Source organism: Yimella sp. NH-Cas1 (genome assembly GCF_022359705.1).
GTDB classification, from domain to species: domain Bacteria; phylum Actinomycetota; class Actinomycetes; order Actinomycetales; family Dermatophilaceae; genus Yimella; species Yimella lutea.
In genome coordinates this window covers 1-228162 of record NZ_JAKSGG010000003.1, presented here as the reverse complement: position 1 = coordinate 228162, position 228162 = coordinate 1, and the positions used below count along the sequence as shown (strand labels likewise).

222 protein-coding genes, 6 pseudogenes and 2 riboswitches (1 of these 230 only partly in view) are annotated in these 228162 nt (G+C 67.1%); of the genes and pseudogenes, 102 read left to right on the top strand and 126 right to left on the bottom strand.

Features of this window, described 5'->3' with window-relative positions:
• From grpE to MF407_RS01440, 3 genes are all read right to left on the bottom strand, one after another.
• Positions 1-513: the 5' portion of a nucleotide exchange factor GrpE gene (gene grpE, locus MF407_RS01450; RefSeq protein WP_239700921.1), read on the bottom strand. Its footprint begins 264 nt before the window's first position; 513 of the gene's 777 nt are visible here — the first part of the coding sequence; its start codon is at positions 511-513; the stop codon falls past the left edge of the window.
• Positions 510-2399 (bottom strand): molecular chaperone DnaK, encoded by a 1890-nt coding sequence (dnaK, locus tag MF407_RS01445; protein WP_239700919.1) that lies wholly within the window; start codon positions 2397-2399, stop codon positions 510-512. The genes grpE and dnaK overlap by 4 nt, the downstream gene beginning before the upstream one ends.
• 320 nt (positions 2400-2719) lie before the next feature.
• A complete protein-coding gene (locus MF407_RS01440; protein ID WP_239700917.1) occupies positions 2720-2947 on the bottom strand; it encodes a hypothetical protein in 228 nt (75 codons plus the stop codon).
• A gap of 58 nt (positions 2948-3005) precedes the next feature.
• Between MF407_RS01440 and MF407_RS01435 the strand changes: the two genes are divergently transcribed.
• Positions 3006-3395, top strand: coding sequence for a hypothetical protein (locus tag MF407_RS01435; RefSeq protein ID WP_129624699.1), 390 nt, complete (start codon positions 3006-3008; stop codon positions 3393-3395).
• Between the two features lie 46 nt (positions 3396-3441).
• On the opposite strand, the gene MF407_RS01430 is transcribed toward MF407_RS01435, so the two are convergent.
• From MF407_RS01430 to MF407_RS01410, 5 genes are all read right to left on the bottom strand, one after another.
• Entirely contained in the window at positions 3442-4689 is a 1248-nt protein-coding gene (locus MF407_RS01430) for an MFS transporter (RefSeq protein WP_239700916.1), read from the bottom strand.
• Between the two features lie 379 nt (positions 4690-5068).
• Positions 5069-5404: a YnfA family protein gene (locus tag MF407_RS01425; protein WP_129624701.1), complete on the bottom strand. Its 336-nt coding sequence runs from the start codon at positions 5402-5404 to the stop codon at positions 5069-5071.
• Between the two features lie 36 nt (positions 5405-5440).
• A complete protein-coding gene (locus tag MF407_RS01420) occupies positions 5441-6745 on the bottom strand; it encodes a carboxylesterase family protein (protein WP_129624702.1) in 1305 nt (434 codons plus the stop codon).
• Between the two features lie 45 nt (positions 6746-6790).
• Positions 6791-6931, bottom strand: coding sequence for a hypothetical protein (locus MF407_RS01415; RefSeq protein ID WP_168990145.1), 141 nt, complete (start codon positions 6929-6931; stop codon positions 6791-6793).
• Between the two features lie 74 nt (positions 6932-7005).
• On the bottom strand, positions 7006-7659 hold the full coding sequence (locus MF407_RS01410; RefSeq protein WP_129624703.1) for an NAD(P)H-binding protein: 654 nt from the start codon (positions 7657-7659) through the stop codon (positions 7006-7008).
• A gap of 192 nt (positions 7660-7851) precedes the next feature.
• Here MF407_RS01410 and MF407_RS01405 point away from each other — a divergent pair, with 192 nt between their 5' ends.
• From MF407_RS01405 to ptsP, 5 genes are read left to right on the top strand one after another with little or no spacing between them, the layout of a single operon-like run.
• Entirely contained in the window at positions 7852-8607 is a 756-nt protein-coding gene (locus MF407_RS01405) for a DeoR/GlpR family DNA-binding transcription regulator (protein WP_129624704.1), read from the top strand.
• The gene (gene pfkB / locus MF407_RS01400) at positions 8604-9548 is read left to right on the top strand and encodes a 1-phosphofructokinase (protein WP_239700914.1); all 945 of its coding nucleotides are present in this window, start codon (positions 8604-8606) and stop codon (positions 9546-9548) included. Before MF407_RS01405 ends, pfkB begins: the two co-directional genes overlap by 4 nt.
• 22 nt (positions 9549-9570) lie before the next feature.
• Positions 9571-11697, top strand: coding sequence for a fructose-specific PTS transporter subunit EIIC (locus MF407_RS01395; protein WP_239700911.1), 2127 nt, complete (start codon positions 9571-9573; stop codon positions 11695-11697).
• Between the two features lie 49 nt (positions 11698-11746).
• On the top strand, positions 11747-12016 hold the full coding sequence (locus MF407_RS01390; protein ID WP_129624707.1) for an HPr family phosphocarrier protein: 270 nt from the start codon (positions 11747-11749) through the stop codon (positions 12014-12016).
• A gap of 19 nt (positions 12017-12035) precedes the next feature.
• The gene (gene ptsP, locus MF407_RS01385; RefSeq protein WP_239700910.1) at positions 12036-13709 is read left to right on the top strand and encodes a phosphoenolpyruvate--protein phosphotransferase; all 1674 of its coding nucleotides are present in this window, start codon (positions 12036-12038) and stop codon (positions 13707-13709) included.
• Between the two features lie 10 nt (positions 13710-13719).
• On the opposite strand, the pseudogene purL reads toward ptsP, so the two are convergent.
• Positions 13720-17549: pseudogene (gene purL / locus MF407_RS01380) on the bottom strand (phosphoribosylformylglycinamidine synthase).
• A 127-nt stretch (positions 17550-17676) separates the two neighbouring features.
• Between purL and MF407_RS01375 the strand changes: the two are divergent.
• Positions 17677-17934, top strand: a complete 258-nt coding sequence (locus MF407_RS01375) for a 3-hydroxyacyl-CoA dehydrogenase family protein (protein ID WP_239700907.1) — start codon at positions 17677-17679, stop codon at positions 17932-17934.
• 3 nt (positions 17935-17937) lie between these two features.
• Here MF407_RS01375 and MF407_RS01370 read toward each other — a convergent pair whose 3' ends face one another.
• Together MF407_RS01370 and MF407_RS01365 are read right to left on the bottom strand one after the other, a co-directional pair.
• Complete coding sequence (locus MF407_RS01370; RefSeq protein WP_129624709.1) at positions 17938-19116, bottom strand: acyl-CoA dehydrogenase family protein; 1179 nt, start codon at positions 19114-19116, stop codon at positions 17938-17940.
• A gap of 14 nt (positions 19117-19130) precedes the next feature.
• On the bottom strand, positions 19131-20312 hold the full coding sequence (locus MF407_RS01365) for an acyl-CoA dehydrogenase family protein (protein ID WP_239700904.1): 1182 nt from the start codon (positions 20310-20312) through the stop codon (positions 19131-19133).
• 108 nt (positions 20313-20420) lie between these two features.
• Between MF407_RS01365 and MF407_RS01360 the strand changes: the two genes are divergently transcribed.
• Complete coding sequence (locus MF407_RS01360; RefSeq protein ID WP_129624710.1) at positions 20421-21809, top strand: ATP-binding protein; 1389 nt, start codon at positions 20421-20423, stop codon at positions 21807-21809.
• 11 nt (positions 21810-21820) lie between these two features.
• Positions 21821-23824 carry a VWA domain-containing protein gene (locus MF407_RS01355; protein WP_239700900.1) on the top strand — a complete coding sequence of 668 codons (2004 nt, stop codon included), beginning with the start codon at positions 21821-21823 and terminating at the stop codon, positions 23822-23824.
• A gap of 394 nt (positions 23825-24218) precedes the next feature.
• On the opposite strand, the gene MF407_RS01350 is transcribed toward MF407_RS01355, so the two are convergent.
• Positions 24219-24812, bottom strand: a complete 594-nt coding sequence (locus tag MF407_RS01350) for a GNAT family N-acetyltransferase (RefSeq protein ID WP_239700898.1) — start codon at positions 24810-24812, stop codon at positions 24219-24221.
• 349 nt (positions 24813-25161) lie between these two features.
• Here MF407_RS01350 and MF407_RS01345 point away from each other — a divergent pair, with 349 nt between their 5' ends.
• Complete coding sequence (locus tag MF407_RS01345) at positions 25162-25404, top strand: hypothetical protein (protein ID WP_239700896.1); 243 nt, start codon at positions 25162-25164, stop codon at positions 25402-25404.
• On the opposite strand, the gene MF407_RS01340 is transcribed toward MF407_RS01345, so the two are convergent.
• A complete protein-coding gene (locus MF407_RS01340) occupies positions 25392-26702 on the bottom strand; it encodes an ISL3-like element ISPfr18 family transposase (protein WP_239700893.1) in 1311 nt (436 codons plus the stop codon). The two genes, MF407_RS01345 and MF407_RS01340, sit on opposite strands and share 13 nt — an antisense overlap.
• A 197-nt stretch (positions 26703-26899) precedes the next feature.
• Here MF407_RS01340 and MF407_RS01335 point away from each other — a divergent pair, with 197 nt between their 5' ends.
• Positions 26900-27172, top strand: a complete 273-nt coding sequence (locus MF407_RS01335) for a hypothetical protein (RefSeq protein ID WP_239700890.1) — start codon at positions 26900-26902, stop codon at positions 27170-27172.
• Between the two features lie 28 nt (positions 27173-27200).
• Here the strand turns inward: MF407_RS01335 and MF407_RS01330 are convergent, their stop codons facing one another.
• The 3 genes from MF407_RS01330 to MF407_RS01320 all read right to left on the bottom strand — a co-directional run bounded on the left by MF407_RS01330 (position 27201) and on the right by MF407_RS01320 (position 29449).
• Entirely contained in the window at positions 27201-27539 is a 339-nt protein-coding gene (locus MF407_RS01330) for a hypothetical protein (RefSeq protein ID WP_239700887.1), read from the bottom strand.
• 490 nt (positions 27540-28029) lie between these two features.
• On the bottom strand, positions 28030-28371 hold the full coding sequence (locus MF407_RS01325) for a hypothetical protein (RefSeq protein ID WP_239700884.1): 342 nt from the start codon (positions 28369-28371) through the stop codon (positions 28030-28032).
• A gap of 49 nt (positions 28372-28420) precedes the next feature.
• Entirely contained in the window at positions 28421-29449 is a 1029-nt protein-coding gene (locus MF407_RS01320; protein ID WP_239700881.1) for a GNAT family N-acetyltransferase, read from the bottom strand.
• A 78-nt stretch (positions 29450-29527) separates the two neighbouring features.
• Here MF407_RS01320 and MF407_RS01315 point away from each other — a divergent pair, with 78 nt between their 5' ends.
• Both MF407_RS01315 and MF407_RS01310 read left to right on the top strand, forming a co-directional pair.
• Complete coding sequence (locus MF407_RS01315; protein WP_239700879.1) at positions 29528-30256, top strand: transporter substrate-binding domain-containing protein; 729 nt, start codon at positions 29528-29530, stop codon at positions 30254-30256.
• 76 nt (positions 30257-30332) lie between these two features.
• Positions 30333-31106, top strand: coding sequence for an SDR family oxidoreductase (locus tag MF407_RS01310; protein ID WP_239700876.1), 774 nt, complete (start codon positions 30333-30335; stop codon positions 31104-31106).
• 10 nt (positions 31107-31116) lie between these two features.
• Here the strand turns inward: MF407_RS01310 and MF407_RS01305 are convergent, their stop codons facing one another.
• The 7 genes from MF407_RS01305 to MF407_RS01275 all read right to left on the bottom strand — a co-directional run bounded on the left by MF407_RS01305 (position 31117) and on the right by MF407_RS01275 (position 40846).
• Positions 31117-31947: an aldo/keto reductase gene (locus MF407_RS01305; protein WP_239700873.1), complete on the bottom strand. Its 831-nt coding sequence runs from the start codon at positions 31945-31947 to the stop codon at positions 31117-31119.
• Positions 31944-33830, bottom strand: a complete 1887-nt coding sequence (locus MF407_RS01300; RefSeq protein ID WP_345770878.1) for an MFS transporter — start codon at positions 33828-33830, stop codon at positions 31944-31946. The genes MF407_RS01305 and MF407_RS01300 overlap by 4 nt, the downstream gene beginning before the upstream one ends.
• Positions 33831-33938: 108 nt before the next feature.
• Positions 33939-35216, bottom strand: coding sequence for a guanine deaminase (gene guaD, locus MF407_RS01295; RefSeq protein ID WP_129625507.1), 1278 nt, complete (start codon positions 35214-35216; stop codon positions 33939-33941).
• Positions 35213-36031, bottom strand: coding sequence for a xanthine dehydrogenase accessory protein XdhC (xdhC, locus tag MF407_RS01290; RefSeq protein WP_239700870.1), 819 nt, complete (start codon positions 36029-36031; stop codon positions 35213-35215). The genes guaD and xdhC overlap by 4 nt, the downstream gene beginning before the upstream one ends.
• Positions 36032-36043: 12 nt before the next feature.
• A complete protein-coding gene (xdhB, locus tag MF407_RS01285) occupies positions 36044-38329 on the bottom strand; it encodes a xanthine dehydrogenase molybdopterin binding subunit (protein ID WP_239700868.1) in 2286 nt (761 codons plus the stop codon).
• Positions 38326-39765: an FAD binding domain-containing protein gene (locus tag MF407_RS01280; RefSeq protein ID WP_239700866.1), complete on the bottom strand. Its 1440-nt coding sequence runs from the start codon at positions 39763-39765 to the stop codon at positions 38326-38328. The genes xdhB and MF407_RS01280 overlap by 4 nt, the downstream gene beginning before the upstream one ends.
• Before the next feature lie 250 nt (positions 39766-40015).
• Positions 40016-40846 (bottom strand): bifunctional allantoicase/(S)-ureidoglycine aminohydrolase, encoded by an 831-nt coding sequence (locus tag MF407_RS01275; RefSeq protein ID WP_239700864.1) that lies wholly within the window; start codon positions 40844-40846, stop codon positions 40016-40018.
• Between the two features lie 88 nt (positions 40847-40934).
• Between MF407_RS01275 and MF407_RS01270 the strand changes: the two genes are divergently transcribed.
• Positions 40935-41960, top strand: a complete 1026-nt coding sequence (locus tag MF407_RS01270; RefSeq protein WP_239700862.1) for an endonuclease/exonuclease/phosphatase family protein — start codon at positions 40935-40937, stop codon at positions 41958-41960.
• On the opposite strand, the gene MF407_RS01265 is transcribed toward MF407_RS01270, so the two are convergent.
• The 3 genes from MF407_RS01265 to uraD are packed head-to-tail and all read right to left on the bottom strand — an operon-like array spanning position 41933 to position 43852.
• Positions 41933-43051: a glycerate kinase gene (locus tag MF407_RS01265; protein WP_239700861.1), complete on the bottom strand. Its 1119-nt coding sequence runs from the start codon at positions 43049-43051 to the stop codon at positions 41933-41935. The two genes, MF407_RS01270 and MF407_RS01265, sit on opposite strands and share 28 nt — an antisense overlap.
• 4 nt (positions 43052-43055) lie before the next feature.
• Positions 43056-43382, bottom strand: coding sequence for a hydroxyisourate hydrolase (gene uraH / locus MF407_RS01260; RefSeq protein WP_129625500.1), 327 nt, complete (start codon positions 43380-43382; stop codon positions 43056-43058).
• A complete protein-coding gene (gene uraD / locus MF407_RS01255) occupies positions 43382-43852 on the bottom strand; it encodes a 2-oxo-4-hydroxy-4-carboxy-5-ureidoimidazoline decarboxylase (protein WP_239700858.1) in 471 nt (156 codons plus the stop codon). Before uraD ends, uraH begins: the two co-directional genes overlap by 1 nt.
• 201 nt (positions 43853-44053) lie before the next feature.
• On the opposite strand from uraD, the gene MF407_RS01250 reads away from it, so the two are divergent.
• The gene (locus MF407_RS01250; RefSeq protein WP_129625498.1) at positions 44054-44752 is read left to right on the top strand and encodes an aspartate/glutamate racemase family protein; all 699 of its coding nucleotides are present in this window, start codon (positions 44054-44056) and stop codon (positions 44750-44752) included.
• On the opposite strand, the gene MF407_RS01245 is transcribed toward MF407_RS01250, so the two are convergent.
• On the bottom strand, positions 44749-46194 hold the full coding sequence (locus tag MF407_RS01245) for a protein kinase (protein WP_239700856.1): 1446 nt from the start codon (positions 46192-46194) through the stop codon (positions 44749-44751). The genes MF407_RS01250 and MF407_RS01245 overlap by 4 nt on opposite strands.
• A gap of 56 nt (positions 46195-46250) precedes the next feature.
• Between MF407_RS01245 and MF407_RS01240 the strand changes: the two genes are divergently transcribed.
• Together MF407_RS01240 and MF407_RS01235 are read left to right on the top strand one after the other, a co-directional pair.
• A complete protein-coding gene (locus MF407_RS01240; RefSeq protein ID WP_129625496.1) occupies positions 46251-47045 on the top strand; it encodes a nucleotidyltransferase domain-containing protein in 795 nt (264 codons plus the stop codon).
• A 127-nt stretch (positions 47046-47172) separates the two neighbouring features.
• Positions 47173-47340, top strand: coding sequence for an anti-sigma factor (locus tag MF407_RS01235; protein ID WP_168990219.1), 168 nt, complete (start codon positions 47173-47175; stop codon positions 47338-47340).
• Between the two features lie 9 nt (positions 47341-47349).
• On the opposite strand, the gene MF407_RS01230 is transcribed toward MF407_RS01235, so the two are convergent.
• Entirely contained in the window at positions 47350-49596 is a 2247-nt protein-coding gene (locus MF407_RS01230) for a heavy metal translocating P-type ATPase (protein ID WP_129625495.1), read from the bottom strand.
• A 93-nt stretch (positions 49597-49689) separates the two neighbouring features.
• Between MF407_RS01230 and MF407_RS01225 the strand changes: the two genes are divergently transcribed.
• Complete coding sequence (locus MF407_RS01225; protein WP_239700853.1) at positions 49690-50496, top strand: thioesterase family protein; 807 nt, start codon at positions 49690-49692, stop codon at positions 50494-50496.
• Positions 50497-50530: 34 nt separating this feature from the next.
• On the opposite strand, the gene MF407_RS01220 is transcribed toward MF407_RS01225, so the two are convergent.
• The 4 genes from MF407_RS01220 to MF407_RS01205 are packed head-to-tail and all read right to left on the bottom strand — an operon-like array spanning position 50531 to position 55129.
• Entirely contained in the window at positions 50531-51421 is an 891-nt protein-coding gene (locus MF407_RS01220) for an N-acetylglucosamine-6-phosphate deacetylase (protein ID WP_239700851.1), read from the bottom strand.
• Entirely contained in the window at positions 51418-52419 is a 1002-nt protein-coding gene (locus MF407_RS01215; RefSeq protein ID WP_129625493.1) for an ABC transporter ATP-binding protein, read from the bottom strand. Before MF407_RS01215 ends, MF407_RS01220 begins: the two co-directional genes overlap by 4 nt.
• Positions 52420-52421: 2 nt before the next feature.
• The gene (locus tag MF407_RS01210) at positions 52422-54065 is read right to left on the bottom strand and encodes an iron ABC transporter permease (RefSeq protein WP_239700848.1); all 1644 of its coding nucleotides are present in this window, start codon (positions 54063-54065) and stop codon (positions 52422-52424) included.
• The gene (locus tag MF407_RS01205; RefSeq protein WP_239700846.1) at positions 54065-55129 is read right to left on the bottom strand and encodes a thiamine ABC transporter substrate-binding protein; all 1065 of its coding nucleotides are present in this window, start codon (positions 55127-55129) and stop codon (positions 54065-54067) included. Before MF407_RS01205 ends, MF407_RS01210 begins: the two co-directional genes overlap by 1 nt.
• Before the next feature lie 16 nt (positions 55130-55145).
• A riboswitch (TPP riboswitch) is annotated at positions 55146-55253 on the bottom strand.
• Between the two features lie 172 nt (positions 55254-55425).
• Here MF407_RS01205 and MF407_RS01200 point away from each other — a divergent pair.
• Entirely contained in the window at positions 55426-55749 is a 324-nt protein-coding gene (locus tag MF407_RS01200) for a DUF4235 domain-containing protein (protein ID WP_239700842.1), read from the top strand.
• 381 nt (positions 55750-56130) lie between these two features.
• Here the strand turns inward: MF407_RS01200 and MF407_RS01195 are convergent, their stop codons facing one another.
• A complete protein-coding gene (locus MF407_RS01195; protein ID WP_239700840.1) occupies positions 56131-56655 on the bottom strand; it encodes an Lrp/AsnC family transcriptional regulator in 525 nt (174 codons plus the stop codon).
• Between the two features lie 65 nt (positions 56656-56720).
• Between MF407_RS01195 and MF407_RS01190 the strand changes: the two genes are divergently transcribed.
• The 4 genes from MF407_RS01190 (at position 56721) to MF407_RS01175 (ending at position 60530) form a co-directional block, all read left to right on the top strand.
• Complete coding sequence (locus MF407_RS01190; protein WP_129625486.1) at positions 56721-57845, top strand: thiamine pyrophosphate-dependent dehydrogenase E1 component subunit alpha; 1125 nt, start codon at positions 56721-56723, stop codon at positions 57843-57845.
• Complete coding sequence (locus MF407_RS01185) at positions 57842-58873, top strand: alpha-ketoacid dehydrogenase subunit beta (RefSeq protein ID WP_239700836.1); 1032 nt, start codon at positions 57842-57844, stop codon at positions 58871-58873. The genes MF407_RS01190 and MF407_RS01185 overlap by 4 nt, the downstream gene beginning before the upstream one ends.
• Positions 58866-60149, top strand: a complete 1284-nt coding sequence (locus tag MF407_RS01180; protein ID WP_239700834.1) for a dihydrolipoamide acetyltransferase family protein — start codon at positions 58866-58868, stop codon at positions 60147-60149. The genes MF407_RS01185 and MF407_RS01180 overlap by 8 nt, the downstream gene beginning before the upstream one ends.
• Positions 60150-60221: 72 nt before the next feature.
• Positions 60222-60530 carry a DUF4333 domain-containing protein gene (locus MF407_RS01175; RefSeq protein WP_129625483.1) on the top strand — a complete coding sequence of 103 codons (309 nt, stop codon included), beginning with the start codon at positions 60222-60224 and terminating at the stop codon, positions 60528-60530.
• 54 nt (positions 60531-60584) lie between these two features.
• Here the strand turns inward: MF407_RS01175 and hutI are convergent, their stop codons facing one another.
• The 4 genes and pseudogenes from hutI to MF407_RS01155 all read right to left on the bottom strand — a co-directional run bounded on the left by hutI (position 60585) and on the right by MF407_RS01155 (position 64577).
• Positions 60585-61781 carry an imidazolonepropionase gene (gene hutI / locus MF407_RS01170; protein WP_129625482.1) on the bottom strand — a complete coding sequence of 399 codons (1197 nt, stop codon included), beginning with the start codon at positions 61779-61781 and terminating at the stop codon, positions 60585-60587.
• Complete coding sequence (locus MF407_RS01165; RefSeq protein WP_129625481.1) at positions 61778-63145, bottom strand: formimidoylglutamate deiminase; 1368 nt, start codon at positions 63143-63145, stop codon at positions 61778-61780. The genes hutI and MF407_RS01165 overlap by 4 nt, the downstream gene beginning before the upstream one ends.
• A 53-nt stretch (positions 63146-63198) precedes the next feature.
• Positions 63199-63363, bottom strand: a pseudogene (locus MF407_RS01160) (pyrimidine dimer DNA glycosylase/endonuclease V); the annotation flags it as partial.
• On the bottom strand, positions 63363-64577 hold the full coding sequence (locus MF407_RS01155) for an allantoate amidohydrolase (RefSeq protein WP_345770814.1): 1215 nt from the start codon (positions 64575-64577) through the stop codon (positions 63363-63365). The pseudogene MF407_RS01160 and the gene MF407_RS01155, both read right to left, overlap by 1 nt.
• 23 nt (positions 64578-64600) lie before the next feature.
• Between MF407_RS01155 and MF407_RS01150 the strand changes: the two genes are divergently transcribed.
• The gene (locus MF407_RS01150) at positions 64601-65071 is read left to right on the top strand and encodes a YbaK/EbsC family protein (RefSeq protein ID WP_129625479.1); all 471 of its coding nucleotides are present in this window, start codon (positions 64601-64603) and stop codon (positions 65069-65071) included.
• Between the two features lie 114 nt (positions 65072-65185).
• Here MF407_RS01150 and MF407_RS01145 read toward each other — a convergent pair whose 3' ends face one another.
• The gene (locus MF407_RS01145; RefSeq protein ID WP_239700832.1) at positions 65186-66937 is read right to left on the bottom strand and encodes a urocanate hydratase; all 1752 of its coding nucleotides are present in this window, start codon (positions 66935-66937) and stop codon (positions 65186-65188) included.
• Between the two features lie 23 nt (positions 66938-66960).
• Positions 66961-68511 carry a histidine ammonia-lyase gene (hutH, locus tag MF407_RS01140; protein ID WP_129625477.1) on the bottom strand — a complete coding sequence of 517 codons (1551 nt, stop codon included), beginning with the start codon at positions 68509-68511 and terminating at the stop codon, positions 66961-66963.
• Between the two features lie 80 nt (positions 68512-68591).
• On the opposite strand from hutH, the gene MF407_RS01135 reads away from it, so the two are divergent.
• Positions 68592-69341, top strand: a complete 750-nt coding sequence (locus MF407_RS01135; protein WP_129625476.1) for an IclR family transcriptional regulator — start codon at positions 68592-68594, stop codon at positions 69339-69341.
• A gap of 94 nt (positions 69342-69435) precedes the next feature.
• Here the strand turns inward: MF407_RS01135 and MF407_RS01130 are convergent, their stop codons facing one another.
• A complete protein-coding gene (locus tag MF407_RS01130; RefSeq protein ID WP_239700830.1) occupies positions 69436-70413 on the bottom strand; it encodes an NAD(P)H-quinone oxidoreductase in 978 nt (325 codons plus the stop codon).
• A gap of 158 nt (positions 70414-70571) precedes the next feature.
• Between MF407_RS01130 and MF407_RS01125 the strand changes: the two genes are divergently transcribed.
• Entirely contained in the window at positions 70572-71150 is a 579-nt protein-coding gene (locus MF407_RS01125) for a bacterial proteasome activator family protein (protein ID WP_239700828.1), read from the top strand.
• A gap of 13 nt (positions 71151-71163) precedes the next feature.
• Here MF407_RS01125 and MF407_RS01120 read toward each other — a convergent pair whose 3' ends face one another.
• The 3 genes from MF407_RS01120 to MF407_RS01110 are packed head-to-tail and all read right to left on the bottom strand — an operon-like array spanning position 71164 to position 73917.
• The gene (locus tag MF407_RS01120) at positions 71164-72141 is read right to left on the bottom strand and encodes a hypothetical protein (RefSeq protein ID WP_239700826.1); all 978 of its coding nucleotides are present in this window, start codon (positions 72139-72141) and stop codon (positions 71164-71166) included.
• Positions 72142-72172: 31 nt separating this feature from the next.
• The gene (locus tag MF407_RS01115; protein ID WP_239700824.1) at positions 72173-72859 is read right to left on the bottom strand and encodes an ABC transporter ATP-binding protein; all 687 of its coding nucleotides are present in this window, start codon (positions 72857-72859) and stop codon (positions 72173-72175) included.
• Positions 72856-73917, bottom strand: a complete 1062-nt coding sequence (locus MF407_RS01110) for an ABC transporter permease (protein WP_239700820.1) — start codon at positions 73915-73917, stop codon at positions 72856-72858. Before MF407_RS01110 ends, MF407_RS01115 begins: the two co-directional genes overlap by 4 nt.
• Before the next feature lie 183 nt (positions 73918-74100).
• Here MF407_RS01110 and MF407_RS01105 point away from each other — a divergent pair, with 183 nt between their 5' ends.
• Together MF407_RS01105 and MF407_RS01100 are read left to right on the top strand one after the other, a co-directional pair.
• Positions 74101-75306: a sensor histidine kinase gene (locus tag MF407_RS01105; protein ID WP_239700817.1), complete on the top strand. Its 1206-nt coding sequence runs from the start codon at positions 74101-74103 to the stop codon at positions 75304-75306.
• Positions 75303-75920: a response regulator transcription factor gene (locus MF407_RS01100; protein ID WP_129625470.1), complete on the top strand. Its 618-nt coding sequence runs from the start codon at positions 75303-75305 to the stop codon at positions 75918-75920. Before MF407_RS01105 ends, MF407_RS01100 begins: the two co-directional genes overlap by 4 nt.
• Here MF407_RS01100 and MF407_RS01095 read toward each other — a convergent pair.
• From MF407_RS01095 to MF407_RS01085, 3 genes are all read right to left on the bottom strand, one after another.
• Complete coding sequence (locus tag MF407_RS01095) at positions 75909-76412, bottom strand: NUDIX hydrolase (protein ID WP_239700816.1); 504 nt, start codon at positions 76410-76412, stop codon at positions 75909-75911. The two genes, MF407_RS01100 and MF407_RS01095, sit on opposite strands and share 12 nt — an antisense overlap.
• A complete protein-coding gene (locus tag MF407_RS01090; RefSeq protein WP_239700812.1) occupies positions 76409-77566 on the bottom strand; it encodes an AI-2E family transporter in 1158 nt (385 codons plus the stop codon). Before MF407_RS01090 ends, MF407_RS01095 begins: the two co-directional genes overlap by 4 nt.
• 91 nt (positions 77567-77657) lie before the next feature.
• The gene (locus MF407_RS01085) at positions 77658-79337 is read right to left on the bottom strand and encodes an FAD-binding dehydrogenase (protein WP_239700809.1); all 1680 of its coding nucleotides are present in this window, start codon (positions 79335-79337) and stop codon (positions 77658-77660) included.
• Positions 79338-79443: 106 nt separating this feature from the next.
• Between MF407_RS01085 and MF407_RS01080 the strand changes: the two genes are divergently transcribed.
• On the top strand, positions 79444-80424 hold the full coding sequence (locus MF407_RS01080) for a hypothetical protein (protein WP_129625466.1): 981 nt from the start codon (positions 79444-79446) through the stop codon (positions 80422-80424).
• 17 nt (positions 80425-80441) lie between these two features.
• Here MF407_RS01080 and MF407_RS01075 read toward each other — a convergent pair whose 3' ends face one another.
• The 3 genes from MF407_RS01075 to MF407_RS01065 are packed head-to-tail and all read right to left on the bottom strand — an operon-like array spanning position 80442 to position 82238.
• A complete protein-coding gene (locus tag MF407_RS01075; protein WP_239700805.1) occupies positions 80442-81074 on the bottom strand; it encodes a hypothetical protein in 633 nt (210 codons plus the stop codon).
• A 49-nt stretch (positions 81075-81123) separates the two neighbouring features.
• A complete protein-coding gene (locus tag MF407_RS01070) occupies positions 81124-81792 on the bottom strand; it encodes a histidine phosphatase family protein (protein ID WP_129625464.1) in 669 nt (222 codons plus the stop codon).
• Entirely contained in the window at positions 81783-82238 is a 456-nt protein-coding gene (locus MF407_RS01065; RefSeq protein ID WP_239700802.1) for a hypothetical protein, read from the bottom strand. The genes MF407_RS01070 and MF407_RS01065 overlap by 10 nt, the downstream gene beginning before the upstream one ends.
• A 38-nt stretch (positions 82239-82276) precedes the next feature.
• Here MF407_RS01065 and MF407_RS01060 point away from each other — a divergent pair, with 38 nt between their 5' ends.
• Positions 82277-82447 carry a hypothetical protein gene (locus MF407_RS01060; protein WP_168990216.1) on the top strand — a complete coding sequence of 57 codons (171 nt, stop codon included), beginning with the start codon at positions 82277-82279 and terminating at the stop codon, positions 82445-82447.
• 66 nt (positions 82448-82513) lie between these two features.
• On the opposite strand, the gene MF407_RS01055 is transcribed toward MF407_RS01060, so the two are convergent.
• Entirely contained in the window at positions 82514-83698 is a 1185-nt protein-coding gene (locus MF407_RS01055) for a helix-turn-helix domain-containing protein (RefSeq protein WP_129625463.1), read from the bottom strand.
• Between the two features lie 126 nt (positions 83699-83824).
• On the opposite strand from MF407_RS01055, the gene MF407_RS01050 reads away from it, so the two are divergent.
• The 3 genes from MF407_RS01050 to MF407_RS01040 are packed head-to-tail and all read left to right on the top strand — an operon-like array spanning position 83825 to position 86984.
• Entirely contained in the window at positions 83825-84880 is a 1056-nt protein-coding gene (locus tag MF407_RS01050; protein WP_129625462.1) for a ferredoxin reductase, read from the top strand.
• A gap of 23 nt (positions 84881-84903) precedes the next feature.
• A complete protein-coding gene (locus MF407_RS01045; protein ID WP_239700799.1) occupies positions 84904-86181 on the top strand; it encodes an acyl-CoA desaturase in 1278 nt (425 codons plus the stop codon).
• 17 nt (positions 86182-86198) lie between these two features.
• Positions 86199-86984 carry a low temperature requirement protein A gene (locus MF407_RS01040; protein WP_345770813.1) on the top strand — a complete coding sequence of 262 codons (786 nt, stop codon included), beginning with the start codon at positions 86199-86201 and terminating at the stop codon, positions 86982-86984.
• 52 nt (positions 86985-87036) lie between these two features.
• Here MF407_RS01040 and MF407_RS15770 read toward each other — a convergent pair whose 3' ends face one another.
• Positions 87037-88398, bottom strand: coding sequence for a helix-turn-helix domain-containing protein (locus tag MF407_RS15770; protein WP_239700797.1), 1362 nt, complete (start codon positions 88396-88398; stop codon positions 87037-87039).
• A 615-nt stretch (positions 88399-89013) separates the two neighbouring features.
• On the opposite strand from MF407_RS15770, the gene MF407_RS01030 reads away from it, so the two are divergent.
• From MF407_RS01030 to MF407_RS01005, 6 genes are all read left to right on the top strand, one after another.
• Positions 89014-90180: a glutathione-independent formaldehyde dehydrogenase gene (locus MF407_RS01030; protein ID WP_239700794.1), complete on the top strand. Its 1167-nt coding sequence runs from the start codon at positions 89014-89016 to the stop codon at positions 90178-90180.
• Position 90181: 1 nt separating this feature from the next.
• The gene (locus tag MF407_RS01025; RefSeq protein WP_239700792.1) at positions 90182-90751 is read left to right on the top strand and encodes a type 1 glutamine amidotransferase domain-containing protein; all 570 of its coding nucleotides are present in this window, start codon (positions 90182-90184) and stop codon (positions 90749-90751) included.
• Positions 90748-91050: an antibiotic biosynthesis monooxygenase gene (locus tag MF407_RS01020; RefSeq protein ID WP_075818624.1), complete on the top strand. Its 303-nt coding sequence runs from the start codon at positions 90748-90750 to the stop codon at positions 91048-91050. The genes MF407_RS01025 and MF407_RS01020 overlap by 4 nt, the downstream gene beginning before the upstream one ends.
• A gap of 142 nt (positions 91051-91192) precedes the next feature.
• On the top strand, positions 91193-92317 hold the full coding sequence (locus MF407_RS01015; protein WP_239700790.1) for an FAD-dependent oxidoreductase: 1125 nt from the start codon (positions 91193-91195) through the stop codon (positions 92315-92317).
• A gap of 181 nt (positions 92318-92498) precedes the next feature.
• Positions 92499-92972 carry a hypothetical protein gene (locus MF407_RS01010; protein ID WP_115921368.1) on the top strand — a complete coding sequence of 158 codons (474 nt, stop codon included), beginning with the start codon at positions 92499-92501 and terminating at the stop codon, positions 92970-92972.
• Positions 92973-93280: 308 nt separating this feature from the next.
• Positions 93281-93541, top strand: coding sequence for a hypothetical protein (locus MF407_RS01005; protein ID WP_239700789.1), 261 nt, complete (start codon positions 93281-93283; stop codon positions 93539-93541).
• 96 nt (positions 93542-93637) lie between these two features.
• On the opposite strand, the gene MF407_RS01000 is transcribed toward MF407_RS01005, so the two are convergent.
• Positions 93638-94309: a response regulator transcription factor gene (locus MF407_RS01000; protein WP_129625455.1), complete on the bottom strand. Its 672-nt coding sequence runs from the start codon at positions 94307-94309 to the stop codon at positions 93638-93640.
• 151 nt (positions 94310-94460) lie between these two features.
• Here MF407_RS01000 and MF407_RS00995 point away from each other — a divergent pair, with 151 nt between their 5' ends.
• Positions 94461-95198, top strand: coding sequence for a transglycosylase family protein (locus MF407_RS00995; protein ID WP_239700787.1), 738 nt, complete (start codon positions 94461-94463; stop codon positions 95196-95198).
• A gap of 77 nt (positions 95199-95275) precedes the next feature.
• Here the strand turns inward: MF407_RS00995 and MF407_RS00990 are convergent, their stop codons facing one another.
• Entirely contained in the window at positions 95276-97042 is a 1767-nt protein-coding gene (locus MF407_RS00990; protein ID WP_129625453.1) for a long-chain-acyl-CoA synthetase, read from the bottom strand.
• A 195-nt stretch (positions 97043-97237) separates the two neighbouring features.
• Between MF407_RS00990 and MF407_RS00985 the strand changes: the two genes are divergently transcribed.
• The gene (locus MF407_RS00985; RefSeq protein WP_239700785.1) at positions 97238-98827 is read left to right on the top strand and encodes an ATP-binding cassette domain-containing protein; all 1590 of its coding nucleotides are present in this window, start codon (positions 97238-97240) and stop codon (positions 98825-98827) included.
• A 58-nt stretch (positions 98828-98885) separates the two neighbouring features.
• Here the strand turns inward: MF407_RS00985 and MF407_RS00980 are convergent, their stop codons facing one another.
• Entirely contained in the window at positions 98886-99497 is a 612-nt protein-coding gene (locus tag MF407_RS00980; RefSeq protein ID WP_239700783.1) for a maleylpyruvate isomerase family mycothiol-dependent enzyme, read from the bottom strand.
• Between the two features lie 91 nt (positions 99498-99588).
• Between MF407_RS00980 and MF407_RS00975 the strand changes: the two genes are divergently transcribed.
• The 4 genes from MF407_RS00975 (at position 99589) to MF407_RS00960 (ending at position 101638) form a co-directional block, all read left to right on the top strand.
• The gene (locus MF407_RS00975; RefSeq protein ID WP_239700781.1) at positions 99589-100461 is read left to right on the top strand and encodes a DUF692 domain-containing protein; all 873 of its coding nucleotides are present in this window, start codon (positions 99589-99591) and stop codon (positions 100459-100461) included.
• Positions 100448-100867 (top strand): hypothetical protein, encoded by a 420-nt coding sequence (locus MF407_RS00970; RefSeq protein WP_129625448.1) that lies wholly within the window; start codon positions 100448-100450, stop codon positions 100865-100867. The genes MF407_RS00975 and MF407_RS00970 overlap by 14 nt, the downstream gene beginning before the upstream one ends.
• A 208-nt stretch (positions 100868-101075) precedes the next feature.
• On the top strand, positions 101076-101279 hold the full coding sequence (locus MF407_RS00965; RefSeq protein ID WP_129625447.1) for a CopG family transcriptional regulator: 204 nt from the start codon (positions 101076-101078) through the stop codon (positions 101277-101279).
• On the top strand, positions 101276-101638 hold the full coding sequence (locus MF407_RS00960; RefSeq protein ID WP_129625446.1) for a type II toxin-antitoxin system death-on-curing family toxin: 363 nt from the start codon (positions 101276-101278) through the stop codon (positions 101636-101638). The genes MF407_RS00965 and MF407_RS00960 overlap by 4 nt, the downstream gene beginning before the upstream one ends.
• Positions 101639-101681: 43 nt before the next feature.
• On the opposite strand, the gene MF407_RS00955 is transcribed toward MF407_RS00960, so the two are convergent.
• Entirely contained in the window at positions 101682-101972 is a 291-nt protein-coding gene (locus tag MF407_RS00955; protein ID WP_129625445.1) for a hypothetical protein, read from the bottom strand.
• 30 nt (positions 101973-102002) lie between these two features.
• Between MF407_RS00955 and ligD the strand changes: the two genes are divergently transcribed.
• The gene (gene ligD / locus MF407_RS00950) at positions 102003-102983 is read left to right on the top strand and encodes a non-homologous end-joining DNA ligase (RefSeq protein WP_129625444.1); all 981 of its coding nucleotides are present in this window, start codon (positions 102003-102005) and stop codon (positions 102981-102983) included.
• Between the two features lie 83 nt (positions 102984-103066).
• Here ligD and MF407_RS00945 read toward each other — a convergent pair whose 3' ends face one another.
• Positions 103067-103834, bottom strand: coding sequence for a DUF4352 domain-containing protein (locus tag MF407_RS00945; RefSeq protein WP_205744711.1), 768 nt, complete (start codon positions 103832-103834; stop codon positions 103067-103069).
• Between the two features lie 170 nt (positions 103835-104004).
• On the opposite strand from MF407_RS00945, the gene MF407_RS00940 reads away from it, so the two are divergent.
• Both MF407_RS00940 and MF407_RS00935 read left to right on the top strand, forming a co-directional pair.
• Positions 104005-105267, top strand: a complete 1263-nt coding sequence (locus MF407_RS00940) for a sensor histidine kinase (protein WP_129625443.1) — start codon at positions 104005-104007, stop codon at positions 105265-105267.
• Positions 105264-105923, top strand: a complete 660-nt coding sequence (locus MF407_RS00935) for a response regulator transcription factor (protein ID WP_168990211.1) — start codon at positions 105264-105266, stop codon at positions 105921-105923. The genes MF407_RS00940 and MF407_RS00935 overlap by 4 nt, the downstream gene beginning before the upstream one ends.
• Before the next feature lie 2 nt (positions 105924-105925).
• Here MF407_RS00935 and MF407_RS00930 read toward each other — a convergent pair whose 3' ends face one another.
• The 4 genes from MF407_RS00930 to MF407_RS00915 all read right to left on the bottom strand — a co-directional run bounded on the left by MF407_RS00930 (position 105926) and on the right by MF407_RS00915 (position 113189).
• Positions 105926-106777 (bottom strand): FAD-binding oxidoreductase, encoded by an 852-nt coding sequence (locus tag MF407_RS00930; RefSeq protein ID WP_129625441.1) that lies wholly within the window; start codon positions 106775-106777, stop codon positions 105926-105928.
• A gap of 107 nt (positions 106778-106884) precedes the next feature.
• On the bottom strand, positions 106885-107760 hold the full coding sequence (locus tag MF407_RS00925) for an SDR family NAD(P)-dependent oxidoreductase (RefSeq protein ID WP_129625440.1): 876 nt from the start codon (positions 107758-107760) through the stop codon (positions 106885-106887).
• Between the two features lie 41 nt (positions 107761-107801).
• On the bottom strand, positions 107802-111080 hold the full coding sequence (locus MF407_RS00920; RefSeq protein WP_239700779.1) for a DEAD/DEAH box helicase: 3279 nt from the start codon (positions 111078-111080) through the stop codon (positions 107802-107804).
• Positions 111081-111134: 54 nt separating this feature from the next.
• A complete protein-coding gene (locus MF407_RS00915; RefSeq protein WP_239700775.1) occupies positions 111135-113189 on the bottom strand; it encodes an NAD(+) synthase in 2055 nt (684 codons plus the stop codon).
• A 115-nt stretch (positions 113190-113304) separates the two neighbouring features.
• On the opposite strand from MF407_RS00915, the gene MF407_RS00910 reads away from it, so the two are divergent.
• Both MF407_RS00910 and MF407_RS00905 read left to right on the top strand, forming a co-directional pair.
• Positions 113305-114939: an AMP-binding protein gene (locus MF407_RS00910; protein ID WP_239700772.1), complete on the top strand. Its 1635-nt coding sequence runs from the start codon at positions 113305-113307 to the stop codon at positions 114937-114939.
• A 122-nt stretch (positions 114940-115061) separates the two neighbouring features.
• Complete coding sequence (locus MF407_RS00905; protein ID WP_129625436.1) at positions 115062-116561, top strand: hypothetical protein; 1500 nt, start codon at positions 115062-115064, stop codon at positions 116559-116561.
• 136 nt (positions 116562-116697) lie between these two features.
• On the opposite strand, the gene MF407_RS00900 is transcribed toward MF407_RS00905, so the two are convergent.
• Complete coding sequence (locus tag MF407_RS00900) at positions 116698-117498, bottom strand: crotonase/enoyl-CoA hydratase family protein (protein ID WP_239700771.1); 801 nt, start codon at positions 117496-117498, stop codon at positions 116698-116700.
• 95 nt (positions 117499-117593) lie between these two features.
• Here MF407_RS00900 and trxA point away from each other — a divergent pair, with 95 nt between their 5' ends.
• Positions 117594-117983 carry a thioredoxin gene (trxA, locus tag MF407_RS00895; protein WP_129625434.1) on the top strand — a complete coding sequence of 130 codons (390 nt, stop codon included), beginning with the start codon at positions 117594-117596 and terminating at the stop codon, positions 117981-117983.
• Positions 117984-118057: 74 nt separating this feature from the next.
• On the opposite strand, the gene MF407_RS00890 is transcribed toward trxA, so the two are convergent.
• From MF407_RS00890 to MF407_RS00845, 10 genes are all read right to left on the bottom strand, one after another.
• The gene (locus MF407_RS00890; RefSeq protein ID WP_168990210.1) at positions 118058-118510 is read right to left on the bottom strand and encodes a DUF2599 domain-containing protein; all 453 of its coding nucleotides are present in this window, start codon (positions 118508-118510) and stop codon (positions 118058-118060) included.
• Between the two features lie 4 nt (positions 118511-118514).
• Positions 118515-119135 (bottom strand): class I SAM-dependent methyltransferase, encoded by a 621-nt coding sequence (locus MF407_RS00885; protein WP_239700769.1) that lies wholly within the window; start codon positions 119133-119135, stop codon positions 118515-118517.
• The gene (locus MF407_RS00880) at positions 119132-120199 is read right to left on the bottom strand and encodes a prenyltransferase (RefSeq protein ID WP_239700767.1); all 1068 of its coding nucleotides are present in this window, start codon (positions 120197-120199) and stop codon (positions 119132-119134) included. Before MF407_RS00880 ends, MF407_RS00885 begins: the two co-directional genes overlap by 4 nt.
• The gene (locus MF407_RS00875; RefSeq protein ID WP_129625431.1) at positions 120196-120912 is read right to left on the bottom strand and encodes a class I SAM-dependent methyltransferase; all 717 of its coding nucleotides are present in this window, start codon (positions 120910-120912) and stop codon (positions 120196-120198) included. Before MF407_RS00875 ends, MF407_RS00880 begins: the two co-directional genes overlap by 4 nt.
• Positions 120899-122185, bottom strand: coding sequence for a glycosyltransferase family 4 protein (locus MF407_RS00870; RefSeq protein ID WP_129625430.1), 1287 nt, complete (start codon positions 122183-122185; stop codon positions 120899-120901). The genes MF407_RS00875 and MF407_RS00870 overlap by 14 nt, the downstream gene beginning before the upstream one ends.
• Before the next feature lie 4 nt (positions 122186-122189).
• A complete protein-coding gene (locus tag MF407_RS00865; RefSeq protein WP_239700765.1) occupies positions 122190-123722 on the bottom strand; it encodes an NAD(P)/FAD-dependent oxidoreductase in 1533 nt (510 codons plus the stop codon).
• Positions 123723-123803: 81 nt separating this feature from the next.
• Positions 123804-125285, bottom strand: coding sequence for a glucose-6-phosphate dehydrogenase (locus MF407_RS00860; RefSeq protein WP_239700763.1), 1482 nt, complete (start codon positions 125283-125285; stop codon positions 123804-123806).
• 48 nt (positions 125286-125333) lie between these two features.
• Positions 125334-125822, bottom strand: a complete 489-nt coding sequence (locus tag MF407_RS00855; protein WP_129625428.1) for an OsmC family protein — start codon at positions 125820-125822, stop codon at positions 125334-125336.
• Positions 125819-126640, bottom strand: a complete 822-nt coding sequence (locus MF407_RS00850; RefSeq protein WP_239700761.1) for an alpha/beta fold hydrolase — start codon at positions 126638-126640, stop codon at positions 125819-125821. Before MF407_RS00850 ends, MF407_RS00855 begins: the two co-directional genes overlap by 4 nt.
• 91 nt (positions 126641-126731) lie before the next feature.
• The gene (locus tag MF407_RS00845; RefSeq protein ID WP_168990209.1) at positions 126732-127250 is read right to left on the bottom strand and encodes an NUDIX domain-containing protein; all 519 of its coding nucleotides are present in this window, start codon (positions 127248-127250) and stop codon (positions 126732-126734) included.
• Positions 127251-127351: 101 nt separating this feature from the next.
• On the opposite strand from MF407_RS00845, the pseudogene MF407_RS00840 reads away from it, so the two are divergent.
• From MF407_RS00840 to MF407_RS00830, 3 genes and pseudogenes are all read left to right on the top strand, one after another.
• Positions 127352-128374: pseudogene (locus MF407_RS00840) on the top strand (ATP-dependent 6-phosphofructokinase).
• 9 nt (positions 128375-128383) lie between these two features.
• Positions 128384-128947 carry a dienelactone hydrolase family protein gene (locus tag MF407_RS00835; protein WP_129625426.1) on the top strand — a complete coding sequence of 188 codons (564 nt, stop codon included), beginning with the start codon at positions 128384-128386 and terminating at the stop codon, positions 128945-128947.
• The gene (locus MF407_RS00830; RefSeq protein ID WP_239700758.1) at positions 128944-129507 is read left to right on the top strand and encodes a GNAT family N-acetyltransferase; all 564 of its coding nucleotides are present in this window, start codon (positions 128944-128946) and stop codon (positions 129505-129507) included. The genes MF407_RS00835 and MF407_RS00830 overlap by 4 nt, the downstream gene beginning before the upstream one ends.
• Positions 129508-129517: 10 nt before the next feature.
• Here the strand turns inward: MF407_RS00830 and MF407_RS00825 are convergent, their stop codons facing one another.
• From MF407_RS00825 to MF407_RS00815, 3 genes are all read right to left on the bottom strand, one after another.
• Positions 129518-130249 carry a dienelactone hydrolase family protein gene (locus MF407_RS00825; protein WP_168990208.1) on the bottom strand — a complete coding sequence of 244 codons (732 nt, stop codon included), beginning with the start codon at positions 130247-130249 and terminating at the stop codon, positions 129518-129520.
• A gap of 515 nt (positions 130250-130764) precedes the next feature.
• Positions 130765-131058 (bottom strand): antitoxin, encoded by a 294-nt coding sequence (locus tag MF407_RS00820; RefSeq protein WP_129625423.1) that lies wholly within the window; start codon positions 131056-131058, stop codon positions 130765-130767.
• A 44-nt stretch (positions 131059-131102) separates the two neighbouring features.
• Positions 131103-132476, bottom strand: a complete 1374-nt coding sequence (locus MF407_RS00815) for a TIGR01777 family oxidoreductase (protein WP_239700756.1) — start codon at positions 132474-132476, stop codon at positions 131103-131105.
• 131 nt (positions 132477-132607) lie between these two features.
• Here MF407_RS00815 and iolD point away from each other — a divergent pair, with 131 nt between their 5' ends.
• Positions 132608-134524 (top strand): 3D-(3,5/4)-trihydroxycyclohexane-1,2-dione acylhydrolase (decyclizing), encoded by a 1917-nt coding sequence (iolD, locus tag MF407_RS00810; RefSeq protein ID WP_239700754.1) that lies wholly within the window; start codon positions 132608-132610, stop codon positions 134522-134524.
• A 6-nt stretch (positions 134525-134530) separates the two neighbouring features.
• On the opposite strand, the gene MF407_RS00805 is transcribed toward iolD, so the two are convergent.
• Positions 134531-135271: a GntR family transcriptional regulator gene (locus MF407_RS00805; RefSeq protein ID WP_239700751.1), complete on the bottom strand. Its 741-nt coding sequence runs from the start codon at positions 135269-135271 to the stop codon at positions 134531-134533.
• A 92-nt stretch (positions 135272-135363) separates the two neighbouring features.
• Between MF407_RS00805 and iolC the strand changes: the two genes are divergently transcribed.
• The 4 genes from iolC to MF407_RS00785 are packed head-to-tail and all read left to right on the top strand — an operon-like array spanning position 135364 to position 139698.
• On the top strand, positions 135364-136329 hold the full coding sequence (gene iolC, locus MF407_RS00800; protein WP_129625419.1) for a 5-dehydro-2-deoxygluconokinase: 966 nt from the start codon (positions 135364-135366) through the stop codon (positions 136327-136329).
• Positions 136329-137309 carry a deoxyribose-phosphate aldolase gene (locus MF407_RS00795; RefSeq protein WP_239700748.1) on the top strand — a complete coding sequence of 327 codons (981 nt, stop codon included), beginning with the start codon at positions 136329-136331 and terminating at the stop codon, positions 137307-137309. Before iolC ends, MF407_RS00795 begins: the two co-directional genes overlap by 1 nt.
• Positions 137303-138202, top strand: coding sequence for a 5-deoxy-glucuronate isomerase (gene iolB / locus MF407_RS00790; RefSeq protein WP_129625418.1), 900 nt, complete (start codon positions 137303-137305; stop codon positions 138200-138202). The genes MF407_RS00795 and iolB overlap by 7 nt, the downstream gene beginning before the upstream one ends.
• A complete protein-coding gene (locus tag MF407_RS00785) occupies positions 138199-139698 on the top strand; it encodes a CoA-acylating methylmalonate-semialdehyde dehydrogenase (protein WP_129625417.1) in 1500 nt (499 codons plus the stop codon). The genes iolB and MF407_RS00785 overlap by 4 nt, the downstream gene beginning before the upstream one ends.
• Positions 139699-139764: 66 nt before the next feature.
• Here the strand turns inward: MF407_RS00785 and MF407_RS00780 are convergent, their stop codons facing one another.
• Positions 139765-140766, bottom strand: coding sequence for a P1 family peptidase (locus MF407_RS00780; protein WP_129625416.1), 1002 nt, complete (start codon positions 140764-140766; stop codon positions 139765-139767).
• Between the two features lie 59 nt (positions 140767-140825).
• On the opposite strand from MF407_RS00780, the gene MF407_RS00775 reads away from it, so the two are divergent.
• The gene (locus MF407_RS00775) at positions 140826-141731 is read left to right on the top strand and encodes a GNAT family N-acetyltransferase (protein WP_239700746.1); all 906 of its coding nucleotides are present in this window, start codon (positions 140826-140828) and stop codon (positions 141729-141731) included.
• An 86-nt stretch (positions 141732-141817) separates the two neighbouring features.
• On the opposite strand, the gene MF407_RS00770 is transcribed toward MF407_RS00775, so the two are convergent.
• Entirely contained in the window at positions 141818-142423 is a 606-nt protein-coding gene (locus MF407_RS00770) for a hypothetical protein (protein ID WP_129625415.1), read from the bottom strand.
• Between the two features lie 69 nt (positions 142424-142492).
• Here MF407_RS00770 and MF407_RS00765 point away from each other — a divergent pair, with 69 nt between their 5' ends.
• Positions 142493-142969, top strand: coding sequence for an RNA polymerase sigma factor (locus MF407_RS00765; RefSeq protein WP_129625414.1), 477 nt, complete (start codon positions 142493-142495; stop codon positions 142967-142969).
• Entirely contained in the window at positions 142966-143553 is a 588-nt protein-coding gene (locus tag MF407_RS00760; protein WP_129625413.1) for a methylated-DNA--[protein]-cysteine S-methyltransferase, read from the top strand. Before MF407_RS00765 ends, MF407_RS00760 begins: the two co-directional genes overlap by 4 nt.
• Before the next feature lie 20 nt (positions 143554-143573).
• Here MF407_RS00760 and ppc read toward each other — a convergent pair whose 3' ends face one another.
• The 5 genes from ppc to MF407_RS00735 all read right to left on the bottom strand — a co-directional run bounded on the left by ppc (position 143574) and on the right by MF407_RS00735 (position 148798).
• Positions 143574-146351 (bottom strand): phosphoenolpyruvate carboxylase, encoded by a 2778-nt coding sequence (gene ppc, locus MF407_RS00755; protein ID WP_129625412.1) that lies wholly within the window; start codon positions 146349-146351, stop codon positions 143574-143576.
• Between the two features lie 68 nt (positions 146352-146419).
• The gene (locus MF407_RS00750) at positions 146420-147466 is read right to left on the bottom strand and encodes an alpha/beta hydrolase (RefSeq protein ID WP_129625411.1); all 1047 of its coding nucleotides are present in this window, start codon (positions 147464-147466) and stop codon (positions 146420-146422) included.
• A gap of 3 nt (positions 147467-147469) precedes the next feature.
• Positions 147470-147703 carry a pyridoxamine 5'-phosphate oxidase family protein gene (locus MF407_RS00745; protein WP_129625410.1) on the bottom strand — a complete coding sequence of 78 codons (234 nt, stop codon included), beginning with the start codon at positions 147701-147703 and terminating at the stop codon, positions 147470-147472.
• A gap of 133 nt (positions 147704-147836) precedes the next feature.
• Complete coding sequence (locus MF407_RS00740; RefSeq protein ID WP_168990207.1) at positions 147837-147980, bottom strand: hypothetical protein; 144 nt, start codon at positions 147978-147980, stop codon at positions 147837-147839.
• A 59-nt stretch (positions 147981-148039) separates the two neighbouring features.
• Complete coding sequence (locus tag MF407_RS00735) at positions 148040-148798, bottom strand: fructosamine kinase family protein (RefSeq protein ID WP_129625409.1); 759 nt, start codon at positions 148796-148798, stop codon at positions 148040-148042.
• 92 nt (positions 148799-148890) lie between these two features.
• Between MF407_RS00735 and MF407_RS15765 the strand changes: the two genes are divergently transcribed.
• Positions 148891-149838 carry a phosphatase domain-containing protein gene (locus MF407_RS15765; protein WP_129625408.1) on the top strand — a complete coding sequence of 316 codons (948 nt, stop codon included), beginning with the start codon at positions 148891-148893 and terminating at the stop codon, positions 149836-149838.
• A gap of 2 nt (positions 149839-149840) precedes the next feature.
• On the opposite strand, the gene MF407_RS00725 is transcribed toward MF407_RS15765, so the two are convergent.
• Together MF407_RS00725 and icmF are read right to left on the bottom strand one after the other, a co-directional pair.
• On the bottom strand, positions 149841-150632 hold the full coding sequence (locus tag MF407_RS00725) for a helical backbone metal receptor (RefSeq protein WP_239700745.1): 792 nt from the start codon (positions 150630-150632) through the stop codon (positions 149841-149843).
• Between the two features lie 79 nt (positions 150633-150711).
• Positions 150712-153945, bottom strand: a complete 3234-nt coding sequence (icmF, locus tag MF407_RS00720; protein ID WP_239700743.1) for a fused isobutyryl-CoA mutase/GTPase IcmF — start codon at positions 153943-153945, stop codon at positions 150712-150714.
• A 96-nt stretch (positions 153946-154041) separates the two neighbouring features.
• Here icmF and MF407_RS00715 point away from each other — a divergent pair, with 96 nt between their 5' ends.
• Positions 154042-154551, top strand: coding sequence for a MarR family transcriptional regulator (locus tag MF407_RS00715; protein ID WP_129625406.1), 510 nt, complete (start codon positions 154042-154044; stop codon positions 154549-154551).
• Positions 154552-154558: 7 nt separating this feature from the next.
• Here the strand turns inward: MF407_RS00715 and MF407_RS00710 are convergent, their stop codons facing one another.
• The 4 genes from MF407_RS00710 to MF407_RS00695 all read right to left on the bottom strand — a co-directional run bounded on the left by MF407_RS00710 (position 154559) and on the right by MF407_RS00695 (position 157233).
• Entirely contained in the window at positions 154559-154909 is a 351-nt protein-coding gene (locus tag MF407_RS00710; RefSeq protein WP_129625405.1) for a CrcB family protein, read from the bottom strand.
• Positions 154909-155331 (bottom strand): CrcB family protein, encoded by a 423-nt coding sequence (locus tag MF407_RS00705; RefSeq protein ID WP_129625404.1) that lies wholly within the window; start codon positions 155329-155331, stop codon positions 154909-154911. Before MF407_RS00705 ends, MF407_RS00710 begins: the two co-directional genes overlap by 1 nt.
• A 25-nt stretch (positions 155332-155356) precedes the next feature.
• Entirely contained in the window at positions 155357-155524 is a 168-nt protein-coding gene (locus tag MF407_RS00700) for a hypothetical protein (protein ID WP_168990206.1), read from the bottom strand.
• A 509-nt stretch (positions 155525-156033) separates the two neighbouring features.
• Positions 156034-157233 carry a RimK family alpha-L-glutamate ligase gene (locus tag MF407_RS00695; protein ID WP_239700741.1) on the bottom strand — a complete coding sequence of 400 codons (1200 nt, stop codon included), beginning with the start codon at positions 157231-157233 and terminating at the stop codon, positions 156034-156036.
• A gap of 25 nt (positions 157234-157258) precedes the next feature.
• Here MF407_RS00695 and MF407_RS00690 point away from each other — a divergent pair, with 25 nt between their 5' ends.
• Together MF407_RS00690 and MF407_RS00685 are read left to right on the top strand one after the other, a co-directional pair.
• A complete protein-coding gene (locus MF407_RS00690; RefSeq protein WP_129625402.1) occupies positions 157259-157738 on the top strand; it encodes a RimK/LysX family protein in 480 nt (159 codons plus the stop codon).
• The gene (locus tag MF407_RS00685; protein WP_239700740.1) at positions 157735-158688 is read left to right on the top strand and encodes a succinylglutamate desuccinylase/aspartoacylase family protein; all 954 of its coding nucleotides are present in this window, start codon (positions 157735-157737) and stop codon (positions 158686-158688) included. Before MF407_RS00690 ends, MF407_RS00685 begins: the two co-directional genes overlap by 4 nt.
• A 5-nt stretch (positions 158689-158693) precedes the next feature.
• Here MF407_RS00685 and MF407_RS00680 read toward each other — a convergent pair whose 3' ends face one another.
• Entirely contained in the window at positions 158694-159773 is a 1080-nt protein-coding gene (locus MF407_RS00680) for a hypothetical protein (RefSeq protein ID WP_168990205.1), read from the bottom strand.
• Positions 159774-159995: 222 nt separating this feature from the next.
• On the opposite strand from MF407_RS00680, the gene MF407_RS00675 reads away from it, so the two are divergent.
• The 3 genes from MF407_RS00675 (at position 159996) to MF407_RS00665 (ending at position 162019) form a co-directional block, all read left to right on the top strand.
• Positions 159996-160322: an SdpI family protein gene (locus tag MF407_RS00675; protein ID WP_239700738.1), complete on the top strand. Its 327-nt coding sequence runs from the start codon at positions 159996-159998 to the stop codon at positions 160320-160322.
• A 112-nt stretch (positions 160323-160434) separates the two neighbouring features.
• Complete coding sequence (locus MF407_RS00670; RefSeq protein WP_168990203.1) at positions 160435-160575, top strand: hypothetical protein; 141 nt, start codon at positions 160435-160437, stop codon at positions 160573-160575.
• Positions 160568-162019 (top strand): NAD(P)/FAD-dependent oxidoreductase, encoded by a 1452-nt coding sequence (locus MF407_RS00665; RefSeq protein ID WP_239700735.1) that lies wholly within the window; start codon positions 160568-160570, stop codon positions 162017-162019. Before MF407_RS00670 ends, MF407_RS00665 begins: the two co-directional genes overlap by 8 nt.
• Here the strand turns inward: MF407_RS00665 and MF407_RS00660 are convergent.
• Entirely contained in the window at positions 162009-162323 is a 315-nt protein-coding gene (locus MF407_RS00660) for a multidrug efflux SMR transporter (protein WP_129625397.1), read from the bottom strand. The two genes, MF407_RS00665 and MF407_RS00660, sit on opposite strands and share 11 nt — an antisense overlap.
• A 10-nt stretch (positions 162324-162333) precedes the next feature.
• Positions 162334-162401, bottom strand: a riboswitch (guanidine-III (ykkC-III) riboswitch).
• Positions 162402-162630: 229 nt separating this feature from the next.
• Between MF407_RS00660 and MF407_RS00655 the strand changes: the two genes are divergently transcribed.
• Together MF407_RS00655 and MF407_RS00650 are read left to right on the top strand one after the other, a co-directional pair.
• The gene (locus MF407_RS00655) at positions 162631-164061 is read left to right on the top strand and encodes a hemolysin family protein (RefSeq protein ID WP_129625396.1); all 1431 of its coding nucleotides are present in this window, start codon (positions 162631-162633) and stop codon (positions 164059-164061) included.
• The gene (locus MF407_RS00650) at positions 164058-165074 is read left to right on the top strand and encodes a hemolysin family protein (protein WP_129625395.1); all 1017 of its coding nucleotides are present in this window, start codon (positions 164058-164060) and stop codon (positions 165072-165074) included. The genes MF407_RS00655 and MF407_RS00650 overlap by 4 nt, the downstream gene beginning before the upstream one ends.
• 135 nt (positions 165075-165209) lie before the next feature.
• Here MF407_RS00650 and MF407_RS00645 read toward each other — a convergent pair whose 3' ends face one another.
• Together MF407_RS00645 and MF407_RS00640 are read right to left on the bottom strand one after the other, a co-directional pair.
• Entirely contained in the window at positions 165210-167030 is a 1821-nt protein-coding gene (locus tag MF407_RS00645) for a long-chain fatty acid--CoA ligase (protein ID WP_239700733.1), read from the bottom strand.
• A gap of 40 nt (positions 167031-167070) precedes the next feature.
• Positions 167071-168300 carry a thiolase family protein gene (locus tag MF407_RS00640; protein ID WP_141927132.1) on the bottom strand — a complete coding sequence of 410 codons (1230 nt, stop codon included), beginning with the start codon at positions 168298-168300 and terminating at the stop codon, positions 167071-167073.
• A gap of 82 nt (positions 168301-168382) precedes the next feature.
• On the opposite strand from MF407_RS00640, the gene MF407_RS00635 reads away from it, so the two are divergent.
• The 6 genes from MF407_RS00635 to MF407_RS00610 all read left to right on the top strand — a co-directional run bounded on the left by MF407_RS00635 (position 168383) and on the right by MF407_RS00610 (position 173020).
• A complete protein-coding gene (locus tag MF407_RS00635) occupies positions 168383-169768 on the top strand; it encodes an amidase family protein (RefSeq protein ID WP_205744708.1) in 1386 nt (461 codons plus the stop codon).
• Between the two features lie 64 nt (positions 169769-169832).
• A complete protein-coding gene (locus MF407_RS00630; protein ID WP_141927134.1) occupies positions 169833-170084 on the top strand; it encodes a hypothetical protein in 252 nt (83 codons plus the stop codon).
• Positions 170085-170225: 141 nt separating this feature from the next.
• Entirely contained in the window at positions 170226-170744 is a 519-nt protein-coding gene (locus MF407_RS00625; RefSeq protein ID WP_129625390.1) for a type 1 glutamine amidotransferase domain-containing protein, read from the top strand.
• Positions 170745-170810: 66 nt separating this feature from the next.
• Positions 170811-171503, top strand: a complete 693-nt coding sequence (locus tag MF407_RS00620; protein ID WP_239700731.1) for a response regulator transcription factor — start codon at positions 170811-170813, stop codon at positions 171501-171503.
• 120 nt (positions 171504-171623) lie between these two features.
• Positions 171624-172298, top strand: coding sequence for a DUF3105 domain-containing protein (locus MF407_RS00615; protein ID WP_239700730.1), 675 nt, complete (start codon positions 171624-171626; stop codon positions 172296-172298).
• Positions 172295-173020 (top strand): DUF305 domain-containing protein, encoded by a 726-nt coding sequence (locus MF407_RS00610; RefSeq protein WP_239700728.1) that lies wholly within the window; start codon positions 172295-172297, stop codon positions 173018-173020. Before MF407_RS00615 ends, MF407_RS00610 begins: the two co-directional genes overlap by 4 nt.
• A gap of 4 nt (positions 173021-173024) precedes the next feature.
• Here the strand turns inward: MF407_RS00610 and MF407_RS00605 are convergent, their stop codons facing one another.
• The 6 genes from MF407_RS00605 to MF407_RS00580 all read right to left on the bottom strand — a co-directional run bounded on the left by MF407_RS00605 (position 173025) and on the right by MF407_RS00580 (position 179153).
• Complete coding sequence (locus tag MF407_RS00605) at positions 173025-173840, bottom strand: galactosyltransferase-related protein (protein ID WP_239700726.1); 816 nt, start codon at positions 173838-173840, stop codon at positions 173025-173027.
• A gap of 7 nt (positions 173841-173847) precedes the next feature.
• Positions 173848-174690 (bottom strand): hypothetical protein, encoded by an 843-nt coding sequence (locus MF407_RS00600; RefSeq protein ID WP_239700724.1) that lies wholly within the window; start codon positions 174688-174690, stop codon positions 173848-173850.
• Positions 174691-174924: 234 nt separating this feature from the next.
• The gene (locus MF407_RS00595; RefSeq protein ID WP_239700721.1) at positions 174925-175995 is read right to left on the bottom strand and encodes a glycosyltransferase; all 1071 of its coding nucleotides are present in this window, start codon (positions 175993-175995) and stop codon (positions 174925-174927) included.
• 83 nt (positions 175996-176078) lie between these two features.
• On the bottom strand, positions 176079-177086 hold the full coding sequence (locus MF407_RS00590) for an SDR family NAD(P)-dependent oxidoreductase (RefSeq protein WP_239700717.1): 1008 nt from the start codon (positions 177084-177086) through the stop codon (positions 176079-176081).
• Positions 177059-178243 carry a zinc-dependent alcohol dehydrogenase gene (locus MF407_RS00585; RefSeq protein WP_129625386.1) on the bottom strand — a complete coding sequence of 395 codons (1185 nt, stop codon included), beginning with the start codon at positions 178241-178243 and terminating at the stop codon, positions 177059-177061. The genes MF407_RS00590 and MF407_RS00585 overlap by 28 nt, the downstream gene beginning before the upstream one ends.
• Positions 178244-178292: 49 nt before the next feature.
• Complete coding sequence (locus MF407_RS00580; protein ID WP_129625385.1) at positions 178293-179153, bottom strand: SDR family oxidoreductase; 861 nt, start codon at positions 179151-179153, stop codon at positions 178293-178295.
• A gap of 172 nt (positions 179154-179325) precedes the next feature.
• Between MF407_RS00580 and MF407_RS00575 the strand changes: the two genes are divergently transcribed.
• The 6 genes from MF407_RS00575 (at position 179326) to MF407_RS00550 (ending at position 187605) form a co-directional block, all read left to right on the top strand.
• Positions 179326-181767 carry an alpha/beta fold hydrolase gene (locus MF407_RS00575; protein ID WP_239700714.1) on the top strand — a complete coding sequence of 814 codons (2442 nt, stop codon included), beginning with the start codon at positions 179326-179328 and terminating at the stop codon, positions 181765-181767.
• Positions 181764-182627 (top strand): ABC transporter permease subunit, encoded by an 864-nt coding sequence (locus MF407_RS00570; RefSeq protein ID WP_129625383.1) that lies wholly within the window; start codon positions 181764-181766, stop codon positions 182625-182627. The genes MF407_RS00575 and MF407_RS00570 overlap by 4 nt, the downstream gene beginning before the upstream one ends.
• Before the next feature lie 81 nt (positions 182628-182708).
• The gene (locus tag MF407_RS00565) at positions 182709-183734 is read left to right on the top strand and encodes an FAD-dependent monooxygenase (RefSeq protein ID WP_141927139.1); all 1026 of its coding nucleotides are present in this window, start codon (positions 182709-182711) and stop codon (positions 183732-183734) included.
• Between the two features lie 152 nt (positions 183735-183886).
• Positions 183887-184678, top strand: a complete 792-nt coding sequence (locus tag MF407_RS00560; RefSeq protein ID WP_129625381.1) for a GTPase domain-containing protein — start codon at positions 183887-183889, stop codon at positions 184676-184678.
• A 43-nt stretch (positions 184679-184721) separates the two neighbouring features.
• Positions 184722-185357 (top strand): response regulator transcription factor, encoded by a 636-nt coding sequence (locus MF407_RS15760; RefSeq protein ID WP_129625380.1) that lies wholly within the window; start codon positions 184722-184724, stop codon positions 185355-185357.
• 160 nt (positions 185358-185517) lie between these two features.
• Positions 185518-187605 (top strand): catalase, encoded by a 2088-nt coding sequence (locus MF407_RS00550; RefSeq protein WP_141927145.1) that lies wholly within the window; start codon positions 185518-185520, stop codon positions 187603-187605.
• A gap of 160 nt (positions 187606-187765) precedes the next feature.
• Here MF407_RS00550 and MF407_RS00545 read toward each other — a convergent pair whose 3' ends face one another.
• Positions 187766-190240, bottom strand: a complete 2475-nt coding sequence (locus MF407_RS00545) for a phosphoketolase family protein (RefSeq protein ID WP_239700712.1) — start codon at positions 190238-190240, stop codon at positions 187766-187768.
• 166 nt (positions 190241-190406) lie between these two features.
• On the bottom strand, positions 190407-190565 hold the full coding sequence (locus tag MF407_RS00540) for a hypothetical protein (RefSeq protein ID WP_239700709.1): 159 nt from the start codon (positions 190563-190565) through the stop codon (positions 190407-190409).
• Positions 190566-190628: 63 nt separating this feature from the next.
• Here MF407_RS00540 and MF407_RS00535 point away from each other — a divergent pair, with 63 nt between their 5' ends.
• The 5 genes from MF407_RS00535 (at position 190629) to MF407_RS00515 (ending at position 196307) form a co-directional block, all read left to right on the top strand.
• Complete coding sequence (locus tag MF407_RS00535) at positions 190629-191723, top strand: iron ABC transporter permease (protein ID WP_129625377.1); 1095 nt, start codon at positions 190629-190631, stop codon at positions 191721-191723.
• A 36-nt stretch (positions 191724-191759) separates the two neighbouring features.
• Complete coding sequence (locus MF407_RS00530) at positions 191760-192758, top strand: ABC transporter substrate-binding protein (RefSeq protein WP_239700706.1); 999 nt, start codon at positions 191760-191762, stop codon at positions 192756-192758.
• Positions 192759-192798: 40 nt separating this feature from the next.
• Positions 192799-193593: an ABC transporter ATP-binding protein gene (locus MF407_RS00525; RefSeq protein ID WP_239700703.1), complete on the top strand. Its 795-nt coding sequence runs from the start codon at positions 192799-192801 to the stop codon at positions 193591-193593.
• A 114-nt stretch (positions 193594-193707) separates the two neighbouring features.
• Positions 193708-195336: a DHA2 family efflux MFS transporter permease subunit gene (locus tag MF407_RS00520; RefSeq protein WP_239700701.1), complete on the top strand. Its 1629-nt coding sequence runs from the start codon at positions 193708-193710 to the stop codon at positions 195334-195336.
• An 83-nt stretch (positions 195337-195419) separates the two neighbouring features.
• Positions 195420-196307, top strand: a complete 888-nt coding sequence (locus MF407_RS00515; protein ID WP_239700699.1) for an amidohydrolase family protein — start codon at positions 195420-195422, stop codon at positions 196305-196307.
• Positions 196308-196595: 288 nt separating this feature from the next.
• Here the strand turns inward: MF407_RS00515 and MF407_RS00510 are convergent, their stop codons facing one another.
• Positions 196596-197090: a hypothetical protein gene (locus MF407_RS00510; RefSeq protein WP_239700697.1), complete on the bottom strand. Its 495-nt coding sequence runs from the start codon at positions 197088-197090 to the stop codon at positions 196596-196598.
• A 204-nt stretch (positions 197091-197294) separates the two neighbouring features.
• On the opposite strand from MF407_RS00510, the gene MF407_RS00505 reads away from it, so the two are divergent.
• Both MF407_RS00505 and MF407_RS00500 read left to right on the top strand, forming a co-directional pair.
• Entirely contained in the window at positions 197295-197882 is a 588-nt protein-coding gene (locus MF407_RS00505) for a flavin reductase family protein (RefSeq protein WP_345770811.1), read from the top strand.
• Between the two features lie 220 nt (positions 197883-198102).
• Positions 198103-198804: a type 1 glutamine amidotransferase domain-containing protein gene (locus MF407_RS00500; protein WP_239700695.1), complete on the top strand. Its 702-nt coding sequence runs from the start codon at positions 198103-198105 to the stop codon at positions 198802-198804.
• A gap of 92 nt (positions 198805-198896) precedes the next feature.
• Here the strand turns inward: MF407_RS00500 and MF407_RS00495 are convergent, their stop codons facing one another.
• The 4 genes from MF407_RS00495 to MF407_RS00480 form a co-directional block, all read right to left on the bottom strand.
• A complete protein-coding gene (locus MF407_RS00495) occupies positions 198897-199334 on the bottom strand; it encodes a TA system VapC family ribonuclease toxin (protein ID WP_239700693.1) in 438 nt (145 codons plus the stop codon).
• Positions 199327-199554 (bottom strand): type II toxin-antitoxin system VapB family antitoxin, encoded by a 228-nt coding sequence (locus MF407_RS00490; RefSeq protein WP_239700691.1) that lies wholly within the window; start codon positions 199552-199554, stop codon positions 199327-199329. The genes MF407_RS00495 and MF407_RS00490 overlap by 8 nt, the downstream gene beginning before the upstream one ends.
• A gap of 205 nt (positions 199555-199759) precedes the next feature.
• Positions 199760-200782 (bottom strand): NAD(P)H-binding protein, encoded by a 1023-nt coding sequence (locus MF407_RS00485; protein WP_239700689.1) that lies wholly within the window; start codon positions 200780-200782, stop codon positions 199760-199762.
• 199 nt (positions 200783-200981) lie between these two features.
• Positions 200982-201440, bottom strand: coding sequence for an SRPBCC family protein (locus tag MF407_RS00480; protein ID WP_239700687.1), 459 nt, complete (start codon positions 201438-201440; stop codon positions 200982-200984).
• Between the two features lie 71 nt (positions 201441-201511).
• On the opposite strand from MF407_RS00480, the gene MF407_RS00475 reads away from it, so the two are divergent.
• The 3 genes from MF407_RS00475 (at position 201512) to MF407_RS00465 (ending at position 204547) form a co-directional block, all read left to right on the top strand.
• Positions 201512-202279, top strand: coding sequence for a CPBP family intramembrane glutamic endopeptidase (locus MF407_RS00475; protein WP_239700685.1), 768 nt, complete (start codon positions 201512-201514; stop codon positions 202277-202279).
• The gene (locus MF407_RS00470; RefSeq protein WP_239700683.1) at positions 202276-203304 is read left to right on the top strand and encodes an SDR family NAD(P)-dependent oxidoreductase; all 1029 of its coding nucleotides are present in this window, start codon (positions 202276-202278) and stop codon (positions 203302-203304) included. Before MF407_RS00475 ends, MF407_RS00470 begins: the two co-directional genes overlap by 4 nt.
• A 346-nt stretch (positions 203305-203650) precedes the next feature.
• Complete coding sequence (locus MF407_RS00465; RefSeq protein WP_239700681.1) at positions 203651-204547, top strand: GNAT family N-acetyltransferase; 897 nt, start codon at positions 203651-203653, stop codon at positions 204545-204547.
• 65 nt (positions 204548-204612) lie between these two features.
• Here MF407_RS00465 and MF407_RS00460 read toward each other — a convergent pair.
• The 3 genes and pseudogenes from MF407_RS00460 to MF407_RS00450 all read right to left on the bottom strand — a co-directional run.
• Positions 204613-204711: pseudogene (locus MF407_RS00460) on the bottom strand (peptidase E); the annotation flags it as partial.
• A 91-nt stretch (positions 204712-204802) separates the two neighbouring features.
• Positions 204803-204958 (bottom strand): hypothetical protein, encoded by a 156-nt coding sequence (locus MF407_RS00455; protein WP_239700680.1) that lies wholly within the window; start codon positions 204956-204958, stop codon positions 204803-204805.
• 102 nt (positions 204959-205060) lie between these two features.
• Complete coding sequence (locus tag MF407_RS00450; RefSeq protein ID WP_239700678.1) at positions 205061-206122, bottom strand: glycosyltransferase; 1062 nt, start codon at positions 206120-206122, stop codon at positions 205061-205063.
• A gap of 48 nt (positions 206123-206170) precedes the next feature.
• Here MF407_RS00450 and MF407_RS00445 point away from each other — a divergent pair, with 48 nt between their 5' ends.
• Positions 206171-206533, top strand: coding sequence for a hypothetical protein (locus MF407_RS00445; protein WP_239700676.1), 363 nt, complete (start codon positions 206171-206173; stop codon positions 206531-206533).
• A 93-nt stretch (positions 206534-206626) separates the two neighbouring features.
• Positions 206627-207958, top strand: coding sequence for a DUF2786 domain-containing protein (locus tag MF407_RS15755; protein WP_239700674.1), 1332 nt, complete (start codon positions 206627-206629; stop codon positions 207956-207958).
• Positions 207959-208093: 135 nt separating this feature from the next.
• Here MF407_RS15755 and MF407_RS00435 read toward each other — a convergent pair whose 3' ends face one another.
• Entirely contained in the window at positions 208094-208600 is a 507-nt protein-coding gene (locus MF407_RS00435; RefSeq protein WP_239700672.1) for a VOC family protein, read from the bottom strand.
• A 175-nt stretch (positions 208601-208775) separates the two neighbouring features.
• Here MF407_RS00435 and MF407_RS00430 point away from each other — a divergent pair, with 175 nt between their 5' ends.
• Positions 208776-209186, top strand: a complete 411-nt coding sequence (locus tag MF407_RS00430) for a DoxX family membrane protein (protein ID WP_239700671.1) — start codon at positions 208776-208778, stop codon at positions 209184-209186.
• Between the two features lie 195 nt (positions 209187-209381).
• On the opposite strand, the gene MF407_RS00425 is transcribed toward MF407_RS00430, so the two are convergent.
• The 4 genes from MF407_RS00425 to MF407_RS00410 form a co-directional block, all read right to left on the bottom strand.
• Positions 209382-209951 carry a GrpB family protein gene (locus MF407_RS00425; RefSeq protein ID WP_129625364.1) on the bottom strand — a complete coding sequence of 190 codons (570 nt, stop codon included), beginning with the start codon at positions 209949-209951 and terminating at the stop codon, positions 209382-209384.
• 213 nt (positions 209952-210164) lie between these two features.
• Positions 210165-210530 carry a HepT-like ribonuclease domain-containing protein gene (locus tag MF407_RS00420; RefSeq protein ID WP_239700669.1) on the bottom strand — a complete coding sequence of 122 codons (366 nt, stop codon included), beginning with the start codon at positions 210528-210530 and terminating at the stop codon, positions 210165-210167.
• Complete coding sequence (locus MF407_RS00415; protein WP_239700668.1) at positions 210527-210967, bottom strand: helix-turn-helix domain-containing protein; 441 nt, start codon at positions 210965-210967, stop codon at positions 210527-210529. Before MF407_RS00415 ends, MF407_RS00420 begins: the two co-directional genes overlap by 4 nt.
• Positions 210968-211049: 82 nt before the next feature.
• Positions 211050-213704, bottom strand: a complete 2655-nt coding sequence (locus MF407_RS00410) for an excinuclease ABC subunit UvrA (RefSeq protein WP_239700665.1) — start codon at positions 213702-213704, stop codon at positions 211050-211052.
• Positions 213705-213806: 102 nt separating this feature from the next.
• On the opposite strand from MF407_RS00410, the gene MF407_RS00405 reads away from it, so the two are divergent.
• The gene (locus MF407_RS00405) at positions 213807-214217 is read left to right on the top strand and encodes a hypothetical protein (RefSeq protein WP_205744704.1); all 411 of its coding nucleotides are present in this window, start codon (positions 213807-213809) and stop codon (positions 214215-214217) included.
• A 145-nt stretch (positions 214218-214362) separates the two neighbouring features.
• On the top strand, positions 214363-214878 hold the full coding sequence (locus MF407_RS00400; protein WP_129625360.1) for a protein kinase: 516 nt from the start codon (positions 214363-214365) through the stop codon (positions 214876-214878).
• Between the two features lie 479 nt (positions 214879-215357).
• Here the strand turns inward: MF407_RS00400 and MF407_RS15750 are convergent, their stop codons facing one another.
• The 4 genes from MF407_RS15750 to MF407_RS00380 all read right to left on the bottom strand — a co-directional run bounded on the left by MF407_RS15750 (position 215358) and on the right by MF407_RS00380 (position 217238).
• Entirely contained in the window at positions 215358-215930 is a 573-nt protein-coding gene (locus MF407_RS15750; protein ID WP_168990198.1) for a GAD-like domain-containing protein, read from the bottom strand.
• Positions 215914-216153 (bottom strand): polymorphic toxin type 15 domain-containing protein, encoded by a 240-nt coding sequence (locus tag MF407_RS00390; RefSeq protein WP_205744703.1) that lies wholly within the window; start codon positions 216151-216153, stop codon positions 215914-215916. The genes MF407_RS15750 and MF407_RS00390 overlap by 17 nt, the downstream gene beginning before the upstream one ends.
• 137 nt (positions 216154-216290) lie before the next feature.
• The gene (locus tag MF407_RS00385; protein ID WP_239700662.1) at positions 216291-216728 is read right to left on the bottom strand and encodes a hypothetical protein; all 438 of its coding nucleotides are present in this window, start codon (positions 216726-216728) and stop codon (positions 216291-216293) included.
• Between the two features lie 60 nt (positions 216729-216788).
• Positions 216789-217238 carry a hypothetical protein gene (locus tag MF407_RS00380; RefSeq protein ID WP_239700659.1) on the bottom strand — a complete coding sequence of 150 codons (450 nt, stop codon included), beginning with the start codon at positions 217236-217238 and terminating at the stop codon, positions 216789-216791.
• Positions 217239-217540: 302 nt separating this feature from the next.
• Here MF407_RS00380 and MF407_RS00375 point away from each other — a divergent pair, with 302 nt between their 5' ends.
• On the top strand, positions 217541-217942 hold the full coding sequence (locus tag MF407_RS00375) for a hypothetical protein (protein ID WP_129625355.1): 402 nt from the start codon (positions 217541-217543) through the stop codon (positions 217940-217942).
• A 4-nt stretch (positions 217943-217946) separates the two neighbouring features.
• Positions 217947-218669: a hypothetical protein gene (locus MF407_RS00370; protein WP_129625354.1), complete on the top strand. Its 723-nt coding sequence runs from the start codon at positions 217947-217949 to the stop codon at positions 218667-218669.
• 405 nt (positions 218670-219074) lie between these two features.
• Here MF407_RS00370 and MF407_RS00365 read toward each other — a convergent pair whose 3' ends face one another.
• The 4 genes and pseudogenes from MF407_RS00365 to MF407_RS00350 all read right to left on the bottom strand — a co-directional run bounded on the left by MF407_RS00365 (position 219075) and on the right by MF407_RS00350 (position 223106).
• The gene (locus tag MF407_RS00365; protein ID WP_129625353.1) at positions 219075-220010 is read right to left on the bottom strand and encodes a hypothetical protein; all 936 of its coding nucleotides are present in this window, start codon (positions 220008-220010) and stop codon (positions 219075-219077) included.
• A 310-nt stretch (positions 220011-220320) separates the two neighbouring features.
• On the bottom strand, positions 220321-221610 hold the full coding sequence (locus MF407_RS00360; protein ID WP_239700656.1) for an ISL3 family transposase: 1290 nt from the start codon (positions 221608-221610) through the stop codon (positions 220321-220323).
• 99 nt (positions 221611-221709) lie between these two features.
• A pseudogene (locus tag MF407_RS00355) lies at positions 221710-222288 on the bottom strand (ATP-binding protein); the annotation flags it as partial.
• A 29-nt stretch (positions 222289-222317) separates the two neighbouring features.
• Complete coding sequence (locus tag MF407_RS00350) at positions 222318-223106, bottom strand: hypothetical protein (RefSeq protein WP_205744802.1); 789 nt, start codon at positions 223104-223106, stop codon at positions 222318-222320.
• Positions 223107-223190: 84 nt separating this feature from the next.
• On the opposite strand from MF407_RS00350, the pseudogene MF407_RS00345 reads away from it, so the two are divergent.
• Positions 223191-224177: pseudogene (locus MF407_RS00345) on the top strand (ISL3 family transposase); the annotation flags it as partial.
• A gap of 265 nt (positions 224178-224442) precedes the next feature.
• On the opposite strand, the gene MF407_RS15465 reads toward MF407_RS00345, so the two are convergent.
• The 5 genes from MF407_RS15465 to MF407_RS00320 all read right to left on the bottom strand — a co-directional run bounded on the left by MF407_RS15465 (position 224443) and on the right by MF407_RS00320 (position 227403).
• A complete protein-coding gene (locus MF407_RS15465; protein WP_275578142.1) occupies positions 224443-225153 on the bottom strand; it encodes a LuxR C-terminal-related transcriptional regulator in 711 nt (236 codons plus the stop codon).
• Between the two features lie 105 nt (positions 225154-225258).
• Complete coding sequence (locus MF407_RS00335; RefSeq protein ID WP_129627223.1) at positions 225259-225444, bottom strand: hypothetical protein; 186 nt, start codon at positions 225442-225444, stop codon at positions 225259-225261.
• A gap of 41 nt (positions 225445-225485) precedes the next feature.
• The gene (locus MF407_RS00330) at positions 225486-225833 is read right to left on the bottom strand and encodes a hypothetical protein (RefSeq protein ID WP_239700653.1); all 348 of its coding nucleotides are present in this window, start codon (positions 225831-225833) and stop codon (positions 225486-225488) included.
• Positions 225834-225863: 30 nt separating this feature from the next.
• Positions 225864-226481 (bottom strand): hypothetical protein, encoded by a 618-nt coding sequence (locus tag MF407_RS00325; RefSeq protein WP_129627217.1) that lies wholly within the window; start codon positions 226479-226481, stop codon positions 225864-225866.
• Positions 226482-226668: 187 nt separating this feature from the next.
• Positions 226669-227403, bottom strand: a complete 735-nt coding sequence (locus MF407_RS00320) for an ATP-binding cassette domain-containing protein (protein WP_129627214.1) — start codon at positions 227401-227403, stop codon at positions 226669-226671.
• 217 nt (positions 227404-227620) lie between these two features.
• On the opposite strand from MF407_RS00320, the gene MF407_RS00315 reads away from it, so the two are divergent.
• Positions 227621-228058, top strand: coding sequence for a hypothetical protein (locus tag MF407_RS00315; RefSeq protein ID WP_168990298.1), 438 nt, complete (start codon positions 227621-227623; stop codon positions 228056-228058).
• Positions 228059-228162 lie beyond the last annotated feature (104 nt).

Genomic DNA, 228162 nt, shown 5'->3' with positions numbered 1-228162 from the left:
GCGCGCGTAGTGGATCTCGTCCAACACCGGCAACAGCGACTCCACGAATCCGGCGAGGGTGGCGCTGTGCGCCATCTCGCGGTCGCGGTCGACGCGCCGTTTGTAGTTGACGTACTCGGCCTGCAGTCGCTGCAGGTCTGCCAACCGCTCGGCGGCGAGCGCGGCGTCCGGGTGGACGTCGTCGCTCGGACCGGCGCTCGAACCGGTTGTCTGCTGCGGGTCGTCGTTGATCGCTTCGGTATTGGGCAGGTCGTCGCCGACCGCCCCACCGAACGCGCTGTCGCCGCCTTCCGCCTCGACGATCCGGTCGAACTCGTCGTTGCCCGAACCCTTCTCGGAGCCCTTCTCGGCACTCTTGTCAGCGCTGTTGTCGTCGCTCACGGCGTCCTCCTTCTCATGGTCTGCGGGGTGTGCGCCGCGCAGCTCGCCCGTCTCGGGGTCGATACGGCGCTTGTCCCGGACGACCGGCCCGGTGGGCTCCTCCTGCGAGGAGCCCACCTGATCGTCGGTCACTTCTTGTCCGACTCGTCGTCGTCCACGACCTCGGCGTCGACGACGTCGTCGTCACCGGCGGTCTGGGCGGAGTCGTCCGCGGCACCTGCGGTGGAGGCGTCACCCGAGGGCGCACCTTCGGCGCTCTCGGACGCGTACATCGCCGCGCCCATCTTCTGCGAGACGTCCGAGAGGGTCTTGCTCTTGGCCGCGATGTCCTCCGGGGAGGTGTTCTCGTCCTTGAGCGCGTCCTTCAGGTCGTTGGTCGCGGTCTCGACCTCGGTCTTGGTATCGGCCGGGATCTTGTCACCGTTGTCGGCGAGGAACTTCTCCGTCGAGTACACGAGCTGCTCGGCGGTGTTGCGCGCCTCGGTGGCCTCGCGCCGCTTGGCGTCCTCGGCGGCGTGCTCCTCGGCGTCCTTGATCATGCGGTCGATGTCCTCCTTGGGGAGGGCGGATCCACCGGTGATCTGGATCGAGGCTTCCTTGCCCGTGCCGCGGTCCTTGGCGGACACGTGCACGATGCCGTTGGCGTCGATGTCGAAGGTGACCTCGATCTGCGGCACACCACGCGGGGCGGGTGCGATGCCGGAGAGTTCGAAGTTGCCGAGCGGCTTGTTCATCTTGGCCACTTCGCGCTCACCCTGGAACACCTGGATATCGACGGACGGCTGGTTGTCCTCGGCCGTCGAGAACACCTCGGTGCGCTTGGTCGGGATCGCGGAGTTGCGCTCGATGAGCTTGGTGAACAGACCACCCTTGGTCTCGATACCCAGGCTCAGCGGGGTGACGTCGATGAGCAGCACGTCCTTGCGCTCACCCTTCAGCACACCGGCCTGCAGGGCAGCACCGACGGCGACGACCTCGTCCGGGTTGACGCCCTTGTTGGGCTCCTTGCCGGTGAGTTCCTTGACGACCTCGGCGACTGCGGGCATGCGGGTGGAACCACCCACGAGCACTACGTGGTCGATGTCGCCGACCGAGATGCCGGCGTCCTTGATGACGTTCTGGAACGGGGTCTTGGTGCGCTCCAGGAGGTCCTTGGTCATCTGCTCGAACTGCGCGCGGGTGATGGTCTCGTCCAGGTGGATCGGACCGTTTTCACCCATGCTCAGGTACTGCAGCGACAGGTTGGTGGACGTCGACGACGACAGTTCCTTCTTGGCCTGCTCGGCGGCGTCGCGAAGACGCTGCATGGCGATCTTGTCCTTGGACAGGTCGACACCGGTCTGGTTCTTCACCGTGGTGAGCAGGTGCTCGACGATGCGCTGGTCCCAGTCGTCACCACCGAGCTTGTTGTCACCGCTGGTGGCGCGCACCTGGATGGTGCTGAAGCCGTCCTCGGGGTCCTTGCCGACCTCGAGCAGCGAGACGTCGAAGGTGCCGCCACCCAGGTCGAAGACCAGGATGAGCTCGTCCTCCTTGCCCTTGTCCAGGCCGTATGCCAGTGCGGCCGCGGTGGGCTCGTTGACGATGCGCAGGACGTTGAGGCCTGCGATCTCGCCGGCCTCCTTGGTGGCCTGACGCTCGGCGTCGTCGAAGTACGCCGGGACGGTGATGACCGCGTCAGTGACCTTCTCGCCGAGGTAGGACTCGGCGTCCCGCTTGAGCTTCATCAGAATGCGCGCGGAGATCTCCTGCGGCGTGTACTTCTTGCCGTCGATCTCGTCGGTGGTCCAGTCGGTGCCCATGTGGCGCTTGACCGAACGGATGGTGCGGTCGACGTTGGTGACCGCCTGTCGCTTGGCGATCTCGCCGACGAGGACGTCGCCGTTCTTGGCGAAAGCCACGACGGACGGCGTGGTGCGGCCGCCCTCAGCGTTCGCGATGATTTCCGGATCGTTGCCCTCAAGGACGGCAACGGCCGAGTTGGTGGTGCCGAGGTCAATACCTACCGCACGAGCCATGGTGATGTTCTCCTTGTTGTGGGGTTCAGGACTACAGGCGACTCAACTCCGGGTGTCGAAACATTGTCAAGTCGAGACCCTGGAAACTTGCGTCTGATGGACTCAACCTCCTGGACGCGTCCATCATTCCCGACCCGACAAAAGTTTTCTGGTCGGTTTGCTGTCGGCTTTGAGGTGGAACCAGACCTGCCGCGGCGCCGTCCACTTCGCGGTTCGCGATCGCGGACCGGCGCACCAGCAACAATGCACGACCGGGACGACGTACGCTGTCAGCGCTCGACATTCCGGTCCGGACCCCAGGGGGACCCCATGAAGCCTAGTTACGCCCTTCTCAGCGCGGTTGCTGCCACGACCCTGCTGGCGGGCTGCGGTTCGGACTCCGGTGTGACGGTCAGCAGCGCCACGAATTCCGGGGCGACGACCACCGGTACAGCGGAGCCGACGAGCAGTTCCGAGTCGAGCACCGAGTCGAGCACCGAGTCGAGCACTGAGTCGAGCACTGAGTCGAGCACTGAGTCGAGCACTGAGTCGAGCACTGAGTCGAGCACTGACACCTCCGCCCCCGAGACCTCGAGCCCGACCAGTTCGGAAACTTCGAGCCCAACGGTGAGTGAGACCAGTTCACCGACGTCCACCGATGGCGCGCTGCTCGACGACGCCGCCATCGAAGCGTTCGCGACGAAGCTGGGTTGTGCACGCGAGCGCGCGGTGCCGCCGAAGAGCAGCTGGCTGCTGGCGAAGGGCGTCAAGACCGGGTACGACTGCACCGCGGGCGACATCGAGTACACCGTCATGCGAACGGAGAAGGCCGGGCAGATCGGGCCGGCCCTGGCGGAGATCAAGGTGCGCTGGGCCAAGGGCAAGCCGGTCTCGTACGTCGGGGGCACCAACTGGGCGATCCTCGCCTCCCCGGAGAAGGGCAAGCGCATTCCGGGTCTGACCCAGACCACCGAAGCCCAGAAGAAGGTCGGCGAAGGCAAGGTCACCTGGGCCTGAGGATCGGGGCGCGGGTCAGGACGCGGACCCGGCGGTGTGCCGGTGGTCAACGTGCCACCCGGTAGCGCACGAACACCGGCGCGGCCAGCGACACCGCCATCACGAGGACGACGGTCAGCAGACCGCCGCCTGCGGCGGTCCACGCCGTTCCCAGCCCGACGGCGGCGGCGCCGTGCGCGACGTCGGCCAAGCGGGGACCACCGGCGACGACGACGGTGAACACCCCTTGGAGGCGGCCACGGACATCATCGGTGGCCGCCTCCTGCAGCATCGTGGTGCGAAATGCGGCGGAGGCCATGTCGGCAGCGCCGGCCACCATCAAGGCACCGACCGCGATCGCCAGCGGTAGACCGGCCGCTCCCCTGCCGAATGCCACCGCAAGGCCGAACACCGTGATGGCGACGCCCCAGACGACGATCGCCACGACCACAGCCAGCCCTTGGCGCTCGACGCGCGACACCCAGCCCGACAGCACCCCGCCGATGACGGCACCGGCCGGGATCGCGGCGAACAGCAACGCGAAGGCGAACCCGCCACCGTCCGGGCCACCGAAATCGAGGTGCGCGATCTGTGGGAACAGCGCCCGGGGCATGCCGAAGACCATGGCGATGATGTCGACGACGAACGACATGAGCAACACCGTGTGCGCGCGCAGGTAGGCGAATCCTTCGATGACAGAACGGAAACCGGCCTTGGTCGCCTGGCCGATCGCAGGCATGGCAGGCAGGCCGACCACGGCCCACAGCGTCGCGAACAAGGTGATGGTGTCGGCCGCGTAGAGCCAGGAGTAGCCGAGCACCGGGATGAGCAGACCGCCGACCATCGGCCCGGCGATGGCACCGAACTGCATGACCGTCATGTTGAGCGAGTTCGCGGCGGGCAGCTGTTCCAGCGGCACCAGTCGCGGGTAGATCGCCGAGCGCGTCGGCTGGTTCACCGCGAAGAACGCCTGTTGGACGGCGAACAGCACCAGCAACAACCAGACTTGGTCGAGCTGTGCTGCGGCTTGCGCGAAGAACAGCGCGCTGGTCGCGATGAGGCCGATCGTGGTGATGGTCAGCAGTTTGCGCCGGTCCATGGCATCGGCGAGGGCGCCGCCGTACAGACCGAAGACGATCAGCGGGATGAGGCCGAACAGCCCGGTGAGACCGACATAGGCCGAGCTGCCGGTGATCTTATAGATCTGCGCGGGCACCGCGACCACAGTCAGTTGCGCGCCGATGAGCGTGATGATGTTGGTCCACCACAGCCGTCGGTAAGCCGGGACGCGCAGCGGACGGGTGTCGGCGAACAAGCCGCGGACGCGGGACAGGGCAACCTCCGAGGTACGGATGACGAAGCGCTCGATCCTCCCACTCGCAGCGACTACGGACTGACACCCACCTCTCGCGCTCGGCGTGCGAACGCGCGACAGTCAAGACGTGACGACCGCCGTCCGGCGGCCGCCTCCATCCGCCCACGGAGGTCGGGCATGTCGACCACAGTGCGCGTGCATCGCGGGTACGCCTGCCCCCGACCGGATCGTGATGGTCGGCGGGCAGCGGGTCGGACGCCCGGAAGGCGAGGTCAACGACTACGAGACCACTCCCGACAGTCATGTCCTCATGGTCCGCCTGGGCTACTTGCAGGAATGAATCCGTTTTCACGCCGAGCCGCAGGTTGGTTCGGAACGGTCAAATGGCGCGGGGTGAGTACATGATGATCGCGACACCCACCAGGCAGCAGAGCGCCCCGACTACGTCGTAGCGATCGGGACGGTAGCCGTCCATCACCATGCCCCAGACCAACGAACCTGCGACGAAAACTCCGCCGTACGCCGCCAGGATCCGCCCGAAGTTCGCGTCCTGCTGCAAGGTCGCGACGAACCCGTAGAGGCCTAATGCGATCACGCCGGCTCCGATCCAGAGCCAACCCTTGTGCTCCCGGACGCCCTGCCAGACGAGCCACGCGCCGCCGATCTCGCAGACTGCGGCAGCCAGGAACAACGCGAGCGAGCGGGCGATCATCATGGCGCCCATTGTTGTCGGCAGCCCCTTCGGCTCGGGTCAGGATCGCAGTGCGTGCACGAACACGGGTGCATGTGCACGTTCGTCGAGCGTGCCGCGCCTCGCGAATTCGGCGAGCACAGTGCGCATCGCACGTCCTTCATCGAAGGTTGCATGCCACGCCGGGCCCGACGCACGAACGATGGAATCCCACGCCGGCCCGGGGAAGACGAGCGGGAGATCCGTGGTGTGCGCACCGGCGAGCGGGCCGTTGGCCGGTTTCGAGCGCAGGACGTACCGCCCTGTGTGGCCGCCGGCCGCCGAATGACGCTGGGCGAACCGGCGAGCCGGAGCGCCGTAGATGCGGCTGGTGAGCCGCCGGACGAGTTGCTCGCGTACCGCGGGCCGCAACGGCAGGCGTCCGAGCCGGGGCGGGACGAACAACGCCGCTTCCCGATCGGTGTGTCCGATCAGCAGATCGATCGATCCCGCTGATCGCCAGGCATCGTCCAGATCCCGTTCCTTCGGCAACGGGTCGATGCCGTACTGCGGGCCGAACGGCATCCCGGCCCGCAGGCCGTAACGCAGGGACATCCGTTGCAGGCGGTCGGTGGCAGCCAGGACCTCGTCGACGGACGCGTCCGGCGCCAGGTCCTGCACCTGGCGAGCCATCGCGACGTACATCCGGTCCCGTCTGCTCATCAGACCGAGCGGGGCGCTCATCACGATCGCCCTACGGAAAAGGCCCCGGGTGCCCTCGGCGATCATCAGGTGGGCGACCGAGTCGCCACCGGCGGACTCCCCGAAAACGGTGACGTGCTGCGGGTCCCCGCCGAAGACCGCGATGTTCTCGTGCACCCAGCGAAGGGCGGCGCGCTGATCGAGCAGACCGAGATTGCCCGGTGCGTCGCCGTGCCGCAGGTAGCCGAAGAGTCCGAGCCGATAGTTGATGCTGACCACGATCAGCCGCTGCTCGACGACCAGGGCGGTCGGGTCGTAGATGGGCAGGTCGCCGCCACCGGTCACATAGGAGCCGCCGTGGATCCACACCAGCACCGGCAGCGCGGCATCCGAGCTCGTGCCGGCCGGGACGGTCACCGAGAGGTTGAGGCAGTTCTCGTCCGTTCGCGGTCGACCCTCCAGATCGTCCAGCACTTCGTCGATGAGCGGGAACGACACCTGCGGACAGACCGGGGACGGCTCACGTGCATCGAAATCCCGACCGGAGAACGGCACGGGAACGGGCAGACCCCACCGGGAAGCGGACGCGTAGGGAAGGCCGGTCGCCTGCCACACCTTCGGGGTGCCGCGACCCGAGACCTTGCCACCGGGAATCGTCCAGACCGGGGTGTTCGGGACGCTCATACCGGCGATCGTCGCAGACCGTCGTCGCCGCCCGGGCAGCCAGGGCTACCGAGGCGACAGAACCGTCTCGCCCACCTTCTCCTCATCGTGCAACCAGCGCTGTTCGAGCCACGCCATCGCCATCGGAAGCAGTCCGATCACCATGAGGATGATCACCACTGCCAGGACACCTTCGTCCAAACCCATGTCTCCACGCTCCTCCTTCTGCACCGGCAGTTGGTGAAGGGGCGGCGACGGATCCCGGAATTACCGCTGGGGGTTCACGAACGATGCAGCGCGTCGGCGATCGGAACGTCGCCGTCGGTGAATTCGATCTCGCGGCCCGCGACCGTTTCGGGGTCGGCTTCGACGACGGCGGTGATCACATCGGCAACCAACTCACGTGACGTGGACGTCTTGCCGTCGTTCGCCGGGTCGAGTGTCCCGGACGACGGGTCGAGAGTGAGAGTGCTCGGCTTGAGGATCGTCCACTGCAGTTCGGACGCCTTGAGGTGTTCATCGGCCGCGGCCTTGGCGTCGGCGTACGCGAAGAACGAATTGTCTTCCGGCACACCGTGACCGGGACCGGCACCGAAGTAGGACACCATCACGTACCGCAGCACGCCGGCCTGGCGGGAGGCGTCCATCGATCGGATCGCCGCGTCCCTGTCGACGGCATAGGTGCGCTCGGGGTGACCACCGCCGGCTCCTGCGGACCACACGATCACCTGGTGCCCGGTGAGCAGTTCGGCGAGTTCATCGGTGTCGAGTTGCTCGACATCAGCCACGACCGGTGCGGCGCCGGTCTCGGCGACATCTGCGGCGTGATCGGGATTGCGGATGATCGAGCTGACCTCGTGCCCGGCTGCGGCGAGCTTGTGAGCTGCGAGCAGGGCGATCTTGCCGTGCCCTCCGATGATCGCGATGCGGGTCATGTGCGCCTCCAGGTATCGGTCCGTTTCGTGTGCGCTTGCTCGACCCACGGTACGTAGCCCGGCCCGCCGGTTGGCACGTCCCGACGTTCCAATATAAACAGATGTTGTTTTCTGTTGACTTCTGCACGTTCAGGTGGTTTTCTGACGTGACCACGACCACGTGGGCCAACTCACACGAGGAGTCAGTCAGCCGTGTACGCAGCCGAGCGCCACCAGCGCATCGTCGACGAGGCCCGCCGTAACGGGCGGGTCGCGGTCGCCGACCTGGCCGGTGCTCTCGAGGTCACCACCGAGACGGTGCGACGCGACCTGAGCGTCCTGGAGGACCGCGGCACGCTGCGACGAGTTCATGGCGGAGCGATTCCGGTCGAACGTCTCGAACCGACCCTGGCCGCCCGATCCACCCGCTCGACCAAAAAGAAGACCCGGATCGCTGCCCGCGCGTTGGATGAGATCCCTGCCGACGGCACGATCCTGCTCGACAGCGGTTCGACCACCCTCGCGATCGCCGGCCTGCTCCCGGTCGACATATCGCTCACGGTGGTCACCAACTCGGTACAGGCCGCGGCATTGCTCACCGACCGCCCGAACCTCACCCTCCTGCTGCTGGGCGGACGCGTTCGCGGCGTCACCGGCGCAGCCGTCGGTTCCTGGGCGTCGGACCTGTTGGGCGGCCTCACCGTCGATGTCGCCTTCGTCGGCACCAACGGCATCAGCACCCGACGCGGACTGACGACCCCGGACGAGGCCGAGGCCGCAGTGAAAACAGCGATGATCGGCGCCGCGACCAAAACCGTCGTCGTGACCGATTCCAGCAAGGTGGGTGTCGACCACCTGCACCGCTTCTCGCCGCTGGACGCCGTCGATCTCGTCATCACCGACTCCGCGCTCGCTGCGGACGACCGCGACGGGTTGGTCGATGCAGGAACGAAGGTGGCATGTGCATGATCGTCACCCTCACTCCGAACCCCAGCGTGGACCGCACGATGTCCTTCGAGCACATCGCCCTCGGCGAGGTACAGCGCGCCGCTTCCGGCCGAATCGACCCGGGCGGCAAGGGAATCAACGTCTCCCGAGCCCTCGCCGCCAACGAGACACCGACGCTCGCGGTCCTTCCTGCTGGTGGCCCTGAGGGTCACCTGCTCACCGAACTGCTCGACGCTGCGAGGGTCCCTCATCTCGCCGTGGAGATCGCCGGGTCGGCCCGGATGAACATCGCGGCGGTCGAGCCGGACGGCACGACGACCAAGCTCAACGAGGCGGGTCCACATCTGACGGACGCCGAGGTCAGCGCCCTGTTCGGCGCCACCGCACGGGCGTGCGTGTCCGCGTCCTGGGTGGTCGGTTGTGGCTCGCTACCGCCGGGCGTCCCGACCACGCTGTACGCCGAACTGGTCCGTCGGATGAGCGGACGCGGCGTGAAGGTCGCGATCGATACCTCCGGAGCCCCCTTCCCGTTGGCCGTCGCGGCTCGACCGCACCTGATCAAGCCGAACCATGAGGAGCTCGCCGAGCTCGTCGGCCGCCCGCTCAGCACCGTCGGTGACGTCGTGGACGCGGCACGCGAACTGGTCGCGGACGGTGTCGAGACAGTCGTCGTGAGCCTCGGCGCCGACGGCGCGATTGCCGTGACCGCCGACGAACTGGTCTGGGCCGGAGCGAAAATCGCCGACCCGTTGTCGACGGTCGGCGCCGGCGACTGCCTGCTCGCCGGCTTCCTGCACTCGACCGTGGCGGGCGGCGACCTTGAAGCCGCCCTTCGCGAGGGCGTCCGCTGGGGCGCCGCCGCCGTTGGACTACCCGGCAGTCAGGTACCGCACCTCGAAGACCTCACCGATATCGAGGTGCACTCCACGCGCACCCCGCAACTCGACCGCGTCATCTCCTGACGCACCGACGAAAGGACACGTCGTGTCTCTGATCACCGACGAACAGGTCGTCCTGGACCTGGGTGGCGACGACCGCCATGAGGCCACGCGCACTCTCGCCGAGACGCTGGTCGCGACCGGTCGCTGCACCGACCTCGATGCGTTCCTCGCCGACGTGCGTGCCCGCGAGGAGAAGATGGCAACCGGCCTGCCCGGCGGCATCGGTATCCCGCATGCCCGTAGCGCGGCGATCACCGAACCATCGCTGGTTTTCGGACGCCCGGTCGAAGGCATCGATTGGGGCGCCAAGGACGGCCCGGCGACCACGATCTTCCTCATCGCCGCTCCCGAGGAGGGCGGTGAGGCGCACATGCAGATGCTGCCCAAGCTGGCGAAAGCGTTGATGGACAAGGAGTTCCGCGCACAGTTGCAGTCGGCGAGGACGAAGTCCGAGGTCGTCGAGCTCGTGAACTCCCGGGTCTCGCTCGACAATGCGCCCGCCAAGCCCGCTGCAGCTTCGACCACCACGGCAGCCGCCGGCGCCACCGCTGCTGCGCCGGCATCGGACAAGACATCGGACAAGACATCGGACAGGGCATCGGTCCCGGACGAGGTCGAGCCGACCGCACCGACCGCGGATGCGTCCACCTCCCGGCGGTTCGTCGCGGTGACCTCCTGCCCGACCGGCATCGCCCACACCTACATGGCCGCCGAGGCACTGGAGAACGCGGCCCGCGAGGCGGGGCACTCGATCACCGTGGAGACACAGGGATCCGCCGGATCGACGCCGCTCACCGCACGCCAGATCGTCGAGGCGGACGCCGTGATCTTCGCTCACGACGTCGAGGTGCGCGACAAGCAGCGCTTCGCTGGTAAGCCGACGGTCGATGTCGGGGTGAAGAAGGCGATCAGCGACGCCCCTGCCCTGCTGGCGCAGGCCGGACGGCTCGCGGACGAGTGGCGGAAGGATCCTTCGCGCGCCCAGGCGACGCCGGCGTCCGTCATGGACGACGAGCCCGAGAGCGAGGGCCTCGGCACGCGGCTGCGCAAGTGGCTGATGACCGGTGTGTCGTACATGATCCCGTTCGTCGCGGCCGGCGGAATCCTCATCGCGCTCGGCTTCATGCTCGCCCAGATCTTCGGCGGTGAGACCGGCGCGATCGACGTCACGAAGAACTTCACGCTCGACCCGACGGCCGATGCCAAGACCATCACCGTCCTGCAGAACTCGTTCAACCCGCTCGACGGGATGCACTGGGCTGCACTGCTTTTCCTCATCGGTGGAGCAGCGTTCGGGTTCCTCGTCCCGATCCTGTCCGGCTACATCGCGTACGCGATCGCCGACCGTCCGGGTCTGGTGCCCGGCATCGTCGGCGGCGCCGTGGCGGTCACCATGCAGGCCGGCTTCCTCGGCGGCATCGCGACCGGCCTGCTCGGTGGCCTGATCGCCAAGTGGATCTCCGGTTGGAATGTGCACAAGAACGTCCGTGGCGTGATGCCCGTCGTGGTGATCCCGCTGCTGTCGACCCTGCTCACCGTCGGGTTGCTGATCACCGTGCTCGGCCGGCCGATCAAGTGGCTGTCCGACCAGTTGGCTGAGGGGCTGAACAGCATGTCGGGCACCAGCGCGGTCCTGCTCGGCTTGATCGTCGGCGCGATGATGGGCTTCGACCTCGGCGGCCCGGTGAACAAGGTGGCGTACGCCTTCGCGACCACCGGGCTGTCCGCAGCCGGCACCGCAACCGATGCCCCGCAACTGAAGATCATGGCCGCGGTCATGGCCGCCGGAATGGTCGCGCCGCTCGGTCTGGCACTGGCCACCACCATCCGGCCCAAGCTGTTCACCGAGCCCGAGCGGGAGAACGGCAAGGCCGCGTGGCTGCTCGGCGCCTCGTTCATCTCCGAGGGAGCCATCCCGTTCGCGGCCGCCGACCCGTGGCGCGTGATCGTCGCGTCGGTCGCCGGGTCAAGCGTCACCGGAGCCCTGTCGATGGCCTTCGGCGCCACATTGCGCGCCCCGCACGGCGGCATCTGGGTGCTCCCGCTGATCGGCAACTTCGCCCTCTTCCTGGTCGCTCTCGCGGCGGGTGTGCTGGTGATGACCACGGTCGTGGTCGTGCTCAAGCAAGCCGCTGCCAAGAAGTCCACCAACACCCTCGTCGCAGCCTGATCGCTGCGGCAGACTCACAACACACCCAACCGACGAAGGAGTCAGTTTCATGGCACAGCGCACCGTCACCATCGCTTCGAAGGTGGGCCTGCACGCCCGCCCCGCGGCCCTGTTCGTCCAGGCGGCGTCCGAGACCGGACTGGACGTCCAGATCGCCAAGCCGGGCGAGGACCCGGTCGACGCGACCAGCATCCTGGGGGTGATGGCGCTCGGCGCCAGGCACGGCGAAGAGGTCGAGCTGACCGCCGCAGGCGACGGCGCCGACGAGGCACTCGACTCGCTCGTCGACCTGCTCTCGCGCGACCTCGACGCGGAATGAGTTGACGGCGGTGGAGAACATGATTCTGCAAGGGATCGGCGTCAGCCCCGGATCCGCCTACGCCCCGGCGGTCCTCGTCGCTCCCCCGGTGCAGGCACCGGCCGATGAGCCGGCACCGAGTGACGCCAACTCGGCACTGCTCGAGGTCAAGGCCGCCTTCGAATCGGTCGCGACCGAGTTGGACGCCCGCGCCGCAGCGGCGCCGAAGACGGCCGCGCAGATCCTGTCCGCCACCGCCCTCATCGCCCGCGACAAGGGCCTGCACAAGGCGGCCGGCAAGCACCTCGCGGGCGGAAACGGCCCGGCGAACGCGGTGCACCTCGCAGTCGAGGAGTACGTCCTTCAGTTCGAAGCGCTGGGCGATTACTTCGCCGAGCGGGTCACCGATCTGCGTGACGTCGGCGCCCGGGCCATCTCGGTGCTGCTCGGCCTACCGGCGCCGGGCGTTCCGACGTTGGCCCAGCGCTCGATCGTCGTCGCCCTGGATCTGGCTCCGGCCGACACCGCCGTGCTCGACAAGGCGCTCGTCGCCGGCATCGTCACCCAGGCGGGCGGTCGCAACAGCCACACCGCGATTCTCGCCGCTCAGATGGGCATCCCCGCCGTCGTTCACTGTGCCGGAGCGCTCGACATCGAGATCGGTACTGTGCTGTCCATCGACGGAGACACCGGCGAGGTACTCACCGACCCGGAACCGGAAATCGTTGCGGCTCTTGCCGATCGCGACGCCAAGCGGGCCGATGTACTGTCGTCCTCGACCGGTGCCGGCCGCACATCCGACGGTCACGCGGTCGCCCTGCTCGCAAACATCGGCGGGGTGGACGACGCCGTCGCCGCGGCTGCCACCGACGTCGAGGGGGTGGGTCTGTTCCGCACCGAGTTCGTCTTCCTGTCGGCGAAGAAGGCGCCCATGCTGCAGGAGCAGACCGACATCTACACCAAGGTCTTCGAACCCTTCGGGCACGACCGTCGGATCGTAGTCCGGACGCTGGACGCGGGTGCCGACAAGCCGCTCGCTTTCGCCGACCTCGGCGATGAGGAGAACCCTGCTCTCGGCCGTCGTGGCCTGCGCCTGTCACAAGCACGTCCGGAGCTGCTGCAGACCCAGCTCGAGGCACTCGGTGCTGCGGCGTCGGCTACCGGCGCGGACGTTCGGGTGATGGCCCCGATGGTGGCCACCCTCGATGAGGCGTCGTGGTTCGCCGAGCAGGTCGCGGCTGCGGGCCTGCCCACGTCGGGCGTGATGATCGAGGTGCCGGCAGCGGCCCTGTCGGCTCGGCATGTGCTCGGTCCGGTCGATTTCGGCAGCCTGGGCACCAACGACCTGGCGCAGTACACGATGGCGGCCGACCGGATGGAGGGTGCGCTCTCCGATCTGCTTGATCCGTGGCAACCGGCCGTGCTCTCGGTGATCAAGGCTGCCTGCGACGCAGCCGCCGAGCTCGCAAAGCCCATCGGCGTGTGCGGTGAATCCGGCGGTGACCCGTTGATGGCGCTCGTGCTGACCGGCATGGGTGTCGGGTCGTTGTCGATGGCGCCGTCGAAGGTCGCGATCGTTCGCTTCGCGCTGTCGCGTCATTCTCTGCAGGAGTGTCGGCGCCTGGCTGCGCTGGCACTGTCGGCACCCACAGCCGGCGATGCGCTGGACGCGGTCCGCACTGCTGCCGACGCCGAGCTCGTCGCGATCCTCTGACCAGCTGCGTTCAGTCGACCCAGACCCGCGCATTACGGAACATCCGCAACCACGGGCTCGCCTGTCCGATCGGGCCGTCGGTCCAGCTGAGCTGCACGTTGCGCTGCACGCGTTCGGGGTGCGGCATCATCGCGGTGAACCGGCCGTCCGGGGTCGTCACCGCAGTCAGTCCGTCCGGAGAACCGTTGGGGTTCAACGGATATGCGCTGGCCGGTTGTCCGTTACCGTCAACGTATCGAGCAGCCCGGTGCACGCGGCTCTCGTCACCACGCAGATCGAAGTTCGCGAAACCCTCCCCGTGCGCCACGGCGATCGGCAGCCGCGAACCCGCCATCCCCGCGAAGAAGATGGACGGCGAGTCCAGTACCTCGACCTGTGAGAGGCGAGCCTCGTACTGCTCCGACCTGTTGCGGGTGAACCGCGGCCACGCCTGCGCTCCCGGAATGAGGTCGGCCAGCGCGGCGAACATCTGACAGCCGTTGCAGATGCCGAGACCGAAAGTGTCCTCGCGGTGGAAGAACGTCGAGAACGCCTCTGTCAGAGTCGGATTGAACAACACCGAACGCGCCCAACCTTCACCGGCGCCGAGGGTGTCTCCGTAGGAGAACCCGCCGCAGGCGACCAGGCCGACGGCGTCCGCGAGGTCGAACCGTCCGGCCTGCAGGTCGGTCATGTGCACGTCGTACGCCTCGAACCCGGCCCGGTCGAACGCGAACGCGGTCTCGACATGGCTGTTGACTCCCTGCTCGCGCAGGATCGCGACCTTGGGACGTGCACCGAGGTTGAGATAGGGCCCGGCGACATCGTCGGCCGGGTCGAAACTCGGGGCGACGACCAGACCCGGGACGTCGGTGCCGACCGCCGAGTGCTCGGAGTCGGCGCACTCCGGGTTGTCACGCAGCGACGCAATACGCCACGACACCTCGTCCCACGCCTGTGCGAGGTCCGACAGAGGTTCGTCGACGGCGGACCGACCGGCGATCTTCACCCGGATTCGCTTGTCGGAGTTCGGCTTTCCGATCACTGTGACCTCGCCGCACCCCGCGAGAGCAGCGAGCGCCTCGTCGACCTGCGCGGAGGGCACCTCGACGATCGCACCGAGCTCCTCGGTGAACAACGCCTGGATGCTGGCAACCTCGAGGTCGACACCGGCGTTGCCGGCGAACGCCATCTCAGTGGCAGTCGTCCACAAACCACCGTCGGAGCGGTCGTGGTAGCTGAGCGCAATACCGCTCGCGCGCAGCGCGTTCACGCCATCGACGAGAGCGACCAGTCGCGCGGGGTCGTCGAGATCGGGCACCTCCCCGCCGAACTCAGCATTGACCTGAGCCAGTATCGAACCGCCGAGCCGGTTTCGGCCGGCACCGAGGTCGACTGCCAGGAGTGTGGTGTCACCGCCGCGCAGCTGCGGGGTGAGCGTGCCGGTGACGTCGGACAGGGACGCGAAAGCCGACACGACGAGCGTCACGGGCGAGGTGACCTGCTTGTCGTCCCACTTGGTGCGCATCGACAGGGAGTCCTTGCCCACCGGCACCGAAACGCCGAGCGCGGGGCACAGTTCCATGGCGACCGCGTGGACGGTGTCGAACAGCGCCGCGTCCTCGCCGTCCTCGCCGCAGGCCGCCATCCAGTTGCACGACAGCTTCACGCCGGACAGCGTGATCGGAGCGGCGAGGAGGTTGGTGATCGCCTCACCGACGGCCATGCGGCCGGACGCCGGACCGTCGACCGCTGCCAACGGCGACCGTTCGCCGCTGCTCATCGCCTGTCCGGCGAGGCCGACGAAATCGGACAGCGTGACCGCGACATCGGCCACCGGCACCTGCCACGGACCGACCATCTGGTCGCGGTGAGTCAGACCGCCGACCGTGCGGTCACCGATCGTGATGAGGAAACGCTTCGAGGCGACGGACGGGTGACGAAGCACCGCGTAGGCCGACTCGCGCAGGTCGATGCTCGACACGTCGAGCGGCGCCGTCGAACGCTCCACCCGGCGGACGTCGCGGGTCATCCTCGGCGGTTTGCCGAGCAGCACCTCCATCGGCATATCGATGGGGTGGTCGTCGCTCTCGCCCGCGAGCACCAGTTGCGCATCGTCCTTCGCCACGCCGACCACGGCAAAGGGCAGCGCTCGCGTTCGCAGAGCGCAGCGAACTGGTCCAACGAATCTTCCTGCAGCGCAATGACATAGCGCTCTTGGGACTCGTTGCACCAGATCTCCTTCGGCGCGAGCCCGGACTCCTCCAGGGGCACCGCCGACAGATCGAAGCGGGCACCGAGGGCCGCGCCGTCGACGAGTTCGGGGAAGGCATTGGACAGTCCGCCGGCCCCCACATCGTGGATGGCGAGCACCGGGTTCTGCTCGCCCATCGCCCAGCAGTGGTTGATGACCTCCTGCGCGCGCCGCTCGATCTCGGGGTTGCCGCGTTGCACGGAGTCGAAGTCGAGTTCGGCGGCGTTGGTGCCCGAAGCCATCGACGATGCCGCGCCACCGCCCATTCCGATCCGCATCCCGGCGCCACCGAGCTGAACGAGCAGCGTTCCCGCGGGGAAGATGATCTTCTCGGTCTGGTTCGCGCTGATCGCCCCGAGGCCGCCCGCGCTCATGATCGGCTTGTGATAGCCGCGGCGCACCCCGTCGACGGTCTGCTCGTAGACGCGGAAGAAACCACCGAGACCCGGCCGTCCGAACTCGTTGTTGAAGGCCGCCGCGCCGATCGGCCCCTCGATCATGATGTCGAGCGGGGACGCGATGTGTTCGGGTGCGCCGTAATCCTCGTCCTCCCAGTTTTCCTGAGTGCCAGGAAGATTCAGGTTCGAGACCATGAATCCAGTGAGGCCGGCCTTGGGTGCGGAGCCGCGGCCGGTCGCGCCTTCGTCGCGAATCTCGCCGCCCGCGCCGGTGGCCGCACCGGGGAACGGGCTGATCGCGGTCGGGTGGTTGTGCGTCTCGACCTTCATCAGTACGTGCACCTCGTCCGGGTGCTCGCCGTAGGGGGACGGTCCGGCCTGCTCGGCGGGCATCCACCGTGTGACCGGCCCACCGGCCATGACCGAGGCGTTGTCCTTGTACGCGACGACGGTGCCCTCGCCCGCGACGGCCTCGGTGTACCGGATCATCCCGAACAGCGACTGGGTCTGTACTTCGCCGTCGACCACGAAATCGGCGTTGAAGATCTTGTGGCGGCAGTGCTCGGAGTTCGCCTGTGCGAACATCATGAGTTCGACATCGCTGGGGTTGCGGGAGAGCCCGGTGAACGCCTCGACCAGGTAGTCGATCTCGTCGCCGGACAGGGCGAGACCGAAACGTGCATCGGCCTCCTCGATCGCCTCGCGCCCGCGACCCAGAACGTCGATGCGTTCCATCGGCTCGGGGTCGCGCTCGTCGAACAGGTGCGCTGCTGCGTCGTGATCGGCGAACGCCGTCTCGGTCATCCGGTCGTGCAGGACGGCAGCGGCCGCGTCCCAGTCGTCGACCTCACCGGTGAGCACGAACTCCGTCGCACGCTCGACACGATGCACTTCGATGCCGCAGTTGTGGACGATGTCGGTCGCCTTGGACGCCCACGGCGAGATCGTGCCGAGCCGCGGCGTCACCACGACCAGGGTGCCCTCGGTCGGGCCCTCGTAGGCGTCGCCGTAGGTGAGAATTCGAGTGAGGGAGTCGCGGGTGAGGTCGTCGAGTTCACGGGTGCTCGCGACCCAGTGCACGTACCGGGCATCGACCCCGGTGACATTCGGCTGCACCTGCTGCAAGCGCGTCAGCAGCGCTCGGGCCCGGAAGCCGGAGAGGGCGGAGCCGCCTGGGACGTGGGTCAGGACGAAGTGCGACGAAGCCATGAACGAGGGCATCTCCAGAGGCGACCGGCAGGAGCCTTCAGCCTATCGACCACGCATCGCGTGACCGCCGGGCCACCACCCGTCCCCTCTGCGCCGACCAAAGCGCTTGGGCAAAGAAGCCGTCGTGATGGACAAGGAGATCAACGGATTCATCGCCAACCGCATCCTCAACGCCATCCGGGACGAGGCCCTGTTCCTGCTCGAGGGCGGTTATGCGTCGATCACCGACATCGCCGCCGCCTGCCGTACCGCGCTCGGCCACCCGAGGGGCCCGTTCGAGCTGCAGGACATGAGCGGCGTCCCGTTCCGGATCGAGGATTCCAGCCCGCAGATCCGTCAGACCCTCGCCGACTGGGCCGAGCGCTTCGCCCGAGGCAGCGCGTGAGTCTCAGCGGAAGGCCGCGACGCCAGTCAGCGCCTGACCGATCATCAGCTGGTGCACCTCTGAGGTGCCCTCGTAGGTGAGCACCGATTCCAGGTTGTTGGCGTGGCGCAGGACCGGGTACTCGAGCGTGATTCCGTTGGCCCCCAACAGGGTCCGGCACTCCCGAGCGATCTGAATGGCTTCCCGGACGTTGTTGAGCTTGCCGAGGCTGATCTGCTCGGGGCGCACACCGCCGTTGTCCTTCAGCGAACCGAGGTGCAGCGCGAGCAGCATCGCCTTGCCCCATTCGAGCGTCATGTCGGCGAGCTTGGTCTGGGTGATCTGGTAGCCGGCGAGCGGCTTGTCGAAGATCTCGCGGTCGCCGACGTAGGAGATCGCCGCTTCGATGCAGTCACGCGCGGCACCGACCGCGCCGAACACGATGCCGAATCGAGCCTCGTTCAGACACGACAGCGGACCGGACAGACCTGCTGCTTCGGGCAACATTGCCGAGTCGGGCAGACGCACGTTCTCCAGCACGATCTCACCCGTCACCGATGCACGCAGCGACAGCTTCTTCTTGATCTCCGGAGCGCTGAATCCCGGCGTGTCCGTGGGCACCACGAAGCCGCGGATCTCCTTGCTCGATTCCCCGGTCTGCGCCCAGACCACGGCGACATCGGCCACCGGTGCGTTCGTGATCCACATCTTCGAGCCGTTCAACACCCAGTCGTCACCGTCGCGACGGGCCCGCGTCCGCATGCCTGCGGGGTTGGAACCGAAGTCGGGCTCGGTCAACCCGAAGCAACCGATTGCCTCCCCGGCCGCCATGCGCGGCAGCCACTCCTGCTTCTGCTCCTCGCTGCCGAACCGCCAGATGGCGAACATCGCGAGCGAGCCCTGCACCGACACCAGCGACCGAATACCAGAGTCGGCCGCTTCGAGTTCGACGCAGGCCAGGCCGTACGCGGTCGCGGACGTTCCGGCACACCCGTACCCCTCCAGGTGCATGCCGAGCAGCCCCATCTCCCCGAGCTTCGGCGCCAGTTCCTTGACCGGGACGGTGCCGGCTTCGTACCAGTCCTGCAGGTGCGGGCGAACTTCGGCGTCGAGCAGCTTGCGGACGGCCGCGGACATGTCACGGTCGTCGGATTCGATCAGCGTGTCGATGCCGAACAACTGCATCGGGCTCTGGGTTGCCATGGGGGTGGGACCTTTCAGCTGGTGAACGCGTTGATGCCGGTCTCGGCGCGGCCGATGAGCAGTTTCTGGATCTGGGAGGTGCCTTCGTAGAGCGTCATCACGCGGGCGTCCCGCAGGTACTTCTGCACGGGGTACTCGTCGATGTAGCCGTAGCCGCCGAACGCCTGGATGGCGAGATTGGCCGACTTCACGGCCGTCTCGGACGCGAACAGCTTCGCCTTCGAGGCTTCCACCTTGAAGGGTTCGCCCTTCTCCAACAGGTGGGCCGCGCGCCAGGTCAGCAGGCGGGCCGCATCGGTGTCGACGCTGATGTCGGCGATCATCTCCTGCACCAGTTGGTAGGAGGCGATGACCTTGCCGAACTGCTTGCGCTCGGTCGTGTAGTTCACGACCTCCTCGAGGCAGCCGGCCGCGATTCCGACACACCCGGCAGCGACCGAGACCCGACCCTTGTCCAGGGCCGACATCGCGATCGACATTCCCTTGCCCTCGTCACCCAGCCGGGCAGAGGAGGGCACCCGCACCTCGTCCAGGAAGATCTCCGCGGTCGCCTGACCGCGCAGGCCGAGCTTGCCCTTGATCTCGCGGCGCTCGAATCCGGGCGAATTCGTCGGCACCAGGAAGGCACTGATGCCCTTCGGCCCGTCCGGGCTGGTGCGCGCGAACACGAGGCAGACGTCCGCCCAGGTGCCGTTGGTGATGAAGATCTTCTGTCCGCGCAGCAGGTAGTCGTCGCCGTCCTTGACCGCCTTCGTCTTCAGCGAGCCGGGGTCGGACCCGTTGTCGGGTTCGGTCAGTCCGAAGCAGCCGATCGATTCACCGGTGACGATGCGGCGCAGCCAGTGCTGCTTCTGCTCCTCGGTGCCGTAATCGAGAATCGGCTTGCCGCACAATCCCATCGACACCGACACGAGTCCACGCACGGACGAGTCAGCACGACCGAGTTCCTCCATGCCCAGGCAGTAGGTGATCCAGTCGCCGCCGATGCCGCCGTACTCCTGCGGGACGGTCAGCCCGAGGAAGCCGATTTCCGCGAGCTTGGGCACCAGAGCGAGATCGATCGACTCGGCACGGTCCCAGTCACGCCGGTAGGGCACGACCTCCTTGGCGAGGAACTCACGGGCCACCTGCTGGAAGCCGCGCTGTTCGTCGTCGAGGGTCAGATCCACCATCGCGTCCCGCTCTCTGAGAACCACCCGGGCAATGTCTGGATCCTGCCACCTCAAGGGATGAAAACGTCCGTCACGTCTCGCCCATTGTCCGGACACTCACGACCGAACCGGTCCACGACGTAGCGTGAGGGGGTGACCGAGGCACCCACCATCAGCACCGTCGGCGAACTTCGCGCGAGCGGCCATCAGCACAAGCACATCCGCGAAGAGATCCGCGACAATCTGCTCGCGGCCCTCGCCGAGGGACGCAACCCGTGGCCGGGCCTGCACGGCCTGGACGACACCGTCGTCCCCCAGTTGGAACGGGCACTGATCGCCGGCCATGACGTCGTCCTGCTGGGCGAACGTGGCCAGGGCAAGACCCGCATCCTGCGTACTCTCGCCGGGCTCCTGGATGAGTGGACGCCGGTGATCGAGGGGTCCGAACTGGGTGAGCACCCGTACGACCCGATCACCCACGCGTCCAAGCAGCGTGCCGAGGAACTCCGTGACGACCTGCCGATCACCTGGCGGCACCGCGCCGAGCGGTATTCGGAGAAGCTTGCAACCCCCGACACCTCGGTGGCCGACCTGATCGGTGACGTCGATCCGATGAAGGTCGCCGAGGGGCGCAGTCTAGGCGACCCGGAGACGATCCACTTCGGCCTGATCCCCCGCTCGCACCGCGGCATCGTCGCGATCAACGAACTGCCCGACCTCGCCGAGCGCATCCAGGTCGCGATGCTCAACGTGATGGAGGAGCGAGACATCCAGATCCGTGGCTACCTGCTGCGGCTGCCGCTGGACGTGCTGGTCGTCGCGAGCGCCAACCCGGAGGACTACACCAACCGCGGACGCATCATCACTCCGCTCAAGGACCGCTTCGGCGCGGAGATCCGCACCCATTACCCGGTCGAGCTCGACGACGAGGTGGCCGTCATTCGGCAGGAGGCAGATCTGGTCGCCACCGTGCCGGACGCACTCGTCGAGATCCTGGCCCGCTTCACCCGTGCCCTGCGTGAGTCGTCGTCCGTCGACCAACGCTCCGGTGTCTCGGCCCGCTTCTCGATCGCAGGGGCGGAGACCATCGCGGCAGCTGCGCTGCACCGCAAGGTGATTCGTGGCGAGGACGACGCCGTGGCTCGCGTGGTCGATCTGGAGACAGCGGTCGACGTGCTCGGCGGAAAGGTGGAGTTCGAGGTCGGCGAAGAGGGACGCGAACGCGCGGTGCTCGACCACCTGCTGCGTACCTCGACAGCCGACACCGTGCGTCACCTCTTCAAGGGACTCGACCTGGCTCCACTGGTGGACGCGTTCGAGAACGGCTCGATGGTCACGACCGGTGAGCGGGTGACGGCCAAGGACTTCATCGACGGACTTCCCTCGCTCGCCGGATCGACGCTCTACGACGACATCGCCGAGCGGGTCGGTGCGACGACGGACGGCGAACGTGCCTGCGCGATCGAGCTCGCACTGGAAGGCCTGTACCTGATCCGCAAGGTGGGCAAGCAGTCGGGCGACGGCGAAACCATCTACGGCTGAACGGAATTCGAATGACCCATCGCTCCCGTTACGGGAAGTACACCGGCGGACCCGATCCGCTGGCTCCTCCCGTCGACCTCGCCGACGCACTTGCCGCGATCGGTGAGGACGTCATGGCCGGGTACTCCCCCGAGCAGGCGATGCGCGAGTACCTGCGACGCGGCAGCGAGCAACAGCGCGGGCTCGATGAGTTGATGCAGCAGGTGTCCAAGCGACGCGAGGAGATCCTGGCACGCAGCAACCTCGGCGGCACACTGAAGCAGGTCAAGGAGCTTTTGGACAAGGCGGTGCTGGAGGAGCGAAAGCGGCTGGCTCGCGACCTCGACGACGATGCCCGGTTCGCCGAGATGCGGATCGAGAACCTCCCGCCGTCTCCCGCGCAGGCCGTCACCGAGTTGGCCGACTACCCGTGGCGGTCGGCCGACGCGCGCGAGCACTATGAGCAGATCAAGGACCTGCTGGGTCGAGAACTGCTCGACCAGCGGTTCGCGGGTATGAAGCAGGCCTTGGAGTCCGCGACCGATGAGGATCGAGCCGCGGTCACCGAGATGCTGCGCGATCTGAACGAGCTGCTGGCGAAGAAGGCAGCCGGGCAGGACGTGGACGAGGCGTTCGAGCAGTTCATGGACAAGCACGGCGAGTTCTTCCCCGAGAACCCGCAGAATCTCGACGAACTCCTCGACGCGATGGCAGCCCGCGCTGCGGCCGCGCAGCGAATGATGAATTCGATGACCCCCGAGCAGCGTGAGGAACTCATGCAATTGGCCGGGCAGGCGTTCGGATCACCGGAGCTGATGGAGCAACTCGCGCAGCTCGACTCCCAGCTGCAGTCACTGCGTCCGGGCGAGGACTGGGGCGGCTCGGAGGAGTTCGGCGGCGAGGAAGGACTTGGTCTGGGCGACGGCACCGGCGCGCTGCAGGAGCTCGCCCAACTCGACGACCTCGTCCAACAACTCGACCAGGACCGGCCGGGAGCCCGGATGGACGACATCGATCTGGACGCCGTCTCCAAGCTGCTCGGCCCGGAAGCGGCGCTCGACGCACGCACGCTCGCCGATCTCGAGCGCGAACTGCGCGACACCGGATACCTGGCCAAGGGGTCGGATGGCGCACTTCGCCTGTCCCCCAAGGCGATGCGGCAGCTCGGCAAGACGCTCCTGCGGGATGTCGCCGACCGGATGTCCGGTCGCTCCGGGTCGCGGGACATGCGTCGATCGGGTGCCGCGGGCGAACTGACCGGCGCCTCGAAGCAGTGGGAGTTCGGGGATACCCAGAGCTGGGACGTCACCCGCACCATCACCAACGCCGTCCAGCGCAAGGCTGCGGACGGTCGGCGGGACGGACGCGTCCGGATCGAGATGGGCGATGTCGAGGTGGTCGAGACCGAGGCGCGCACCCAGGCCGCGGTGGCTCTGCTGGTCGACACCTCGTACTCGATGATCCGCGCCGGTCGATGGGTGCCGATGAAGCGCACTGCTCTCGCGCTGCACCAGCTGATCTCGACACGCTTCCGCGGAGATCACCTGCAGCTCATCGGTTTCGGCCGGAACGCCGAGGTCATGGGCATCGAGGAACTCACCGCGTTGTCGGGCATGCAGTACAAGGGGACGAACCTGCACCACGGGTTGCTGCTGGCCAATCGCTTCTTCCGCAAGCACCCGTCCGCACAGCCGGTGCTGCTGATCGTCACCGACGGCGAGCCGACTGCGCACCTCGAACGCGACGGACAGTCCTTCTTCGACTACCCGCCGCACCCGTTCACGCTCGCGGTCACCGTCCGCGAGTTGGAGACCGCCGGACGGATGGGCGCGCAGACCACCTTCTTCCAACTCGGCGACGAGCCGTCGCTCGGACGCTTCCTCGGCGAACTCGCCAAGCGGGTCGACGGCCGCGTGGTCACCCCCGATCTCGACGATCTGGGCAGTGCCGTCGTGGGTTCCTTCCTCGGCTCGCGCACCGACCTGCCGCACGATCTGTACAGCGAGTTCGGCATGGGCCGCGGTTGGTGGGCTTAGCCCCACCGACAGACACCACTTCGCGGACGTCGACACAGGGACCCTTCTCGCTCGGAAAGGAGTCCCACATGAACACCCCCGCACTGCGTCGCGCCGCCGCCTCATCGCTGTCGGCACGGTGGCCGGCTGCACCACCTCATTCCCGACCTCGACCCGCGGTACGGGTACGTTGACGTCACCCTGACCAGCCACGACGCCGGCGGCGTGACCGATCGCGATGTTCAGCCTTGGGGGTCATATCAGCGGTTTCGCAGCGGCTGCCGACCTGTCGCTGCTCGATCAGAACTTGATCCACGCCGCTGCTCTGCACCGTTCGGGCGAGCGAAATTCCGAAGCGCGTGATCAAGCGTCGACCGGACGCGAGGCCACACCCGCTCGAACCACGGAGGCTGCCTCAGGATTCGGTGCCGGCTGCCAGGCTTCCGGCTCGCGCAGCGAGCCACTCGTCTCTGAGCGCGCCGTAGGTGTAGCCGTCGACCCATCCCAGTTCGGCGTGCCAGGAGTCCCCTCGCCCGTGCTGCTCGCGCCGCAGACCGGTCTTCTCCAGGATGCGTACCGAAGCGAAGTTGTCCGCGAAGCAGCCGGCCGTCACTCGTCGCAGTTCAAGGTGCACAAACGCAGCCTCGACCAGGCCGCGGGCAACGGCTGATCCCACACCGCGACCTTCGTACCCCGGACGGACGATGTATCCGATGCACGCGTCGGTCCCGCGAGGCTTGCCGGGCTGGCCCGCTCCGTCCTCGACCTCAAGGAATCCGACCCCAGCAAGCTCACCGTCGACCTCGGCGACGCAGGAGAAGTCCGTCTGGCTGGACGGAACGGCGAGCCAGCTTCGGCGTAGCTCGTCAAGGGTCTGGTGGGTGACGATCATCCACCGGTTGACTTCGGGCAGGTTGCGGAAGCTCGCGATGACCTCGATGTCTCCGTCTTGGGGATCGCGCAGCAACACACCGTTGATGGTCTTGGGCCAAGGACGAAGGGGAGGCACCCGCTGACACTCACAGCCGTAACGTCGATCGTCAAACGACTTTCCCGCTGTCGCCGACGCACGATGCTGTCCTCGTGTTGAGCGGAGCGTCATGCGCTTTGTGCGTGCGACCGCAGGGCTCGCTGTCAGCCGGTGTTGTGGAATTCGATCCAGTGGAGGTTGAGGGGTTCCCAGGATTGTCGCTCGTACGGCTGTGCCGGCTGGGCTGATGCGCCGGGTGGGGTTGTTCGGCCGGGTGGTCGGTGGCCGAAGCGGTCGCCGGACCGGTCCGGAACGTGAAGAGCCCTGGTGACAACGTGATGATGATGAAGTCGCCGGCGTGTAGTCGGTCGTAGTGGAAGGGGCAACCTTGGTCGCGGTCGCGATCACTGTCGGTGTGAGGGGTTCGTTGGAGCGGCGCGTTGTCGGCTTCGTTCAACACTTGCTCGAGGAGTTCGCCATCGCGACCAGTGAGATCAAGGGTGCGTCGAAGACTCAACCGAACTCGTGGCTTGAAGACCTGCTGGCCGCTGGCCTCGTGACCCGCACCCGGGTACGCACGCACTGGGTCTGGAGCGCGCAGCCCGAGGCATTTCAGGCTCATCGCGAATGAAAGTGTAGGAGCGGTCTGAATCCGCCGGCTTCGAGGAGCGATCTGGCGACGTAGTGCGTGAGGTTCCGGAAGCCGAGGGCGGAACCGCGAAGGTGCTCGAGCCGGCCGTTGATGGCCTCCGTTGGGCCGTTGCTCGTTCCGGGGCGGTCGAAGAACGCGAGGATGTCCGCGGCGCGCTGCTTCAGCGTGCGGCCGAGGCGACGGATCTCTTTGAGCAGCGCGGGGACGCCGTTGCTGACAGAGTCGATCACCGCCCGCATCATCTCCTTCGCCTTGTTCTTGTCGGGTTCGCGGTAGGCGGCGACGATGCGCTGGTAGATGCCCCAGGTCGCTTCGACCTCGACGTGCTCCTCGGCGGCGAACACCGCGTCGAGCCGCGCGGTCTGTTTCTTGGTGAGGAAGCTCGCGCCGGTGTGGAGGGTGCGGCGGGCCCCGTAGAGCGGGTCGTCGGCGTGACCGCGGTGCCCGAGTGTGTCTTGCTGGACGCGCTGCCGGGTCCGGTCGAGCGCGTCGCCGGCCAGGCGGACGACGTGGAACGGGTCCATCACCGGGACCGCGTCGGGGAGCTCTTCGGCCGCGGCGGTCTTGAACCCGGAGAACCCGTCCATCGCGACCACCTCGATCCGGCTCGACCACTCCGCAGGCCGGGCGGCGAGCCACTCCTTGAACACCTGCTTCGAGCGGCCCTCGACCATGTCCAGCAGCCTGGCCGGGCCCGTCTTGTTCCTCGCGGGGGTGAGGTCGATGATCACGGTCACGTACTTCTCGCCAAACCGTGTGTGACGCCAGACGTGCTCATCGACACCGATCGTGGTGACCCCGTCGAACCTCGCCGGGTCGTCGATCAGGCGACGCTTGCCTTCGGCGATGATCGCGGTGTTCGCGGTATGCCACGACACCCCGAGCCCTGCTGCGGCGCGGGAGACGGTGAGGTGGTCGACCACGATCGCCGTGAGTGCCCACCCGATCCCGCCGCGGGAGATCTTCTCCCTCGGCGCCGCCGCCTTCGACGTGTCCTGCCGCCAGGTCCGGCGGCAGTGCGTGCACCGGTAGCGGCGCACCCGGACCAGCAGCGTCGTCGGCCGATGCCCGAACGGCTCATGCGCCAGCGGCCGCGTCACCGTGTCACGCGGCACGCCCTCCGCGCCGCACTTCCGACACCACGGGTCGTCCTCGACGACGCGGCACTCCAGCACCGCCCGATCAGCCTCGAGCAGCTGCCCGACGGCTTGAAGGCCGAGCTCGTCGAGACGGCAGAACGTGGTCAGGTCAGGGGTCACGAACGTAGGGTGGTGCAAGTCGAGGTCTTCCGGCGGATGGTGAGCGTGAGAACTTCCATCCTGGAAGACCTCGACGCCTGTCCGCGAACCAGCCGGCGGTCCCGGGCTACACCCACAACTGCGAAGAGCCGCATTTCACCGCGTCGCGCAGATCATGGGATGTTCGTGCGGGATGCAATCCTTAACGTCCAAGGAACCTGATCAGGCGACGAGTGATGCGTGCTCAACCGCAACGCATCGACACCTTCGATGAGTGCAGTGACGCGGTGGTGTACGACATCATGCGCGAACGCCTGACTCGCCTGGGTGGCTCTCTGATCGCCCTGATCGACCGGGAGGAGGCCCGCGGTGCTGGCCTGGTGCGCGTGGGGAAGTTGTTCGCTCGCAAGGATGAGTACCGACATGCGGTCGACGCGGTGGATCCGGGGGACCGAGCTGCACAGATACGGATGATCGCCTACCTGTCGACTGAGCGGGGCCGGGGTTGAGGATCTCCTCCCGGTATGAGCGCAACATCTAAGGGAGAAGGTCCTCTCGCTGCGGGTCGTAGCAGACGAGACCGTTAGACGCACCAATGCGCGCAATCTCTGCCGCATGCACCGCCCCCGGAACGGTAAGAGAGACAGAAATAAAGTCGCCAGTGGCTCCGAGTATTACAGGAAGACTTGCCCATGGGCTATCATCGTCGAACTCTGGGAACTTATCTACCGCTTCAGCCACAAACGCTTCGATTGCTGGTTCGGCATCCGAGCTGTCGTCTTCTTCTGCTTGAGCGAAACGGCGTTCGAACTCGTCCGCAGCTTCTTTGTCTGAGTTCGGCGTCTGGCCTACCCATAGACCTAGATCGTATGACACGATTGTCTCTCCTTCAGGTTAATCGTCATCGACGACATGATTCTTCCCAGATCCCCGGTCACCCGCCCACTGTAGGGGTTAACCATTACTCTGATGCACCGGATCCGAAATCCGAGGGTACGGTACCGATTACCCCAGTATCGCTGCGATTTGGCGAGCTGGCTACTGTTAGCCTTTACTTCCCAATACATATTTCCTTTGGTCATAATATTATATATGCGCCACCTTTTTTCTGTCGGAGAAGCTTGATATCTAAGGATGAAATAACCGCGATCCCGAAGCCATTGAGCCGCAGCTCTTTCGCCAATCTGACCGATCCGGTTGCTCGAGAGCTTTCGAGGACCAAACAGAGCCGATTGGTCGACGGATTCGTTCCTCCCCGTCGGGCTCAACCAGCGGTCAATTTCGGCTTGACCAACGGGTACCCGCGACTCGACCGGCAGTGACTTCAGCTCGAGCAGCACCGAATTGATTTCACCGGCGAGCAGGATCAGGCGTTGTCGTCGCGGCGAGTGAGTTCGCGCAGCTTCTCCTGCGACTGAGCCGCCTTCTCCCAGGTCTGCAGGTTGCGGCGCTGTTCCCGTTCGACGCGGTCGAGCTGTTCCAGCAGCCGGCGCGACTGCTCGATGTTCGCCTGGTGCTTGGACAGTTCGTTCTCGGCCTTCAGGCGGCGCACCTCGTCGATCGGCCAGAGCGGAGCACGCTTCAGCTGGTTGAGCGCTTCCTGCCGCTTCAACGCCGACTCGTCACCGAGGTGCATGCTCGCGGCGGTGACCGCGAAGATCACACCGAAGAGGTAGATCGAGGCCAACACGATGAGGAAGATGATCATCCGGTCCTCCTCGGCGGTCGTGTCTGCAGTCTAAGTGGCGTCCCTGTGATCAGAGGTCGAGGTGCTGATGCCACGACTGTGTCTTGTAGACGGTCTTCCAACCCAGGGACGTGTAGAGCCCGTCGGCACCGGTCGGCGAATCGGCGTCGACCTCGAGCCCGACGCGGTTCCGTCCGCGCTCCGCGGCATCGGCGATCACTGTGTGCAGCAACGCTTTTGCCACACCGTGTCCGCGCGCTCGACGGTGTACGCCGATGTAGTCGATGTAGCTGCCCTCGACGCCGTCAACGTCCGGCGGGCTCACGGACGACACCACAGCACCGGCCGGCAACTGCTCACCGTCCTGCTCGATCGTGGCCAACCACCAGTGGTCCCAGCGGTGTCCGGGGTCCTCGCGCAATCGCATCACGAACTCCGGGAAGCTCTCGCGATAGGAACTGAAGTGGTCCTGGAAGGACTCTTCAAGCAACTGGTGCACGGTCTGCAGGTCTTTCGCGACGGGCAGACCGTCGTCGTACTTCTCTACGCGACGGACAGTGACCTCTGCGCGCGGCGACGGCAGTGAACCGACCTCCGACGCGACCACCGGACGCGACATGTGCCACCACGTGCGGACGTGGTCGTAGCCCGCTGCAGCGAGCCACTTCTGCTGGCGTTCGTCCACGGAGTAGGCATGCGCGTCCAGCAGCGTCGATTTCAAGCCACGAACCTTCGAGATGGCCGCCGCGAACCGCTCCCCCGCTTCGAACAGGCATTGCGCAACCTGATCGGCCCGCGCCCCGGTCAAGTCCTGTCTCAGTTCAGGCTCGATATCCGTCCGACCGGCAGCCCTGTCGTGCACCGAAAGCCACGCAGCAAGGTGGCCCTCCTCGTCGAACACCAGCACCTGCCGTCTGGTCCACGAACCGATACCGGTCAGCTGCCGCTTGAGCATCGGGGCGTCGACGGAGCCGTCACGGCCGACGGCGCGGCGCCGGTCGGCGACGAGCTGGACGACATCGTCCGCATCGTTCGGCTCAGGAGGGCGCACCGTCCATCCGTCCGGCAGACCTTCGATCGTGAGTTCGGTAGCGGTCATGCGGTCCAGTTTCCCAGGGCGCGTACTCGCTCGGGCGTTCGCCGGGTGTGCAACGGCTCCCACTTCTACGCTGGCGAAATGAATCTCGATCAGATCCGTGACGAACTCGCCCCGCTCGGCATGCTGCGCGCATCGATCAACCTCGGCAATCCGGTTCTTGCGCAGGGAGATTCGGCCGGTCCATCCGGGGTCACCGTCGATCTCGGGGCCGAAATCGCCCAGCGACTCGGAGTCGCGGTCGAGTACGTCTGCTTCGATGCGGCACGTAAATCGTTCGAAGCGCTCACGACCGGGGACGCGGTGATCGGGTTCATGGCGATCGAGCCCGCCCGCGCTGATCAGGTGAACTTCACCGCGCCGTACGCGTTGATCGAAGGCGTCTTCGTGGTCCCCGCCGACAGCTCGCTGAGCACGGTCGCTGATGTGGACCGGGAAGGCATGCGGATCGGGGTGAAGCAGGGATCGGCGTACGATCTGTTCCTCACCCGCACTCTCGAGCACGCCGAACTGGTCCGCGGGTCTGAAGGCGTGGACGTCTACGCGGATCAAGAGCTGGAGGCAGGAGCCGGAATCCGCCAGCCCGCAACGGTGTTCGTCGAATCCGACGCCCGCCACCGCCTGATCGAGGACGCGTTCATGCAGATTCGACAGGCCGTTGCCGTGCCGAAGGCGATGTCGGACGAAACCGTCGCCTGGTTGCACTCGCTCGTCGAGCAACTCAAGGAGAACGGCTGGGTCGCAGCCGCGTTGAAGCGCAGCGGACAGGGCGGCGTCCGGGTCGCACCCGCCGAGTCACGTCAGGAGTAGGCGACCCTCCGCTTTCCGGGACGCCCGGGGTGACCGGCCGGTAACTTGGGAGCAAATCGTCTTCGGAAGGACCCTCATGGCCCAGCAGAAGACCGTCCTTGTGACTGGCGCCGCCAACGGCATCGGACGGGCGATCGCGCTGAAGTTCGCACGCGACGGTTACAAGGTCGGTGCGTACGACATCGACGTCGCGGCCCTGGTAAAGCTTCTGGGAGAAGCGGGTGCAGGCACCGAGATTGTCACCGGTTCGATGGATGTGCGCAACGTCGATGACTGGGAGCTGTCCCTGGAGCAACTGTGCGGCCCGGACGGCACACTCGACGTGCTGATCAACAACGCAGGCATCCTGCACAGCGGCCGGTTCGCCGACATCTCGCTGGCCGACCAGACGCGAACCATCGAGATCAACGTGCTCGGCACCATGAACGGCTGCCACACGGCTTATCCCTACCTCAAGCGTGCCGGTGAGGCACAGGTCATCAACCTGTGTTCGGCGTCCGCGATCTACGGGCAGATGGACCTCGCTGCGTACTCCGCCTCCAAGTTCGCCGTCCGCGGACTCACCGAAGCGCTCGAACTGGAGTGGCAGCGCGAGGGAATCAAGGTGAACGCGCTCTGGCCACTGTTCGTGAACACGAACATGGTCGAAGGAATGGACATCGGCACCACCCGTGCGCTCGGGGTACGCCTGACTCCGGACGACGTCGCCCGCGCCGCGTTCAAGGTGGCGCAGGGCGGACGCGGCGGCGTGCATCGCGGAGTCGGCGTGCAGGCTCGGACGATGATGGCGAGCGCCAACCCGTCCGGTGCCGGCAACCGTCTGGTGAACAAGATCCTCGGCAACCGCTGACCGGGCCGCCCTACTGCTCCTCGTGGGTGTCCGGGTCGCCGCCGAACAGACGTCCGTCAGGTTTACCGAGTGCGGTGATCGCCGCGACTTCGGCATCGGTGAGGTCGAGCCCGAGCACGTCGAGGTTCTCCTTCTGCCGTGACGGCGTGGCCGACTTCGGCAACGGCATGACATTGCGCTGCACGTGCCAGCGCAGGATGACCTGCGCCGGTGTCACGTCGTGCGCCCTGGCTGCCTCGACGACCGGGCCTTCGGAGTAGGGCGCGCTCGCCTTGCCGAGCGGGCTCCATGCCTGCGTCCGGATCCCCAGTTCCTCGTGCACCTGCACCATCTCGACCTGCGGGAAGTAGGGGTGCAGTTCGATCTGGTTCACCAACGGCGTCACCCCGGTCTCGTCGATGATGCGGTGCAGGTGCTGCGCGGTGAAGTTGGAGACGCCGATCTCCTTCACGAGTCCGGCCTGCTGAGCTTCGATCAGCGCCTGCCACGCCTCGACGTACAGGTCGACGCTCGGGTTGGGCCAGTGGATCAGGCCGACGTCGATGTGGTCGAGCTTCATCCGGGACGCCGAATCGCGAAGTGACTGCGCGGCAAGGTCTTTGGCATGGAATCGGCCCGGGATCTTGGTCGCCACCATCACCTCGTCGCGCGGAATGTGGCTCTTGCGGATCGCGTCGCCGACTTCTTCCTCGTTCTCGTAGTTCACCGCCGAGTCCAGGTAGCGGTAGCCGGTCTTCAACGCCGAGACGATCGCTTCGACGCCCACCTCACCTTTGAGCGGGTAGGTGCCGAAGCCGACGGCGGGAAGCGTGAACAGGTCGCGTTCGGTGGTGGAGGTCATGCGTCCACGGTAAGCGCAGAGACGGGTTCGAGGTCGACCACGAGCGGCTCGATCGAACCCAGAACGACGACGTGGCGGGAACTGGAGGCACCCGTCGACGGATCGATGACGCTCACGACATGCCGTCCGGTCACCCCGAGACGGACGGTGAATCGTCCGTCCGGGCCGGCCGTGGTTGTCTGCTCGACCTCACCTGACGCAGTGGTGACGGTGATCAACGCGTCCGAAACGGGGCGCCCTTCGAGGCGGACCAGTCCGGTGAGTTCCAGACGTGGTCCGAGTTCCACGTCGTACGCGCCCGGCTTGTCGATGCGGACGAGTTCGGCGCGCGGCTGGTAACCATCGGCGTTCGTGATCCGTTGGTAGACACCGGGACCGGGCAGCACGAGCGAGTACGAACCGTCCGGTTCGACCCGCGACCAGTCGACCTCCTCGCCGGTGTCGGTGAGCAAGGTGGTGACTGCGCTGCGGGCAGGGCGACCGGACGCGTCCCGCACATGCCCGTGGATGATCACGTCGTTGCCCGCGTGGGTCCGGTTCGCCTCTTGCCGGCGACTGGAAGGGATGAAGACAGCGATGAAGGCCGAGATCAGACCTGCGGCGGCAGCTATCCAGTAGATGTCGTGGAAGGCCTCGAGGGTCGGCAGTTCGATGTCCCCGACGCGCATGGCGACGGTGGAAAGGACGGCGGCCACCATCGCGCTCGAGGTCGAGGTGCCGACGGCTCGCAGCAACGCGTTGAACCCGTTCGCGGCAGCCGTCTCGCTGATCGGTGCGTTGGACATGATGATGCTGGGCATCGCCGCGTAGGCGATGGCCGTCCCGGCGCTGGTGATGACCGCGCCCAGCGCGATCTGGAACACCGACCCGGTCAGAAAGACGCGCAGCACATAGCTCAGACCCAGCACCACTGCGCCGATGATGAGCGAGTACTTACCTCCCCAGCGACGGGTGATGGTGGCCGTCACCGGCGACAACACGACCATCATCAGGCCGGCCGGCAGCACGCACAGGCCCGCATCCAGCACGCTCAACCCGTGCCCGTAGCCCGTCGCCTCGGGCATCTGCAGCAACTGCGTGGTCGAGACGAGGTTGACGAACATCGACAGTCCGACGAAGACGGAGGCGATGTTCGTCAGCAGGATCGGCGGACGCGCGGCCGTGCGCAGGTCCACCATCGGGCCGGGCGTCCGCAGCTCCCACGGCACCCACGCCGCCACGAGGAGAGCGGCGACGGCCAGGAGCGAGAGGGTGGTACGGCTGCCCCATCCCCAGTCGCCCCCCTTCGACACGGCGAGCAGGAAGCAGACGAGGGCACTGGACAACAACAGTGCGCCCAGCACGTCGAAGCGCCCCGGCGACCGGATCGACGATTCAGGAACGGCGAACAGGATCGCGATGAACATCACGATCGCGGCCACGCCACTGACCCAGAAGAGCGTGTGCCAGTCGAAGTGGGCGTAGATGAAGCCGGACAGCGGCAGCCCGATGGCCGCCCCGATGCCCAGCGTCGCGGACATGAGTGCGACGGCGCCGCCGACCTTCTCGCGTGGCAGTTCGTCGCGCATGATCGAAATCCCGACCGGCACCAGAGCTGCCGCGAAGCCCTGCAGCGACCGGCCGACGATGACCTGCCACAGCTCGTGCCCGAGCGCGCCGATCAACGAGCCGACGATCATCGCGCCGAGCGAGATGAGCATCATCAGCCGCTTGCCGAACATGTCGGCGCACCGGGAGACGATCGGGGTGGCGACCGCGCTGGTCAGCAGGGTCGCGGTCACCAGCCACGAACCGTTCGTCTCGGTGGTGTGCAACAGCTTGGGCACTTCGGGCAACAGCGGGACGACGAGCGTCTGCTGCAGTGCGACGAGTGTTCCGGTGATTGCCAGGACTGCGGTGACGAGTCCGGCGGGCGGGTCGGGGAGGTGGCGGCGTGAGTCATCGCCGCCGAGAATATTACATAGCTAGCCTATTTACCTATTCGAGCGCGATCAGAGCCGCTCGCCGCCGACCCAGACCGACGCGATGTCGTCCGTCGTGCCGAGCGCGAAGATCTTTGCCAGAGCGTCCTCGGAGTCCTTGGCGTACTCGATGCCCATGTCGAGCGGGTCACCGTTCTTCGGACGAATCCACACCGCATCGAACTCACGCCCCACGGACAGATCGCCGACGCGGTCGCCGAGGTCCAGTGCCACCGCACCGGCGCGCGTGGCCAGGTGGAGCAGGTGCGCGGCGGTGAGCGGAAGTCCCTCGTCGGCCAGCAGTTGCTGCACGAAGTAGGCCTGCAGCCCCTCTTTCAGCAGGCAGTACCCAGTGCCTGCACCGACGTCACTACCGAGCGCGACCCAAACGCCCTGCTCGACGTGCCGCTTCAGCGGGAACAGTCCGCTGCCGAGGGCCGAGTTGCTTGTCGGACAGTGCGCGACAGACGTACCGCGCGCGGCCATCATCGACAGTTCCTCGTCCTTCGGGTGGACGTCGTGCGCCAGCACCGAGCGCCGTCCGAGCAGACCGTGGACGTCGTAGGTGGAGGTGTAGTCCGGCCCACCGAACAGTTCCTCGACCTCCTCCACCTCGCGCTTGTTCTCGTTGACGTGGGAGGTGAAGTACAAGCCGTCGATCTCCTTCATCACCCGGCCGCAGGCCGCGAGCATCTCCTCCCCCGCCGACAGCGAGAACCGCGGGGTGACCGCGTAATGCAGTCGGCCCACCCCGTGCCATCGCCGGGCCAGGTCGATCGACTGCTGGTACGCACGCTCGGGAGTGGTCAACAGTCCCTCCGGCAGGATCCGGTCGGAGACGACGAGACCGCTGATGATGCGGATCCGGCTCGCGCGGGCCTGGCTGAAGAAGACGTCCATCGCCGAGGTGAAGTGCGAACCGAAGACGAGCGCGGTCGTCGTGCCGGCCTCCCGCAGGCCGCGCAGGAAGCCCTTGGCCACGCGCGCAGCCTGCTCGTCGTCGGCCATGCGCAGTTCTTCGGGAAGAGCCGCACGGTCGAGCCAGTCCAGTAACGGCATGCCGAGCGCACCGATGACCCGCAACTGCGGAAAGTGGACGTGGGTGTCGACGAACCCGGGCAGCAGGATGCCGTCGCTCAGGTCGACCACCTGCTCGTCGGGATACTCCCGGGCGACGGCCTCGAACGAGTCGCGCCGCGTGATCATGCCCTCGACCACCCGCAGTCCGATGTCGGTGCCGGTACGCAGTGCCGCACCGTCGAAGGGACTGTCCGGTGTGTCGAGAACGGTCGCGCGGTAGATGGTCATCGAGTGGCCCTTTCGCTGTCACGATCGTTCGCGAAAGCCTCAAGCAGTTGTGCGGCGATGCCGACGGCGATGGCGGCCGGTTCCTTGGAGGTGACCTGGGGGATTCCGACGGGGCACTGGATGCGCGCGATCGCCTGTGGCGTGTGCCCTTCCTCGACGAGGGTCTTCTCGAAGCGTCGCCACTTCGCGTTCGACCCGATGAGGCCGATCGTGCCCAGGTCGTCCCTGCGCAGCGCCGAGTCGCAGAGCGCAGCATCCTCGGCGTGGTCGTGACTCATGATCACCACATGCGTGCCGGACGGCACCTCGGTCAGCAGCACCTCAGGCACCGGAGTATGACGGACCTCGACCTCCGCCACCGTGTCGACCAGCTCGGAACGCACCGAATCGACCTGCGCCACACGGGAATCGGCGAGGTAGAGGAGGACGTCGTGCCGCGCAAGGATGTGCGCCAACTCCCGACCCACATGACCGAGTCCGAACACGGCGACCGCCGGCGTCGGCGGCGAGGGTTCCAACATCATCGTGACCTCACCTCCGCAGCACTGCACACCGAAACTGTTGTCGGCGTGCGTGCTGAGTGACATGTGCATCTGCTCGGGTTCCTCGCTCGCCTCGACCAGCATCTCCCGCGCGCGGGTGATGGCTGTCTCCTCGAGATTGCCACCGCCGACCGTGCCGTACGCCTGTACCGCGGTGACGACCATCTTGGCGCCGGCCGCCCGCGGAGCGTGTCCGCGCACAGCAACGACCGTCACCAGAACCGCCGGCACCCGTTCGTGGCGAAGGCACTGAATCACCTTGGCCCAGTGCATGATTCGTGATCCTCAGTCGGGATCTGACGAGTTGCCCGCGCGGGCATCCTCCAACGCCCAGAACACCGCTTCCGGCGTGGCCGGGCAACCGATCTCGATGACCGCTCCCCCGTCACCGAACGCCGCGGCAGCCTGTCGCAGCGCCTCGCGCACCGAGAAAGCCAGCATGAGCGGTGGCTCACCGACGGCCTTCGAGCCGTAGACGACGCCGTCCTCATGCGCGTTCTCCAGCAGCTTCACGTTGAACTCGTGCGGCATCTCCGAGAAGCTCGGCAGCTTGTAGGTGGACGCGGCCTGCGTGGCCAGGCGTCCGCGCGTCGGCTTGTCGCTGGTGTCCCACCGAAGATCCTCGAGCGTCAACCAGCCCGCGCCCTGCACGAAACCGCCCTCGATCTGTCCGATGTCGACCAGCGGCGACAGGGAGTCGCCGACGTCGTGGACGATGTCGACCCGACGGGTCGTGTACGCGCCGGTGAAGCCGTCGACCTCGACCTCCGCCGCGGCGACGCCGTACGCGAAGTACTTGAACGGGTTTCCCTGCACGATCGAGGCGTCCCAGGACAGACCCTCGGTGCGGTAGTAGCCCGCCGCCCAGAGCTGGACCCGGTCGAAGTAGGCCTTCTTCACCAGATCGTCCCATCCGATCTCCTCCTGCATGTCGGCCTTGACCTTCTCCAGCCGCGCAAGGATCTGCTCACACGCGTCCTTGACCGCCCCACCGTTGAGGTCGGCACCCGAACTTGCAGCTGTGGCAGAGGTGTTCGGCACCTTGTCGGTACGCGTCGGCGCGAGCCGCACCCGGTCGAGCGGGATACCGAGCGTGGTCGCCGCGACCTGCAGCATCTTCGTGTGCAAGCCCTGGCCCATCTCGGTGCCGCCGTGGTTGATCAGCACCGAGCCGTCCTTGTAGACATGCACCAACGCGCCCGCCTGGTTGAACGAGACGAAGTTGAACGAGATGCCGAACTTCACCGGCGTGATCGCCAAACCGCGCTTCACGTCGTCGTGCGCGGCGTTGAACTGCTCGACCTCGGCCATCCGGCGGTCGAGTTCGCCGTTGCTCCAGACCTGGTCCCAGCAGGCAACCATCCGGTGCGGATGACGCACCTCCTGGCCGTACGGGGTCTCCTGACCCTCCACGTAGAAGTTCTTGCGCCGCAGTTCATGGGCCGGGATACCGAGCGCCGGCGCGCAGCGTCCGAGAATGTCCTCGGTGACCAGCATGCCCTGCGGTCCACCGAACCCACGGAACGCAGTCTGCGACGTCTTGTGCGTCTTGGCGATGCGTCCACGCACTCGGACATTCGGCAACCAGTACGCGTTGTCGGTGTGACACAGCGCCCGGGCGAGTACCGGCTCGGACAGGTCGAGGCTCCACCCACCGTCAGCAGTGAGCAGGGTGTCGAGCGCGACGATCTTGCCCTCGCCGTCGAACCCGACCTTCCACGAGGAGTGGAAGCCGTGCCGCTTGCCGGACATCGTCATGTCCTGATTCCGGTTCAGCCGCAGGCGGACCGGGCGTCCGGTGAGCTTGGCACCGAGTGCGGCGATGGCGGCGAAGCCGTGCGGCTGCATCTCCTTGCCACCGAAGCCGCCACCCATACGCAGGCACTGAACGGTGACTTCGTGCGCCTCGACGCCGAGCACATGCGACACGATGTCCTGCGTCTCGGTGGGGTGCTGGGTGCTGCACTGGATGAAGACCTGGCCGTTCTCGTCGATCAGTGCGAGCGAGGCGTGGGTCTCCAGGTAGAAGTGCTCCTGCCCGGCGAACTCGAACTCGCCCTCGAACACATGAGCTGCCTGCGCGAACGCGGTCTCGATGTCGCCGCGCACCATGGTCGGTGTCGCACCCTGGAAACTCTCGGCCTCGATCGCCTCGGTGACCGTGATGAGCGCCGGGAGCGGCTCGACCTCGAGCTTGACCGCGGCGGCACCACGACGGGCTGCTTCGAGGTTGTCGGCGAGCACCCAGCACACGGCGTGCCCGTAGAACATGACCTCGTCCGGGAACAACGGCTCGTCGTGCTTGATGCCGGCGTCGTTGATCCCGGGCACGTCGTCGGCGGTCAGCACCCGCACCACGCCGGGGACGTCGTACGCCGGCTGGACGTCGAGCAGGGTCACCTTGCCGTGCGCGACCTCGGACCGCACCGGGTACGCGTGCAGCGTGCCGGCCGTGCGGCCCACCAGATCGTCGGTGTACAGCGCCGCACCGGTGACGTGCAGATCAGCCGCCTCATGCGGCATCTCTTGTCCGACAACGGCATTCATCGGACGCTGGGAAAGGGTGCTCATGACGCGACCTCCTCGGTCGTCTGCGCGAACAACTTCGGCAAGGACGTACGCAGGGTCGCGGCGCGGTAGCGGGCGCTGGCTCGGTGGTCGTCCATCGGCGTGCCTTCGCCGCCGAGGACCTCACCCGCCGCTGCAGCCGTCTGCCCCGTCCACGGCTTGCCCTCGAGCGCCTGCTCGGTGGCGGTTGCCCGGATCGGAGTGGCCGCGACGCCGCCGAGTCCGATGCGTGCCTTCTTGACCACGCCGTCGTCGATGTCGAGCGCGATGCCGACGGCCACGCTGCTGATGTCGTCGAAGCGACGCTTGGCGATCTTGTGGAAGGCCGTCACCCCACTGAGCGGCAACGGAATCCGGATCGCCTTGATGAGCTCGTCCGGGTCGCGGACGGTCTGGCGGTAACCGGTGAAGTAGTCGGCCAGCGGCACCTCGCGCTCCCCGCCGGGGCCAGCGAGGACGAGGTCCGCCTCGAGCGCGAGCAGCGCGGGAGGGGTGTCGCCGATGGGCGATCCGGTGCCGAGATTGCCGCCGATCGTGCCGCCGTTGCGAATCAGGCGGGAGGCGAACTGCGGGAACAGCTGGGCCAGCAGCGGGACACGTCCGTCGAGCAGGCGCTCGGCCTCACTGAGGGTCAGTGCGGCGCCGAGTTCGACGAAGTCTTCGTTCATCTGGAAGCCGCGCAGTTCGGCGAGCCGGTCGATCGCGACGACCAGCGGTGCACGCACGCCCTTGATGTTCACGTCGACGCCCCAGTCGGTGGAACCGGCGACGACGACCGCGTCCTCGTCGCCGGAGATGATCGAGAGTGCCTCGTCCAGGGACGTGGGGCGCACGAACCGTCCGTAGTGGTGCTCGACGCTGGTGGCAGCGCCTTCGGGCGCCGGCGAGGAGAGGCGGGTGACCCGCTCGTCGCTCTCGTCCGCGTCGCCGAGTGCGTACGCGGCGTCCCGGATCGGGCGGTAGCCGGTGCAGCGGCACAGGTTGCCCGACAGCGAGTGCAGGTCGAACCCGTTGGCCCCGTGCTCCTCGCTGTCGTCGCCCCCGGCCTCGCGATCGGGGCGGTAGAACTCGGCGGCCATCGAGCAGATGAAGCCGGGGGTGCAGTAACCGCACTGCGATCCACCACGCACGGCCATCTCGCGCTGCACCGGGTGCAGATCGTCGGGCGTACCGATGCCTTCGGCGGTGACCACCTCCTGGCCGTCCAGCGTGAGCGCCGGGATGAGGCAGGCGTTGATCGCGGTCCAGCGCGAACGGCCGTCGGTGTCGGGGCGAAGCACCATGATCGAGCAAGCCCCGCACTCACCCTCGGCGCAGCCTTCCTTGGCTCCGGTGAAGCCGCGGTCGCGGACGTAGTCGAGGGCGTTGGTGGACGGATCGATCCCGGCCATCGAACTTGCGCGTCCGTTGAGGATCATCTCGGGTTGTCCAGAAGTCATGCTTTCACTCCCCAGTGCAGTCGGCGCTCGGCCGCTGGACGGTCTACCCGGGAAACCGGGAGCATGGTTGCTGATGCCTTACCGGCGCCCGGTTATCCATGCGAACGGGCACCCGTCCGAGCCACAGTACGGACTCGCCCGACAGAACGGAAGGTTTCGCTGGGGGAAATATGTATTTCGTCTGGTGGAATCTCGCGGACGCGAACGGCCGGTTCGCTGCCTGCGTCACCGGCCGTCCGTCGAAGCCGACTCAGACCAACTGACGGCTGAGCACCGCGTGCCGATTGACGTCCTTGTAGAGCAGGTAGCGGAAGCGTCCGGGTCCGCCGGAGTAGCAGGCCTGCGGGCAGAACGCGCGCAGCCACATGAAGTCGCCCTCCTGCACCTCCACCCAGTCCTTGTTGAGCAGGTAAACGGCCTTGCCCTCCAGCACGTACAACCCGTGCTCCATCACGTGGGTCTCCGGGAACGGGATCACACCGCCGGGCTCGAAGTTGACGATGTTGACGTGCATGTCGTGGCGGATGTCGGTCGGGTCAGCGAATCGCTGTGTGGTCCAACGACCTTCGGTACCGGGCATCTCTGCGCCGGGGACGTCGTCCTCGTGGGTCACGAAGGCCTCGGGCACCTCGATGCCCTCGACCCGCTGGTACGCCTTGCGGATCCAGTGGAAGGTGGCGTTCTCGCTGCCCTCGTTGCGCAGCGTCCACTGCGCCTGTGGCGGCAGGAAGACGTAGCTTCCCGGACGCAGGTCGTGGCTCTGGCCGGCGAGGGTCAGCTTGAGATTGCCCCCGACGACGAACAAGACACCTTCGGCACCCGGATCGAGTTCGGGTTTGTCCGAACCTCCACCCGGAGCAACCTCGAGGATGTACTGCGAGAACGTCTCGGAGAACCCGGAGAGGGGCCGGGCGATGATCCACAGTCGGGTGTCGTCCCAGAACGGCAACAGGCTGGTGACGATGTCGCGCATCGTGCCGCGCGGCAGCACGGCGTACGCCTCGGTGAACATGGCGCGGTCCGTGGTGAGGTCGGTCTGTTGCGGCAGCCCACCCTTCGGAACGTAATAGGTGTTGGTCATGAGCGTCCTTCCGTAACTGTTCGTACTGCATTCAAGCGGTCGGGGCCCGGCCGTGCCGGTACCGGTGCCGGTGGGTATACCTGGTCGTGTGCAAGAACTGGACGAACGAGCAACTCCCCACCCGACGGCACGACGGCCGTCGAGCTGGTGGGCTCTGACCGCGATCAGCTTCGCTGTCCTCGGCTTCGCGCTGCTGCCGATCGTGCCCTCCACCGCACGACTCGGCCGGCTCTCCGTGCCGGTACTCCAGACCCTCTGGCCGGTCATGCTGGCGCTCGGACTTCTGGTGATCGTGATCGGAGTCCGGCGCCGTCACACCGTGGCCTGCGTGCTCGCTGCCTGCGCGGCGTTCGCAGCGCTGGTGCCGATCAATCACTGGCGGCCGGCCGGCTGCGCGGACGGCGAGACGCCCACCGGAAATCTCTCGGTACTCACCGCGAACGCCTATGTCGCAAGCGCCGACCTGCAGGCGCTGAGCACGGTCGTCCTCGACCGGGACGTCGACCTCCTGGTGGTGCCGGAAGCGACGAACGATTTCGTGGCGCAGTTCTCCGAGACCACAGGTGGACGACGGCTCACCCACCGCACCCGTGTCACCCGGGACGACGGGTTCTCCGGTACCGCGGTGCTTTCCCGATTGCCCATCGAACAGATCGGCGGAGCCACCGGCGGTTCGGCCAGGCACACATTCGATCAGCCGGCAGTGCGACTGATTGTCGCCGGCTTGCCCGTCACCGTTCAAGCCGTGCATCCCTACCCCCCGGTGGAAGAGGTGCGCAGTTGGGACGCTTCGCTGCGCGAGCTGGGCCGTTGGCAGCGGGCGAGCACGGACGAACACCTCGTGCTCGCAGGCGATTTCAACGCATCGTGGGCCCATCCCGCTTTCCGAGACGCGGTGGGTGGCCTGCACGATGCCGGCCCGTCTTGGGGTCCTTTCGACCGTCCGACCTGGCCCGTCGGTGGACGTCTGCCGAGCTTCGTGACGATCGACCACATCATGGTGCGCGGCTTCGAATCGACCGATGCGGCGGCCATCGACGTGCCGGGCAGCGACCACCGTGCGGTCTGGAGCAATCTGCGCCTGTGTCACAGCAACGCGAAGCCGGCAACCTGAGCGCCGATCTGCTCCAGCAGGCGGTCCCCCTGTGTCATCGCCTCGTCCTGATCGCGTGCGACGTCCATCAGTGCGTACGCCCTGCGCACGCCGAGCCGGGACAGTCCGTCGGCGCCGAGCTTGTTCACTCCGCATACAGCGACGACCGGAACGCCTTGTGCTGCAGCCAGTTTGGCGACGGCTGCGGGTGCCTTGCCATGCAACGTCTGCTCGTCGAGGGCTCCTTCGCCGGTGATCACCAGGTCGGCGCCGACGACAGCCTGCGGCAGGCCGACCATCTCGAAGAGCAGTTCGGCACCCGGACGCAGTTCGGCACCCAGCAGCGCGACGGCGGCGAAACCCACTCCGCCAGCAGCTCCCGCCCCGGCGACATCGCGGCGGTCGGCGCCGGTTGCCTTCGCAACCACGTCCGCCCAGCGTCCGAGGCCGGCGTCGAGTTCGCGCACCTGCTCGGTCGAGGCACCCTTCTGCGGGCCGTACACGGCAGCTGCTCCGCGCTCCCCGGTCAGCGGGTTGTCGACATCGCAGGCGAACAACAGTTCTGCATCGGCCAGACCGCGATGAAGACCCGTCAGGTCGAGCTCGGCCACATCATCCAGTCCGGCTCCGCCCGGTGCGATGTCAGTGCCGTTCGACTCCAGCACGCGAGCACCGAGCGCCTGCGCCATGCCGGCGCCACCGTCGGTGGACGCGCTCCCGCCGATGCCGATCACCAGGGTGCGCGCTCCGGCGTCCAGAGCCGCGGCGATGACCTCACCGAGCCCTCGACTGGAGGCGTTCATCGGGTCGAGATCGTCGCCCAGCATCGCCAGGCCGCTCACCTCGGCCATCTCCACGACCGCGCGCTCGCCGTCACGCACGTAGGCAGTGTCGATCGTCCGTCCGACCGGATCGGTCGCCGTCAGAGTCTCCCGCCGGAAGCCGGCATGCTCGGCAGCGGCGAGCGTGCCGTCGCCACCGTCGGCGACCGGCAGGGTGACCACGTCCAGGTCGGTCACCACACTGCGCAAACCCCGCTCGAGGGCCTCGGCGACCTGTGCAGCCGTCAGCGTGCCCTTGAACTTGTCCGGCGCGATGACCACCCGAGTCATGTCGTCAGCTGCCCCGGTAGGTGCTGAAACCGTAGGGGTTCAACAGGATCGGCACGTGGTAGTGCTGGTCGGCGTCCGCGATCGTGAACGCCACCGTGATCTCGGGGTAGAACGACTGCTCGCCGAGGCCGTCGAAGTAGTCCTTCGCGGCGAAGTGCAGGCGGTAGTCACCCACCTCCATGCGCTCGGGACCGATCTCCCCGACGCGACCGTCGGCGTTCGTGACGCCTTCACCCAATTGCTCACCGGCCAGCGTCTCCAGCGTGATGCGGACGCCTTCGGCCGGCTTGCCGCGACTGGTGTCCAGAATGTGTGTGCTCAACGTGCCCATCAGCGTGCAACCTCTTCAAGTCGCAGCAACGCGATCTCGCGCAACTGCGCGACGGTCTCTTCTCGTTCGGTCTCGTCGTCGTTGGCCAAGCGGCGTTCCAACTCGCTCAGGATCTCCGGAGCGGTGCGCCCCTTGGCCCGGATCAGGAAGACACGGTCGAACCGCTCCTCGTACGCCTCGTTGCCGGTACGCAGTCGCTCAATCACGTCCTGATCGCTCTGGTCGAGGCCGGCCTGCTCCTTCGCGGAATGCTCGGCCTGGTGGTCGGGACTGGAGGCGCGCTCACCGATGCGCGGGTGACCGGCCAGGGCAGCGTCGAGCTCGTCGTCGTCGAGCGCCCCGGCCGATGCCTCGGCCTGCGCGAGGAGCGCTTCGCGCGAGTCGTACGGACGAGCGGCCGCGACCTCCCCCGCCCAGCGCTCGACCGGCAAGCACGCAAGCAGCGCCTCGCGAACCTGTTCCTCATTCATGGCGTTGAATAGGGAAGGGGCGCTCATCTGGGCTCCTCGGAATCTCAAACTTCCGCGATTCGGAAGTTTAGTTACGCATGGCGGAACGCTAGTCGGGTGCGCCCACCCGGTCAAGGATCGTGCCGTCCGGCGAGACGGTCAATCCGTCCCAGTTGTACAAACCCGGTCGCATGACGGCCGCAGGGGTGATTGGCTGGACTCATGTCCTCCTCGACGCAGACCATCGGCCTCATCGGCGGACTCTCCTGGGAGTCGACCGCCGAGTACTACCGCCTCGCCAACGAGACCGTGCACAGCAGGCTCGGCGGCCTGCACTCGGCACGCGTCCTGCTCAGCAGCCTCGACTTCGCGCAGATCCAGCAACTCCAGGATGCCCGCGACTGGGATGCCCTGGGCTCCGTGCTCGGCGGCGAGGCCAAGCGCCTCGAAGCCGCCGGGGCCACGATGATCCTGCTGTGTTCCAACCCGTTGCACGTGGTCGCCGACCGCATCGACGACGCAGTCGACGTGCCGCTGATCCATATCGCCGACACCGCCGGCGCGGCCGCGAAGAACGCCGGAATGAAGGAGGTCGGCCTGCTCGGCACCGCGTTCACGATGAACGAGACGTTCTACACCGAACGCCTGGAACGTCAGGGCCTGACCGTCCACACGCCCGCGCAGGGAGCGGTGGGTGAGATCAACCGGATCATCTACGACGAGTTGTGCGTCGGCATCGTCAACGAGAAATCGCGCCGCTACTTCCGGTCGGTCATGCAGGACCTCGCCGACCGCGGCGCCGAGGGAATCATCCTGGGCGCCACCGAGATCGAGTTGCTCGTGACCGCCATGGACGCCGACGTGCCGATCTTCCCGACGACCCGCCTGCACATCAAGGCCGCGCTGGACGAAGCTCGTTAGTCCTCGATCTCGATCCCGAAGGCGCGGACCAGCGGTTCGATGCCGTCGACCCAACCGGCCATCACGTTGCGCATCTTCCACAGGCCGTCCCGGCGGTAGACCCGCAGCAACACGACCGCCTTCTCCTCGGTCAGCACCGTCGTGTCGAGTTCCAGCGCAGCATCACCGATCTGCACCTTGACCGCGAGCTGCTGTCCGCCGAGCGGGTGGTCGTCCGACAGAGCGACGTTGACCGCGCGGCAATCGTCCGGGAGTTCGGTCAGATCGATCCGAATTCCGTTGTCCCGCAAGGTCACCGCCCCGGACGCCGAGACAGGATTGTTGAAGAAGACGAACGAGGATTCAGCAAGAGCCTGACCGTTGCCGTCGACCTCGAAGGCCATCGGGTCGACCGGTTCGCCGACACCGGCGCCGACCGTCGCGTGCACCTCGACGACGGTGCCCGGCAGCGCGGAGTTCTGCCCGGGCGCGAGGACGGTCGCGCCGGCCAACGCGTCCGGATGAACAGTGTTGTTGGAAGCCCCGGGCACGGGCTCGGACGGGTTGGGTTCAGGTTCAGGTTCAGTGCAGCGAATCACCATCGTCGAGACCTCGGTGATGTCCTCGTCCAGGGCCGCCGGCGGGGTCGCCGCAAGCGCCTGCTGCAGCGCGGCGGCGAAGTCCTTCGCGGATGCGTACCGCTGCTCGGGCTGTTTGGCCAGACCACGATGGACGACCTCGCTCACCGGCTGCGGGACACCCGCCGGCAGGGGCGGCACCGGCTGCTGGATGTGTGCCATGGCCAAGCCGACCGCGGTGTCGGCCCTGAACGGCCACGCACCGGTGAGCATCTCGAAGGCGACGACCGCGAGCGAATAGACGTCGGAGGAGGGCCCGACCTCGTGACCGAGGGCAGCTTCTGGCGGCAGGTACTGCGGGGTGCCGAGCACCTCGCCCGCCCTGGTCATTCCGGCCGAGCCGAGTGCGCGGGCGATGCCGAAATCGGTGAGCTTGGCGGTGCCGTCGGGCGTCACGACGATGTTCGCGGGCTTCACATCGCGGTGGACGATGCCTTTGACGTGGGCCGCGTCGAGCGCGGTCGCAGCTTGAACGAGGAGTGCGACGGTGTCGGCCGGCGACAGCGGAGCTCGCGCCCGGATGATCGACGACAACGGATCGCCCTCGACGAGTTCCATGACCAGGTAAGCGGATCCGTCGTCCTCGCCGTAGTCGTGGACCTGGGCGATGTTTCCGTGGGACAGCTTCGCGGCGTTGCGTGCCTCGGTACGGAAGCGTTCGAGGAAGTCAGGATCGTCGCTCAAACCGGCGTGCAGCATCTTCACCGCGACCGGACGGTCGAGGACCTCGTCGTGTGCCCGCCAGACCTCGCCCATGCCGCCTCCGGCGATACGGGTACGCAGACCGTAACGGTTGCCGACCCTGGTCGCTGCCGCTGCGTCCATCACTCTCCCCTCCGCGCGCCAACCCTAGTGCGCGTGCGCGCGGCTAGCCTCGACTCATGTCTACCCCGCAGCTGCCGTCGGACGTCCGAGCGACCGCCCAACGGGCGGTGCGACTCATCGACGAGCGCCTGCCGGGCTACCTGGACGGGATGTACCTGCACGGGTCGCTGTGCTGGGGCGAGTACTTCGACGACAGCGACATCGACTTCGTCGCCACCACGACCCGGCGCCCGAACGAGACCGACATCGCCAAACTGCAGCAGATCCACCGCGACCTGCCCGACCACTTCGACGGCTTCTACGTGCCGACCACCCAGCTCGCCGAGGACCCGTCCGTCCTGCCGGTGCACCCGGGCGTGCTGCACGGCAAGTTCACCGTGGCCCATCACTGCGACGCCAACCAGGTGACCTGGCAGGAACTGGCCGAGCGCGGCATCACCGTGCACGGCCCGGACGCCGGCGAACTCGACATCTTCACCAGCGACACAGTGCTCGAGCTCAACACCCGGACCAATCTCGAGGGCTACTGGTTGCCACGGCTGCAGGGGCTGGTCGACACCCCGGACGCCGGGATTTCCCCTCGCGAAGCGGCGTGGAGCGTGCTGGGAGTACTGCGGCTGCACCACGCGCTGACCCAGCACGCGATCACGTCCAAGTCGGGTGCCGGACGCTGGGGACTGGAGGCGATGGACGAGCGCCACCGCCCGGTCATCGAGCACGCCTTGGCGTGGCGGGAGGAGGGCCGGGACGACGGCGCCTTCGCCGACGATGCCGCCCGGCAGAGCGTCACCGTCGACCTGATGTCAGACGTCCTGGGTCAGCACGACCTGCACCCGACCGACACTCCCTGACGCCGACGCGAGATCTCCCGATAAAATCTTCGCGACAGGTGCATCCACCGGCCACCGAACGCTCGCGCTTGCCCCGGCCGCTGCCCACGGGTCCGCCGCGGCGCCCGTCGGCGCGAACATCACCGTGGTGGTGATCAGCATCGGCTTCGTGCACGGCACCGAGCCGCAGCAGTTCGTCATCGACCCGCGACTGCTGGACGAGGGCTACGTGATCGTCGATGTATCGCGCGAGCCGCTGGACGGCAACCGGAAACACTCCGGCGACAGCATCGTTCGCGGCACACTGCCGATCTGAGTTCTCCGTTCAGTCGCCGCCGTGGGTCGGACGGAAACCCTTGAGACGCAACGAGTTACCGACGACGAACAGGGACGAGAACGCCATCGCGAGACCGGCGACCATCGGGCTCATCCGACCCGACATCGCCAGCGGGATCGCCGCGACGTTGTAGCCGAACGCCCAGGTCAGGTTGCCGTAGATCGTCCGCAGCGTGCTGCGCGACAACTCGACGGCGGTCGCGACCTTGCGCGGGTCACCGCTCATGATCGTGATGTCGGCGGCCTGCATGGCGGCGTCCGTGCCGGTGCCCATCGCGATACCGAGATCGGCCTGGGCCAGCGCCGCCGCATCGTTCACCCCGTCGCCCACCATCGCGACCTTGCGTCCCTGTTCCTGCAGGTGTCGGATCTGCTCGGCCTTGTCGGCAGGAGTGACCTGCGCGATGACCTCGTCGATGCCGAGTTCCGCGGCAACGGACTGCGCCACGGACTCGTGATCCCCGGTCAACAGCACCGGACGCAACTCCAGCGCCTTGAACGCCGAAACGGCCTGCGCCGCAGTCTCCTTGGGCTGGTCGGCCACTTTCACGAAGCCGCGAGCCGCGCCGTCCCAGCCGACGATGACCACGGTGCCACCGCCGTCCCGCGCCCGGTCGACTTCGGCGGTGAGTTCGTCCGAGAGCGACATCCCTGAGTCGGTGAGCAGCTTCTCCTGTCCGACGACCACCGGCACCCCGCGGACGGTGCCGCGCACTCCGAAACCGTCGACCGTCTGGAAGTCGTCGACCTCGGGCAGCGGCGGCTCCTCCGCACGCACGATGGCCTGGGCGATCGGGTGCTGCGAACCCGCTTCGACCGCGGCAGCGGCACGACGTACCGCCTTGCCGCCGTGGACGTCGACGACCGACATCTCGCCCGTGGTGAGCGTGCCCGTCTTGTCCAGCACGACGGTGTCGATGCCGCGGGAGGTCTCCAGTGCCTGCGGACCGCGGATCAGGATGCCCAGCGAGGCCCCTCGACCGGTGCCGACCAACAACGCTGTCGGAGTGGCGAGACCGAGCGCGCACGGGCAGGCGATGACGAGTACGGCCACCAGGGCGGTGAAAGCGGTTGCGAGCGACCCGCCGATAGTCCACCAGCCGATGAAGGTGACCAGTGCGACAGCGAGCACGATCGGCACGAAGATGCTCGACACCTTGTCGGCCAGCCGCTGCGCGTTGGCCTTGCCGGTCTGCGCCTGCTCCACCATGCGAGCGATCCCGGCCAGCGCGGTGTCGGAGCCCACGCGGGTGGCGCGAACAACGAGACGGCCGCTCACATTGACCGTTGCGCCGGTGACGTCATCGCCGATGCTGACGTCGACCGGCACCGACTCACCGGTCATGGCGGACGTGTCGATGCTCGACCTGCCCATCTCGACGACGCCGTCGGTGGCGACCTTCTCACCCGGTCGGACGACGAAGTGATCGCCGACCCTGAGCTGCGACAACGGGATTCGTTGCTCGGTCTTGTCGCGCAGGACAGCGACATCCTTCGCGCCGAGTTCGGCGAGGGCCCGCAGTGCCTCGGCGGACGAGTGCTTGGCCCGGGCCTCGAGGTAACGACCGGTCAGCAGGAATGCCGAGACACCCGCCGCAGCTTCGAGGTAGATCGCACTCGATGCGTGCTCGGGGTGCATGAGGAGCTCGAAGTGGTGCTTGAGGCCGAGTTCGCCGGCGTCGCCGAAGACCATGGCCCAGACCGACCAGAGGTACGCGGCCAGCGTGCCGAGGCTGACGAGGGTGTCCATGGTGGAGGCGCCGTGCTTGGCGTTGGTCCAGGCGGCGCGGTGGAACGGCAGCGCGCCCCAGAGCACGACCGGCGTAGTGAGTGCCAGAGCGACCCACTGCCAGCCGGTGAACTGGAACGCCGGCACCATCGACAACAGGATCACGGGCAGGACGAGTGGCCAGACGATCATCAAGCGACGCTTGAGCACCTCGGCAGGTGCCACCTCGTGATTCATGTGGTCGTGCGTATCGTGCGTGCGCTCGGACGCGCCGTAGCCGGTCTTCTCCACGACCCCGATCAGATCATCGACCGTGATCGGGCGCGGCGCCCGCACCAGCGCCTTCTCGGTCGCATAGTTCACCGAGGCGCTCACACCGTCGACCCGGTTGAGCTTCTTCTCGATACGCGCCGCGCACGACGAACACGTCATTCCGGTGATGTCGAGCTCGACATCCCGCAGATCGCCGTTCGCGTCGGCCTTCCGGACATCCTGATCTGTGGTCACGTGGACTCACCTCCGCCTTTCATTATACCCCTAGGGGGTATAAACGCCCAGCCCGGTCGTCCATTCCCTGTTTCCGAAACTACGCTCGATCGAGTGAGCCTCGATCCGCACTCCGACGCCTACTACCGGCGCATCGACGAGAACACCTTCATGCCCACTCTGCACGCCCAGGGTGCCTGGCAGGACGCCGAGCAGCACATGGCCCCGATCAGCGCGTTGATGACCTACATGCTCGAGGCGCACGAGCCTCGTGACGACATGCAGATCGGCCGCATCACCTGGGAGATCCTCGGCATGATCCCGGCCGCGGAGTCGCACATCGAGGTGGTCACGCTGCGCCCGGGACGCACCATCGAACTGCTCGAAGCCACCCTCACGATCGGCGGCCGCGTGATCATCCGCGCCCGCGCCTGGCGGCTTTCGGTGCAGGACACAACCGCTCGTGCCGGAAACGAACTGCCCGCAATGGACGGGCCGGAGCACGCGGCTCCCATGGACCCGACGAAGGAGTGGCCCGGTGGCTACATCGCCTCGCTCGAGATGCGACAACTGCCCGGTGGACGCGACGGACGCCGGTCGGTCTGGATCCGCACGCGTCCGACGCTGGTCGAGGGCGAGCGGGCCACTCCGGTGGCCGCTCTCGTCACCCGCGTCGACACGGCCAACGGAGTCGCGACGAGGTTCCGCCCGACCGAACTGATGTTCCCGAACGTCGAGTTGTCACTGCACCTGATCCGGACGCCACGACCAGGCTGGGTCGGTCTGGACACGGCGGTCACCTTCGGACCGACCGGCCTCGGCCTCACCTCGACGACGGTCCACGACGAGGACGGCCCGGTCGGCAAGATCGAGCAGTGCCTGACCGTGCGCGAGTTCCCGGACCGGAGCTCGGCCGAGTAGCTGCCTGCTCAGAGCCGGAGCGCTCGGCGTGGGGTCACGGACGCCGCGGTGAGCACGTCGGCTTCGGGCAGACCCGCCACGTCGACCGCCCAACGGACACAGTCAGCCAGCGTAGAGGTGCTGCCGGCGATCGAACCCCCTGCACGAGGCGGGCAGTGCCACCTTCCACCCGCACGTCGAGCGTGCCGATCCGGTAGGGACCGTCGCTGAGCCCGGTCGCGGCCATCGAATCCGAGACCAGCACGATCGTCTCGGGACCGAGGGTCTCGAAGACCATCCGAACCACCTCGGGTGCGACGTGGACGCCGTCGGCGATCAGTTCGACGAACACGTCTCCGCGGCCCGCTGCTGCGAGCGCGACCGCCACCGGACCACCGGCGCGGTGGTGCATCGGCGGCATGCCGTTGAACAGATGCGTGATCACTGCCGGATGTCCCGACCTTTCGACCACGTGATCGATCGCAGCCGTCACGGTGGCGGCATCGGCATTCGTATGGCCGATCGCGGGGGTGATGCCGTGGTCGACCAGCACGCCGATCAAACCTCGGGTGTCACCACGTTCGGGAGCGAACGTCATCTGGCGCAACGCATTCGGCGCTCCGGCGTGCTCCGCGACGGCCGCGAGTTGCTCGATCAACCCGCGGTCGGCATCGCGCAGGGCGGTCGGGTCGTGAGCGCCGCGCCGCGCGTCCGACAGGAAGGGGCCTTCGAGGTGGATGCCGAGCAACGTGCCGTCGGCGACGAGCGGGGCGAGCACGCGCACCGAGTGCTCCATCGTTTCTGCCGTGCCGGAGACGAGGCTGGCGACAAGCTGCGAGACCGTTTGCGACCGGTGATAGCCGGCGGCGGCGCGACTTCCCTTCACGTCTGCGCCGAACTCATGACCGAGTGCGCCGTGACAGTGGATGTCGATGAGTTCGGTCATGCTTCGGCCTTCGACGTGGTGATCGCGTGCGGGTTGAGTTCCAGCCTGACCGATTCGTCTGGACGCGCGGACGACGGGTCGTCCCCCACCGCCGGGACGAGGCCGACGCCGGGCAGCTCGACGGTCAGTGCCGAACCCCCGCTCACCGCACGCGCCTCCCGTACGACTCCTTCGAACGTGCCGGCATCGGAGACGCGGAAAGCGTTGTCGCGCATCAGGACCGATCCGTCGGCGTTCGCTCCAGGAAGGCCGGCGGACGACCAGCGCCGGGCATCCACCTCGGTTCGGTAGCCGAGCATGCGCGCCACCTCCCGGCCGCGTGGGTCACGCCAGACCTGCTGCGCCGGACCGTGCTGCACGATGCGGCCGGCGAGCATGACCGCCAGCTGATCGGCGACAGTCAGTGCTTCGTCATGGTCGTGCGTGACCAGCAATGCGGTCGTGCCCGTCTCGGTGAGGATGCGGCGCAGATCGGTGGCCAGCCGCTCTCGCAGGTCGCGGTCGAGAGCCGACAGCGGCTCGTCCAACAGCAGCAGTCGCGGTCGTGGGGCGAGCGCTCTGGCCAGCGCCACGCGCTGCTGTTGTCCGCCGGAGAGCGTGTTGATCGAGCGCTTCTCGTAGCCGGCGAGTCCGACGAGCTCCAGCAGTTCGGTGATCCGGGCGGTGCGTTCGCGGGACGGAACCCCCTGCCGCCGCAGCGGGTAGGCGATATTGCCGCCTACGTCGAGATGTCCGAACAGTTGCCCGTCCTGGAACATCAACCCGAACCCACGGCGGTGGGTCGGTACGCGCGTGACGTCCTGACCGTCGAAACCGACGGTGCCGGCTTCGAGGTCCTGCAGTCCGGCGATGACCCGGAGCAGGGTGGACTTTCCGCAACCGGACGGTCCGAGGATCGACATCACCTGGCCCATCGCAAGCTCGAGGCAGACGTCGTTCACGGCCACCGTCGTGCCGAAACGGACGCGGATGTCGTTCACCACCAGTCCCTCTTGCATGCTCACCAACTTCCCGTCCGACCGCGCAGTCGCTCGACCGCGACCATGATCGTCGCAGTCACACCGGCGAGGATCACGGACGCCGCGAGGGCCATGCCGAAGTGGTCGGCACCGGGGCGGCCGATCAGTTGGTAGATCACGACCGGCAGAGTCGGATTCTCCGGCCGCGCAAGGAAACTCGTCGCGCCGAACTCACCCAACGACACGGCGAAGGCGAACCCGGTCGCAGCCAGCAGCGGCTTCGTCAAAACCCGCCGGTCCACGTCCCAGAACACCCTCATCGGACTGGCACCGAGTGCAGCGGTCGCTTCCCGTTCCCGCGGGTCGACCGAGCGCAGAGCGGGCGCCATCACCCGCACCACCAGTGGCAGAGCGACGAGCGCCTGCGCGATCGGGACGAGGAGCGGCGACGAGCGCAGGTCGAGTGGCGGCTCGTCCAACGCGATCAGGAAGCCGAACCCGACGGTGACCGCGGAGATACCCAGCGGCAACATGAAGGTGGCGTCCAGCGCCGACAGCAGACGGCGTCCGCCCGCCGAGGTCGGACGCCGGGTGATCACGAAGCTGACCAGCAGTCCGAGGAGCATCGCGAGCAAGGTGGCGTCGACCGCCACCCGCAACGAGGTCAGCAGCGCATCGAAGACGCTGACCTGCAGGGCCGGCACCGATCCGACCTGTGTGAGCTTGCGGTAATGGCCCAAGCCCCAGCCATCACCGACCTGCAGCGACCGGGCGACGAGGGTGACGAGCGGCGCCAGCACGAAGATCAACGCGGCGCCGGTGAGCAGTACGTGAGGCAGATCGCTGCGCCGAACCCGTTGCTGCACAGAGGTGCCCGATCGAAGACGGGTCTCGCCACGGTCGGTGATGCGTTCGGTCAGCAACAGCAGTGAGATCACGACCAGTGCCTGCAGCAGGCTCAGCACCGCGGCGGCGCGCAGGTCGAGGAAGTTCGTGGTCAGCAGGTAGATCTCGGTCTCGACCGTCGAGTAGCGCACCCCGCCGAGTGTCAGCACCACGCCGAAGGACCCGGCACAGAAGAGGAACACCACCATCGCGGCGGAGACGACGGCCGGACGCAACGCCGGCAGAGTGACGGTTCGCAGCACCGTCCACGGACTCGCGCCGAGCGAGGCCGCAGCCTCGGCCTGCCGTGGATCGAGCGACTGCCAGCGTCCGCCGACGGTGCGCACGACCACCGCGATGTTGAAGAACACCAGGGCGGCGAGAATCGCCTGCCACGAGCCGTCCCAACCCAGGAAACCCAAGGGACCGGACGTCGACAGCAGGCTGCGGAACGCGATGCCGACCACGACGGTCGGCAGCACGAAGGGCATCACCAGCAGCCCGCGCACCAGCCCCGTCAGCGGCAGTTTCAGCCGGTAGGTGACGTACGCGATCGGCACGCCGAGCAGCACGGTGCTGAGCGTCGCGAGCGAGCTGATCCACACAGTGAACCAGACGACGCGGCGGGTGCGTGGCCGCGTCAGGACGTCACGTACCGCGTCCAAGGACCATTGCCCGTCGAGGTGCAGGCCTCGGGCGACCATCGCCGACACGGGCAGCAGGAAGAACACCGCCAGGAAGGCCAGCGGGATCAGTGCTGCGAGCGCCGGAACGAGCGATCGCCCGAGGCGAGTACGCATCACCCGGAGACGGCGTCCTGCCAGCGGCGCAGCCAGTCGTCCCGGTTCTTCGTGATCTTCGTGGGGTCGACGTGCAACGGCTTGTCCGGCACCTTGACCGCGGTCTGCCAGGCGTCGGGCAGCTTCACCTGATCATCGACCGGGAAGACGTACATGTTCTTCGGCATCGACGCCTGGAACTTCTTGCCGAGCATGAAGTCGATGAACGCCTTCGCGCCGGGCTCGTTCTTCGCGCCCTTCAGCACGCCGGCGTACTCGACCTGCCGGAAGCAGGAGTCCGTCATGGCGGACGTCGTCGGCTTGCCGTCCTTGATCGTGTCGGCGGGAGAAGTGTTGTACGACAACACGATCGGACGCGTCCCCTTGCCGCCGCCGGCGGTGTAGTCGACGCCCCACGCGTCGCTCCAACCGCTGGTGACCTTCACGCCGTTCGCCTTGAGCTTCTTCCAGTAGTCCTGCCAACCGTCGTCGCCGTACTTCGCGACAGTGGCGAGCAGGAAGGCCATACCGGGCGAGGACGTCGCGGCACCGGGCGTGACGAAGAGGTCCTTGTACTCGGGCTTGGTGAGGTCGTCCAGGCTTTGCGGCTTCGCCTTTTTCTTCGCGGCGAACCAGGCGTCGTCGACGTTGACGCACACGTCACCGAAGTCGATCGGAGCGAGCGACTGCGCGGCTTCGCCGGGCAACGCGTACTTCGATGCGCTCTTCGGGAGTGCCTTCGGTTCGTTGGCGGCGAGGGCGCCGGAATCGATGACCCGGGAAGCGAAGGTGTTGTCGATGCCGAACACGACGTCGCCCGTCGGGTTGCCCTTGGCGAGTACGACCGAGTTGGCGAGCTTGCCCGCGTCCCCGGAGGCGAGCACCTGCAGTTGGTATCCCGTGGTCTTGGTGAACTCGGCCTGCACGTCCTTGGGGATCACGAACGACTCGTGAGTGACGAGCTTGACGGTCGTGACCTTGCCGGACGATGTCGCTGCGGGCTTGTCGTCGCCGGTGGTCGAGCAGCCGGCGATGGCCAGGGCGAGGGTGCCGCAGCACGCGGTGGTGAAGGTTCTCCGGAACAACTGATCCTCCTCGGATGCAAGGAGGGGCTCGACTTCCTACACCGGTACTAACCGGATCAGGTTCGAGGGTCTGCGGCCCGATCGCCGCACTCTCAGCGCACCGTGCGCTCCCCTGTCGTTTCCGCATCGGACGCTACACCGTCTCGCCGGCGTCTTGTCGGCGGCCGTTCCATGCGGCCGGGATCACAGCCCGAATCATCGGGCGCGCAAACGTGCAAGCCGGGCGAAACATGGCAGGCTCTGACCAGACAAATCGACCCGACCGGCCGGTGACGGCCGCTGACTTGGAGGAACTCATGGGCTCTGTGGTGTGGAAGATCGTCGCGGCTGCGGCCGGTGTGGCGGCAACTCAGATCGCCAACAAGGTCACCAACCAGGGTTGGCACGCAGTCACCGGACAGCCGGCGCCGGTCGGCAAGCACGACCCGAACTACTCCGCCAAGGAGACCGCGCTGTTCGTCCTGCTCGCCGCCGCCGTCGCGCAGGGTGTGCGTGCGCTGGGTGAGCGCAAGGCCGCCGAATTCTGGACCAAGACCGCCGGTCACCCGCCGCAGGTCGTCGTCAAGGAGCACCAGAAGGCGCTGGAGAAGGCAACGAAGAAGGCCGCCAAGAAGGCCTGACCAACAGCCTCACGTCCGGCCAACCGGGTCGCTTCTGGCCGCCCGGGCCGCGACGCTGCTGTCGGCGCGGCCCGTCGTGATCTGGAATCTGTATGTCCGGACGTGGTCCGCGTCAGCTCCACAGATCCCGCGCCGCACGCGGGTGGTGGTCGGACAGTTGGTTCCACCACGAGTACCGCGATGCCGCGGCGGCCACGTGTGCTTCGCTGCCGTCCACCCGGTCAGCGGCTCGTAGGTCGGCAGCGCCAGAGCGACCGCGTTCCCGGCTGCGACATAGGGCCAGTAGTCCGACAAGCCTTGTCGTCCATAGGGCGCACGCAGCTTGACATGTGCCTCCCGCCGCGGAATCCCCCGCTCGCAGCGGGAGGCACAGCCATGTGCTCACGCCTCCCACGGAGTCCCGACCCCACGGGACTCGTCGAACACCAGCCAGGTGCGGGTGCCCAGGACGCCCGGGATGGCCTGGATGCGTTCGAGGACGAGCGTGCGCAGCGAGGCATTGTCGGGCGCGTGCACCTGGACGAGGACGTCGAAGTCCGAACCCATGAGCGAGATGGTGTCCAGATAGGGCAACGTCGCGAGTTCCTCGCTGACCCGGCGCCAGGTGTTCTGCTCGATGTTGATCGCCACGTACGCCGTGGTGGTCAGGCCGGCCGCCGCCGGATCGATGGCGATCGTGAAGCCGGTGATCACTCCTCGTTCACGCAATCGCTCGATGCGCGCGTAGGCCCCGGCCCGACTCAGATGCAGCTTCTCGGCAAGCGCTCGCACGGACAGCCGGGAATCCTCGCGCAACGCCGCCAGGATGCGTGAATCAACCACGTCCAGGGCCGCTGCCGATCGTCCAGCCGTCGGTGCGGAGCGTGCATCACTACTGGACGAATTGACCTTGTCTTCGGCATTCATGAGCCGATCATCCACTCCTTTGTGCCGAACTTGAGCCAGTCGGCCCGGATAGCGACGATAGTGTGATGCAGACCACAGTCCATGATCCGGCGATCGAGGACCTCCTGCCCTCGGCCCGACCGGTGCAGCTGATCGACCCGACCGGCGCCGAGGTCACCCAGACCGGCACCCGTCGTCCTTATGTCATGCCGGACGCCGACCGGCTCCAGGACGTCTGGCGGCACATGGTGATCGGACGCCGCTTCGATCTGCAGGCGACCGCTCTGACCAAACAGGGTCGGCTGGCGGTCTATCCGTCCTCGCGTGGCCAGGAGGCCTGCCAGGTCGCTGCGATCCGTGCGCTCACCGAGCGCGACTGGATGTTCCCGACCTATCGCGAGTCGATGGCTCTGGTGACCCGCGGCATCGACCCGGTCGAGGTGCTGACCCTGCTGCGCGGCAGCGCGCACTGCGGGTACGAGCCGATGAAGCACCGCACGGCCGCCCAGTGCACTCCGCTGGCGACGCAACTGGTGCACGCGGCCGGCACGGCCTACGGTCTCAAACGTCGCGGTGAGGACTCCGTCGCGCTCGGCTTCATCGGCGACGGTGCGACCAGCGAGGGCGATTTCCACGAGGCGCTGAACTTCGCGGCGGTCTTCGATGCGCCCGCGATCTTCTTCGTGCAGAACAACAAGTACGCGATCAGCGTCCCGCTCGCCAAGCAGACGAAGGCACCGTCGTTGGCGTACAAGGGAATCGGCTACGGCGTGACCAGCGAGCAGGTCGACGGCAACGACCCGGCCGCGGTGCTCGCCGTCATGGACGCGGCGCTCGAGCACTGCCGCACCGGCAAGGGTCCGTTCCTCATCGAGGCGCACACCTACCGCATGGACGCACACACCAACGCCGACGACGCGACCCGCTACCGCTCCGGCGACGAGGTCTGCGCCTGGCTCGACCGTGACCCGATCGCGCGTCTCGAGGCGTACTTGCGTTCACGCGGACTGCTCAACGACGACCAGGCCAACGCGGTCCGCCAGGAGGCCGAAGCGTTGGCGTCCGACCTGCGAGACCGCATGAACGCCGACCCCGTTGTCGACCCGATGTCCTTGTTCGACAACGTTTTCCAGTCCACGACGCCTCAGGTTGAGGACGCCCGCGCCATGGTCGTCCGCGAACTGCAGGCCGCCGACGAGGTGACCCGATGACCACCATCGACGCTCCTGCCCGCACCAGCTCGCTGACCTTCGCGAAGGCGATCAACCAGGCGCTGCGCGATGCGATGACCGAGAACGACGACGTCCTGGTCTTCGGTGAGGACGTCGGCACCCTCGGCGGCGTCTTCCGCATCACCGACGGGTTGACCCGCGACTTCGGCGAGGACCGCTGCTTCGACACGCCGTTGGCTGAGTCCGGCATCGTCGGGTTCGCGATCGGCCTGTGTTACACCGGTTTCCGGCCCGTGGTCGAGATGCAGTTCGACGCGTTCGCCTACCCGGCGTTCGAACAGATCGCTTCTCACGTCGCGAAGATGCACAACCGCACCGCCGGCAATGTCACGCTGCCGATGGTCATCCGGGTGCCCTACGCCGGCGGCATCGGTGGGGTCGAGCACCACTGCGACTCCTCCGAGGGCTACTACGCGCACACGCCCGGCCTGAAGGTCTACACCCCGGCCACGCCGCAGGACGCATACTGGATGCTGCGCCAGGCGATCGCCGATCCCGACCCGGTGATCTTCATGGAGCCGAAGGTCCTCTACTGGAGCAAGGCGGACGTCGACACCCAGACTCCCTCGGCACCTGTCGGTCAGGCCGCCGTGCGCCGGCCGGGCAAGGAGGTCACCCTGGTGGCCTACGGTCCCTCGCTGCCGGTGTCGCTGAAAGCGGCCGAAGCAGCCGCCGAAGAGGGTTACGACGTCGAGGTCGTCGATCTGCGCAGCATCGTCCCGTTGGACGACAAGACGGTCATGGAGTCGGTGCGGCGTACCGGGCGCTGCGTGGTGGTGAGCGAAGCGCAGGGATTTGCCGGCGTCGCAGGCGAATTGGCCTCGCGGATCGCCGAACGCTGCTTCCACTCCCTGGCCGCCCCGGTGCTGCGGGTCAGCGGGTTGCCGCTTCCGTATCCGGCGCCGATGCTGGAGCACACCTACCTGCCCGGTGTCGACCGCATCCTCGATGCGATCGACCGATTGCAGTGGGACGACGAGCCGTTCGTCGGTGACAACCGTGGCTGAGCGCGTCTTCAATCTGCCCGACCTCGGCGAAGGGCTCACCGAGGCCGAGATCGTGGAGTGGCTGGTCGAGGACCAAGCAGAGGTGTCGATCGACCAGAACGTCGTGGTGGTCGAGACCGCCAAAGCCACGGTCGAGGTACCCATCCCTTACGCCGGGCGGGTCGCCACTCGCCACGGGAGCACCGGCGATGTGGTCAGGGTCGGCGCCCCGCTGATCACGGTCTCCGACAACGCCCCTGCCACGCAGGCCGTGCAGGGCGAGGACGGCGACGATGGTTCCGGCGCCGTCCTGATCGGGTACGGCACGGGCCACGCCGACCAGACCCGCCGTCGGCGCGCCCCTCGCGGCGCGCTGAACGGCGCCACAGACCGCTCCTGCGTGGACGCCACAGCCTCCCTGCCGTCGGCGTTCACGCAACAGCGTGCCCCGCAGGTCATCTCGCCGCTGGTGCGCAAGCTCGCCGCCGACGGTGGCCTCGACCTGCGCACCCTGCGACCGGCTTCGGGAACTGTGTTGCGACGCAGCGATATCGAGTCGGCGCTCTCGGCCAGGACGAACAAGCAGTCCGCCGAGCCCGAGAAGTCCGTGGTTGCCGCGGACGGCGACGAACGCATCCCGCTGGCCGGCGTCCGCAAGGCCATCGCCGAGAAGCTGTTGGCCTCCCGTCGGGAGATCCCGGACGCCACCACCTGGGTCGACGTCGATGCCACCGAACTGCTGGCCGTGCGCGCACAGTTGAAGTCGTCCGGCATCAGCCTGCTCGCGCTGCTGGCACGGTTCTGCGTCGCCGGACTCCAGCAGTTCCCCGAACTCAATGCGTCCGTCGACGGCGACACGATCGTGCGGCACAAGCAGATCAATCTCGGGTTCGCGGCTCAGTCGCCCCGGGGTCTGGTCGTTCCCGTCGTGCGCGGTGCTCAGGAGATGACCACCCGCCGGTTGGCCGAGGCGCTGGGCGACCTGACTGCTCGCGCCCGCACCGGCGACCTGTCGCCCGGCGAACTCACCGGCGGCACCTTCACGCTGAACAATTACGGCGTGTTGGGAGTCGACGGGTCCACACCGATCCTCAACCACCCCGAGGCAGCGATGCTGGGTGTCGGACGCATCATCGATCGGCCATGGGCGGTCGACGGACAACTCGCCGTCCGCAAGGTCACCCAACTCGGTTTCACCTTCGATCACCGCGTGTGCGACGGCGGTTCAGCCGGCGGATTCCTGCGGTTCATCGCCGATGCGGTCGAGCAGCCGGTGCGACTACTGGCCGACTGCTGAGCCGCCTCGGTGCGCGCATTCCTGCGTAGGATTGACGAGGACAAACCTCAATCTCTCGGAGGAAGAATCATCATGACCAACCGCCTCGGCCGCGCAGCAGCGGCGTCCCTCACCGGTGTCCTGCTCCTCGGCGGGCTCACCGCGTGCAGCAGCGAACCGGCTGTGAAGGAGAAGGACGTCGAGAAGCAGATCGAGCAGCGCATCAAGTCGACCAACCCCGACAAGGAAGTCAAGGACGTCGACTGCGACGACGACCTCAAGGCGAAGGTCGGTGAAGAGGTCAAGTGTGAGGCCGAGGTCGCCGGCTCCAAGCAGAAGTTCAAGGCCGTCGTGAAGTCGGTCAACGGCAAGACCGTCAACTACTCGGTCGAGAAGGACTGATCCTTCGCTCGATGAGGAAGGGCCGCACCGATTCGGTGCGGCCCTTCCTCATTCCTACTCCAGGTGCAGCTCATCCAGCTCTTCTCCCGCGGGAAGGCCGACCGCCGCAGCGATCGGCACCCCCGGCCGGTACGCCAGGTGCAGGTGACTCGGCGCATCGAGAACTGCGAGGTCGGCTCGCGCTCCCGGAGTGAGCACGCCGATATCGTTGCGGCGCAACGACGTCGCCGCCCCGGCAGTCGCCGCCCATACCGCCTCGGCAGGAGTCATCCGTAGCTCGCGCACCGCCAGCGCGATGACGAACGGGATCGAACTGGAGTAACACGTACCCGGATTGCAGTCGCTCGCGAGTGCGACCGTGGCGCCGGCATCGATGAGGTCACGCGCCCGCGGGTACGGCATCCGGGTGGAGAACTCCACGCCCGGCAACAGCGTGGCCACGGTGTCGCTCGCCGCGAGCGCATCGACGTCACCGTCGGTCAGGAAGGTGCAGTGGTCGACGCTCGCCGCACCCAGTTCCACCGCGAGTTGCACGCCGGGACCGTGACCCAACTGGTTGCCGTGTACCCGCACACCGAGTGCCCTCGCCTTTCCGGCGTCCAACACCGTGCGTGATTCCGCCTCGGTGAAGGCGTACTGGCTGTGTGGTTCACAGAAGACGTCGATCCACTTCGCGTGCGGAGCGCACGCCTCGAGCATCGGTCCGGTCACGAGTTCGACGTACGCCGCGCGGTCTTTCCTCGCCTCCGGCGGCACGACGTGAGCACCCAGGAACGTTGTCTCCGAGGTGAATTCGCGGGCGATACGCAGCGACCGGGCCTCAGTGTCCACATCGAGTCCGTAACCCGACTTGATCTCCCAGCTGGTCGTCCCCTGGCCGCGCATCTCCTGGACGCGGCGACGGACGAGCGAGCGCAGTTCGTCGTCCGACGCGCCCCGGGTGGCGGCCATCGACACCGCGATGCCACCTCCGTCGTACGGCTCACCGGTCATCCGTGCCGAGAACTCAGCGCTGCGGTCCCCGGCGAAGACGAGGTGAGTGTGGCTGTCGACAAAACCCGGCAGCACTGCTCGTCCGCCGACGTCGCGGTGCAGGTCCGCCGCGGGCGCCTCGGACTGCAGACCGATCCATTCGATCGCCTTGTCCGACACCACGATCGCCGCGTCCTCGACGATACCGAGCAACCCGTTGTCCTGCTCTGCGTCATTGGTGACGAGTTCGCTGATGCCGGTGATGAGCGTGCTGGTCATGCGTCCTCCCAGAAGGGTGCGATGGAGTCGGCGAGCATTCGTCCCACGTCGCCGAGGCGGTGGTGCCCGTCGGTCACGATCGGCTCACCGTCACGGACGACGGTGTGCACGTCGGCCGACGTCGCGGCGAACAGAATCTGCGCCGGGTCGATGCCGGCCGTGCGTGGTGAGTCGAACGAGACGGTGACGAAGTCGGCGTGCATTCCGGGAGCGAGCTGTCCGGCGTCCTCCCAGCCCAGGCTGTCGTGCCGGGTGGCCATACCGAGGAGGTCCTGCGCTGCGAAGTGACCTCGTGCATTGGTGCGCAGACGCTCATGCATCTCGACCGCTCGAATCTCCTCGAACATGTCGATCACCGCGTGCTGGTCGCTGCCCAGCGAGATGCCGACTCCGCTGTCGCGCAACGCTTTCGTCGGACCGATGCCGTCGGCGAGGTCACGCTCGGTCGTCGGACAGAAGCTCGCGAAGGCGTGCTCGTCTGCGAGCAGGCGGATGTCCTCGTCGTTGAGGTGGGTGGCATGGACTGCGGTCAGATTGCGATCGATCAGGCCGGCTTCCGAGAGGAGCTGGGTCGGGGTCCGTCCGTAGTGAGCGAGGCAGGCTTCGTTCTCCGCCGGCTGCTCGCTCAAGTGGATGTGCAACGGATCGACGGACCATGTGCCCTCGCAGACGTGTGAAGCGAGGTTCGCGGCGGCTGTCAGTTGGTCGAAAGGCACCGCCCGCACTGAATGCATCGCGGTGCCGACGGCGAAGCCGCGCGAATGCCAGGCGTCGAGACGGCTCACCCGTTCACCCCAGGCCATCACGTCCGCATCGCCGAACCGACGTTGCTGGGCTGACAACGGGGTGTGCCCGTCGACGGTCAACCCGCCACGCAGATAGCAGGTGTCGAGCAGGGTCAACCGGATACCGGCGTCCCGTGCCGCTTGCTGCAGGGCCATGCCCATGACATTCGGGTCGTCGTACGGGGTGCCGTCCGGGTTGTGATGCACGTAGTGGAACTCACCGACCGTCGTGATGCCCGCGAGCGCCATCTCTGCGTACGTCGCCCTGGCCAGCGATAGATAGTTGTCGGGATCCAGTTGCCCCGCAACGTGATACATGCGGTCACGCCAGGTCCAGAACGTGCCCCCGCCGTCGTGGGTGCGACCCCGCAAGGCGCGGTGGAAGGCGTGGCTGTGGGTGTTCGCGAAACCCGGCATGGTGACCCCGGCCAGCACCTCGGCATCCCCGGCCGGCGCGTCCTGCTGGACGGCGACGAAGCGTCGGGCATCGTCGCCGTCTTCTGCGTCCTCGATCGTCAACAGCACCGACCGCGCGAGTCCGTCGGGCAGCAGTGCGTACTCGCACCAGAACTGCTTCATTTCACGATCTCCCACGGTTCGATCCCGCCGTCGACCAACTCGAGCATCGGGTGCGCAGCGAGGGGTTCTGGCGTGGCTCGCCACCGTTGGACTTGCGGGTGCTGGGTGTAGCCCTTGGTGCGCCCGGCAAGCACGGATTGAGCCGGCAGGGTCTCTCGCCAACACGACGCCAGAGCCGCGCGGTCGAGTTGAGCGGGGTGGACCGACCAAATGCGCATCAGACGCTCGCCAGGTCTTCCAGCGCCTTCACCAGTGCGTCGACGCCTCGGTGACAGTCGTCCGCCTCGGCGAACTCCTCGGGTGTGTGCGAACTGCCGGTCGGGTTGCGCACGAACAACATCGCGGTCGGCACACCGGCATTGGCCAGGATGCCTGCGTCGTGGCCGGCGCCCGTGCCGAGCATCGGCGTGTGTGCACCGAGCGTGCGCTGCAGTCGGGCACACAGCGAGGCGTCGAACGGTGTGGTCGGGGTCCAGGACTCCTGGCTGAGCGCACCCGGGAAACGTCGCTCGAGTGCGGCGATCGTGTCGAGCACGAGGCGCTCGTCGCTGCTACGGGCGTCCAACCACGCGGTGACATGCGAAGGAATCGCGTTCACACCACCGGGTTGTACATCAAGTTTGCCCACCGTTGCGACACAACGGGATTCACCGTCGCGGCGGGCAGCTTCCTCGCGGGCGGCCCGGACGAAGGCAGCCGCTTCGAGCATCGCGTCGGCTCGGTCGCCCAGCGCGGTGGTGCCGGCGTGGTCGGCCCGTCCGGCGAAATCGGCGCGCCACCGCCCGTGCGGCCAAATGTCCGTACCGACGGCGACCGCGGACGTGGCCGGGTCGAGGTCGGCCAGGGCGCGGCCCTGCTCCACGTGCAGTTCGACGAACGCAGCGATCCGGCGCAAGGTCTCCTCGTCCCGTCCGATGCCCGTGGATCGACCGGCGCGCTGCATGGCTTCGGCCATCGTCACACCGTCGGCATCCTTCAGCGCGAGCGCACGGTCAGCGGTCATTGCACCGGTGATCACCCGTGAACCGGCGCAGGCAACACCGAAGCGTGCACCTTCCTCGTCGCCGAAGTTCACGATCCCGATCGGACGATCGGGCCGGAACCCGTTGTCCTGCATACGTTTCACGGCGGCGAGAGACGACACGACGCCGAGCGGCCCGTCGTACGCACCACCGTCCGGCACCGAGTCGAGGTGCGAGCCGGTGACGACCCCGGCGGTTGCGTCCGGGTCTCCCCACCAGGCCCACTGGTTGCCCATCCGGTCCTCGACAAGGTCGAGACCGAGTGCGCCGCACTCACCGGCGAACCATTCGCGCAGCGTGAGGTCCTCGTCGGTCAGCGCGAACCGTCGGTAACCGGCCGTCCGACCGTCGCGTCCGATCGGTTGCAGTTCGGCCCACATCGCGTCGAAATGGGAGTGCACAGAAGTCACCTGTCCAACCTAGGCTCGGTCACATGGCTGACGAAACGACTCCGGCGATCGAGGCCGCCCGTGCGGCAGGTATCGAACACACCGTGACCCGGCACGGGAAGGTGTCGAGTCTGGAGGAGGCCGCGGCAGCGCGTGGGATCGAACCGCGCGACCTGATCAAAACCCTCGTCGTGCGGGTCACCGACGACGAGTACGTGTTCGTGCTCGTGCCGGGTGACCGTCAGTTCTCCTGGCCGAAGGTGCGTGAGCTGCTCGGCACCAAACGACTGTCGATGCCCGACGCGGCGACGGCCAAGCAGGTGACCGGGTACGAACGCGGCACCATCACCCCGTTCGGTTCGGCGCGCGACCTGCCGGTCTACGCCGACGAACACCTGCGCGGCCGCACGATCAGTCTCGGTGGTGGCGGTCACGGCGTCGGTCTCTCTGTCAGCGGTGACGACGTGATCGCCCACTTCGGTGCCACCGTCGCCGACCTGTCCGAGCAGGACTGATCCGAAAGTCCGCATAACTCGTGGGTCGACCCGTCTGATCTGCGGACACTCCCCACGAAAGTCCGCAGAACGCGTGGGTCAACGCGCTCGATCTGCGGACTTTCTGGGGTCATCTCAGCGTCCTGCCTTGGGTGCCTTGGACTCCGCGGCCTTGCGGGTGGCGGCCAGTTGGGCCGCATCGGCGTCGTCGGCGTCCCGCACGACCGGCTCCATCGGCACTCGCACCCCACGCTCGTCGGCGATGTCGACCGCACGCTGGTAACCCGCGTCGACGTGCCGGAACACACCGAGCGCCGGGTCGTTGGTGAGCAACGCGTTCAGCTTTGCGGCTGCGAGGTCCGTGCCGTCCGCGACACCCACCTGCCCGGCGTGGATCGAGCGTCCGATGCCGACCCCGCCGCCGTGGTGCAGCGAGACCCAGGTGGCGCCGGAGCTCGCTGCGGTCAGGGCGTTCAGCAGCGGCCAGTCCGCGATCGCGTCCGAGCCGTCGAGCATGCCCTCGGTCTCCCGGTACGGGGACGCGACCGAGCCCGAGTCGAGATGGTCGCGACCGATGACGATCGGCGCGGAGATCTTGCCCTCCTTGACCAGTTGGTTGAACAGCAGGCCCGCCTTGTGGCGGTCGCCGTAGCCGAGCCAGCAGATGCGGGCCGGCAGTCCCTCGAACTCGACGAATTCGCCTGCGGCGTCGAGCCATCGGTGCAGGTGCTCGTTGCTGGGGAAAAGTTCCTTCAGAGCTGCATCGGTGACCTCGATGTCCTTGGGGTCACCCGACAGTGCGACCCATCGGAACGGACCGAGCCCTTCACAGAACAGCGGACGGATGTAGGCGGGGACGAAACCGGGGAACGCGAACGCCCGGTCGTATCCGGCAGCACGTGCCTCGTCCCGGATCGAGTTGCCGTAGTCGAAGACCTCGGCACCGGCGTCCTGGAACCCCACCATCGCCTGCACCTGGCGGGCCATCGACTCACGAGCCTTCTTGGTGAAGCCGTCCGGGTCGCCCTCGGCCTCGCGCTGCCATTCGTCGACCGAGTACTCCAACGGGAGGTAGGACAGCGGGTCGTGCGCGGAGGTCTGGTCGGTGACGACGTCGATGTGGATGTCGCCGTTCTGGTGACGCTTGAGCAATTCGGGGAAGACGTCTGCGGCGTTGCCGACGATGCCGATCGAGACCGCGCGCTTGTCCTGCTTCGCCTTGTTGGCCCGCGCGATGGCGTCGTCGAGGTCGTCCGCGATCTCGGTGAGATAGCGCTTGGCGACGCGACGCTCCATGCGGGTGCGGTCGACATCGGCGATCAGGCAGACACCGCCGTTGAGCGTCACGGCGAGCGGCTGCGCGCCACCCATGCCGCCACATCCACCGGTGAGTGTGATGGTGCCGGCCAGTGTCCCGTCGAACCGCTTGCGTGCGACGGCGGCGAAGGTCTCGTAGGTGCCCTGCAGGATGCCCTGCGTCGCGATGTAGATCCACGAGCCCGCAGTCATCTGGCCGTACATCATCAGGCCCTCGGCTTCCAGCCGGCGCAACTCCGGCCAGGTGGCCCAGTCGGGCACGAGGTGGGAGTTGGCGATCAGGACGCGCGGTGCCCACTCGTTGGTGGTGACGACACCGACCGGCTTACCCGACTGCACCAGCAGAGTTTCATTGGGCTGCAACGACTTCAGTGTCTCGAAGATGGCGTCGAACGCCTCCCAGCTCCGGGCCGCGCGGCCCGTGCCGCCGTAGACGACGAGGTCGTCCGGACGCTCGGCCACCTCGGGGTCGAGGTTGTTCATCAGCATCCGCAGGGGCGCTTCGGTCTGCCAACAGGTGGCGGTGATCTCGGTACCGCGGGGAGCGCGGACAGGGCGTGCACCTTGCATCGTAAATCTCCTTCGGCGGTGGGTCAGTTGAGCGGGCCGGTGACGGACTCGGCGGCCTGTACGGCCATACCGCCCGTCACGAGTGCGCTGACCCGTTCGATCTCGGGCGAGAGGTACCGGTCCGGGCCGGGCTTGGGCAGGTCGAGCTGTTCGATGAGCGCAGCGGTGATCGGGCTGGGCTCGAGCGGAGCGCGCAACTGCACGCCACGGGCAGCGGTGATCAGCTCGATGCCGAGCACCCGAGCCAGCCCGTCGACGGCCCGGCGCAGCTTGCGTCCGCCGGCCCATCCCATCGACACATGGTCCTCCTGCATCGCGCTGCTCGGGATGGAGTCGACGCTGGCCGGGGAAGCGAGTCGCTTGAGTTCGGAGACGATGCCGGCCGCCGTGTACTGCGCGATCATCAGTCCGGAGTCGACGCCTGGGTCGTCGGCCAGGAAGGGCGGCAGACCGTGGTTGCGGGCGACGTCGAGGAAGCGGTCGGTGCGCCGTTCGCTCATGCTCGCTACGTCGGCGATGACGATCGCGAGGAAGTCCAGCACGTAGGCGACGGGAGCGCCGTGGAAGTTACCGTTCGACTCCACGCGTCCGTCGAGGGTGACGACGGGGTTGTCGACGGCCGAGGCAAGTTCCCGGTCGGCGACAGTGATCGCGTGAGCCAGGGTGTCGCGCGCGGCGCCGTGCACCTGCGGCGAGCAGCGCAAAGAGTAGGCGTCCTGGACCCTGGTGCACGCTTCGGGGTCGCGGTGTGACTCACGAATACCACTGCCGGCCAGTGCTTTCCGCAGGTTCTCGGCGGATGCTGATTGACCCGGATGCGGACGCAGCACGTGCAGTTCCGGCGCGAACACGTCGTCGGTGCCCAGCAGTCCCTCGACACTCATCGCCGCCGACAGGTCGGCAGTGGTGAGCAGCATCCGTAGGTCGTCGATCGCCAGGCACAGCATGCCGAGCATCCCGTCGGTGCCGTTGATGAGCGCCAGGCCCTCCTTCTCCTGCAGCACGACCGGTTCGATACCCACCGCGCGGAGCGCTTCACCGGCCTCCATCAGGGTGCCATGGGCGTCCAGCACCTCACCCTCACCCATCAAGGCGAGCGCACAATGCGCCAGCGGCGCCAGATCGCCGGAGCAGCCGAGCGAGCCGTACTCGCGCACGCACGGCACGATGCCGGCGTTGAACATCGCGACGTAGGTATCGAGCGTCTGTGGACGGATACCGGTGCGACCGGTCGCGAGGGTGGAGATACGCAGCAGCATCAGTGCGCGCACCACCTCGCGCTCCACGAGCGGACCGGAACCGGCGGCGTGTGAGGCGACGAGCGAGTGCTGGAGCTGCTGTCGCTTGCTCACCGGAATGTGTTGCGTTGCAAGAGCGCCGAATCCGGTGGAGATGCCGTAGTGCGGCACCGTGTCATTAGCGAGACCGTCGATGATCGCCCGCGACTTCTCGACCTCGGCCCGCGACTGCTGCGACAGCGCGATCGGGCATCCGTGCCGGGCAACCGCGACGACGTCGTCGATGCTCAGCGGACCGATCCCGACTTCGACAGCTTCTGCGTGCTCGTTGCTCATGTCTGTCATTCCACTCCCGTCGCGGCCGGAGCGACACCGCCGAGGTATCATCACTGTCTCAGATATGAGACAGTCGAACAGTGCCCGATGCCGGCGAAGCGCTCGCCCTCCTTCAACTGCTCGCCCGTCGAGGCACGCCCCAGCCCGGCGCCGCCCTGGCGCGCGAACTCGGCATCCCGCGTTCGTCGACCTACCGACTGCTCGGCGTGCTGCGCGATGCAGGTTTCGTGACCCACTCCCCCGACGATCGACGCTGGGGACTCGGCGTCGCTGCTTACGAACTCGGCTCGGCCTACACCCGCCAGGAACCGCTGCAACGGGTCGCCCTCCCGACCATCCGGCGGTTGGTCGACGAGGTGCAGCAGAACGCCCACCTCGCGGTGCTTCACGGACGCGATGTGCTCTACGTGATCGAGGAGCGAGCGCCCGGGCGTCCCATGCTGGTGACGGACGTCGGCGTCCGGCTGCCCGCCCCGCTCACCGCGTCCGGGCTCGCCTTGCTCGCGGCGCAGCCCACCGCTCAGGTCCGCGCGCTGTTTCCGTCACGAGCCGAGTTCGTTCAACGCCAAGGCGTGGGACCGACCTCACTCACGGCCCTCCGATCGGAACTCGCGCAGGTGCGCCGTCGCGGCTACGCGATCGAGGACGGCTCTGTCACACCAGGAATCGCGTCGATCGCGGCGTGCGTGTTCGACCACACCGGGCAGCCGGCAGCCGGTCTGGCGTGCACCTTCGGTGCCGACCTACCTGAGTCGGACCGCGACGACCTCGTGGCGCAGGTGCAGGCGAGCGCCGCGTCGCTCAGCCACCGCCTCGGCCACCGAGCCTGACCCACCCCGAATCCGCGTGAGTTTCTGCCCTTCGCCGCGCCTGGCGAAGGGCAGAAACTCACGCCGATTTTGATAGCGCCTGCGTGATTGGCTCTCAGACGGTGAGCAAGACCTTGCCGATATGCGTCGAGTCGTTGAGCAGACGATGCGCATCGGCCACCTGGTCGAGCGGCATCGTCCGGTCGATGACCGGCTTCATCTGTCCGGATTCGATCAGCGGCCACAGATGCTTGCGGACCTCGGCGACGATCCGCTCCTTGTCGGCCTTGTCGCGTCCACGCAACGACGTGGCGATGACGGAGCCCCGCTTGGCCAGCAGCGCCCCGATGTTCAGCTCCGCCTTCGCACCACCCTGCATGCCGATGATCACCAGGCGCCCATCGGGCGCGAGCGCAGAAACGTTGCGTGCCAAATACTTTGCACCGATCACGTCGAGGATCACATCGGCTCCGCGCCCGTCGGCCGCATCCTTGATCTGCTCGACGAAGTCCTGCTGCTTGTAATCGATCAGGATCTCGGCGCCGAGTTCGCGGCACCGTTCGAGCTTCTCGGCAGACCCTGCGGTGACAGCGACCCTCGCCCCGAGCGCGCGGGCCACCTGGATCGACATGGTGCCGATGCCGCTGCTGCCGCCGTGCTGGAGGAACACCTCACCCTCCTGTAGGTGCGCGGTCATGACGATGTTCGACCACACCGTGCACGCGACCTCGGGCAGACCGGCAGCGTCGATCAGTGAGACACCGCTGGGAACGGGAAGCAACTGCCCCGCCGGGACAGCGACCTTCTCGGCGTACCCACCGCCGGCGAGCACCGCACAGACCTCGGCGCCCGCGCTCCAGCCGTCCACGTCGTCGCCGACCGCGCTGATCGTGCCGCTGACCTCGAGGCCGGGAATGTCCGACTCACCCTTCGGCGGCGGATAGTGGCCCTGACGTTGCAGCAGGTCGGCCCGGTTCACCCCGGCCGCCGCGACATCGATCACGACCTCGCCGGACCCCGGCTGCGGGTCGGGCACCTCGGCAAGGGTCAGCACGGACTCGTCGCCGAACTCGGGAAGGGTCACAGCACGCATGTGTCGACCCTACGACCGGGGACGGACGTGTCCATGGGATCGAAACCACCTTCTTGACGTCCGCGGCACTTCTGGACATGCAGATCACGGCCGGCGTCACCGACGGCACCGGTTGCGGTCCGGATCGCCGGACACGAACCGGATGTCAGGATGGGGCCATGACGCCCGAGGACGAGAACACCCAGCAGGACGCGGCGACCGCAGCCGACGAACACGGCCGGTTCGTGGTGATCACCCAGGACGGCATGGGTGTCGCCGATCCGAACGAGAACTCCGAGGACTCGGACGAGGAGTCGAGCGACCGTAAGGTCGAGAACGCCACCGAGCTGGTCGAGCAGCCGGCCAAGGTGATGCGGATCGGCTCGATGATCAAGCAGTTGCTCGAAGAGGTGCGCACGGCGGGCCTGGACGATCAGGGGCGCAAGCGGCTGGCCGACATCCACCAGCGTTCGATCGCCGAACTGAAGGACGGTCTCGCGCCGGAGTTGGCCGAGGAACTCGACCGCATCGTGCTGCCGTTCGGTGAGCAAGCGCCCAGCGACGCGGAGTTGCGGATCGCGCAGGCGCAGTTGGTCGGCTGGCTGGAAGGTCTCTTCCACGGCATCCAGACCGCGATCGTCGCTCAGCAGATGGCGTCACAAGCCCAGTTGCAGGCGATGCGACGCGGGTTGCCGCAGCGGGCCGAGCAGCCGTCCGGACATGGCGGGGACGACCACCCGACGGGTCAGTACCTCTGACGCGCTCGCACGTTCACTCGTACATCACGTAATCGGGCCTCGGGGAGAGCGCCAGCACCTCGTCCGGTTTCATCAGCGGCCCACCACCCGCGGTGTCCTCCTGATAGAAGATCTTGAAGCCGCCCTTGATGTTCGAGGGCGTGCCCCTCATGACCGCGTCGTACGCCTTCACCTTGTCCGCCGGTACGCCGATGCCGTCGACGGACTTGATGACCAGCACGCCGGGGTGTTGCTTGAGTCCCGACTCCTCGGTGAAGATCGAACGGCGCAGCACGTGGACGATCAGCGCTTTCTCCGGCAGGTCGTTCTCCTTCACCAGTCCGGACAGGTAGGCCGCGACCTCGTCCACCTTCGCGCCCGTCGTCGTGCCGAACACTTTGCCCGGGATCTGTCCGGGCTTGATCGCCCACTCCGGGTCGAGGGCGAGACCGATGTGCGGTTTGAGCAGCCACTCCTCGTACGCCTTCGCCTCGTCCAGGAAGGACGCGAGACCGGGCTGGATGTCGAGCAGCAGGATGGCCCCGTTGTCCTCTGCCGCCTTGCTCCATTCCCCGATCACCTTCGGGTCGAGGCGCTCGCGGAACATGCCGTCCCGGCCGGCGTACGGGTGGACGACGGTGGTGATCAGTTCCATGACCGGCAGCGGCTTCACCGTGCCGTCGTCGTACTGCTTGACGACCTTCATCATCTTGTCGATCTGCGCCTGCAGATCATTGGTTGCGCCGAGCTCTCCGAGCGCCGGGGCACCGGGCATTCCGCAGTAGCCGACGAGCCGGTGCTGCGGCAGGATCGTGCGCGCCCCACCCGGCAGCGTCTTGCCGGCAGGCGGCGTGGACGAGGGCGCAGGCGTGGTCGACGACCCACCGGAGGGTGTCCCGGAGGTCCCCGACGTCTTGACCGGGTCGTTCGTGGACTTAGTGCTACATGCGCTCAGTCCGACCGCCAGGGCTCCGGCCAGGACTGCACGACGACTTGTCTGGTTCTGGGTCACGCCCGCCACCCTAGGCGACCGCCCTGCGCACTCAGGCGAACACCGGTTCCTGCATCCGCCCGTCGGCCAACCGCACCACCTCGTCCTGCTCACCCAGCGTTGCGAGGTCGTGCGTGACCACGATCGTCCCGGTGCTCTGGTCCTTGGTGATCCCCCGCAGCAGGTCGATGACCTCGACGCCCCTCTCGTGGTCGAGCGCAGAGGTCGGCTCGTCCACCAGCAACAGTTGCGGGTCGTTCATCAGCGCCCGCGCGATCCCCACCCGCTGGCGCTGGCCGCCCGACATCGCCGCCGGACGACGGTTCGCCACGGCCTCCAACCCCACCGACTCGAGCAGGTGCATGGCGCGCTCCCGCATCTGCGCCGAGCGGTCACCGGACAGACGGGCCACCATCTCCAACTGCTCCATCGCGGTGAGTGATCCGATCAAGTGGGGCTGCTGGAAGACGAAGCCGATCCGTTCTCGACGCAGATCGGTACTTCGCGACCGGGAGGATCCGGTGACGTCCTGGCCGGCCAGCATCACCCGCCCTGACGTCGGCCGCAAGAGCAGTCCGGCCACCGCGAGCAGGGTCGATTTTCCTGATCCGCTCGGGCCGGTCACCGCGACGAACGCACCGCGATCGATCGTCATCGACACGTCGTCGAGCGCCTTGACGACACCGTCGCCGTCCGGAAATTCGACCGAGACCCGTTCGAGTTCGAGTGCGTGAGTCATCGGGCGCCTCCGAGTGCGGTCATCGGGTCGACGGTCACGACACGGCGCAGGGCTGCCACCGCACCGATCGAACCGACCACTACGAGAAGGACGAGTGGTTGGACGACTGTGCGTGCCTCGATGACGATCGGCACGCGTCCGCCGACGGCGAGGCCGGCCGCGACGGACGCGGCAGCACCGAGCACGCCGCCGATGAGCAGGGTGAGCAACGCCTGCCCGAGCGCGTCCCGGACGAGGTAGGAGGTGCGTGCGCCGATGGCCTTGAGGACGGCGAGATCGGGTTCGCGTTGCACCGTCCAGACGGTGAAGAACGCACCGATCACGAGTGCGCTGATCGCGATGAGCAGACCCCGGATCATCGTCAGCGACCCGTTCTCCGCGGAGTACGAACCGATCGCGCCGAGCGCGTCGTCCTTCGTCTTCGCCAGCAAGCCGGTCGAGGACTCGAAACCGGTTGCCTCGAAGGAGGATCCGACGTTCATGAGAATCACCGAACCGATCCCGTCGCTGGGATCCTGTCGTCCCACCGAAGGGGTCACCCAGAGCACGGGCAGGTGGCTGAACGACGCATCGTCGACCGTGGCCGCGACGCGCAACTTGCTGCCGGCAACGGTGATCTTGTCCCCGGCACCGATCCCCCGATCGTCGGCCAGTTCACGGCTGATCATCGTCGATCCGTCGGCAAGTCCCTTCGGCGCGGCTGGGGCCGACGGGTCGATCCCGAACAACGCGACCTGGACGACGACACCGTCCACCGTGGCGCGCGAGTTGCCGATACGCAGCGGATCGGCCGACCTCACTCCTGGTTGGCGCCGGGCCGCGGCCACCTGTGCGTCAGTCACCCGGCCGGCGTTCATCGACAGTTCCTGTCCGGCGGCGGGCTTCTCGAACACGATGCGATCGGTCGACAAGGACGTCACTGCCGAGATCGACTGCCGCGCAAGCCCTTCGGTCAACCCACTGAGCATCACCACAAGTGCGGTGATGAGGCCGACCGCGGCGACCATCAGGGCGAATCTGCCCCGAGCCCACCACAGGTCACGGACTGCCAAGAACACGTTGCACAACTCCTTATGGACACACTGATGTCGATGTCGTCCAGTTCACCCCGCACCAGGCAGGTCGCACATCGCGCAACTGATGGAATCGGCTGATCGACCGTCGATGGACGACGGGATCAACCGTTCGATGGATGCCGCGAGGCAGCGCCGACGGGCGCTGTCGAAGTACGGTCGATGGTGATGCCTGCCGCCACCGCTCCGATCGCACCGAGCCCTGTGCTGCGTACTCTCCAACTCGCCGTGCACGGGCTCTTCGCACTGCTGTTGACCGTCGGGACGGTCCGCGGCGCGCAGGAGAGCAGCCACCCGATCCCCCTCGTGCTCGGGTGTCTCGCGCTGGGTGCCTGGTACGCGATCGGACTCGTCGCCGAGAAACGCAGGCCCTCGTCCGGTGTCGTCTGGTTCGCAGCGCTGTTCGTCGGGTGGATTGCCCTGGTCGCGGTGAGTGTCGAGTTGTCCTGGGTCGCGTTCGCGCTGTTCTTCATCGCGCTGCACCTGCTCCGGGTGCCAGTGGCCCTGGCCGTCATCGGGCTCGCAACGCTCGTCGTGGTCACGGCTCAGTTGGCCCGGGGCGACGGCCCCGTGGTGCCGCGCATCCTCGGCCCCTGCATCGGCGCGCTGGTGGCGATAGGCATCGCATCCATCTACCGGCAGCTGCGGACCGAGAGCGAGCAACGAAGGCAACTGAACGCCGAATTGCTCGCGGCACAAGGTGATCTGATCGCTACCCACGACGCGCTCGCCGGTGCTCAGCGTGAGGCCGGAGTGCTGCAGGAACGAGCCCGCCTGGCCCGCGAGGTGCACGACACCCTCGCGCAGAGCTTCTCCAGCATCGTGCTGCTGTCGCGTGCCGGGCTCACCGGCACTGCCGACGAATCCCAGCTGCGTGACGTGCTGACCCGCATCGAGCAGGCGGCCGCCGACGGCCTCACCGACGCGCGATCGGTGGTGCACGCCCTCACCCCGACCGAGCTCGAACGCGCCCCGCTCTCTGCTGCGCTACAACGGCTGATCGACCGCCAGTCCGGCCCGACCAGACTCGAACTCGTCGTCGACGATCAGGTGGGCTCGCTCCCCACCACCGTCGAGGTCGCACTGTTACGCATCGCGCAGGGCGCCCTCGCGAACGTCCGTCAGCACGCCGATGCCTGCCGCGCGGTCGTCACCCTGGGCGGGGACGCCCACGTCGTCCGACTCGATGTCCGCGACGACGGACGCGGTTTCGACCCGTCCGCACCCATCGTCCCGAGTCAGAGCGGCGGCTACGGGTTGAACGCCATGCGAGCCCGTACCGAAGAGACCGGTGGACGCTTCGCGGTCGAGTCCGCACCCGGTGAGGGCACCACCGTCCAGGTCGAGATCCCGTTGAACGGAGCGCGCTCATGACGCGAGTGCTCATCACCGACGACCACCCGGTGGTACGCGCCGGTCTCCGGATGCTGTTGGAGGCAGCCGGAATCGAGGTTGTCACCGAAGCCGCGAGTGGCACGGAGGCGATCGAACTCACCCGGATGCACCAACCGGAACTGGTACTGATGGATCTCCAACTCGGGCCAGGCATGGACGGCGTCGCGGCCACCGCCGCATTACGGGAACTGCCCGATCCCCCGCACGTGTTGATCGTGACGACCTATGACACGGACGCCGACATCCTGCGTGCCGTCGAGGCGGGGGCCGTCGGCTACCTGCTGAAGGACGCGCCGCCCGACGAACTGATCCGCGCAGTCCGCAAGGCCGCGCACGGCGAGACCGCCCTCGCACCCGTGGTGGCAGACCGGTTGCTGGCGAGTCTGCGGAACCCGGTGCAGCGGCTCAGCGCTCGCGAACTCGAGGTGCTCACACTCGTGGCCGACGGCGCATCCAACCGGGAGGTCGCGAGGAAGATATTCGTCAGCGAGGCGACGGTGAAATCACACCTGGTGCACATCTTCGACAAGCTCGGCGTGGATTCCCGCACCGCCGCCGTCGGGCGCGCCCGCGACCTCGGGCTACTGCGCTGACAACCGGCCGGGCTGCGGCACGGTGGACGCAGCGCGAACGGCCTTGAGGATCCGCGCGGTCGCGTAGTCGGCCTCGGGCCAGCCGACCAGATCGAGCCAGGCGTGGTCGTACGCCTCGCTGGCCACCGTGACCTCGGGTTCGCGGTCACAGACGACGCGGAAGATGACATCGGCGTGCCGCACCCGCGGGTCGAACACGACGGTGACCAGGTCGCCCGGGTCGATGTCGATCCCGGTTTCCTCCGCCACTTCCCGCCGCACTGCGTCCCGGGGTTGTTCGCCGCGGTCGACCAGACCACCCGGCAGGGAGTAGCCCGTGCGATGCGCCTGCCGCAGCGCCAGGAGCTTGCCGTCGAACTCGATCAGCGCGATCGCGCCCAGGGAATAGGTGGGCTTGAAGGTACGAACGAGCCGCTGGCCGACCGCCGGGGAGAGCTTGCGGTAGAGCCGGAAACCGGTGCGCTGCAACGCACCTGGTTCGTCGTCGCTCATGTTTTCGCCACCTCGGCCGAGTCGGCGGTGCTGCCGTTCGGCCGGGAAGTGTGGTGGTGACGTACCGCCTTGATCGCGTTGTTGAGCACCGCGATCAACGGGACGGCCACGAACGCTCCGAAGATGCCGGCGAGCAGCGTTCCACCGGTGACGCCGACGAGGATCGCAAGCGGGTGGATGTCGACCGCCTTGCCCAGGATGATCGGGTTCAGCAGGTTGCCGAACAACTGGACGATCAGCACCAGCGCGACGGCGACGACGATCGCCGTGGTGAGGCCCTGGCTGACGAACGCGATCAGGCACACCACCACACCTGCGACCAGCACCCCGATAAGCGGCACCAGCGATCCGAGGAAGAGCAGCACGGCCAGCGGAACGACCAACGGCATGTCGGCGATCATCATCACCGGCACCATCGCGAGCGCATTGATCGCGGCCAGCAGTACCAGGCTGCGCATGTACGCGGTCAGCGTGCGCCAGGCAGCCTGTCCGGCCTCCTGCGCGTGGTCGTGGATGTGATCGGGAAACATCGAGACGAACCATGCCCACATGCGTCCGCGATCGAACAGCATGAACAAGGTCGCGAACAGGCAGAACACCCCACCGGACAGCACGCCGATCGCGCCGGTCGCACGATCGAGCGCCTCGGACGATCCGCCGAACTGCTGCTGCAGAGTGTCACCCAGTTGAACCGAGAAGCGGTCGGCCTGCTTCGGAGTCATCTCCAACGGACCGTGCACCAACCAGTCCCGCACCGAGGCCAGACCACCGTTGAGTTGGTCCAGCAGGCTGTCCTTGGAGTAGGCGATCTGGCTGATCACGAACCACAGCAGCCAACTGATGATCGCAATACCGCCGAGGAAGACGATCAACACCGCCAGGGTGCGTGGCACCTTCCATCGGGTCAGCAGCGCGACCATCGGCTGGAGCAGCGCAGTGATCATGATCGCCACGGCGATGGTGATCGTGACCAGGCTGATCTCGTTGAGCAGCCAGAACAGCGTGATGACACCGCTGACGATCAGGATCAGACACAGCGACCACCATGCGGCGACCTGCACCCCGAAACTGACGTCGTCCAGCGGACGCTTGGGACGCTCGTCCCGAGCACCCGTCGGTACTTCGGCCGACGCCATGGCGGGGGTGGTCTTCACCGGCTGAACCGCATCGGGCTCCGCGGCGGAAGCCCGTCCGGAACGAAGGAAGTCACGCACAGTGACAGCCTGCCACTGCTCGACCGCCGGTTCAGCCCACCCGACGAGCGAGTGACAGGCCGGCCGCTCGTCCGGAGAAGATGCAACCACCGAGGAACGTGCCCTCGAGCGCGTTCTTCCCGTGGACGCCGCCTCCTCCGAACCCGGCCGCTTCGCCGGCGGCGTACAACCCTTCGATCGGGTTGCCGTCGCTGCCGAGCACCCGCGACTCGAGGTCGGTCTGGATGCCGCCGAGCGTCTTGCGGGTCAGGACGCTCAACTTCACGCCGATCAACGGACCGTGCTTGGGGTCGAGCATTCGGTGCGGAGCGGTGACGCGGCCGATCTTGTCGCCGCGGTAACTGCGGGCGTTGTGGATGGCGTTGACGGAGAAGTCCTTGGAGTACTTGTTGCCGATCTCGCGGTCACGTGCTTCGACCTGGGCCGTGACGACATCGACGTCGAGCAACGGTTCGTCGGTCAGCGCGTTCATCTTCGCGACGAGCTCGGGGAGGGTGTCGGCGGTGACGAAGTCCTCGCCGTTGTCGACGAACGCCTGCACCTCGCGCTGCGTGCCCTTGGCCACGCGCGACTTCAACACCGCCTTCACGTCCCTGTCGGTGAGGTCGCGGTTCTGCTCCGAGCCCGACAGAGCGAACTCCTTGGCGATCATCGTCGTGGTGAGGATGAACCATGAGTGGTCGTGCTGCTCGATGCCGGGCGTCGTGCGCAGGTAGCGCAGCGTGCCGAGCGTGTCGTAGGAGGGGAAGAACGGTGCGGGCAACTGGCGCCCGAGCGCGTCGAACCACATCGGCGAGGGTGCGGACAGGATGCGGATCGCGTGGTTCGGCCACACCGGGTCCCAGTTGTGGATGCCCTCGACGTAGTGCCACATGCGGTCACGGTTGACCAGGCGACCGCCCGCCTCGGCGGTGATCTCGATCATGCGTCCGTCGACGTGTGCAGGGACGCCGGTGATCATGCGCTTGGGCGGCATGCCGAGACGCTCCGGCCAGAACTTGCGGACGAGTTCGTGGTTTCCGCCGATGCCGCCGGACGCCACCACGACCGCCTGCGCGGTGAACTCGAAGTCGCCGATCTCGTCCCGGTTGCTCGACACACCACGTTCACAGGAGTCGGGCGCGAGGACGCGTCCGCGGACGCCGGTGACGGCGCCGCCCGAGGTGACCAGGCCGTCCACACGGTGCCGGTGGGCGAAGGTCACCAGGCCTTTCTGCGCTCCCTCACGGGCCAGGTCGATGAACGGCTTCGCGATGCCCGTGCCGGTGCCCCACGGCACGTGGAACCTGGGCACCGAGTTGCCGTGCCCGGTCGCGCGGCCGTCGCCCCGCTCGGCCCAACCGACCATCGGTGTGAACTTCACGCCTTTGCCGGTGAGGTACTCGCGCTTGATCGACGACGCGAACTCGACGTACGCGCGTCCCCATTGTTTGCCCCAGTGGTCTTCGTCGTGCTCACCGTCGAGGCGATCCCATTGCGCGCTGCCCTGCCAGTCCTGCCAGGCAAGATCGAAGGAGTCCTTGACGCCCATCCGCTTCTGTTCGGGTGAACCCACCAGGAAGATGCCGCCGAACGACCACCAGGCCTGACCACCGAGGTTGGCTTCGTTCTCCTGGTCGACCACGAGCACCTTGCGGCCCGCGGCGACCAGTTCTGCGGTGGCCACCAGACCGGCGAGCCCGGCTCCCACGACGATGACGTCAGCGTCCATCACGACAACTCCTACTGTTGGGTAGTGACGAAGTTAGTCGCCCAGGACTGATCGCGGGAGTCGTTCGTCCTAATCGATCGTCCTGATGCCCAACTAGATTGGGCGCATGGACGACGCGCCCACCCTGCACGCTGCGATCGATGAGCTCTACTCCGGCGACCCGGCCGAGTTCATCGCGACCCGCAAGCGGTTGGTGGCGCAGATCCGGAAGGCGGGCGACAAGGAAGTGGCGCAGACCGTCGGTGGGTTACGTCGTCCCTCGGTGGCAGCGGACGCGGTCAATCACCTTGCCCGGCAGCAGGATCCACCGGACATCCCGGCGCTGCGCGAACTCGGTGAGCGGATGCGCGAGGCGCAGGGGCGGATGGACGCCGCCACCCTGAAGAAGCTGGGTGCCGAGCGGTCCGAACTCATTGCACAACTGCTCGCCGACGCGGAACCGCATGGGGCCGGTACCGCTTCGGCCAAGGATCAATTGACGCAGACCTTCACCGCTGCGCTCGCCTCGCAGGAGGCGGAGGACGCCGTGTGCAGCGGCAACCTGGTGAACCCGTTGTCCTACAGCGGTTTCGGCGATGTCGAGGTGGACGAGGCGGTCGCCGTGCCCTTGCGCGAACTGCAGCAGGCACGGTTGGCCGAGATCGCCGAGCGGGACGCCGCACGTGCAGAACGCCCGCTGCGCTCGGTGGGGTCCGACGAACCGGCCGAACCCGAAGATCAGCCGGACGAGGCACCGGCCGCGGACGAACCCACACACGAGGAGCCCACGGAGGACGCGCCCACCGAGGAAGCGCCCGACGACGCCGAGCCGTCCGACGGGCCCGAGGACGCTGCCGAGGAGACCCCCGAGGAGGAGACTCCTGACGAGGAGGCAGAGAAGCCGACAGAATCGGCGAAACCAGCTGAGAAGGAACCGGTTTCGTCCGAAGATGCACAACGCGTCGTCGAACAACTGAAAGACCTGGAGCACCAGGCGCAGGAGGCGGTCGACGCCGCGCGCGAGGCACTGGCGGCTGCCAAATCACACGCGGCGGCGGTCACCAAGGCTCGCCAGGACGCCGAGGACCTGCTCGACTCACTCGGCTGAGTGACGACGAGCCGCAGTCAGACCTTGATCTTGCTCAGGCAGTAGGTACGCATCTTCTGGGCGTCGGAGTTGAAGTTCTTGGTCGACACGGTCTGTCGGCGGACGCGCGCGGTGGCCATGTCGTCGAAGTCCTTCGCGACCGCCCAGACCAACGGGGTGAACTGCTTGTCGCCCGGCGTCTTGGTGAGCGTGCGCAGGTAGGTCGCAGTCTGGCGGAAGCCCTTCGCAGCGTTGTCGAGCTGCGTGCTGTCCTTGGAGCGAACAGCGGCGTTCCAGTCGTTGACCGCACTGTTCGACCGCGAGTTCGCGTTGATGCACGACTTGACCAACGTCGGCGAGGCGGCCGGCTTGGACGAGGTGGCCGACGGCTTGGACGACTGACTCGAGGCGGGACTCGAGGAAGCGGCGGAGGTCGGAGCGCTCGATGACGAACTCGCCGGGGCGGACGACGTCGCAGCACTCGAGGGAGTCGAGGTGGCCGAGGTGGTGGTGGACGAACTCGTCGATGAGCTCGTCAATGAGTTCGTCGTTGACCTTGAGGATGAACTCGAGGAGTTGTCGTCACCGCTGTTGCACCCGCCGAGGGCGAGAGCACCGACCACGAGAACGGCCGTCGGGGCGGCCGCCCGGCCGCGTCGTGCGTACGTCATCCGAACACCATGCAACGCGCCGCCCACGCCCGCCAAATCAGCGAATCCGTCAGTCCTCGTCGAACGGGTGCCCGGTCGGACCGTCGTAGGGGTCTGGGTCGTGCGGGCCGGTACCGGCGAGCGCGGTGCCGAGCCAGGACACGACGCTCCACCCATCGTCCGAATCACCTTCCAGCACAACGATTCCGGTGTTGGGTAGTGGTTCTACGGCGAGGTCGGTGTCCTTGATGTTGTCGGCGCGCTGGTAGGTCCAGAAACGGATCACCGCACCGTGGCTGACCATCACCGCAGTGCGCGCACCGGATGCCTCGATGCGCGCGACGCTGTCGTCATAGCGGTCCAACACTTCGTGACCGGTCTCGCCGCCGGGGACCCGCTGGTCGAGGTCACCTTCGGCCCAGTCACCCAGCAGCTTGAGGTAGGCGTGGATGCTGTCGGGGTCGGTGCGCTTCTCCAGCTCGCCGGCCTGGATCTCGTGCGTGCCGGGGAGCGCCTGCGGCTCGATGCCCAGGTGCTCGGCCAGCGGTGCGATGGTCTGCTTGGTGCGCAGGGCGCGACTGGTCCACAACCCGTCGATCTGTTCCCCATGCAACGCCGCCGGGATGGCTTCCGCCTGCTCGACGCCACGGTCGGTCAGACCGGGCCCGGGAAGAGTGGTGTCGAGCGAACCTTGCACGTTGGCCGGCGTCTCGCCGTGCCGAATCAGGATCAGCCGCATGGGTCCATTCTCACCATGGACCTGACCGGGACGTGAACGCACTGTGAGCTGAGACGAAGAACAGGCGGCGTCAGCGTCCCGGCTTCGCCGTGGCGTAGGCGTCCAGCTTGCCCGATCCGGCGGCCGGCGTTCGTCATCCTGGTGGAGTCACCCGAGCGCAGTTCGCGGTCGAGCCGGCGCAGTTCGTCGATGCTGATCCCGACCTTGCGTGCGCCCGCCACCGACTCGGCCGACAACAGGTCGATCTGCGGCGCGGCGAGCTTCCCGCTGCGTTGAGTTGTGGCGGCGGCTGTCACACGCATCGCAGAACCGATCAGAGTCGGCGACAGGGCCGCCGCGTAACCCTGATTGCCCGCGACGTTCGGGTGGTAGGACTCCTCGATCGGATTCGATAACCCGTTCACCCACTCGACGCTGTCGCACCCGGTGGGTGTCGAACGCTGCACGGACGTCGACCGTCTTGAACCCGCGGTTCGCCGCCTTCGTGAGTAGCAGCGTGTCGAGCTGGTCGGTGGCGGCATTGAGTGACTCCTGGGGTGAGAACCAGGTGAGCGCGTTGCAGTCCTCACCGTTGAACAGCCGCGGATATCCGGTGAACGCCACCGGCGGCAAGTGCTGCGACGCAGGTGAGGGCGGCAGAGGCGAGGACGCGTGAGGTGGCCACGTGCCAAGCGTGGCGATGTCCGGGTCAAGCCGTCACCGCCTGATCGTCAATTCTCGGTTACGAATGCCGAGCGCGCAGCACCAGTTCGAGTTCGAACCGGGACTGCGGATCCTCCAGGGCGTCGCCGAACAGTTCGCGCAGTTGCCCGAGCCGGTAACCGACCGTCTGCGGGTGCACGTGCAGTTCCTCGGCGATCTTCTTGCGCTCGCCGCGCCAGCGCAGCCAGGCTTCCAACGTCTCCAACAGACGCTCGCGCTGCGTCTCGCCGGCCTCGTCGAGAGGTGCGAGTCGACGCTCGGCCAGGTCCGCCACCAGTTCACGCTGCGAGGCGAGCACCACGTCGACCACGTGGTCGACGACCCACCGCGGTTCATCGACCGACGGAACTCCGAGTGTCTGCATCGTTGCGCGCAACGACTCGTTCACCGCTGTCCAGGGGCGCCCCGGGCCGAGCCAGGCACTGCGTCCCGCGAGCGCCAACTCGAGTTCGCGGTGAGCGGTGGGCGTGCTCGGCTCAGGCACGATAGCGACGGCTTGCCCCCCGCGAGCGGACGCGAGCGCCCGATCACCCAGGCGCAATCGCAGGCCCTCCGCGTTCTCCAGCGGCACAACCAGCGCGATCAAGCGGTCCGGGATCACCCAACCGGCACGCGCCGCCAACCGACGCACCTCGATCTCGTCCACGCGAGTGGACAGCAACGAGTTCAGCAGGGCTGCACGGGCGCGGTCCCGCTCCCCCATCTGCCGGGACTGTTCCTCGGCGAAGCCCTCGACGCTCGCCGCCGAGATCTCGTCGAAGTACACGAAGATCGCTTCGCCGACATTGAGCAGGACGCGCGCGTCGAGTCCGGCCTCGAGCGCTGCTTCGCTCACGCTGCGCAGCGTGAGGCGGGCGCCGAGCCGGTAGGCGGACAGCAGGGCTTCCAGCGAACGACCGGTGCGCGCCTCGCCGATGCCGAGCGTCCGATAGATCGCACGGCCCTCGGGAGTGAAGGGCGGCTCATCCGTGCCGGGCAGTTCGATCAGCAGACGCTGCAGCGCGGTCTCGACACCACGCCGCACGGCCGCACCGAACTCGCCGTCGAGCGGGCGCGCGTACTCGGTGATCTCACGGGGAATGTTCCTGATGATCGTCGCCACCAATTCAGGGACGACGGGACCGATCGTGGCACTGATCTCAGGCGGCAATTGAGCCCACGGCTGGGGGCGACTCACCCGATCGGGTGTGACTGGTGTGGTCATGAGCGAGCCTCCGAACGAAGAAACGTGCCGTTCCGTCCCATTATTATCACCGGAGCACAGTTTATCGGTCGACATTCTACCTACAGACTCACCGTTTACGCGGACCGCGCCAATCAGAATTGACGTATGGGAGTTCTGAAGGCGATTCATCGTGCCGCGTCCGTCTGGACGTCGCCGGCATCCCCTGAGGACTACCTGCAGATCATCAATCCTCTCGCTTCCGCGCGTCAGCTGCGCGGTGTCGTCACCGAAGTCCGCCGACACGGCACCCGCTCGGCGACCATCTCCTTCCGGCCCGGACGTGGCTGGGAGCCGCACTTGGCTGGGCAATGGGCCCGCATCGGGGTCGAGATCAACGGGGTCCGCCAGTGGCGCTCGTATTCCCTGTCCGCGGCCCAGGGGCACGACCCGGAGATCACCGTCACCGCGATCGGACGCGTGTCGCGCCACCTGGTCGAACACACCAAGACTGCCGACGTTCTGTTCCTCGCTCCCCCGCAGGGTGAGTTCATCCTGCCGACCGGCCCACGCCCGTTGCTGATGATCACCGCGGGCAGCGGCATCACTCCGGTCATGTCGATGCTGCGCACCCTGATCCCGAGGCGCCCCGACGCCGACGTCGTCCTGATCCACTCCGCCCGCAGTGAGGACGATGCACTGTTCATCGACGAACTGCGTACGATGGATCGGCAGTACGCTGGCCTGACCGTCGTCATCCACTTCACCGGCAACAACGGACGTATCGACTTCAGCAACGCGTCCGCGGTCGAGACCGTCTGCCCCGACTGGCGCTCGCGCAAGGCCTACGTGTGCGGCCCCACCGAGTTGCTCGACGACACCGAGAAGCTCTGGGCGAACGCCGGACTCCCGCAGGGCCTGCAGGTGGAGCGATTCGCACCGGCGCTGCTCGCACCGTCCGACACCGACGGTGGCCCGATCACGTTCGCCAAGTCCGACAAGGAAGCCGTCTGCGACGGCTCCACCCCGATCCTCGAGGTCGGCGAAGAAGCCGGCGTCATCATGCCGAGCGGTTGTCGAATGGGCATCTGCCGCACCTGCCTGACTCCCCTCGTCTCGGGTCAGGTGCGCGACTTGCGCACGGGCGAGATCCACGCCGACGAGGGCGAACTCATCCAGACCTGCATCACGGCCGCTGTCGGCCCCGTCCATCTTGAAGTCTGAACCGTTGCACTTCACGAACCCCCTTGATAGTCAGGAGATTTCATGACGATCACCAATGCCTCCGTCATCGAACGTCGCACCGCGATCTACGACGACACCCAGAAGAAGCGCACCGGCGTGCTGCCCACCGAGGGCGGTGCACACAGCGTCCGAAGGCGGCCGCGCACCTCACCGACGAGCAGGTCAACGAACTCGGACGTGAGCTCGACGCGATCCGCGCTTCCGTACTTGCCGAGCGCGGCGCGGACGATGCGGCCTACATCCGCAAGGTCATCAAGGTCGCGCGCACCTGCGACCTCGCCGGACGCACGGCGCTGATCTTCGGCAAGCACAAGCCGATGTTCCTGCTCGGCATTGCCGGCGTCTCCATGGGCAAGATCCTGGAGAACATGGAGATCGGCCACAACGTCCTGCACGGGCAGTGGGACTGGATGCGCGACCCCGACATCCACTCCACCACCTGGGAGTGGGACTTCGTTGCCCCGGCCCGCGGATGGCAGCACACCCACAACGACCTGCACCACACGTACACGAACGTGATGGGCAAGGACCGCGACGTGGGCTACAACATCCTGCGGATCAGCGACGAGCAGCCGTGGCAGAAGCGCGACATCTTCAACCCGATCGTCAACGCCTTCCTCGCGCCGACCTTCGAGTGGGGCATCGCCTCGTATGACCTCGAATGGGACCAGGTGCAGACCGGTGCCAAGTCACGCGAGCAGTTCGACAAGGATCTGGAGGCGCTGAAGGCCAAGGCCGTTCGACAGGTGCTGAAGGACTACATCGCCACCCCGCTGGTCGCCACCCTCACCGGCTCCGGCAAGTGGTCGCTCGCCGGAATGATCGGCGGGAACATGGTGCGCAACGTGTGGGCACACTCGGTGATCTTCTGCGGTCACTTCCCCGACGAGGTCGACGTGTTCACCGAGGACGTGCTCGACGGCGAGACCCGCGGCGACTGGTACATCCGCCAGATGCTCGGATCGGCGAACCTGTCGGGCAGCCCGCTGTTCCACATCCTCACCGGCAACCTGAGCCATCAGATCGAACACCACCTGTTCCCCGACCTTCCCTCGAACCGCTACATCGAGGTGGCGCCGAAGGTGCGCGAGATCTGCGACCGGTACAACCTGCACTACACGACGGGCCCGCTCGGCACCCAGCTCGCACAGACCTGGAAGAAGATCGCCAAGCTGTCGCTGCCGGACGAGTTCTGGGAGCGTCACGAGTCGGGCAAGCCCGGCAAGTGGCAGGTGCTGCGCGACGCGTGGAAGGGCCGCACCACCCCCAAGACCGCCTGAGCGACTGAATCGCCCGGGTGTCATGGGCACAGACTGCGAGCCGCCACGCCGAGCGTCCCCACCCTGCTCGCCGGCCCGGCAGTGCTGGTGGCCGCGGCGTTCTTCGACACGCCGCAACGGGAGTTGCTGTGGATCGTGGCCGCGGTGATGGATCTGTCGGGGCCGGTCCTAGTCGGGACCAACGCCGGCGACGGACTGACGGTTGGAGCGTGACACCTGCCTACTTCGTGGAGCGGCACGGGCTGATCATCATCATCGCGCTGGGTGAGGCGATCGTCGGGGTAGGCGCTGGCGCCGAAGCCGCTCTTGCGCGCCCGAGTGTTGTGACGGCCGTCCTCCTCGCCGTGCTGGTCGCGGCCGGTCTGTGGTGGTCCTACTTCGGTTATCTGCGCGGCGGTGCCGAACGACGGCTGCGCGGCACCACTGGTCGGGAGCGGTCAAGGCTCGCGCGCGACTCCTACAGCTACCTTCATCTGCCGCTCGTGGCCGGGGTGGTGTTCTTCGCTCTCGGGGTGCACGAAGCAGTCGCGGCACCGGGGGAACCACTCCCCCTGTTGCCGGCCCTCGCCCTGGCCGGTGGCGTCGCGGTGTTCTACGTCGGCGACGTCGCCTACCGATGGCGCGACCACCACCAGCTCGCCACAGGTCGCCTGATGGCCGCAGTGGGGGCTGCTTCGCTGATCCCGGTCGCGGTGGTGGCGCCTGCTTTGGCGGCGCTCGCCGGACTAACCCTCGTCTGCTTTCTGCACACCAGCTGGGAACTCTGGCACCACCCGGCGATCGGCCCGGGCGGCGACTCCTGATCGTCCAGTGCCATCGCCGCGCAGACTCTCGCAACTACGGCTTGGGACTACCTCACCGGACGGCGTTTCGAGGGGGCTCGCCGACGGAGGCACGGCGCAGTCGCCACGCGCGTGTCGCCAGGTGGAGGTTGAGTTGTGTCTCGACGTCGTTGAGGTCGTGGCCCGAGATCTCGGTGATGCGGCTGATTCGGTAGCGCAGTGTGTTGCGGTGGATGGTGAGCGTCGTCGACGTGTCGGCGTACTTGCCCCCGTGGTCAAGGTAGGCCGCTAGCGTGGAGACGAGCTCGGTGCCGTGGCGACGGTCGTAGCTCAATAGGTCGCCGAGCCAGTCCCTGATGAGGCGCTCGACTTCCTCAGCGTTGCCGTCGAGGGCGAGCAGCCGGTCTACTCCCAAGTCGGCGTAGGCGATGAAGCCATACGGATTGTGGGACTGCTGACGAGCCCTGAGTGCTCGTCGGGCTTGCTCATAGGCACGTGGGATCTGTTCCGGCGAGTTAGCCGGCTCCCCCTTGGCGATCACACCGTTGGTGTCGCCGTAGGCGCGCGACAAGTCGTTGAACAGGCGGCCCATGTCGACACCTCGATGGGCGAGGACGACGACCAGTCCCCGGTTCCGGACGACCAAACAGGGCAGTCGCTGACGAGCCATGGCCATCCGGAGGTGATCGACGTCGCGGCCGTGCCCGCGGTGACCCCGATCGGAGGACCATGCGCACACGATCAGGTCGTGCGGAACGCCAAGGTCGTGGCCCTGAGCGGATGCCCGGTCCACGGCAACGTCGGCCGGGAGCCCTCCAAGAAGGTCGTCGAGGAGGTCTCGACTCAGTCGGTTCTCCAGTTCATTCATCTCTGCGGCCTGAGCCCTCAGCAGCCCCAGTGCGACGCCCGCGTACCGCAGAGCGAATGATGCGTCGTCTCGGTCTTTGTCCGGTGGCACCTCCAGTTCGATCGTGCCGAGTTCGGGGCGTCCGCCGATGACCTCCTCGAGCGAGGTTCGCTCGAGGACCGGTTGGTACCGGCCGGCAACCGTGATCCGGGTCGTCTCGTGCCCGAATCTGTCCCGCAGCACGACAGCGGAGCCGGTGAGCCGACTGAGTGAGGTGGCCACGTCGAGCTCAGTCCCGGTCGTGGATAGTCGGGCGAACTCCTCAAGCACCCCCTCACGGTGCTGCAGCGCCGCGACGGTGCGCGCCATCTCGTTATTGGCTGCATCGAGTTCGTGGGCGCGTCGGCGGTGGCGCTCGTGCACCTGCGCGTCCGCGAGCGCCGTCCCGAGGAGATCGCCCAACCGTTCGATGACGAACAGTTGTTCGGGGTCGGGCCGGGCGAAGCTGCGAAGGACCAGTTGGCCCGGGGCGCCGTTCAAGACTGCCACAGCCGTCGTCGACGTCCAGGAGTCGCCGTTGTCCTGCACGAACACTCGTTCACCGGTTGAGGGGCTCGGTTCCGCCGGCTTCGTCGGCTCCCCGGGGGCAGGGTGATCCACTCCCGGTCCCGCTGGAAGGTGACGTTAACCAACTGGCAGCCGGTCACCGACTCGACCTCACGCTTCAGGACGTTGATGACCTCGTCCACGTCGTGACGTTGCATCATCGCCATGGACATCACCAGCAGCCCCTCGAGGCCGGTGAGGGCACGCCGCAGATCCAGCTCGCCGGTTGGCACAACGGTTCCGGTTGTGGCGGGCTCGCAGACGGTCATCTCTTGATCCCTGGCCGGCCCGCCCGGGATCCCCCTGTGCCGTAGGGACCCCACAGGTCGTCGCGCTGAGCCACGACGCCTCGGTACATGCAGCACGGACGTATCCCGGGATCCAGTCCGAATCCGTGCGAGCTCATCGGTCCTCGTCAACTCTCGGGGGCAGCGTCGCGCTCACCGTACCCCTTGCCCAGCGCACCCACGGTGGGGAGTTGTGCACTCGAACCAAATCATGCCCCGGGACTTTGGCCTGGTGCGCCCATGAATTCTCGGTGGTCGGCGACGAGTGTGGACTGGTCGGAGTCACCGACACAACGATTGGAGATTCGCCATGAAGGCTGTCGTCTATCAGGGACCCAAAGATGTCGCGGTCACGGACGTTCCGGACGCCGAGATCGAACGGCCCACCGATGTGCTGGTCAAGGTCACAACCACCAACATCTGCGGCTCGGACCTGCACATGTACGAGGGGCGGACCTCCTTCGAGAAGGGCCGGACGTTCGGCCACGAAAACATGGGAGAGGTGGTGGAGATCGGCAAGGGAGTAGAGAAGATCAAGGTGGGCGACCGGGTCGTGCTGCCCTTCAACATCTCGTGCGGGTTCTGCAAGAACTGCGAGCGCGGGCTCACGAACTACTGCCTGACAACGCAACCTGACCCGTCGGCCGCCGGTGCGGCCTACGGCTTCGCCGAAATGGGCCCGTACGGCGGCGGGCAGGCAGAACTGCTCCGGGTGCCCTTCGGCGACCACAACGCGCTGCGCCTGGGTGAAGACGCGCAGGACAAGGAGAACGACTACGTCATGCTCTCCGACATCTTCCCCACCGGCTACCACGCCACCGAGATGGCCGGCGTGATCCCGGGCGACAGCGTCGTGATCGCCGGGGCCGGCCCCGTGGGACTGATGGCCGCCCTGTCCGCGACGATCAAGGGCGCCGCAAAGGTGATGGTGGTCGATCGCCACCCCGACCGGCTCGCGCTGGCCGAGCAGATCGGAGCGATCGCCATCGACGACTCCAAGGTCGACCCCGTGCAGGCTGTGCTGGACGAGACCATGGGGCTCGGAGCCGACCGTGGCTGCGAGTGTGTCGGCTATCAGGCCCACGACCCTGAGGGCAACGAAGACCCGGCTGCCACCTTGAACATGCTCATCAACTCGGTCCGGTTCACCGGCGGGATCGGCACCGTCGGCGTGTTCGTCCCCGAGGACCCGGGGGCCAAGAGCGAATTGGCCAAGCAGGGCAAGGCGGCCATCGACTTCGGCACCCACTGGTTCAAGGGACAGACCATGGGCAACGGTCAGTGCCCGGTCAAGAGGTACAACCGCCGGCTGCGAGACCTCATCGCGGCTGACAAGGCGAAGCCGTCCTGGATCGTCTCCCACGAGATATCGCTGGACCAGGCTGCCGACGCCTACAGGAACTTCGACTCCAGGTCCAAGGGTTGGACCAAGGTCGTCATCAAGCCCGGCATGTCAAACGGAAAGAAGGCAAACTGATATGGCAGCAGATCTCCAGGGCAAGAGGGTCGCGATCCTCGCCGCCGACGGCGTCGAGCGCGTTGAGCTCGAGCAACCCCGCGAAGTACTGGACCGCGCGGGCGCTCAGACCGAGGTCCTCTCGATCCACGACGGCGAGATCAAGGCCCGTAAGAACGACCTGGATGAAGCGGGCACGTTCACCGTCGACGGGCTGGTCGCCGACGCCTCGGTGGGCGACTACGACGCCCTGCTGCTTCCCGGCGGCACGGTTAACCCCGACCAGCTCCGGGTCGACGAGGACGCCGTTTCCTTCGTCCGCGACTTCGTCGAGAGCGACAAGCCAGTGGCGGCGATCTGTCACGGGCCGTGGACGTTGATCGAGGCCGGCGTGGCCGTCGGTCGCACCCTGACGTCGTACCCGAGCATTCGCACCGACCTGCGCAACGCCGGCGCTGACGTCGTCGACCAGGACGTGGTGATCGACAAGAATCTCATCACCAGCCGCTCGCCGGAGGACCTGCCGGCGTTCTCCGAGGCGATAGTGTCCCAACTCGCAGGCACCACGACAAAGGAAGAGGAGAAGTCATGAGTGTGACCAAGGGATTGCTGGTCAGGTTTGACGCGTTGCCCGGCAAGGAGGACGACGTGAAGGAGTTCCTTGACAGCGGCCGTGCGCTTGTCGAGGACGAGCAGGCGACCACTGCGTGGTTCGCGATCCGCCTCGGGCCGACCTCGTTCGGGATCTTCGACGTGTTCCCCGATGACGCCGGACGTGACGCCCACCTGTCCGGCCCTGTTGCGGTAGCTCTCGGCGAGCAGACCGGCACGTTGTTCTCCGAACCGACGATCGAGAAGCTCGACGTGCTGGGCTCCAAACTCCCCGCCTGACACCACAAACTGGGCGTACTGGCCCAGGCAAGGAGGGGTCGCTGCGCGCGCTGACTTCGGGCTTACACAGCCCGCTGACGTCGTGGCAGCGGCCCCTTCTCTTGCCGTCAATCGCTCATCACCAACAGATCGAGGAACCGCGATGACAGGAACTGACGACGGCGTTGCCACGACGCGTTCACCCGAGGTAGCAGTGATCGGGGGCGGGATCGTCGGTCTGTCGACGGCGTACGCGCTGCGAGAGCAGGGCGTGCCGGTGCGCTTGTACGAGGCTGGTCTGCCCGGGACGGGTCAGTCCGCAGGCGAGTCGCGGATCTTCCGGCACGCCCACGACGACCCGCGACTCGTCGCTTTCGCGCGCGAAAGCCGCGGCGTATGGGATGAGTGGGCCGAACACTTCGACGTCGAGCTGGTCTCATCAGACGGTGTCGTGGCGATCGGAGACAGCGCCCTCGCGCGGCTGCGGGTGCTGGACCAGGTCGGCGGCGTGGAAGCACGCGAGATCGACGCGGCCGAGGTCGCCCAACGGATGCCGCTGCTCGCTGGGTACTCGGGGCCGGCGGTGCTTGACGAGTCGGGCGGCGCGATCCGCACCCGCGCCGCGATCACGGCACTCACGGGTGCCCTCGCAGATGCGATCACCACTGGTGAGGTCATCTCCATCGATCCCCGCGCCGACGGGACGGTCGAGGTGCGCAGCGTCACCGACCGGGCTGTCTACTCCAAGGTGGTCGTGTGCGCCGGCCGCGAAACCGCCCGCCTGGCACGCAGCGTCGGCCTGTCGCTGCCGGTTCGCCTTGCCGCACACGTCCGGCTGACCTTCGAGGTGAAAGCCGCCGCCCCGGCACGAGTCGCGTGCCTGCAGGACAGCAGCGGCGTCTTCGGCGAAGTCGGCGTCTACGCGACGCCGCTACCGGGCAACAGCAGCTATTCGGTCGGACTCAGCGACACCGTCGGCGTCCGCGACGACGGAACTTTCATCGACCCGGCGGCGATTCGATCGCTGGACGAACGCGCACGCGACTACGTGACACGAGCGCTGCCCGGTCTCCACCCAGAGCCGCGCGACTTCCTTCACTGCTGGGTGACCGACCTCCCGTGGAGTGAGGACGGCGTGGCCGTGTGGGAGGCAGGCTCTGTCTTTTTTGTGGCCGGTCACAATCTGTTCAAGCAGGCACCGGCGCTGGGTCGCGCTCTTGCCCGGGCTGCGACCGGCGGCGGTCTCCGCGACGAGCTCACGCCCGAAGCGCGCCTCGGCGAAGCCTAGGATTAGCGGGTCTGCGGCGCGGCACGCGGCGAGCACCTCCCGGCGTCCGGGCACTTCGCGGTGGGGACCTGCCAGGCCGCGGTCGACGTGCGCCTCGGATCACGCTGCCCGAAGCGCCATCGACGAGCGTCTGGGATCTAGTGTGTTTTGTTGTCCAGTCATCCACCATGAGGAGTAGTCCATGAACCTGACACAGATGCCGCTGCGCGTCACCACCGGCGCCTTCATCCTCAACTCCGGGGTCGGCAAGCTGAAGGTCGACGAGGGCACGGCCGCGTTTCTGCACAACGGCGCGAAGACCGCCTACCCCGGCGTCTTCGACTCGATGGACCCGAAGACGTTCTCAAAGGTGTTGTCCTACAGCGAAATTGGAGTCGGCGCGCTGCTTCTTGCTCCGATGGTTTCCCCTGTAGTCGCCGGCGCGGCGCTGACCGGCTTCGGCGCGAGTCTGGTTCGGATGTACCTCAAGACCCCTGGTATGACCCAGTCCGACGGCATCCGTCCGACCCAGGAAGGCACCGGCGTGGCGAAGGACGTTTGGCTCGTCGGTGCCGGCCTGACCTTGCTCACCCAAGGCCTGACCTCGGCGACCAAGGCGGGCGCCAAATCGGTCGGCCGCGGTGTTCGACAGGTCACCCCGTTCGTCGAGAGCTGACTCCCCCGAGCTCGACGTCCCGCAAGGCTCGACCTGACAGCGTCAACAACGACGTGCGTGCGGCCGGGGCGACGAGCGCGAACATCGTCCAGGCTGCGCCGAGCGCAACGGCTCGGCGCAGCGCGGACTGATCGTCCGGTGCAGCGCTGCTCCGGCACGCGCACACCGATGGCGAAGATCGCGGGCAGTCCGGGCGCCCAAGATCAACCCGGCGAACTTGGACGCCGCGCAAGACGCTGAAAACGCGCATCGCGCAGTCGTAGTCTTCGCACAGGAAGTGCATAGACACCGTCGGCAGTCTCTTCTTCATGAACACCGCAGCCACCAACTCACTGTCCACCTCAAAGCGCGTCGGGCGCGGTGTTCTTGCCGCGACCTGCGTCGCACTCGTCGGGGCGTCGGTCATGCCGGCCGCCCAGGCCAAGGAAGCCGGGGTGAAGACGACCAACTACGCCGTCGTCTCCCCGGCGCCCGTCGTCTCGGCCGTCTCCCCCACCGACCTGCCACGCCGTGACGGGAGGTCGATCACCTACCGGGTCGGTACCGACGGCACTTTGCGCGCCGTCTGACCCATAGACCCCGGCCGATGCCGTCTTCTCCTTCAGCTCCGTCCGGTCATCGAAATCAGGACCCTCCGCCCCAGCAGGCGGAGGGGCCTTCGATGTTCAGCTCGCCCGCAGGCGATACCCGGCACCGCGGACGGTCTGCAGATCGTCGCGCCCGAACGGACGGTCGATCTTGCGGCGCACATGGCTGACGCCCTGGTCGACCACGTTCGAGCGACCCAGATAGGCGATGTCCCAGACGCCGTCGAGCAGGAACTCGCGGCTGAGCAACCGGCCGGGGTGTCGCATGAACACCTCGAGCAGGTCGAATTCCCTTGGTGAGAGCTTGAGTTCGTGGTCGTCGCGCCAGGCCCGGCGCTCCTGCGGTTCGACGCGGAGGGTGCCCACCTCGAGCGACGGACCGGCCGGCGGAGTTGCCCGGCGCACGATCGCCCGCAGCCGCGCATCGAACTCACGGGCGCTCACCGGCGAACACAACAGGTCGTCGGCGCCGGCGTCGAGCACCCGCACAACGTCGGTGTCGTCGGCGACCGCAACGAGCACCACGACGGGGATGCGGTCGGGGTTGCCGCCGAGCTCGGCGACGGTGGCGAGGTCGTCGAGTCCGGGTCGATCGCAGCAGATGACGACCGCATCGATACTCCCGATTCCGCTGTGCCACAGCGCAATAGACGACTCGGAAGTGCTGTCGACCTCGTGGCCGCGATTCTCCAGCGAGGCGTGCAGGCGCGGGCCGACGGCGCCGGATCGGTCCAGGACGAGCAGTTTCATGGCCGCGACGGTAGGAAGACGGACTGTCCGATCACTGTGGACGCCGTTGGTGCCACGTGTACACCCGCACAGGGAGTCATCAGAGAACGGACATCTGCGCGAGTGCACCCTCGTCACCGTCCCCAGAACCTACGAGAGCAAGGACACCACCATGAAGGACACCACGAAGCGGACGCTCTCCTGGCGCCGCGCCGCGATCGGCGGCACCGTCGGCCTCGCCCTGCTCGGCGTCGCCGCAGCGGTAGCGCCCGCCCAGGCGGCCACCGTGCCCGACGTGCTCGCGAAGATCCGCTACTGCGAGAGCGGCAACAACTACCAGGCCCAGAACTCCAGCAGCTCCGCGTCGGGCGCCTACCAGTTCCTCACCAGCACCTGGCAGTCGCTGTCGGCAAGCGCCGGCTACGCCACGGCGAAGTCGGCGCCCGCGTCGGTGCAGGACGCCGCGGCGATCGAGCTCTACAACGCGCAGGGCACCGCACCGTGGGCCGCGTCGCAGTCGTGCTGGGCGTCCCTCGGCGCGGTGCCGACCACGTCGACGGGCTCGACCGGCTCGACCGGCTCGACCGGCTCGACAGGGTCGACAGGGTCGGCCACCGGCACCTCGACGAGCACGGGCACGACGACGGCCGGCACCACGTCGACGGGCTCATCCACCGCGTCTACCACTCGCGACGCCGACCGGGCGCACGGCGCACCGGCACGCAGCAGTTCACGCCCGGCTCCGCTCACCGCCAAGAAGGTGAACACCACTGCGGCGCAGGGAAAACGGGCCGATCACGACGGTGACGGCAAGCGCGACTGCGGCTCAAAGCCGGCCGGCAAGTCGGCCTCCACGGCGAGCGCGCGCAGCACTGCACACTCCTCCGCACACACCGTCGCGGCGCGCTGACCCCTTCCGCTGCGACCGAAAACGGCAGCCGGCCCCGGGCGATCAGCCGGGGCCGGCTTGTCGTGTCTCGAGTTCGGTCAGCCGGCAGTGCCAGCCACGATCGCGTCGGTGTAGCCGTCGTAGATCGGCACGTAACCCTCGTCCTTGGTGAGCACGTACACTGCCTCGTCACCGTCGGCGAAGCCGAGGTTGCGCAACTCGACCTTGCGCGACTTGAAGGTCGAGGTGTGTTCGAGCTCGTTGACCAGTCGCACGAACAGAGGCCGCGCATAGGCCGGGAGCTGCGAGCGCACGTGCTCCGCGAGCGCTGCACCGTCGAAGGCCTCACCGTCGGGCAGCACGACCGCAGCCATACCGGCCTTGCCGTCGCACCCCGGCACCTCCACGCCGTAGACCGTCGACTCGACCACCTGAGCAGACCCGGCAAGCGCCGCCTCCACCTCGGTGGTGGCGACGTTCTCGCCCTTCCAGCGAAAGGTGTCGCCGAGCCGGTCGACGAACGCAACGTGCGTGAGCCCCTGATTGCGCACCAGATCACCGGTGTCGAACCAGCAGTCTCCGTCCTTGAATCCCCCGCGCAGCAGCTTCTTCTCGGTGGCGGCGTCGTCGGTGTAGCCGTCGAACGGCGCGCGGTCGGTGACCTTGCTGAGCAGCAGCCCGACCTCGCCCGTCTTCACCGACGTGAGGCGCCCGGCGTCGTCGCGGGTGGCTGCACCAGTCTCGGGGTCGTAGGCCACGACCTTGTAGGGCAGCGGGCAGGTGCCGGCGGTCTGCCCGATGTTGAACGCGTTGATGAAGGCGATGTTGCACTCGGACGCGCCGTAGAACTCCGCGATGCGCTCGATGCCGAAGCGCTGCTGGAAGGCGTCCCAGATGTCCGGACGCAGACCGTTGCCGACAACGACCCGGATCCCGTGGTCGCGGTCGTCCGACTTCTCCGGCTGGGCAAGCAGGTAACGGCACAGTTCGCCGATGTAGACGAAGGCGGTTGCGTCGTAGGCGCGACACTCGTCCCAGAACTTGGTGGCCGAGAACTTCGGCGACACCGCGAACGCTGCGCCGCCCGCGAGCACTGCGCCGAGCGCAACCGTCACCGCGTTGTTGTGGTACAGCGGAAGGGCGCAGTAGAGCGTGTCGGTCGGGCGCAGGCGCACCCCGAGCGCTCCCAGACCGGAGTACGACTTCAGCCAACGGTAGTGCGTCATCACCGACGCCTTCGGCATGCCAGTGGTGCCGGAGGTGAAGATCAGCAGCGCCCGCTCCTTGGCCCTGACCTGCTCGGCCGACGCGGGGTTCTCGCTCGGGCGGCCCTCGGCCAGACCGGCCAGCTGCGAATAGAGGATCACGTTCTGCTCGTGAGCGATCTCGCCGGCACTCGCGAAGTCCTCGAGCAGGTTGTCAGCCATCACGATGAGTGCTGCGTCGAGCGTCCGCAGGCTGTGCGCGAGCACCTCGCTGCGCTGGTTGTAATTGATGAGGCCCGCAACGGCACCGAGCTTCACCACGGCGAGGATGACCAGGACGTTCTCGACGTCGTTGGCCGAGTTCACACCCACGACGTCGCCGTGGCCGACGCCGCGCTCGGCGAACAGGTGGGCGTACTGGTTGATCAGCGCATTCGCCTCGCGATAGGTGAGCGTGCGGCCCTCCCCCTTGAGGAACGGACGGTCGGGGTGGCGTTCGACGGTGCGCTGAAACTGCTGGCCGATGGACGCAGTGTGCGTCGGCTTACGCAGCAGCAGACCGGGCGCCTCACGAGCCAACATCGGCAGGTCGGGGGCGAAACCGAGCAGGCCTTTGCTGATGTCGGTCAAACCGACGCGGCGGCGAGTGGCAGGACTCATGTGACTCTCCTCACGAATGACCGGGACAAGGTTAGCCAGGTTTGCTACCCACTGGTAACGAGCCGTCCCACGAAAACCGGTTGGCCCGCTCCGATCTCGTCCTTCAGACTGGATGCACCATGGAGAACTGATCGGATCATCGCCCCGCTCGCGGCCCTGCCCGGCGGCGCACCATGCCGACCCCTCCGAGGGCTCATGCCAGCCAACTCCTCCCCCTCTCTCCTCCTCGAGGATCTCGCCGTCACCTACGACGGACGGTGGATCCTCGACGGCATCTCCCTGGCCGCGTCCGCCGGCAACCGCGTCGGGCTGGTCGGCGAGAACGGCTCGGGCAAGTCGACGCTGCTGCGCCTCGCCGCTGGTGTCGAGCCGCCGACCCGCGGCGCGGTGCACGCACCGGCAGATCTGGGCTACGTCGCGCAGGACGGCGGACTCGATCCGGAGCACACGATCGCCCGGGTGTTACACGACGCGCTCGCGCCGCTGCACGCCGCGGTACGCGAACTCGAAGAGCTGGCAACCGGATTGGATCAACCCGGCGCCGCCGATCGATACGACGAGGTGCTCGCGTGGGCCACCCGTCATGACGCCTGGACGGCGACCGCGCGGGCCGAGCGCGCCGCCGCACTCCTCGGTCTCGAGCAGTTATCCCACGACCGGCGCGTCGGGACGCTCTCGGGTGGGCAGCGTGGACGGCTCGCCCTTGCCGCGCTGCTCGCACGCCGGCCCGACTGCATGCTGCTCGACGAACCGACCAATCACCTCGACGACACGGCCCTCACCTTCCTTGAGGAAGAACTGCGCACGATGAGCGGCGTCGTCGTCGCGGCGAGCCACGACCGCACCTTCCTGGACGGCGTGTGCACCTCGATCGTCGACCTCGACCGCACCCACTTCGGCACCGACGGCGAAGGCGGCCGCAGCTACACCGGCAACTACAGCGACTACCTCGCCGAGAAGGCCCGGTCGCGGGCGCGCTGGCAGGAGGCGTTCGAGGCGCAACAGGAGGAGCTGAACGAACTTCGCGCCACCGCCCGCACCACCAATCTCGATGTGGCCCACGACCGTCCGCCCAGGGACGGCGACAAGTTCATCTACGCGTTCAAGGGGTCGCGGGTGCAGGCCACGGTGTCGCGGCGCAGACGTAACGCAGAGCAGCGCATCGCGGCGATCGAGCGGGCGCGCATCAGCAAGCCACCGAAGACCCTGCGGTTCGGCGGCACGTTCTCGGCCGACGGCGCGGGGTGGGTGTCGGCGCGTGACGCCGCCGTGGCCGGCCGCTTCCGGATCGGGCGGCTCGACATGTGCGCCGGTGAACACTGGCTGATCACCGGGGCCAACGGCTCGGGCAAGTCGAGCCTGCTCGCGGCGATCGCGGGCGAGCTCGCCCTGGGTCACGGCACGCTCGAGGTGTCGGCCCGGCGAATCGGATTCCTTCGTCAGGAGATCAGCTTCGCCGAACCGCACCTCACCCCGCTGCAGGCGTACGGCGACGACGAGTCGCAGCCCGGCCTGGACGCCCTCGGGCTACTGCCGCCGCGCGACGCCCGCAGGCCGATCGGACAGCTCAGCCTCGGCCAGCAGCAGCGCCTCGCGCTGGCGATGCTCATCGCGGGGCGCCCCGACCTGGTGCTGCTCGACGAGCCGACCAACCACCTCTCGCTCGGGCTGGTCGAGGAACTGGAGGCGGCACTGCTCGACGCCCCGGCGACGGTGCTCGTGGCCAGCCACGATCGGTGGTTGCGGTCGCAGTGGAGCGGGCCGACGGTGCGACTGGGGTCGTGAGTTGGTGCAGGAGCGGGACCTCGAGCCCCCGCTCACCTGACCACCTCCCGCACCGACGTCAGATCAGCGCGAGCCCCGGGCCGCTCAACGCACCTTCACGCGGTGCCCGCCGCGTGGCCACCATCAGCAACTCGAGCGCGGGGCCGCGCAACTCCGGTCCCTGCCCGATCGCCAGATCGGCATCGTCGGCCACGAAGCGCACCCTCTTGGCGAGCGACTTCGTGCCGTCGAACGCATGAGGCGTGCGCAGTTGGTAGCCGATGGCCGGCACGATCGCGGCGACGGGATACTCGCGGACAATGCCAAGCGGGCGCCGGATGTCCTCACCGTGGGCGATCTCCTCGACCAACCGGCTCGCCAGCGGTGCGGGCGGGGTGTCGGTGCGCTCGGCCACCGCACGCAGTCGCTCGAGAGTCGCCTGCGGCGTGGCCCCCTTGGCGGCGCGCAGGCCGGTGTCGTTCTGCCGGTGGAAGTTGCCCCGGGCCTTCACCATCGCCTTGACCAGTCGCCAGGTGGTCGCCGTGGCGTTGTCGACGAGGTGTGCGGCGACGTCGTGCACCGTCCACCCGTCGGCCAGCGAGGGCGCCTGCCAATGCGCGTCGGTGAGGCTCGAGAGGTCGTCGACGAGGGCGTGCCGTTCGGCGTGGACGAGGTTCCAGATGTCGCTCATGACTCCAGCCTCACATGTCGCCCTGACGGTGGCTGCCGGCACGGTCTCGCCGTCCGCCTCGCGGAGTTGGTTGCGACCTACCATCGGACCCATGAAGCCGATGCCGAACGGAACCGCGATCGCCTGGCGGGCGCCCATCGCCCCCGACCTCGCCGACCTCGCCGCGCAGGGACGGCTGCAGTTCACCGAGGTGGTGGCCGAGAACGTCGATCCCGACCGTCCGCCGGCCGCCTTGATGACCCTTGCCGAGCACGTCACGGTGATCCCGCACGGGGTCAGCCTGGGCCTTGCCGACGCCTCCACCCCTGATCCCGCTCGGCTGCAACGACTTTCGTCGCTCGCGATGCTCTTCGACGCGCCACTGGTGAGCGAGCACCTCGCGTTCGTGCGGGCCGCCGGGACGCCTGATTCGTTGCACGGCGATGTGCTCGAGGCAGGCCACCTGATGCCGCCACCGCGCACCCGCCGGATGCTCGACGTCGTGGTCGAGAACATCGAGATCGCGCAGGCGCAGCTGCTGGTGCCACTCGCCATCGAGAACATCGCCGCCCTGCTCAGCTGGCCCGAGGACGAGTTCGACGAGCCGGATTTCCTCGGCGAGATCGTGCGCCGCACCGGCGTCCGGGTGGTGCTCGACGTGGCCAATCTGCACGCGAGCGCGATCTCGCGCGGCACGGATGCCCACGCGGACCTACTTCGCTTCCCGCTCGACGCCGTCGCCTACGTGCACGTCGCCGGCGGCACCGAACGCGACGGTCTCTACATCGACACCCATGCCCACCCCGTGCCCGACGCGGTGTCGGAGCTGTTGAGTGCCTTTGTTGCACATCGGATTTCGTGCGGCGCCCCGGTGCCGGGCATCATGCTCGAACGGGACGCCGACGTGCGGGCCGAAGCGGTGCTGCACGACCTCGACCGGATCGACCGCGCCGTCGCCCGGGGAGTCGCCCGTGTCGGCTCGTGACGAACTGGCCGCGCGCCAGAGCGGGGTCGTCGGCGAACTGCTGCGCGGTCGCACGCCCGAGGGTTTCGACGAACTACGCTCCCGCCACACCGGTCGCATCCTCGCGATGAAGCGGGTCGACGGCATGACCCACGTGCGACCCGAGATCGCATTGCTCCCCCGCTGGCGAGACCGCGCGATCGCCTTCGTGCTGGCGACACCGGCGGGCTCGTGCGCCCACTGGGACGCCGAGATGTTCGTGGAATGGGTACGCGACCGCCCGACCGCGGACGACGGTGACTGGGTGGTGCTCGACGACCTCCGCGCCGGGCGGCGACGTATAGCAACGGTCGAGATGGCTACGCGTCGGCACCTGGTGTGGAGTCGGCGCGGACGCCTCCACGCCCTGCCTGCCCTGCCGAACTGAGCCTCGGGGGCCTGCGCTGCGGCGGCAAGGCCGTTTCGCATATCTGAGAGTCGAGCGGGAGGCCGGGACCGATCAATACCGCTGCCCCCGTCGTGACGCAATCGTGAGCCACCGCATCGACGGACGGTCACGTCGCGTCCACGGGTCGCCGCGGCGCCCTCCCGCTTTCGGTGCACAATGGTGATACCACATTGATACCATCATCCGCATGGCGATGACACTGCGACTGTCCGAAGCAGACGAGCGCGTCCTGGCGATGCTGGCAGAGGCCGACGGCATCAGCCGCCAGGAAGCGACGATCCGTGCGATCCACGAGGTCGCCGCTCGACGGGGCCATGAGCGGCGTGTCACCGACGCTTCCGCTCGCGCCCGGGCCCGTTACGCCGACGTCCTCGACCGCCTCGGGAAGTGACCGAGTTCCTGACGCTCGAGGATCTGCTCGGTCTCGTCGACGATCTCGGCGTCGGGCCGTTGCGGGACGTAGGTCTGCTCGAAGCGGCGGCGCACCGACCGACGACGGTGCTGTGGGGGCGCGAGGCGTATCCGACGCTGGAGGAGAAGGCGGCTGCGCTGCTGGAGTCCCTGGTCGGCAACCACCCACTGGTCGACGGCAACAAGCGACTCGGCTGGCTCGCCACCGTCGTCTTCCTCGATCTCAACGGCGCCTGGATCGAGGCTCCCGACGACGATGCGTACGACCTCGTCATCGCCACCGCGGCCGGGCGGATCGAGCTGCCCGACATCGCCGCAGCGCTCACCCGCTGGCACTGACCGCGTCGCCGTCGCCCACCGAGCGCCGCCGGTCAGCGACGGATCACACAGATGTGGAGCTGCTCCCGCTGCGCGCGCCGTCCGCGGGATCGTCGAAGGCCGCCTCCACCCGCGCCGAGCGACGACGCAACAACCAGAACCCGAGGAGGCAGAGGAGGAAGCCGGCGAAAAAGCCACCGGTGAGTGCCGGCATGCCGTCGGCCTCCGACCCGCCCTTGGCCCAGACGATCGCGGCCAGCACGGTCACCACGAGGCACAGGCCGGCCACGACTGCCACCATCGCCGCCGCGACCCGCAGCGCGAAGATCCGGAACATGCTTGGCTTCTCACTCACGGCGCCCAAGGGTACGCGTAGGTTCGGACCATGGCAGCCTTACCGGGACGGCACAGCAGCTCCCCCAAGGTCGAGATCGAGGTCGGCGAGCGCATCGTGTCGGTCTCGAACCCCGACCGGGTCTACTTCCCTGCTCGGGGCGAGACGAAGCTCGATCTCGTCAACTACTACTTGTCGGTCGGTGACGGCATCGTGCGGGCGCTGCGCGACCGTCCGTGCATGCTGCACCGCTTCCCCACCGGCGTCTCCGGGGAGAAGGTGCACCAGAAACGGCTGCCGCACGGCGCGCCCGAGTGGATGGACACCGTGCGCGTCTTCTTCCCGCGCTACAAACGCACCGCCGACGAACTCTGCGTCACCGAACTCGCCCAGGTCATCTGGGCCGTACAGATGTCGACCGTCGAGTTCCACCCCTGGAACTCCCGTCGTCCCCAGATCGAGAAGCCGGACGAGTGGCGCATCGATCTCGACCCGATGCCGGACTGCCCATTCGACCGAGTACGCAATATCGCGGACGTGTGCTGGGAACTGTTGGACGAGTTGGGTATTCGCGGTTTCCCGAAGACCAGTGGTGGCGCCGGTCTGCACATCTACGTCCGCATCGAGCAGGAGTGGGGCTTCTCGGACGTGCGACGGGCTGCCCTGGCGTTCGCCCGTGAAGTCGAGCGTCGCGCCCCGAAGGACGTCAGCACGACCTGGTGGCGCAAGGATCGCGACCCGGCCGCGCTGTTCGTCGACTACAACCAGAACGCCCGCGATCACACGATCGCATCCGCGTACTCGGTGCGCGGCAACACCGATGCGACCGTCTCGACGCCGTTCGACTGGGACGAGCTGGCCGACATCGACCCGCGCGACTTCACGATCGCGACGGTCCCGGCCCGATATGCGGACAAGGGCGATCTGACCGCCGAGATCGACGACGTCGCGTTCCGACTCGACCAGTTGCTCGACTGGGCCGCTCGCGATGAGAAGGCCGGCGAACAAGCGCCACCGGAACCATCGGGGTGAGCAGGCCAGATGCGAACCTATTGATGCGCGGCCGAACCTAATGGCTGCAACCAGTAGGTTCGGCGCGCCGAGCAGTAGGTTCGCTATTTGGTGAGGGAGACGGTCGTCCCGCCGGAGAACATCGAGTCGTGCAGCTCGAGCTTGGTCGCCTTCGCACCGGCCGGCATGTCGTAGACGAGGGTGCCGGTCAACGTGTTGCCCGGGTTGATCTCCTTCATCCAGATGTCGTTGTTCTTCAGGTATATCGCAGCTGCGGAGTCGGGGCTGAACGAACGACCTTGGTCGTCGGTCAGCTTCTGGTTGCCGTCGAACATGGTCTGCGGCTTGTCGCCGATGTTCTTCACCGTGACCGTGATCAGCACGAACTGCCCCTGCGCCTGCTGGTTCAGGTACTCGTCGCCGATCTGCTTCACGCCAGGCTGCACCTTGGTGACGGTGAACTCGAACTTGCCGTCCCGCACCGGGGTGTTCAGGCCAGGATCCTTCTTCTCCTGCTTCTCGGCCTTCGTCTGCGACGGCTCGGCGGCCGCCTGGGACGAGCGGGCGGAGGACTCCTGGCTCGTACTCGACGAGGTCGACGTCTCGGACGTGGCGGCGTCGGTGCCCTTGCCGCCACCGCCTCCGAGAGCCGACGCCATGGCCCCGAGGAGCACCAGTGCGCCGAGCCCGGTGAGTACCTTGTGACGCAGGAACCAGTTCCTCTTGAGCGGGTTGGCGTACGGCGGCGCCGGCGGCAGGTTGCCACCCTGACCGTACGGCGAGGGCTGCTGCCCGTGCCACTGCTGGCCGTTCGTGTTGTGGTTCGGGTTGTACTGCGGCGCACCGTTGTTCATCGGCTGCTGGTCGTTCATGGTGGGTCCTTTCCAAGGTCCTTCGTCGATGTCCCAAGTGGACGACGGCAGGCCCCTTCTCCACTTCCACCGCACGGCTGCAGCCGCCTCCCCCGATCGGTGGAGGTTCGGCGCCGGCGTCGATCCGATAGGTGGAACCGACTGTGGGTGCTCTCCCATAGGTTGTGCGCATGATGTCGTCCACTGCACCCCATGAGCGCTCGTGGCGACGGGTGCGGACGACGTCGCTGGTGATCGTGGCGTTCTTCTCCACCACATTGGCGATCGCCTACAACGACCTTCGCCGCGTCGGCGCGACCGATTCGGAACAAGTCGCGACGACCTCCGGTTGGACCTTGCTCGCCTGGCTCGTCGGCGTGGTCCTCGGCATCCTGCTCATCTGGCGGCGCCGGTGGCCATGGCAGCTCTTCGGCGCCTACTGCGTAGCCACCATCGCCCTGCCGATCGACGGATTCCTGCCTCTCGCAGGCCTTTTCACGGTGCTGCTCATCGCACGCCGGCGCGAACACGTCTTTGCGGCCATCGCAGCGGCATCGCTCGCGGTCGCCGTTTCGGTGTACCGCGACGTCACCGACGGCGTCCCTGAGGTCTCTTCCTTCTGGCGACTGTTCTTCCGGTACGAGGCCGGCGTCGCGTTTCCGTGGTGGTTGATCGCGCTCATCACGACCGTCCTGGTCGCCGTCGTCGGACTGTTGGTCGTGTTCACCCGCAACCGGCGAGCGCTCGACTCCAGCACGCTCAAGGAACAGATCGCGCACACCCAGATCGACCGGTTGAGCGAGGAGGTGGCCCGCCGGGCGGAGCGTGAACGCATCGCCCGTGAGGTCCATGACGCGCTCGGCCACCGCCTGTCGCTGCTCAACCTGCACGCCGGCGCTCTGGAGATGGCGGCGGGCAACAACCCGAAACTCGCTCAGAGTGCGCGGGTGGTGCGCGAGAGCGCTCAGCAGTCGATGGCCGACCTGCGTTCGTTACTCGGACTGCTACGCGAACCCGGCGACCCCGACGTGAGCAAGGCGCTGCTCACCCTCAGCGACCTTCCCGGGCTCATCGACGAATCTCTTGCGGCCGGAAGCCCGGTTGCGTCCTCGATCTTCATCGACGAGTCGGCGCCGCTGGACGAACAGGTCAGCCACACCGTCTTCCGGATCACCCAGGAACTGCTCACCAACTCGCGCAAGCACTCGCCCGGTGCGCCCATCCGGCTGCACCTCGACGCACGGCCGGCCCGCGGCATTGAGATCTCAACGACCAACCGCCTGCGTCCCGGTGCCGCATCCGCGTTCCGCCCCGGCAACGGGCTCACCGGCATCCATGAACGCGTCACCCGATGCGGGGGCGAGTCGTGGGCATGGGTGGACGACGACGCCTTCCGGGTGTTGGTGCGGCTGCCGTGGCAGTTCCGCCCGGCCGAACAGAAGGTGGGCCGATGAACGACCTCCGCCCGATCAGGGTTCTGATCGTTGACGACGACGCGATGGTCGTGTCGGCCCTGCAAGCCATCGTCGGCATGCCCGACGACCTCGACGTGGTCGCGACCGCGTCCGACGGTGACGAGGTGGTCGACGCGATCCACCGCCACCATCCGGACGTCGTCCTGCTCGACGTCCGGATGAAGCGGCAGGACGGTCTGGTCACCACCGCGCAGATCCAGCGGCTGACCAACCCGCCGCGAGTGATCGTGCTGACCACCTGGGACACCGACGACATCGTCCAGCGAGCCATCGCCGCAGGCGCCGCCGGCTTCCTGCTCAAGACCGCCGACCCGGCCGACATCATCGCCGCGGTGCGCAATGTGCACCGCGGTCAGGGCGCGCTCGCCCCCGGCAAGGTCGGCTACGTCTTCGGGCTGGTCAACGAAGGCCGTACCGACCGCGACGCCGCACGAACCTCGATGTCCGCACTCAGCGAGCGCGAGCACGCGGTGGTCGTCGAGGTGGCCCGCGGGCTGTCCAACGCCGAGATCGGACGCACGCTCTATCTCGGCGAAGCCACCGTCAAGACCCACCTGGCGAACGCGCAGCGCAAACTCGGTGTCGGCGGACGCGTCGAGGTGGCGGTGATCGTCACCAAGGCCGGTCTGGTCTGAAATCAGACCGCGATCGGGGCCGCGATCACGCCCCTCGGGTCGTAGGTCGATCGCACCGTCCGCCACCGCGAGTAGTTGCCGGCGAGGTAGCGCTGCATCGACGTCCCGGAGCTCGGGAAGGTCAACCGGAACGTGCCCTTGCTGGTGGCCCGGTGCGCCGCGAACGTCATGCTGGTGACGATCGCCGCGCTGCTCCCGCCACCGCCGCGCAATGCCCAGAACAGCTCAGGGTGGGAAGAGGGCGAGATACGCAGTGCTGCAACAGAACCCGTCACCACGGTCATGGACGTGACCCGGCCGCAGGTCATTCCCCAGCGGCGCGACTCCACACCGATGCCGCCGCCCGTCGACAGACCGGCCGCGCCGACCGTCGGACACGTACCGGTGGGGATCGCCAGACCGTGAGCGGCGAGCGCCGACTTCACCGGGTAGAGGGTCGAGCCTGCGAAGATCTGGGCGGAGCTGCCGGTGACGACCGGTTTCCAGGCCATGCCGCGCAGGTCGAGGACGATCGTCCCGGACGCTGCCGACGCACCGACGTACGAGTGGCCGCCCGCTCGCGCAGAGACCTTGAGTCCATAGCGGCGCGCGAACGCGAGCGTCTGCTGGATGTCGGCCTGCCCGCTCGGCCGCACCACCGCCAGCGGAGTCGCGCCGTCGTAGCGGGTGTTGAAGATCAGCTTGCCGGACGCGTACCCGGTCGAGCCCGGACGGTGGACCGGCCCGGTGACCGCACGGTCGAACGCAGCCCAGTCAGGCACGGCAGAGCTCAGCGCAGTGGCCGGCGACGCGACGACCGGGGTGATGACGGCGCCGGCAGCGGCACTGAGGACGGAGCGGCGAGTAATGTTCATGACTGATGGACCTCCGAACTGCGAACCAGGTTGGTTTCACGTCGGTAACCACCGTCCTCGCCTCAGCGCGAATCCGCCATGGGTAGCTCTGCCCGGAAAGGAGTCCGTCAGGACTTGGACTTCCGCATGCGACTCCAGACCTTGTCGATGTCCGCCATCGGGTCCTTGCCCTCGCGCACCTGCTTGGCCGACCGGATCATCGCCGCGTCGTAGGCCTTCCGGGCGTAGCGCTTGGCGTTGTACGCGGCGACACCGTCGGAGTCGGTGAGCACGATGAAGCGACGGTTGCGGACGCCCTCCAACGCCTTGGACGCGACCTCGTCGGCGGACCGCGGGGCCTGCGTGATGAGCCTGACGGCGGTCTCCTCCATGTCGACGTCCTTGCCCTGCAACGATTCTGCGAGGTTGGTGCGGAAGAACGACGGGCAGATCACCGATACGTCGATGCGGTCGGGCGCAAGTTCGTGGCGCAACGTCTCCGAGACCGCGACGACCGCAGCTTTCACCGCGTTGTAGGACGCCATGCTCGGTGCGTGCACCAGTCCGGCCAGAGACGCGGTGTTCACGATGTGCCCGCCGCCCGCCTGCTTCATCATCGGCACGAAGGTGCGGCAGCCGCGGACCACACCGAGCAGATTGATGTCGATGATCCACTGCCAGTTCTCGATCGACTCCACGTCGATGCGTCCGCCGGCTGCGACACCGGCGTTGTTGAACAGCAGGTCGAGCCCACCCCAGGTCGCCTCCACCCAGTTGCGGGTCGCGTCCCAGCCCTCGTCGGAGCGCACGTCCAGCTGCCGATACTCGACGCCGGCCGGCAGCACGCCTTCGGGCGCGAGTTCGTGAACGTCGACGACCAACACCTTGGCGCCCTCGACGGCAAGGATCTTCGTCATCGCCAGGCCGAGTCCGGAGGCACCACCGGTGACCAGGGCACGCTTGCCGGCGAAGGACTGTGGTTCACGGCGCAGAGGATTCTTCATGAACCCGACGCTACCGGTGAGTACCCGCGTGCGTCCGTCGGTCAGCTCTCCAACATCGCACGGATGTCGGCAGCGGTGATCGCGCCGGACGCACCCTCGCCGCCGTCGACGACCCGGGCGAACAGGTCGCGTTTGCGCTCCTGCAGGTCGACGACCTTCTGCTCGATGGTGCCCTGGGAGACCAGGCGGTAGACCATCACCGGCCGGTCCTGGCCGATGCGGTGCGCGCGGTCGATCGCCTGCGCCTCGGCAGCCGGGTTCCACCACGGGTCGAGGACGAAGACGTAGTCGGCCTCGGTGAGGGTGAGCCCGACACCACCGGCCTTCAGCGAGATCAGGAAGGCTGCGGAGTCGCCGTCCTTGAAGTCGTCGATGACCTTCTGCCGGTTCGTGGTCGAGCCGTCCAGGTAGTTCGTGGTGATCCCGGCCTCGGTCAGCGCGGACTCCACCAGACGCAGGTAGGAGGTGAACTGGCTGAAGACCAGTGCTCGGTGGCCCTCCGCCGACAGTTCCTGCAGTTGGTCGATGAGGAAGGCGATCTTCGCGCTCGGCTCGCGCGAGGAGTACTCGGCGTCGACCAGGCGCGGGTCGAGCGACAGCTGGCGCAGGCGGGTCAGCGACGACAGGATCGCGATGCGGTTCGCGTCCGGGTCGTCGAGCAGGCCGAGGATGCGCTGGCGTTCGCGCTGAAGGTGTCTCTTGTAGTACGCCTCGTGCTTAGTGGTGAGCGAGATCTCCTGCAGCTGAACCTGTTTCGGCGGCAGGTCGGCCGCAACGACCTCCTTGGTTCGGCGCATCATCAGCGGCTTGATCCGGCGCCGCAACTGCTCGAGCTTCTCCGGCTCGACACCCGACTCGATCGGTTTGCGATAGGTGTTGCCGAAAAGTTCGGGCTTGGGGAACAGTCCCGGCGCGGCCAGGGCGAGCATCGACCACAGGTCCATCAGCGAGTTCTCCAGCGGGGTACCGGTGATCGCGAGAGTGAAGGGTGCACGCAGTCGCTTGGCCGCGTGGAAGGTCTTGCTCTGATGGTTCTTGATGAACTGTGCCTCGTCGAGGATGAGCCCGCGCCAGGAGAGCGACTGGAACTCTTCGGCGTCCAGACGAAGCACGGTGTACGACGTCACCACGACCGCCGCACCGGCAACCGTGTCCCGCAACGGTTCTCCACGCTTGGACGCGGTGCGCTGCACGGCGACGACGGGCATCCCAGGAACGAAGGTCGCAGCCTCCCGCACCCATGTCCCGACCATCGACGACGGCGCGACGACAAGCACGGGAGCCGTGAGTTCGCCGGCTTCGTGGGCTCGCGCGATCATCGCGAGTGCCTGAACGGTCTTGCCCAGGCCCATGTCGTCGGCAAGAATGCCGCCGAGCTGGGCGTCCCAGATGCTGGCGAGCCAGTGGTAGCCGTCCACCTGGTACGGACGCAGGGTGGCGGTGAAGCCCTGCGGCGCTACCGGCGGCTCCCCCTTGCCGACCGATTCCAGGCGGGCGACCCGTTCGGACCAGGCAGCTGACGCGCTGGTGACGACGCCGAGTTCGACCAGTTCGTCCCAGTAGCCGAGCTGGAACTTGTTGAGCTGCAAACCGCTCGAACGGCGATCGGACAGCTCGCGCGCCTCGGTGATGAGGGACGAAAGTCGTTGCAGTTCAGGGTGATCGAGCGAGAACCAGGTGCCGGAGTCGAGGAGCAACAACTCCTCGCCACGGGCCAAGGCACGGAACAGCGGCTCGAAGGGCACCTTCTCGCCGCCGACGCTGACCTCGACGCGCAGGTCGAACCAGTCGATGTCGTCGGAGTCGTCCGCACCGATCTCGATCAGTGGGTCGTCCTGGGCCTCTTCGAACACCGGCAGATCATCGGCGCGCTCGACGATCACCAGGTCGTGGCGGTCGAGTTCATCGAGGAGGTTGGTGAATCGCACCGCAGCGAAGTCGGTGAAGATCTCGCGGTCCTTCGGCCACCACCCGATGCCGCCGATCGCCTCGAGCAGCGATGCCTTGCGCAGCAGGGGCTCCAACTGCTCGACGAGCACTCGTTCGTTGTGCCGGTCGCGCCCGCTCCAGGGAGTGGCGTCCAACGCCATCGTGTGCAGTTCGCCGCCGGGGTACCGGACACCGGTCGAGACGAGGACGGCCGTGTCGGACTCCCGTTCCACCTTCAGGTGCAGCCGCAGCGGCTCGACCAGCGCCAGGCGGGGCTTTTCTACCGACCCGCCGTCCACCACCCCGTATCGACGGGCGAGCTTGGGCAACTGAGCGTCACGGAAGGACTCGGCGAGGGACTCGGGCACGGTCACCGGTCCGTTGGCCGACAGCCACTGCGCCATGGACGACATCGGCCGGTCGAGGCCGGCGAGCACCACATCGTGATCGCTGATGATGACCAGACCATGCGCCGGGTCACCGATCAGCACCAGCCGGCCGGGCCGGTGCAGGTCGATCTCAGTGCGACCGATCAGCTCACCGTTCGGGCCGTCGGAGAATCGGACGTCGGTACGCACCGGCATCGCGAGCAGTTCGATCGAAGCGTCCGGGTGGGCGAACGCGGGCAGCAGTTCGACACCGGCGGCGACAGCCAGTTGAAGGTCGTCCCAGATTCCGCCCCCGAGTTCGTCAAGCATCAACCGCGGGGCGCGGGTCATCACGCCGCCGGCACCGCGCCAGCGTTCGAGCAGCCGGGTGAGGGCCTGCGCCTGCTCGGGCACGAAGAAGCGGCGTCCGGAGGAGCGGGCGTCGGTGCGGACGTCGGTCCACTCGATCGACATGTTCCAACGACCGGTCTTGCCGCGGCGGCACGGAATCAGTTCGAAACGGGTACGCGGGGAGGAGTCGGTGCCGGACCGCGGCGCCATGATCGGTGCGATGCGCAAACCCAACGCGTCCGCGTCCGTGAAGGTCTGGGACGACTCGTCGTCGCCCAGGAATCGGTCGGAGAACTCGCGCCAGTTGGCGTCTCCGGTCGGTGTCGGCTGCAGCGCACCACCGAGCGCTTCGCGACCCGACATCACCATCGAGGCGACGTGCTTGCACGCCTCCTTGACCGGGCAGGAGCACCTCGAACGCCAGTCGCGGGGTGGCGCGCCCACCTTCGGGACGGTCAACATTGCCGTGTACGGCCGCACGTCGCCGCCGTTCACGGTGCCGATCAGCAGCCGCCCGTTGTCACCGACGTTGATCGACTCGACGCGTTCGGCGTCGACGTACCCGAGCGCTCGCTCGTAGGCGAAGCGGCCCACGTGCTCGATCACGTCGTCGTCGCTCACCTGGGCCAGCCAGGCCGCGCCGCGTACCTGGAGCCGAGGGGAAGTGACCATCGTCCGAAAATAACCCGTGCCGCCCGCTTCCGGAAATCCCTGGGTGCCCGGCGATCAGTCGGTGGGCACCTTCTCCAGGTCGTTGAGCCAGACGGCGGCGTTGCCGTCGGACGGCGCGCGCCAGTCACCGCGTGGTGAGACGGACCCGCCGGCCATCACCTTCGGCCCGTTCGGCAGCGCCGATCGCTTGAACTGGCTGAACGCGAAGAAGCGCTTGATGAACACCTCGAGCCAGGACCGGATCTCCGGCAGGTCGTACGCGATCCGCTTGTCCTGCGGGTATCCCGCGGGCCACTCACCGGTCGTGTCGTCGTGCCACCCGTGCCAGGCGAGGAAGGCGATCTTGCTGGGTCGGTAGCCGTAACGGAGCGTGTAGAAGATGTTGAAGTCCTGCAGCGCATACGGTCCGATGGCGTCCTCGGTCGACTGCGGCTTGTCGCCGTTCTTGCTCGGCACGAGTTCGGGGCTGATCTCCTGATCGACGATCGCGGTGAGCACCTCGCCCACCTCGTCGGTGAACAGTTCGTGCGCGACGACCCAGCGAATGACGTGCTGGATCATCGTCTTCGGGATACCCGAGTTGACCGTGTAGTGCGACATCTGGTCGCCGACGCCGTAGGTGCACCAGCCGAGCGCCAGCTCGGACAGGTCGCCGGTGCCGAGGACGATTCCGTTCTCCTTGTTGGCGATCCGGAACAGATAGTCGGTCCGCAGGCCGGCCTGCACGTTCTCGAAGGTGACGTCGTAGACCGGCTTGCCCTCGCCGAACGGATGCCCGAGGTCCTTCAGCATCTGGGTGGCGGTCGGCCGGATGTCGAGTTCGGTGAAGGTGACGCCGAGTGCCTCGCCGAGCTTCCATGCGTTGGTCTTGGTGGAGTCGGACGTCGCGAACCCGGGCATCGTGTAACCGAGGATGTCGGTACGCGGGCGCCCCATCCGGTCCATCGCCCGCGCGGCCACGATCAAGGCGTGGGTGGAGTCGAGACCGCCACTCACGCCGATGACGATCTTCGGGTTGCCGATCGCGCGCAGGCGCTGGACGAGGCCGGCCACCTGGATGTTGTAGGCCTCGTAGCAGTCGAGGTCGAGGCGGGCGGGGTCGTCCGGCACGAACGGGAAGCGGTCCACCTTGCGCAGCAGGCCGATGTCGCCGGCGGGCGCCTTGAGTTGGAAGTCGACGGTGCGGAACTCCAGCACCCGGTCGGTGTAGGTGCGCGCGTTGTCTCCGATCGACCCGTCGCGCTGCCTGTCCTGCCGGATGCGGTCGAGGTCGATGTCGACCACGGTGCGACGCGGGCCGTCCGGGAAGCGCTCGGTCTCCCCAAGCAGGTCCCCGCACTCGTAGACCATCGTCATGCCGTCCCAGGACAGGTCGGTGGTCGACTCCCCGAACCCGGACGCTGCGTACAGGTAGGCGGTCAGGCAGCGAGCCGACTGGGCGCGCACCAGCAGATGACGGTCCTCGGCTCGGGCCACGGTGATCGGGCTGCCGGAGATGTTCGCCAGGACGCTCGCGCCGGCCAGCGAGGCGATGGACGACGGCGGGACCGGCACCCACATGTCCTCACAGACCTCGGCGTGGACGACGAGCCCGGGCACGTCGGTCGCATTGAAGAGCAGATCAGGACCGAAGGGAATCTCGTTGTCCCCTAAACGGATCGACTCACCGATCTGATCATCGCCGGGCGCGAAGTGGCGCTTCTCGTAGAACTCGCGGTAGTTCGGCAGATAGGACTTCGGGGCGACGCCGAGGATCTCACCGCCGTGGATGACGACGGCGCAGTTGTACAGGCGCAGACCCTTGCGCAAAGGCGCGCCGACGATGACCAACGGTCGCAGTCGCCTGGTCGCGTTCGCGATGGTCGCGAGCGCATCTTGGACCGCCTCCAGCACCGGGTCCTGCAACAGCAGATCCTCGATTGCATAACCGCTCACGCAGAGTTCGGGGAAGATCGCGACGGCGACTCCCTCCGCATGGACAGCTTTGAGTTCCTTGACGATCGACGCCGCGTTGGTCGCCGGGTCGGCGATCGCGGTCGGGACCGTGCACGCCGCGACGCGTGCGTAACCGTGGGCGTACGCCGACCAGAAGTCCGTGCTCGAAGCCATGCGGAGAGTCTGCCAGTCCGACGCCCCACACCCGCGTGGAGCCGCTCATCGACGCACCGGCACCGCTCGGCGAGACAAGCGCACCCATGTGACCTGGCTCACTTACGCTCGCGACATGACCGAGCCGTCCGCGCAGCTGTCCCACACCCACGGCGAGACCGACACTCCGCTGATCGAGCAGACGATCGGCGACAACTTCGACGCGACCGTCGCGAGCTTCGGCGATCGGGGAGCCCTGGTCGACGTCGCACAGGGCAAACGCTGGACGTACGCCGAACTGCAGTCGGACGTCGATCGGTTGGCCCGCGCGCTGCTCGCCGTCGGCGTCGCCAAGGGTGACCGCGTGGGCATCTGGGCACCGAACCGCAGCGAGTGGGTCCTGGTTCAGTACGCGACCGCGAAGATCGGCGCGATCCTGGTCAACATCAATCCCGCCTACCGTGCACACGAGTTGAAGTACGTGCTGAAGCAGGCCGGCATCTGCTATCTGTTCGCGGTCAGCGAGTTCAGGACCAGCAACTACGCACGGATGGTGCAGGGCGTGCGGCACGACTGCCACGATCTGGTGGACGCGATCTACTTCGAGACCCCGGAGTGGGACGCCCTGCTGGCCCAGGCGGACGACGTCACCCCGCAAGCGCTCGCCGACGTCCAGTCGGGCCTCGACAACAACGACCCGATCAACATCCAGTACACCAGCGGCACAACAGGATTCCCGAAGGGCGCAACGCTGAGTCACCGCAACATCCTGAACAACGGCTTCTTCGTCGGAGAAACCTGCCGCTACACCGAGCAGGACCGGGTGTGCATCCCGGTGCCCTTCTACCACTGCTTCGGCATGGTGATGGGCAACCTTGCGTGCACCAGTCACGGCGCCTGCATGGTCATCCCGGCGCCTGCGTTCGACCCGGCCACCACTCTTCAGGCGACCCAGGACGAGAAGATCACCAGCCTGTACGGCGTCCCGACCATGTTCATCGCCGAGTGGGGTCTGCCGCACTTCGCCGACTACGACCTGTCGAGCGTCCGGACCGGCATCATGGCCGGCTCACCGTGCCCGGCGGAGCTGATGAAGAAGCTCATCGCCGCCGGCATCGAGCAGATGACGATCTGTTACGGCATGACCGAGACCTCGCCGGTCAGCACGCAGAACCGCACCGACGACACCTTCGAACAGAAGGTCGGCACCGTCGGCCGCGTGATGCCGCACCTGGAGATCAAGATCGTCGACCCCGTCACCGGTGAGACCCAGCCGCGCGGCAGCAGCGGCGAGTTCATGACCAAGGGCTATTCGGTGATGCTCGGCTACTGGGAACAGCCGGACAAGACCGCCGAGGCCATCGAGGACGGCTGGATGCACACCGGCGACATCGGCGTGATGGACGACGCCGGCTATGTGCAGATCAGCGGCCGGATCAAGGACATGGTGATCCGCGGCGGCGAGAACATATATCCGAGGGAGATCGAGGAGTTCCTCTACACCCACCCCGACATCGTCGACGCACAGGTGATCGGGGTGCCGGACGAGAAGTACGGCGAGGAGTTGTGCGCCTGGATCCGCCTGACGCAGGGCGCCGAGCCGATCACCTCCGAGTCGTTGAAGCAGTTCTGCTCCGGCCAACTGGCTCACTACAAGATCCCGCGTTATGTCGAACTCGTCGACGAGTTCCCGATGACCGTAACGGGCAAGGTGCGCAAGGTCGAGATGCGCGAGACGACCACCGCGAAGCTCGGCGTCGGCGGAGAGTGACCACTTTTTTTCCAGATATTTCTTGTTCCCCAAAATATCAACGCGAAAGATCTCGGTACGCCACGATGACGTTGCGTAACACGGTGAGGGATCGTGGCCGCTCGCAAGGGGGACGACGGGGTATGAGCTGGGGAAAGATTCGGGGTGCACCCCGGCGCCTGCCCGCCGACGAACACGACCTGTTCGACTCCTCGATCGACGTCGCGGCACGCACTGCCTGGTTGCTAAGGGTCAGCAGAATGGCCTCACCGTGGGGAGCCCGCACCGCGGACTCGTTCGTCCATCGTCTCGCCGAGGTCGGCTACCGGATCAAGCATGGGTCACAGGTATCGCATTGGGAGAGCGGACGGTTCACCGCTCCACTAGCTCTGGTCGCTGCCTACGAACGCGCGCTGAGCCTGGCACCCGCCGAGTTGCTCGGAGCCGTCGCGAGCATGCAGCAGACCTACCGGGTGACGGTGGCCGAGCCGATCCCCGACAACCGTGACCAACTCTTCACGCAGATCTCGATGCTCAACGAGGCGATCGCGGAAGGCACGGCCAACGGTCACGACTGGTTGACCCTGGTCATCCTCACCACCGACCCCCGGATCACCCCTCCGCCGCGCGGCACAGCGCGCCTGATGGCACACGGCCTGACGACCGAGATGCTGCGGTCGGGACATTTCGACTACTCCTCGCGTTGGGCGGCGTTGTCGATCCTGCTCGGCGACAGCCTCTACCAGGAGCTGGCGGAGCAGGAGATCGTCGCGGTCGCGCAGCAGCCCGGGGCCCCGTTGGCCCGCAATGCCTGGGACGCGTTGTCCCAGTCGACCCGCAAGGGTGTCGCCGCAACCCTCATCGAGCAGTTCGTTTCCGGCGACGACGAACGGGTGCTCGGCATCTCGTTCGGTCTGGCAACCATGATCGGCCGGCGTCAGCTCGGCGCCCAGGATGTCGAGGCCTTGCAGGACCGGCTCCGGGTGATGGCCCGGGAAGGATCCCCACAGGATCGCGACATCGCTTACAGCCTGGCGGGTCGGCTCGGCGGACGCACGATGGCCGCGGTCGGCCACCCACCACCGGCACAGTGGAGTCAACGCGGCTTCGTCGAGCGCCCGCCGCACTACGACGATTACCTCGCCGCCGTCCGCGAGGCCTCCGGCTTGAACGACGACCCGATCATCGACCGCCTCCTGCAGGAGGCGCTGTCGAACCTGTGGCTGGAGAAGCGACAGTTGGCGCAGGAACTCATCGGTGCCAGCCCCTACCGGGACGCCGTGGCACGCACCGCGATCCATGTGGCGACGACGTCCGCCGTCAGCCAGGCGCGTCGCAGTGCCTCGAACCTGTTGCGGCAAATGACCCCGGACGACCCATCGTTGTTGCGCCGGTTGCTGTTCGCGACCGACCCGAAGGTGGTCTCGGACGGACTGATCGCGATCGGACGTGGTGGCGCACTCGATCCGGCAGCCTTGGCTCCCTTCCTCGATGACCCGACGACGCGGCAGGACGCTCTGATGGCCGCCGGCATGCTCGGCCACACGGGCGTCGCGGCGACGGACGAGGAGCAGGTCGCAGCCGACTGGTGGGCTCGCGGAGGCGGACGACGCACGACTCCGGGCACCCCGGTAGGCGGCTGACGCAGGTCAGATCCGCCCACGACACCGTAGATGCCGGTCGTTCCGTCAGGCTTGCGAACGTCGTCCTCGCGGACGCGCAGTCAGGCGTTCTCATAGATCGGGCGGCTGTCGAGCTGCTCCCAGCTCATCGAAACGATCAGCGCGTCCCGCGCTCGACGAACTGCGGTGCTTCCCGCTTCAGGCCCGCTGCCCGGGCGATCTTCGCGTTGCGGCCGAACAGCAGTTTCACCTGCTCGCGTCGCTCAGCCGCGAAGGTGCGCCGGGCCGACGATCTGTGGTGCTTGTCGAACAATCGCTTGGCGGCGGCGAGGGCGTCCGGCGATTTCGTCGTCAGCGTGCGCGCCAACTGGAACGCGGCCCCGCGCGGGTCGGCCGCGACGGTGCCGGCGAGACCGAGGTCATGGGCGTCCTGACCGCTGAGCACCTCGGCGGTCATCGTCAGTCGCTTCGCGGTCTCCACCCCGACCAACTCCGAGAGCGAGCGCACCCCGCTCATGTCCGGGATGAGGCCCCACTTCCCTTCCAGCACAGACCATTTGGCGTCCGGCGTCGTGATCCGGAAGTCGGCGGCGAGCGCGATCTGGATGCCGCCGCCGTAACAGTGGCCGTGCACGGCGGCGATCACCGGGGCGGGGACACGTCGCCAGGCCCAGCACGCCTCCTGGAACACATTGGTGCCCCGCCACGGCACCGGCACCAGACCCACGGGGATCTGCCAAGGCTTCTTGGACACCGAGCCGAAGTCGAGTCCGGCGCAGAACGCGTCACCGTTTCCGCTGATCACGACGGCGCGCAGCGTCCGGTCCTTGCGCAGCCGGTGCGCGGTGGATGCCAGATCGCGCAGCATCTCGAAGGTGAGGCCGTTGTACTTGTCCGGGCGATCGAGGCGGACGTCGGCGATGCCGTCTCGGACGGTGCAGCTGATCAAGGAGGTCACACGCTCACGCTACTTCGCCGCGGCCCGACACCTGCGGGAATGCTGCAGCCCGTGAGACGTTGGACGAAGAGAACCCGATTTCAAGGAGGGCCGGCATGGCCACCACCACCCTGACCACCGAGAACTTCGTCGAGACCATCCAGAACAACGACATCGTTCTCATCGACTTCTGGGCCGACTGGTGCGGCCCGTGCAAGATGTTCGCTCCGGTGTACGACGCCGAATCGAACAAGCACGAGGACATCGTGTTCGGCAAGGTCGACACAGAGGACCAGCGCGAACTCGGCGGCGCAATGAACATCAGCAGCATCCCGACCGTCATGGCCTTCCGTGAGGGCGTGATGGTGTTCAGCCAGTCCGGTGCGATGCCGCCGGCGATGCTGACCGATCTGATCAAGCAGATCCGCGAACTGCCGATGGAGAAGATCCACGCCGAGATCGCCGAGCAGCAGGCCGCCGAGGGCGACGCCGCCCAGCAGAACTGACTCACTACTGACTTACTACTGACTCGATCAGTTGAACGCCGCCGCCTTCGGGTTGCGGCGTTTGCTGCGTCCGGCTACTCAGGTCCGCCCGGATTGCAATAGGCGCTCACGACCTGGTCCATCGGGACGGCCATCCGCCAGGTTTCCAGGTTCCAGGTCGCTTTGGATCGGGCGTAACGCCAGTGACAGGCGAACTGGCGTTGCATCGACACGGTGTCGGCCCGCGGCTCGCGCCTGGCGACCTCCGCCCAAGCAGCCGCCTCCTTCTCCTCCCCCAGCACGGCGCGTCCGGCGCCGGTGGGCGTGACGATCAGGTCGTCACCGTGCCGTCCGGGCCGCCAGGTGAGCGTGCCGATGTAGGGCGGACCCGGCTGCGGTGTGCTCGTCGATGTCGTAGCCGGCGACGGCCGGATCGAACTCGACGTCGAGCTCATGGTGGACGTGTTCGGGGAGGACGTGGTGGTCGGCTCGGTGCTCGAGCAGCCGGTACACAGCAGCGCGACTGCGAGGACGACGACCCGGCGCACGGTCTCAACTACGCGATGTCGGGCGGCGCAGGACTCGCAACGAACCATGCACCTCGACCTGCTCGAAGCCGTCCGTGAGCGCCGACTGCACCACGTGCCAGGGCGCCTGGCCACCGTCGGCAGGGTCGGGGAAGACGTCGTGCACGAGCAGCAGAGCGCCGGGGACGAGGTGCTGCGCGAACGCGCGGTAGTCGTGCTGCGCGGTCTCTTCGGTGTGGTTGCCGTCGAGGAAGAGCACTTCGAGCGGTGTCGCCCACCAGGCGCCGACCACCCGGGTGTCGGCGACGACGGCACTCAGCACGTCGGCGTACTCGTCGAGCACCGGGCGGAAGGTGGCGAAAGTGTCAAGGCGTCCGGATCGTTCGTCGACCATCGACTCGTCGTGCCACTCCCAGCCGGGCTGGTTCTCCTCGGACCCGTGGTGGTGATCGACAGTGACCAGCCGGGCACCGGCCCGCCGTGCCGCGTCCGACAACAGACGGGTCGACTTGCCGCAGTACGTACCGATCTCGAGCCAGACGCCGGGCTTGGCGGCAAGCGCGCTGGCATGCAGCGCCTCGCCCTCGTCGTCCGGCATGAATCCCTTGGTCGCGTCGACCGCCGCCCGCAGTTGCTCCGAGATCAACTCGCCGCTCCTTCGATCGCGCCGCCCCAGCCACTCCAACCACCGGCATCACGAAACAGCGAGGCTCCCCCGGTGGCTTGTCCTAGCGCGTCGGCCGCGAGCAGGACGGCCGCGGCCGACCAGGTGGTCTGTTCCACCGGCCAGACCTGCTCGTTCGGAATGTTCATGCCGGTCCAGTAACCACCGGTCTCCTCGTCGAAGAGGAACTGCACGTCATTGAAAAGCTCTGTGGCACGGTCGGATTCACCGATTGCATCCAGAGCTGCGACGAGCTCGACGGTCTCGGCCGCGGTCACCCACGGCTCGTCGGCCACACAACGGATACCGCGTCCGGGCCATCCGAAGGTCTCCCAGCCGGAGTCGATCAGCCGCGCGGCAGCTTCGTCGCGCACGGCCCCGGTGAGCACCGGGTAGTACCAGTCCATCGAGTATCGACTGCGATCCTCGAACACCTCGGGCGAGTTACGGATCGCGTCCCGCAGCCCACGACCGGCGGCCCGCCAGCGCGGGCGGTCGTGGCCCAGCGTCTCGGCGATGAGACAGGCGCATTCGATGGCCTGCAGGGTGCTGCACGAGCCGGTGAGCAGCGCCTGGTCGTCCCATTCCCGCTCGACGTTCATCGCCCAGGAGATCGCGCCGGACGCAAGCTGTCCACGCACCACGAAGTTGATCGCCGCTTCGACCGTCGGCCAGAACCGGGCCAGCGTCGCGCTATGTCCGGTGACCAGGTAGTAGTGCCAGACACCGACCGCAATATAGGCGCACTGGTTGGTGTCGGCTGCAGCTTCCTCGACGACGCCGGCGGTCTGCTTCATCGGCCAGGATCCGTCGGGCCGCTGGGTACGCGCCGACCACAGGTAGGCCCGGATCGCCTCGTCGTGACGACCGGCCACGGTCAGACCCATCGCGGCCTCGACGTGATCCCAGGGGTCGAGGTGGCCGCCGCGGAACCACGGCAGCGCACCGTTCGGATCCTGTTGCGAAGCAATGAAATCGCCGATCCGGACGACGCGCTCGTGGGTGAGCGCGTCGTGCAACGAGAGGTCGCGTGCGGGTGCCGTCATGAATGCTCCGGCTTGCGGAGGTAGACCACGAAACTCTTGCCGAGCACCGGGTCGAGCGACTTCTCGGCGAGCCGGGTGACCAGCGGCGCGCTCATCATGTCCCAGACCAACAGGCGGTGGTACGCCTTCGTCGCGAAGTTGTCGTTGTCGCTGCCGACCGCGCACTTCAGCCACCAGTACGGGGCGTGCAACGCGTGCGCGTGGTGCTGCGCGTACGGCTGGAATCCGGCGCGGGTGAGCTTGTCGACGAGTTCGGACGCCTTGTAGATACGGATGTGTCCGCCCTCGACCTCGTGGTACTCATCGGAGAGCTTCCAACAGACCTGCTCGGGCCAGTTGCGCGGCACGGTCACGGCGACCAGACCACCGGGTTTGGTGATCCGGAACAGTTCGGCCATCACGGCCTCGTCCTCATGGATGTGCTCGAGGATCTCCGAGGCGATCACCCGGTCGAAGCTGCCGTCGTCGAACGGCATCGCGCGGGCGTCGCCGGCCTGCACCTGGGCGATGGCTGGGAAGCCCGCTTCACCCTCGGCCTCCATCGCACCGAACATCGTCTTCACGTCGGCCAGGTCGGATTCGTTCATGTCGAATGCAGTCACGTTGCAGCCACGGCGATACGCCTCGAAGGAGTGCCGTCCCTGGCCGCAACCGACGTCGATCAGGTTCATCCCGGGTGAGACCGGGAAGCGGTCGAAGTCAACGGTCAACATGTTCGTTCTCCTTCATCGTGCCGGGCGTCCGTCGAGCACGGATCACGTCCCGGTAGAGGTCTGCTGTTTGTTCGGCGACGGCACGCCAGCTGTACGTCGCCACCGCGCGCCGTCGACCGGCCGCGCCCATGGCGGTACGAAGATCCGGCGAACTCAGCACTTCGGTCAGTGAATTTGCCAGTGCGACAGGGTCGTTCGGCGGCACGAGTGCACCTGCGCCACCGGACACGAGCGTCGGCAGGGCGCCGACCGCGGACGCGACGACCGGCGTCCCACACCCCATCGCCTCGATCGCCGGGAGCGAGAATCCTTCGTATCGCGAGGGCACGACGAGGGCTTCGGCCGACCCGATGAGGCCGGCGAGTTCGAGATCGGTGAGGCCGGAGCGGAAGCTCACCCGGTCGAGCAGGCCGGCGTCTGCCAGCGACTTCTGGGTGCGTTCGCTCGCGGCTGCGACGATGATCAGTTCCGACCACGCGTCGGTGCGCATGTTCTTCAGCGCTTCGATCAACACCGGCACGCCCTTGAGCGGCACGTCGGCCGACGCGATCGTCACCAGCCGCCCACGGACGCGCGGCAGCGACGGCGGCGCGAACGTCTCGACCGCCACCCCGACCGGGACGATGCTGATGCGTTCGCGGGGCACGCGGAAGTCGGTGACGATGTCCTGCGCCGAACCCTCGGACACCGTCAACACGTGCGAAGTCTTTCGAGCGACGCGAGCCTGCATCTGGACGAAGCCGTAGAACCGACGCTTGGTGACGCGATCCCACCCACGGGCGTGCTCGATCTCCAGGCGACGGTCCCGGCTGATCGGGTGATGGATCGTGGTGAGCACCGGTAGCCCGCGTCGCTCCAGTTCGAGGATGCCCGGAGCGAGCGTCTGGTTGTCGTGCAGCACGTCGAACTGCGACAGCCGCGAGCGCAGCAGGCGGTCCAGGCGAAGACCGAACACCCGGGGCTCCGGGAACCCCGCAGTGCACATCGTCGCGAACTCCAATACGTCCAGATCGGAACGAAATTCGCGGATGTGCGGGGTACGGAAGGGGTCGGGCTCGCGGTACAGGTCAAGCCCCGGGACCGTTGTCAGCCGCACCCCTGCGTCCAACTCGGGATAGGGCGGACCGCTGAACACCTCGACGTCGTGGCCGAGTGCGACCAGTTCCCGCGAGAGATTGCGGACGTACACGCCCTGGCCGCCCGAGTGCGGCTTGCTGCGATACGACGACAGCGCGACCCGAAGGCCGCGCTCGGCACGTACGTTCTGCGGCACGGACTCACACCACCGCGGGAGCGGCGATCTCCTGGATGTCGTGCTGCTCTCCGCGACGGACGAACGTCATGTCCTTGCTGACGTCGGCTCGCCGGGTGTCGCGCCGGTCGCGCAGGTAGTTCTGGTGCAGGAACCACGGTGCGCGGTCACCCTGCTTGGGGAACTCGGCCATCGACCGCAGCACGTACCCGGCGTCCAGGTCGAGGGCCGGTCGGGCGTCCATGGCGGAGTCGACGTGCGGGTAGCCGTACGCGTACCCCTGGGCGTCCAGGTGGTTGATGAACGTCGCGAAGTACTGCGACGTGAGATCGGCACGCAGCGTCCACGAGGCGTTGGTGTAACCGACGCACATCGCGATGTTCGGCACGCCGTTGATCATCATGCCGCGGTAGATGTAGCGGCTGCCCATGTCGACCTTCGCCCCGTCGACGGTGAGCGTGATGCCGCCACCGGCGAGCATCTTCAGCCCGGTCGCCGTGACGACCGCGTCCGCCTCGATGACCTGACCGGATCCGGTGCGGATGCCTTCGGGCACGAACGAGTCGACGGTGTCGGTGACGACATTCGCCTTGCCACTCCTGATGGCCTTGAACAGGTCGCCGTCCGGCACGATGCACAGCCGTTGGTCCCACGGCCCGTACGGCGGGGTGAAGTCGCGCTCGGTGACGTCGGTGCCGCGCACCTGGGCCATGACGCCCTTGCGCAACATGTTGCCGATCGTCTTAGGCGCCCGGCGGCTGGCCAGGTAGAGGGAGAGCGCCTGAGTGGCGTTCTTCATCCGGATCATGCTGTAGGCGCGTTGCGGCGACAGTGTCCGTTGCAGCACGTTCGCGATCGGGTCGGTGTTCGGCAGCGCCAGGACGTAGGAAGGCGTGCGCTGCAACATCGTCACCTCTGCGCCCCGGTCGGCGAGCGCCGGGACAAGGGTGACGGCGGTCGCGCCCGAACCGATGACGACGATCTTCTTGCCTGCCGGGTCGAACTCCTGCGGCCAGAACTGCGGATGGATGACCTCACCCCGGAAGTCGTCACGGCCGGTGAACGCGGGGTCGTAGGGCTCGTCGTAGTCGTAATAGCCCGAGCAGAGGTAGATGAAGCGGCTGCGTACGGTGCTTTCGCCGCCCGGTGTGGTGAGCGTCAGCGTCCACTCGGCGGTGGTGCTGTCCCAGGAGGCGTCCGTGACCTTGGTGCGGTGGACGATGCGCTCGTCGATGCCGTGCTTGGCCGCAGTGTCCTTGAGGTAGTCCAGGATGTCGGCGCCGTCAGCGATGGACTTCTTACCGGTCCACGGCTCGAACGGCAGCCCGAGGGTGAACATGTCCGAGTCGGAGCGGATGCCCGGGTATTTGAACAGGTCCCAGGTGCCGCCCATGCTCTCGCGGCCTTCGAGGATGACGTAGTCCTTGTCCGGACACATCGTCTGCAACCGGTAGCCGGCATCGATCCCCGACAGACCGGCACCCACCACGACGACGTCGTAGCGGTCCTTGAGGGCAGGGTGCTGCCGCGTCTGCTCGTGCATCTGCTGTTCGGACACCGTCGGCTCCTTGCTGTTGCGGGCTGACCAAGCCTAAGTTACCGGCGAGTTCAGGGGAACCGTCACGGGTGGACGAACGCGTCAGCCCTTGGCGGGACGAGCCGTCGTCGTCCGCGCGGTACGACCCTTGTTGGACGTCGAAGTGAGTTCGGCGCTCTCCTGACCGATGGCGACCGAGTCGTCGGCCAACCAGCCCTCGGGTCCGTCCGAGCCGGCCTTGTACTGCTGGATCGGCACCAGATTCTGTTCGAATGCCTTGATCGCCGGAGCGACGATCTTCCAGCACAGTTCGGCCGAGTCCGCTCGCACGCTGAGCAACTGGTTGTCGTCCATCAGGTAGCGCAGCACTTCGCCGTAGGCCGTCATCTGCGCTCCCGCGAGATCGGCCGACAGCGTCCTCTGCTCCAGGTCGAGCGGGTCACCCTCGGCGTTCATCGACAGCTTGAACGACACCCGTCCGGGCTTGAGATCGATGATCATCGCGTCGCCGGTGTGGTCGCCGATGAACCCCTTGGGCAGGTGCGGCACGTCGCGGAAGTAGACGATGACCTGCTTTCGGGGAGCGCCCATCGCCTTCCCGCTGCGCAGCACGAACGGGACGCCGGCCCACCGGTTGTTGTCGATCTGGACGGTGAGCTGGGCGAGCGTCTCGGTGTTGCGCGAGGATTCGACGCCCTTCTCCTTGACGTACGAGGGCACGCTGCGGCCGTTGATCGAACCGGCGGTGTAGCGCGCGCGCTGCGCGTACTCCTTCGGGTTGTTCTCCCAGATGTGGGTGGCACGCAGCACCTGAGCCTTGAGATCGGCCAGTTCCTGCGGATCGAGACTGGCGATCGGCTCCATCGCGAAGATGGCCAGGATCTGCAGCAGGTGGCTCTGCAGCATGTCGCGCAGCGCACCTGCCTGGTCGTAGTAGCCGGCGCGGCCCTCGAGCGCGAGGTCCTCGTCATAGAGGATCTCGACCCGCTCGATGTGCTCGGCGTTCCAGATCGGTTGGAGCATGCGGTTGGCGAACCGCAGGCCGATGAGATTGAGGACGGTCGAGACGCCGAGGAAGTGGTCGACGCGGAAGATGCGGTCCTCGTCCACCACTCGCTGCAGTTGCTTGTTGAACTGCCGGGCCGACTTCTCGTCGGCGCCGAACGGCTTCTCGAGACCCAGACGGGTGGACGCGGGCAGGTCGAGCTTCTCCAGTTGGGCGCAGACCTTCATCGAGATGGCCGGCGGGAGCGCGAAGTAGACGACGAGTTCGCCCTCGGCCACCTGGACGAGGTCGGCGAGCGCGGACAGGTCGAGCAGGTCGGCCTTGATGTAGTGCGCCTTGCCGGCGATGCGCCCGGCGGTCTTCGCGTCGGCGCCGCCCTTCCTCAGCCGATCGCGCACCAGGGCGCGGAACGAGGCCGTGGTCAGGTCGGCACGGTCGGCACCGATCACCTGCACCTCGCGGTCGGACTCGACCGCCAGCAGGCTGCCGAGTCCGGGGAGCAGCAGGCGCTGGGTGAGGTCACCGCCGGCGCCGAGGATGAGGAAGGTGACGGACTTGGTCGTCTGCTTCGTCGTCATGGGGACCGATCGTGCCACTCCCGGCGTCGTGGCGGGCGACTGCCGACGTCAGGCGTCGATCACCTCGACGACCGTGTGCTCGCCGTCGTCGGTGACGAAGGTGGCGCGCACGGTCATCCGTGATCGCAGTGAACGGGCGATGAAGCACTCCTGGTGAGCGATCCGCACCCAGCGCTCCCACTTGTCCGGTTGCTTGCCGCCGCTGATCTCGATGACCGGGTTGAGTCGGATCTTGTTGACCCACAACGGTCTTTCGTCGTTCGCCATGACCGCTTCGGCGTGGTCGACGTACGAACGCACGTCAGCCCGTGCGCGTGCTGCGACGGCGAGGAAGGACAGCAGTTGGCAACTGCTGGCTGCGGCGAGCAACAGTTCTTCGGGGTTGGTCAGGCTGGGGTCGCCACGGAAGGCGGGGTCGGAACTGAGGGTCAGATGATGTTTGCCCACGACGTCGATCTGGTGTTGCCGTGAGTAGTCGTCGTACCCGGTCGCCGTCGTCCCTTCCCACCGCAGAGAGGTCGAGTAGGAGTGGTTCACGCGGTCGCCGACATCGTCGAGGCGGCCGGTGCACGTTCGGCCAGTTCCACGGTCTCTTCGATGACTCGCGTGATCAACTCGGGTTCATCGAGCATCGGGACGTGCCCGCAGTTCGGGAGGGCGACGTGCCGCTGGTCGGGCAGCCGCTTGCGCGCTCGGCCGGCCTGGCTCGGCAGCAGCAGACGGTCCTTGTCACCCCAGGCGATCGTGGTCGGCACCTGAGGAATCGCCTTGTAGTTCAAGCGCATTCCACCGACGAAGCACGGCCAGAAGCCCTTCGACCGACGCAGGTTGAGCGTGTCGGCGTAGGCATGCTCGGCGGTGAGCCGTTCGGGGTGCGCGTACAGCGAGCTCATCGAGATCCTGCGCAGCATCGGCTTCTGGCTGAACAGCCGAATGATCGGCAACGGTGCGTGGCTCGCCGCCTTCATCGACAGCAGCGCGGCACCCGCGACAGCGAGTCCGGTCGGCAGATAGAACCCGGCCGGCGAGATGGCCGTACAACTCGCGACCGAGCCCCGAGCGGCCAGTTCCAGGGCGAGGTTTCCCCCGAGCGAGTTACCGACGACGTGCGGGCGCTCGATACCGAGGTGCTCGAAGAAGGTTTCGAGTTGAGTCATCCAGCTGGCCATCCGATAGGTGTCGGGTTTCTGCGGCGGCGGCGACTGTCCGAACCCGGGCAGGTCGATCGCGATCACGTCGTGGTGCTGCGCCAGTCGGTCGTACACCTCGAACCAGGCGGTGCGTTGGTGGCCGATGCCGTGGATCAACACCACCGGCTCACCGGCGCCCTGGCGTCTGTAGGAAATCGTGCTCACGGTGCTCGCTCCTCGCTCGGGTTCAAGTTTTTCGACCCTAGCGGCTCGAACGAAGGCGCGATTGTCGCGACTTACGCCCCGGTACGCGGCACTACCGGGGCGTAACGCGCGACTGTCGCGCTTTGCGCCCGGCGGCATCCAGATCGACGCAGGTGACGAACTCGCCGACGAAGTCGTAGCCGATCGTCGCCGTGACCACGTCGCCGCGCAGCACGTTAGGCAGCCAGATGCGGTCGTCGTCCCACATGTCCGCGTACGGGATCTCGTCCAGCGGGCACCAGAACGGCGACAACTCAGCTGACGCCTCGGCCTCGCCCGTCCAGCGCTCGATCATCACCAGCGAGACCCGGAACGGCGTCCGCTGCGGGTCGGCCCAGGTGAACAACAACTCCCCCACCGACCGCGCGTCCCGGACATCCGCACTCAGGGACGTCTCCTCCGCCAGTTCCCGTACCGCCGCTTCGAGCGCGGACTCTCCCGCTTCGAGCTTCCCACCGGGTGCGATCACCTTGCCCTCGCCGAACCCCCGCAGCTTGCGACCCAACAAAACCCGTCTCCGCTCCAGGTCGACGACCAGCGCAAGGCACATGTCGATCGGTTGCTCGGTCACCTGCGAATCCTTGCACCCCGCGCCGAATTCGCCGACTCGCATTTTGAGCAGGCTCGCGGGGCGGTTTCGCCGACCGGCGGGTAGCGGCCATGCTTGACCACGTGAACATCGGCATTCTGACCAGCGGCGGCGACTGCCCCGGCCTGAACGCAGTTATCCGTGGTGCGGTGATGAAGGGCGACCGCATCTACGGCGTCAACTTCCAGGGCATCCGCGACGGATTCCGTGGGCTCGTCGAGGACGACATCCGCCCCCTGCCCCGCCACGACGTTCGAGGGCTCTCCCGCACCGGCGGCACGATCCTCGGCACCTCCCGCATCGGGCCGTTCGGCGAAGGTGGCGGCGGCTCGGCTCGGGTGAAGCAGGTGATGGAACGCAACGAGATGGACGCGATCATCGCCATCGGTGGTGAAGGCACCCTCACCGTCGCGCGAATGCTTCACGATGACGGCATCAAGGTCGTCGGCGTGCCGAAGACCATCGACAACGATCTCTCGGCGACCGACTACACCTTCGGTTTCGACACTGCAGTGTCGATCGCGACCGAGTCGATCGACCGGCTGCGCACCACCGCGGAGTCGCACCACCGCTGCATGGTGGTCGAGGTCATGGGACGCCACGTCGGTTGGATCGCCCTGCACGCCGGTCTCGCCAGTGGTGCACACGCGATCCTCATCCCCGAGCAACCGGTGAGCATGGAGCAGATCTGCGGATGGGTGGAATCGGCGCTCGACCGCGGCCGCGCACCGCTGGTCGTCGTGGCCGAAGGCTTCATGCCGGACGGTGCGGAGATCGTCCGCGATGCCCTCGACGGCTTCGGACGACCCCGCCTCGGCGGTGTCGGCGAATGGCTCGGCCCGATCATCGAACAGCGCACCGACATCGAGACCCGGGTCATGACGCTCGGTCACCTGCAGCGTGGGGGCGTGCCGACATCCTACGACCGGGTGCTCGCCACCCGGTTCGGGCTGGCCGCGATCGACGCCGTGATGGACTCCAAGTGGGGCCACATGGTGTAGCTGCGCGGCATCGACATCGAAACCGTTCCACTGGGCGAAGCCACCGCCGACCTGAAGTCCGTGCCCCAGAGCCGCTGGGACGAAGCCGCCGTCCTGTTCGGCTGAGGAGAAGACATGACCCATATCCTGCTGCTGCACTCCGCCCTCGGCCTGCGACCGGCGGTGCGAGAGTTCGCCGATGCGCTCACCGAACGCGGCCACACCCTCGTGGTGCCCGACTACTACGACGGCCAGGTGTTCGACGACGAGGAGTCGGGCGTCGGATACCGCGACCGCACCGGCGCCAAGGAACTGTTCAAGCGGATCCTGCCGGTGGTCGAGGAACTTCCCGCGGACGCCGCACTCGCTGGGTTCTCGCTGGGCTCGGCCTTCGCGCAGACCCTCGCCGCGACCCGGCCCGAGGCCGCCGGCGTGATCCTGATGCACAGCGTCGCGGCGCCGTTCGGACGGTGGCCGGGTGCGCCGGTACAGGTGCACCGCTACGAGTCCGACCCCTGGATCGAGCAGGACGACCTCGACGCGTTGCGTGCGTCGGTCGAGGCCGAGGGCACGTCCTTCGAGGACTTCGTCGTCCCCGGCCGCGGCCACCTGTTCACCGACGTCCATGGGCCGGACGGCGACGGCGAGGCGACCGCCGCCACGATCGACCGGATCGACGCGCTGCTGACCCGTCCGTGAAGGTCACCACCTGGACGCTGGAGATGCGTTCACCGGACGACCTCCGTGGCCCGGACCAGCTTCCCGAGGGCTTGACCGTCACCGAATCAACTTCGGTGACACCGGAATTCGCTCGCTTCCTGTACGGACTGGTCGGCGGTCCGTGGCGCTGGACCGACCGCCTCGATTGGTCTCGTCAACAGTGGTCCGAGGACCTCGCCGCGCCCGGCACTCGTTTCCTGATCGCCTACGCCGACGGCGTTCCACAGGGCTACCTGCAACTCGGTGCGTCGTCGATCGGGCAGACCACGGACATGGAGATCAAGTACTTCGGACTGGTGGAATCGGCGATCGGCCGTGGACTGGGGTCGGCGCTACTCACCCGAGGCATCGAGCGCGCCTGGCAGACAACGGGGTTGCCGAAGGTCTCGCGTGTCTGGGTGCACACCTGCTCGCTCGACGGACCTGCCGCGCTACGCACCTACCGAGCACGCGGGCTGAACGTCGTCGACGAGGTAGTCACCGACGAGGACTACCCCGATCAGCCGCTGGGCAGCTGGATGTCAACCGGCGGCCGGTGATGCCGACGGATCAGGCGAGGTGCAGCCGCAACATCGCCAGCGAACGCTGCCACAGGTCGCGAGCCAGTGCCGACTGCGGCCCGACTGCCGCCAGATCACGCAGCGTGTTGAGGTTGCCCGGGTACTTCTTGGCGCAGAACGGCACTCCCGCACGGCGCATCGCTGCCCGTAACTCGGGCAGACCTTCTGCGGCCGCCGCGTTGTCGGCCGCGTAGAAGCTGACCGCTGCACCCTTGATGTTCTCGACCAGGTCGATATCGGTGGCCACACAGTCGTAGGACAGTGCGAGGCGAACCCGAGAATCGACCGCCGCGAGCGCGAACGCGAGTCCCCCGCCGGTGCCGTAGCCGATCACCGCGATCCGGGTGTCGACGCCCGGTTCCTTCGCCAGCTCCCCGACGGTGGCACGCAGGGCCTTCATCACCCAACGCTCGTAGTCGGGGCTCTGCATGACGGCCATGACGTCGCCGACCGTCGGGTCGTCGGCAAGGTCGGCGTCCTGCCAGGCCTGCTCCGCGCGCGCGGCCGCCTGCGGGTCGAGGCCGAGGCCCGCGACGAGTTCGGGGACGAGGACGACGTAGCGCTCGTGAGCGAAACGGCGCGCGAGTTCCATGATGGTCGCGTCCGACTCGCGCAGCCCGGGCAGCATCACAATGCCGCCGCGTACGCTTCCACCCGGCGCCACGCGGTGGGCGCTCAGGGGCATGGTCGTCGCAGCGGGTCTCAACGTCTTGCCTTTCATCGATCTACGGCCAACTGTCCCAGGGTAGGACCGTCGACGCATCGCCGGGCGGGAGTCGCACAACGACTTGGAACCTTCTGTGCAATGACTTTGGTCTCGAGCCCGGGTCCGGTACGTACACGTCCGACAAGGGAAAGCTCGTGCTGAAGGACGCACCGCGACCTGGACCAGCGGTCTGCGGGCACGCGCCACCGTCAATCGGGACGGCGCCGGATCCGTGCTGGACCGCACCGGACTCATCGCAGTCACCGCGGACGGGTCAGTTGCGTGCGCGACCGAGCGCCTGGCGTTCGTGGGCTCGGACGGACGCCGCGGCGAGGCGAACACCGGCGGCGCCATCTTCATCGACCGGTCCGCAAAGAGCACGACCGTCGGCAAGCCCGGGCGACCAGGGCAAGATCATCGGCCGTTACAACGTCCGCAATGTCGGCGGACGCACCTCGGTGGACGCGTTCATCCCGGCCGCGCCCCATCAGGGGACGCGGTCTCGTCGAGCGCGCTGTGGTGCGCCGTGATCAGCCGGCTGCGGGCGGCTGCGTTCCGGGTTGGGTGCCCGCCTGGGTGCCCGGCTGGTTCGGCTGCGGAGCCGCAGTGGTCGGCGGCTGCTCGCCACCCTGAGGCTGCGCGGGAGCGTCCGGCACCCCGAGCTGGTCCTCGAGGGCGTCTGCGCCCTGCCTCACCTTGCCGGCGTACTTGTTGCCGGTCTTGGCGTTGACCGCGGCCTCGGCCTTGTCGATGCCGTCGCGCACCTTGTCGGGGTTCTTCGCGGCGTAATTCTTCGCCTTGGCGATGATGCTTGTGAAGTTCATGCTCCGGATCCTAAATCCACCCGATCGGGTGGTCGATCGGTGACTCAGTCGGTTCGGCCGAGTTCGTGCTGCAGCGCCTCCCGCAGGCCAGGGTGTCGGAACCTGTGTCCGGCGTCGATGAGCGCGGCGGGCACGACGCGCTGGCTGGCGAGCGCCAACTCCCGCGCTCCGCGTTGGCCGAGCAGCACCTGTGGGCCCACCTTCGGCACCGCGAGCGAACTCGGTCGGGAGATCACCGACGCGAGCACCTTGCTGAACTCCTCGTTGCGAAGTGGCTGCGGGGCAACGGCATTCACCGGACCGGCGAGCACATCGTCGAAGATCGCGCGGTGATAGACGTCGATCAGGTCGTCGATGGCGATCCACGACATCCACTGCTGCCCGTCACCAAGACGACCGCCCAGGAAGGCCTCGTACAACGGACGAAGGACGGCCAGCAGGCCTCCGCGGGCCGACTGCACCAAACCTGTGCGGACCAGCACGGTCCGTACACCTGCGTCGGAGGCCGGCGAAGTCGCCTGTTCCCACCCACGCACCACACTGGCCAGGAAGTCGTCGCCCGACGGGCTCGACTCGTCCAGCAGTTCGTCGGTGTGCTCGGAGCCGTAGAAACCGATCGCGGATGCGGAGGCGAACACCCGCGGACCGCCGTGCTGCACGATCGCCTCGGCCAGCCGACGGGTCGGACCGACCCGACTGTCGTGCACCTTGCTCATGTGCTCGGCGGTGAACCTGCCGGCGATCGTCTCGCCGGCCAGGTGGACCACCGCGTCGACCCCGTCGAGGATCGCCGGGTCGGGGGTTTCGAGATCCCAGTGCCGCTGCTGGTGGATCGCGTCGGGATCGGGTTCGCCACGCACGAGGTGGATGACCCTGTGGCCACCGGTCGAAAGGAACGCGGTCAGCGCCGTCCCCACCAACCCGCGCGCGCCGGTGATCGCGATGGTGCTGGGTTTCGCCTCCCACTGCCGCGCGGCAGCCGCGTGAGCGTTCAGATCGTCGGTCACCTGGCGTCCGCGGTAGCGGAACATCGGGGTGAGCACTGACTTCGGGACGCGGGTCGTCACTTGGTCGATCAAACGGCAGGACGCGTCGTCGCCCTCGAAGCGATGCAGGTGCGTCCACCCGGTGATCGCCGAAAACGGCTGGGACACACAGTGATCGCCGAACTGACTCCCCTCGATGTAGTCGTCGGGCTGGTGCTGGGCCACCCACCGGCCACGGGGCACGGACGCCGTCGCGACCTTCGCTTGGAGCACCGCTCGGCCGTCGGCCAGACTGCGCGCTTCCTCCAGTGGTTGCAGAGGTGTCCACGGAGCCGCCAACCGGTGGAAGGCACCCGGACGGGCGAACCAGTCCCAGACCTCCTGCCTGGAATGAGGGACAGGAACGGTGAACGCGTGCGTTCTGGTCAGCATGCGACCAGTGTCCCACGCGGGCCGCCCTCCGTCCGTTCACGCGTCCTGAGGCCCCCGGCCCGCCGGGCCCAGTTGTTCAAATGTCAGAACAAGGCCGATAACCTGGCTTGACCGTCCCGAGGGGAGCACCGATGAGCTCGAGTTATCCGTACGCCCACGCGCCCACCGTTCGCCTGACGGTCGGCCAGGCACTCGTCCGCTTTCTGACGCAGCAGTACTCGGAGAGGGACGGCGATGAGCGGCGTCTGATCGCAGGTACATTCGGGATCTTCGGACACGGGAACGTCGCCGGCGTGGGCCAGGCCCTGCTGCAGAACTCGGTCGATGCGAAAGAAGACGACGCGATGCCGTACTGGCTGATGCGCAACGAGCAGGGCGGGGTTCATGCGGCCGCAGGGTTTGCGAAGGAGACGCGGCGCCGCCAGACACTGGCCGTCACCACGTCCATCGGCCCCGGCGCGACGAACATGGTCACCGGCGCCGCCCTCGCGACGACCAATCGACTACCGGTACTGCTGTTGCCGTCCGACCAGTTCGCCACCCGCTACCCCGACCCCGTGCTGCAGCAATTGGAAGACCCGCGTTCGCTCGACATCTCGGTCAACGACGCATTCAAACCGGTCTCACGTTTCTGGGACCGGATCAACCGTCCGGAACAGTTGATGCCCTCGCTGCTCGCTGCCATGCGGGTGCTGACCGATCCGGCCGAGACCGGTGCGGTGACGATCTGCCTGCCACAGGACGTGCAGGCCGAGGCGTACGACTGGCCCCAGGAGTTCTTCTCCCGCCGGATCTGGCACATTCCCCGACCGGCCCCCGACCCGACGGCTCTCGAACGAGCAGTCGCCGCGATCAAGGCTGCCAAGCGACCCCTGATCGTCGCCGGCGGTGGCGTCGTCTACTCGGAGGCGAGTGAGGTCCTGCGCGAGTTCGCCTCTGTCACAGGGATTCCGGTGACCGACACTCAGTCCGGCAAGGGTGCGATCAATTTCGACCATCCGCTGGCCGTCGGTGGAGTCGGCTCGACCGGCAACTCCGCGGCGAATGCGCTCGCTGCGCAGGCGGATCTGATCATCGGCATCGGCACCCGGTACTCCGACTTCACCACCGCGTCACACACCGCGTTCGCGCGTCCGGACGTGAAGTTCGTGAACATCAACGTGCAGGCCTTCGACGCCGCGAAGAACTCGGCGACGATGGTCGTGGCCGATGCCCGCGCCGCGCTCGTCGCGTTGCAGGAGCAGATGGCGGGGTGGCACACCGACGACGCGTATCAGCAGGAAGCAGCGGGGCTCTGGGACGAGTGGAACGACGTCATCGAGCAGTGCTATCACCGCGGTCACGAGCCGCTCCCGGCACAGACCGAGGTGTTCGGTGCACTCAACGACGAACTGGCCGAGCGCGACGTGATCATCAATGCGGCGGGTTCGATGCCGGGCGACCTGCAGTGCCTGTGGCGCGCGACCTCGCCCGACCAGTACCACCTCGAATACGCCTACTCGACCATGGGATACGAGATTCCGGCAGCGCTCGGCGTCCGCCTCGCGATCGGCGACGAAGACCGGAATGTCGTCGCCGTCGTCGGTGACGGTTCCTACCAGATGATGCCGATGGAACTCGCGACCATCGCGTCCGAAGGCATCAAGGTCATCGTCGTGCTGCTCGACAACGCGGGCTTCGCCTCGATCGGTGCACTGTCGGAGTCCGTCGGGTCGCAGCGCTTCGGCACGAAGTACCGGATGCGGGACGCGTCCAGCGGGCGTTTGGACGGGGCTCCGGTGCCGTTCGACCTCGCGGCGAATGCGGCGTCCTGGGGTGTGAAGGTGGTGCGCAGCGACGGAATCGAGGAGTTCCGCAGCAGTCTGCGTACTGCGCTGGACGGCGAGGAGTCCGTGGTGCTCTACATCGAGACCGACCTCACCGGCCCCAATCCCCCGGGTTCGTCCTGGTGGGATGTACCGGTCAGCGAGACTTCCACCTTGCAGTCGACCACAGCTGCGCGTGCGGCGTACGAGCAGGGTAAGCGCGATCAGCGCCATCACCTGTGACGGTGCTCAGCTCTTGTGGACGGTGATCTCGATGGCGTACTGGTCGGCGCGGTAGACGTGGTCGCCGTATTCGACCGGTGCGCCCGACTCATCGAACGCTCGACGGGTCATCGTCAGCAGCGGTTCGCTCTTGTCGGTGCGCAGCATCGAACGTTCCTTGCCGGTCGGACGCCGGGCACCGATGCGCTGTTTGCCGACCACCGGACGCACTCCGGCCTCGCGCAGCAGCGCGTACAGGCCACGGTCGACCAGTTGCCGCTCGTCGAACTTCGCCGCTTGCGGCAGCAACCAGTTCGACAGGATCGACAGGGGGACGTCACCGGTGTATCGCAGACGCCGCACGAACACCAGGTCGGCATTCTTCGGGACGCCGAAGAACTCGGCAGCCACCGGCGAGTGAGCAGTGCGGTCGAAGTCGAGCAACTCGGTGCGTGGCTCCTTCCCGGAGCGGACGAGGTCCTCGTAGAGACTGGTGAGCTCGTCGCGGCGGTGGATCACCTCGTTGGCGACCGTCGTCCCGATGCCTCGGCGCCGGGTGACCAGGCCACGCTGCACCAGCTCCGCTATCGCCCGGCGCACCGTCGGGCGGGACAGGTCGAGCCGTTCGGCCATCGCCAGTTCGTTCTCGAACGGATCGCCCGGTTTGAGCGACCCGCTCTCGATGGCAGCGGTGAGCTGCTGGGCGAGTTGGTAGTACAACGGGACTGGGCTCGCCCGATCGATGACCACCGGCACTGTCTCAGCCATGGGCCGATCATAGACAGCAAAGGTCATTCGGACGTAAAAATGTCATTACATTGCAGGTTCACCCGTCCGGTCCCCCGAGAAGGGCATTCGTCGTGACCTCGTCCGCACCCGACCTGCTGGCCATCGGCCGGCTCGGCGTCGACCTGTACCCGCTCACCAGCGGCGTCGGCCTGGAGGAGGTCGACACGTTCGGCAAGTTCCTGGGTGGCAGCGCGGCCAACGTCGCGGTCGCCGCCGCGCGGTACGGACGCACCTGCGCGCTCATCTCCCGGACCGGAGACGACCCGTTCGGTCGTTACCTGATCAGGCATTTGGAGGAGTTCGGGGTCGACCCCTCCGCCGTGACGCCGACCCCGGAACTGAAGACACCGATCACCTTCTGTGAGATCTTTCCGCCCGACGACTTCCCGCTCTACTTCTATCGCGAGCCGATCGCACCCGACCTCACGATCGATCCCGCGCAGATACCGGTCGAGCAGGTGCGGGACGCCCGCGTGTACTGGTCGACGGTCACCGGCCTGTCCCGCGAACCCTCGCGCGGAGCGCACTTCCACGCCTGGGGTGTTCGAGAGCGGCGCCCGCTCACCGTGCTCGATCTCGACTGGCGACCGATGTTCTGGCCGTCGCCGTACGACGCCCGCGCGATAGTCGGTGAGGCACTCGCGCATGTCACGGTCGCCGTCGGCAACCAGGACGAGTGCGAGATCGCGGTGGGTGAGACCGATCCGACCAGAGCTGCCCGGGCTCTGCTGGATCGTGGGATCGAGCTGGCGATCGTGAAACAGGGTCCGCGTGGGGTACTGGCGATGACCGCCGGCGAATGCGTGGAGGTGCCGCCGTTGCCGGTCGACGTCGTCAACGGCCTCGGTGCGGGTGACGCGTTCGGTGGGGCGATCGTCCATGGGCTTTTGTCCGGCTGGGATCTGGAACGGATGCTGCGTTTCGCGAACGCCGCCGGCGCGATCGTCGCTGGTCGACTCGAGTGCTCGTCCGCCATGCCGAACACTGCCCAGGTCGAGGCTGCGCTGGCAGCGGGCGCCGTGCGTCAGGAGGGATGATGAAACTGTCCGACAACGAAATTCACCAACTGACCCGCCGACGGATCAGCGACCCGGACGCGATCGCATCTGCCTGGGCGGCGCGTGGGCGCCGCAAAGGCCCGGACAGTCGGCTCCTCATCGTCGCCGCCGATCACCCGGCCCGTGGCGCGCTCGGGGTGCGCGACAACAACGACGCGATGGCGTCCCGACCTGAACTGCTGGGCCGGCTGGTGACGGCGCTGGCGAACCCGCGTGTCGACGGCGTGCTCGCCACGGCCGACGTGTTGGAGGACCTCCTGTTGCTCGGAGCGCTGGACGACAAGTTGGTCATCGGGTCGATGAACCGCGGCGGCTTGCAGGGGGCCGGCTTCGAGTTCGATGATCGGTTCACCGGGTACACGGCGGCGCAGATCGACGATTTCGGACTGGACGGCGGAAAGACACTTGCTCGAATCTGCTTGCAGGACAGCGGAACCGTCGCCACTCTCCAGGCGACAGCACATGCTGTCGACGAGCTGGCAACCCGCCGCAAGATCGCGATGATCGAACCGTTCTGGTCGGAGTTCGGCACTGACGGCCGTGCCCGCAACATCCTCACCGCCGACGCGACCATCCGGTCGATGCACGTGGCGTCCGGTCTCGGAGCCACCAGTGCGTACACCTGGCTCAAGGTGCCGATCGTGCCCGAGATGCACCGTGTCCTGGAGGCCACCACCCTTCCGACCCTGCTACTCGGCGGCGACCCGACGACCGGTTCGGATGAGAGGTACGCCAGCTGGGAGGACGCGCTCAGCGCTCCGTCCGCGGCCGGGCTGGTGATCGGTCGCGCGTTGCTCTTCCCGCCGGACGACGACGTCGCCGCGGCCGTCGACGTCGCGGCTCGCCTCGTCCACGGCACCGGACCTTCATCGAGTGGCCGGGCTACGGACGAGTGGCCGGGTTATACCCCGGCCACTGGTTCACAGCCCGGCCACTCGGCGAAAGGGACTGAATCATGAATTGGCACAGGCCCGCCGGGTCGATCAGCGACGAGCAGTACGACGTCGTGGTGCGACCGGGTAGCGACGCCTGGCGGCACACCGGGCTGCTGGTGGCGACGCTCGATGCCGGCGAGTCACGCACGCTCGAGACCGGTGACGACGAGTACATCGTGGTTCCGCTGTCCGGCCTCGGTGTCGATGTGTCCTGCGACCCGGATCAGGTCCGGCTGATGGGGCGAGCCGACGTGTTCCAAGGTCCGAGCGATGTGGCGTACGTGCCCCGTGGCCGAACTCTCACCGTCACCGCGTCCGAGCCGAGTCGGGTGGCGCTGTGTTTCGCGCCCGCGTCGTCCGATCAACCGTTCGCTGTCATCGACAAGGACGCCGTGCCGGTCGAGCTTCGCGGCGCCGGCAACTGTTCTCGGCAAGTGCACAACTTCGGCACTCCCGCTGCGCTGCAAGCGGATTCGATCATCTGTTGCGAGGTGCTGACGCCGTCGGGCAACTGGAGTTCGTACCCGCCGCACAAACACGACGAGGAACGCCCCGGCGTCGAGACCGAACTCGAGGAGATCTACTACTTCGAGTCCCGCATCGCCACGGGTGGCCCGGCCGAGGCCGAACCGCACGGCTACCAGGCCGTGCACGGCACGGCCGATCGTCCGATCGAGGTCAACGCCCGTGTCGTCTCCGGCGACGTCGTGCTGGTGCCGCACGGCTGGCACGGGCCGTCGATGGCCCCGCCCGGGTACGACCTGTACTACCTGAACGTGATGGCCGGACCCGGCGACGAACGGGCGTGGCGCATCTGCGACGACCCGGCGCACACCTGGGTCCGCGACACCTGGACCGACCACCCGATGGACCCCCGACTTCCCTTCACCGGACCGACACACGAGGAAACGCCATGAGCACGCCCACCCGGATCACCCACCTCATCGGCCACCAGGAGTTCGACGGTTCCGCCGAGCGCACCAGCGAGGTATACAACCCCGCCACCGGGCAGGTCACCGGAACGCTCGACCTCGCGTCCGCCGAAGTGGTCGACCGCGTGGTCCAGCACGCCGCCGCAGCTGCGAAGCAGTGGGGATCGACCTCGCTCGCGAAGCGAACGCCGGTGTTGTTCAAGTTCCGCCAGCTGCTGGACGAGAACAAGGAGCGAATCGCCGAAATCATCACCTCGGAGCACGGCAAGGTCACCTCGGACGCCCTCGGTGAAGTGACCCGCGGCTTGGAGGTCGCCGAGTTCGCCTGCGGCATCCCGCAATTGCTCAAGGGCGGGTACTCCGAGAATGTGTCGACCGGGGTGGACGCCTACTCGATCCTGCAGCCCCTCGGCGTGGTCGCCGTCATTTCGCCGTTCAACTTCCCGGCGATGGTGCCGCTGTGGTTCGTGCCGATCGCGGTCGCGTGCGGCAATGCCGTGGTGATCAAGCCGTCCGAGAAGGACCCGTCCGCCGTCGTCGAGGTCGCGAAGCTCTGGAAGGAAGCCGGCCTGCCGGACGGCGTCATGAACGTCGTCCACGGTGACAAGGAGGCTGTCGACGCGCTGCTCGATCACCCCACCGTGAAGGCCGTCTCGTTCGTCGGTTCGACCCCGATCGCGAAGTACGTCTACGAGCGCGGCGTGGCGACCGGCAAGCGGGTTCAGGCTCTCGGCGGTGCGAAGAACCACATGCTGGTGCTGCCCGACGCCGACCTCGACCTCGCTGCCGACGCGGCCGTGAACGCGGGGTTCGGTTCCGCCGGTGAACGGTGCATGGCGATCTCCGTGGTCGTCGCGGTCGACTCGATCGCCGACGAGTTGATCGAGCGGATCAAGAGCCGGATGGCCGGACTGAAGACCGGTGACGGTTCGACCGGCTGCGACATGGGTCCGGTCGTCACCGCGCAGGCTCGCGACCGGATCACCGACTACATCCAGGCCGGCCTGGACGCCGGTGCCCGCCTGGTCGTCGACGGTCGCGACGGGGAGTTCCACGGCCCGGACGAGGGCTTCTTCGTCGGACCGACGTTGTTCGACGAAGTCGGCACGGACATGTCGATCTACACCGACGAGATCTTCGGACCGGTGCTGTCGGTCGTCCGGGTGCAGAGCTACGACGAGGGTCTCGACCTCATCAACTCATCCGAATACGGAAACGGCACAGCCATTTTCACCAACGACGGCGGTGCTGCTCGCCGCTTCCAGAACGAGGTCGAGGTCGGTATGGTCGGCATCAATGTGCCTATTCCGGTGCCGGTGTCGTACTACTCGTTCGGTGGTTGGAAGTCGTCGCTGTTCGGCGACAGTCACGCGTACGGCGTCGAGGGCGTTCACTTCTTCACCCGCACCAAGGCCGTCACCTCTCGCTGGCTCGACCCCTCGCACGGTGGTCTCAACCTCGGGTTCCCGCAGAACGACTGACCGGAGTCAGGGCTTCTGAAGCGTTGCGGGAAACCCCCGTGAGCGAATATCGGGTGCGTTCAACACCTACTCGACCTGGCTTGCGACGTGGTGGTCGCGGTAACTCGGCATGCCGGCTTCACTCTCGGCGTGCCACATCGCGTGGCCGACAGCGCGGGTGACGCAATCCCCGGCCGCTGTGAGCAGGGCGTGAAAACCCATGCCGTCCGGCGCTTCTCGGGTCGTCGTCGACACCGCGAACACGGTGTCGCCGTCGAACATCGTGTGCACGGGATTGATCGCCCGCGCCATGCCATCGTGGCCGATGCCGGCGAGTTTCTGACACTGCGCCTTTGTCAAAGTGGCGTCGGTCGCCACCACGGCGAGCGTGGTCGCGGTGCCGACGGCCGGTGTCTGCGGCGGTGGGTCGTTCGGATGCACCGGTACCTGCGCGAACTCGTCCGGCAGGCCCTGCCGCGCCGCGTACAACTCGCCGGTGCCCGGGACGACCGTGCTGCCGACGGCGTTGACGACAACCAGGCAGCCGACGGTAGTCCCGTCGTCCAGCACCACGCTCGCCGAACCGATGCCACCCTTCAAACCGCCTGCACGCGCGCCGGTTCCGGCGCCGACTGCGCCCTGGCCGACGGCCGAATCGGTCGCTGCGGCAAGCGCATCCGCGCCGAAGGACGCGTCCGGCCGGGCGTTCGAGTCACCGCCGCGGCCCAGGTCGAAGATGACCGCAGCGGGCACGATCGGCACCGGCACCTGTCGTCCGGCCGCTTCCACCGGCAGGCCGATGCCTTCGGCGGCGAGCGACTGCATGACACCATCCGCAGCGGCGAGGCCGAACGCGCTGCCACCGGTGAGGACAATGGCGTGCACCCGCTCGACCATGTTGCGCGGGTCGAGCAGATCGGTCTCGCGGGTACCCGGTCCCCCACCGCGGACGTCCACGCCGCCGACGGCTCCGTCGTCGGGCATACGGACCACCGTCGTCCCGGTCAACCATCCGTCAGCGCGCCGGGTGGCATGGCCCACCCGAATGCCGTGGACGTCGGTGAGCGAGTTCGTGGTTCCGGGGCGCATGGATCCAACCGTGGCATATCCGGATGCGCCGCGACCGCCGCGGGAGGATGCTTGGCGACATGAGCATCGACCTCCCACCTGGCCTCACCAGCCGCCCCCTCGTCCCCGACGATCTGGACGCTGCCTTCGTGGTCTATTCGGAGGCCGAGTTCGCCGACACGGGGAAGCCCGGCATCGAGGTCGAGGACATCGAGGGCGACTGGGCCAGGACGAACTTCGATCTGTCGTCGCAGAGTGTCGGCGTCTTCGAGGGCGAGCGCCTGGTCGGGACAGCAGAGGTGGCCGACGGCCGTAGAGCCGATGCCGCTGTCCTTCCCTCCCATCAGGGGCGTGGCATCGGGTCGTGGTTGGCGCGATGGAGCGAGGAACAGGCGAAACGCGACGGGGGCACGCTGGTCGGGCAATCCCGGTTCGGCGACAGCCCGGGCGAGACGCTGCTACGCGGACGCGGTTACGAAACGCTCTGGACGTCGTGGGTGCTCGAGCTGTCGCCCGAGAAGGAGGTTGCCGAACAGCCTCTCCCCCAGGGATATTCGATCCGTGGACTGGTGCCCGGACAGGACGACCACATCGCATATCAGGTGGTCGAGGACGCGTTCAACGAGTGGCCGAACCGTAACCCGCAGACCTTCGACGACTGGTCCGTGCGGTTGCTGCGTCGCCGCGGGTTCGAGCCGTGGCAGATGCGGTTGGCCATCGACCACTCGAACGAGGTCGTCGGGGTGGCAGCCCTGCTGATCGATTCGGCCGGCGAGGCCTACATCGACCAGCTCGCGGTGCGAGGCGACCAGCGCGGACTCGGGCTGGCACGAGCCCTGATGGCGGACGCGTTCCGGCTCGGTCGGGAGAAGGGCGCCGTCCGTTTCGGGCTGTCGACCGACTCGCGCACCGGCGCGCTGGGGCTGTACGAGAAGGTCGGGATGCACGTCACCCAGACCTGGTACCACCTGGCGAAGCAGATCTGACCCTCGTCAGAGTGTCGCGCTCATCGCCTCGGTCTCCTTGTGCAGGAGGCCGACGATCACGCTCCTCGTCACGCAGCAACCCCAGGTCAGTCGACGGCGCCGGTTCCGGCAACCTCCCGAGCCGAATGGCCGAGGACCGGCATCAGCCGGTCGATCGACCAGCCAATACCTGCGGCCAGGATCAACGTGCCGATCCCGACCGTCGCGCCGCAGAGCCAACCGACCAGCACGCACAACCCCTGGAAGATCGTGTAGCTCCACTTGAACGGTACCGGCGGGTCGAACGCCAGAGCCGCAGCTTCGGTCGGACCGGCGCCGAGATCGGTCGCCAGGTACGCCGCGACGCCGATGCACAGCACCACGTAACCGACGGCGAACATCCCGATCCGGGCCGACAGATCGTCCGGAGTCGGCATCACCTTGAGAAAAGCACTGACCGACAGGCCGACGACGACGAGTTGGCAGACAGTGCCGATACCGGGCTTCTGCCCGCGTAACCAGGCCAGGGCGACCAGCACAGCGGCGCTGATCCAGCTGACCACCGCGAAGTCGACACCGGTCGCGTCCGTGAGACCGCTCATCAGCGTGGAGTAGCCGTCCGAGCCCAGCTTGGCGGCCAGCAGGAAGGTGACCCCCAGACCGAGGACGATGCAGCCGATCGGAAGTTGCAGAGCGCGGCGGATCGGGGACACGCCCTGCAGACTATGTGTCGACCGACCTCACGTTCGCGGTGGCCGGGCCGTCTTTCGAAAGTGATGACCATGAAGCAGCCGTTCGACCACGCCGTGCGCGAGCACGGCGACGTGGTGCTGCGGGTGTGCCGGGCGGTGCTCGGCCATCACACCGCGGCGGACGATGCCTGGTCGGAGACCTTCCTGTCGGCCATGCGTGCCTGGCCGGATCTGCCGGACGACGCGACCGTGCGCGCCTGGTTGGTGACGATCGCCCATCGCAAGGCGATCGACGTCGTCCGGCGCGAATCACGTCACGTTCTGGTGTCCGATGTACCGGACGCACTGGACGACAACGGTTTTCCGTCCGAGGACGATCGGGAACTGTGGGCGCGAGTCGCGGCGCTGCCGGATCGGCAGCGGCAGGCCATCGCGTACCACCACCTGGCCGGGCTGTCCTATACCGACGCCGCTTACCTGATCGGCGGATCAGCTGAAGCTGCGCGGCGCGCAGCCGCCGACGGCATGAAGAAACTACGCATCATGTATCGCGAGGAGGAGTCATGAACCAGCTGGACGACCTGCGCACCGACCCGGCGCACCTGGAGATGTTGCGCGCTCACCTCGCGGATACGGCAGGGGACGAGGTCGAGGTCGCCTACCGCACGGTCGACTCCCCCGTCGGTGAATTGCTTCTCGCCACAACGACTTCGGGACTGGTTCGGGTCGCTTTCGAACTCGAGGACTTCGACACCGCGCTCGTGATGCTGGCAGCGCAGATCAGCCCACGGGTGTTGCACGCTCCTGGTCGACTGGACGAGGCTGCCCGGCCGCTGGAGGAGTACTTCACCGGACGTCTGCGCGCCTTCGAGCTCCCGCTGGACCGCTCGCTGTCCCGCGGTTTCCGCGCCCGCGTGCACGAGTACCTGCCGTCCATCCGTTTTGGGAGCACCGAGTCGTACAGGCAGGTCGCCGAGCACGTCGGCAAACCCCGCGCCGTCCGGGCGGTCGGCACCGCGTGTGCGATGAACCCACTCCCGATCGTGGTGCCCTGTCACCGGGTGCTGCGCTCGGACGGGAACTTCGGCGCCTACCTCGGCGGCACCGAGGCGAAGCAGACCCTCCTCGATCTGGAGTCCGGTACCCGCTGAGCGGCTCTCCGCGAAACCGGTCAGCCGGAGTTGCGCAGGGCTGTGGCCAGACCGTTCATGGTGAGCAGGATGCCGCGGCGCACCTGTTCGTCCTCGTCCCCGGCGCGGTAGCGAGCAAGCAACTCGACCTGCAGGTGGTTCAGCGGCTCGAGGTAGGGGAAGCGATTGAAGACCGACCGCTTGAGGGCGGTGTTGTCCCAGAGCAGGTCGTCGTGACCGGTGATCGCGGCGTACATGCGCAGCGTGCGCGCGTGCTCCTCGGTGATCTTGCCGAAGACCCGCTCGCGCAGTGCTTCGTCGTCGACGAGGCGCGAATATCGTTCGGCGATACCGAGATCGGACTTCGCCATGACCTGCGCCATGTTCGAGACCACGGTGCGGAAGAAGGGCCAGTGCTCGTAGTAGTGCTTGAGCTTGGCGAGCTTGGTCTCGTCGCCGTCGATCCAACGTTCCAGCGCGGAACCGGTGCCGTACCAACCCGGCAGCATGACGCGGGCCAGCGACCAGCTCATCACCCACGGGATCGCCCGCAGGTCGGAGATCTGCTCGGTGGGTTTACGGGACGCCGGACGCGAGCCGATGTTCAGCGCACCGATCTCGGCGACCGGGGTGGAGGTCTTGAAGTACTCGACGAATCCGTCTGTGTGGTGGACCAGTTCGCTGTACGCGTCCCGGGCCAGGGCCGCCAGTTCGTCCAGATCACGGTAGGCCTGATCGGTGTCGTCCAGCCCTTCGATGTCGAGCAGCGACGATTCGAGGGTGGCGGCGACGAGAGCTTCGAGATTGCGGTACGCGAGCGCGGGCTCGGCGTACTTGGCGGCGATGATTTCGCCCTGCTCGGTCAGTCGCAATGAGCCACGGACGGCACCCGGAGGCTGGGCGAGGATCGCGTCGTAACTCGGGCCGCCGCCGCGTCCGACGGTGCCGCCGCGTCCGTGAAACAGGCGCAGACGGATGTCGAATTCCGTTGCCACGTCGACGAGGTCGAGTTCCGCGCGGTAGAGCGCCCAGTTCGCGGCGAGGTATCCGCCGTCCTTGTTGGAGTCGCTGTAGCCGAGCATGACCTCCTGCAGACCGCCCTTCGAATCGACCAAGGCGCGGTACGCGGGCAGGGCGAGGGCCGCCCGCAGGGTGGTGGCCGAGACCTGGAGATCCTCGATGGTCTCGAACAACGGCACGATGTTCACCGAGCAGGTCGCGCCGTCCGTGTCCGGCACGTAGAGACCGGCCTCCTTGAGCATGACGGCGCATTCGAGGATGTCGGAGACACTCGTACACATCGAGATCACATAGTTGGGAATCGCTTCCGTACCAAAGGTTTTCACCGCGTCCGCGGCGGAGGCCACGATCGCGAGTTCGCCGGAGGTCTGCTCGGAGAACTCCGCGCCACGACCGACCAGCGGTCGCCGGGAGCTGAGTTCCTGCACGAGCAACTCGACCTTCGCGTCCTCGTCCAGGGCGGTGTAGTCGTCGTGCACGCCCGCCCACGCGAACAACTCGGCGATGGTCTCTTCGTGCACGTCGGAGTTCTGCCGCAGGTCGAGCCCGTACAGGTGGAACCCGAAGGTGCGGACCGCCTCACGAAGACCGGCGAGTTCGGCGTCCGCGAGCAGGTCGTCGTGGTTGGCACGCAACGAGTCGTCGACGACGTTCAGGTCGTCCAGGAACTCCTGCGCCTGCGCATACGGCGCAGCTCCTTCGACCTCGATCGCACCGTCGGCGGGGCGACCGAAGAAGTTCTCGTAGGTGCGCTCCAGCCGTCCGCGGATCCATCGGATCGCGCGACGGTAGGGCTCATCGTCCCGCTCGTCCTCGGTGTTGAGGTCGGCCAGCGTCGTGAGCGAATCACTGGTCGGAGCGAGTCGTTTCGACAACGACAGGCTGACCTCGAGGCCGTCGAGTTCACGCAGGTAGTGGGCGAGTGCGGTCTGGGATGCACGTCGTGAGGCCGTGGCGACGACGTCGGCGTTGACGTTCGGGTTGCCGTCCCGGTCGCCACCGATCCACGAGCCGGCACGCAGCATCGGCTCCTCGAGCAGATCGGCGCCCGGGTAGAGCTCGTTCAGCTCGCGACGCACCTGCGCGTTGATGCGCGGCATGACATCGAACAGCGATGCCTCGAAGAAGCGCAGCCCGACCTCGATCTCGTCCTCGATCTGCACACGCTTCAACCGGATGAGCGCGGTCTGCCAGAGAGTGATGATCTGGATCTTGATGTCCCGCAACGCATCCCGCTCTTCCTCTGCGTTGAGGGTCATGCGCTCGCGGGTTCGCATGATGCGCTTGATCTTGCTCTGCGCCTCGAACACGGTGCGGCGCCGGGTCTCGGTCGGGTGCGCGGTGACCACCGGGACGACCGTCGCGTCCCGCAGCGCGCTCTCGACCTGGCGGTTGTCGAGGTGCGCAGCCTGCAGTTTGGGGAAGGTCGCCGCGAGCGAACCGTCGATCGGTGCCTCACCCGCGTTGACGTGCACGGCGCGACGACGCTCCCGGTGCAGGTCTTCGGCAAGGTTCGCGAGCAGCGCGAACAGGCTGAACGCCCGGATCACATGCAGCGCGTCCTTGGTCGACAGGTCGTGGAAAAGCTCTGCGAAACCCTCGCGATCGACCTCCTGGCGCCGGACGGCGAAGGCCTTCTTACGTGCCTGCTCCACAAGTTCGAAGACTCGCTCGCCCTCCTGCTCGCGCACCACGTCGCCGAGCATCCCGCCGAGGAGGCGGATGTCGTTGCGAAGTGGTTCGGTCGCGGCGCGGCCCTCGTCGGTCGCCTCGAACACCATCTGCGGCTGGTCGATCATGCCGCCCAGTATGGTCGCGACCGCCCGGTAACCGAGACGCCCTGTTCAGCCCGCGGACGCGACCTTCGTCACGTCGAGACGACACCCAGTGCCTGCCGCAACGCCCCGAGCGCTTCGGCGAGGTGCTCCCTGCTGGTGCGGGCGAGGGGTGAGTTGACCCAGGGATGCACTCCCCCGGCGACCACCCGCAGCTGCACCTGGTTACCGGCTGCCTGCATGGCCTCGGCGTAGGCGATGCCCTCGTCGCGCAGCACGTCGAAACCGGCGACGCCGACGTACGCGGGCGGCAGGTCGGTGAGGTCCTGCGCCAGCAGTGGTGAGACGCGCGGGTCGGTCGCGTCACCGTCCGGACCGATGTAATGGTCCTGATACCAGTCCATTTCGGACGACGTGAGGAAGTATCCCTCCCTGAACTTCGCATAGGAATCGGTGCGTCGCGACAGGTCGGTGACGGGCACGAACAACAGCTGGAAGGCCGGTTGCACCGCGTCGCCGCGGGTCTGCTGGGCGATCACCGCCGACAGGTTGCCGCCGGCGCTGTCGCCACCGACGGCGATACGGCGGGGATCGACACCGATCTCGGACGCGTGCTCGACGGCCCACCGGAACGCGCCGATCGCGTCGTCCACGGCTGCCGGGAAACGGTGTTCGGGCGCGAGCCGGTAGCCGACATTGAGGACGGCCACCTGAGCCTGGTCGCAGATGCGGCGACAGAGTCCGTCGTGCGACTCGATGCTGCCGAGCACCCAACCGCCGCCGTGGAAGTAGACCAGCAGCGGGAGCTTCGGGTCTTCGGACGGCTTGTAGAGACGAGCCGGAATCGACGCGTCCGGCAGATCGAGGGTGAGGTTTTCGACCTGCCTGACCTCGACCTGTGGACCGGCAGACACGAGCGACTCGTGTTCGAGCAGGTCGCGGGCTTCCTGCAGGGTCATGCCCGCGTACTCGGTCGCCCCACCGAGTTCGAGCATTCTCAAGCCCACGGCGAAGTCGACATCGAGGGTCCGACCGTCCGCCGTCGGCGGCTTACCGGCGATCGCCCGCTTCACCACTCGGGGCAACTTGGCACCGCCGTTGAAGACGGCCTTCTCGATGCGCAAACGCTGATCGCTCACGGGTCAGTCCTTGTCGGCGAGGCGCGTCGGGAAGCCACCGGTGGCGATCGGGCCGGTGCGGTCGATCGTGATCCGGATGCGCGACTTGCCCTGGTCGTCGACGCCACCGGTCACCGGCGAACTCTGCAACGAGCCGTCGCGGCGGAACGTGGTGAGCACCATGGTGGGCCGGGAGCGGACGAAATCGAGCACCTCCTGCAGTGGACGTCGGTCGGCAGTCGCGATCTCGCGGGACATCTCAGGCTTCCTTCCGTCGGTGCGGTCAGTATCGCCGAAAGTTCGCGAGCGCACGCCGCAAGGTCGAAGTCTGCACGACCGGGGAAGCAGGGACGGCAGGCCCCGACCACGTGCGGACCGCCAGAGTGAGGACTCAGTCGAGGCTCACAGGATCTGCGTCCGGACGCCACCGTTGCGCGTAGGTTCGCAGCACCCGCAGCTTGTGCACATCACTCTTGTGCGCCTCGGCGAGCGCCACCCGCAGGCGGCACAGAGCAGCATCGACCGCCTCGTCCACGTCCTGTTGCGGCGAGCGTCCCAGCTCAAGGCGGTTCCGGCGTGGCCCGCGGCGGACTATCAGGCGATCCGACGTGCTGCTGCGATCGTCCGTGCCGCGTACCCGCCGCCGAACAGCAATGCGTGCACAGCGAGCGGATACAGCTGATGCAGCGCCACCCGATCGCGCCAACCGTCCGCCAACGGATGTTCCTCCTCGTACGCGGCGATGATCCGCTCGAGGTGCGGGGTGCCGAAGAGGGCCAGCATCCCGAGGTCGGATTCCCGGTGACCTCCGTGCGCCGCCGGGTCGATCAGCACCGCGCCCTGCGCCGTCCACAGGAGGTTGCCCGACCAAAGATCGCCGTGGATGCGCGATGGTCCGTCGTCTGTGTCGAAGTCACCGGACGACACACGATCGGCGACGCGCTCCAGCAGCTGCGCCTCGGCTTCGGAGAGAGCGCCGGACGCCACGCATCGTCGGGTGATCGGCAGGATGCGCTGCTGCGCGTAGAACTCGCCCCAGCCCAGTGTCGGCTTGAGCTCCAAAGGGATCGGTTCCGACAGTGGTCCGAAGTAGCCGTCCCCCTCCCAACCGTCCGGGGGTGAACCGAACGCATCCGCTCCCGCATCGTGTGTGCGGGCGAGGGCGCGTCCGAACTCCTCAGCCGCCTGCGCCGTCGGAGCCACCTCGGTGAGCTCGACGAGGTCGAGGTGATGCTCGCGCACGTCCAGCACATCGACGACCATCACGCCGGCGGCGTCCGCGAGCCAGCGCAGACCGGCGGCTTCCCAACGAAAGAATCCGGTCGGCGCGGAGGCGCTCTGCTTACGGAACATCGACCCAGCCTGACATCGACGGGCTGCAGCCACACCTGCGCCACCGAGCACGACATCATCGAACGGGCACGTCCACTCTCGGGAGGAACGCAGTGAGCGAAGAGCACGTCGACCGGATCCACCGGCTGCAGGAGGGGTGGACGCGACGGCACGAGGAGCGGGAGATCGTCGACATCTTCTGTTCCGTGCACGGCGAGGAACTGACGCAGCTGAAGAACGCGCTCAACCGGCGCGACGATCATCACGACCTCGAGGAACTGATCTTCGGCGACATCGACGACGAGTCGGTGCGCGAACGGGTCCTCGATCACTTCGCGGCGCAGGCCGAGCCGCTCGGACGACTCGGGGTGAAGGTGCTGTCGGACATCGACGACACCGTCTTCCCGATGATCCACGAGACGCGTTACCCCCACGGCCACTTTCTGGTTCCGGGATCGCTGGCCTTCCTGCAGGCCCTGGACGACGGTCCCACCGAGTCGCCGTGGTCACGCGGCGACCTCACGTTCCTGACCGCGCGGCCCGAGATCGCGTTCGGTCTCATCGAATCGAACTCCAAGGACGTGCTGCGCAAAGCGGGGGTCGCGAGTTCATCCCTGCTGGCCGGCAGCCTGATGAACCTTCACTCGAAGGACGCCATGGCGGACGGCAAGGTGGCGAACTTCGCGCACTACCGCAAGCTCTTCCCCGAGTACGGCGTCGTGTTCGTCGGTGACTCCGGCCAGGGCGACGTCCTGGTCGGACAACGCGTCCGGACCGATTATCCGGACGCCGTGTCGGCGGTGTTCATCCACGATGTCGTCGGCACCCCGGCCGCTCGACGCGAGGAGTTGGCGGCATCCGGAGTCCACGTTTTCGAGACATACATCGGTGCAGCCATGAAGGCGTACAGCCTCGGCCTGGTCTCGCTCGACAACGTGAAACGGGTTGTCACAGAATCACTTGCCGCGCTCGACGACATCGATTGGGAGACCGCCGAGCAGGAGGCCTCGACCAGGAAGTTGTTGCAGCGCGACGCCGACGAGGCGCTCGCGCTGGGGTGACGTCAGCGCCGCAGCACGGCGGGAAGAGTGCGAGCTGCTTCGACCATCGCCGGTCCGTACCAGGTGATCAACCGGCCGCTGATCAGTTTCGTGGGAACCTCGACGAAGGCCTCCGGGCCGTCGTCGGCCGTGAAGACGTACGGCTCGTCGGGCAGCAGCACGAGATCCGCGCGGCTCGGGTCGTCGAGATCGGCCAGGTCGGCATGCGGGTATCGGCCCTCGGCGCCGTCCGGAACGACCACGTCACAGCCGAGGCACTGGAGGAGGTCGGCGGTGTACGTCGGCCGCCCGACCACCATCCACGGATCGCGCCAGATCGGCACAACCACTCGCCGAGTGTCCGCAGAACCGCCGACCTCACCCGAGCGTCCTGCGGACATTCGCCACAGAGCGTCGGCCTCGTCCAGCCAGCCGGGTGCCCCCCAGCCGAAAGCTTCGGTGAACAATCGGCGCATCGAGTCCAGCGCCTGCGGCACGGTCTCGATGTCGGTCACCCAAACGGCAATCCCGTGATCCCGCAGGCGCTTCACGTCGAGCGCGCGGTTCTCTTCCTTGTTGGCGACCACCAGGTCGGGTGCCAACTCGGCGATGGCCGCAACGTCGGGGTTCTTCGTGCCTCTGACGCGCGGCACATCGAGGTCCGCGGGATGGGTGCACCAGTCGGTGGCACCGACCAGAGCCTGTGGACGGGTCGCCGCGATCGCTTCGGTGAGGGAGGGGACGAGGCTGACGACTCGTTCGACCTCGTCGGGGAGGTCGACGTGGAATCCGAGATCGTCGATCTGTGTTCGCACCCGCCCGACCCTACTCAGCGCGCGATCGGAAGTGGCCGCGATCACGACCACTTGCGTTGACTACGGGTGTAGAGGCTGGTCAGACGTTGCGCCGGTACTGGCCACCCACCTCGAAGAACGCCTCGGTGATCTGCTGCAGCGAGCACACCCGCGCGGCGCGCATCAGCACGTCGAACACGTTGTCGCCGTTGACCGCTGCGGCCCGCAACTCGTCCAGCGCCTGCTTGGACTCACCCTGGTGCCGCTGCTGGAACTCGCGGACGCGGGTGAGCTGACCCTGCTTCTCGGTCTCGGTGCCGCGGGCGAGTTCGATGTGCTTCGGCGTGCCGTCGTCGGCCTTGGGGTTGCGGAAGGTGTTGACGCCGACGATCGGCAGCGAGCCGTCGTGCTTGCGGTGTTCGTAGAGCATCGATTCGTCCTGAATGCGACCGCGCTGGTAGCCGGTCTCCATCGCGCCGAGCACGCCGCCACGCTCGGTGATGCGGTCGAACTCCTTCAGCACCGCCGCCTCGACGAGGTCGGTGAGCTCGTCGATGATGAACGATCCCTGGAGCGGGTTCTCGTTCATCGCCAGACCCCACTCACGGTTGATGATCAACTGGATCGCGAGCGCACGACGCACCGACTCCTCGGTCGGCGTGGTGACAGCCTCGTCATAAGCGTTGGTGTGCAAGGAGTTTGCGTTGTCGTAGATCGCGATGAGCGCCTGCAGCGTGGTGCGGATGTCATTGAAGTCCATCTCCTGCGCGTGCAGGGACCGGCCGGACGTCTGCACGTGGTACTTCAACTTCTGGCTGCGGTCGTTCGCGCCGTACTTCTCCTTCATCGCCACCGCCCAGATACGGCGGGCGACACGGCCGAGCACCGAGTACTCGGGGTCCATACCGTTGCTGAAGAAGAAGCTCAGGTTGGGCGCGAAGTCGTCGATGTCCATGCCCCGCGCGAGGTAGCTCTCGACATAGGTGAAGCCGTTGGCGAGCGTGAACGCCAGCTGGCTGATGGGGTTCGCCCCGGCCTCGGCGATGTGATAGCCGGAGATGCTGACCGAGTAGAAGTTGCGCACCTGGTGGTCGATGAACCACTGCTGGATGTCGCCCATCATCTTCAGGCTGAACTCGGTGGAGAAGATGCAGGTGTTCTGGCCCTGGTCCTCCTTCAGGATGTCGGCCTGGACGGTGCCGCGGACGTTCGCGACGGCGTACGCCGCGAGTTCTTTGCGCTCGTCATCGTTCGGCTCCCGGCCTTCACGCTCGGTGAATGCGTCGACCTGCTGGTCGATGGCCGTGTTGAGGAAGAACGCGAGAATCGTCGGTGCCGGGCCGTTGATCGTCATCGACACGCTCGTCGTGGGCGAGACGAGGTCGAACCCGCCGTACAGCACCTTCATGTCGTCCAACGTCGCGATCGAGACGCCGGACGTGCCGACCTTGCCGTAGACGTCCGGACGCTCGTCGGGGTCGCGCCCGTAGAGGGTCACCGAGTCGAACGCGGTCGACAGGCGGGTGGCCGGCTGGCCTTCCGACAGCAGCTTGAAACGGCGGTTCGTGCGGAACGGGTCGCCCTCGCCGGCGAACATGCGGGCAGGATCCTCGCCCTCCCGCTTGAACGGGAAGACGCCGGCGGTGTACGGGAAGTAGCCCGGCAGATTTTCCCGGCGAAGGAACTTCACCAGCTCGCCGTGGTCGTCGAAGCGCGGGAGCGCGACGCGCGGAATCTTGTTGCCGGACAGCGATTCCCGAGTGAGTTTGTTGACGATCTCGCGGTCGCGGATCTTCACGACCTGCTCGTCGCCCGAGTAGGAATCGACGATGCTCGGCCACTTCACGAGAGCCTTGGAGATCTCGTCGGGCACGTCCTGCTGCGCCTTCTCCATCAGCTCGGCGACACTGCGCGGCACCTCGGCGAGTTCGCCGGCGACCAGTTCGTAACGCTGCGCACGGGCTGCCGCCTTGGCGAACTTCGCGGTGTCGGAGTGATAGTCACGTACCGTTTCTGAAATCTCGGAGAGGTAGCGGACGCGGGACGCCGGCACGATCGTGGCGATATGGGTCGACTGCTTGGTGTCGACCTGCGGAAGCACGCCGTCCTCGACGTGCATTCCTTTCTCCGACAGCAGGTTTCGCAGCTCCTGGTACAGCGCGGTCACGCCGTCGTCATTGAAGGTGGCCGCCGAGGTGCCGTAGACCGGCATGTCCTCGGGCTTCTTGCCGAAAGCCTCACGGTTGCGCACCATCTGGCGTCCGACATCGCGCAACGCGTCCTCGGCTCCACGTCGCTCGAACTTGTTGATCGCGACCACGTCGGCCAGGTCGAGCATGTCGATCTTCTCCAGCTGGCTGGAGGCACCGAACTCCGGAGTCATGACGTACATCGACACGTCGGAGTAGTCGATGATGGCCGAATCTCCTTGTCCCACACCGGGAGTCTCGAGAATGATCAGGTCGAATCCGGACGCCTTGGTCAGCGCCAGAATCTGGTCGAGGTGTTCGGGCACCTGGTTGTTGCCGCGGGTGGCGAGCGACCGGAAGAAGACACGGTCACCGTCCAACGAGCTGATCCGGATGCGGTCGCCGAGCAGCGCACCGCCACCCCGAGAGCGAGTCGGGTCGATCGCGAGCACCGCCACGCGCAGCTTGTCCTGCTGGTCGAGGCGCATGCGGCGCACGAGTTCGTCTGTCAGAGAAGACTTTCCAGAACCACCGGTGCCGGTGATGCCGAGCACGGGCACCGGACGCTTGGCCGCCGCCTGGTTGATCGCGTCGACGAACTCGGCAGGAAGCGCACCCTGCTCCGCGCCGGTGATCGCTCGCGCGATGGCTGCACGATCACCCGACAGCACTGCGTCCAGATCGGCCTGGCCCAGCTGCCAGAGGTCGTAATCACAGTCAGCGACAACAGAATTGATCATTCCGACCAGGCCCATGCGCTGACCGTCCTCCGGGGAGAAGATCGTGACGCCCGCCTTGCGCAGCCGGTCGATCTCGTCGTGCACGATGACGCCGCCGCCACCACCGACGACCTTCACGTGTTCGGCGCCCGCCTGCTTCAGCAGATCGACGAGGTACTCGAAGTATTCGACGTGGCCGCCCTGGTAGGAGCTGACCGCGATGCCCTGCGCGTCTTCCTCGAGCGCAGCGTCGATGACTTCCTGCACCGAACGGTTGTGGCCCAGGTGGATCACCTCCGCACCCTGCGTCTGCATGATCCGCCGCATGATGTTGATCGAGGCGTCGTGGCCGTCGAACAGGCTTGCGGCAGTAACGATCCGGACGTGGTGCTCCGGCTTGTGCAGTTCAGGCTTGATGTCGGCCATGGGGTCCTCCGGGTGCGTGGACGTGACTCAGCTCTCGCAAAATAGTAGGACTTCCTATTAATGGACGTCAACGCGAGTTTGATTTACTCTCGACCCATGACCGAAGCACCCGCCCGCCTCGCTGCCGACCCCATCGGGGTCGCGCGGGATCAGTGGGTGGATCGCGGGTGGGCCGATGCTGCGCCGGGCATGGCGGCAGTCACCTCGCTCATGCGGGCACAACAGATCGTCTCGGCCCGAGTCGATGCGGTGCTGAAGCCGTTCGGCGTGACGTTCGCCCGCTACGAGGTGCTGATGCTGCTGACCTTCAGTCGTCGCGGCAGCCTGCCGATGAAGCTGATCGCGTCGCGCCTGCAGGTGCATCCGACGTCCGTCACCAATGCCGTCGACCGGCTGGAGCAGGCCGGTCTCGTCACGCGCACCACGCACCCGGACGACCGGCGTGCGTTCGTCGTGGCACTGACACCAGAAGGACGCTCACTCGCGCAAGAAGCGACGGCTGCGCTCAACGAGCAGGTCTTCGGCCGACCGGAACTCGACCGCGACGACCTCGAGTCACTCGTGTCGATCATCGCCCGGATGCGTTCTGCCGCAGGCGATTTCTGAGCACAACTCAACCGCCGACGCACAGGCCGAGCGCGGCGACCAAAACTGACCCGATGACCATCCCGAGCGCATGCACGACGCCCGCCCAGTGCACCTTCGGCGCGAGCAGCAGCCGGGCCGACTCCACGGACGCCGCGCTGAACGTGGTGAACCCGCCCATGGCACCCGTACCGAGCACCTTCGTGGCCTCCGAAGCGTGTCCGAAGTGACCGACGAGCAGGCCTAGCACGAACGATCCGAGCAAGTTGATGACCAGAGTGCCGACCGGGACCCTCACTCGCACCCGCGCGGCGATCCAGGTGTCGAGCACACAACGCAGGAGTGCGCCGGTGCCTCCCCCGAGGGCGATCCAAAGCATCATCGGTTCATGCCCGGCAGTCGGAGCCCGATCCCTGCGGCGAGCACTCCGGCCACGACGCTCGCGGTCGCATAGGCAAGACCGGCGCCCAGGTCACGCTCCACCACCTCGACCGCGAAGGCGCTGTAGGTCGTGAATCCGCCCAACAGACCCGTCCCGAGTCCTAACCGAACTCGTCGGCGTGCACCGCTGTCGTCGCCGAGATGCGCGAGCACCCCGAGCAGAAGGCCGAGCAGCAGCCCGCCGAGCACGTTGATGACGAAGGTGGTCCACGGCCAGCCGTCCGCCGGCATCGGGAACCGCTCACTCAGCAGTGCACGCGCGGTCGTGCCGGCGGCACCACCGACGAAAACCAGCGCCGGGAGCACCAGCCGGTCGGAACGAACTGCGGCGGCGTCCGTATCGGGTGGCTGGCGGTTCACCCGGGAAGGCTATCCAGCCGGGTGCTCACTTCACAGGCGAAGGCGTCGCCGCGGACGCGCGGACGGCTCGCTCCATACGCAGCACCGCCGGATCATCGACGCCGCCGACCGGCTCGTCGCCGAAAATCGGGACGATCATGATCAAGCCCCTCGGTGTGCGGCGACCGGCTTCGGCGTCGAATTCGAGGTGCACGTGAACACGGTAGTTCGGACTGTTGTGGCTGGTCCGGATGAACGTCACCTTGGTTTCGGCGCCAACCAGCGGTGTGGGCAGGGCTCGACCAGCGGTACTCCGGAGCTCAACCAGCGGTCCTTGGGAGCTCAACCATCGTGACAGACATCTGCCAGTACGTCATAGGGGTGGACACCCACGCCGCCACGCACCACTACGCCGTGATCCATCCCGGGACCGGAGCAGTCCTGGACGGAGTTGGACCGGCGCCGCACCGTCACGATCAACATGCTCACCGCGCTGTTACACGCGACCGCGCTCGGTACGGATGCAGGCACGCGCTCACGGTCGCCCAACTGGGGCAGGTCGCGACCTGGCGACCACGCTACGAACCCCTGGACATGACCATCCTGCGTGAACTGGCTACCGAGTACGCCCAAGACATCCTGGTCCTGGATCAACAACGGGCCGCGAACGAGAAACAGATCCGACAGATCGTGCGTCGGTGCTCGGGGGCTCACCCAGCGTGGTCAGGGGTTCTCGGCAGCGGTGATGGCCTTCTGGGCGAGCTTCTTGACGCGGCGGCGGCGCTTGGGGCGCTCGGGGATCATCGAGCGCATCTCCTCCAGCTTGCCGAAGCAGAGCAGACGGTCCTCGGCCTCGAGCACCTTGCTCGGACGTGGGGACGGGGTGACAGAGGTGCCGCGGTGCAGGGTGAGAACAGTGATGTCGCGGTCGGACAAACCGCTGTCCCGCAACGCTTTTCCGACCATCTCCGAGCCGGAGTGCACCGCCAGCTCGGCGACGCCGTACCCGGTCGAGACGGCCAGCCGCTGGCGGACGTCGATCTCGGGGAAGTCGACCTGGTCACCGATGAAGTCGATGATCGCGCCGGCGACGTCGAGCCTGGTCGCGGTCTCGATGCCCTGCAGGCCCGGCGAGGAGTTGACCTCCATCACCAGCGGACCGTCATTGCCTTCGAGCATGTCGACACCGGCGACGCGCAGACCCATGATCTGCGCCGCACGCACCGCCGTCGCCTCGTACTCCGGATCGAGTTCGACGGCCTCGACCGAGCCACCACGGTGCACGTTCGAGCGAAACTCATCGCCCTGCGCCGTCCGACGCATCGCAGCGACGACACGGTCACCGACGACCAGCGCCCGGATGTCGCGTCCCTTGCTCTCCTTCACGAATGCCTGGATCAGCACGTTCTGCGAAGTCGACTGCAAGGTCTCGATGATCGCCTCCGCCACCTTGACCTCCGGCGCCAGAATCACGCCGATGCCCTGCGTCCCCTCCAGCAGCTTGATGACGACCGGCGCACCACCGACCTGCTCGATGGCCTGCTTCACATCGGCGCGGTTTCGCACGAAGAAGGTGGCCGGCATGCCGATGTTGTGCCGCGACAGGATCTGCGTCGCACGCAGCTTGTCGCGGCTGTTGCTGATGCCGTTCGCGGTGTTGGGCGTGTAGACGTCCATCTGCTCGAACTGGCGCACGACAGCCGTACCGAAGTAGGTGATCGAAGCACCGATGCGCGGCAATACCGCGTCGTACGAAGACAATTGGCGACCACGGAACTGCAGATCGGGTTCGTCGTTCGACAGGTCGATTCCGAAGCGGAGCGTGTTGAGCACCTTCACGTCGTGCCCGCGTTCGAGGGCAGCGGTTCGCAGGCGTTGGGTCGAATAAGCACGCGGCGCACGGGACAGAATCGCGAGTTTCACGGTGGCACCCTGCCACACTGTCCGGGTGCCAGCGCCCAGCGAGTCCAACCTCACCGTCGGCTGGCGCGAGTGGGTCTGCCTGCCCGACCTCGGAGTCGACTGGGTGAAGGCCAAACTCGACACCGGCGCGCGCACCTCCTCGATCCACGCGTACGAGGTGCAGGAGTTCGAACGGGACGGCGTCGACTGGGTGCGCTTCGACGTTCGGCCCTGGCAGAAGTCCACCGACGACATCGTCGCGGCCGAACTCCCCGTGCACGACCGCCGTGACATCCGCAGTTCCAACGGGCAGATCCAGCGCCGCATCGTCGTCTCCACCACGCTGTCGATCGCCGACCGCAGGATCCCCGCCGAGTTCACACTCACCGACCGTGACGAGATGGGTTTCCGGATGCTTGTCGGCCGCGAAGCGCTGCGCCAGGGCTTCCTGGTCGACTCCGGCCACTCGTACTACGGCGGACGCCCGTCGCTGCAGACTCGGCGACGCAACCGGGGCCACGCATGAAGCGCGAGTCGTTCGCGATCGGCAACGTCCGCGTCCGCCCGGGCAGCACGAAGAACACCGAACTGCCGATCACCCGGCTGGTCACCGGCGCCGAAGTCTCGCTGCCGATCCGCGTGGTGCACGGCAAGGAGGACGGCCCGGTCGTCTGGGTCAACGCGGCGATCCACGGCGACGAGGTGGTCGGGGTCGAGGTCATCCGTGAGGTGCTGGCCTCGTTGTCCCCCAAGGAATTTCGCGGCACGCTGATCGCCGTCCCGGTCGTCAACGTGCACGGCTTCCTGGCCGGCGACCGCTACCTGCCCGACCGGCGCGACCTCAACCGCAGCTTCCCCGGGTCCGCCCGCGGCTCGCTCGCCGGACGCATCGCGCACCTGTTCCTGCAGGAGGTCGTCGCCAAGTGCGAGGTCGGCATCGACCTGCACACCGCGTCCGACCGGCGCACCAACCTGCCGCAGGTGCGCGCGGACCTCGACGACGCCCGCACCCGCGAACTCGCCACGGCCTTCGCGGCACCGGTGATGATGCACTCCGAGATCCGCGACGGGTCGTTGCGGCACGTCGCCGGCGAGCGCGGCGCGCGCGTCCTGCTCGTCGAATCAGGTGCGCCCCTGCGCCTGGACGACTGGGCGATCGAACCCTGCGTGGTCGGCGTCCGACGGGTGTTGGCGGGGATGGGGATGATCGATCCCTTCGAGGACGAACCGCCCACGCCGTCCATCGAGTGCCGCGGCAGCGGCTGGGTGCGCGCTCGCCGCACCGGGATCCTGCGCCTGGACTCACACCTGGGACAACACGTCGCCCTCGGCGAGCGGCTCGGTGCGCTCTACGACTCGTTCGGCAAGACGTTGCGCGCCGTGTACGCCGACCGCGACGGCATCATCGTCGGCCACACCGAGGCACCGTTGGTGAACTCCGGCGATGCGCTTGTGCACATCGCCACCATCGTCTGAACCGATCAGGTCTCGTCGACCCATGCGGCGGCCAACCGCACGCAGCGGCGCAGCGACTGGGTGATCCGCTCGGCGATGTACGGAGCCTCGTCCCGCATGCTCGCGTCGAGCAACTCGTTCGCCTCCCGTGCCCGTTCACCTGGCACGACCGCGAACTGGGCGTTGTCGATCGCGGCCTTCACCGCAGCCGCGGCGTCGCCCAACGCACGGCGCTGATCGTCCGCGACGGTCTTGAGTCCGTCCTCGAGCACCTCGCGAGCAAGGTCTTCGAGCAACAGCGCGCACGCCTGCGTCGCCTCGTTGAGCCCGAGGACATCGGCCCGAACTCGGTCCCACCGCGCCCTGCGGAAGTTGCCGCGTCCCGCACGCCCGGCCTCCTCACCCAATTCGCGAAGAACCGCGGCGGACGCCGGCAGTCCCTGCAGACAGGACATGCGCAACTGATCCTCCGTCTGCGGCGTGGGGTGACGGAAGTGGTCGGCGAAGGCCTGCAGTGAATCCCCGATGTCGGTACGCACGACCATCGCGTGGCGTTCGACGTCATGCAATCCGAGGGAGGGGAAGACAGTGGCATTGACGACGAGACCCACCACCATGCCGAGCGTGATCTGCAGCAGGTAGCCGAGCGTGTAGTCGTTCAGGTCGTTGCGCCCGGCGGTGAAGACGAACAGCGCCGCCAACGGAACCCACGTGCTCTGCGCGCCCAACCGGGCGACTTTGCCGACCAGGATGCCCACCCCGAGCGCGATGCCGACACTGAAGGCGTTGGGCAGCGCCGTCTTGTAGAGCGTCAGCGCACCCAGGACTCCGATGGTGAAGGCGATCCCGGCCTTGAAGGCTTCCTTGACGGAGTCGCCGAGCACGGAGTACATGACGGTGAGCGCGCCGAGCGGGGCGTAGTAGGAGTACTGCGCGAGGTCGGGTGGCATCAGGTTTCCCAGCTTCCACGCAACCGCGGACGCGACGCCGGTCTTGATCGTCAGCCCGACCAAGGGATGCTGGTTGATGCCGCTGACCTTCGCGATGTTCTTACCGCGGTGATGGCGTACGTCGTCCGCCCTTCGGCGGCGGATCCGTTCGATCACCCGCGCCCTTCTGCGGCGGTGCTGCGAGTCGTTCAAGTGCGGCCCTGTCTGATGGTGCGGCTCCCGAGGTGCATCGGATCGACGATGCCAGTCGATACCGGACGTATGTGGGCCGCGCAGCCCTCGACTTCGGCACGTCCCTTGAGGCCACCCGTGGGTATGAGTGAGTCAGTCACGCGTCCAAGTGCGGGCTCCGGGAACTCGTCTGAAATCGTGGAGCTCATGGACGAGTTGACCATCGCGGTGTTGATCCTGGTCGCGTGCGATCTGCTGGTGGCCGCCGCCATCGGCTGGACAACGTGGGCCGCCGCGACCGGACGGCTGAGGCTCAATCAGTGGGCGGGTATCCGCACCGCGCGGACGATGCGCAACCAGGCCGCGTGGCGTGCCGGGCACACGGCCGCCTGGCCGATGGCCCGATCCCTGACCGTTGCGTCCGGCATCTGCGCCGTCGCCGGCTTGCTGCTCCTGATCCCTGGGTGGAAGATCGCGGCTGCCGTCGTCGCGTTCGCGCCCGAGGTCTTCGTACTGGCGGCCGCATGGCCCTGACCCGGACCGCCGGCGAGGCTGCCGATGCAACCGACTGAGGCCGGCGGCTGTCCGGGAGGCCTGCTGATGCCCGGACGATGCAGTACGGATCGAACCTCAATACCCTTACCGTGTGGTTGATTCCTTACTGCCGCAACGGGCGAAGGCCGTCGAGAAGTGGTTCGTGGAACGGTTCGGGTGGATCGAGTCGGCGATCTTCGTGCTCGAACAACCCACCTCCACCGGTGCAACGGCCGGTGCTGCAGATGCCTGACAGCCGGCGGGTGGTGGTCGTCGGCAGCGGGCCCAACGGTCTGGCTGCGGCCGTCACTCTGGCCCGGGCCGGCCTGGAGGTCGAGGTTCTCGAGCGGAACGGCTGGGTCGGCGGCGGCACCGCCACCCGCGAGATCACCCTTCCCGGGTTCCGGCACGATCTGGCCGGCGCCGTCCACCCGATGGCACTGGCGAGCCCGTTCTTCCAGGCATTCGGGCTGACCGACCGGATCGAACTCGTCGTGCCCGAGGTCTCGTTCGGGCACCCGCTGCCCGACGGACGCACGGGCCGCGGATACCGCGACCTCGACCGCACCGCCGAAGCGATCGGTGGACGCGACGGCAAGGCGTACCGCGACCTGCTGCGGCCGATCGTTGACCGGATCGACGCGGTCTCGCAGTTCGCGACCAGCCCGCTGATCGGTGTGCCGAAGCACCTGGCCGGACCCGCGATCTACGGCGAACGCTCGCTGGAGCTTGGAACTTACTTGTGGGGGTTGCGTTTTCGCGACGAAGTCGCCCCGGCGATGCTCATCGGGTGCAGCGCGCACACCATCGGTCAGCACCCACGCCTGGCGATGGCGGGGGCCGGCCTGATGCTGAGCGCAACTGCACATGCCGCCGGCTGGCCACTACCCGTCGGCGGGTCGCAGACGATCGCCGACGCCCTCGTCGCCGACCTGGAGCATCACGGCGGACGCGTCCGCACCGGTGTCGAAGTGACCGACCTGCGCGAGTTGGCCGGGTACGACGGGGCGGTGCTGGACGTCGCGGTGCCCGGCTTGCTGCGCCTCGCCGGCGACCGGCTCCCCGCCGGGTATCGGCGTGCACTTCAGCGCTTCAAGCACGGCAACGGCGTCTCGAAGGTCGACATGGCGCTCGACGGTCCCATCCCCTGGACCGACCCGGTGCTGCGCGAGACGCCGACCATTCACCTCGGCGGCACCCGCGCACAGATCGCGGACGCCGAGCGTCAGGTCGCGCGCGGTCGCATCCCGGACCGGCCGTACATCCTGTTGGTGCAACCGACCGTGGTCGACCCGACGCGAGCACCGGCAGGCAAGCACGTGCTGTGGGCGTACGGGCACGTGCCGTACGCCAGCGACCATGACATCACCGAGAGGGCCACCGCGATGATCGAGGAGCATGCACCCGGTTTCCGCGACCTGATCCTGGCTTCGACGGCGACCAGGGCAACGGACTTCGAACGTGCGGTGAGTCCGAACTTCGCCGGGGGCGACTTCTCCTCCGGTGCGGTGACGATGACTCAGATGATCAAGCGCCCGGTGGCATCGCCGACCCCGTGGCGAACCCCGTTGGACGGCGTTTACATCGCTTCCGGTGCGACCTCGCCCGGTCCCAGCGTGCACGGCATGTCCGGCTGGTGGGCCGCGCGAACCCTGTTGGACGACACCAACATTCCGCTGCCCTCGCTCAGTGCGTGAGTTTGAGCCCAATGACGCAACCGACGATGCCGGCCAGGAAGAGCACCTTCAGGGCCGATACCGGTTCCTCACCGGTCGCCATCGCGTAGGCGACGGTCAGCACCGCCCCGATTCCGACCCAGACCGCATACGCGGTGCCCACCGGGAGCTCCTTCATCGCCAGGGCCAGACCGACCATGCTGGCGACGCACGCCACGAAGAACACCACCGTCGGTACGACGCGGCTGAATCCTTCGGATTTGCCCAGTGCGGTGGCCCACACGGCCTCCAGCACACCGGACACGACCAGGATGATCCACGACAAGACTTGCCTCCACGGGCCGTCTTGTCGCTGTCCGGGTACGGCGCCCCTCGTCCGGGAATCTCATCGCTGAGGTTCTGCTTCGAAGGTCTCACATCTGTCGCCGGCAGGCGACTCGCCCCGGCTCGGGTTCCTTCGTGGAATCGGACGGCGGCGCGTGGATCCCACGAAGGAACCCGAGCCGGGCTGCCCGCGTTGGAGCGGGCAGCCCGTACTCTGTGTAACGACCTGTCACCCCACCAGAAACGACGATGGACGACCAACCTCCGCATACCGGCCCCTTCCCCTCCTACCCGGTTGAGGCCCGCCGATGAGCATCGCGCTCTCGCTGCTGGCCGGAATCGTGGTCGTGCTGCTCATCACCGCAGTCACCGCATACTTCGTCGCGCAGGAATTCGCCTACATGGCGGTCGACCGTTCCAAGCTGGCTGCTCGGGCAGCCTCCGGGGACGAGGGCGCGCAGCGCACCCTGGAGATCACCAAGCGCACCTCGTTCATGCTTTCTGGCGCGCAGCTGGGCATCACCGTGACCGGACTGCTCGTGGGTTACGTCGCCGAGCCGCTGATCGGATCGGCCCTCGGCGAGGTGATGGAACGCGGCGGCCTCACGATGGGAATCTCGGTCGCGATCGGCAGCATCCTGGCGCTGCTGTTCTCCACCTTCGTCCAGATGCTCTTCGGTGAGCTCTACCCCAAGAACTACGCGATCGCGCGTGCCGACCAGATGTCCGGGCTGCTGTCGCGCTCGACGAAGATCTACCTGGCCGTGTTCGGCCCGATCATCTGGGTCTTCGACAAGGCGGCCGAACTCTTCCTGCGCATGCTGAACATCGAGCCGGTGCACGACGTCGAGCACTCAGCCACCGCGGTCGACCTGGAACACGTCGTCGAGGAGTCGCGCGAACGCGGCGAACTGTCGGCCGAACTGTCGAACGTGCTTGACCGCATCATCGACTTCCCGCGGCAGAACGTCGAGCACGCGATGATGCCGCGCTCGCGCGTCGACGTCGTCCGTGACACCGCCACCGTCGGCGAGGTGCGCGAACTGATGTCGACCGGGCACACCCGTTACCCCGTGCTCGACGACGAGGAGCACATCCTCGGTGTCGTGCACCTGGTCGACGTGTTGAACGTCGTCGACCTGGCGACCCCGGTGACCGACATCGCCAAGCCGCCGTTGGTGCTGTCGTCCCTGATGGACCTGCCCGACGCCCTCGAGCAGATGGACGCCGAGCGCCAGGTGCTCGCCTGCGTCGTGGACGAGTACGGCGGCTTCACCGGCATTCTCACCGTCGAGGATCTCGCCGAGGAGATCGTCGGCGAACTAACCGACGAGCACGACCCCGAGGACGAGTCCTACGAACCCAAACCGGACGACGGAATCTGGGTGATGGGCGGTGATGTCCATGTCGACGAGGTGGAGCGTTCCCTGCACATCGACCTGCCCGAGGGCGACTACGAGACCGTCGCCGGCCTGATCATCGATGCCTACGGTGCACTGCCGGAGGAAGGCGTGATCGTCGACGTCGAACTACCGATCGACGCAGCCGATCTCGTGGCCGACGAGCCGACCGACCCGCACGTCCTGCGGGCCGAGGTGCTGGAGGTGGAGCACTACGTGCCCACCCGCGTGCGACTCACCCTTCCGGAGCCCGCGCTGGTCCGCGAGGAGCGCGAGGAACGCGAGCATGAGGCGGACCGCGTCGAGCGGGCAGCCGCGGACGAGGAGGGGCGGGCATGAGCACGACCACCGTCGTCCTTGCGACCATCGCGATCATCGTGTTGTCGGCGTTCTTCGTCGCGACGGAGTTCTCGCTCATGGCCGCGCGCAGGCACCGTCTCGAAGAACTCGCGTCCAACTCACGTGCGGCGCGCGCCGCGCTGCGCAACTCCAGCGAACTGACGCTGCTGTTGGCCGGGTCCCAGCTCGGCATCACCATGTGCACCCTGGCCCTCGGTGCGATCACCAAGCCTGCGGTGCACCACTGGTTGATGCCTCCGCTGGAGGCTGTCGGGCTCGGACCGACGTTCGCCGACGTGCTCGCGTTCGTCTTCGCGCTGATCATCGTCACCTTCCTGCACCTGGTGATCGGTGAGATGGCGCCGAAGTCCTGGGCCATCGCGCACCCGGAGATGTCGGCCACCGTGCTGGCCATCCCGATGCGCGCTTTCATGTGGCTGACCCGCCCGGTGCTGCGCCTGCTGAACGAGTCGGCCAACCGGTTGGTGCGCCGTAGTGGTGTCGAGCCGGTCGACGAGCTGACGATCGCCGGTGACCCGCAGGCTCTTCGCGCGCTGGTCGAACACTCCGCGAACGTCGGCGCGCTCGAACTCGGCTACCAGTCGTCCATCACCCAGGCCCTCGGCCTGGAGGATCTCACGGTCGGCAACCTGTTGCGCAAGGGCGCTCAGGTCACCTCGGTCGCCGGCTCCGCCACCGTGCGCGATGTTCAGGAGGCGACCCGTCGCAGCGGTCACCTGCGGGTGCTGCTCAAGGACGGCGACCACGTCCGTGGGTTCGTGCACGTGCGCGACACCCTCAGCGGGGTCGAGTTGGACGACTTCGCCGGGCCTCTCGCGCGTCCGGTGGTGGAGTTCCAGCGCACCACTCCGTTGCACCAGGCCATCGCGACCATGCGGGAGACCAGCACTCAACTGGCGGTCATCCGCAACGGCGAGAGGTTCGCCGGTGTGCTCACGTTGACCGACATCCTGCCGAGCTTGTTCCCGCGCGGGGTCGAGGCCCACGACTGACCCTTGAATGCATGAACGGCCACCCGGCGACCTGTGCCTGGGTGGCCGTTCTGTCTCACCTTGGTTTCGGCGCATGCGAATTCGTTCCTCATTCGCATGGCTCAACCAGCGGTCAGGATTCGCCGGGTCAGGTTTCTACTTGCGGTAGATCGACTCGATCTGTTCGGCGTACTTCTGCTCGACGACGTGGCGCTTGATCTTCATCGTGGCGGTCAGTTCGCCGGTCTCCTCGGTGAAGTCGTCGGGTAGCACGACGAACTTGCGGATGCCTTCGGCCTTGGACACGGCGGCGCTCGCCTCATCGACGGCAACCTGGATCTCGGCGCGTAACTGGTCGTCGGAGGCGAGGTCGGGGCCGACCTGCTTGCCGTTCGCCGAGGCCCAGTCGGCGACGCCCTCGGGATCGAGCGCGATCAATGCCGACACGAACGGGCGTCCCTCGCCGACGAGCATCGCGTGACCGATCACCTGGTGCGAGCGCAGTTGCTCCTCCAACGGTCCGGGGGCGACGTTCTTGCCGCCGGCGGTGACGATGATCTCCTTGGCGCGTCCGGTGATCCGCAGATAACCGTCGGCGTCGAGTTCACCGAGATCGCCGGTCTTGAACCAGCCGTCGTGGAAAGCATCGCGGGTGGCGTCGGAGTTCTGCCAGTACTGCTCGAACACGACCGGACCGCGCAGTTCGATCTCACCGTTCTCGGCGATCCGGACCGCGTTGCCGGCGACCGGTCGACCGACGGTGCCGATGCGCTGCACGCCCGGACCGTTCACCGTGATCGCCGCGCAGGTCTCGGTCAGGCCGTAGCCCTCGTACGCGGGTACCCCGATGCCGCGGTAGAAGTGGGTGAGCGTCTCCCCCAGCGCGCCACCGCCGGTGATCGCGACCGAGCAGCGTCCGCCCATCGCTTCGCGCACCTTGGAGTAGACGAGCTTGTCGAACAACCGGTGCTCCGCGCGCAGCCGGACCGACGGTTTCGTGGCGTCGTCCAGACCCGAGTTGCCCTGGCACTTGCTCCACTCGATCGCGACCCGTTCGGCGCGACGGAAGATCTCGGCCTTGACCGGTCCGCCGGCGAGAGCCTTCGCGCGGACGCCGCCGTGCACCTTCTCCAGCACCCGCGGCACGCACAGGATCATCTCGGGCCTGAAGGAACCGAACTTGTCCACGATCGTCTTGAAATCGCCCCAGAACCCGATCGTGGCGCCACCCTCGTAGGCCGCGTAGGTCACGGCCCGCGCCAGCACGTGCGCGAGCGGCAGGAACATCAGGGTGCGGTTGCCGGACCCGGCAACCGACTCACCGATCGGGTGGGCGAGTACACCGCGCGCCTCGGCAAGCAGGTTGCGGTGGGTGATCACGCAACCCTTCGGGCGTCCGGTGGTGCCGGAGGTGTAGATGATCGAGGCGGGTGAGTCGAGGGTCAGACCGTCCAGGCGCGCCTCGATCGCGTCGTCGGGCACGTCCACCCCGCGCCGACGCAGGACGCCGGTGGCGCCGTCGTCGATGACCATGATTTCGGCATCAGCGAGGTCGGCCCCGGAGAGGTTGTCGCGCGCAATCGCGTCCTCCACCAACAGGATTCGTGCACCGGAGTCCTGGACGATCCACTCGACCTGCGACGGCGAGGACGACGGATAGATCGGCACGGTCGCGCCACCGACGGCCCACACGGACGCGTCGAGCAGGATCCACTCATATCGAGTGTTGGCCATCAGTGCGACGCGGTCGCCGGCACCGACGCCGGATGCGAGGAGTCCTTTGGCCGTCGCCTTCACCTCGGCCAGGAAGCGTTCGGCGGTGACCGGCAGCCACTGCCCGTTCTCGAACCGCTCGAAGCTGGTGTGCTGCGGACGCTCGGCAGCACGACGCCACGGGAGGCGGGCGAGAATCCCGTCCTCGTCGAGGGTGAAGTCCTGCTCCACCGCGAACTCACGGACGGACGTACTGCTGCTCACTCGGGATCCCCCTGATCGGTGTGGAAACGGCCGATTCAGGTTAGCCGCCACACGGATGGGACCTACGTCGCGGCCGAACCGGGCGGTCAGAGACGTTCTCCAGCACCAGCGCCAGTCCCTGACCCACTCCGATGCAGATCGCAGCTACACCCCACCGCCGGCCCGACGCTTGCAGCGCCCGGGCCAGGGTGCCGACCACGCGACCGCCGGACGCGCCAAGTGGGTGACCGATCGCGATCGCGCCTCCGTGGGCGTTCACGATCTCGGGGTCGATGTCCCAGGCATCGACGCAGGCGAGAGACTGGGCGGCGAACGCCTCGTTCAACTCCACCAGGGACACGTCCGACCAGTCGATGCCGGCCTTCGCGAGCGCGCGGTTTGCAGCTTCCACCGGCGCGAACCCGAAGAACCGCGGCTCGTTTGCTGCCGCGCCACGGCCGGCGATCCGCGCGAGCGGCTGCAGACCGGTCAGGTCGGCAGCGGCCTCGGACCCCACCAGCACCGCGCTCGCACCGTCGTTCAGCGGCGAGGCGTTACCCGCGGTGACCGTGCCGTTCTCCTTGCGGAACGAGGTCTTCAGGCCGGCCAGCTTCTCGACGGTGGTGTCGGGACGGATGGATTCGTCACGGGTCAGCTCGACCTCGGGAACGGCAACGACCTGGTTGTCGAAGAAGCCGTCACCCCAGGCTTGGTTCGCCAAACGGTGTGAGCGAGCGGCGAATTCGTCCTGTCGGTCACGGGTGACGCCGTGCTTCTCACGCAATTGCTCGGTCGCCTCACCCAGGGACACCGTCCACTCCGGTCGCATCCTCTTGTTGACCAGACGCCACCCCAGGGTGGTCGAGACCAGGTCCATGTTTCCGGCTTGGAAGGGCTTCTCCGGCTTCGGCATCACCAGCGGTGCGCGGCTCATCGACTCGACGCCGCCGGCGATCACGACGTCCGCATCGCCGACCTCGATCGCACGGGAGGCGAGCATCACCGCGTCCAGGCTCGAGCCACACAGCCGGTTGACCGCGGCGGCGGGAATCCCCACCGGTAGGCCCGCGAGCAACCCGGCCATACGCGCCACGTTGCGGTTCTCCTCGCCCGCACCGTTGGCGTTGCCGAGAAGGATCTCGTCGATGCGTTCGGGGTCCAATGCCGTTGCGCGCCGCGCTTGTTCACCGACGACCAGTGCGGCGAGGTCGTCCGGGCGCGTGCCGGCGAGCGCACCGCCGTAACGACCGAAGGGGGTACGAACGGCGTCGTAGACGAATGATGCGCCCATGGAGTGCTCCTTGTCGCGGCAACGATCACATCGACGGATGGTGATGACTCTAGAAGCACCGAGACCTGCGACGATCGCCGGTATGAGTTCCACGAGCGCCGAACTGGTCGAACGAACGCTGGCCCGCATCGCCGAGGTGAACCCACAGATCGCAGCGGTGTGCACGGTGGCCGACGACGCTTCGACCCAGGCACGGGCACGTGACGCCGAAGCACCCCGCGGACCGTTGCACGGCGTCCCGGTCCTGGTGAAGGACAACATCGACACGGCCGACCTGCCGACCACTGCCGGCTCCCTCGCGCTCGCCGAACTGCCGAACCCTGCGCGGGACGCGGCTCTGGTCACCCGTCTGCGTGATGCCGGAATGGTGATCGTCGGTAAGAGCAACCTGAGTGAGTGGGCGAACATCCGCGACGAGAACTCGATCAGTGGGTGGAGCGGATATGGCGGGCTCACCCGCAACCCGTACGCGCTCAACCGCTCCGCCGGTGGGTCGAGTTCGGGCAGCGGTGCCGCGGTGGGTGCGGGCATCACGGACTTCGCGATCGGCACCGAGACGGACGGCTCGATCACCTGCCCGGCGGCGTTCAACGGGTGCGTCGGGCTCAAGCCGACAGTCGGTCTGGTGCCGACGACCGGGGTCATACCGGTGTCGGTCTCTCAGGACTCACCCGGTCCGATGACCACGACCGTCGCACAGTCGGCCGCTTTGCTCTCGGTACTGACCGCTGACGACTACGCCATCCCCGAGCCCGACGACAAACCGTTGCGCGGCAGGCGGATCGGCGTCCCGCGCAAGACCTACTGGGGTTACAGCGCCCACGCGGACGCGCCCGCGGAGCGCGCCCTCGAACTGCTCTCCCGGGCCGGCGCGACGATCATCGACCACGCCGATCTCGCGCCCGAGTACAGCTGGCCGGACGAGGAGATCGTGCTGCTCGCCGAACTCCGGGTGCACCTCACCGACTACCTGGCGACCCGCGGCGGCCAGGGCCCGCGTGACCTCGCCGATGTCGTGGAGTTCAACCGGGTCAACGCTGATCGCGAGCTGCGGTACTTCGGCCAGTCGCTGTTCGAGAAGGCTCTCGAGGGTCCCGACATCGAGTCACCGCAGTACGAGCAAGCGCTTGCCCGGTGCCGACGTGCGGGACGCGAGGACGGGATCGACGCGGTGCTGCGCGAGCACGATCTGGACGCGTTGGTCTCCCCCGCCTACCCGCCGGCGTTCCTGATCGACCATGTCAACCACGAGCACGTCTCGGGTTCGTGCACCGCACCGTCCGCTCAGGCCGGCTACCCGCTGCTCACCGTTGCGTCCGAACTGGCGGTCGGCCTGCCGGTGGCGGTCACGTTCTGGGGCACGGCACACAGCGAGCAGACCCTGCTGGAGATCGGGCACGCCTACGAAGCGGCGCGCGACGCGTCCACCGGCCGGCTGCCCGGGCCGACCTTCGTCCCGTACGTCTGAGCACCATGACACGACGTAGGATTCTCGGGTCAGCCCCGCACCACACTCAGAGGATGTAGCCGCAGTGAAGGACAAGACCGGACTCAGTATCGGCTACAGGTTGCTGTGGCGGCTGGAGTACGCCGGCCTCACCGTCTTCGGCCCTGCGCAGGTGTCCACCCAGGGTGATCCGAAGTCGCGGCTGCGGCTGGAGCGGGCCCAGAAGGTCAAGGCGGCTCACGAGAAGCGCGGAACCGAGGCACCTGCGGAAGTGCTCGCGATGATCGCCCGCGACGGTGGACTGCCGCCGTTCCGCGAGCGGCACGCCAAGCGCTGAGGCAGCGCCACCCCACGGGGTGATTTAGTGCCGCATCAGTGCAGCATCGGACATTTGTCCGCGAAAACTCCATACCGTAAGCCTGCCCAACGACCGGGCGAAGACCCGAGTCCTCATCGATCTCCCAGGAGGTGCTCAGCCGTGAAGGTTGCATTCCTGACAGCCACCGAAGGCGTCGAAGCCGTCGAATTGACCGACCCGTGGGAAGCCCTGCGCAATGCAGGTCACGACACCGAACTGATCAGCACCGAGTCCGGCACCGTTCAGTTGTTCAATCACCTCGACAAGACCGAGACACAGAAGGTCGACAAGGTGGTAAGGGACGTGAGTGTCGACGACTACGACGCGCTCGTCCTGCCCGGTGGAGTGGCCAACCCGGACGAACTACGCACGAACGATGGCGCGGTGCAGTTCGTCAAGGATTTCGTGGCGAGCGGCAAGCCGGTCGCAGCGATCTGTCACGCACCTTGGACATTGGTTGAGGCAAACGTGGTCAAGGGGAGGACACTGACCTCGTGGCCGAGTCTGAAGACGGACATCGAGAACGCCGGTGGCACCTGGGTCGACCAGGACGTCATGGTCGACGGCAATCTCATCACCAGCCGCAACCCCAACGACCTGCCGGCGTTCCAGCACGCCGTACTCTCCGCCCTGAACTGATCGCTCACGTCGTTGCCGGATCGACCGCTGGGTCGGTCCGGCAACTGATGTCCCGAAGGAAACCCAGTGATCGCCCCCGCTGACGTGCCCCGTTCCTCCCCCCACGAGCCCGCCGTTCCACCCGACGGTCACCCGTTGCGCCTTGCATTGGTCAACGACTACGAACTCGTCGTCGCCGGTCTGGCGGCGGTGCTCGCGCCGTACGGCGATCGCGTGCAGGTCGTGGAGTTCGATGTGGACGACGACGAGTCGCAACCGGTCGACATCGCGGTGTACGACACGTTCGCCGCACCCCGGGGCGGTTCCGCAGAGGTCGGGCATCTGCTGGACAGTGCCAAGGTGGGAAAGGTCGTCGCCTACTCCTTCACCGAGGACGAGTCCGCAGTGCGCGACACACTCGCGATCGGCGTCCACGGGTACATCTCCAAGGCCGTCCCGACCGCTCGGCTGGTGGACGCGCTGGAGAAGATCGCGGCCGGGGAGCACGCGGTCGTGCTTTCGGACGCGGTCGACCCGCTGCCGGAAACCGAATGGCCCGGCAAGGACATCGACCTGACCGAACGCGAGGCCGAGGTGATCGGGCTCATCGCACAGGGCTACTCCAACGAAGAGATCGCCCGGCTGTGCTACTTGTCGATCAACACCGTGAAGACCTACATCCGCTCGGCCTACCGCAAGGCGGGCGTCAACACGCGCGCTCAGGCCGTCGCCTGGGCGCTGCGTCACGGATTCCGTCCGGAACGCATGCCGTCACTCTGACGTTGCTCCACATGGTGGCCGTGAACATACGACCATTCACGCGCTTATCTACGATGGTTCCTCGAAGCGATTCGGCATAGGTACGGCGCCGCACGCGAACACACCCCCAGGAGCAGAGCCTTGTCGAAGACCGACACCACGAAGACCGGCCGCGAGCGCCTCGCCGAGGAGCGGGCACGTCAGGCACGCGGTGAACGCAACCGCAAGATCGGCATCATCCTGGCGGTGGTCGTGGCTTTGGCCCTCGTCGCTGGTGGGGGTTTCGCACTGGTTCAGTCGCAGAGCGGTGACGACACCAAACCCACCGACTCGCTCGCCGGGTCCAAGGTCATCAACTCACCCGTCAAGGGCGTGCGCCAGTGGACCGACCTGAGTCGTGACCACACCAACGCCGAGCAGAAGTACCCGATGAACCCCCCGGTCGGTGGCGCCCACCACCCGGCGTGGTCCACCTGCGGCATCTACGACAAGGAGATCCCGAACAACCACACCGTGCACTCGCTCGAGCACGGGGCGGTCTGGATCACCACGAACGACAAAGTGTCCGCGGGCGACATCGCGACGCTGAAGAAGGTCGCGAGCCAGGACTACATGATCATGTCCAAGGTGCCCTCGCAGAGCTCCCCGATCGTGTTGTCGGCCTGGGGTCTGCAGCTGCGCGTGGACAAGGCGTCCGACCCGCGTATCCTGCAGTTCGTGAAGGCCTACCTGCAGGGTCCGCAGACCCCTGAGCCCGGTGCTGCCTGCTCGGGTGCGTACGACCCGGCCACCGGCAAGACCGGCGGACAGATGTGACCGAGCGCGACGCGCTCAACCACCACGTCGAAGCCGACGAGGAAGTCGAGCAACAGCGCCGCGCACTGAGTTGGAACGAGGCGAAGAAGCCATTCCTGCTCTCCGTGGCAGCGGCGACCGCGCTCGTGCTGGCGGTGCTGGCCGGGTACTGGCTGGGCCAGCCGAAGTACCCGTCCGACGACAGCGTCGACGCCGGATTCGCCCGCGACATGAGTTCGCACCACGCGCAGGCGGTGAACATGTCGATGGTGGTGCGCGCCAAGGACGTCGCGAACGACGTCAAGACACTCGCCTACGACATCGCCACCACCCAGGAGAACCAGCGCGGGCAGATGATGGGCTGGCTGCAGCAGTGGGATCTACCGCTCGCCGTCAGTGGCGAGCGCATGGCCTGGATGAAGAAGACAGGTCACAACCACGCCGGTCTGCCGCAGGGTCAGATGCTGCTGCCTGACGGACGGATGCCGGGCATGGCCTCCACCGCCCAGCTGCGTCAGTTGGAGAACTCGGACGGCAAGGCCGCGGAGATCCTCTTCCTGCAGTTGATGATCGTGCATCACCGTGCCGGCGTCGACATGGCAAAGGCGGCGCAATCGTCCGGCGACCAACCGCGCGTGGTGCGTCTGGCACGGTCGATGGTCGAAGGACAGTCGGGCGAGATCAACCTGATGACGGACATGCTCAAAAAGCGCGGGGCGACCCCCTGGCCGGCTGCGTCCTGACCTGTCAGAGCCCGCTGAGCGTCTCGCCGTCGAAGCGCACGAGCCCGAGGCGGTCGAACTCCCGCAGCCATCCCTCCATCGGCCACCGACCCCAGGTGGAGTGGAAGATGCGTGCATTGCGGACGATGTCGTCCAGGTGATGCACCGGCGGCATCCGGTTTTCGTGGAACTGGTGATACGCCCGTGCGCCGCCGACCCAGACCAGGGACGCGCCCGCAGCCTGCAACCGCAGTGCGAAGTCGGTGTCCTCACCGCCGTAACCGACGTATCGCTCGTCGAAGCCGCCGATGGCCGTCCACGAGTCGGCGCTGAGCGCGAAAGACAGCGACCAGAACAACCGGACGTCGTCCGCCTCCTGCGACTGCGCCGGTTCGAGCACCGGACGGGCCGGGTGCGGTTTTGCCAGGCGGTCGAGTTCGCCTGCGGGATAGGGGCGTTCGTGCTCCGGCAGGTAGGCGACGTCACCGGCGAGGACGGACGGCTCTGTCGCCTCTTCCATCGCCGAGGCATAGGTACCGATCAGGCCGGGCGACGGAACGCAGTCGACGTCCAGGAAGACCAGCGCGGTCGCACCACGGGAGATGGCGGTCTGCGCGGCACGATTGCGGGCCGCTGCCAGCGGGAGCGCTCCATCGACCGTGGGTAGGTGTTCGACGATCGCACCGGGCCAGGCGTCCTGAGCCAAGTCTTCGATGTCCGGATCACTCATCGCAACGACGATCACCATGTCGGGCGCCCGGTCCGAGCGCCGGCAACCCGCCAGCAGGCCACGCAGGTGATCGTGGCGGCCATGCGCGATCGTCAGCACGGCAACTGTCATGGAAGGTTCACGATCGGTCCGCCAAAGCCTCGACGGCGGCCGCGAAGTCCTGTGCACCGTGGCCGGTGCTCCAGCGTGACCAAGCGTCCCCGCCTTGCGTGCGAGCCTGTCGGAGCAGGGCCGGCCATTCCCCGGACGAGGGCCAGTCGTCGACTGCAGGCACGATCCCCAGGCGACGCAACGCACCGACGGTCGCGAGTTGTTCGTCGTGCGGACGCTCGGTGGCGACCACGACGGCGGGTTTGCGTGCTGCCGCCACCTCGGCCACGGCGTTCTGCCCGGCGAACGTGACCACGACGTCCGCCTCGGCGAGTTCTCGCCACAGATCCTCGCTCGCCGGCCAGTCCCCTCCGCGAGCGACCCAGTCCCAACCTGTTGCCGCAGCAGCTTGCTGGATGTCGTTGTCGGTCAGCGAGATTCCCCCGCCACCGCAGACGACGAGCACTCGCCCGGACTGCACTTCGACATCCGGCGACCGCTCCCCGTCGAAGCGGGAAACCCCGCCGACGTTGACGATGCGGTCGGCGATCGAGGGACTCACCTCATGAGCACCCGCCGGCCAGAGCCCGATGAGCAGGTCGGCCAGGTCATAGGCCATCACGTGGGGGCGGTCCGACCGGACGCCGGGCATCACGATCGTCGCGGTCGGCACACCGAGCAGCCGCGACAGTGCAGTCACCTCGGCCGACACGTCCACGACCATTGCGCCGGGACGTTCGGCATCGATCCAGGCCGCGATCTGTCCCATCCGCTCCTGGTAGCCCTCGACGGTGAGCGGCGCCCAGTGCAGCGCGCCGCGAACAGTCGGATCAGGGTCCGGATCGGGACCAACGTCGTGCGCCAGCTCCACCCAATCCCCCTGCCACCCGGGCGGGGCCGGCAGACAGGAGAAAGCAGTCACAGGTTGCGTCAGGTGCGCAGCGACTGTAAGCAGGCGCTGCAGATGTCCGCTCCCGTGATGGTGCACGTACCAACCGATCACGCTCGTTCGACCATCCGTTCGTAGACGCCGATGTACTCCAGACCACCGGGGAACGGCTGCGCGATCGGCTGGCGCGCGGCGGCGATCACGGCGACACGCATCTCAGTTCCCCAGGGCCGCGCTGTAGATCTTCACGTGCGCGTCCGCCAATCGGTCGCGCTGCAGGCGTCGCTCGGCCGAGGTCATCATCGGGTGGTTGCCGCGGCTGTCGTAGGCCGAGCGCAGCGCGGACTGCACGCTGTGCACGTCGAGCCCGAACTCGTCCCAGCGGTAGACGAAGCAGTCGAGTTGATCGGCGTAGTACCCGCAGTCGGGAGCGAGCACGCCGGTACCCAGATCGTGGCAACCTTCCGCCCACCCCGAATGCGTGCCATGCCGGTAGGGCAGCACCGACAGGTCGAGGGAGCGCAGGTAGTCGCGCAGTTCGTCGTGGGTGAAGTAGTCGTGCACCTGCAGGTCGAGCAGCCCGTCGGCGTGGGCCCGCCGCAGGTAGGTCGCCAGATCGTCGTCGTACCGGTCGTACCCCGGCGTCATGATGTCGGTGTGCGCATCGACCCGCAGCTGCGCTCCGGGCAGTTCGGGCAGCGTCTGCACGATCGCGCGGATCACCGGTTCGGGCTCCATGCACGCCCGCAGGCTCTTGCAATGGACGCCGACGAGGAACTCGTCCTTGCCGGGTCGGACGCGTCCGACCTCGTCGAGCTCGAAGACGTGCGGATGGTGCAGCACGTGGGCCTTACGACCCCAGCGATGCTCGATCTCCCTGGCAGCGCCCGGCGTGAGCGTGATGAGCTCGCTCGCCGCAGGGACGAGCACGTCGAGCTGGGCGTCGTGCAGCTCGGTGGTTTCGTGATGGGGATTGCGCAGGTCGTGCACGGTGAACACCAGCGGCCGCCCGGCCGTTTCCAAGGCGTCGGCCAGCTTCTGGAGATCCTCGGGGCTGCGCGCATCGAAGCCGAAGTGAATGTGCATCAGGTCGAAGTCACCGCTGTGCGCGGCGACCCACTCGGGATCAAGCATCACCGGTGGCCACCAGCGACCCGGTTCCTCGGACGGCGGATCCGGCAGACGGACGACTCCGTCATCGTGCCCGGACGGGGCGAGGTGACGGATGTAGACGTGATCGGCCGGCACGGAGGCAACCCGCATCGGCCCGCGCGCGGCAGGCTCCACCCTCGTGACATTAGCCGCGCGTCAAGACCGCCAGGCACACCCTGTTGGGTGCCCGGTCTCGTGCGGCCCTGCTGCCTGCGTCGTCAGCGCTCCGTCTGATCACGCCCGGGCTCGAGGTTCCTGGAAGCGGCCTTCGAGCCGAGTGTGGTCAGCCGTGTCAGCACACGCCGCGCCCTCGGGGAGAGCATCGGCTCGACCCGGTGTCCGGGAAGCACCTCGGTGTGCCCGCTCGGTGCGTCCGGCAGAGCGCGTCCGACGACGCCGAGCAGACGCTGCGTCAGCCCCGGAGCGAGCCCGTGGACGCGCGTACCGACCTGCGCGAGCGGGGTGAACGTGACGAACGGGCGTCCGCGCAGCAGGCTGTCGACGATCTTGCGTGCCGCGCGGTCGGCGTCGATCGCGAGCAGCGGTGCCGATGCCCCGGCCGCGAACCAGGCGTACTCCTTGGCGTGGTCACCCTTGAACTCCGCAGCCAGGTGCGAACCGACCCGCATCAGCCCGGGGGCGACGCTGGTGACCGTGACTCCCGTGCCGGAGAGTTCGGCACCGAGTCCCTGGGAGAAACCGAAGGCACCGAATTTCGCTGTGCTGTACGGCAACAGATGCGGCGCGCTGACCTGGCCGCCGACCGAGGACACCACACCGAGTCGTCCGTGGCCGCGTCCGGCCATGCGATGGGCGAGCGGCATGCAGAGATTGACCGGCCCCCAGAGCATCGTGTCGATCGCGTCCTCGAACTGCTCGCGCTCCCACTCCTGCCAGGGACCGACTTGGATGATGCCCGCGACATGCAGCGCGACCTCGATCGGCCCGACGGTGCGTTCGACCTCGTCGATCAGATCGTCCACCGCATCACCGTCACGCGCATCACAGGCTCGGGCGTGCAAATGCTCGCGCGAAAGGCCTTGTGCGGCAAGGTGATCGGAGGCCTGCTCGCAACTCTCCAGCGAGCGCGACGCGAGCACGACGTCGTACCCGCGCCTGGCAAGTTCGCCCGCGCACAGCAAGCCAAGACCGCGGGAGGCGCCGAGGACGAGCGCGACCGGCCCCGGCGCCTGCCCGATCACGGCGTCAGCACCACCTTCAGGCACTCATCCTCCTTGTCACGGAAGACGCGGTACATCTCCGGAGCCTCGTCGAGCGAAACGCGGTGCGTGGCAAGCGTTTCCAGACCGAGGACGTCGTCGTCCTGTTCGACCAGGTCGTACAGCTGGTCGGTCCACTGCTTGACGTGGCACTGCCCCATCCGCAGAGCGATGCCCTTGTCGAACATGTCCATCATCGGCATCGGGTCGACCGCGCCGCCGTAGACGCCGCTGATCGAAACCGTGCCGCCGCGTCGGACGGCGTCGATCGCACCGTGCAGCGCGGCGAGCCGGTCGATGCCCAAGTTCTCGATCATCGGTTTCCCGACCGGCTTCGGCAGACGCGCTGTTGCCTTGATGACGGCCTCCGAGACGGGGTTGCCGTGTGCCTCCATGCCGACTGCGTCCAGCGTGCCGTCCGCGCCGCGTCCGTCGGTGAGGTCACGCACCGCGTCCCCGACGTTCTTCACCTCGTCCAGGTCGATGACCTGGGCACCGGCCGCCGCGGCGACGGCCAGACGGTCTGCCACCCGGTCCACGGCGATGATGTTCTCGATGCCCATCCGGCGGGCCGAGCGCACCGCGAGCTGACCGACCGGACCAAGACCGAAGACGCACAGCGAACCGCCCTCGGGGACCTCGGCCCACTGCACTCCCTGCCAGGCCGTCGGCAGGATGTCGGAGAGGTACAGGTAACGCTCGTCCGGGTGGTCACCGGTGATCTTGATCGGCCCGAAGTCGGCATGCGGTACGCGCACCCGCTCGGCCTGGCCGCCGGGCACCTGGCCGTAGAGGCTTGTGAAGCCGAACAAGCTTGCGCCCTTGCCCTGATGGGTGTTCTGCGTGGTTTCGCACTGAGCGAAGAACCCACGCTCGCACATCCAGCACTTGCCGCAGGAGATGTTGAACGGCACCACGACCCGGTCGCCGACCTGCAGGTTGGTGACCGCGGACCCGACCTCCTCGACGATGCCCATGAATTCGTGGCCGAGTACGTCGCCGGGGGTGAGGAACGCCGCCAGGACGCCGTACAGGTGCAGGTCGGAGCCGCAGATCGCGGTCGAAGTGACGCGCACGATCGCGTCCGTGGGGTCCTGCAACACCGGGTCGGGGACCTCCTTGATCTGCACGTCGTTGATGCCTTGCCAGGTCAATGCCTTCATCGAGTTCCTTTCGGTGGAATTCGGATTTGGGGGGTGTGTGTGGATCGGGTCAGAAGACCGGCTTGCCGCCGGTCACGCCGAGCACCGTGCCGGAGACGTACGACGCCTCGTCCGAGGCCAGGAAGACGTACGCCGCTGCGACCTCGATCGGCTGGCCCGGGCGTCCGAGCGGGGTATCGCTGCCGAAGCCCTCGACCTTGTCCTTCGCCATCGTCGCCGGGATCAACGGCGTCCAGATCGGGCCCGGCGCAACGGCATTCACCCGCGTGCCCTTCGGACCGAGCTCCTGAGCGAGGTTGACGACGAGGTTGTTCAGCGCCGCCTTGGTCGCGGCGTAGTCGAGCAGGTGGTCGGTCGGCGCATAGGCCTGGACGGACGTGGTCACGATGATCGTGCCGCCGTCCTCCAGCTGCGGGGCGAGAGCCTTGATCAACCAGAACGGTCCGAAGACGTTGGTCTCGAAGGTGCGCTCGATCTGGTCGTCCGGGAAGTCCAGCAGTTCGTCGTGGGTCATCTGATAGGCAGCGTTGCAGATGAGGATGTCGACACCGCCCATGTGCTCGACCGCCACGTCGGCCAGTTCTTGGTTGGCTTCTGCGGTACGCAGGTCCGTCGAGTGCAGGGTGGCCGAACGCCCCTGCGCTGCAACGAGTTCAGCGGTCTTCATCGCGTCGTCCTCCTCCTGCGGCAGGTGGGCGATGACCAGGTCGGCGCCCTCCTTCGCGAAGGCCACGGCGATGGCACGGCCGATGCCCGAGTCGCCGCCGGTCACCACCGTGCGCTTGCCCTCCAGGCGTCCGCGGCCGGTCCACGAGTCGGCTCCGTGATCGGCCTGCGGGTTCAGGTCCGCGTCGCTGCCCGGCCACTCCTGCTGCTGACCGGGCACCTTCTTCGGACGGTCGTTCGTCATCGCGGTCTCCTTGGCGTCCGATGGCGGTTTGTACCGACGTTATACGCCGGCACCGCACGACGGCACACCCGCAGGGACCGCGTCGACTCACGGATGTGCCACTCGGGTGTCATCACGTTCGGGGTGTCGAAGTCTCGAATGTCATGACACTCGCGTCAGCGATAATCGCCGGATGAAGCGACTGCCAGGGATCCGTCCCACCCGACGGATCATCGCGATCGCAGCCGCCATCGCTCTGCTGGCGGTTGCCGCGATCGTCGGCGTGTACCTGCGTGACGACGACCCTGCCGACGCAGTGCGGCGCACCGACACCGTGCTCGACACCGGTGGGGCGCGCATCGACACCTCGTGGTTCACCCCGAAGGACGCCGGTGGCGGTCGCCCCACGGTGCTGCTCGGGCACGGGTTCGGCGGCAACAAGACCGATCTGCTGCCGCAGGCGCAGCGACTGGTCGGCGAGGGTTACAACGTGCTCACCTGGTCGGCCAGAGGGTTCGGACGATCGACCGGACGCATCTCCCTCAACGCCCCCGGCGCCGAGGTCGCGGACGTCTCCACGTTGCTGGACTGGGTGGCGAAGCAGCCGAACGTGCTGTTGGACAAGGCAGGCGACCCCCGCGCGGGTATGGCAGGCGGGTCCTACGGCGGCGGCATCGCACTCATGACCGCGGCCCTGGACCACCGAGTCGACGCGATCGCGGCGTCCATCACCTACTGGGACCTGGCCGACGCACTCGTACCGAACGGGGTCTTCAAGAAGACCTGGGCGGGCGTCTTCTTCAACAACGGCGGCGGGTGCGCGAAGTTCGACCCCGCACTGTGCGCCGCCTACACCCGCATCGCCGAAACCGGGCGGGCGACCGCGCCCGACCTGAAACTGCTGCGCGACCGCAGCCCCGTTGCGGTCGGCGACCGGATCAAGGCACCGACGCTGCTGTTGCAGGGACAGAGCGACTCGCTGTTCCCGCTCGATCAGGCCGACCGCGCGGCACGACGAATCGCCGGGAACCGAACACCTGTCGCCGTCGACTGGATCGCCGGCGGACACGACGGCGGCGATGCTGAGACCGACCGGGTCGAGCAACGGACGCTCGCGTGGTTCGACCAGCACCTCAAGCGCGAATCCGGGAACGACACGGCCGCGTTCCGGGTCAGTCGTCGCGCCGGCACCAACACGCAGAACGGCAGTGCGCTGCTGCGTGGTGCGAGCCGGGCTCAGTACCCGGGCCTGCTCGGCACGAGTTCGAACACGATCGCGCTGACCGGGCGTCCACAGAGCTTCGCGAACCCGCCGGGCGGCCAGCCGGCCGATGTCAGCAGCCTGCCGGGCACCGGCGCATTGGGGGACGCCGGCGAGGTCTTCGACCTATCGCTGAACTTCCCCGGCCAGTCCGCAGCCTTCAGCAGCGCGCCCCTCACCGAGGCCGTCACGGTCACCGGGACTCCCCGCGTGCGGCTGAAGGTGGGTTCGTCGACACCCGAAGCCGTGCTGTTCGTGAAGCTCTACGACGTCGGTCCCGGACGTTCGCAACCGGTGTTGCCGGCCCGCCTGGCCACCCCGATCCGGGTCGAGACGGGCGGGTCGGAGCGGGAGGTCGAGGTGACGCTTCCCGCGATCGACCGCCGCTTCGAGACCGGGCATCGCATACGGCTGGTGGTCTCATCCACCGACATGGGATACGCGACACCGGCGAACGCCGCGACGTATCGGGTGTCGATTGCGGGCGCCCTCACCGTCCCGGTCGTCGGTTCGTTCGAGACCACCGCCGAACCGCTGCCCACCTGGGTCTGGCTGCTCCCGTTGCTGGCGCTGCTCGCAGCCGGTGCGATCCTGTTCGGCCGGCGCCGCAGAACCACCGCCGAACAGGTCGAGGAGGAACTCGCCGACGTCCCGCTGCAGATCACCGGTCTGACCAAGGCGTACGGCGGCAACAACCAACTGTCGGTCGACGACCTGTCGTTCACCGTGGAGCGCGGGCAGGTGCTCGGGCTGCTCGGCCCGAACGGCGCCGGCAAGACCTCGACACTGCGCATGCTGATGGGTCTGATCATGCCGGACGCCGGCGAAATCCGGGTGTTCGGTCGTCCGATCCAGCCCGGCGCGCCGGTGCTCACCCGGCTCGGCGCGTTCGTCGAAGGCCCCGGCTTCCTGCCGCACCTGTCCGGACGTGCCAACCTCGACCTCTACTGGCAGGCCACCGGGCGGCCGGCGCAGGAGGCTCACCTGGACGAGGCGCTAGAGGTCGCCGCACTCAGCGACGAGGCCCTCGCGCGTCCCGTCCGCACCTATTCCCAGGGCATGCGACAACGGCTCGCGATCGCGCAGGCGATGCTCGGGCTGCCGGACGTGCTCGTGCTCGACGAACCGACCAACGGGCTCGACCCCGGGCAGATCCGGCAGATGCGCCAGGTGATGTCGGCGTACGCCGCCGGTGGCCGCACGGTGATCGTGTCGAGCCACCTGCTCGCCGAGGTCGAGCAGTTCTGTACCCATCTGGTCGTGATGGACCGTGGCCGGCTCGTGCGCGCCGGCACCGTGGCCGAGATCGTCGGCGACGGCCGACTCGAGGAGACCTTCCTGCGCATCGTCGCCGAAGGAGGCGCCCGGCAATGACCACCACGACACCACCCGCCCTCACCCCACTGGAGGGCCGGCACCCGTTCCCGATCACTGTCGAGTTCGCGCGGCAACTGCGGCGGCGCCGGACGCTGGTCGTCGCCGGCCTGCTCGCGGCACTGCCGGTGATCGTGATGATCGCTTTCCAGGTCGGCGGGGGTGGTGACGAGGAAGGCGGCGGTGGCCAAATGCGCATCCTGGACGTCGCCACCTTGTCCGGCCCGAACTTCACCGTGGCAATGTTGTTCCTGGCGTCCGGTTTCTTCCTGGTGATCCCGGTCGCGCTGTTCTTCGGCGACTCGATCGCCAGCGAGGCGAACTGGTCGACCTTGCGTTACCTGCTCGCCGCACCGGTACCCCGCACACGGCTACTGGTCGTGAAAGCCGTTGTCGCACTTGCATTCTCACTCGGCGCGATCGCACTCCTCGCCGTCGTGAGCTTCGTCATCGGCACCCTCGCGTACGGCACCGGACCGCTCGACCTGCCCACCGGCGCGCCGATCTCGTTCGGCGACGCAGCCGGCCGCAGCGCGCTGACCGTGCTCTACGTGATGCTCAGTCAGCTGACCACGGCCGGCCTCGCCCTGTGGCTGTCCACGCGGACCGACGCCCCCCTCGGTGCCGTCGGTGGCGCGATGGGACTGCAGATCGTGTGCAGCATCCTCGATCAGGTCAGCGCGCTCGGCGGGCTGCGCGAATTCCTGCCGGCGCACTGGGATTACGCGTGGTTCGACCTGATGCAACCCACGATCGACTGGAGCGACCTCGCCAAGGGTGTCGCGCTGTCGTTCAGCTACGGGATCGTGCTGTTCGCGCTCGCCGTCCGTGGCTTCGCCCGCAAGGACGTCGTGTCCTGATCGCTGAGTCGGTGGCCATCGCCGGACTTGGTGATGTACTGGCGCGAGGCCCTCGAGGGGAGCGGCCGAAAATAGGGAGAGATGTTCGACAAACTGTTCAACCGCGCGAAGTCGGAGCCGACGCACACGGCGTCGCGCACAAACGCGATCCGGCCCCGCCGCATCGTCGTCGTCGGGGCCGGTATCGCCGGGCTGGCGCTTGCGGCAGCTCTGGACCCGGCGAGCTTCGAAGTGAGCGTCCTGGAGGCCGAGCCCCAGCGGGAGACCTTGGGCGCTGCCCTCGGACTGTGGCCGGCCGCCCGTCGCGCACTGGCCGGTATCGGCGCTGCGATGGGTAGCGCCGACCGACCCCACAACGGGGCGCTGTTCACCGTGGGTGGGCGCCGGCTGGTCAGGTTGCCCGAGCCTGACATCCACCTCGTCCCGCGCCCGGCCCTCCTCGCCGCCCTGCGCCGAGCCGTACCGGCCGGCGTCCGGATCGAGCAGCAACTGGTCGAGGATCCCGCGCAGTTCGACGCCGACCTCGTGATCGGTGCGGACGGCGTCCGCAGTCGGGTGCGTGGCCTGGTGCACCCCGCCGCCTCGGAGCGAGTGGAGTCGCCGTTCGTCACCATGCGCGGGCTGACGGACGACTTCAACCCCGATCGTTTCGGCGAATACTGGGGCCGCAGAAGGCTGTTCGGTGTCGCGTCGGTCACCGACGAGCAGGCGTACTGGTTCACGGCGCACCGCAGCACGATCGGTCCGGAGCCGTTGTCGAGCCACGAGGTTCTCGCTGAGGCCCGGGAGATCTTCGCGGGCGACGCGCCGGTCATCCGGCACACCCTCGACCGCTGCGGGAGCGACACGATCGCAACCCGGCTCTGGACCACCCCGCCGATGCCGCGCTACGTCCGGGATCGGTACGTCGTGATCGGCGACGCCGCACATGCGTCCCTGCCCAACTTGGGCCGAGGAGCCTGCGACGCGATCCTGGACGCCGTGACATTGGCGCACACGCTCAACCGCGGCGGGTCGCTTCGCGCCTGGCAGACGAGACGGCTGCCAGTGACACAAGCGGCGCGCCTGACGGCCGCGTCCCTGATGCGGGTGGCGACCGCCCTGTGACGAGTCCGGCGACGCCGAGCCCGGCAATGTACGCGCCGGCCGATTAACCTCTCGGGAGGAGTTCGCGGATGCGGACGAACGGGAACATCGCGGCTGCCGGCTGCGGTTGAACCCGAACGAGATTGCTCACAGCAGGACGAGGTAACCAAGTCATGAACGCAACCCGGCTCGGCAAGGCTGCCATCAGCGGCCCGGGCAAGGCGGCCCTCGGCACCGGTATCGCCGGAAGCGCGCTCACTGCGTTGTCCAGTGCGCCCGGGCAGATGGCGCACCTGTTCCGCCGTCGCTTCCCGACGGTGGCTGTCACCGGCATGACCGGCGTGGGCAAGACGCGCCTGGCCGACCGCCTCGCCAAGCACGCGAGCAGCGACGCCGTCGACGCAGGGTCCGCAGTGATGGAGCGTCGCACCAAGCATTCCTCCCGGCTGCACGGCTTCCGATTCCGCGTCGTCCCCGGCGACAACGCGGCGACCCGGCTGGGCGCATTGGACGAGGTGTTCCATGACGATCCGGTGGACGGCGTCCTGCATGTGGTGGCCTACGGCCACGCGACGCCCCGACGCACCGGCGGCACCAGTGGCGCGGCCGAACAGCGCACGCGCGAGGAGCAGCTGGCTGCGGAACTGGAGGACTGGTCGATCACCGCCCACCGCATCGCCGCCATGTGCGTGCGTCGCGACCGCCCGGTCTGGTTGGTCATCGTCGTCACCAAGGCCGACCTGTTCGCGAACGACATCGACGCGGCCGTGCGTTACTACTCCCCCGGCAGTGGCTCGCCGTTCGCCGCCAAACTCGACGAGCTGCGTGCGCTCGCCGGTGGCGCCCGACTGTCGATCGATGTGCTGCCGGTCAGTGCCGAGAACGACTCCAAGAGTACGAAGGAACTGAGCAAGCTGCTGACCACCCTGGAGAACCGGATGGCGCAGCTGAGCGGTCACGTCTAAGGTTCCGGCGGCATTACGCCACCCGGGTTGCTAGTTTGTGCGGGTGCCAGCTGCTCCGATCACCCTAGCCCTCGTCAACGACTACGAGGTCGTCGTGGCGGGCCTTGCGCAATTGCTGCGCCCGTTCGAAGACCGCGTCCTGGTCGTCGACACGGAGGTGAGCGGCATCCCGGCCAATCCGGTGGACATCGTCATCTACGACACGTTCGCCGCACCCAACGGCAGCAACTCCCGCATCCACGGACTTCTCGCCTCGGCGAACGTGGGCAAGGTCGTGGGCTATTCCTTCAACGACAATCCGCAGGCGGCACGCGACAGCATCGCCAGTGGTGCAAAGGGCTACATCTCCAAGGCGGTCCCGGTCGAGCAACTGGTCGACGCCCTCGAACGCATCCATCGCGGCGAGACCGTCATCGCGCTGGGTGCCCCGGATGCACCGTCCATCATGGAGGAATGGCCCGGCCAGGGCGGCGGGCTGACCGCGCGTGAGGCCGAGATCATCGGGCTGATCACCCAGGGGTACTCCAACCAGGAGATCTCCCAGAAGTGCTACCTGTCGATCAACACCGTGAAGACGTACGTCCGCTCCGCCTATCGCAAGGCGGGCGTCGCCACCCGGGCGCAAGCGGTCGCATGGGCGATGCGCAACGGTTTCAACTCCGAACGCACGGCATCCTGAGGCCTCCCCCTCTCGGGTGATTCCTTCGTCCGGCACGAACCGCTCGTTCGGCTGGTCACATCGCACAACCTGCGCCCCATAGCGTCGAAGGCAGCACCCGGACCACCGTCGCCACGGCCCTCAACCCTCGGCGCGGCGTCGACGACATCAGGAGCAGGACATGTCCGACAAGAAGACCAACCAGTCCGACCAGCAGCTCGACGAGCGCGGCCAGGGCGGCGAGATCCACCAGCCGGTCGAGAACGGCCAAGTGTTGACCACCGCGCAGGGCGCCCCGATCTCCGACGACCAGAACTCACTGCGCGCGGGCGACCGTGGCCCGACGTTGATGGAGGACTTCGTCCTTCGCGACAAGATCTTCCACTTCGACCACGAGCGCATCCCCGAGCGCGTGGTCCACGCCCGCGGTTACGGCGCTCGCGGCACCTTCGAGTGCACCGACGCGCTGACCGACGTGACCAAGGCGGACCTGTTCGGCGAGCAGGGACGCAAGACCGAGGCTTTCGTCCGCTTCTCGACCGTCGCCGGCAACAAGGGGTCCTTCGACCTCGCGCGCGACGTCCGTGGCTTCGCGGTGAAGCTGTACACGCGAGAAGGCAACTGGGACATCGTCGGCAACAACATCCCGGTGTTCTTCATCCAGGACGCAATCAAGTTCCCCGACCTGGTGCACTCGGTGAAAGAAGCGCCCGACCGCGCGTTCCCCCAGGCCCAGTCGGCCCACGACAACTTCTGGGACTTCGTCTCGTTCACGCCTGAGTCGATCCACATGACCCTGTGGCAGATGAGCGACCGCGCCATCCCGCGCTCGTTGCGCTTCATGGAGGGCTTCGGCGTCCACACCTTCCGGTTCATCAACGCCGAGGGCAAGTCCAGCTTCGTGAAGTTCCACTGGAAGCCGGCGCAAGGTCTGCAGTCGGTCGTCTGGAACGAGGCCGTGAAGATCAACGGTGCCGACCCCGACTTCCACCGCCGCGACCTCTGGGACGCGATCACCACCGGCGACGCACCCGCCTGGGACCTCGCGGTGCAGATCTTCGACGAGGACTTCGCGGAGAAGTTCGAGTTCGACGTGCTCGACCCCACGAAGATCATTCCCGAGGAGCAGGTGCCGCTTCGGGTCGTCGGACGCCTGACCCTCGACTCCGTCGTCGACAACGACTTCGCGCAGACCGAGCAGGTGGCTTTCCACACCCAGAACCTCGTGCCGGGAATCGACGTCAGTGACGACCCGCTGCTGCAGGGCCGCAACTTCTCCTACCTCGACACCCAGCTCAGCCGCCTGGGAAGCACCAACTTCACCCACCTGCCGGTGAACGCACCGCGGTGCCCGGTGATGAACTTCCAGCGCGACGGTCACATGCAGACCACCGTCCCGACCGGCCGGGCCAACTACGAGCCGAACAGCTGGACCGGTGACGAGCGCGGCCCGCGCGCGGACACCGAGGGCGGCTTCCGTTCCTACCAGGAGCAGGTCAGCGGGCCCAAGGTGCGCCACCGCTCGGAGACCTTCGCCGACCACTACAGCCAGGCGCGGGTGTTCTGGATCAGCCAGACGCCCACCGAGCAGGACCACATCGTCGCGGCGTACACCTTCGAGCTCGGCAAGTGCGAGCGCGAAGCGGTGCGTTCGCGGGTGGTTGCGCATCTGCGCAACGTGGACGAGGAGCTCGCCTCGCGGGTCGCCGAAGGCCTCGGGCTCGACCTGCCGGACGCCGCGGAGGCTGCGATCAAGCCACGTACCGATCTGCCCGGCTCGGACTCACTGAGCATCCTCAAGAACGGCCCGAAGTCGTTCGCCGGGCGCAAGCTCGGCATCCTCACCAGCGAGGGCGCGGACGCGTCCGTGATCAACGCGGTGAAGGACGCGGTCACCGCGGTCGGCGGCAAGGTCGAGTTCATCACCCCGACCATCGGTGGAGTGACCTTCAGCGACGGCACCAAGCAGTCGGGCGACCAACACGTGCAGGGCGGCCCGTCGGTGCTCTACGACGCCGTCGCGGTCATCCCGGGCAAGGAGTCGGTGGCCGATCTGGCGAAAAAGGCGAGCGCCAAGGACTTCGTGACGGACGCGTTCGCGCACCAGAAGTTCATCGGCTACACCGCCGACGCAAAGCCGTTGTTCGAGGCGGCCGGCCTCGCCGACCAGCTCGACAAGGGCTGCATCGAGTTGGACGCCTCGTCCGGCAAGAAGTTCGTCGACGCGTTGAAGCCGATGCGTGTCTGGGATCGCGACGTCGAAGCCTGATCCGCACCGAACGCAGAACGCCCGGCCACTTCCGTGTGGCCGGGCGTTCGTGTCTGTATTCGGCTGCTTCAAACCACCACAACGGTGGTCGAGTAGGTACGAGGCGCTAGCCGAGGACCGCGATCGAGACCCGGTGAGATTCGCTGGGACTCGGCGATACTCAGTCGTTGTCGCCGCCGGTGGTTTGCGGGCCGCCCTTCGACTTCCCGGTGTCGCCGGAGTCGGACCAGACCCAGTCCTGCACCTCGTCGATGTCCTCGCCGTGCTCGTAGGCGTGCATGCGCGCCTCGAGGCGGGCGTCCTGCATCTCCTGACGAAGACCGGCGTACCGCGAACTCAGGCCGGGCACGCGGTCGAGGACGTCGATCACCAGGTGGTAGCGGTCCAGGTCGTTGCGCATCACCATGTCGAAGGGCGTCGTGGTGGTGCCCTCCTCCTTGAACCCGCGGACGTGCAGGTTGTCGTGACCGTTGCGGCGGTAGGTCAGCCGGTGGATCAACCACGGGTAGCCGTGGTAGGCGAACACGATCGGGGTGTCCGCGGTGAAGATCGTGTCGAACTCGCGGTCGGACAGTCCGTGCGGGTGCTCGCGCGCGTCCTGCAAGCGCATCAGGTCGACGACGTTGACCACGCGCACCCGCAGATCCGGGATCCGCTCGCGCAGGATCTTCGCTGCGGCCAGCACCTCGATCGTCGGGATGTCACCGGCACAACCCAGGACAACGTCCGGGTTCTCACCCGGCTGTTCGGTACCGGCCCACTCCCAGATTCCGAGGCCGCGCGTGCAGTGCTTGATCGCCTCGTCCATCGACAGCCACACCGGACCGGGTTGCTTGCCGGCGACGACGACGTTGACGTACTGCGTCGTGCGCAACACGTGGTCGAACGTCGACAGCAGGGTATTGGCGTCCGGCGGTAGGTAGACCCGGACGATCTCGGCCTTCTTGTTGACGACGTGATCGATGAAGCCAGGATCCTGGTGGCTGAAGCCGTTGTGGTCCTGGCGCCACACGTGCGAACTGAGCAGATAGTTCAGCGACGAGATCGGGCTGCGCCAGGGAATCTCGTTGGTGACCTTCAACCACTTCGCGTGCTGGTTGAACATCGAGTCGACGATGTGGATGAACGCCTCGTAGGACGACATCAGCCCGTGCCGACCGGTGAGCAGGTACCCCTCCAGCCAGCCCTGGCACTGGTGCTCCGAGAGCATCTCGACGACCTTGCCGACCCGCGCCATCGGATCGCCCTCGTCGTTCGGTTCGTACTCAGCGAGCCACTGCTTGTCGGTCGACTCGTACACGCCCTGCAATCGGTTGGACGCGGTCTCGTCCGGACCGAAGATCCGGAAGTTGTCGGGATTGTCCCGCATCACACCAGCGAGCCAGGTGCCGAGCACCTTGGTCGCCTCGGCGATCTCGCCGCCCGGCTCGGAAACCTTCACCGCATGATCACGGAAATCGCTGAGCTTCAGGTCGATTCGCCGTAGACCACCGTTGGCATAGGAGGACGCACCCATCCGGAGTTCGCCCTCGGGCGCCAGAGACGCGATGTCGTCCAGCAGCCGTCCCTCGTCGTCGAAGAGCTCGTCCGGACGGTAGCTCGACAGCCAGTCGGACAGATCCTGCAGATGCTCGTCGGTGTCACGCGCACTCGACAACGGCACCTGGTGACTGCGCCAGTGACCCTCGGTGACCTTGCCGTCGATTTTCTTCGGACCGGTCCAGCCCTTCGGTGTGCGGAAGACGATCATCGGCCACATCGGACGCTCGGCGTTCTGCGCGCCCTGCTTCTCGGCCTTCGCCTTGATGCCGGCGATCGCGTCCATCACCTCGTCGAGCAGCTCGGCGAACCGGCGGTGCACGGACTCCGGAGCCTCGTCGTCGAACCCGGCCGTGAACACGTACGGCGTATGTCCGTAGCCGCGCATCAATGCGTCCAGTTCGTCCTGCCCGATGCGGGCGAGCACGGTCGGGTTCGCGATCTTGTAGCCGTTGAGGTGCAGCACCGGAAGTACCACGCCATCGGTCGCCGGGTTGGCGAACTTGTTGCCGTGCCAGGACGTGGCCAGCGGTCCGGTCTCCGCCTCGCCGTCACCGATCACGGTGAAGACGAGCAGGTCCTTGTTGTCGAACGCGGCACCGTAGGCGTGACTCAAGGCGTAACCGAGCTCGCCTCCTTCGTGGATCGAACCCGGTGTCTCAGGAGCCACGTGTGAAGGGATTCCACCAGGAAAGCTGAACTGCTTGAACAGTTTTCGCAAACCGTCGGCGTCCTGGGAGATCTGCGGGTAGCGCTCGGAGTAGCTGCCCTCGAGGTAGGTGTTGGCGACCAGACCCGGTCCACCGTGACCCGGACCGGTGATGAACAGCGCCGGTTGCGAACGCTCGTCGATCACCCGGTTGAGGTGTGCGTACAGGAAGTTGAGACCGGGAGTCGTCCCCCAGTGGCCGAGCAGCCGCGGCTTGACGTGGTCCTTCGACAGCGGCGTGCGCATCAGCGGGTTGTCGAGCAGGTAGATCTGCCCGACCGAGAGGTAATTGGCTGCCCGCCACCACGCGTCGATGCGCTGCAGGTCGGCCTTGTCGAGCTTCTTGCCCCCGGTGTCCTTGCGAGTGGTCCAGACGTGGTCGGTCATGGCTGCCTTTCACGGGCTGTTTTTCGTACAGAGTCTGTTCTCAACGCTAACCACGGACGCCCATCCGAACAGGCCCGCGACCGAGCGATTTCTCGCTCGACTTTCCGAGGGGACGACGAACGCCGCACCCGATCGACGGCTGCGGCGTTCGTGAGTCTCGGTGACGTCAGGCGCGCAGCTTGCCGGCCAGCTCGACGACCTGGCCCAGGACACTCTTCAGCTCTTCGGCGCGACGCTCCTGCGGACGGAACCCGTCCTCACCGAACTCGGTGAACAGCGACAGTGAAGCCTGCGCGCGGACGACATGCGCGTGCAGGTTGGCCATGATCACACGCCACGCTCGACCCCGCCCGGCGAGGCGAAGTCTCCATGTGCGACTGTGTCGCATATGGAGATCGACCGGGTGCGCGCATCGAACGCGCCCGCACGCACCGCGCTCGGGGTCGACCGCTCACACCGCCGGTACCGCGCCTGGCTGATCGGACTCTGTTGCGGTCTGCTTGCCACCAGCCTTGCCGCGATCGCCCTCGGTGCCGTCACCACACCGGTCAGTAGCATCGTCCGGATCATCGGTCACCACACAACCGGCACCCCGGCAACGGCCACGTGGAGCCCGGCGCTCGACGCAATTGTGTGGGAGGTCCGGTTGCCACGCATCGTGCTCGGCGCCGTTGTCGGAGCCGGCCTGGCGATCACCGGCGCGGTGCTCCAGGCGATGGTCCGCAACGTACTGGCCGATCCCTACCTGATCGGCATCAACTCCGGTGCGTCGACCGGCGCCGCCGCTTCGATCCTGTTCGGTATCGGCGCCGGCATGGGCGAGTACGCGTTGCAGGGCAGCGCCTTCGCCGGCGCGCTCGCCGCAGCATTCCTGGTCTTCTTCATCGCCCGCGGCACATCGCGGGTCACCTCGGTGCGGCTGATCCTGGCCGGGGTCGCGGTGGGTTACGCACTGTCCGCGCTGACCAGCTTCCTGGTGTTCGCGTCCGGGTCGGCCGAAGGCGCTCGGTCGGTGCTGTTCTGGCTGCTCGGTTCACTCGGCCTGGCCCGATGGGACGTTGCGCTTGCAGTCGTCACCGCGGTGGTCATCGGTACCACCGCATTGCTGATCGTGTGGTCGCGCCGCCTCGACGCACTGGCCATCGGCGACGAGACCGCGCTCACCCTCGGCATATCCCCCAGCACGTTGCGCTCCAGGCTCCTGGTCGTCGTGTCGCTGAACGTCGGCGCCGTCGTGGCGGTGTCCGGGAGCATCGGTTTCGTCGGGTTGGTCGTGCCTCACCTGGCCCGTCGCGCGGTGGGATCGAACCACCGCCACATGCTTCCTGTGGCAGCCCTGATGGGGGCGATCCTCCTGGTGCTCGCCGACCTCGTCGCCCGAACTCTGTTGCGCCCGCAAGAGATTCCGATCGGCATCATCACCGCTCTCGTCGGGGCACCGTTCCTGCTCGTGCTGCTGCGCCGGATGACCGCAGCCCACTGATTCCCGACCACTAGACCCCGACAGAAGCGAGAGGAAATGCATCTCCCACCCAGCCGCCGTTCGCTGATGCCCGCCGTCGTCTGCACTGCCGCGCTCACCATGACCGCCGCGTGCGGCTCACCGGAGCCCACCAAGCAGGAGAGCCGCGCCGGCTATCCCGTCACGGTGTCGAACTGCGGCACCGATCAGAGGTTCGACGCGCCGCCCGAGCGTGGCCTGCTGCTGAAGTCGGCGTCCGTGCCCTACCTGGACGCCATCGGTGCCCTCGACCGCATCACCGCCAAGGCCGGTGTCTACCCGAAGGCCTATTACAACGCCGACACGAACGCTGCACTCGAGCGCATCCCTTCGCTGACGGACAAGATCGACTCCTCCGGCCACCTGCAGATCTCCAAGGAGACCGTGCTCGCGCGGTCACCCGACCTCGTCCTGGGCCACACCGACACCGTGAACCCGAAGACACTCGCCTCGACGAAGGTGCCGGTGTTGGAGGTCCCGGCCCTGTGCGAAGGTGCGAGCAAGCCACCGACCTTCGACGATGTGTACGCCGAACTGCAGACGTACGGCAAGGTCTTCGGCAAGCAGCAGCAGGCCACTCGCGCGGTCACCTCGATGCGCGGGGAACTCAGCAAGATCACGTCGAACGTGCCCGACCGCAAGGGGGCAACCGCAGCCGTGCTGTACCCGACACCCGGCGGCGGCACCACATACGCCTACGGCAACCGCTCGATGGCCGATCCGCAGCTTGCCGCCGCCGGTTTCAAGAACGTGTTCGCGGGTGTCGCCGAACGCGTCTTCGAGATCTCCCCGGAACAGTTGCTCGCCAAGAACCCCGACGTGATCGTGCTGCTGCACAACGAGGGCAACCCGCAGGAGATCGAACGGGCAGTGACCTCGCTGCCCGGTGCCGGACGGTTGGCAGCGGTGCAGAACAAGCGCATCCACGTCCAGTTGTTCAACTTCACCGAGCCGCCGTCGCCGCTTGCGATCACCGGACTGAAGAAGATCGTGAACGCCTTCCCCACCGTGCGATGAGTACGCGATGAGTACGCGATGAGTACGCGATGAGTACGCGATGAGTACTGCGGTGGGCGCACTGCACGCGCGCGGGGTGCGCTTGGGTTACGGACGAACCGACGTCCTGCACGGGGTGGACATGGTCGCCCGCGAGGGGCGGGTGACCGGTCTCGTCGGCCCGAATGGCAGCGGCAAGACCACGCTGTTGCGGTTGCTCTTCGGCGCTCTGCGGCCGGCGGAGGGTGAGGTGCTGATCGGCGATCGGCCGCTCGCGCAGTTCGACCGAACCGAACTCGCGAGGTCGATGGCCGTTGTCGTGCAGGAGGATTCGGGCGACACGGCACTGAGCGTCGCCGAGGTGGTGCTGCTGGGACGGCTACCGCATCATTCCGCGCTGGGCCGGTACAGCGACAGCGACCACGCGATCGCGCTGGACGCCCTGCGCCGCGTCGGCGCAGCACACCTGGTCGACCGCGACCTCAGCGAATTGTCGGGCGGCGAACGGCAACGGGTGATGGTCGCGCGGGCGCTCACCCAACAGCCGCGCTACCTCCTGATGGACGAACCGACCAACCATCTCGACATCCACTTCCAACACGAGATCCTGCAACTGACCGAGCTCAGCCAGACGGCAGTCGTCGTGCTGCACGACCTCAACCTGGCCGCTCGTTACTGCGACGATCTGGTGGTGTTGCAGTCCGGGCACGTGGTCGCGTCCGGAACGCCCGAGGACGTCCTGACCACCGAGTTGATCAAGGACGTCTACGGGGTGCGTGCCACGATCGTGGTCGACGACGGCATCCCGCAGTTCCTGTTCGCTCCTCGGTTCAGCCTTGCGGCGAACCACGGATGAAATAGGTCACCCCGAGCAAACATCGGTTTCCGCAACGTGCTGGGCAGCAGTACTGTTGCGCGGGCTCTGCGCGCCTCGCAGACGCCCCTGCCACCCTCGAACGATGAGGAACTCATGTCTTCGGTTGCTCCGGAATACCCGGACAAGATCGACGGTGCCGTCCTGAAGATCGCAGGTGTCGTCGTCCTCGGCGCCATCATGTCGATCCTCGACATCACCGTCGTGAACGTCGCTCTCCCTGATCTGCAGACCACCTTCACCGGCGCCGACAACCCGCTGCCGTACGCCACGGTCGCGTGGACGGTCACCGCCTACACGCTCGCCCTGGCCACCGTCATCCCGTTGACCGGTTGGGCCGCCGACCGCTTCGGCACCAAGCGTCTCTACCTGCTCGCGGTGGCGCTGTTCACCGCCGGCTCCGTGCTGTGCGCGATGGCGAACAGCATCAACATGCTGATCCTGTTCCGCGTGCTTCAGGGCCTGGGCGGCGGTCTGCTCATGCCGCTCGGCATGACGATCATGACCAAGGCCGCCGGCCCGAAGCGCATGGGCCGCCTGATGGCGATCCTCGGTGTGCCGATGCTGCTCGGTCCGATCCTCGGCCCGATCCTGGGCGGTTGGCTGATCGAGCACTACAGCTGGCACTGGATCTTCCTGATCAACCTGCCGCTCGGCATCGCCGCACTGGTGTACGCGTGGTGGGCGCTGCCGTCCGATTCCCCCGAGCCCACCGAGTCCTTCGACTTCGTCGGCATGCTGCTGATGAGCCCGGGTCTCGCGCTCTTCCTGTACGGCATCTCCTCGATCCCGGAGGAAGGCACGTTCTTCTCGGCCAAGGTCATCGGCTTCGGCACCGTGGGTCTGCTGCTGCTCATCGCGTTCGTGATCTACAGCTTCAAGCCCGAGCACCCGCTGCTTGACCTGCGCCTGTTCGCCAACCGTCAGTTGACCGTCGCGACCATCACGATGTTCATCTTCGCGGCCGCGTTCTTCGGTGGCCTGCTGCTGGTGCCGACCTACTTCCAGCAGGTGCGCGGCGAGTCGCCGTTCGACGCCGGCCTGCTGGTCGCCCCGCAGGGCATCGGCGCCATGCTGACCATGCCGATCGCCGGTGCGCTCGCCGACAAGATCCCGGTCGGACGCATCGTGCCGTTCGGTCTGCTGGCGATCATCGGCGGCATGTTCGCCATGACCCAGGTCGACGGCGACACCTCGTACTGGGGCTACATCATCCCGGTGCTGTTCGTCATGGGTCTGGGCATGGGCGCGACGATGATGCCGATCATGACCTCGGCGATCAAGACGCTGACCCACCACCAGGTGGCCCGTGGTTCGACGCTGCTGAACATCACTCAGCAGATCGCCTCGTCCGTCGGTGTCGCGATCATGTCGGTGGTCCTCACCAACGGCCTGAAGAACGACAAGCTCGTCTCACAGGCCCAGGGCTTCCAAGAAGCGACCAAGGGCACCAAGGACCCAGCCCTCATCCAGGCGACCCTGCCTAAGTTCCCGGCCGTCGCCGAGATCGTCGCGTCCGCCGGCTCCAACCCGGCCGCCGCTCAGGCCAAGCTCATGTCCGCAGTGTCGGACGCGATGGGCAAGGTCTTCGGCAGCACATTCCTGGTGGCTGCGATCCTGGTGTCGCTCACACTGATCCCGGCGCTGATGATGCCGCGCAAGCACGAGGAGTCGCACTTCGCGGACGACGCCGACGGCACCGCGCCGCCGGTCTTGATCCACTGATCGCTGCGATCATTCAACGAAGCGGGTCCGGGTCTTTCCCGGGCCCGCTTCGCTTTTCCGGCCCCGCTGAGCAGAATGGGGCCATGACCACACCCGGACCGCGCACCGACGCCGAGGTGCCCGGGTACCTGTCTCGCCTGGGTATCCCCGGCCTCGCCGACATCCACGTCCACTTCATGCCGGACGCGGTGCTGAACAAGGTGTGGGACTACTTCGATCACGCCGACACGAACTACGGGACGCCCTGGCCGATCACCTACCGGCTGCCCGAGGACGAGCGCATCGAGCAGCTGAGGACGCTCGGCGTCCGGTACATCCCCAGCCTGAACTACGCGCACAAGCCCGGTATGGCCACATGGCTGAACGAGTGGAACCGCGAGTTCGCCGGACGGGTGGACGGCGCGGTGCACAGCGCGACCTTCTACCCGGAGCCAGGCGCGGCCGCGTACGTCCGGCAGGCGATGGACGCCGGCGCAAGGCTGTGGAAGGTGCACGTTTCGGTGAGTGCTTTCACGCCCGAGGACCCCCTGCTCGACGATGTGTGGCCGCTGATCGACGAGGCGGGAACGCCGGTCGTGATCCATGCGGGGTCGGGTCCGTTGGCGGGTGAGTTCACCGGTCCGGAGCCGGTGCGCCGGTTGCTCGAACGCCACCCGCGGTTGCCGTTGGTGATCGCCCATCTGGGGATGCCCGAGTACGACGCGTTCGCCGACCTGGCGCAGCAGTACGAACGGGTCCATCTGGACACGACGATGGTGGCGACCGATTTCACCGAACGCCTCGCTCCGCTGCCGGACGGCTACGTCGACCGGCTTGGTTCGCTGAGCGACAAGGTGGTGCTCGGCACCGACTTCCCGAACATCCCCTACGCCTACGCCCACCAGATCGAGGCCCTGGCCCGCCTGGACCTTGGTGATGAGTGGATGCGGAAAGTGCTGTGGCACAACGGTCATCGTCTGATGGGTGCCTGAACAAAGACTCAGGCCAATCGCCGTCATGGCCTCGCCCCGGGTCGCATCGTTGGCGATGCCCGACTGGAGCGCGGACGGCTTGGATGTCACCGAGTACCTGATCCCATCGTCCGAGGTGCGGCTGCCGTTGCACCACTGAGGGGACGGCGAGGTCGTCCCGTTCGCGCACCTGGTGCTCAACTCCGTCCGGTTGCCCGCCGCGAGCGTTCACGAGTACACCTCTGGTGGGCACCAATTCGTCGGTCTCGCAGGCGAACTCAGCCCCCCTTTGTCTCGCTGATCCTTTCGTCAACCGGTTGACGTGCTGCTCGGCGCACTCGTCGCGGGCTGCGCCCCTGCGCCGAGATCTTCGATCGTGACGTTCGTTCCGGCGTCCATGGTCGGGGTGGCCAGTTCGATACGTCCGCCGCGAGGCAACCGGAAGTTCTCCTTGGCGTCGCCCATTCCGTCGCCGTCCTGGTAGAACGACCCGGTGCTCTTCAGATGGACGGAGCGCTCGCGCACCTCCACCGTGAAGGTCACCACCTCTCCCATCGCCATCACCCTGAAGATGTCACCCGAACGGTACGCGTCGGTCGTGACCTTCACCGGCGCTTTGTAGCCCGGCGGCGGCGAGGTCCACCCGCTCCAGTCGCTCACTGAGACCTTCAGCGTGACCTCATCGTCCGACGGGGCTTCCCCACCCAGCCGGTCCAGTCCGTCGTCCTGGCACCCGGCGAGTGCGATCGGCAGCAGAAGTACGGCGCTCGAGGCGCGCAGCAGAGCCCTGCGAGGAGTGGTCATGCCGTGTGGACGCCGACGTCCGGGGTCCCGTTCCCGCGCCGCGACAGTTGGCAGGATCAAGCCCGTGGACCTGACCGCTTTCCTTTATTCCTCTGCCGGCGCCGATTGTCCGAAACGCTATGGACCCTGCATGAGAGCTGGATGAAACGTGGATGGAGAGCTCCACCTACTCCAAACGGTCACGGACAGCCATAGGGTCGATCCGTGAATCAACGTGCATTCCGGATGGATGACCTTCCGGCTCCCGCGCCGTATCGCTTACTCACGGGGTTGGTGATCCCCCGGCCGATCGCATGGGTCAGCAGTGTGGACGCCGAGGGCCGACCCAACCTTGCGCCGCACTCGTTCTTCACCGTCGCGTCCGGCAATCCTCCGATCGTTCAGTTCACCTCGGTGGGTCGAAAGGACTCACTCAACAACATCGAGGCGACTGGTGAGTTCGTGGTCAACTTCGTGCCCCGGCGGTTACTGGAGCCCATGAACGCCACCGCCGAGTCCGCCCCGCCGCACGTCGACGAGTTCGAACTGGCCGGTCTCACCAAGACCCCCTCGCAGCAGGTGCGTCCACCTCGGGTCGCCGCATCGCCGTCTGCACTGGAATGCCTGCTGCACAAGGTGATTCCCGTCGGAGACTCGTTCATCGTGCTCGGACGCGTGGTGTGCGCCTGGGTCGACGAGGACGTCCTGGACAACGACCGTCCGCGCGAGTGGAACCTCGATCCGGTGGCTCGCCTGAGCGGGTCCCGCTACGTCACCTACGGCGAGACGGTCACGCTGCGCCGTCCCGAGTAGTCAAGCGTGACCGGGTCATGCGGCCGGTCGGTCGGGTGGCGACCAAGGCGTCCGGTATCGCGAAGGTGGAGATCTGTGACGGTGCGGACGGCGCGGTTCGCATGTCGTCCAGCGCACCGGGCCGGGCCTTCGCCGGAACATGAGCTGCGCCCGCAGCCCGTCCTGCCGGACGAACGAGGAGATACTTAGTGGGTTGTTCAATTACCTGAAGGGAATCTCGATGACCTCCGTACTGATGATTCTGTCCGCCGCCGACCACTGGACGCTCAAGGACGGCAGCAAGCACCCGACCGGCTTCTGGGCCGAGGAGTTCCTGGCGCCGTACAACAAGTTCAAGGAGGCCGGCTGGGACGTCGTCGTCGCGACGCCCGGCGGGAAGAAGCCGACGGTCGACCAGACAAGCCTGAGCGTCAAGGGCGGTCTCCTGCCCAACAAGATCGACACGCTGAAGGACGAACTCGCCCGTCTAGCACCGGTTCTCGACGCGCCGGAGAACCTCTCGAATGTCGACCCGGACGCGTTCGACGTGGTCTTCTACCCCGGTGGCCACGCCCCGATGGAGGACCTCGCGTACGACGAGGTGTCCGGCGGGATCATCCGGAAGCGTCTGGACTCAGGCCGTCCGCTGGCCCTGTTGTGCCACGCGCCGGCCGCGATCCTCGCCGCTCAGAACGCCGACGGCACCTCGCCGTTCGCCGGTTACAAGATGACCGGCCTGTCGAACGCCGAGGAGACGCTCAACGGTCTCACCAAGAAGGCGAAGTGGCTGTTGCAGGACAAGCTGGAGGAAGCCGGCGTGGAGTACGAGAAGGCCAAGCTGCCGATGCGTCCGCACGTCGTCGTCGACCGGAACGTCTACACCGGCCAGAACCCGCAGTCGTCCGAGGACCTCGCCGACCGCATCATCGCCGACGTGAGCTGATCGCGTTCGAGTACCGGGGCGGCCGCGTGGAACATCCAAGTGGCCGCTCTGCCTTACGGGCCGAGTGTTCAACCATGGCGCAGTGACGTCCTTCAGGCGGGAATCGTGACCACATGGGGGCGATCCTTCGGGGCGAGCCAGGTGTGAATGGCGCTGTCGAACGTCGCCAGCACCGTTCCACGGCTCGCCGCAAGGTTCACCAAGTGCAGATCGGTCACCTGACGATGTCCCATGAGGACCACCGGACTCACCACCGCTTCGACGAGGGTGGAGTCGTCGGGCAGGAAGTTCCAGCGCGGATCCGATCGCATGCCGCGAAGGATTGGCCAGACCTCGGTTACTTCGCGCTGTGAACCGGTGATGACCGGATTCAACAGCATCCGGATCAGTCCCGATTCGGTGACCGGGCAGGTGGCCCATGTCCGGACGGACGCCAGGAAGGTGTGCGCACTCCGGTGGTGCTGATGGGTCGTCAGCGCCAGGGCGACCAGCGCGTTGACATCGAACAGGACCGGGCGATCATCACTCATCGCGCAACTCTGCGACCAACTCGTCGGTGACGATGACGTCCGATGAACCCACCATGATCGGGAAGGGACTGTAAGAGAAATCGACGCTCGACGGGATGCCGGCGCTCAGACCGCGCTGGGCCAGCTGGGACACCGCCGCACCGATCGAGATACCTCGACTGCGAGCCAGGGAGCGCGCTGCAGCCAGCACATCGTCGTCGATCTCCAGTGTGGTCCGCATCACCACATCGTAGCATCAGAGCATCACGCTTCAAAGATTACAAATAAGGTGACGCCAGTCCGGGCAACGACCGGACCGCAAAGCAGCCACGTGGCCGCCCGGATGATCCGCGCGGCCACGTGGAAAAGCAAATATGCGCCCATCCCCCGGCCGGCTGTTCGTCCGGGTTGCGGTCAACGCATTCGGGAGTGACGAGGCTGCAACCTCAGTGGCCGCCGGGAAGAACGTCCTTCACCCGATCGAGCAACGACTTGTCCTCGCCGCCCTGCGCCCACGGCGGGTCGTGCGGAAGCGGACCCATCGGGTCGGCGTCCTTCGGCTCCGCCGTGAACTCGGCCAGCGAACGCTGGATCGCCTCACGCATCGGTATCAAGCGGTGCCCTTCCGGCAGCAGTTCGCGGACCCCCGGCCCGCCGTCGCCACAAACCATGTCGTGGTGCAGGCTCTCGACCAGCGCTTCGACGGTCGGTTTCGGCACGTCGATCAATGTGGCAACGAGTGACCCCACCAGTCCGGTCGGCAGAAGCGGCACGGTGACCTGCGGTCGCTTGAGATCGGCGACGTCGGCGTAGAGGTCAAGCAGATCGGCGTACGGCATCGACTCGGGCCCGCCGACGTCGAAGTGACGCGAGGGGCCGTCGATCGTGAGTGCACCCACCAACGCCTGGATCGCGTCGACGACCGCAATCGGCTGCACGTCGGAGTTCATCCATTCCGGAACCGTCTGCAGCGGCATCCGTTCGCTGACCTGCCGGATGATCTCGAACGACGTCGACGCGCTGCCCAGCAGCACGGCAGCCCGCAACGTGATCACGGTCGCCGGACTGGCGGTCAGGATTCGTTCCACTTCGAGGCGCGAGGTGATGTGCTCGGACAGTTCACTCTCGGGAACGTCGGGGACGATCCCGGACAGGTAGACGACCCGCTGCACACCATGCAATTCGATTGCGCCGCGGACGAGTTCGGCAGCCTTGCGGTCGTTGTCGGCGAAGTCGTCGCCACCCATCCCGTGGATCAGGTAGTAGATGGCGTCGACGCCGACGATCGCGTTTTCCACGTCGCTCTGATCGAGCACATCCATCTCGACGGTCTCGACCTGATCGCTCCACCACGGGTGGACGTCCTCGTCCGCCGTCTTGGTGGTGCGGACATCGTGGCCCGCCTTCAGCAGTTCGGGCACCAGTCGCCCACCCACGTACCCGGTCGCGCCGGTCACAAGAATCTTCATCGTTCGTCTTCCTCTCGGTTCGGGTCGTGCCACGGGGTCCAGACACGACACATCGCGACGCGGCGCCGCGTCCGGGCGGGGAGGACGCTGCTCGGCCTGTCACCGGCCGATCGAGCGGCACCGCTGTCACCGGATGCCGTCCGAGAGTGCCGCGCGGCACCCATCCGTCACCGTAGGGGACACCGGCACCCGCCAAGGGTCAGCGCAGGTGCTTGTCCAGGTTGCGTGCGAAACCATTGCCCATCTGGGTCATCACGACGGTCATCGCGGTGCGGACCGCCGGACCCATGATCTTGGGGAAGGGCATCCGTGCGGTGATGTCGATGTCGATGCTCAGGTGCGTGCCGCCGTCGACGGGCGTGAGGGTGTAGATGCCGTCGACCGCAACGAGCTCGTCGCTTCGCGCGGGATCGTGGGAGTAGGAGATCCGTCTCTTGGGATCGAAGTCCATGAGCGCGGTGAAGACCGGCTTGAACTTCTGGTTCAACACCGGGACGGAGGTCATCTCCCACAGCCAGCGGTCGCCGTCCGGGGTGATCCGGTGCACCAGCGGGGTCAGCTTCTGCAGGGTCTTCGCGTCGGTCAGCACCTCCCACAGTGCGTCGACGTCGTATGGCACGGTCTCCTCAGAGACATTGCGTGCGGAGAATGAGTTCACGGCGGAAGCCCTTCGGGACGGTGGATGTTCCACACTAGGAGCTACCGACCACCCCGAGGAGTTTGCAGCAGATGCGTCATTCGTCACGCCTGACCGAGATCGCGGGGCGCTTGAAACAGCTGCCGTGGTTACGCCCGGTGGACCGCGATCACTGGCAGACACCCGCCGAATTCCGCCGCCGCCAGCTCGTCTCGCTCGGCACGCTCGTCGTCGGCGCGCCGGTGTTGCGGACGGCGTTGCGCCAGCCACCCGGCAGCCGTTCCTTCCAGTTGTGGACCGTGGCGTTGGCCGGCGTCTGGACCGCCGGCGCGTTGGCGTCCGGACCGCTGCATGTCGGGCACTCCAACTCCTCGCGCGGGCCGGTGCGGCCGATCGTGCGACCATTGGCGATCGGGTCGGCAGCGGTGGCGGTCTTCACTCTCGGTGGCATGGCCGTCGTGCAGATCCCCCTGCTGCGCAAGGAGATCGAGAGCGTCGTGCAGCACGCGCGGGTCGGCGACCTACGCATCGTGGTGCCGCTGACCATCGCAACGGGCGCCGCCGAAGAACTCTTCTTCCGAGGCGCGTTGTACGCAGCCACCCCGCAACCGCATCAGGTCGCGGTGACGACCGTCGTGTACGGCACGACCACCCTGGCGACGGGCAACCCGATGCTGGTGTTCGCGTCCGTGCTGCTGGGTGGACTCACCGGTGTTTCACGGCGCGTGACCGGTGGCGTGCTGTCCCCGATCATCGTCCACGGCACCTGGTCGACCGGGATGCTGGTGATCCTGCCGAAGCTGACCGAGCGGGCGGCCGCATGGGGCGAACTGCTGCTGAACCGCCGGTCGGGCCGATGATCCTGGTCACCGGAGCAGGCGGCTACATAGGCAGTCGTCTGGTACCACGGCTGCTGGCCGACGGACATCGGGTCCGCGCCACCTTCACCAACGTCTCGCGCGCGAATTCGCTGTGGTGGCACGAGGATCCGCAGGTCGAGACCGTGCAGATGGACGTTTTCGACTCGGCTTCTGTCGACGCAGCAGTGGAGGGTGTGGCGACGGCGTACTACTTGATCCACGGACTGGCTGATCGTGATTTCGAACGGCTCGATCGCCTGGCTGCGGAAACATTCGCGCAAGCAGCAACCCGCGCGGGTGTGGAGCGGGTGATCTATCTGTCGGGTCTGGTGCCCGAGCTCCCGGCGTCCGAACTGTCGCCCCACCTTCGGTCGCGACTCGAGGTCGAGCAGGTGCTCACCGCTCGTGCACCCTCGACGGTGACGCTGCGCGCAGCAATGGTGATCGGCGGTGGATCCACCTCACTGGAGATCATGCGCCAGTTGAGCAATCGCCTTCCAGCACAACCACTTCCGACGTGGATGAACTCTCGCCTCCAGCCGATCTCTGTTGTCGACGCGCTCGAAGCCCTGCTCGGCGCACTGGATCCGCGCGTGCCCTCCCGCTGGTACGACATCGGCGGACCCACCGCGATCGGATACGGCATGTTGCTCTGGGAGTTCGGCCGAGCCGCCGGCCTGCGTCGACGTCCGCGCGTGTTCGTGCCGTTCCTGCCCGAGCCGCTCGTCGCCGACCTCGCGGGCGCGCTCGTCGGCGCGCCGGGCTCGACGGTCGAAGCGCTCATCGACAGCCTCTCCCACGACATGGTCTGCGCCGATGACGACTTCGTGACCGACCTACTGCCCCCCGGATGGCAACTCATGCCCCTACGGGAGTCACTGCAGAGGGCGATCGTCGACTCCGATTCGGATTGTGACCAGCGAGATCCGATGCAGCGTATGCCCCACGACGCAGCATGGACGGCGTCTTCGGACGGGATGGTCCGAGGGTTGACTCGAGGTCTGATTCGCCTGACGACGCGCTGACCGCTTATCCCGTCCGGCCTGCTGAAGGTGGTATCGGTGCAAGGCAGCGCCGGATTCGTCCCGTCGTCCCTTGCCGGTCACAGCGCCGACGTCGCGTACATCGGAGTGGGTCAGTTGGGCATCCCGAGCGAGCAGTACATCCGCGATTACTGGGCCGAGACCGTCCAAGCCGTCGGTGCCAAGGAAGCTGTGGCGATCCACTGGGACGACTTCTTCCGGCCGCTCGACGTTCCGCTGCGCGCGTTGCCGTTCGCGGGCGACGACCTCGACGTGACCATGGCTCCGGCCCACAGAAGCGACCCGAAAATCGAATGCGCCCGAAAGAGGGATGCGGTTGCATCGAGACATGACCAGCAACTATCCGGCACTCCACGAGCCGACCGTCAGCGAACTGCCGGACCTGCTTCAGTCGCTGGCGTCCTGGCAACACGACGGGCTTCCTGTCCAGTTGCACCCGGCAGACCTGGGTTGGCAGTGGCGTTTCGGTGCGGAGCAGGTCGCACGGTCGATGCGGGTCTGGAGCATCGACAGCACTCCCGCCGCCATCGCCTTCGTGGATGCGGACGTGCCCGAAGGTGAAGCAGCCGTTGCCCGCATGGCGATGGCTCCCGACTTCGCAGTCGACGAACGACTGGCTCGGGCGCTGGTGCACGACCTGCCCGCTCCGCAGCGGATCGGACTGCCCGGCGGAATCAGCATCGTCGAAGCTCGCTTCGGTGACGCGTTCCGAGCAGAACTGACGGCACAGGGTTGGATAGCGGACGAGCCGTGGACGCCCCTTCGCCGGGCCCTGTCGCGGGAGGTCGAGCCGTGCGGATTGCGCATCGAAACTGTCGAACCGGGCAAGCCGGACGACCGGCTCGAGGTTGAGACCGCTGCGTTCGAGAACTCCACCTTCACCGTCGAACGGTGGCACACCATGGCGCAGGGCCCGGCGTACGCGGACGCGCGATGCCTGGTCGGGTACGACGAGAACGGTGCTGCCGTCGCTGCCATCACGGTGTGGTCGGCGGGCCCCGGACGGCCGGGTGTCATCGAGCCGATGGGCGTGCATCGCGACCATCGCGGACGCGGTCACGGACGAGCGATCACTGTGGCCGGTGCGGCAGCACTGCGCGAGATGGGTGCCTCGAGTGCACTGGTCGCCACGCCGGCGTCGAACGAAGCCGGAGTCGCGACGTACGTGTCGGCCGGTTTCGAAGCCGGCACGCCCGTTCCCGACTTCGCACGCCCCACGAACTAACCGAACCGTCGCAATTCCGTTTCTGAGACACCTTCGGTGCACAGCGTCCTTCCACGAGCGGAGGCCTGACCGATGCGCGGCGACATCACCATGCTGCCCGCGCTCACCCCGATCCACACCTTGTCCTCGGACGAGGGCAGCATCTCGGCAAAGCCGGACTCACGAGAGCAGATCGACCAACGCCTCGCGGGTGCTGTCGTTGATGACACCACCGGAGGTCGGCAGCAGTTTCATGTGGTTGTCCGAACGAGGGCGTCAGTCCTTGTCGGACGATGGATCGTCCGCGTCCTCGTCGGTGGCAGGGCCTTCCGGCATGGCGCCGCCTTCGCCGCTCCAGTCGCTTCCCACCTCGTCGTCATGGGCGGGGTCGGAGACGGTATCGGGCTGAACCTTCGGGTCTTGTTCGCTCATGGGCACAACTCTGCTGCGCTCGACGCGCCCGCGCAACACCCTGGAGCAGTAGTTGTGACCTGGATGGCCAGAGACGAGCCGCACCACCAGATGTGGACCGCGTCAGGGACGGGCGGCCAGTGACTCGAACAACGCGCAGTACTCCTCGACCATGCGCTGCTCATCGAATCGGGCGACCGCGTCCGCTCGGACGTCGGCACGGTCGAGATCGCGGACGCGGGACACGGCGTCCGCGAGTCCCGCGACGAGATCGGCCGTGGCGGTTCCTGCCTCACCCACCAGCACTCCCGACCGCTCTGAGACGACTTCGCGCAGGCCGCCTCGTCCGATGGCGATCACCGGGGTGCCAGACATCATCGCCTCGGCGGCGACCATGCCGAACGGCTCGTCCCAGCGTGGAGTCACCAGAATCGCAAGGCTCGAGCCGACGATCCGGGCGGTCGCTCGTTGATCCAGGTGACCGGCATGACGAACGCCGTCGCCGAGCAACGGCTCGACGTGGTCTCGGTAAAAGGCCGCGTCCGCGATCGGGCCCACGATCGTGAGCGGCAGCCCGGCAGTACGGGCCGCTCGGATCGCGAGGTCGGCGCCCTTCTCTGGGGTGATTCGCCCGACCCAGACGAGTTCCTCTCCACCTGAACCGAATTCGAACAGACACGACCGCACACCGTTGTGAATCACCAGCGGTTCGATCGGGAGCAGACGCCACAGGCTCGCAACCGCCTCACTGACACCGACGTACACGGCATCGTCCGCGGCGAGCGAGACACCGATCTCTGCCAGCGGGTACGGCGGGCAGTGCAACGTCGTGACCATCGTGCTGGGCATGGCCCGGCTCATCGCCAGCGGGAAGTGATGCAGGCTCTGGTTGTGCACCAGATCGACCGGTCGTCGCACGAGGTCGGCCATCGCCCAGGACATCGCGGCATCGTCCCGCCAGAGGCCGGCCAACGGTTCGTCCTCGGGTGTGCGGATGGTAGGAACCTGTGCGTACGTGGCCAACTCGTCCGCAAGACGAGGATCGGTGCCGGGCTGTGCGTACAGCCGAACGGTGTGTCCGCGAGCGCGCAGGCCCGCGGTGAGCGACGCCGTCTGTGCTTCCTGGCCACCGGCGAACGGTTCACGCAATGGGTTGCGAGTCGTGGCAAGAACCGCGATGTGCATGGCATCCGATCGTCCGTCCCGCCCTGCGTCGCTGCACCGGTTGGGCGGATGAAGATCGGTGAGCCGGGGGATAACGCTACGGCCAGCGAGCACTTCATCGACGCCCCGGTCACGAATTCTGAAATTCCTTCCCGCGAAGGTGTCGTATTCGAGCAGAGTCGTTCGTGCAGCAGGTGTACGGCGGCCCACCGAACCCGGGTGGCTGGTACCTGCTGCCATCCCGCGTTGTCGGTGCAGGCACGGACGGCGTCGACGCCCCGGTTGGTCGGCAGCCTGGCCGTCGGTGAGGTCGCAAGCGCCTTCCTCGTTCCGGAAACGACCCTGGCACAACGAATCACCCGCGCGAAGGGGGAAATCAGAACGCGCGACCGGAACAGCCAGGTTCAGCAGGATCTCCAAGACTTAGGCTGACCTCGCCGGACGACCGGATCTCAGGTCGTGTGGAAAACCTCCATCCGTTGTCGGTGACCGCGGTAAGAATCGTGCCGACGAGAGGACAACCACGTGAGCACGAAGCGCCACAAGCAGAAGCCCCGAAGGCGGCAGTCCCACACGGGAGCCGCTTTCGGGCGCGACGACGATCTACCGCGCTCGGACGACAACCCGCAGGACGATGTTCGCCTGCTGCTGCACGACGCGGCCGTGGCGGTGCAGGCCGATGACATGACCCGGTTCGACGACAACGTGGTGATGCTGGCTGCCCAGTGCGACCGACCGGCCACGCGTGCGACCGTGCACAGCCAGGTGCGACAAGCGCTGGAGGATCGCCTGCAGGTGGCGTGGGACAGTGGCTGGCAGCCCGCCGACATCCATCGGATGGTGCTTCGGCGTTCGACCAAACCGGTTGCCGACTTCACGCTTCGGGTGATCGAGCATCAGTTGCGCAGCTACGCGCGAGACACGATCCATCCGGGCTGGCGAGCTCAGATCGCCGAACTGCGTGAGGGCGCCGAGTCGCCGCAGGATCCGATCATGTCCTGTCGCGAGGACGGCATGAGTTGGCTGGCGATCATGGACGCTGCGGCTCGTTGCCTGCACGTGCTCCTGATCCTGCCGCCGGTGCAGATCATCGGCCCGCGGCCCGGCGAGTGGGTGAAGTCGATCGATCCGCAAGAGACCGAGGTGGACGATCGGATCCTCACCCGCGTCCGGATGCTGTTGGCGAAGGCGGAGTCGACGCCGTACGAGGCCGAGGCCGAGACCTTCACCGCCGGTGCCGCCTCACTCATCGCACGGCACCGCATCAGTGAAGCGATGCTCGCGGCGTCGCGTACCGACCAGCCGAAGGACGGTGCCAGCGCGACCCGCATCGGCGTCGAGAACCCGTACGAGCAGCCCAAGGTGCAACTGCTCAACGCGGTCGCCGAGGCGAACTCGTGCAAGGTCGTGTGGAGCAAGGAACTCGGTTTCGCCACGGTGGTCGGCTTCCCGTCCGACCTGTCGGGTGTCGAGTTGCTCTACACCTCGCTGCTGCTGCAGGCGACCAACACGATGACGGCGGCCGGGCAGCGATCGGTCCAGGGCGCTCACCGCCGGTCGCGGTCGTTCCGTGCCTCATTCCTCAGCGCGTTCGCCTTTCGCATCGGGGAACGATTGCAGGAAGCCACCGATGTCGAGGAGCGTTCTGCAACAGCGGAGTTCGGCGGAGCAGCCCGCGGAGAGCGCCTGCCGGCTCTGGTCGAACGCGACCAGCACGTCACCGACACCTACGAACGGCTCTTCCCTCAGGTCGTACAGACCAGGTCGCGGGCGAAGTTTGACCGGGAGGGCTGGCACCACGGCCGGCAGGCCGCGGATCAGGCCGACATGCGCTCCCGCGCCGAATTACGCGGGTGAGGGTGTGCGCATGATTCGCCAATGGGCTTGCGGTGGTCACTCAGGACGATGACTTCGACGCGTTGCATGATCTCGGCGCACTCGAGGTCATCAAGGTCTGAGTGAGCATCGACCCGAATTGACGCCCAGGGCTGATCAGGGTGCGGACCAACCCTCGCGCCCGAGATTTGTGCAGATGCACGCCTTGTTGCCGTCCACATCCTGCAGGACGACGTACGCCGGCGATCCGTCACGGACGGCGGTGCCACCGGCATCCACGACCTGCTGGATGCGCTGTGCAGCGATGTCATGCGGCACCCGGACGTCGAGGTGGAAGCGCTGCTCGTCGGCAGGCTCCCGATGCTGGAACCACAGCGTGGGTCCGATGCCGGCCTGGCCGTGGACCTCGTCCCCGTCGACCTCGTAACCGAGGGCGGCTGCCCAGAAGGGGGCGATCTTCTCGTGGTCCGGTGTGTCGAGGGCGATCTCGAAGATCGACCGGTCTCCCGTCAGCGAGCAAGCAGGTTGAGGATCACCGTGAGGATGATCGAGGCAACGATTGAGAACAGGATCATGCCCACGCAGCCGGCGGTGCCGCCGAGCGGGCGGACGCGGAATCGGGGTCCAGGTTCGGTCATCCGGCAACCCTCGCACAGGGAGCACCGCGCAAGTGCTCAGCGAGCGGGTGGCTCACCCGAACCAGGCGTGCCGACAGCGCAAACAGCCCGACGCCGCACCGATTCCCCAACCCTGGACAAACCTGCTTCCCGCAACCGTCGAATCGCCCCGGCCGCGTTAGGTTCGAAGGGCCCGCCACCGCCTCAGCAATGGAGACACCATGTCCACAGGCCGTACTCTCGCCCGCGTCGCACTCGGCTCGTTCCTGACCTTCGCCGGCACCGGTCACCTCACTTTCGCCCGCCAGGAGTTCCAGGCTCAGGTGCCCGACTGGTTCCCCGCCGACAAGGACGCCGTCGTCCTCGCGTCCGGCGTAGTGGAGATCGTGCAGGGGCTGGCGCTGATCTCCGGTTGGAACCAGAAGACGGTCGGCAGGATCATCGCAGCGTTCTTCGTCGCCGTGTTCCCCGGCAACATCAGCCAGTTCCTGGAGCAGAAGGACGGTTTCGGTCTGGACACCGACACCGAGCGCGCCGTCCGGCTCGCGTTCCAGCCGCTGCTGGTGGCGTGGGCCCTCTGGGCGACGAACCAGGGTGACGAGGAGACTGAGTTCTCACAGAAATCGAGCTGATTCAGGCAGAAATCACAATGCAGACCGTCCTCGGTGCGAACGGGCAGATCGCCGAAGAACTCGCCCGCGAGCTGTACCGCAACCACACCGGCGACATCCGCCTGGTCCAGCCGCAACCTGAAGAAGGTTCACGACACCGACGAGCTCCACGCGGCCGATCGATCCGAACCGGTTTACCCAGGTTCTGGGGGCGATTTAACCCCGGTTGTCACGGGCGCGCTGCTTGATCTCGGCGATCACCTGACCCTTGGCGTCCGAGTACGCGTTCATGTCCGGCCAGTCCTGAGCGACTAGGTCCCGCTTGGTGCGTTCGTACAGTTCTCGATCGCCCTGGTCGGTGCGCAGTCGGTCGCGCAACAACAGGTAATCATCAGCGGCCACGTCGCCGGTCTCGAGGATGTGCACGTGCACGTCGAGTTCGGGGGTGCGCACGAGCCGGTGTCCGGGCTCACGAACCCGCAACATGTAACCGGTGTCCAGGAGTTGCGGCAGGTAGTCCTCCTCGGCGGTGACGTCGTCGACGACCACGAGGATGTCGATGATCGGCTTGGCCGCGAGTCCGGGCACCGAGGTGGAGCCGATGTGTTCGACCTGCTTCGCGGTCTCCCCCAGAGCCGCCCTGATGCGATGCTCGTGCTCGGTGAAAGCGCTGGTCCAGGACGGGTCGTATTCCTCGATGACGAGGTCGCGCTTCTCCACTCCGCCGACGAGTTCGACGCAGGTGACGTCGGGACCGCGGCGGCCGGGATTGGGAGACTCAGTCATGCGGCGAGGTTAACGTCCGGTGCGCTCAGCCTCATGACCCAGCACGAACGCCCGTTCGTACTCGAGAAGCTGCTTGAACTCGCCGTTGCGCACCATCTTGTCCAGCCGTTGATGCTCGCCGCTCCTCCTGGTGGTCGTGATGATTCCGACCGCACCGACGGAGCATCGACCGACGGGAGTCGTCCGTGCGTGAATTTCGGGGTGCGCCATGCCCTACGTGCCGAGCGATTCGTCGACCTCGGCCCGTAGTTGTTCGGCGTGACGGGACACGACGGCCCAGACGAGTTCGTAGTCGACTGCGTCGTACTCGTGAGCGAGGCGGTTGCGCATGCCGATGGCCCGCCGCCACGACGTGTCTCGGCGATGCTCATCGAGGAACGCCTCGGGAAGCCGCCGCACCGCTTCGCTCAGCTTGAGCACGAGAGAACCTGCAGCAAGCTTGGGCACCTCGAGGTCGGGATCACTGTCGTACCACTCTCGTCCACGTGCCGCGAGCTGCTCAGCTCTACGGCACAGTCTTGAGATGTCGGACAGCTTGTCGGATGTCCCGGGGCCGTACCTCTCGTCCAGCAAACTCACAGCGGCACCGAGGTGCGATCGATCTCGTGCCCCGACCAAAGTGCCCGAGCAGTCACCAGATCCACTGCGCAACCGAGCAACTGCTCCAACTCGTCGGCGGCATCGATCAGGTCGAGCACGTCGCCGTCACGGCCGATCTCGACGACGAGGTCGATATCGCTGCCCGGAGTGTCATCGCCGCGAGCCACCGACCCGAACACCCGCGCAGACGTGAGGCCGTGACCGGACAGGATCGCCAACACCTCGGCACGGTGATGCTTCAACAGTTCACTCGGGCGCGGCCGGACGGCATCCCGCAAGCGATCCAGCATCTGGGGGGACGGACGTCGGCGACCGGTTTCGTAGGCGGCGATGTTCGGTTGCGCAACACCGCTGCGGCGGGCCAACTCAGCCTGACTGATTCCCGCAGCGGCACGTAGTTCAGCAACCGTCGACATCAGGTAATGATATCTCGTGATATGGATCGTGGACGTTGGAATTGACCTCGTTGCTGACCCGATTCTTGCGGCGCTCCTCTCCTCAGGATCTGCCCGCCAGGACGTTCCTCAGGTACCCGGCCGTGAGGCTGTCGGCGTCGGCGGCGACTTCGCCGGGGGTGCCGGTGGCGACGATGCGTCCGCCGTCGTCACCGGCGCCGGGACCCAGATCGATCACGTGGTCGGCCTGGGCGACCATGCGCATGTCCAACTCGACCATGACGACGGTGTTGCCGGCGTCGACCAGGCCCTGCAGATGCGCAATCAGGCGGTCGCTGTCGGCACTGTGCAGACCCGCAGTGGGTTCGTCGAGGACGTAGAGGGCGTCGCCCCGGTGGGCACGCTGCAGTTCGGAGGCCAGCTTCACCCGCTGCGCTTCGCCGCCGGAGAGTTCGGGCGCGGGCTGGCCGAGGCGCACATATCCCAACCCGACGTCGCGCAGTACGTGCAGCGAGCGCTCGATCTCGGTCTCATCGGCGAAGAATTCGTGGGCTTCGTCCACGCTCATCGCTAGGACGTCGGCGATGTTCCGGTCGTGCCAGGTGATCTCGAGCGTGCTCTCCTTGAACCGTGTGCCGTGACACGTGGGGCACGGGCTGTAGATGCTCGGCAGGAACAGCAACTCGACCATGACCGAGCCCTCTCCCTCACACGTCGGGCATCGTCCGGCGGCGACGTTGAACGAGAACCGGCCGGCCTTGTAGTGGCGCCGACGGGCCTCCGGGGTCGCCGCGTACAACTTGCGGACGTGGTCGAACAGTCCGGTGTAGGTGGCGACATTCGACCGAGGGGTGCGACCGATCGGCTTCTGGTCGATCGCAACCACTCGACGCAGACCTCCGAGTCCTTCTCGTCCACCCTCGACGTGCCCGTGCACCGAACCCTGATCGCCGGTGAGCAACAGGTCGACGTCGTCGTCCCCGTCCTCGAGCTCCACTGTCGTGGACCGACCGAGAGCGGCCTCGACCAGCGTGGGCACGGCCTGACTGACCAGGCTCGACTTGCCCGACCCGGAGATGCCGGTGACCGCGGTCAGACATCCCAGCGGGAACTGCACCTTGACCTCGTGCAGGTTGTTGCGGCTGACGTCCGCGAATCGCAGCCAGCCATGCGGCTCGCGGGGCCGCCTGGACACCGGTGTGGGAGGCGCGTACAGGTAGCGGCGGGTGACCGATTCCTCGACGTCCACGAGGCCCGAGGGTTCGCCGCTGAACAGGACGCGTCCGCCCTGCTCGCCGGCGCCGGGTCCGATGTCGACCAGCCAGTCGGCCTCCTTGACCACCGGTATCGAGTGCTCCACCACGAACACGCTGTTGCCGCGCTGCTTGAGTCCGCGCAGGATGCCGAGCAGCGCTTCGAGGTCACGCGGGTGGAGGCCGGCGGACGGTTCGTCCAGCACGTACACGACACCGAAAAGCTTGGACGACAACTGAGTTGCCAGCCGTAGCCGCTGCAGTTCACCGCCGGAGAGGGTTGGTGTCGTCCGCCCCAGCGAGAGGTAGCCGAGGCCGAGATCGATCATCGGTTGCAGTCGTTCGAGCAGTTCGGCGCACAGGCGACCGGCCGCGGCCTGCTTCTCCGCCGAGATGTTCGAGGTGCGACGGACGTCGGGTGCCGCGTCATGGGACGCACCACCGGCATCCACCCGCGCCTTTCTGGCACGCGCCCGGGAGGCGTCGTCCAACGCTTCGCCTGCCGTGCCCTCGACCGGCACCCGATCGTCGGCGATCACACGCCGCGCGATGTCGGCCACCTGATCCAGCGGCAGCGCGGCGAACTCGGCGATGTCGAAGCCCTCGAACGTGACCGACAGCGATTCGACCTTGAGTTGCTTGCCGTGACAGGTGGGGCACACAGCACTGGTGACGAATTGCGAGACGCGGCGCTTCACGATCGCGCTCTTGGTGGAGGCGAAGGTGTCCAGCACGTACCGGCGAGCGCCGACGAAGGTGCCTTGGTAGCTCGGTTCGAGGTCCTTCTTGATCGCTCGCTTCGTCTGGGCCGGAGTGAGGCCGGCGTACACCGGGACGGTCGGGCGCTCCTCGGTGAACAGGATCCAGTCGCGCTGCTTCTTCGGCAGGCGGCGCCACGGGATGTCGACGTCGTAGCCCATCGAGACGAGGATGTCGCGCTGGTTCTGCCCCTGCCACGCCGGCGGCCAGGACGCGATGGCGCGCTCGCGGATCGTCAGCGACGGGTCGGGCACCATCTGTTCTTCGGTGACCTCGTAGACCCGGCCGATCCCGTGGCAGGTCGGGCACGCACCCTGGACGGTGTTGGACGAGAAGTCCTCGGCGTAGAGCATCGGTTGGCCCGGCGGATACCAACCGGCGCGCGAGTACAGCATGCGGACGAGGTTCGACAGCGTCGTCACGCTCGCGACGGTGGATCGGGCGTTGCCGCCGCCGCGTTGCTGTTGCAGTGCGACTGCCGGCGGCAGTCCCTCGATCGAGTCGACATCGGGGACGCCTGCCTGGTCGATCAAGCGGCGCGCGTACGGTGCGACCGATTCCAGGTACCGGCGCTGGGACTCGGCGTAAAGCGTCCCGAAAGCGAGAGAGGATTTCCCCGACCCGGACACTCCGGTGAACGCGACGATCGAATCGCGCGGCACGTCGAGGTCGACGTCCTTGAGGTTGTTCTGCCGGGCTCCCCTGACTTCGACTGCGGTGTGCCTGGCGTCGTCGGTCGTCGTCATGTGCCGACTGTATGCGCCAGGTTCGGACGCCGCGGACGCCACCTGGCACGCGCAACCGAGCCGTACCGTCCTCGGATCCACATCGGCTCGAACGTGCTGGTGATGGAGAACGCGGTCCTTCGCGGACGCGCGAACACACCGCTGACGATAGGCGACGCCGTCCTCGTCGGGCCACACGCCCACCTCAACGCAGCTACGGTCGAGGACGAGGTGTTCATCGCCACCGGAGTGAGCGTCTTCGCCGGTGCACTCGTCGGCACCGGAAGCGAACTGGGCATCAACAGCGCCCTGCCCGCAAACACTGTCGTGCCGATCGGGTGGATCGCGGTCGGCGACCCGGCCCAGCTGTTCTCACCGGACCGGCACGAGGAGTTGTGGGCGATCCAACAGACGCTTGACTTCCCCGGGACGATGTACGGCGCGACCCGGGAAACGCCGATGCGCGACACATGCGCTGCCAGTGTGAGGCCTATCACCCGCGTTGATACCAAGCGCCGCGAGCACGCGCCTTAGGTCAGTGCGCGGTGCATGAGGGCCGCGATGACCGCGGATCTCCTGCTGCACACCCGCCGAAGAACCTCGGCCACAGCCTGGGTGCCGAGCTTGACAACATGGAACGCGGCGCCGAAACCCGCCCACCCGGCTTCCTGATGCGCAGGTGCCCCTGGTCTCCGGCGACGTGCTCGATCTCAGGCACGGGGTGTTCGTGACGGTGGAGAAACTGGTGATGGACTATTGCCCACCGCCCGGCCTCGACAAGCGGATCCGCCGGCGACCGATGGATGTCGCGAAGGCGTTGGAGATCATCATTCAAGTATCGGGTGCGGTCGAGACAGCGCACCGCCTCGGCATCCTGCACCGTGACGTCAAACCTGCCAACATCCTGTTCACCGAGTACGGCCGCCCGGCCCTGACCGACTTCGGAATCTCGGTCAGCACCGCACCCGGTGCCGCTGCAGCCGAGGGCGTCGGGGTTTCCGTGCCGTGGGCACCTCCCGAGCGACTCGTCGACGGTGCCGTGTTCGGCCGTGAAGGCGACGTGTATTCCCTGGCGGCGACGTTGTGGACCATGCTCGTCGGGCGCAGCCCGTTCGAGATCGACGGCGGCCCGAACGACGGCTGGGAAATGAGCGGACGCGTGCGCACATTGCCGGTGCCCCCGGGTGAATGGTAGGCGGGCACGATCTGGTTGATGATGATCGCGTCGATGCGGACGATGCTCGTGGACAGGTCCTCGCCGTACTGCCGCACCAGCTGCGCGCCACGGTTCAGCTCGTCCTCATCGACCTCGGGCCACTCGAAGTCGAGCATCTGCAGCACCCACGCAAGCTCATGCGGGAGGTTCATCGCCACGGTCGGATCCCATCGAAGGTCGGCACGTCAGTGAGGTGTGGAGGCGGCGGCCGGGCGACGCCATCGGGTCGCGGCACGCGGCAGCCTCACATGCGACCGTAGCGAACATCGGCCCACGACGAGCATCTCGTCGAAGGTCGGCAGGGAACCCGGTCCCCTCACCCTCGAGGTCAACGGCCATGACGCCGGCGCTTGCGTCGTCGGTCCTGAACCCGCCGCGCGGAGCTCGAACGGGGCGAGGCTCCCGCTCGAAGCGGCCGCCGAGCTCCCGCTGCCCGGCGCGGTGCGTCGTGACGACGCTCAGTGTTGCACGGGGCCTTGGAACTCGAGGAAGATGCGCATCGCCGTGCTGGTCTCGCGCTTGTGCATGTTCGCGACGTCCTTCGCACCGCCCAGCGACAGCAGGGGCACGTACATGAACGACTCCCCGTACGCGAGCGGCCCGTGCGCGGCGACGGCCTTCGGATACATCTCGTAGTCGATGCGGTCGGCAAGCAGTGCGATGCCATGCTGATTCAGGATCGTGAAGAGCGTCTTCAGGCTGCTGCCGAGACCGGTGCCTGTGTTGTTGCGGAAGACCGTGGCGCTGAGGCCGGACTCGTCGGGTTCCCAGCAGACGAGGTCGGCGAGTCCGGTGGTGAGGATGGGGATCGATTCGGCGCCTTCGACGCGGGGCACGTAGCCGATGCCTTCGGTGCCGAGCTGGTCGAGGTAGAGGTCGGGGTCGATGATCTGGAAGAACCCGTCGGCGAACGACCCGTACCCGTAGCGTTCCCAGATGTCGATCAGCTCATCGGACACCCGCCCCCGGTACCGGTCGATCGTGGCAGCAGGGACGGGCGCATGGGCGACGAAGTCAGCAATCTCGATCACGGTTCTGCAGTGTAGGCAGGAACATCGACATCGACATCGGCACCGTGCTGAGGTCGAGGTTGGGGTTGTTCTGCTGCAGCGTCTCGATCGCCGCCATGAGCTCCTGCTTCCGCGATCCCCACTGCGACCCGAGCGACGAGTTGATGCTCGAGTCACCGAGGCCCGAGATGTCGTTCCAGTCGCCGCCTGCTGTGCCGTCGAGGCGGTGCGTCGCGGCGAGCATCTCCGGATTCAAGCCATTTGCCATCGCATCGCGGCGGCTCGTCGCATTGGGACGTGAACGACTCGCCGTATGGCACCTCGCCGTGAATCTCGACGGCCTTCGCGTCGATGTCGCCGTCGAGCGTTCGCGTGACGGCGTCAGCCGTCGACGCGCTCGCGCAACACGCGCGCGGTCCAGACGACACCCTCGTCGTCGTACTCGAAGTGCACGACGCGGTCGTCGACCTCATAGAGATCCCATTCATCGCTGCGAGACTCCGTCGGCTCGCCGAACGCAGCACGAACACCGTCCCTGGTGTAGTCATCGAGGCCGCTGATGAGCGTGGCCCGGCCGGGATACGCGTCGAAGCCGCCATGCGCGACGACGTAGAACGACACCTGCATCAGCCCCTGCTCGTCGAACACGAAGCCCACGCCGCTCTTGTCGTAGCTCACATAGTGCCTGAACGGGCCCTTGAAGGTCTCGGTCGTCGCCTTGCCCTTCTGCTGCTCCATGATCGCCCGGACGGCTGCGTCATCCTCAGCGAGGCCGAGCACGGCAAGGTAGGGTCCGCAGTCACCGGTGATGGTCGTCATCAGTTCATCCTCAGGGTCGAGTCGCGCGTGGGCAGGCACGTCAGGAGAACGCTAGCAGCGTCAGTCTTCCACGCCCGAGATCGTCATCGAGACGACCTCGACGCGGCCGCGCTGATAGTCGAAGCGCAGATAGTGATCGCCGTAGCGATAGAGGTCCATGATCTGGCTTGCACGGTCAGGCTCGCCGAGGAGCGCCTCGACCCCGCCACGGGTGCTCTCGCCGTCGAGCCCCTCGATGAGCGCGGCGGGGTCGCGGTAGGTCGGCTCGCCTGCGTCGGAGCGCAGCGGGATGCGGATCACGATGGGATTTCCGCCGCGGAGTCTGATGCTGCCTCCGGTCGCGGCGTAGTGGAGCATGAGGTCGGTCCCGCCGTTGGGGCGCTCGTACTCCTCGGACTCCATGCCGGGACCCAGGAGTGCGATGGCCCCGCCGAACGCGCTCGCATCGCCGGCGAGCGCAGCGTCGAAGACACCGATCTCACCCGGCGGAAGGGTTCGGGGCGCTGTCATGGTTACCATCTCCCGTTGTTGGCGCGTCGGATCCCAGGATCTCATCGATCGTCGTGCCCGGCACTCCCTGCTCCCGCAGCGTGCTTCGGCGCGCCGCGAGGTCGGCCTCCATGGCTGCGCGGAGATCTGCTGCATCCTGCTGGATCCGAGCATCGGAGTTCTTGTATCCGTGCGTGCAGCCGGCACGGTGCTGCACGACTGTGATCGCGACTGCGGTCGCGTCACGCTAGACGGCGTTTCGCTCCCACGAATCGACGGATCGACGGTTCGACCGTACCTGTCTTCCAACGCCCGGACGAGCGATGCCTTCGAAGGGATGTGATCGTACTCGAGTCCGCCCCTGGCCGCCGTTCCGTCGGGCGACCCTGGAGGTCGCCGTACTGTCCGATGTCGTACTGGCCAGGCCTCGCGTCCCCGCGCTCGGCTCGATCGAGCCGCCGTCGATCCCGCGTGATCATGCGGTCGAGGTGCCGCAACCCGTCGACGTCCCGTCGTTCCCGTTGCTTGCTCTCTTCGCGCCGATGGTCATGGGCGCGGCGTTGTTCGCGTTCAAGCGCAGCGCGATGAGCATCCTGTTCGTTGCGCTGAGCCCGTTGATGATGGTTTCAACGCGGTGGTCGCAGCGGTATCACGCGCAAGAAGACGACGGCAGACGCGGCGGCGTTCCGCGCCTCGCTGTCGGCCACCAGTCAGAACATCACTGATGCATTGCAGCGAGAGCGGGAGCTTCGTCTGCGGATGTACCCGTCGGCGGCCGAGGCCGTCCGCGGGATCCTCGACCGCTCAGATCTGCTCTGGTCGCGACGGCCCGAGCATCCTGAATTTCTGCGAGTTCGGCTCGGGCTCGGCACGATCGTGCCGTCGACGACGGTGGCTCAGTTGCGCCCGAACGGAGTGCCGGAGTTCCTGTCGGAGGCCCGCGCGGTCGCCTCGGAGCATGGCGTGCGTGCTGCCGGAGGCTGCAGTGACCGCAGACCTGCGGTCGGAATCGGCGTCTGCGGCGGTTCGTCGCAGCTCGACGGGGTGGCGCGAGCAGTGCTCGCCCAGATCGTCGGGTTGCACTCCCCAGCCGACGTGGTGGTCGCGTGCCTGACTTCGGTGCGTCATCGCGGCCGGTGGGAGTGGTTGCAATGGCTGCCCCACTGCGACTCACCGCAATCGCCGCTGCAGGGGCAACACCTGTCCGCCGACCCTGGTACCGGCTCGATGCTGCTTGCCCAGTTGGAGGAATTGTTGGATGCCCGGGACGGGCAGACCGCTCGACCGCGCGGACCGGCGTTGGGTGACGAGGACGACCCGGTTCTCCCGTCGGTCGTGCTCGTCGTGGCTGACACGACGGTCAACGCGCCCGGTCGGTCGGGAGTCGGCGGCGTGCTCGACAATATCCGAGTCGTCCGGCTGAACCGTCCCAGCAGATGCCCAGACGACTAATCCCCGTCCCCGCCCCAGACATCGTCGACCACCGGTGCACCTACTCGCGAGCTCACAGGCTGTACGCCCGAGTAACTTTACATAACTACTGCCGCGCCGATCGCCATGTTCCTGACCTGCAGAAACATCGCGACCCCTTGTCAGCGAGAACAGTTCTCACCTCGAACAAACTTCCAAGTTGTGCGATTCTCGATGCCAAAACGACCTGAAAACTGCCCCTACTTTGATCAAACCCCGATTCGACCAATGTTCGCTGCGAAGATTGACGGCGACACGCCTTGAAGACTGATTAAATGGTCGCCCGAGTCATCGAGCGGTCAGTGTATGGCGCCGGCGGCGTGTCAACTTGACGCCGCAGTCATAGCCAAGAGCCGCATCGGTTTCGGCACGGATCCTCACGGCAGGTCAGCGCAGCTTCGGGATCAGGTTCGTAAGGTCAACCACCTCGACTTCTGCATTGCGCGTGTACTCCGCGACAGTCATCTGATCGGTGAGACCCTGCGGGCTCCGCAACTTGAGCGCCGCCTTCGACAATGTCCTAGCAGCATTGCGATTACTGGTTGTGAGGAACCGGACAGGTAACGCGCCAACGACGTACACCTCGCGACGCCGGCCGGTGGTGTCCATCGACAGGCCTACGACGTCGGCGAACAAGCCACGCTGACGCATGCTGTCGGCGCCCTTCCACGACGACAGTTTGAACTCCGCGACCCGCTGGTTTGTCTCCAAATCGAAGACTCTCCCTGGATCGTTGCCCGCGCCCAACGATGGACGTTTCGAGACGACCTCACCGGGTCCAAGGATGATCGGAAGCACCTGCATGATCACTGCCGCGTGGATCAGCGTGTCGAGCATCCCCACTCGTTCGCGCACGATCAACGCGCTATCGACGAGGTCGCCGTCAAACCCCGATGCCTCCAGTACCTGTTCCGCAGCCGCCGCATCGGCACCATCGATCGTCGCCTCATATCTCGCGATCTTCGCAGTCAGCGACTCAGTCGACAGGAACCGGTCCAGGATCTCGAATGCTGCTGCACCGATGCCGTCCTCGTCCCGAGTCGAATCTGGGCCGAGGTCATGCGGCTTGATGACCGGTCGATTGATGTTCGGTAGCGGGCTGGTCTGAAAGCCAAGCCGCCAGAACAACCGCACCGCGAAGTGACTGATGAAAGGTTCGTCCGTGATACCGGTAGCGACACGAAATGCTTGCTTTGGCGGCCAGCGACGGCCGTCGATCTCCACCCAGTGCATTCGGATTGGGTCCGGTGGAACACCTGGAACACGCGCACGCACGGTCTCGGCGTCAAGCGTGTGGGTACGACCGTTGAGGACGAACTGCATGAGTTTGACGGTACCGGCGCTTGGCCGGGTGAAGGGTGGCTGCTGACGCCTTCCATGGCTGCCGCGCCCACGTCGAGAGATGGAGGCCGTGCTTATCTCACGTCGGGCATCCGCGTACGAAAGACGTACGGCTTCGCAGCCGTCAGCGCGTCGCGGGCGGTGTACTCAACAACTTGAGGATCGCTGAGTGCTCGTGTCACGACGGCGAGGGTCTTGATCCAGCCGGAAAACGACTCGTTCACGCGATCGCCACCGATGCCTTCTCCTCCCGTTCGGGGCTCTCCGCATTTGAGCGGGGCGTGTGCTGATTTCATGCTGCTGGTCTCTGCCCTCGGGTGAGGGCGATGTGGACCATGATGCGCCTTCGGTAGTTGTCCATGTTGGTGAAGCCGCATCCGACACGCTTGGTTTGCTTGATGATCCGGTTGAAGCCCTCGGTGCGGGCGTTGGTCACGTCCTCGGTGAGCGCGACGAGCACCGCTGTCCACCAGGTGTCGATCGTGGTCGCCAGGCGGCTGGTTTCCTCCATGTCGGCGCGGGCGGCGGCGTCGTAGAAGTCGTACAGCCTGCGCCGGATCTGGTGCGGCTGGTGTTCGGCCAGCAGCAGGCGCAGGCGTTCCTTGACGGCATGCGCGGCGGCGATCTCGTTGGTCGGATCCTCGGCGGCGAGGGCGGCGTTGAACCGGGCCTTTTGCTTGACGGTGAGGTGCTCGTAGCCGGTGAGCAGCAGTTGCCGGCTGGCCCAGACTTTGTCGGTGGCGGTGCCGCGGCGGCCGTGCAGTTGCCGGGTGATCCGTTGACGCACCTGGGTGACCATGAGGTTGGCGAGGGCGACGAGATGCCACTTGTCGACTGCGATCCGCGCGTCCGGCAAGGCGGTGCGGATCCCGCCCGCGTACGGCGCGGACGGGTCGATCACGACCAGGTCGATGCCGGCCCGGAACGCGGGTGTCTGCAGCGCGAGCCAGTCGATCACGCACGCCCCGGAGCGTCCCGGGGTCAGCCCGAGAAGGTGCCCGGGCAGGGTGGGGTCGGCGTTGACGAACGAGGTCATCCACGGGTTCGACCGTGTCCAGCCGGCCTCTTCGAGCACCCAGCGCACCGACCGGGCGCGGGTCTCGTCGATGCCGAGCACGCGGGTGGGTTCCGGCTCGGGCAGCCACTGGTTGGCCAGTGCGATGAGCGCCCGGTGCGCGGTCGACCACGCCACCTGGTACTCGCTAGCGACCTCGCTGACGGCGCGGTTGCCCGACGCGATCGCCGAACCGATCTTCTCTCGTAGCCGGGTCGTGAGCCGCGACCGTGCCGGCACAGCGCGGGACTGCTGCGTGAATGTCGCTGTCCCACAGGCCGGTTCGCGGCACACCAAGCGCCGTTTGAACCACCACAGATCGGTTCTTTGGCCGGAGGCAGGCAAGTCCTTGACTCGAACCAGTGGCCGCTCCTTGATCCTTGAGGTGAGCACCCCGCACTCGGGGCAGGCGCCCTCCGGGTCGATGACCTCGATGACGACACGCACCGTGTCGGCATCGATTCGTTCGAGCTGCAGGACGGTGAACTCGTCCTCCAGCCCGAGCAGCACTGACGTACCCTCGTTCATGCTCGTGGCCTCGCTGTTGTCGCGTTGTGAGAGACCAACAGCATGTCGGGGCCACGAGCCCCATCAACTACCGGGCACCCCGCTCAAGCGCGAAGAGCCCCGTTCGGTGAGGACCTGGAAGAGGAGTTCTGCTCCGCGGCGGTCGAGCTGCATGTAGCCGAGTTCGTCGATGCAGAGCAAGTCAACGCGTCCGTATCGGGCGATGGTCTTGGAGAGGGTCTTCTCGTCGGCGGCCTCGACGAGCTCGTTGGCGAGCTTGGTGGCCAGGGTGTACTTGACCCGGTAGCCGGCCATGGCGACCTCGGTGCCCAGAGCGATGAGCAGGTGGGACTTGCCGGTGCCGGAGTCGCCGATGAGGCAGAGGGGCTGGCCCTTCTTGACCCAGTCGCACTTGGCCAGGGTGTGAATGGTGGCGGGGTCGATGTTGGGGTTGGCGTCGAAGTCGAAGGCTCGCAGCGACTTCTCTCGGGGGAACTTCGCGGCTTTGATCCGTCGTTCTGAGCGGCGTCGTGCTCGGTCGTCGCACTCGGCGAGGAGGAGCTCGGCGAGGAACCCTCGGTAGGACATCTGCTCGGCGGCGGCCCGGTCGGCACCGTCGGCGAAGCCTTGGCGGATGGTCGGCAGCCGCAGCATGCGGCACGCCTGGTCGATGGATGAGTCGGCGGCTTCTTCGGTCATTCCTCGGCGGCGGGTCATGCGGGGCTCCTTCATTCCTGGACGCGTGAGGGGCGGTGTAGCAACTGGTCGTACTGGTCGACGGTCGGCAGCGGTCGGGTATCGACGGGCAAGGGCTTGCGCAGTCGTCGCTCGGTGAGCGACGCGATCCCGGTGGTGTCGCTTCGAGTCGAGTCCGCGGTGTCGAATGCGCCGCCGTTGTCGTGGGTGCTGTCTTCGGCCTTGCGGGCTTCCAGGGCGACGACGTCTGCAGTGTGGCCTCCCGCTCGCAGAGCGGCGGCGAGTCCCGCGACGACATGTTCGTGCGCGAGGTGTCGGTGCAGCAGCAGAACCTCGATTAGGGCGCGGGTGCCGTCGGCGTCGCCGTGGGTCTTGCATGCTGCGGCCCACCATTCGTCGTGGATCGGGGTGAATCGGCCTGCCTTCCGGGCTTGCTCAAGGGCGGTGGCTCCGGGGAGGGCTCTGGGCTTGCGGAAGAGGACCTCGAGGTAGTGGTCCAGGTCGAGCTGGACGCCACTCTTGGTCATCAGCCGCTCGTGGCGCGCCACCACTGTCTGGCCGTCGTAGACGACCAGCTCGCTAGCATGCAGCAGGACTCTGACCTGGCGGCCGACGTAGCGGGCGGGCACGGAGTACTTGTTCATCCGGACGCTGACCTGAGCGAACCTGTCTACCCGAGGGGTGAACCAGCGGCCGGTCTCGAACTCCTCAACCGGCAGGAAAGCCAGGAGTGGCTGCTCGGCTGCGAAGTGCTCTCCGATGGTGTGCGCACGCGACGAGATCCGGCGATCGTCGGCTGAGCGGTCCCATGCGTCGACCATCGCGTTGAGCTCCTCGATGGAGTCGACTTCGGGGATGGGGACGAGGTGGTTCCGCCGGAACCAGCCGATGTCGCCCTCGACGCCGCCCTTCTCAGCACCCGTGCGATCCGGTGGGCGATCAGCCAGCTCCGCCGCGAGGGAGCGACGGTCCAGGGCCTTGCCCGCCAGCTCGGCACCACCTGGAACACGCTCTGGTCTCAGGTCCAGCCCGTCCTGGCCCGGGCCGCGGACGATCCATCCAGGTTCGAGGGCGTTCAGGTCCTGGGCGTGGACGAGCACGTCTGGCACCACCGCGATCCGCGCCGGCGCGGTCCGAAGGAACTCACCGGGATGGTCGACCTGACCCGCGGACCTCACCCGACAGCGCGGCTGCTGGACCTCGTCCCTGGCCGGTCAGGGACGGTCTATCGCGATTGGCTGGATGAACGGGGCGAAGGGTTTCGCCAGCGGGTCGAGATCGCGACGTTGGATCCGTTCCACAAGAACGCGATCGATGACCAGCTCGAGGACGCCACCTGCGTGCTGGACGCCTTCCACATCGTCAAGCTCGGCGGGGCTGCGGTCGATGACGTCCGCCGCCGGATCCAGCAAGAGACCCTCGGCCATCGAGGCCGCAAGGGCGAGCCTCTCTACGGGATCCGCCATGTTCTCCGCGCCGGACGAGAACGCCTCACGCCGCGCCAGCAGAACCGGCTGGCCAGCGCATTCGCGGCCCATCCCGATCACATCGCGGTCGAGGTCGCCTACCAGTGCGCCCAGGACCTCCGAGACGTTTTCCACCAGCCCACGCCCGCCCAGGGCCGACGCCTCGCCGAGCAGCTCATCGCGAGGCTGCCGTCCTGCCCGATCCCCGAGATCGCCAGGCTCGGGAAGACCCTACGCCGCTGGCGGACAGCATTCTTGGCCTACTTCGATACCGACGGCGCGAGCAACGACGGGACAGAGGCCATCAACGGGATCATCGAACTCGGTCGCCGCATCGCTCGCGGCTTCCGCAACTTCGAGCACTACCGCCTCCGAATGCTCCTCATCACCGGAGGACTCGACGCCTCACCCCACACTCAACTCTGAAGAGCCCGATTGCCACCTAGATTCGTGCCCTGAGCAAGCGCCCCCGATGGCGACTAGGGCGATAGTGGGCGCACTCGAAATCGCCTGCTGCCGCGTTTGATCGGACCCTTCTTGCGCGGCGTGGATTCGCGCCGAGCGTGATGTCAAGGGGAACGAGTCAGCTGAAGAATGCCGTTGATGACGAGACGGTTCCCCGCCGTCAATCCGAATGAGGACACTGACGCCTGGTGTTGTGAGAAGTTCTTGTGGTGGTGGTTCGTGGCTCCTAAACGCCGTCGAACCAGCGGACGGCCATGATTGCGAGCTGAGTGCGGTTTTCTCGATCGAACTTTCGCATGAGCCTGGACACGTACTGTTTGACGGTGGCCTCGCTGAGGTAGAGGCTGCGACCGATGGCGGCGTTGGTTGCTCCGGTCGCCACGAGCCGGAGGATTTCGCGTTCGCGGTCCGGGAGTTCTGGCATGGGCGCGACTGCTCGGTTCGTTGGCGAGAGCTCGGCGTCAGCGCTGTTCGTGGCGGGGTGCAGTTCGATGCGGGCGATGCTGTGCTCGCCTGAGCCTGTGTCGGTGAGTGCCCGTCTGGCGAGGTCACGCAGGTCGGCCGCGGTACGACGTGCCGGCTCGTCCTCGGTCGAGGTGACCAGTTCGTCGCTGCGGAGGGCGACGATGGCGAGCGCGCGCCTGGTTGCGCCGAGGCTGCCGGGTGCCGGTGCCGGTTGATCCTTGGGGTCGCCGGCTGTGATGGCGAGTTCGGAGCGGTGGACGCGATCATTGCGGGCGTCGCCGAGGTGGAGCATCAAGGCGATGATGACCCCGATGAGGAAGGGCACGCTGGCGGCCAAGACGGCGCTCGTCAGCGGTACTGCCGCCTGGATGCTGACTATGACGAGGCTGACCGAACTGAGCACGAGAGCGGCTGTGCCGGCCCAGATCGCGATCCAGTCGGCCGCTCGACGGTAGAGGTTCAACGCCGCCATCGCTGTACCCAGGCTGGTCCAGGGGATCGCGCCGCTGTAGGCTAATTCGGACAGCCGTGAGTCCAGGATTACCGAGCCCAGCGAGACGGCCGCGACGGCGAAGGCTCACAGTACGGGCTGGCGTGGAGAGAGCAGCCCTAGCGCGGTCACCGCGAGCTGAGCAAGTGTCATCGCCATGATGGCGGGCCATGCGGAGGGGATCGCTGCGACGCCGATGCTGGCACCGAGCAGGCTGAACGCGGCCAAGCCGAGCAGCGGCCAGGCCTGTTCGCGTTCGAGTCGTGCGCTCACGGTGACCTCCCTCCACGTCCATGATCTCGCTCCTGGATCGGTCACCGCAAAGCAGCCGCGGCGAGGTCTTCGCGTACTGCCTTGACCATCTTCCGGTAGCGGGAGGCGAGCTGGATATAAAACCATCCGCCGCCGGCCGCGCTGTAGGCGGCACCGATGGATTCCAGCGTCAACGTCAGCTTGTGCTTCTTGGCGTTGATGGTGATGCTCACCCTGACCCGTTGGGAGACCGGAAGCGCTGCGGTACGGACTGGTTTGCCACCCTCGCTCGCCACGGCGTTCTCGGCGTCAGTTTGCTCCCACAGGTAGTCGCGGGACTGAAACGTCTCTCGGACTGTCCTCATGACCTGCTCGACGGTGGCGTCGGGTCTGAAGTCGATTCTTGCCATGGTGGTGCTCCTTCGTTTCGATGGTGCGGGTCAGCGGATGTCCATGCGGGGCAGCCGCAGGACTGCGGCTGTCAGCAGGATGGCGAGCCACGCGATCACGGCCGTGGCGGCCAGCGGCAGCGGGAGATACCCGTATGACTCGGGGGCGGCCACGCCGGCGAGGCTCTCCACCGCCGCTCCTGGCAGCCATCGCGGGATGTGCTCGGAGTACCACTCGCCCAGAAACGTCGCCATGCTTACCGGCACGAGCGAGATCAGGCCGGTGGTCACCACGGCTGCCACCGCTGATCGGGTCAGGACCGCGAATGCGGCGCCGATCAGTCCTTGCACCGCCATCGATGCGCCGACCAGTACCACGACGGCGCGGATGAGGCCGGGGTCGGTGAGGTCAAGCAGCTCATATCCCTGCAGTGCGAGCATGCCCTGCGTTGCGGCGGTGGTCGTCACCGAGGCAATCAGCCCCACGACCAAGCCCCCGGTGCCGATGATTACAAGCTTGGCCGCCAGCACTCTTGTCCGGCGTGCGGTGGCGACGAAGGTGGACTGGCCGATCCCGTGGAACTCGATGGCGACGAAGTTCGCCGCCAGGTAGACGAAGGCCCAGGTCGTCAACCCAGAGCTGTAGAAGATGACGGCGTAGTCGCTCACCGACTGAGCATCGGCAAGGGTCGAGCTGTCCCCGATGAGCGTCATGAACACCCGACGCCAACGCTGACCGCCAGGATCAAGACGATACCGATCGGATGCAGACGCAGCGCAAGCAGCTTGCGCCGCTCCGCGGACAGAACGTCCATGAATCCCGGTACGGGAGTAGTGGGCGCAGACGCAACCGTGGTCATGCGTGATTCCCTTCGTCCGAACCTGCGCGGTACTCAACAGCGCCAGCCGTCAGGCGCAGGTAGGCGTCCTCGAGGCTTGTGCCGTCCTCCAGGTCGCTGATGTCGAACTGGTCAAGCAGCCTCCCGGCGCCGATCACCACCACGCGGTCGGCGGTCTGCTGCATCTCGGCCATCAAGTGGCTGGAGACCAGCACACACCTGCCCTCCGCCGCGAGGTCGCGCATCAGATGGCGCACCCAGCGCACCCCATCCGGATCGAGTCCATTGACGGGCTCGTCGAGGATGACCGTTCCGGGGTCACCCAGCAGCGCGGCGGCGATGCCCAGGCGTTGCCGCATCCCCATAGCCATCGCGCCGATCCGCCGTGACATGACCGAGCCCAAGCCGACCTTCTCAAGGAGATGATCGGCGCGCGCCAAAGGGATACGACCGGCGGCGGCAAGCCAGCGCAGATGCGCCCGGGCCGTCATGCCATCGGGGGCGCCCTTCGAGTCGAGCATGACACCGACCACCCGCTGCGGCGCAGGATGGTCGCGCAGGTGTCGCCGATCGACCGTGGCCTCTCCGAAGGTGGGCTGGTCCAGACCGACGACCATCCGCATAGTCGTTGTCTTACCCGATCCGTTCGGACCCACGAAACCCGTCACCTGTCCGTCAGGAGCGGTGATGGAGAGATCATCGACGGCCGTGACTGCTCGGACCCGTTTAGTCAGCTGCTGTGTTTCGATCATGACTCCACAGCACCAGGCAGCGCCGAATGCGACTAGCGTCTTCCGTTGGTGCCACCTGTCACGAACGTCTGTCACCCGTCATCACGAAGGTCTGTCACCTTCGTGACACGCCTTTGACCAGCGTGAACGCAGTGGCCCAGAACCGGTCTACCCACGTAGCCCTCGGCCGCTACGTCGAAACCAGGGATCGGCACATGCGTCGCAGTCCACCGGTTCGGTGCTCTCCCTCGCAGTACGCCCGAGCGACCTGCTGTTCATCTTGGTGCGTAATCCTGGCGCGATGGGTCGCTACCGGATGATTGCTCAAGCCGCTGCGGTCGTGGCCGCCGTGCTCGCACTGGTGGCGGCAATATCGAGTGCCGCCGCGTTGCCATCCGCCTCCGTGGAGGTTCTCGTCGCCGAGCTGTGGCGCACGGTCGGGCTTATGACGTGGGCCGCACTCTTTGCCCTCCTTGCAGTCCGTCCCGGACTGCTGGCCGTCTGGGTCATCGCGCTGAGCAGCAAGCTGGCGCTGGTGATCGGCGGTCTCCTCATCGGATACGCAGTGCCGGGGGCGAGCGATCTCGTGCTGTGGGACGGCGTCCTCAGCGTCGTGCTCGCCGTCGGGGCCGCGGCGGCTGCCCGAATGCGGGCGCTCGAGCGCGCCGATGGATAGGAATGGGCTCCCTTGCCCGTGAGCTTTCGCCGCTGCTCAACCTCGATGCCACCGCCCGGGCGCGGTGCGACGGGTGGGTCGGTGGCCGGTTGGGGCGTCCGCGA

Coding starts and splice junctions, on each gene's coding strand:
- MF407_RS01005 (WP_239700789.1), top strand. CDS start 93,281: ATGAACACCGCAGCCACCAACTCACTGTCCACCTCAAAGCGCGTCGGG.
- MF407_RS00650 (WP_129625395.1), top strand. CDS start 164,058: ATGAGCACGACCACCGTCGTCCTTGCGACCATCGCGATCATCGTGTTG.
- MF407_RS00575 (WP_239700714.1), top strand. CDS start 179,326: ATGAAGCGACTGCCAGGGATCCGTCCCACCCGACGGATCATCGCGATC.
- MF407_RS01220 (WP_239700851.1), bottom strand. CDS start 51,421: ATGACCGAACTCATCGACATCCACTGTCACGGCGCACTCGGTCATGAG.
- MF407_RS01305 (WP_239700873.1), bottom strand. CDS start 31,947: ATGACCTCCACCACCGAACGCGACCTGTTCACGCTTCCCGCCGTCGGC.
- MF407_RS01085 (WP_239700809.1), bottom strand. CDS start 79,337: ATGGACGCTGACGTCATCGTCGTGGGAGCCGGGCTCGCCGGTCTGGTG.
- MF407_RS01310 (WP_239700876.1), top strand. CDS start 30,333: ATGGCCCAGCAGAAGACCGTCCTTGTGACTGGCGCCGCCAACGGCATC.
- MF407_RS00710 (WP_129625405.1), bottom strand. CDS start 154,909: ATGCTTTGGATCGCCCTCGGGGGAGGCACCGGCGCACTCCTGCGTTGT.
- MF407_RS00780 (WP_129625416.1), bottom strand. CDS start 140,766: ATGCGCCCCGGAACCACGAACTCGCTCACCGACGTCCACGGCATTCGG.
- MF407_RS01320 (WP_239700881.1), bottom strand. CDS start 29,449: ATGACCGCTACCGAACTCACGATCGAAGGTCTGCCGGACGGATGGACG.
- MF407_RS00545 (WP_239700712.1), bottom strand. CDS start 190,240: ATGACCGACCACGTCTGGACCACTCGCAAGGACACCGGGGGCAAGAAG.
- MF407_RS01375 (WP_239700907.1), top strand. CDS start 17,677: ATGGACAAGGAGATCAACGGATTCATCGCCAACCGCATCCTCAACGCC.
- MF407_RS01415 (WP_168990145.1), bottom strand. CDS start 6,931: ATGGGTTTGGACGAAGGTGTCCTGGCAGTGGTGATCATCCTCATGGTG.
- MF407_RS00825 (WP_168990208.1), bottom strand. CDS start 130,249: ATGAAAGGCAAGACGTTGAGACCCGCTGCGACGACCATGCCCCTGAGC.
- MF407_RS01000 (WP_129625455.1), bottom strand. CDS start 94,309: ATGAAACTGCTCGTCCTGGACCGATCCGGCGCCGTCGGCCCGCGCCTG.
- guaD (WP_129625507.1), bottom strand. CDS start 35,216: ATGACCATCTACCGCGCGACCGTTCTCGACACACCGGACAGTCCCTTC.
- MF407_RS00550 (WP_141927145.1), top strand. CDS start 185,518: ATGTCCGACAAGAAGACCAACCAGTCCGACCAGCAGCTCGACGAGCGC.
- MF407_RS00375 (WP_129625355.1), top strand. CDS start 217,541: ATGCCTTCGAAGGGATGTGATCGTACTCGAGTCCGCCCCTGGCCGCCG.
- MF407_RS01370 (WP_129624709.1), bottom strand. CDS start 19,116: ATGGCAACCCAGAGCCCGATGCAGTTGTTCGGCATCGACACGCTGATC.
- MF407_RS00915 (WP_239700775.1), bottom strand. CDS start 113,189: ATGGCTTCGAGCACGGACTTCTGGTCGGCGTACGCCCACGGTTACGCA.
- MF407_RS00685 (WP_239700740.1), top strand. CDS start 157,735: ATGAAGCGCGAGTCGTTCGCGATCGGCAACGTCCGCGTCCGCCCGGGC.
- MF407_RS00665 (WP_239700735.1), top strand. CDS start 160,568: ATGCCTGACAGCCGGCGGGTGGTGGTCGTCGGCAGCGGGCCCAACGGT.
- hutI (WP_129625482.1), bottom strand. CDS start 61,781: ATGACCAGCACGCTCATCACCGGCATCAGCGAACTCGTCACCAATGAC.
- MF407_RS00715 (WP_129625406.1), top strand. CDS start 154,042: ATGACCGAAGCACCCGCCCGCCTCGCTGCCGACCCCATCGGGGTCGCG.
- MF407_RS01105 (WP_239700817.1), top strand. CDS start 74,101: ATGCCTGCCGCCACCGCTCCGATCGCACCGAGCCCTGTGCTGCGTACT.
- MF407_RS00385 (WP_239700662.1), bottom strand. CDS start 216,728: ATGACGACCATCACCGGTGACTGCGGACCCTACCTTGCCGTGCTCGGC.
- MF407_RS00965 (WP_129625447.1), top strand. CDS start 101,076: ATGGCGATGACACTGCGACTGTCCGAAGCAGACGAGCGCGTCCTGGCG.
- MF407_RS01095 (WP_239700816.1), bottom strand. CDS start 76,412: ATGAGCGACGACGAACCAGGTGCGTTGCAGCGCACCGGTTTCCGGCTC.
- MF407_RS01190 (WP_129625486.1), top strand. CDS start 56,721: ATGCAGACCACAGTCCATGATCCGGCGATCGAGGACCTCCTGCCCTCG.
- MF407_RS00495 (WP_239700693.1), bottom strand. CDS start 199,334: ATGAGTGATGATCGCCCGGTCCTGTTCGATGTCAACGCGCTGGTCGCC.
- MF407_RS00570 (WP_129625383.1), top strand. CDS start 181,764: ATGACCACCACGACACCACCCGCCCTCACCCCACTGGAGGGCCGGCAC.
- MF407_RS00925 (WP_129625440.1), bottom strand. CDS start 107,760: ATGAAGAATCCTCTGCGCCGTGAACCACAGTCCTTCGCCGGCAAGCGT.
- MF407_RS00405 (WP_205744704.1), top strand. CDS start 213,807: ATGGAGAACGCGGTCCTTCGCGGACGCGCGAACACACCGCTGACGATA.
- MF407_RS00815 (WP_239700756.1), bottom strand. CDS start 132,476: ATGCTGACCAGAACGCACGCGTTCACCGTTCCTGTCCCTCATTCCAGG.
- MF407_RS00880 (WP_239700767.1), bottom strand. CDS start 120,199: ATGACGGCACCCGCACGCGACCTCTCGTTGCACGACGCGCTCACCCAC.
- MF407_RS01150 (WP_129625479.1), top strand. CDS start 64,601: ATGGCTGACGAAACGACTCCGGCGATCGAGGCCGCCCGTGCGGCAGGT.
- MF407_RS01020 (WP_075818624.1), top strand. CDS start 90,748: ATGAGTGTGACCAAGGGATTGCTGGTCAGGTTTGACGCGTTGCCCGGC.
- MF407_RS00640 (WP_141927132.1), bottom strand. CDS start 168,300: ATGGGCGCATCATTCGTCTACGACGCCGTTCGTACCCCCTTCGGTCGT.
- MF407_RS01410 (WP_129624703.1), bottom strand. CDS start 7,659: ATGACCCGCATCGCGATCATCGGAGGGCACGGCAAGATCGCCCTGCTC.
- MF407_RS00530 (WP_239700706.1), top strand. CDS start 191,760: ATGCATCTCCCACCCAGCCGCCGTTCGCTGATGCCCGCCGTCGTCTGC.
- hutH (WP_129625477.1), bottom strand. CDS start 68,511: ATGAGCAACGAGCACGCAGAAGCTGTCGAAGTCGGGATCGGTCCGCTG.
- MF407_RS01250 (WP_129625498.1), top strand. CDS start 44,054: ATGTCCTCCTCGACGCAGACCATCGGCCTCATCGGCGGACTCTCCTGG.
- MF407_RS00485 (WP_239700689.1), bottom strand. CDS start 200,782: ATGAAGATTCTTGTGACCGGCGCGACCGGGTACGTGGGTGGGCGACTG.
- MF407_RS00510 (WP_239700697.1), bottom strand. CDS start 197,090: ATGACCACTCCTCGCAGGGCTCTGCTGCGCGCCTCGAGCGCCGTACTT.
- MF407_RS01215 (WP_129625493.1), bottom strand. CDS start 52,419: ATGCAAGAGGGACTGGTGGTGAACGACATCCGCGTCCGTTTCGGCACG.
- MF407_RS00515 (WP_239700699.1), top strand. CDS start 195,420: ATGACCACACCCGGACCGCGCACCGACGCCGAGGTGCCCGGGTACCTG.
- MF407_RS00455 (WP_239700680.1), bottom strand. CDS start 204,958: ATGAGCGAACAAGACCCGAAGGTTCAGCCCGATACCGTCTCCGACCCC.
- MF407_RS00775 (WP_239700746.1), top strand. CDS start 140,826: ATGAGCATCGACCTCCCACCTGGCCTCACCAGCCGCCCCCTCGTCCCC.
- MF407_RS01115 (WP_239700824.1), bottom strand. CDS start 72,859: ATGACTCACGCACTCGAACTCGAACGGGTCTCGGTCGAATTTCCGGAC.
- MF407_RS00565 (WP_141927139.1), top strand. CDS start 182,709: ATGTTCGACAAACTGTTCAACCGCGCGAAGTCGGAGCCGACGCACACG.
- MF407_RS00320 (WP_129627214.1), bottom strand. CDS start 227,403: ATGATCGAAACACAGCAGCTGACTAAACGGGTCCGAGCAGTCACGGCC.
- MF407_RS01015 (WP_239700790.1), top strand. CDS start 91,193: ATGACAGGAACTGACGACGGCGTTGCCACGACGCGTTCACCCGAGGTA.
- MF407_RS01055 (WP_129625463.1), bottom strand. CDS start 83,698: ATGACCACACCAGTCACACCCGATCGGGTGAGTCGCCCCCAGCCGTGG.
- MF407_RS00975 (WP_239700781.1), top strand. CDS start 99,589: ATGAAGCCGATGCCGAACGGAACCGCGATCGCCTGGCGGGCGCCCATC.
- MF407_RS00490 (WP_239700691.1), bottom strand. CDS start 199,554: ATGCGGACCACACTGGAGATCGACGACGATGTGCTGGCTGCAGCGCGC.
- MF407_RS00735 (WP_129625409.1), bottom strand. CDS start 148,798: ATGTTCCGTAAGCAGAGCGCCTCCGCGCCGACCGGATTCTTTCGTTGG.
- MF407_RS00935 (WP_168990211.1), top strand. CDS start 105,264: ATGAACGACCTCCGCCCGATCAGGGTTCTGATCGTTGACGACGACGCG.
- MF407_RS01390 (WP_129624707.1), top strand. CDS start 11,747: ATGGCACAGCGCACCGTCACCATCGCTTCGAAGGTGGGCCTGCACGCC.
- MF407_RS00470 (WP_239700683.1), top strand. CDS start 202,276: ATGATCCTGGTCACCGGAGCAGGCGGCTACATAGGCAGTCGTCTGGTA.
- MF407_RS00525 (WP_239700703.1), top strand. CDS start 192,799: ATGAGTACTGCGGTGGGCGCACTGCACGCGCGCGGGGTGCGCTTGGGT.
- MF407_RS00905 (WP_129625436.1), top strand. CDS start 115,062: ATGAGCTGGGGAAAGATTCGGGGTGCACCCCGGCGCCTGCCCGCCGAC.
- MF407_RS01185 (WP_239700836.1), top strand. CDS start 57,842: ATGACCACCATCGACGCTCCTGCCCGCACCAGCTCGCTGACCTTCGCG.
- MF407_RS00540 (WP_239700709.1), bottom strand. CDS start 190,565: ATGGCCAACCTGCACGCGCATGTCGTCCGCGCGCAGGCTTCACTGTCG.
- MF407_RS01425 (WP_129624701.1), bottom strand. CDS start 5,404: ATGATGATCGCCCGCTCGCTCGCGTTGTTCCTGGCTGCCGCAGTCTGC.
- MF407_RS00795 (WP_239700748.1), top strand. CDS start 136,329: ATGAAACTGTCCGACAACGAAATTCACCAACTGACCCGCCGACGGATC.
- MF407_RS00995 (WP_239700787.1), top strand. CDS start 94,461: ATGAAGGACACCACGAAGCGGACGCTCTCCTGGCGCCGCGCCGCGATC.
- MF407_RS01130 (WP_239700830.1), bottom strand. CDS start 70,413: ATGCGTGCTGTGACCCTTCCCGAGTTCGGCGACGAGTCCGTGCTGACC.
- MF407_RS00945 (WP_205744711.1), bottom strand. CDS start 103,834: ATGAACGACCAGCAGCCGATGAACAACGGTGCGCCGCAGTACAACCCG.
- MF407_RS00360 (WP_239700656.1), bottom strand. CDS start 221,610: ATGAACGAGGGTACGTCAGTGCTGCTCGGGCTGGAGGACGAGTTCACC.
- MF407_RS00985 (WP_239700785.1), top strand. CDS start 97,238: ATGCCAGCCAACTCCTCCCCCTCTCTCCTCCTCGAGGATCTCGCCGTC.
- MF407_RS01030 (WP_239700794.1), top strand. CDS start 89,014: ATGAAGGCTGTCGTCTATCAGGGACCCAAAGATGTCGCGGTCACGGAC.
- MF407_RS00930 (WP_129625441.1), bottom strand. CDS start 106,777: ATGAACATTACTCGCCGCTCCGTCCTCAGTGCCGCTGCCGGCGCCGTC.
- dnaK (WP_239700919.1), bottom strand. CDS start 2,399: ATGGCTCGTGCGGTAGGTATTGACCTCGGCACCACCAACTCGGCCGTT.
- ligD (WP_129625444.1), top strand. CDS start 102,003: ATGGCAGCCTTACCGGGACGGCACAGCAGCTCCCCCAAGGTCGAGATC.
- MF407_RS01280 (WP_239700866.1), bottom strand. CDS start 39,765: ATGACTTCTGGACAACCCGAGATGATCCTCAACGGACGCGCAAGTTCG.
- MF407_RS00910 (WP_239700772.1), top strand. CDS start 113,305: ATGACCGAGCCGTCCGCGCAGCTGTCCCACACCCACGGCGAGACCGAC.
- MF407_RS01080 (WP_129625466.1), top strand. CDS start 79,444: ATGGACGACGCGCCCACCCTGCACGCTGCGATCGATGAGCTCTACTCC.
- MF407_RS01100 (WP_129625470.1), top strand. CDS start 75,303: ATGACGCGAGTGCTCATCACCGACGACCACCCGGTGGTACGCGCCGGT.
- pfkB (WP_239700914.1), top strand. CDS start 8,604: ATGATCGTCACCCTCACTCCGAACCCCAGCGTGGACCGCACGATGTCC.
- MF407_RS00390 (WP_205744703.1), bottom strand. CDS start 216,153: ATGCTCGCCGCGACGCACCGCCTCGACGGCACAGCAGGCGGCGACTGG.
- MF407_RS00450 (WP_239700678.1), bottom strand. CDS start 206,122: ATGCACATCGCGGTTCTTGCCACGACTCGCAACCCATTGCGTGAACCG.
- MF407_RS00520 (WP_239700701.1), top strand. CDS start 193,708: ATGTCTTCGGTTGCTCCGGAATACCCGGACAAGATCGACGGTGCCGTC.
- MF407_RS00655 (WP_129625396.1), top strand. CDS start 162,631: ATGAGCATCGCGCTCTCGCTGCTGGCCGGAATCGTGGTCGTGCTGCTC.
- MF407_RS00445 (WP_239700676.1), top strand. CDS start 206,171: ATGAAGATCGGTGAGCCGGGGGATAACGCTACGGCCAGCGAGCACTTC.
- MF407_RS00580 (WP_129625385.1), bottom strand. CDS start 179,153: ATGACGAACGACCGTCCGAAGAAGGTGCCCGGTCAGCAGCAGGAGTGG.
- MF407_RS00940 (WP_129625443.1), top strand. CDS start 104,005: ATGATGTCGTCCACTGCACCCCATGAGCGCTCGTGGCGACGGGTGCGG.
- MF407_RS01075 (WP_239700805.1), bottom strand. CDS start 81,074: ATGACGTACGCACGACGCGGCCGGGCGGCCGCCCCGACGGCCGTTCTC.
- MF407_RS01175 (WP_129625483.1), top strand. CDS start 60,222: ATGACCAACCGCCTCGGCCGCGCAGCAGCGGCGTCCCTCACCGGTGTC.
- MF407_RS01265 (WP_239700861.1), bottom strand. CDS start 43,051: ATGACTCGGGTGGTCATCGCGCCGGACAAGTTCAAGGGCACGCTGACG.
- MF407_RS00635 (WP_205744708.1), top strand. CDS start 168,383: ATGAGTTCCACGAGCGCCGAACTGGTCGAACGAACGCTGGCCCGCATC.
- MF407_RS01355 (WP_239700900.1), top strand. CDS start 21,821: ATGACCCATCGCTCCCGTTACGGGAAGTACACCGGCGGACCCGATCCG.
- trxA (WP_129625434.1), top strand. CDS start 117,594: ATGGCCACCACCACCCTGACCACCGAGAACTTCGTCGAGACCATCCAG.
- MF407_RS01145 (WP_239700832.1), bottom strand. CDS start 66,937: ATGCAAGGTGCACGCCCTGTCCGCGCTCCCCGCGGTACCGAGATCACC.
- uraD (WP_239700858.1), bottom strand. CDS start 43,852: ATGAATGAGGAACAGGTTCGCGAGGCGCTGCTTGCGTGCTTGCCGGTC.
- MF407_RS00410 (WP_239700665.1), bottom strand. CDS start 213,704: ATGACGACGACCGACGACGCCAGGCACACCGCAGTCGAAGTCAGGGGA.
- MF407_RS01195 (WP_239700840.1), bottom strand. CDS start 56,655: ATGAATGCCGAAGACAAGGTCAATTCGTCCAGTAGTGATGCACGCTCC.
- MF407_RS01010 (WP_115921368.1), top strand. CDS start 92,499: ATGAACCTGACACAGATGCCGCTGCGCGTCACCACCGGCGCCTTCATC.
- MF407_RS01335 (WP_239700890.1), top strand. CDS start 26,900: ATGCGTGCTCAACCGCAACGCATCGACACCTTCGATGAGTGCAGTGAC.
- MF407_RS01240 (WP_129625496.1), top strand. CDS start 46,251: ATGTCTACCCCGCAGCTGCCGTCGGACGTCCGAGCGACCGCCCAACGG.
- MF407_RS00380 (WP_239700659.1), bottom strand. CDS start 217,238: ATGACAGCGCCCCGAACCCTTCCGCCGGGTGAGATCGGTGTCTTCGAC.
- ppc (WP_129625412.1), bottom strand. CDS start 146,351: ATGATCGACCAGCCGCAGATGGTGTTCGAGGCGACCGACGAGGGCCGC.
- MF407_RS00875 (WP_129625431.1), bottom strand. CDS start 120,912: ATGTTGACCGTTGACTTCGACCGCTTCCCGGTCTCACCCGGGATGAAC.
- uraH (WP_129625500.1), bottom strand. CDS start 43,382: ATGGGCACGTTGAGCACACACATTCTGGACACCAGTCGCGGCAAGCCG.
- MF407_RS01050 (WP_129625462.1), top strand. CDS start 83,825: ATGGGAGTTCTGAAGGCGATTCATCGTGCCGCGTCCGTCTGGACGTCG.
- MF407_RS00980 (WP_239700783.1), bottom strand. CDS start 99,497: ATGAGCGACATCTGGAACCTCGTCCACGCCGAACGGCACGCCCTCGTC.
- MF407_RS00425 (WP_129625364.1), bottom strand. CDS start 209,951: ATGACTGAGTCTCCCAATCCCGGCCGCCGCGGTCCCGACGTCACCTGC.
- MF407_RS00465 (WP_239700681.1), top strand. CDS start 203,651: ATGACCAGCAACTATCCGGCACTCCACGAGCCGACCGTCAGCGAACTG.
- MF407_RS00365 (WP_129625353.1), bottom strand. CDS start 220,010: ATGCAGTTCGTCCTCAACGGTCGTACCCACACGCTTGACGCCGAGACC.
- xdhC (WP_239700870.1), bottom strand. CDS start 36,031: ATGCACTGGGCCAAGGTGATTCAGTGCCTTCGCCACGAACGGGTGCCG.
- MF407_RS01325 (WP_239700884.1), bottom strand. CDS start 28,371: ATGATCATCTTCCTCATCGTGTTGGCCTCGATCTACCTCTTCGGTGTG.
- MF407_RS00920 (WP_239700779.1), bottom strand. CDS start 111,080: ATGGTCACTTCCCCTCGGCTCCAGGTACGCGGCGCGGCCTGGCTGGCC.
- MF407_RS01420 (WP_129624702.1), bottom strand. CDS start 6,745: ATGAGCGTCCCGAACACCCCGGTCTGGACGATTCCCGGTGGCAAGGTC.
- MF407_RS01200 (WP_239700842.1), top strand. CDS start 55,426: ATGGGCTCTGTGGTGTGGAAGATCGTCGCGGCTGCGGCCGGTGTGGCG.
- xdhB (WP_239700868.1), bottom strand. CDS start 38,329: ATGAGCACCCTTTCCCAGCGTCCGATGAATGCCGTTGTCGGACAAGAG.
- MF407_RS01245 (WP_239700856.1), bottom strand. CDS start 46,194: ATGGACGCAGCGGCAGCGACCAGGGTCGGCAACCGTTACGGTCTGCGT.
- iolD (WP_239700754.1), top strand. CDS start 132,608: ATGAGCTCGAGTTATCCGTACGCCCACGCGCCCACCGTTCGCCTGACG.
- MF407_RS01275 (WP_239700864.1), bottom strand. CDS start 40,846: ATGACCAACACCTATTACGTTCCGAAGGGTGGGCTGCCGCAACAGACC.
- MF407_RS00860 (WP_239700763.1), bottom strand. CDS start 125,285: ATGACGACGAAGCAGACGACCAAGTCCGTCACCTTCCTCATCCTCGGC.
- MF407_RS00760 (WP_129625413.1), top strand. CDS start 142,966: ATGAACCAGCTGGACGACCTGCGCACCGACCCGGCGCACCTGGAGATG.
- MF407_RS00415 (WP_239700668.1), bottom strand. CDS start 210,967: ATGTCGACGGTTGCTGAACTACGTGCCGCTGCGGGAATCAGTCAGGCT.
- MF407_RS00430 (WP_239700671.1), top strand. CDS start 208,776: ATGTCCACAGGCCGTACTCTCGCCCGCGTCGCACTCGGCTCGTTCCTG.
- MF407_RS00535 (WP_129625377.1), top strand. CDS start 190,629: ATGGAGATCGACCGGGTGCGCGCATCGAACGCGCCCGCACGCACCGCG.
- MF407_RS01165 (WP_129625481.1), bottom strand. CDS start 63,145: ATGAAGCAGTTCTGGTGCGAGTACGCACTGCTGCCCGACGGACTCGCG.
- MF407_RS01315 (WP_239700879.1), top strand. CDS start 29,528: ATGAATCTCGATCAGATCCGTGACGAACTCGCCCCGCTCGGCATGCTG.
- MF407_RS00350 (WP_205744802.1), bottom strand. CDS start 223,106: ATGGTCGACGCATGGGACCGCTCAGCCGACGATCGCCGGATCTCGTCG.
- MF407_RS00500 (WP_239700695.1), top strand. CDS start 198,103: ATGACCTCCGTACTGATGATTCTGTCCGCCGCCGACCACTGGACGCTC.
- MF407_RS00785 (WP_129625417.1), top strand. CDS start 138,199: ATGAGCACGCCCACCCGGATCACCCACCTCATCGGCCACCAGGAGTTC.
- MF407_RS00990 (WP_129625453.1), bottom strand. CDS start 97,042: ATGAGTCCTGCCACTCGCCGCCGCGTCGGTTTGACCGACATCAGCAAA.
- icmF (WP_239700743.1), bottom strand. CDS start 153,945: ATGGCCGACATCAAGCCTGAACTGCACAAGCCGGAGCACCACGTCCGG.
- MF407_RS00585 (WP_129625386.1), bottom strand. CDS start 178,243: ATGAAGGCATTGACCTGGCAAGGCATCAACGACGTGCAGATCAAGGAG.
- MF407_RS01125 (WP_239700828.1), top strand. CDS start 70,572: ATGACGCCCGAGGACGAGAACACCCAGCAGGACGCGGCGACCGCAGCC.
- MF407_RS01210 (WP_239700848.1), bottom strand. CDS start 54,065: ATGCGTACTCGCCTCGGGCGATCGCTCGTTCCGGCGCTCGCAGCACTG.
- MF407_RS00475 (WP_239700685.1), top strand. CDS start 201,512: ATGCGTCATTCGTCACGCCTGACCGAGATCGCGGGGCGCTTGAAACAG.
- MF407_RS00675 (WP_239700738.1), top strand. CDS start 159,996: ATGGACGAGTTGACCATCGCGGTGTTGATCCTGGTCGCGTGCGATCTG.
- MF407_RS00820 (WP_129625423.1), bottom strand. CDS start 131,058: ATGAACTTCACAAGCATCATCGCCAAGGCGAAGAATTACGCCGCGAAG.
- MF407_RS00605 (WP_239700726.1), bottom strand. CDS start 173,840: ATGACAGTTGCCGTGCTGACGATCGCGCATGGCCGCCACGATCACCTG.
- MF407_RS00330 (WP_239700653.1), bottom strand. CDS start 225,833: ATGGCAAGAATCGACTTCAGACCCGACGCCACCGTCGAGCAGGTCATG.
- MF407_RS00805 (WP_239700751.1), bottom strand. CDS start 135,271: ATGGCTGAGACAGTGCCGGTGGTCATCGATCGGGCGAGCCCAGTCCCG.
- MF407_RS15465 (WP_275578142.1), bottom strand. CDS start 225,153: ATGGCGGCGTTGAACCTCTACCGTCGAGCGGCCGACTGGATCGCGATC.
- MF407_RS00765 (WP_129625414.1), top strand. CDS start 142,493: ATGAAGCAGCCGTTCGACCACGCCGTGCGCGAGCACGGCGACGTGGTG.
- MF407_RS00560 (WP_129625381.1), top strand. CDS start 183,887: ATGAACGCAACCCGGCTCGGCAAGGCTGCCATCAGCGGCCCGGGCAAG.
- MF407_RS00835 (WP_129625426.1), top strand. CDS start 128,384: ATGACCCATATCCTGCTGCTGCACTCCGCCCTCGGCCTGCGACCGGCG.
- MF407_RS01025 (WP_239700792.1), top strand. CDS start 90,182: ATGGCAGCAGATCTCCAGGGCAAGAGGGTCGCGATCCTCGCCGCCGAC.
- MF407_RS00745 (WP_129625410.1), bottom strand. CDS start 147,703: ATGTCCCGCGAGATCGCGACTGCCGACCGACGTCCACTGCAGGAGGTG.
- ptsP (WP_239700910.1), top strand. CDS start 12,036: ATGATTCTGCAAGGGATCGGCGTCAGCCCCGGATCCGCCTACGCCCCG.
- MF407_RS01070 (WP_129625464.1), bottom strand. CDS start 81,792: ATGCGGCTGATCCTGATTCGGCACGGCGAGACGCCGGCCAACGTGCAA.